Annotated in this window: 198 protein-coding genes, 4 tRNA genes and 8 pseudogenes (2 of these 210 running past the window's edge); 110 read left to right on the top strand and 100 right to left on the bottom strand. The window is 59.3% G+C overall.

Features of this window, described 5'->3' with window-relative positions; genetic code table 11:
* The 8 genes and pseudogenes from ACYZT6_RS17025 to ACYZT6_RS16990 all read left to right on the top strand — a co-directional run.
* Positions 1–3,039 (top strand): annotated as a pseudogene (locus ACYZT6_RS17025) (ESPR-type extended signal peptide-containing protein) (its annotated part extends 4,002 nt beyond the left edge of the window); the annotation flags it as partial.
* Between the two features lie 267 nt (positions 3,040–3,306).
* Positions 3,307–3,414: pseudogene (locus ACYZT6_RS17020) on the top strand (hypothetical protein); the annotation flags it as partial.
* A complete protein-coding gene (locus tag ACYZT6_RS17015; protein WP_462029969.1) occupies positions 3,406–6,183 on the top strand; it encodes a YadA family autotransporter adhesin in 2,778 nt (925 codons plus the stop codon). The pseudogene ACYZT6_RS17020 and the gene ACYZT6_RS17015, both read left to right, overlap by 9 nt.
* A gap of 48 nt (positions 6,184–6,231) precedes the next feature.
* Positions 6,232–7,107 carry a hypothetical protein gene (locus ACYZT6_RS17010; protein ID WP_462027890.1) on the top strand — a complete coding sequence of 292 codons (876 nt, stop codon included), beginning with the start codon at positions 6,232–6,234 and terminating at the stop codon, positions 7,105–7,107.
* A 135-nt stretch (positions 7,108–7,242) separates the two neighbouring features.
* Positions 7,243–7,872 carry a hypothetical protein gene (locus ACYZT6_RS17005; RefSeq protein ID WP_462027889.1) on the top strand — a complete coding sequence of 210 codons (630 nt, stop codon included), beginning with the start codon at positions 7,243–7,245 and terminating at the stop codon, positions 7,870–7,872.
* Between the two features lie 224 nt (positions 7,873–8,096).
* Positions 8,097–8,441, top strand: coding sequence for a hypothetical protein (locus ACYZT6_RS17000; RefSeq protein ID WP_462027888.1), 345 nt, complete (start codon positions 8,097–8,099; stop codon positions 8,439–8,441).
* An 82-nt stretch (positions 8,442–8,523) separates the two neighbouring features.
* A pseudogene (locus ACYZT6_RS16995) lies at positions 8,524–8,744 on the top strand (hypothetical protein); the annotation flags it as partial.
* Positions 8,745–8,781: 37 nt separating this feature from the next.
* A complete protein-coding gene (locus ACYZT6_RS16990; protein WP_462027887.1) occupies positions 8,782–9,399 on the top strand; it encodes a hypothetical protein in 618 nt (205 codons plus the stop codon).
* A gap of 32 nt (positions 9,400–9,431) precedes the next feature.
* Here the strand turns inward: ACYZT6_RS16990 and trhP are convergent, their stop codons facing one another.
* Positions 9,432–10,757, bottom strand: coding sequence for a prephenate-dependent tRNA uridine(34) hydroxylase TrhP (gene trhP, locus ACYZT6_RS16985; protein ID WP_462027886.1), 1,326 nt, complete (start codon positions 10,755–10,757; stop codon positions 9,432–9,434).
* A gap of 175 nt (positions 10,758–10,932) precedes the next feature.
* Here trhP and ACYZT6_RS16980 point away from each other — a divergent pair, with 175 nt between their 5' ends.
* Complete coding sequence (locus tag ACYZT6_RS16980; RefSeq protein WP_461975036.1) at positions 10,933–11,994, top strand: AI-2E family transporter; 1,062 nt, start codon at positions 10,933–10,935, stop codon at positions 11,992–11,994.
* Here the strand turns inward: ACYZT6_RS16980 and ACYZT6_RS16975 are convergent.
* Entirely contained in the window at positions 11,991–12,173 is a 183-nt protein-coding gene (locus ACYZT6_RS16975; protein WP_462027885.1) for a hypothetical protein, read from the bottom strand. The two genes, ACYZT6_RS16980 and ACYZT6_RS16975, sit on opposite strands and share 4 nt — an antisense overlap.
* 100 nt (positions 12,174–12,273) lie before the next feature.
* Complete coding sequence (locus tag ACYZT6_RS16970) at positions 12,274–12,468, bottom strand: hypothetical protein (RefSeq protein WP_003179723.1); 195 nt, start codon at positions 12,466–12,468, stop codon at positions 12,274–12,276.
* A 300-nt stretch (positions 12,469–12,768) separates the two neighbouring features.
* On the opposite strand from ACYZT6_RS16970, the gene ACYZT6_RS16965 reads away from it, so the two are divergent.
* Positions 12,769–14,100, top strand: coding sequence for an IS4 family transposase (locus ACYZT6_RS16965; RefSeq protein ID WP_462027613.1), 1,332 nt, complete (start codon positions 12,769–12,771; stop codon positions 14,098–14,100).
* 38 nt (positions 14,101–14,138) lie between these two features.
* On the opposite strand, the gene ACYZT6_RS16960 is transcribed toward ACYZT6_RS16965, so the two are convergent.
* On the bottom strand, positions 14,139–14,504 hold the full coding sequence (locus tag ACYZT6_RS16960) for a hypothetical protein (RefSeq protein WP_094468152.1): 366 nt from the start codon (positions 14,502–14,504) through the stop codon (positions 14,139–14,141).
* Between the two features lie 246 nt (positions 14,505–14,750).
* On the opposite strand from ACYZT6_RS16960, the gene ACYZT6_RS16955 reads away from it, so the two are divergent.
* Both ACYZT6_RS16955 and ACYZT6_RS16950 read left to right on the top strand, forming a co-directional pair.
* Positions 14,751–15,569 (top strand): shikimate 5-dehydrogenase, encoded by an 819-nt coding sequence (locus ACYZT6_RS16955; RefSeq protein ID WP_462027884.1) that lies wholly within the window; start codon positions 14,751–14,753, stop codon positions 15,567–15,569.
* A gap of 229 nt (positions 15,570–15,798) precedes the next feature.
* Entirely contained in the window at positions 15,799–16,317 is a 519-nt protein-coding gene (locus tag ACYZT6_RS16950; RefSeq protein WP_462027883.1) for a cupin domain-containing protein, read from the top strand.
* A gap of 173 nt (positions 16,318–16,490) precedes the next feature.
* Here the strand turns inward: ACYZT6_RS16950 and ACYZT6_RS16945 are convergent, their stop codons facing one another.
* Positions 16,491–17,138, bottom strand: coding sequence for a YceH family protein (locus tag ACYZT6_RS16945; RefSeq protein ID WP_462027882.1), 648 nt, complete (start codon positions 17,136–17,138; stop codon positions 16,491–16,493).
* A 139-nt stretch (positions 17,139–17,277) separates the two neighbouring features.
* Between ACYZT6_RS16945 and ACYZT6_RS16940 the strand changes: the two genes are divergently transcribed.
* Positions 17,278–17,787: a DUF1993 domain-containing protein gene (locus tag ACYZT6_RS16940; RefSeq protein ID WP_462027881.1), complete on the top strand. Its 510-nt coding sequence runs from the start codon at positions 17,278–17,280 to the stop codon at positions 17,785–17,787.
* A 186-nt stretch (positions 17,788–17,973) separates the two neighbouring features.
* Here the strand turns inward: ACYZT6_RS16940 and sstT are convergent, their stop codons facing one another.
* Positions 17,974–19,206: a serine/threonine transporter SstT gene (sstT, locus tag ACYZT6_RS16935; RefSeq protein WP_462027880.1), complete on the bottom strand. Its 1,233-nt coding sequence runs from the start codon at positions 19,204–19,206 to the stop codon at positions 17,974–17,976.
* Positions 19,207–19,484: 278 nt separating this feature from the next.
* On the opposite strand from sstT, the gene ACYZT6_RS16930 reads away from it, so the two are divergent.
* Positions 19,485–20,639, top strand: a complete 1,155-nt coding sequence (locus ACYZT6_RS16930) for an MFS transporter (RefSeq protein WP_462027879.1) — start codon at positions 19,485–19,487, stop codon at positions 20,637–20,639.
* Positions 20,640–20,643: 4 nt separating this feature from the next.
* Here ACYZT6_RS16930 and nhaR read toward each other — a convergent pair whose 3' ends face one another.
* Positions 20,644–21,543 carry a transcriptional activator NhaR gene (nhaR, locus tag ACYZT6_RS16925; protein WP_462027878.1) on the bottom strand — a complete coding sequence of 300 codons (900 nt, stop codon included), beginning with the start codon at positions 21,541–21,543 and terminating at the stop codon, positions 20,644–20,646.
* A 256-nt stretch (positions 21,544–21,799) separates the two neighbouring features.
* Between nhaR and ACYZT6_RS16920 the strand changes: the two genes are divergently transcribed.
* A complete protein-coding gene (locus tag ACYZT6_RS16920; protein WP_462027877.1) occupies positions 21,800–22,042 on the top strand; it encodes a hypothetical protein in 243 nt (80 codons plus the stop codon).
* A gap of 26 nt (positions 22,043–22,068) precedes the next feature.
* On the top strand, positions 22,069–22,821 hold the full coding sequence (locus ACYZT6_RS16915; protein WP_462027876.1) for a TerC family protein: 753 nt from the start codon (positions 22,069–22,071) through the stop codon (positions 22,819–22,821).
* A gap of 75 nt (positions 22,822–22,896) precedes the next feature.
* On the opposite strand, the gene ACYZT6_RS16910 is transcribed toward ACYZT6_RS16915, so the two are convergent.
* Positions 22,897–23,067, bottom strand: a complete 171-nt coding sequence (locus ACYZT6_RS16910; protein WP_462027875.1) for a hypothetical protein — start codon at positions 23,065–23,067, stop codon at positions 22,897–22,899.
* A gap of 169 nt (positions 23,068–23,236) precedes the next feature.
* Between ACYZT6_RS16910 and ACYZT6_RS16905 the strand changes: the two are divergent.
* The 3 genes and pseudogenes from ACYZT6_RS16905 (at position 23,237) to ACYZT6_RS16895 (ending at position 24,498) form a co-directional block, all read left to right on the top strand.
* Positions 23,237–23,964, top strand: a pseudogene (locus ACYZT6_RS16905) (cysteine peptidase family C39 domain-containing protein).
* Positions 23,965–24,058: 94 nt separating this feature from the next.
* Positions 24,059–24,265, top strand: a complete 207-nt coding sequence (locus tag ACYZT6_RS16900; RefSeq protein WP_462027874.1) for a DUF6021 family protein — start codon at positions 24,059–24,061, stop codon at positions 24,263–24,265.
* Between the two features lie 17 nt (positions 24,266–24,282).
* On the top strand, positions 24,283–24,498 hold the full coding sequence (locus ACYZT6_RS16895) for a hypothetical protein (protein WP_462027873.1): 216 nt from the start codon (positions 24,283–24,285) through the stop codon (positions 24,496–24,498).
* Positions 24,499–24,552: 54 nt separating this feature from the next.
* Here the strand turns inward: ACYZT6_RS16895 and pbpG are convergent, their stop codons facing one another.
* Both pbpG and folD read right to left on the bottom strand, forming a co-directional pair.
* Positions 24,553–25,491 carry a D-alanyl-D-alanine endopeptidase gene (pbpG, locus tag ACYZT6_RS16890; protein WP_462027872.1) on the bottom strand — a complete coding sequence of 313 codons (939 nt, stop codon included), beginning with the start codon at positions 25,489–25,491 and terminating at the stop codon, positions 24,553–24,555.
* Positions 25,492–25,727: 236 nt separating this feature from the next.
* Entirely contained in the window at positions 25,728–26,582 is an 855-nt protein-coding gene (folD, locus tag ACYZT6_RS16885; protein ID WP_403104728.1) for a bifunctional methylenetetrahydrofolate dehydrogenase/methenyltetrahydrofolate cyclohydrolase FolD, read from the bottom strand.
* 275 nt (positions 26,583–26,857) lie between these two features.
* Between folD and ACYZT6_RS16880 the strand changes: the two genes are divergently transcribed.
* From ACYZT6_RS16880 to ACYZT6_RS16830, 11 genes are all read left to right on the top strand, one after another.
* A tRNA-Arg gene (locus ACYZT6_RS16880) sits at positions 26,858–26,934 on the top strand.
* A gap of 32 nt (positions 26,935–26,966) precedes the next feature.
* Positions 26,967–27,042, top strand: a tRNA-His gene (locus ACYZT6_RS16875).
* 56 nt (positions 27,043–27,098) lie between these two features.
* Positions 27,099–27,183 (top strand) — tRNA-Leu (locus tag ACYZT6_RS16870).
* Positions 27,184–27,261: 78 nt separating this feature from the next.
* A tRNA-His gene (locus ACYZT6_RS16865) sits at positions 27,262–27,337 on the top strand.
* 403 nt (positions 27,338–27,740) lie between these two features.
* Entirely contained in the window at positions 27,741–29,051 is a 1,311-nt protein-coding gene (gene tig / locus ACYZT6_RS16860; protein WP_462027871.1) for a trigger factor, read from the top strand.
* 94 nt (positions 29,052–29,145) lie between these two features.
* The gene (gene clpP / locus ACYZT6_RS16855) at positions 29,146–29,781 is read left to right on the top strand and encodes an ATP-dependent Clp endopeptidase proteolytic subunit ClpP (protein WP_054053844.1); all 636 of its coding nucleotides are present in this window, start codon (positions 29,146–29,148) and stop codon (positions 29,779–29,781) included.
* A gap of 112 nt (positions 29,782–29,893) precedes the next feature.
* Positions 29,894–31,177, top strand: coding sequence for an ATP-dependent Clp protease ATP-binding subunit ClpX (gene clpX / locus ACYZT6_RS16850; RefSeq protein ID WP_007946893.1), 1,284 nt, complete (start codon positions 29,894–29,896; stop codon positions 31,175–31,177).
* 162 nt (positions 31,178–31,339) lie between these two features.
* Positions 31,340–33,736, top strand: a complete 2,397-nt coding sequence (gene lon / locus ACYZT6_RS16845) for an endopeptidase La (RefSeq protein WP_010458711.1) — start codon at positions 31,340–31,342, stop codon at positions 33,734–33,736.
* A 147-nt stretch (positions 33,737–33,883) separates the two neighbouring features.
* The gene (locus ACYZT6_RS16840; RefSeq protein ID WP_002552737.1) at positions 33,884–34,156 is read left to right on the top strand and encodes an HU family DNA-binding protein; all 273 of its coding nucleotides are present in this window, start codon (positions 33,884–33,886) and stop codon (positions 34,154–34,156) included.
* A 233-nt stretch (positions 34,157–34,389) separates the two neighbouring features.
* On the top strand, positions 34,390–36,261 hold the full coding sequence (locus ACYZT6_RS16835; protein WP_462027870.1) for a SurA N-terminal domain-containing protein: 1,872 nt from the start codon (positions 34,390–34,392) through the stop codon (positions 36,259–36,261).
* A gap of 238 nt (positions 36,262–36,499) precedes the next feature.
* Positions 36,500–37,339 (top strand): DUF2242 domain-containing protein, encoded by an 840-nt coding sequence (locus ACYZT6_RS16830; RefSeq protein WP_462027869.1) that lies wholly within the window; start codon positions 36,500–36,502, stop codon positions 37,337–37,339.
* Between the two features lie 349 nt (positions 37,340–37,688).
* Here the strand turns inward: ACYZT6_RS16830 and ACYZT6_RS16825 are convergent, their stop codons facing one another.
* Together ACYZT6_RS16825 and ACYZT6_RS16820 are read right to left on the bottom strand one after the other, a co-directional pair.
* Complete coding sequence (locus ACYZT6_RS16825; RefSeq protein ID WP_462027868.1) at positions 37,689–38,729, bottom strand: AraC family transcriptional regulator; 1,041 nt, start codon at positions 38,727–38,729, stop codon at positions 37,689–37,691.
* Positions 38,730–38,732: 3 nt separating this feature from the next.
* The gene (locus ACYZT6_RS16820; RefSeq protein ID WP_462027867.1) at positions 38,733–39,863 is read right to left on the bottom strand and encodes a carbon-nitrogen hydrolase family protein; all 1,131 of its coding nucleotides are present in this window, start codon (positions 39,861–39,863) and stop codon (positions 38,733–38,735) included.
* Between the two features lie 209 nt (positions 39,864–40,072).
* Here ACYZT6_RS16820 and ACYZT6_RS16815 point away from each other — a divergent pair, with 209 nt between their 5' ends.
* Together ACYZT6_RS16815 and ACYZT6_RS16810 are read left to right on the top strand one after the other, a co-directional pair.
* Complete coding sequence (locus ACYZT6_RS16815; protein WP_462027866.1) at positions 40,073–42,112, top strand: oxidoreductase; 2,040 nt, start codon at positions 40,073–40,075, stop codon at positions 42,110–42,112.
* Between the two features lie 182 nt (positions 42,113–42,294).
* Positions 42,295–43,212, top strand: coding sequence for a 1-aminocyclopropane-1-carboxylate deaminase/D-cysteine desulfhydrase (locus ACYZT6_RS16810; RefSeq protein ID WP_462027865.1), 918 nt, complete (start codon positions 42,295–42,297; stop codon positions 43,210–43,212).
* 155 nt (positions 43,213–43,367) lie between these two features.
* Here the strand turns inward: ACYZT6_RS16810 and ACYZT6_RS16805 are convergent, their stop codons facing one another.
* The 3 genes from ACYZT6_RS16805 to ACYZT6_RS16795 form a co-directional block, all read right to left on the bottom strand.
* Positions 43,368–43,916 carry a cytochrome b gene (locus ACYZT6_RS16805; protein WP_462027864.1) on the bottom strand — a complete coding sequence of 183 codons (549 nt, stop codon included), beginning with the start codon at positions 43,914–43,916 and terminating at the stop codon, positions 43,368–43,370.
* 259 nt (positions 43,917–44,175) lie between these two features.
* On the bottom strand, positions 44,176–45,003 hold the full coding sequence (phnX, locus tag ACYZT6_RS16800) for a phosphonoacetaldehyde hydrolase (RefSeq protein WP_462027863.1): 828 nt from the start codon (positions 45,001–45,003) through the stop codon (positions 44,176–44,178).
* A 196-nt stretch (positions 45,004–45,199) separates the two neighbouring features.
* On the bottom strand, positions 45,200–46,309 hold the full coding sequence (locus ACYZT6_RS16795; protein ID WP_462027862.1) for a 2-aminoethylphosphonate--pyruvate transaminase: 1,110 nt from the start codon (positions 46,307–46,309) through the stop codon (positions 45,200–45,202).
* A 115-nt stretch (positions 46,310–46,424) separates the two neighbouring features.
* Here ACYZT6_RS16795 and ACYZT6_RS16790 point away from each other — a divergent pair, with 115 nt between their 5' ends.
* Positions 46,425–47,288: a LysR substrate-binding domain-containing protein gene (locus tag ACYZT6_RS16790; protein WP_462027861.1), complete on the top strand. Its 864-nt coding sequence runs from the start codon at positions 46,425–46,427 to the stop codon at positions 47,286–47,288.
* Between the two features lie 134 nt (positions 47,289–47,422).
* Here ACYZT6_RS16790 and ACYZT6_RS16785 read toward each other — a convergent pair whose 3' ends face one another.
* Entirely contained in the window at positions 47,423–48,295 is an 873-nt protein-coding gene (locus ACYZT6_RS16785; RefSeq protein WP_462027860.1) for a LysR family transcriptional regulator, read from the bottom strand.
* A 268-nt stretch (positions 48,296–48,563) separates the two neighbouring features.
* Between ACYZT6_RS16785 and ACYZT6_RS16780 the strand changes: the two genes are divergently transcribed.
* Together ACYZT6_RS16780 and ACYZT6_RS16775 are read left to right on the top strand one after the other, a co-directional pair.
* Complete coding sequence (locus tag ACYZT6_RS16780; protein WP_462027859.1) at positions 48,564–49,889, top strand: MFS transporter; 1,326 nt, start codon at positions 48,564–48,566, stop codon at positions 49,887–49,889.
* A gap of 10 nt (positions 49,890–49,899) precedes the next feature.
* Entirely contained in the window at positions 49,900–51,291 is a 1,392-nt protein-coding gene (locus ACYZT6_RS16775; RefSeq protein WP_462027858.1) for an FAD-dependent oxidoreductase, read from the top strand.
* Here ACYZT6_RS16775 and ACYZT6_RS16770 read toward each other — a convergent pair whose 3' ends face one another.
* On the bottom strand, positions 51,292–52,620 hold the full coding sequence (locus tag ACYZT6_RS16770; protein ID WP_462027857.1) for a type VI secretion system Vgr family protein: 1,329 nt from the start codon (positions 52,618–52,620) through the stop codon (positions 51,292–51,294).
* Between the two features lie 231 nt (positions 52,621–52,851).
* On the opposite strand from ACYZT6_RS16770, the gene ACYZT6_RS16765 reads away from it, so the two are divergent.
* Positions 52,852–53,559 (top strand): YebC/PmpR family DNA-binding transcriptional regulator, encoded by a 708-nt coding sequence (locus ACYZT6_RS16765; RefSeq protein ID WP_462027856.1) that lies wholly within the window; start codon positions 52,852–52,854, stop codon positions 53,557–53,559.
* A gap of 139 nt (positions 53,560–53,698) precedes the next feature.
* Here ACYZT6_RS16765 and ACYZT6_RS16760 read toward each other — a convergent pair whose 3' ends face one another.
* Positions 53,699–55,006, bottom strand: a complete 1,308-nt coding sequence (locus ACYZT6_RS16760) for a leucine-rich repeat-containing protein kinase family protein (protein ID WP_462027855.1) — start codon at positions 55,004–55,006, stop codon at positions 53,699–53,701.
* 197 nt (positions 55,007–55,203) lie between these two features.
* Positions 55,204–56,325, bottom strand: coding sequence for a cell division protein ZapE (zapE, locus tag ACYZT6_RS16755; RefSeq protein WP_462027854.1), 1,122 nt, complete (start codon positions 56,323–56,325; stop codon positions 55,204–55,206).
* Positions 56,326–56,618: 293 nt separating this feature from the next.
* Here zapE and ACYZT6_RS16750 point away from each other — a divergent pair, with 293 nt between their 5' ends.
* The 7 genes from ACYZT6_RS16750 to ACYZT6_RS16720 all read left to right on the top strand — a co-directional run bounded on the left by ACYZT6_RS16750 (position 56,619) and on the right by ACYZT6_RS16720 (position 63,082).
* Positions 56,619–57,131: a Csu type fimbrial protein gene (locus tag ACYZT6_RS16750; protein WP_462029968.1), complete on the top strand. Its 513-nt coding sequence runs from the start codon at positions 56,619–56,621 to the stop codon at positions 57,129–57,131.
* Between the two features lie 22 nt (positions 57,132–57,153).
* Complete coding sequence (locus ACYZT6_RS16745) at positions 57,154–57,684, top strand: Csu type fimbrial protein (RefSeq protein WP_461974981.1); 531 nt, start codon at positions 57,154–57,156, stop codon at positions 57,682–57,684.
* A gap of 19 nt (positions 57,685–57,703) precedes the next feature.
* Positions 57,704–58,240, top strand: coding sequence for a Csu type fimbrial protein (locus ACYZT6_RS16740; protein ID WP_461974979.1), 537 nt, complete (start codon positions 57,704–57,706; stop codon positions 58,238–58,240).
* Positions 58,241–58,243: 3 nt separating this feature from the next.
* Positions 58,244–58,747: a Csu type fimbrial protein gene (locus ACYZT6_RS16735; protein ID WP_462027853.1), complete on the top strand. Its 504-nt coding sequence runs from the start codon at positions 58,244–58,246 to the stop codon at positions 58,745–58,747.
* A 28-nt stretch (positions 58,748–58,775) separates the two neighbouring features.
* Positions 58,776–59,564, top strand: a complete 789-nt coding sequence (locus ACYZT6_RS16730) for a fimbrial biogenesis chaperone (protein ID WP_462027852.1) — start codon at positions 58,776–58,778, stop codon at positions 59,562–59,564.
* A 201-nt stretch (positions 59,565–59,765) separates the two neighbouring features.
* A complete protein-coding gene (locus ACYZT6_RS16725; RefSeq protein WP_462027851.1) occupies positions 59,766–62,123 on the top strand; it encodes a fimbria/pilus outer membrane usher protein in 2,358 nt (785 codons plus the stop codon).
* Positions 62,120–63,082: a Csu type fimbrial protein gene (locus tag ACYZT6_RS16720; protein WP_462027850.1), complete on the top strand. Its 963-nt coding sequence runs from the start codon at positions 62,120–62,122 to the stop codon at positions 63,080–63,082. Before ACYZT6_RS16725 ends, ACYZT6_RS16720 begins: the two co-directional genes overlap by 4 nt.
* Before the next feature lie 67 nt (positions 63,083–63,149).
* Here ACYZT6_RS16720 and ACYZT6_RS16715 read toward each other — a convergent pair whose 3' ends face one another.
* Together ACYZT6_RS16715 and ACYZT6_RS16710 are read right to left on the bottom strand one after the other, a co-directional pair.
* Positions 63,150–63,902 (bottom strand): anti-sigma factor family protein, encoded by a 753-nt coding sequence (locus ACYZT6_RS16715; protein ID WP_462027849.1) that lies wholly within the window; start codon positions 63,900–63,902, stop codon positions 63,150–63,152.
* Complete coding sequence (locus ACYZT6_RS16710) at positions 63,899–64,405, bottom strand: RNA polymerase sigma factor (protein ID WP_461954823.1); 507 nt, start codon at positions 64,403–64,405, stop codon at positions 63,899–63,901. The genes ACYZT6_RS16715 and ACYZT6_RS16710 overlap by 4 nt, the downstream gene beginning before the upstream one ends.
* Before the next feature lie 158 nt (positions 64,406–64,563).
* On the opposite strand from ACYZT6_RS16710, the gene ACYZT6_RS16705 reads away from it, so the two are divergent.
* Both ACYZT6_RS16705 and ACYZT6_RS16700 read left to right on the top strand, forming a co-directional pair.
* Positions 64,564–65,655 (top strand): catalase family peroxidase, encoded by a 1,092-nt coding sequence (locus ACYZT6_RS16705; RefSeq protein WP_462027848.1) that lies wholly within the window; start codon positions 64,564–64,566, stop codon positions 65,653–65,655.
* Positions 65,652–66,197, top strand: coding sequence for a cytochrome b (locus ACYZT6_RS16700; protein ID WP_462027847.1), 546 nt, complete (start codon positions 65,652–65,654; stop codon positions 66,195–66,197). The genes ACYZT6_RS16705 and ACYZT6_RS16700 overlap by 4 nt, the downstream gene beginning before the upstream one ends.
* A 148-nt stretch (positions 66,198–66,345) precedes the next feature.
* Here ACYZT6_RS16700 and ACYZT6_RS16695 read toward each other — a convergent pair whose 3' ends face one another.
* Together ACYZT6_RS16695 and ACYZT6_RS16690 are read right to left on the bottom strand one after the other, a co-directional pair.
* Positions 66,346–67,497, bottom strand: a complete 1,152-nt coding sequence (locus tag ACYZT6_RS16695; protein ID WP_462027846.1) for a M14 family metallopeptidase — start codon at positions 67,495–67,497, stop codon at positions 66,346–66,348.
* 484 nt (positions 67,498–67,981) lie between these two features.
* Positions 67,982–68,320: a DUF6124 family protein gene (locus ACYZT6_RS16690; RefSeq protein ID WP_461954819.1), complete on the bottom strand. Its 339-nt coding sequence runs from the start codon at positions 68,318–68,320 to the stop codon at positions 67,982–67,984.
* A 129-nt stretch (positions 68,321–68,449) separates the two neighbouring features.
* Here ACYZT6_RS16690 and ACYZT6_RS16685 point away from each other — a divergent pair, with 129 nt between their 5' ends.
* Positions 68,450–69,097 (top strand): LexA family protein, encoded by a 648-nt coding sequence (locus ACYZT6_RS16685; protein ID WP_462027845.1) that lies wholly within the window; start codon positions 68,450–68,452, stop codon positions 69,095–69,097.
* A 39-nt stretch (positions 69,098–69,136) separates the two neighbouring features.
* Here the strand turns inward: ACYZT6_RS16685 and ACYZT6_RS16680 are convergent, their stop codons facing one another.
* The 4 genes from ACYZT6_RS16680 to ACYZT6_RS16665 all read right to left on the bottom strand — a co-directional run bounded on the left by ACYZT6_RS16680 (position 69,137) and on the right by ACYZT6_RS16665 (position 74,904).
* A complete protein-coding gene (locus ACYZT6_RS16680; protein ID WP_462027844.1) occupies positions 69,137–71,092 on the bottom strand; it encodes an acetyl/propionyl/methylcrotonyl-CoA carboxylase subunit alpha in 1,956 nt (651 codons plus the stop codon).
* Positions 71,092–71,907 (bottom strand): gamma-carboxygeranoyl-CoA hydratase, encoded by an 816-nt coding sequence (locus ACYZT6_RS16675; RefSeq protein WP_462027843.1) that lies wholly within the window; start codon positions 71,905–71,907, stop codon positions 71,092–71,094. Before ACYZT6_RS16675 ends, ACYZT6_RS16680 begins: the two co-directional genes overlap by 1 nt.
* 124 nt (positions 71,908–72,031) lie before the next feature.
* The gene (locus tag ACYZT6_RS16670; protein ID WP_462027842.1) at positions 72,032–73,636 is read right to left on the bottom strand and encodes a carboxyl transferase domain-containing protein; all 1,605 of its coding nucleotides are present in this window, start codon (positions 73,634–73,636) and stop codon (positions 72,032–72,034) included.
* A gap of 104 nt (positions 73,637–73,740) precedes the next feature.
* On the bottom strand, positions 73,741–74,904 hold the full coding sequence (locus ACYZT6_RS16665; protein WP_213940343.1) for an isovaleryl-CoA dehydrogenase: 1,164 nt from the start codon (positions 74,902–74,904) through the stop codon (positions 73,741–73,743).
* 293 nt (positions 74,905–75,197) lie between these two features.
* Here ACYZT6_RS16665 and ACYZT6_RS16660 point away from each other — a divergent pair, with 293 nt between their 5' ends.
* Entirely contained in the window at positions 75,198–76,895 is a 1,698-nt protein-coding gene (locus ACYZT6_RS16660) for an AMP-binding protein (protein WP_462027841.1), read from the top strand.
* A 654-nt stretch (positions 76,896–77,549) separates the two neighbouring features.
* Here ACYZT6_RS16660 and ACYZT6_RS16655 read toward each other — a convergent pair.
* The 3 genes from ACYZT6_RS16655 to ACYZT6_RS16645 form a co-directional block, all read right to left on the bottom strand.
* Positions 77,550–78,449: a hydroxymethylglutaryl-CoA lyase gene (locus ACYZT6_RS16655; RefSeq protein WP_462027840.1), complete on the bottom strand. Its 900-nt coding sequence runs from the start codon at positions 78,447–78,449 to the stop codon at positions 77,550–77,552.
* A 147-nt stretch (positions 78,450–78,596) separates the two neighbouring features.
* The gene (locus ACYZT6_RS16650) at positions 78,597–78,998 is read right to left on the bottom strand and encodes a MerR family transcriptional regulator (RefSeq protein WP_461954812.1); all 402 of its coding nucleotides are present in this window, start codon (positions 78,996–78,998) and stop codon (positions 78,597–78,599) included.
* Between the two features lie 226 nt (positions 78,999–79,224).
* Positions 79,225–80,154 (bottom strand): LysR family transcriptional regulator, encoded by a 930-nt coding sequence (locus ACYZT6_RS16645; RefSeq protein ID WP_008148497.1) that lies wholly within the window; start codon positions 80,152–80,154, stop codon positions 79,225–79,227.
* 176 nt (positions 80,155–80,330) lie between these two features.
* On the opposite strand from ACYZT6_RS16645, the gene ACYZT6_RS16640 reads away from it, so the two are divergent.
* Complete coding sequence (locus ACYZT6_RS16640; protein WP_438658447.1) at positions 80,331–81,560, top strand: acyl-CoA dehydrogenase; 1,230 nt, start codon at positions 80,331–80,333, stop codon at positions 81,558–81,560.
* A 126-nt stretch (positions 81,561–81,686) separates the two neighbouring features.
* Here ACYZT6_RS16640 and ACYZT6_RS16635 read toward each other — a convergent pair whose 3' ends face one another.
* Together ACYZT6_RS16635 and xthA are read right to left on the bottom strand one after the other, a co-directional pair.
* Complete coding sequence (locus tag ACYZT6_RS16635; protein ID WP_462027839.1) at positions 81,687–83,027, bottom strand: substrate-binding domain-containing protein; 1,341 nt, start codon at positions 83,025–83,027, stop codon at positions 81,687–81,689.
* Between the two features lie 229 nt (positions 83,028–83,256).
* Positions 83,257–84,069 carry an exodeoxyribonuclease III gene (gene xthA / locus ACYZT6_RS16630; protein ID WP_462027838.1) on the bottom strand — a complete coding sequence of 271 codons (813 nt, stop codon included), beginning with the start codon at positions 84,067–84,069 and terminating at the stop codon, positions 83,257–83,259.
* Between the two features lie 331 nt (positions 84,070–84,400).
* Here xthA and ACYZT6_RS16625 point away from each other — a divergent pair, with 331 nt between their 5' ends.
* The 7 genes from ACYZT6_RS16625 (at position 84,401) to ACYZT6_RS16595 (ending at position 95,796) form a co-directional block, all read left to right on the top strand.
* Positions 84,401–85,051, top strand: a complete 651-nt coding sequence (locus ACYZT6_RS16625; protein WP_462027837.1) for a GNAT family N-acetyltransferase — start codon at positions 84,401–84,403, stop codon at positions 85,049–85,051.
* A gap of 77 nt (positions 85,052–85,128) precedes the next feature.
* Complete coding sequence (locus ACYZT6_RS16620; protein ID WP_462027836.1) at positions 85,129–86,856, top strand: autotransporter assembly complex protein TamA; 1,728 nt, start codon at positions 85,129–85,131, stop codon at positions 86,854–86,856.
* On the top strand, positions 86,853–90,521 hold the full coding sequence (locus ACYZT6_RS16615) for a translocation/assembly module TamB domain-containing protein (protein ID WP_462027835.1): 3,669 nt from the start codon (positions 86,853–86,855) through the stop codon (positions 90,519–90,521). Before ACYZT6_RS16620 ends, ACYZT6_RS16615 begins: the two co-directional genes overlap by 4 nt.
* A gap of 376 nt (positions 90,522–90,897) precedes the next feature.
* Positions 90,898–91,371, top strand: coding sequence for a MarR family winged helix-turn-helix transcriptional regulator (locus tag ACYZT6_RS16610; protein WP_462027834.1), 474 nt, complete (start codon positions 90,898–90,900; stop codon positions 91,369–91,371).
* The gene (locus ACYZT6_RS16605) at positions 91,368–92,837 is read left to right on the top strand and encodes an efflux transporter outer membrane subunit (RefSeq protein ID WP_462027833.1); all 1,470 of its coding nucleotides are present in this window, start codon (positions 91,368–91,370) and stop codon (positions 92,835–92,837) included. The genes ACYZT6_RS16610 and ACYZT6_RS16605 overlap by 4 nt, the downstream gene beginning before the upstream one ends.
* Before the next feature lie 15 nt (positions 92,838–92,852).
* Positions 92,853–94,058, top strand: coding sequence for an HlyD family secretion protein (locus ACYZT6_RS16600; RefSeq protein ID WP_462027832.1), 1,206 nt, complete (start codon positions 92,853–92,855; stop codon positions 94,056–94,058).
* Between the two features lie 208 nt (positions 94,059–94,266).
* Positions 94,267–95,796: a DHA2 family efflux MFS transporter permease subunit gene (locus tag ACYZT6_RS16595; RefSeq protein ID WP_462027831.1), complete on the top strand. Its 1,530-nt coding sequence runs from the start codon at positions 94,267–94,269 to the stop codon at positions 95,794–95,796.
* Between the two features lie 188 nt (positions 95,797–95,984).
* Here ACYZT6_RS16595 and lpxH read toward each other — a convergent pair whose 3' ends face one another.
* Both lpxH and ACYZT6_RS16585 read right to left on the bottom strand, forming a co-directional pair.
* Positions 95,985–96,737 carry a UDP-2,3-diacylglucosamine diphosphatase gene (gene lpxH, locus ACYZT6_RS16590; protein WP_462027830.1) on the bottom strand — a complete coding sequence of 251 codons (753 nt, stop codon included), beginning with the start codon at positions 96,735–96,737 and terminating at the stop codon, positions 95,985–95,987.
* Positions 96,734–97,240, bottom strand: coding sequence for a peptidylprolyl isomerase (locus ACYZT6_RS16585; RefSeq protein WP_415768223.1), 507 nt, complete (start codon positions 97,238–97,240; stop codon positions 96,734–96,736). The genes lpxH and ACYZT6_RS16585 overlap by 4 nt, the downstream gene beginning before the upstream one ends.
* Before the next feature lie 276 nt (positions 97,241–97,516).
* On the opposite strand from ACYZT6_RS16585, the gene ACYZT6_RS16580 reads away from it, so the two are divergent.
* Both ACYZT6_RS16580 and cysS read left to right on the top strand, forming a co-directional pair.
* Positions 97,517–99,217 carry a glutamine--tRNA ligase/YqeY domain fusion protein gene (locus ACYZT6_RS16580; RefSeq protein WP_462027829.1) on the top strand — a complete coding sequence of 567 codons (1,701 nt, stop codon included), beginning with the start codon at positions 97,517–97,519 and terminating at the stop codon, positions 99,215–99,217.
* A gap of 17 nt (positions 99,218–99,234) precedes the next feature.
* Positions 99,235–100,617 (top strand): cysteine--tRNA ligase, encoded by a 1,383-nt coding sequence (gene cysS, locus ACYZT6_RS16575; RefSeq protein WP_461974926.1) that lies wholly within the window; start codon positions 99,235–99,237, stop codon positions 100,615–100,617.
* Between the two features lie 212 nt (positions 100,618–100,829).
* Here the strand turns inward: cysS and ACYZT6_RS16570 are convergent, their stop codons facing one another.
* Positions 100,830–102,662: a sigma-54-dependent Fis family transcriptional regulator gene (locus ACYZT6_RS16570; RefSeq protein WP_462027828.1), complete on the bottom strand. Its 1,833-nt coding sequence runs from the start codon at positions 102,660–102,662 to the stop codon at positions 100,830–100,832.
* A gap of 464 nt (positions 102,663–103,126) precedes the next feature.
* Between ACYZT6_RS16570 and ACYZT6_RS16565 the strand changes: the two genes are divergently transcribed.
* Genes ACYZT6_RS16565 through ACYZT6_RS16540 form a run of 6 tightly spaced genes read left to right on the top strand, consistent with a single transcriptional unit; the run spans position 103,127 to position 109,082 of the window.
* The gene (locus tag ACYZT6_RS16565; RefSeq protein ID WP_462027827.1) at positions 103,127–104,221 is read left to right on the top strand and encodes an ABC transporter ATP-binding protein; all 1,095 of its coding nucleotides are present in this window, start codon (positions 103,127–103,129) and stop codon (positions 104,219–104,221) included.
* Positions 104,221–105,336, top strand: a complete 1,116-nt coding sequence (locus ACYZT6_RS16560; RefSeq protein WP_462027826.1) for an ABC transporter ATP-binding protein — start codon at positions 104,221–104,223, stop codon at positions 105,334–105,336. Before ACYZT6_RS16565 ends, ACYZT6_RS16560 begins: the two co-directional genes overlap by 1 nt.
* Entirely contained in the window at positions 105,333–106,199 is an 867-nt protein-coding gene (locus tag ACYZT6_RS16555; protein ID WP_131062346.1) for a carbohydrate ABC transporter permease, read from the top strand. The genes ACYZT6_RS16560 and ACYZT6_RS16555 overlap by 4 nt, the downstream gene beginning before the upstream one ends.
* Positions 106,200–106,207: 8 nt before the next feature.
* Positions 106,208–107,008 carry a carbohydrate ABC transporter permease gene (locus ACYZT6_RS16550; RefSeq protein ID WP_462027825.1) on the top strand — a complete coding sequence of 267 codons (801 nt, stop codon included), beginning with the start codon at positions 106,208–106,210 and terminating at the stop codon, positions 107,006–107,008.
* A gap of 10 nt (positions 107,009–107,018) precedes the next feature.
* Positions 107,019–107,291, top strand: a complete 273-nt coding sequence (locus ACYZT6_RS16545; RefSeq protein WP_109629387.1) for a DUF2160 domain-containing protein — start codon at positions 107,019–107,021, stop codon at positions 107,289–107,291.
* A gap of 48 nt (positions 107,292–107,339) precedes the next feature.
* A complete protein-coding gene (locus tag ACYZT6_RS16540) occupies positions 107,340–109,082 on the top strand; it encodes an ABC transporter substrate-binding protein (protein WP_462027824.1) in 1,743 nt (580 codons plus the stop codon).
* Positions 109,083–109,163: 81 nt separating this feature from the next.
* Here the strand turns inward: ACYZT6_RS16540 and ACYZT6_RS16535 are convergent, their stop codons facing one another.
* Positions 109,164–110,570, bottom strand: a complete 1,407-nt coding sequence (locus ACYZT6_RS16535) for a heavy metal sensor histidine kinase (protein ID WP_462027823.1) — start codon at positions 110,568–110,570, stop codon at positions 109,164–109,166.
* On the bottom strand, positions 110,567–111,241 hold the full coding sequence (locus ACYZT6_RS16530) for a heavy metal response regulator transcription factor (RefSeq protein ID WP_462027822.1): 675 nt from the start codon (positions 111,239–111,241) through the stop codon (positions 110,567–110,569). Before ACYZT6_RS16530 ends, ACYZT6_RS16535 begins: the two co-directional genes overlap by 4 nt.
* 400 nt (positions 111,242–111,641) lie before the next feature.
* Between ACYZT6_RS16530 and ACYZT6_RS16525 the strand changes: the two genes are divergently transcribed.
* The 5 genes from ACYZT6_RS16525 to ACYZT6_RS16505 all read left to right on the top strand — a co-directional run bounded on the left by ACYZT6_RS16525 (position 111,642) and on the right by ACYZT6_RS16505 (position 118,130).
* The gene (locus ACYZT6_RS16525) at positions 111,642–112,898 is read left to right on the top strand and encodes a TolC family protein (protein WP_462027821.1); all 1,257 of its coding nucleotides are present in this window, start codon (positions 111,642–111,644) and stop codon (positions 112,896–112,898) included.
* 49 nt (positions 112,899–112,947) lie between these two features.
* The gene (locus ACYZT6_RS16520) at positions 112,948–114,141 is read left to right on the top strand and encodes an efflux RND transporter periplasmic adaptor subunit (protein ID WP_462027820.1); all 1,194 of its coding nucleotides are present in this window, start codon (positions 112,948–112,950) and stop codon (positions 114,139–114,141) included.
* Positions 114,142–114,167: 26 nt separating this feature from the next.
* Positions 114,168–117,320 carry a CusA/CzcA family heavy metal efflux RND transporter gene (locus tag ACYZT6_RS16515; protein ID WP_462027819.1) on the top strand — a complete coding sequence of 1,051 codons (3,153 nt, stop codon included), beginning with the start codon at positions 114,168–114,170 and terminating at the stop codon, positions 117,318–117,320.
* A 198-nt stretch (positions 117,321–117,518) separates the two neighbouring features.
* Positions 117,519–117,719 carry a co-regulatory protein PtrA N-terminal domain-containing protein gene (locus tag ACYZT6_RS16510; protein ID WP_462027818.1) on the top strand — a complete coding sequence of 67 codons (201 nt, stop codon included), beginning with the start codon at positions 117,519–117,521 and terminating at the stop codon, positions 117,717–117,719.
* Between the two features lie 78 nt (positions 117,720–117,797).
* Entirely contained in the window at positions 117,798–118,130 is a 333-nt protein-coding gene (locus ACYZT6_RS16505; RefSeq protein ID WP_462027817.1) for a DUF2790 domain-containing protein, read from the top strand.
* Positions 118,131–118,295: 165 nt separating this feature from the next.
* Here the strand turns inward: ACYZT6_RS16505 and ACYZT6_RS16500 are convergent, their stop codons facing one another.
* From ACYZT6_RS16500 to ACYZT6_RS16360, 29 genes are all read right to left on the bottom strand, one after another.
* Positions 118,296–119,621, bottom strand: a complete 1,326-nt coding sequence (locus tag ACYZT6_RS16500) for an OprD family porin (RefSeq protein ID WP_462027816.1) — start codon at positions 119,619–119,621, stop codon at positions 118,296–118,298.
* A 178-nt stretch (positions 119,622–119,799) separates the two neighbouring features.
* Positions 119,800–120,114 (bottom strand): helix-turn-helix domain-containing protein, encoded by a 315-nt coding sequence (locus ACYZT6_RS16495; RefSeq protein WP_094468064.1) that lies wholly within the window; start codon positions 120,112–120,114, stop codon positions 119,800–119,802.
* On the bottom strand, positions 120,104–120,454 hold the full coding sequence (locus tag ACYZT6_RS16490; RefSeq protein WP_403107776.1) for a toxin: 351 nt from the start codon (positions 120,452–120,454) through the stop codon (positions 120,104–120,106). The genes ACYZT6_RS16495 and ACYZT6_RS16490 overlap by 11 nt, the downstream gene beginning before the upstream one ends.
* A 397-nt stretch (positions 120,455–120,851) precedes the next feature.
* Positions 120,852–121,229: a hypothetical protein gene (locus ACYZT6_RS16485; protein ID WP_462027815.1), complete on the bottom strand. Its 378-nt coding sequence runs from the start codon at positions 121,227–121,229 to the stop codon at positions 120,852–120,854.
* The gene (locus ACYZT6_RS16480; RefSeq protein WP_462027814.1) at positions 121,226–122,566 is read right to left on the bottom strand and encodes a hypothetical protein; all 1,341 of its coding nucleotides are present in this window, start codon (positions 122,564–122,566) and stop codon (positions 121,226–121,228) included. Before ACYZT6_RS16480 ends, ACYZT6_RS16485 begins: the two co-directional genes overlap by 4 nt.
* Before the next feature lie 433 nt (positions 122,567–122,999).
* Positions 123,000–123,377: a type II toxin-antitoxin system VapC family toxin gene (locus ACYZT6_RS16475; protein ID WP_462027813.1), complete on the bottom strand. Its 378-nt coding sequence runs from the start codon at positions 123,375–123,377 to the stop codon at positions 123,000–123,002.
* On the bottom strand, positions 123,374–123,757 hold the full coding sequence (locus ACYZT6_RS16470; protein ID WP_462027812.1) for a type II toxin-antitoxin system Phd/YefM family antitoxin: 384 nt from the start codon (positions 123,755–123,757) through the stop codon (positions 123,374–123,376). The genes ACYZT6_RS16475 and ACYZT6_RS16470 overlap by 4 nt, the downstream gene beginning before the upstream one ends.
* A gap of 175 nt (positions 123,758–123,932) precedes the next feature.
* Positions 123,933–125,396, bottom strand: coding sequence for an NADH-quinone oxidoreductase subunit NuoN (nuoN, locus tag ACYZT6_RS16465; protein ID WP_462027811.1), 1,464 nt, complete (start codon positions 125,394–125,396; stop codon positions 123,933–123,935).
* 7 nt (positions 125,397–125,403) lie between these two features.
* Entirely contained in the window at positions 125,404–126,936 is a 1,533-nt protein-coding gene (gene nuoM, locus ACYZT6_RS16460) for an NADH-quinone oxidoreductase subunit M (protein WP_462027810.1), read from the bottom strand.
* Positions 126,937–126,976: 40 nt separating this feature from the next.
* On the bottom strand, positions 126,977–128,830 hold the full coding sequence (gene nuoL, locus ACYZT6_RS16455) for an NADH-quinone oxidoreductase subunit L (protein ID WP_462027809.1): 1,854 nt from the start codon (positions 128,828–128,830) through the stop codon (positions 126,977–126,979).
* Entirely contained in the window at positions 128,827–129,135 is a 309-nt protein-coding gene (gene nuoK / locus ACYZT6_RS16450; RefSeq protein WP_010458852.1) for an NADH-quinone oxidoreductase subunit NuoK, read from the bottom strand. The genes nuoL and nuoK overlap by 4 nt, the downstream gene beginning before the upstream one ends.
* Positions 129,136–129,137: 2 nt before the next feature.
* The gene (gene nuoJ, locus ACYZT6_RS16445; RefSeq protein WP_007905076.1) at positions 129,138–129,641 is read right to left on the bottom strand and encodes an NADH-quinone oxidoreductase subunit J; all 504 of its coding nucleotides are present in this window, start codon (positions 129,639–129,641) and stop codon (positions 129,138–129,140) included.
* Positions 129,642–129,650: 9 nt separating this feature from the next.
* The gene (gene nuoI / locus ACYZT6_RS16440) at positions 129,651–130,196 is read right to left on the bottom strand and encodes an NADH-quinone oxidoreductase subunit NuoI (RefSeq protein WP_007905075.1); all 546 of its coding nucleotides are present in this window, start codon (positions 130,194–130,196) and stop codon (positions 129,651–129,653) included.
* 12 nt (positions 130,197–130,208) lie between these two features.
* The gene (gene nuoH / locus ACYZT6_RS16435) at positions 130,209–131,216 is read right to left on the bottom strand and encodes an NADH-quinone oxidoreductase subunit NuoH (protein ID WP_436274337.1); all 1,008 of its coding nucleotides are present in this window, start codon (positions 131,214–131,216) and stop codon (positions 130,209–130,211) included.
* Positions 131,213–133,927, bottom strand: coding sequence for an NADH-quinone oxidoreductase subunit NuoG (gene nuoG, locus ACYZT6_RS16430; protein WP_462027808.1), 2,715 nt, complete (start codon positions 133,925–133,927; stop codon positions 131,213–131,215). Before nuoG ends, nuoH begins: the two co-directional genes overlap by 4 nt.
* Before the next feature lie 137 nt (positions 133,928–134,064).
* Positions 134,065–135,420, bottom strand: coding sequence for an NADH-quinone oxidoreductase subunit NuoF (gene nuoF, locus ACYZT6_RS16425; protein WP_462027807.1), 1,356 nt, complete (start codon positions 135,418–135,420; stop codon positions 134,065–134,067).
* Entirely contained in the window at positions 135,417–135,914 is a 498-nt protein-coding gene (gene nuoE / locus ACYZT6_RS16420; protein ID WP_008020715.1) for an NADH-quinone oxidoreductase subunit NuoE, read from the bottom strand. The genes nuoF and nuoE overlap by 4 nt, the downstream gene beginning before the upstream one ends.
* Positions 135,915–135,916: 2 nt before the next feature.
* The gene (gene nuoC, locus ACYZT6_RS16415) at positions 135,917–137,701 is read right to left on the bottom strand and encodes an NADH-quinone oxidoreductase subunit C/D (RefSeq protein WP_462027806.1); all 1,785 of its coding nucleotides are present in this window, start codon (positions 137,699–137,701) and stop codon (positions 135,917–135,919) included.
* Between the two features lie 72 nt (positions 137,702–137,773).
* Positions 137,774–138,448, bottom strand: coding sequence for a NuoB/complex I 20 kDa subunit family protein (locus tag ACYZT6_RS16410; protein ID WP_010458867.1), 675 nt, complete (start codon positions 138,446–138,448; stop codon positions 137,774–137,776).
* Between the two features lie 10 nt (positions 138,449–138,458).
* Positions 138,459–138,872 (bottom strand): NADH-quinone oxidoreductase subunit A, encoded by a 414-nt coding sequence (locus ACYZT6_RS16405; RefSeq protein WP_003223812.1) that lies wholly within the window; start codon positions 138,870–138,872, stop codon positions 138,459–138,461.
* 629 nt (positions 138,873–139,501) lie between these two features.
* A complete protein-coding gene (aceA, locus tag ACYZT6_RS16400; protein ID WP_461954783.1) occupies positions 139,502–140,827 on the bottom strand; it encodes an isocitrate lyase in 1,326 nt (441 codons plus the stop codon).
* A 507-nt stretch (positions 140,828–141,334) separates the two neighbouring features.
* Entirely contained in the window at positions 141,335–142,096 is a 762-nt protein-coding gene (locus tag ACYZT6_RS16395) for a secretin N-terminal domain-containing protein (RefSeq protein WP_462027805.1), read from the bottom strand.
* A 234-nt stretch (positions 142,097–142,330) separates the two neighbouring features.
* Positions 142,331–142,756: a GNAT family N-acetyltransferase gene (locus ACYZT6_RS16390; protein WP_462027804.1), complete on the bottom strand. Its 426-nt coding sequence runs from the start codon at positions 142,754–142,756 to the stop codon at positions 142,331–142,333.
* Positions 142,749–143,918 carry a ribosomal protein uL16 3-hydroxylase gene (locus ACYZT6_RS16385; RefSeq protein WP_462027803.1) on the bottom strand — a complete coding sequence of 390 codons (1,170 nt, stop codon included), beginning with the start codon at positions 143,916–143,918 and terminating at the stop codon, positions 142,749–142,751. The genes ACYZT6_RS16390 and ACYZT6_RS16385 overlap by 8 nt, the downstream gene beginning before the upstream one ends.
* Before the next feature lie 86 nt (positions 143,919–144,004).
* Complete coding sequence (gene purB / locus ACYZT6_RS16380) at positions 144,005–145,375, bottom strand: adenylosuccinate lyase (protein WP_109629430.1); 1,371 nt, start codon at positions 145,373–145,375, stop codon at positions 144,005–144,007.
* 127 nt (positions 145,376–145,502) lie between these two features.
* Complete coding sequence (gene hflD / locus ACYZT6_RS16375) at positions 145,503–146,126, bottom strand: high frequency lysogenization protein HflD (RefSeq protein WP_309674959.1); 624 nt, start codon at positions 146,124–146,126, stop codon at positions 145,503–145,505.
* Entirely contained in the window at positions 146,123–147,247 is a 1,125-nt protein-coding gene (gene mnmA / locus ACYZT6_RS16370; protein ID WP_462027802.1) for a tRNA 2-thiouridine(34) synthase MnmA, read from the bottom strand. The genes hflD and mnmA overlap by 4 nt, the downstream gene beginning before the upstream one ends.
* Positions 147,248–147,306: 59 nt before the next feature.
* The gene (locus tag ACYZT6_RS16365) at positions 147,307–147,753 is read right to left on the bottom strand and encodes an NUDIX hydrolase (protein ID WP_462027801.1); all 447 of its coding nucleotides are present in this window, start codon (positions 147,751–147,753) and stop codon (positions 147,307–147,309) included.
* Positions 147,754–147,932: 179 nt separating this feature from the next.
* Positions 147,933–150,158 carry an NADP-dependent isocitrate dehydrogenase gene (locus ACYZT6_RS16360; RefSeq protein WP_462027800.1) on the bottom strand — a complete coding sequence of 742 codons (2,226 nt, stop codon included), beginning with the start codon at positions 150,156–150,158 and terminating at the stop codon, positions 147,933–147,935.
* Positions 150,159–150,665: 507 nt separating this feature from the next.
* Here ACYZT6_RS16360 and icd point away from each other — a divergent pair.
* Positions 150,666–151,922, top strand: coding sequence for an NADP-dependent isocitrate dehydrogenase (gene icd, locus ACYZT6_RS16355; protein WP_461954776.1), 1,257 nt, complete (start codon positions 150,666–150,668; stop codon positions 151,920–151,922).
* Positions 151,923–152,003: 81 nt separating this feature from the next.
* Here the strand turns inward: icd and cspD are convergent, their stop codons facing one another.
* A complete protein-coding gene (cspD, locus tag ACYZT6_RS16350) occupies positions 152,004–152,294 on the bottom strand; it encodes a cold shock domain-containing protein CspD (protein ID WP_462027799.1) in 291 nt (96 codons plus the stop codon).
* A gap of 224 nt (positions 152,295–152,518) precedes the next feature.
* Between cspD and clpS the strand changes: the two genes are divergently transcribed.
* Positions 152,519–152,902: an ATP-dependent Clp protease adapter ClpS gene (gene clpS, locus ACYZT6_RS16345; RefSeq protein ID WP_461974874.1), complete on the top strand. Its 384-nt coding sequence runs from the start codon at positions 152,519–152,521 to the stop codon at positions 152,900–152,902.
* A 30-nt stretch (positions 152,903–152,932) separates the two neighbouring features.
* Positions 152,933–155,203, top strand: a complete 2,271-nt coding sequence (clpA, locus tag ACYZT6_RS16340) for an ATP-dependent Clp protease ATP-binding subunit ClpA (protein WP_007946437.1) — start codon at positions 152,933–152,935, stop codon at positions 155,201–155,203.
* A gap of 233 nt (positions 155,204–155,436) precedes the next feature.
* On the opposite strand, the gene infA is transcribed toward clpA, so the two are convergent.
* From infA to trxB, 4 genes are all read right to left on the bottom strand, one after another.
* Positions 155,437–155,655 (bottom strand): translation initiation factor IF-1, encoded by a 219-nt coding sequence (infA, locus tag ACYZT6_RS16335; RefSeq protein WP_002553999.1) that lies wholly within the window; start codon positions 155,653–155,655, stop codon positions 155,437–155,439.
* 100 nt (positions 155,656–155,755) lie between these two features.
* A complete protein-coding gene (locus ACYZT6_RS16330) occupies positions 155,756–156,463 on the bottom strand; it encodes an arginyltransferase (RefSeq protein ID WP_462027798.1) in 708 nt (235 codons plus the stop codon).
* 57 nt (positions 156,464–156,520) lie between these two features.
* Entirely contained in the window at positions 156,521–157,201 is a 681-nt protein-coding gene (gene aat / locus ACYZT6_RS16325; protein WP_461974870.1) for a leucyl/phenylalanyl-tRNA--protein transferase, read from the bottom strand.
* A 64-nt stretch (positions 157,202–157,265) separates the two neighbouring features.
* Positions 157,266–158,225 (bottom strand): thioredoxin-disulfide reductase, encoded by a 960-nt coding sequence (trxB, locus tag ACYZT6_RS16320; RefSeq protein ID WP_462027797.1) that lies wholly within the window; start codon positions 158,223–158,225, stop codon positions 157,266–157,268.
* Positions 158,226–158,532: 307 nt separating this feature from the next.
* Here trxB and ACYZT6_RS16315 point away from each other — a divergent pair, with 307 nt between their 5' ends.
* The 6 genes from ACYZT6_RS16315 (at position 158,533) to cysG (ending at position 166,191) form a co-directional block, all read left to right on the top strand.
* On the top strand, positions 158,533–160,941 hold the full coding sequence (locus tag ACYZT6_RS16315) for a DNA translocase FtsK (RefSeq protein ID WP_462027796.1): 2,409 nt from the start codon (positions 158,533–158,535) through the stop codon (positions 160,939–160,941).
* Positions 160,942–161,006: 65 nt separating this feature from the next.
* Positions 161,007–161,630 carry an outer membrane lipoprotein periplasmic chaperone LolA gene (lolA, locus tag ACYZT6_RS16310; protein WP_007904916.1) on the top strand — a complete coding sequence of 208 codons (624 nt, stop codon included), beginning with the start codon at positions 161,007–161,009 and terminating at the stop codon, positions 161,628–161,630.
* Positions 161,631–161,803: 173 nt separating this feature from the next.
* Entirely contained in the window at positions 161,804–163,126 is a 1,323-nt protein-coding gene (locus tag ACYZT6_RS16305) for a replication-associated recombination protein A (protein ID WP_462029967.1), read from the top strand.
* A complete protein-coding gene (gene crcB / locus ACYZT6_RS16300) occupies positions 163,126–163,500 on the top strand; it encodes a fluoride efflux transporter CrcB (RefSeq protein ID WP_403104281.1) in 375 nt (124 codons plus the stop codon). The genes ACYZT6_RS16305 and crcB overlap by 1 nt, the downstream gene beginning before the upstream one ends.
* Positions 163,501–163,515: 15 nt before the next feature.
* A complete protein-coding gene (serS, locus tag ACYZT6_RS16295; protein ID WP_462027795.1) occupies positions 163,516–164,796 on the top strand; it encodes a serine--tRNA ligase in 1,281 nt (426 codons plus the stop codon).
* The gene (gene cysG / locus ACYZT6_RS16290) at positions 164,797–166,191 is read left to right on the top strand and encodes a siroheme synthase CysG (RefSeq protein WP_462027794.1); all 1,395 of its coding nucleotides are present in this window, start codon (positions 164,797–164,799) and stop codon (positions 166,189–166,191) included.
* 137 nt (positions 166,192–166,328) lie between these two features.
* Here the strand turns inward: cysG and ACYZT6_RS16285 are convergent, their stop codons facing one another.
* From ACYZT6_RS16285 to ACYZT6_RS16245, 9 genes are all read right to left on the bottom strand, one after another.
* Entirely contained in the window at positions 166,329–167,336 is a 1,008-nt protein-coding gene (locus tag ACYZT6_RS16285) for a glutathione S-transferase family protein (RefSeq protein ID WP_462027793.1), read from the bottom strand.
* A 90-nt stretch (positions 167,337–167,426) separates the two neighbouring features.
* Positions 167,427–168,428, bottom strand: a complete 1,002-nt coding sequence (locus ACYZT6_RS16280; RefSeq protein WP_462027792.1) for a glycosyl transferase family protein — start codon at positions 168,426–168,428, stop codon at positions 167,427–167,429.
* On the bottom strand, positions 168,425–168,760 hold the full coding sequence (locus tag ACYZT6_RS16275; protein WP_462027791.1) for a TusE/DsrC/DsvC family sulfur relay protein: 336 nt from the start codon (positions 168,758–168,760) through the stop codon (positions 168,425–168,427). Before ACYZT6_RS16275 ends, ACYZT6_RS16280 begins: the two co-directional genes overlap by 4 nt.
* The gene (gene tusB / locus ACYZT6_RS16270) at positions 168,757–169,050 is read right to left on the bottom strand and encodes a sulfurtransferase complex subunit TusB (protein WP_462027790.1); all 294 of its coding nucleotides are present in this window, start codon (positions 169,048–169,050) and stop codon (positions 168,757–168,759) included. The genes ACYZT6_RS16275 and tusB overlap by 4 nt, the downstream gene beginning before the upstream one ends.
* Entirely contained in the window at positions 169,050–169,412 is a 363-nt protein-coding gene (gene tusC, locus ACYZT6_RS16265; protein WP_462027789.1) for a sulfurtransferase complex subunit TusC, read from the bottom strand. The genes tusB and tusC overlap by 1 nt, the downstream gene beginning before the upstream one ends.
* A gap of 1 nt (position 169,413) precedes the next feature.
* Positions 169,414–169,806, bottom strand: a complete 393-nt coding sequence (gene tusD, locus ACYZT6_RS16260) for a sulfurtransferase complex subunit TusD (RefSeq protein ID WP_462027788.1) — start codon at positions 169,804–169,806, stop codon at positions 169,414–169,416.
* 198 nt (positions 169,807–170,004) lie between these two features.
* A complete protein-coding gene (locus tag ACYZT6_RS16255) occupies positions 170,005–170,709 on the bottom strand; it encodes a YoaK family protein (protein WP_462027787.1) in 705 nt (234 codons plus the stop codon).
* 35 nt (positions 170,710–170,744) lie between these two features.
* On the bottom strand, positions 170,745–171,074 hold the full coding sequence (locus ACYZT6_RS16250) for a DUF6388 family protein (RefSeq protein WP_462027786.1): 330 nt from the start codon (positions 171,072–171,074) through the stop codon (positions 170,745–170,747).
* Between the two features lie 21 nt (positions 171,075–171,095).
* The gene (locus ACYZT6_RS16245; RefSeq protein WP_462027785.1) at positions 171,096–171,341 is read right to left on the bottom strand and encodes a hypothetical protein; all 246 of its coding nucleotides are present in this window, start codon (positions 171,339–171,341) and stop codon (positions 171,096–171,098) included.
* Positions 171,342–171,489: 148 nt separating this feature from the next.
* Between ACYZT6_RS16245 and ACYZT6_RS16240 the strand changes: the two genes are divergently transcribed.
* On the top strand, positions 171,490–171,840 hold the full coding sequence (locus tag ACYZT6_RS16240; RefSeq protein WP_462027784.1) for a hypothetical protein: 351 nt from the start codon (positions 171,490–171,492) through the stop codon (positions 171,838–171,840).
* A gap of 146 nt (positions 171,841–171,986) precedes the next feature.
* On the opposite strand, the gene ACYZT6_RS16235 is transcribed toward ACYZT6_RS16240, so the two are convergent.
* Positions 171,987–172,418, bottom strand: a complete 432-nt coding sequence (locus tag ACYZT6_RS16235) for a GNAT family N-acetyltransferase (RefSeq protein ID WP_462027783.1) — start codon at positions 172,416–172,418, stop codon at positions 171,987–171,989.
* 152 nt (positions 172,419–172,570) lie between these two features.
* Between ACYZT6_RS16235 and ACYZT6_RS16230 the strand changes: the two genes are divergently transcribed.
* The 4 genes and pseudogenes from ACYZT6_RS16230 (at position 172,571) to ACYZT6_RS16215 (ending at position 175,635) form a co-directional block, all read left to right on the top strand.
* Positions 172,571–173,008 (top strand): hemerythrin domain-containing protein, encoded by a 438-nt coding sequence (locus ACYZT6_RS16230; RefSeq protein ID WP_462027782.1) that lies wholly within the window; start codon positions 172,571–172,573, stop codon positions 173,006–173,008.
* 220 nt (positions 173,009–173,228) lie between these two features.
* Positions 173,229–173,864 (top strand): lytic polysaccharide monooxygenase auxiliary activity family 9 protein, encoded by a 636-nt coding sequence (locus ACYZT6_RS16225; protein WP_462027781.1) that lies wholly within the window; start codon positions 173,229–173,231, stop codon positions 173,862–173,864.
* Positions 173,865–173,904: 40 nt separating this feature from the next.
* A pseudogene (locus tag ACYZT6_RS16220) lies at positions 173,905–174,906 on the top strand (chitinase); the annotation flags it as partial.
* A gap of 141 nt (positions 174,907–175,047) precedes the next feature.
* A complete protein-coding gene (locus tag ACYZT6_RS16215; RefSeq protein WP_462027780.1) occupies positions 175,048–175,635 on the top strand; it encodes an NUDIX domain-containing protein in 588 nt (195 codons plus the stop codon).
* Positions 175,636–175,812: 177 nt separating this feature from the next.
* On the opposite strand, the gene ACYZT6_RS16210 is transcribed toward ACYZT6_RS16215, so the two are convergent.
* The gene (locus tag ACYZT6_RS16210; protein ID WP_462027779.1) at positions 175,813–176,328 is read right to left on the bottom strand and encodes a methylated-DNA--[protein]-cysteine S-methyltransferase; all 516 of its coding nucleotides are present in this window, start codon (positions 176,326–176,328) and stop codon (positions 175,813–175,815) included.
* Positions 176,329–176,478: 150 nt separating this feature from the next.
* Between ACYZT6_RS16210 and ggt the strand changes: the two genes are divergently transcribed.
* Positions 176,479–178,206: a gamma-glutamyltransferase gene (ggt, locus tag ACYZT6_RS16205; protein ID WP_462027778.1), complete on the top strand. Its 1,728-nt coding sequence runs from the start codon at positions 176,479–176,481 to the stop codon at positions 178,204–178,206.
* Between the two features lie 205 nt (positions 178,207–178,411).
* Here the strand turns inward: ggt and ACYZT6_RS16200 are convergent, their stop codons facing one another.
* Positions 178,412–180,466 (bottom strand): Ice nucleation protein, encoded by a 2,055-nt coding sequence (locus ACYZT6_RS16200; protein WP_462029966.1) that lies wholly within the window; start codon positions 180,464–180,466, stop codon positions 178,412–178,414.
* A 577-nt stretch (positions 180,467–181,043) separates the two neighbouring features.
* On the opposite strand from ACYZT6_RS16200, the gene ACYZT6_RS16195 reads away from it, so the two are divergent.
* Complete coding sequence (locus ACYZT6_RS16195) at positions 181,044–181,577, top strand: cysteine hydrolase family protein (protein WP_462027777.1); 534 nt, start codon at positions 181,044–181,046, stop codon at positions 181,575–181,577.
* Here the strand turns inward: ACYZT6_RS16195 and ACYZT6_RS16190 are convergent.
* Positions 181,574–182,473: a LysR family transcriptional regulator gene (locus ACYZT6_RS16190; RefSeq protein WP_462027776.1), complete on the bottom strand. Its 900-nt coding sequence runs from the start codon at positions 182,471–182,473 to the stop codon at positions 181,574–181,576. The two genes, ACYZT6_RS16195 and ACYZT6_RS16190, sit on opposite strands and share 4 nt — an antisense overlap.
* Before the next feature lie 148 nt (positions 182,474–182,621).
* Between ACYZT6_RS16190 and ACYZT6_RS16185 the strand changes: the two genes are divergently transcribed.
* Positions 182,622–184,121 (top strand): purine-cytosine permease family protein, encoded by a 1,500-nt coding sequence (locus ACYZT6_RS16185; protein ID WP_462027775.1) that lies wholly within the window; start codon positions 182,622–182,624, stop codon positions 184,119–184,121.
* Complete coding sequence (locus ACYZT6_RS16180) at positions 184,118–184,957, top strand: nitrilase family protein (RefSeq protein ID WP_462027774.1); 840 nt, start codon at positions 184,118–184,120, stop codon at positions 184,955–184,957. The genes ACYZT6_RS16185 and ACYZT6_RS16180 overlap by 4 nt, the downstream gene beginning before the upstream one ends.
* Positions 184,958–185,163: 206 nt before the next feature.
* Here ACYZT6_RS16180 and ACYZT6_RS16175 read toward each other — a convergent pair whose 3' ends face one another.
* On the bottom strand, positions 185,164–186,087 hold the full coding sequence (locus ACYZT6_RS16175; RefSeq protein ID WP_462027773.1) for a LysR family transcriptional regulator: 924 nt from the start codon (positions 186,085–186,087) through the stop codon (positions 185,164–185,166).
* Positions 186,088–186,265: 178 nt separating this feature from the next.
* Here ACYZT6_RS16175 and ACYZT6_RS16170 point away from each other — a divergent pair, with 178 nt between their 5' ends.
* The gene (locus ACYZT6_RS16170) at positions 186,266–186,913 is read left to right on the top strand and encodes a hydrolase (RefSeq protein WP_462027772.1); all 648 of its coding nucleotides are present in this window, start codon (positions 186,266–186,268) and stop codon (positions 186,911–186,913) included.
* Positions 186,914–187,269: 356 nt separating this feature from the next.
* Here ACYZT6_RS16170 and ACYZT6_RS16165 read toward each other — a convergent pair whose 3' ends face one another.
* Complete coding sequence (locus ACYZT6_RS16165) at positions 187,270–188,361, bottom strand: DUF3616 domain-containing protein (RefSeq protein ID WP_462027771.1); 1,092 nt, start codon at positions 188,359–188,361, stop codon at positions 187,270–187,272.
* Positions 188,362–188,711: 350 nt separating this feature from the next.
* On the opposite strand from ACYZT6_RS16165, the gene ACYZT6_RS16160 reads away from it, so the two are divergent.
* From ACYZT6_RS16160 to ACYZT6_RS16130, 7 genes are all read left to right on the top strand, one after another.
* Positions 188,712–189,380, top strand: a complete 669-nt coding sequence (locus ACYZT6_RS16160) for a polysaccharide lyase family 7 protein (RefSeq protein WP_462027770.1) — start codon at positions 188,712–188,714, stop codon at positions 189,378–189,380.
* A 722-nt stretch (positions 189,381–190,102) separates the two neighbouring features.
* Positions 190,103–190,255, top strand: a complete 153-nt coding sequence (locus ACYZT6_RS16155) for a YHYH domain-containing protein (RefSeq protein ID WP_231669741.1) — start codon at positions 190,103–190,105, stop codon at positions 190,253–190,255.
* Positions 190,256–190,691: 436 nt separating this feature from the next.
* Entirely contained in the window at positions 190,692–191,825 is a 1,134-nt protein-coding gene (locus tag ACYZT6_RS16150; protein ID WP_462027769.1) for an aminotransferase class V-fold PLP-dependent enzyme, read from the top strand.
* Between the two features lie 89 nt (positions 191,826–191,914).
* Positions 191,915–192,469 (top strand): YdeI/OmpD-associated family protein, encoded by a 555-nt coding sequence (locus ACYZT6_RS16145; protein WP_462027768.1) that lies wholly within the window; start codon positions 191,915–191,917, stop codon positions 192,467–192,469.
* 227 nt (positions 192,470–192,696) lie between these two features.
* The gene (locus tag ACYZT6_RS16140) at positions 192,697–193,749 is read left to right on the top strand and encodes an alpha/beta hydrolase family protein (RefSeq protein ID WP_462027767.1); all 1,053 of its coding nucleotides are present in this window, start codon (positions 192,697–192,699) and stop codon (positions 193,747–193,749) included.
* A gap of 399 nt (positions 193,750–194,148) precedes the next feature.
* Positions 194,149–195,687, top strand: coding sequence for a cryptochrome/photolyase family protein (locus ACYZT6_RS16135; protein ID WP_462027766.1), 1,539 nt, complete (start codon positions 194,149–194,151; stop codon positions 195,685–195,687).
* A complete protein-coding gene (locus tag ACYZT6_RS16130; protein ID WP_461974804.1) occupies positions 195,684–195,824 on the top strand; it encodes a DUF2256 domain-containing protein in 141 nt (46 codons plus the stop codon). The genes ACYZT6_RS16135 and ACYZT6_RS16130 overlap by 4 nt, the downstream gene beginning before the upstream one ends.
* A 338-nt stretch (positions 195,825–196,162) precedes the next feature.
* Here ACYZT6_RS16130 and ACYZT6_RS16125 read toward each other — a convergent pair whose 3' ends face one another.
* On the bottom strand, positions 196,163–196,861 hold the full coding sequence (locus ACYZT6_RS16125; RefSeq protein WP_462027765.1) for a potassium channel family protein: 699 nt from the start codon (positions 196,859–196,861) through the stop codon (positions 196,163–196,165).
* A gap of 535 nt (positions 196,862–197,396) precedes the next feature.
* Here ACYZT6_RS16125 and ACYZT6_RS16120 point away from each other — a divergent pair.
* Both ACYZT6_RS16120 and ACYZT6_RS16115 read left to right on the top strand, forming a co-directional pair.
* On the top strand, positions 197,397–198,299 hold the full coding sequence (locus tag ACYZT6_RS16120) for a universal stress protein (RefSeq protein WP_462027764.1): 903 nt from the start codon (positions 197,397–197,399) through the stop codon (positions 198,297–198,299).
* A 592-nt stretch (positions 198,300–198,891) separates the two neighbouring features.
* A complete protein-coding gene (locus ACYZT6_RS16115) occupies positions 198,892–199,251 on the top strand; it encodes a DUF6124 family protein (RefSeq protein ID WP_462027763.1) in 360 nt (119 codons plus the stop codon).
* 352 nt (positions 199,252–199,603) lie between these two features.
* Here ACYZT6_RS16115 and ACYZT6_RS16110 read toward each other — a convergent pair whose 3' ends face one another.
* From ACYZT6_RS16110 to ACYZT6_RS16090, 5 genes and pseudogenes are all read right to left on the bottom strand, one after another.
* On the bottom strand, positions 199,604–201,169 hold the full coding sequence (locus tag ACYZT6_RS16110) for an amino acid permease (protein WP_462027762.1): 1,566 nt from the start codon (positions 201,167–201,169) through the stop codon (positions 199,604–199,606).
* Positions 201,170–201,295: 126 nt separating this feature from the next.
* Entirely contained in the window at positions 201,296–202,456 is a 1,161-nt protein-coding gene (locus tag ACYZT6_RS16105; protein WP_462027761.1) for an iron-containing alcohol dehydrogenase, read from the bottom strand.
* Positions 202,457–202,459: 3 nt separating this feature from the next.
* Positions 202,460–203,851 (bottom strand): aldehyde dehydrogenase family protein, encoded by a 1,392-nt coding sequence (locus tag ACYZT6_RS16100; protein WP_462027760.1) that lies wholly within the window; start codon positions 203,849–203,851, stop codon positions 202,460–202,462.
* Between the two features lie 10 nt (positions 203,852–203,861).
* Positions 203,862–205,235: a glutamine synthetase family protein gene (locus tag ACYZT6_RS16095; protein WP_462027759.1), complete on the bottom strand. Its 1,374-nt coding sequence runs from the start codon at positions 205,233–205,235 to the stop codon at positions 203,862–203,864.
* Between the two features lie 343 nt (positions 205,236–205,578).
* Positions 205,579–205,785: pseudogene (locus ACYZT6_RS16090) on the bottom strand (uracil-DNA glycosylase family protein); the annotation flags it as partial.
* A gap of 78 nt (positions 205,786–205,863) precedes the next feature.
* Here ACYZT6_RS16090 and ACYZT6_RS16085 point away from each other — a divergent pair.
* The 5 genes and pseudogenes from ACYZT6_RS16085 (at position 205,864) to ACYZT6_RS16065 (ending at position 212,039) form a co-directional block, all read left to right on the top strand.
* A complete protein-coding gene (locus ACYZT6_RS16085; RefSeq protein WP_462027758.1) occupies positions 205,864–206,868 on the top strand; it encodes a helix-turn-helix transcriptional regulator in 1,005 nt (334 codons plus the stop codon).
* A gap of 395 nt (positions 206,869–207,263) precedes the next feature.
* Complete coding sequence (locus ACYZT6_RS16080) at positions 207,264–209,126, top strand: amidohydrolase (protein ID WP_462027757.1); 1,863 nt, start codon at positions 207,264–207,266, stop codon at positions 209,124–209,126.
* A gap of 224 nt (positions 209,127–209,350) precedes the next feature.
* Positions 209,351–210,746: pseudogene (locus tag ACYZT6_RS16075) on the top strand (purine-cytosine permease family protein).
* 160 nt (positions 210,747–210,906) lie between these two features.
* A complete protein-coding gene (locus ACYZT6_RS16070; protein WP_462027756.1) occupies positions 210,907–211,560 on the top strand; it encodes a peroxiredoxin in 654 nt (217 codons plus the stop codon).
* Between the two features lie 20 nt (positions 211,561–211,580).
* The gene (locus tag ACYZT6_RS16065; protein ID WP_462027755.1) at positions 211,581–212,039 is read left to right on the top strand and encodes a GNAT family N-acetyltransferase; all 459 of its coding nucleotides are present in this window, start codon (positions 211,581–211,583) and stop codon (positions 212,037–212,039) included.
* Positions 212,040–212,269: 230 nt separating this feature from the next.
* Here ACYZT6_RS16065 and ACYZT6_RS16060 read toward each other — a convergent pair whose 3' ends face one another.
* The 3 genes and pseudogenes from ACYZT6_RS16060 to ACYZT6_RS16050 all read right to left on the bottom strand — a co-directional run bounded on the left by ACYZT6_RS16060 (position 212,270) and on the right by ACYZT6_RS16050 (position 214,949).
* A complete protein-coding gene (locus tag ACYZT6_RS16060) occupies positions 212,270–213,721 on the bottom strand; it encodes a M15 family metallopeptidase (protein ID WP_462029965.1) in 1,452 nt (483 codons plus the stop codon).
* A gap of 166 nt (positions 213,722–213,887) precedes the next feature.
* Positions 213,888–214,337, bottom strand: a pseudogene (locus ACYZT6_RS16055) (NAD(P)/FAD-dependent oxidoreductase); the annotation flags it as partial.
* Positions 214,338–214,343: 6 nt separating this feature from the next.
* On the bottom strand, positions 214,344–214,949 hold the full coding sequence (locus ACYZT6_RS16050) for an FMN-dependent NADH-azoreductase (protein WP_462027754.1): 606 nt from the start codon (positions 214,947–214,949) through the stop codon (positions 214,344–214,346).
* Positions 214,950–215,164: 215 nt separating this feature from the next.
* Here ACYZT6_RS16050 and ACYZT6_RS16045 point away from each other — a divergent pair, with 215 nt between their 5' ends.
* The 3 genes from ACYZT6_RS16045 (at position 215,165) to ACYZT6_RS16035 (ending at position 216,472) form a co-directional block, all read left to right on the top strand.
* Positions 215,165–215,620, top strand: coding sequence for a carboxymuconolactone decarboxylase family protein (locus ACYZT6_RS16045; protein ID WP_462027753.1), 456 nt, complete (start codon positions 215,165–215,167; stop codon positions 215,618–215,620).
* A gap of 81 nt (positions 215,621–215,701) precedes the next feature.
* Positions 215,702–216,022 carry a DMT family transporter gene (locus ACYZT6_RS16040; RefSeq protein WP_462027752.1) on the top strand — a complete coding sequence of 107 codons (321 nt, stop codon included), beginning with the start codon at positions 215,702–215,704 and terminating at the stop codon, positions 216,020–216,022.
* A 114-nt stretch (positions 216,023–216,136) separates the two neighbouring features.
* On the top strand, positions 216,137–216,472 hold the full coding sequence (locus ACYZT6_RS16035) for a hypothetical protein (RefSeq protein ID WP_462027751.1): 336 nt from the start codon (positions 216,137–216,139) through the stop codon (positions 216,470–216,472).
* A gap of 200 nt (positions 216,473–216,672) precedes the next feature.
* Here ACYZT6_RS16035 and ACYZT6_RS16030 read toward each other — a convergent pair whose 3' ends face one another.
* From ACYZT6_RS16030 to glcD, 4 genes are read right to left on the bottom strand one after another with little or no spacing between them, the layout of a single operon-like run.
* Entirely contained in the window at positions 216,673–217,074 is a 402-nt protein-coding gene (locus tag ACYZT6_RS16030; RefSeq protein WP_462027750.1) for a heme-binding protein, read from the bottom strand.
* Complete coding sequence (gene glcF, locus ACYZT6_RS16025) at positions 217,071–218,312, bottom strand: glycolate oxidase subunit GlcF (protein WP_462027749.1); 1,242 nt, start codon at positions 218,310–218,312, stop codon at positions 217,071–217,073. The genes ACYZT6_RS16030 and glcF overlap by 4 nt, the downstream gene beginning before the upstream one ends.
* A gap of 3 nt (positions 218,313–218,315) precedes the next feature.
* Positions 218,316–219,380 (bottom strand): glycolate oxidase subunit GlcE, encoded by a 1,065-nt coding sequence (gene glcE / locus ACYZT6_RS16020; protein ID WP_462027748.1) that lies wholly within the window; start codon positions 219,378–219,380, stop codon positions 218,316–218,318.
* On the bottom strand, positions 219,380–220,879 hold the full coding sequence (gene glcD / locus ACYZT6_RS16015; RefSeq protein ID WP_462027747.1) for a glycolate oxidase subunit GlcD: 1,500 nt from the start codon (positions 220,877–220,879) through the stop codon (positions 219,380–219,382). Before glcD ends, glcE begins: the two co-directional genes overlap by 1 nt.
* 234 nt (positions 220,880–221,113) lie before the next feature.
* On the opposite strand from glcD, the gene glcC reads away from it, so the two are divergent.
* The gene (glcC, locus tag ACYZT6_RS16010) at positions 221,114–221,881 is read left to right on the top strand and encodes a transcriptional regulator GlcC (protein WP_462027746.1); all 768 of its coding nucleotides are present in this window, start codon (positions 221,114–221,116) and stop codon (positions 221,879–221,881) included.
* A 45-nt stretch (positions 221,882–221,926) separates the two neighbouring features.
* Here glcC and ACYZT6_RS16005 read toward each other — a convergent pair whose 3' ends face one another.
* Positions 221,927–223,687: a caspase family protein gene (locus ACYZT6_RS16005; RefSeq protein ID WP_462027745.1), complete on the bottom strand. Its 1,761-nt coding sequence runs from the start codon at positions 223,685–223,687 to the stop codon at positions 221,927–221,929.
* 796 nt (positions 223,688–224,483) lie between these two features.
* On the opposite strand from ACYZT6_RS16005, the gene ACYZT6_RS16000 reads away from it, so the two are divergent.
* From ACYZT6_RS16000 to ACYZT6_RS15980, 5 genes are all read left to right on the top strand, one after another.
* Positions 224,484–226,487, top strand: coding sequence for an aminotransferase class I/II-fold pyridoxal phosphate-dependent enzyme (locus tag ACYZT6_RS16000; RefSeq protein ID WP_462027744.1), 2,004 nt, complete (start codon positions 224,484–224,486; stop codon positions 226,485–226,487).
* A 28-nt stretch (positions 226,488–226,515) separates the two neighbouring features.
* Positions 226,516–227,298, top strand: coding sequence for a transporter substrate-binding domain-containing protein (locus ACYZT6_RS15995; RefSeq protein ID WP_462027743.1), 783 nt, complete (start codon positions 226,516–226,518; stop codon positions 227,296–227,298).
* 129 nt (positions 227,299–227,427) lie between these two features.
* Positions 227,428–228,141 (top strand): ABC transporter permease, encoded by a 714-nt coding sequence (locus tag ACYZT6_RS15990; protein ID WP_462027742.1) that lies wholly within the window; start codon positions 227,428–227,430, stop codon positions 228,139–228,141.
* A 5-nt stretch (positions 228,142–228,146) separates the two neighbouring features.
* The gene (locus tag ACYZT6_RS15985; protein WP_461959342.1) at positions 228,147–228,845 is read left to right on the top strand and encodes an ABC transporter permease; all 699 of its coding nucleotides are present in this window, start codon (positions 228,147–228,149) and stop codon (positions 228,843–228,845) included.
* A protein-coding gene (locus tag ACYZT6_RS15980) for a DMT family transporter (protein ID WP_462027741.1) crosses the window boundary here: on the top strand, positions 228,845–229,146 show its beginning. It continues 706 nt past the right edge of the window; 302 of the gene's 1,008 nt are visible here — the first part of the coding sequence; it begins with the start codon at positions 228,845–228,847; the stop codon falls past the right edge of the window. Before ACYZT6_RS15985 ends, ACYZT6_RS15980 begins: the two co-directional genes overlap by 1 nt.

Genomic DNA, 229,146 nt, shown 5'->3' with positions numbered 1-229,146 from the left:
TCCACCAACAGCATCAGCGTAAACGGCACCAACACCGGTCCGTTAGCCAGCAACAACGTCGGCGCGGCCCTGACCAATCTCAACACCAGCCTGACCAATACCGCCGCCGTCGCCGTGAAATACGACGACGCCAGCACCAAGACTCAAGTGACCTTCAACCCGGCGGGAACCGCGGTTAAATTGACCAACGTCGCGGCCGGTGCCTTGAACGGCACCAGCACTGATGCGGTAAATGGCTCGCAGCTGTTTGCGACCAACCAGACCGTCGATGGCATCGTCAACAATGGCGCGGGCGTCAAGTATTTCCACGCCAACTCGACCCTGGCCGACAGCACCGCCACGGGCACTGACAGTGTGGCCATCGGCCCGACCGCCAGCTCGACGGCAACCAATGCGGTAGCCATCGGCAATGGCGCCGTAGCCAGTGTGGCGAACTCCCTCGCGTTGGGTAATGGCGCGACAACTGCGGCGGCGACTGCCACCCCAACGGGTGTGGTTAATGGCACTACTTACACTTACGCCGGTACCGCACCGGTGGGTGTGTTGAGCGTGGGCAGTGTCGGTAATGAACGTCAGATCAGCAACGTAGCGGCTGGCAAAGTCACTGCCGCTAGCACCGATGCGATCAACGGCAGTCAACTGTTCGCCACCAACACGGCGGTCGATGCTGTCGGCACCCAAACCACCACGTTGGGCAACACTTCGGCCAGCACTTTGGGCGGCGGCACCACTTACTCGCCGGCCACGGGTCTGACTGGCTTCAGTCAGCCAATCAACAGCGTCAGCACCACCGGCGCGGTAGGGGCCGCCACTGCGCAAACCAGCGTAGCGGGTGCGTTGACAGCGCTGAATACCGACACGGTCAACACCGCCAATATCGCCGTGAAATATGATGCGGTGGGCGGCAACGCCATCACCCTGGGGGCAACCGGTGGTGCAGGCGCACCGGCCGGCGGGGTGAAAATCACCAACCTGAGTGCCGGTACCTTGAACGGCACTAGCACTGATGCGGTGAACGGCTCGCAGCTGTTTGCGACCAACCAGACCGTCGATGGCATCGTCAACAACGGCGCCGGCATCAAGTACTTCCACAGCAACTCGGTCCTTGCCGACAGCACCGCCACCGGTACTGACAGTGTGGCGGTCGGCCCGGCTGCCAGCTCGACGGCAACCAATGCGGTAGCCATCGGCAATGGCGCCGTAGCCAGCGTGGCGAACTCCCTCGCGTTGGGTAATGGCGCGACAACTGCGGCGGCGACTGCCACCCCAACGGGTGTGGTTAATGGCACTACTTACACTTACGCCGGTACCGCACCGGTGGGTGTGTTGAGCGTGGGCAGTGTCGGTAATGAACGTCAGATCAGCAACGTAGCGGCTGGCAAAGTCACTGCCGCTAGCACCGATGCGATCAACGGCAGTCAACTGTTCGCCACCAACACGGCGGTCGATGCTGTCGGCACCCAAACCACCACGTTGGGCAACACTTCGGCCAGCACTTTGGGCGGCGGCACCACTTACTCGCCGGCCACGGGTCTGACTGGCTTCAGTCAGCCAATCAACAGCGTCAGCACCACCGGCGCGGTAGGGGCCGCCACTGCGCAAACCAGCGTAGCGGGTGCGTTGACAGCGCTGAATACCGACACGGTCAACACCGCCAATATCGCCGTGAAATATGATGCGGTGGGCGGCAACGCCATCACCCTGGGGGCAACCGGTGGTGCAGGCGCACCGGCCGGCGGGGTGAAAATCACCAACCTGAGTGCCGGTACCTTGAACGGCACTAGCACTGATGCGGTGAACGGCTCGCAGCTGTTTGCGACCAACCAGACCGTCGATGGCATCGTCAACAACGGCGCCGGCATCAAGTACTTCCACAGCAACTCGGTCCTTGCCGACAGCACCGCCACCGGTACTGACAGTGTGGCGGTCGGCCCGGCTGCCAGCTCGACGGCAACCAATGCGGTAGCCATCGGCAATGGCGCCGTAGCCAGCGTGGCGAACTCCCTCGCGTTGGGTAATGGCGCGACAACTGCGGCGGCGACTGCGACCCCAACGGGTGTGGTTAATGGCACGACTTACACTTACGCCGGTACCGCACCGGTGGGTGTGATGAGCGTGGGCAGTGTCGGTAATGAACGTCAGGTCACCAACGTAGCGGCTGGCAAAGTCACTGCCGCTAGCACCGATGCGATCAATGGTAGCCAACTGTTTGCCACCAACACGGCGGTCGATGCGGTCGGCACCCAAACCACAACGTTGGGCACCACCTCGGCCAGCACCTTGGGCGGCGGCGCCACTTACTCGCCGGCCACGGGTCTTACTGGCTTCAGTCAGCCGATCAACGCGATCAGCACCACCGGCGCGGTAGGGGCAGCCACTGCGCAAACCAGCGTAGCGGGTGCGTTGACGGCGCTGAACACCGACACAGTCAACACCGCCAATATCGCGGTGAAATATGATGCGGTCGGCGGCAACGCCATCACCCTGGGGGCAACCGGCGGAGCCGGTGCACCGGCCGGCGGGGTGAAAATCACCAACCTCAGCGCCGGTGCCTTGAACGGTACCAGCACCGACGCGGTGAATGGCTCGCAGCTGTTTGCGACCAACCAGACCGTCGATGGCCTCGTCAACAATGGCGCGGGCATCAAGTATTTCCACAGCAACTCGGTCCTCGCCGACAGCACCGCCACGGGTACTGACAGTGTGGCCATCGGCCCGACCGCCAGCTCGACGGCAACCAACGGGGTAGCCATCGGCAATGGCGCCGTAGCCAGCGTGGCGAACTCCCTCGCGTTGGGTAATGGCGCGACAACTGCGGCGGCGACTGCCACCCCAACGGGTGTGGTTAATGGCACTATTTACACTTACGCCGGTACCGCACCGGTGGGTGTATTGAGCGTGGGCAGTGTCGGTAACGAACGTCAAATCAGCAACGTGGCGGCTGGCAAAATCACTGCCGCCAGCACCGATGCGATCAACGGTAGCCAACTGTTTGCCACCAACACGGCGGTCGATGCGGTCGGCACCCAAACCACCACGTTGGGCACCACCTCGGCCAGCACCTTGGGCGGCGGCGCCACTTACTCGCCGGCCACGGGTGTTACTGGCTTCAGTCAGCCAATCAACAGTGTCAGCACCTCCGGCGCGGTCGGGGCAGCCACTGCGCAAACCAGCGTAGCGGGTGCATTGACGGCGCTGAACACCGACACGGTCAACACCGCCAACATCGCGGTGAAATATGATGCGGTCGGCGGCAACGCCATCACCCTGGGGGCGACCGGAGGTGCAGGTGCACCGGCCGGCGGGGTGAAAATCACCAACCTCAGCGCCGGTGCCTTGAACGGCACCAGCACTGATGCGGTGAATGGCTCGCAGCTTTTTGCGACCAACCAGACCGTCGATGGCATCGTCAACAACGGTACCGGCATCAAGTATTTCCACAGCAACTCGGTCCTCGCCGACAGCACCGCAACCGGCCTCGACAGCGTGGCCGTCGGTCCAGCAGCGAGTGCGACAGTGGCCAACGGCGTGGCGCTCGGCTCGAACTCTTCGGCCACTGGCGCAACCCTGGCTAACGCGGCTTATGGTGTCGGCGGTGCGGCGACCGGGGGCGAAGTGAACATCGCCAACGGCGCCAACGGCCGTCGCCTTACCGGTCTTGCCGCGGGTTCCAGTGCGACTGATGCAGTAAACGTCGGCCAACTGAATAAAGTGGGGCAGGACACGGCGACCACCCTGGGCGGCGGCGCGGCGCTGAATGCGACCACTGGTGTCTGGACGGCACCGAGCTATTCCACCAACAGCATCAGCGTCAATGGCACCAACACCGGTCCATTGGCCAGCAACAACGTCGGCGCAGCACTGACCAATCTGAATGCCAGCCTGACCAACACGGCTGCGGTGGCGGTGAAATACGACGACGCCAGCACCAAGACTCAAGTGACCTTCAACCCGGCAGGTACCGCGGTCAAGTTGACCAACGTCGCAGCCGGTAACTTGAACGGCACCAGCACTGATGCGGTGAACGGCTCGCAGCTGTTTGCGACCAACCAGAGCGTCGATAACATCGTCAACAACGGTACCGGCATCAAGTATTTCCACAGCAATTCGGTCCTCGCCGACAGCAGCGCAACCGGCCTGGACAGCGTCGCAGTCGGCCCCGCGTCCATCGCCGCAGGTGCCAATTCATTCGCCGCCGGTTCGGGGGCCAATGCGGCCGCTGATGGTGGTCTGGCACTGGGGCGTCAGAGCCAGGTTCAGGTATCGGGCGGTATCGCGCTGGGCGAAGGTTCGGTCGCGGACCGTGCCCTGGCACCGACCACCGGCACAATCCCGGTCGGCAGCGGGGCGATCATTTATGACACCTCGGATGCCACCTTGCTCGGCTCGGTTTCGGTGGGCAAGGCCGGTAGCTACCGGCAGATCACCAACGTGGCGGATGCCACCGAAGCCCATGATGCCGTGAACCTGCGTCAATTGACCGGTGCGATGGGCTCCTTGAGTTCGACCGGCACCCGCTATTTCCACGCCAACTCGACGAACCCAACGGACTCACTCGCCAGCGGTGCCGAGTCGGTTGCGGTAGGTCCGGCCACCGTGGTCAACGGTGACAACGGCATTGGTATCGGCAATCAGGCCACTGTCGGTCTGGCCGCTGCGGGTGGCATTGCCATCGGCCGCAATACGCAGGTGTTGCTGGCTTCCGGTATCGCCATGGGCAGCGCGGCGCAGGCGTCGGCTGAACAATCGGTCGCGTTGGGTGCTGGTGCCAATGCCAGTCACGCAATGAGTGTGGCGCTGGGCTCGAGTTCGGTGACCACGGTCGGAGCCCAGACGAATTACACCGCCTATGGATTGGCGACACCGCAGACGTCGGTCGGCGAGATCGGCATCGGCACGGCGCTGGGCAATCGCAAGCTCACCGGGGTGGCGGCAGGCACGCAGGACAACGACGCGGTCAACGTTGCACAACTGAAGTGGGTCGGTGATCAAGTGGATCAAAACACCACGGACATCACTAACCTGGGCGGTCGGGTCGGTGGCCTCGAGAACCTTATCGGCTCTGGAGGTGGCATCAAGTATCTGCACGTCAACTCCACCAATGCCGACTCCGCGGCCACCGGTACTGACGCGATGGCCTTGGGTCCCAAAGCCCAGGCATCGGGTAACAGCTCGGTAGCGGTGGGCAACGACGCCAAGGCTTCCGCCGACGGCAGTGTGGCATTGGGCAGCGGCGCCAGCGATGAGGGGCGTGGTGCAGAGACTTACAGCGGCAAGTACTCGGGGGCTGACAACCAGACCGCGGGCACGGTGTCGGTGGGCAATGCGGCGACCGGTGCAACCCGCACGGTCAGCAACATCGCCGACGGCAAGGACGCCAACGATGCGGTCAACGTGCGCCAGCTCGACGGTGCTGTCACCGAGTCCAAGCAGTACACGGATGTCTCGATCGCCAATATCGGTGGCAATGCGGTTCAGCAGGGTGCCCGCATCAGCGTCGTCGAGGGCGATGTCTCCAATATCAAGAACGGCACCGACGGCATGTTCCAGGTGAACAACAGCAGCGCTGCAGCCAAACCGAAAGCCACGGGCGTCGATTCGATCGCCGGTGGTACGGGGGCGGTGGCGTCGGGCAGAAACAGCGCGGCGGTCGGTACCAAGTCTCAGGCCACTGGGGAAAGTTCCGTCGCCGTGGGCAACGGAGCCAAGGCTTCGGCCAAGAACGCCACGGCATTGGGTGCCAATTCGGTGGCTGATCGCGAGAACAGCGTATCGGTGGGCAGCGTGGGTAACGAGCGGCAGCTCACCAACATCGCTGCAGGCACCAGCGGCACGGATGCGGTGAACTACGACCAGTTGACCAAGAGCGTGGCGGGCATTACCGACAGCGCCAATGCCTACACCGACCAGCGTTATTCGGAGCTGAAAAATGACCTCAAGAAGCAGGACGACGTTCTCAGCGCGGGGATTGCCGGTGCAATGGCAATGGCCAGCATGCCGCAATCGTCCTCACCGGGTGCAAGCATGACGACGGTGGCTGCCAGTACTTATCGCGGTCAAGCGTCGGTGGCCTTCGGTGTTTCACATTTGTCCGGCAATGGGCGGTGGCTGACCAAGTTGCAGGGCTCTACCGACTCGCAGCGCCAAGTGGGAGTGGCCGTGGGTGTTGGTTATCAGTGGTGATGGCAGTTTTTGAAACGTCTCTATCCGACTTTTACTCAGGCGAAAACCATGAACATAAAATCCATTTGCATCACCACGCTGATCACTCTGTTAGCGCTGGCCGGTTATGACAAATTCCTGGCCAACAAACCGGTGGACGTCCCGCGCAACTGGCTCAGCATTCCTGCTTTGCCGGTGATTCACGATGCGATATTCGAGTTGTCGCCGACGTTCAACGGGCAGCGCAATGCGCCGGCGATGGAGCAGCTTTGCGCGTTGGCCAGGGGCGAAGCGAAACAGGAGCAGGTCAACGCCTTCCTCAAACAGGCAGGGGTTGACGTAGAGAAGTTGCCGAAACAAGGAAGTCAGTTCTCGCTGTTTATCAATGGCAACCAGGCAGGGCAAGCCACGGCCTGTGCGGCGTATCTGGCAACGACCGTATTGTTGCCGGTCAATGTGGCCGAGTTCATGCGCCCCGTCACGACGCCGGCAACCGATGGGCAGCCGGAGAAATCGTCGCTGCAAGTTGATAACGCGTTGTTGGCCTCGGCGCTGTCGATCAAGTTGGCCGAGGCGCGGGCCAATGCCGATGTGTTTGCCTTGATCGCCGCCGAGTTGCAACGCAGTCCCGGTTTGACGATACCGCAATATCGTGAGCGCGCCGGGCAGATGTTTGCCCGCCTGGCGCCGACTTACCTGCAACGCATCAAGGATCAACTGCCGCCCGCGGACACGCAGTACAAGCTGCTGCAGATGGATGACAGCCGCTTCCTCTTCAGCAGCTCCGTGGGCAGCGTATTCGAGTTTGGCAGCAACGGTCTGATCCTGAACCTGGGCGGCATCACCTGGTATGGCGAAGGCAAACTGCTGGGGAAGGATTACCCACTTCAGGTCGGGTACTTTTCATCGACGGTCAAAGCGTTGCTGGCACCGCCTCAATCCTGATGCTCGACCCCATGACATCGTGATCACGCAGGGTGACGAAGACAGCGTCTGAATTTCCCTGCGCATGATGCTTGGGAAATTCCCTACAGACTCTGCCGAAAGGTTAAGTGAACATTTAAGAAACGGAGGCGTGCAATGAAACGAGCATCGTTGTTTTTCGGGTCCTTCTGTATCGCCTTTAGCGCGACAGCCGCTATTCCACCGCCCAGCGGAGCATTCGATGCGATCCAATGGCCAGCCTCTCTGAAGAAAGCGCCTTCAAAAAGCGCAACGTTTGGGGCGTTTGTTATTGAATTCGAGAAAACGACGCTGGCGCAGGTGATGAGCAAAGCGTCCGTTGGCACCATCGAGCATCGAGGCGACGCTGGCGATAGTGTTTATTGGTTGTGCTACAGCCAGCCAAATGCCGGTGCGCGGATATGGATCATCTCAAACGGTGAGATGGGGGGCGACAGTCACGCTGTGACAGGTGTTATCGCCGAGCAATTCAAGTCTGCCCGGGCGAGCATCGACTGTCCTGCGTTACCGGTAAAGTTGCAGCCCCTGTCACTTGCCAATCACTTATGGCTTGGCTCCACGGACGTCGCTATTCAAAACATGCTTGGGATGCCTTCACATCAGGCCGGCGCATGGCGGACGTTCGACTTCCAGGGCAAGGAACAATGCAAGTGCGAAGGCGGATATGACGTCTCTAACTGGCTTCGGACCCGGTCGGACAAAGGGCGCGTCAACCGGATTGATGCGGGGCAAGTCACCAGCTGCTAGTCCGGATTCTGATTCGAACCCACTGAGCAGGGCGACGGGTGACGAGTGAACGGTGGATTCAGCCGGTCGATTCGTACGAGGCGCAGATCCAGGCCGATGGATTGATGCTCAATACCTGCGGGCGCTGTTGCTCTGCACTCACTGGAAAATTTTATTCAGCAACTGAGGACTGTGCCTCAGTTGTTTCATCGGGTGGCGTTCCAGCCACTTTGGAGTCAATGCTAATGCGACCTTCTGACTTTGTCTTTTCTCTCTTTGCAATGGGCATCGCAGGCTTCGCGTTGTCCATGCCCGGGACAACGCAGGCCCACACCGGATCCATCTATTGTGGATCGGCCTCGAACGGGCTTGGCGTCAATGCAGTCACCACGCAGCCGAAGCTAAGTGCATGTCCGGCGGCGATCGAGGTCGCCAATGCCTATATCCAGTTGAACTACAAACTGGAGCCAGTCCTTATCACGATCAAGGGCGAGAGATGGACCTGCCGGCAGCGCCAGGGTGACACCAACCCTTATGGGGAATGCGCCATACAGAGAAATCCCGATGAAAAGGTAATCCTTACTTCGTAAGTCAGTCGCGCGGCGCACCTGGCAGCGAGTAAAGCGTGCAGGGGTGAGTCTCATGCTCAATCGTGCAGGACGCTGGTGCTTGCAAACCGGCTACACCACGCGGACCACGTTCACTGCCACTGCCCGGGATGAGTTGAGCAAACGTGCGGTGTACCTGCTGCGGGTGTCGTCCTATAACGATGATTGCCGAGGAGAGAAGGTCGAAGCCTTTCTGGTGGAACAGGGCCTGCAGAACCTGAATTCCAGGACCGCGTACAACGCAACTACACCGTGACGATGCCTGACGGTTACAGCTGCAAATAGTAGGTGCAAAGGTAAATTAATTCGGATGAACACTTCTATGATTCGCTCTATTAAAACCCTGACCTTTACCTTGTCCGTTGCCCTCTGTTTTTCACATTTCGATGCTCATGCACAGGCAGTGAGCGAGTCTGCTGATGGCATTCAGGTTATTAGCCCGGCGCATCCCGTTTGGTTGGTTGAGCAACACTATGTTGCGAGCCCCGTGCTGAGTGCGAGTACTTATGGCGACAGCGCTTATGGCGACTATCACAACAAGGCCAATCTGGAAATCAGCTGCCACCCGGAGAATCCAGAGGCCGGACTTACGCTGCATTTCGCACCGGAGTCGCTGGGTTTCAACAGCGGTCCATTTGAAGGTCCGGGTGCAGTGGGGGCAATGCGAATCACGACCGGCACACGCACCGCCGTCGATCACCAGACCTCTGGTAGTTGGACTGACGGCGGGGTATTCCAGGTGGGTACGATTTTTTCGCTTTACACAGCCATCCCGCGCGATGAGTTGGCTTACTGGGCGAGTGATGCCTCACGTGGCCAACCCTTGCAGCTTTTGCTGGCCCCCAAAGAGGGCGGCAAGCCGTTGACCGCAACGTTTTCATTGCCAAAAAACAACGACGGGTTGAAGAAAGTCATCCAGCCTTGCATCAACGGCCGATGACACATGGCATGTGTCACCGGGGACGGCAAACGCTAAACGACGTTCACATCTCGCATCAACAACCCGAACCGCAAGTCCAGCGCATCCGGAATCGGCACATACACCGTATGCCCATCCCCTGGCGCCACGTCGATCGGTTCGCCTTTAGCGTTCTGCAACTGATGCAGATCGAAGTGGAAGTTACCCTGGGGCGTCATCAGTTCCATGTGATCGCCCAGGCTAAACCGGTTCTTTACCTTTACTTGCGCCAAGCGATCACGACGCTCACCGGTCAACTCGCCAACAAACTGCTGACGCTCTGAAACCGAGCTGCCGTGCTGATAGTTCTGGTATTCGTCATGCACATGCCGACGCAGGAAACCTTCGGTGTAGCCGCGCTGGGCCAGGGACTCCAGATCCGTCATCAAGCTGCGATCAAATTCGCGACCGGCCACGGCATCATCAATCGCGCGCCGATAAACCTGCGTGGTACGCGCGCAATAGAAGTGCGATTTGGTCCGGCCTTCGATTTTCAGCGAGTGCACGCCCATCTGCGTCAGGCGCCCGACATGCTGCACGGCGCGCAGGTCCTTGGCGTTCATGATGTAGGTGCCGTGCTCGTCCTCGAAGGCCGGCATCAGTTCGTCCGGGCGATTGGCTTCCTGCAACAGGAACACCTGATCGGTCGGCGCGCCGATGCCCAGGGTCGGTTCAGGCCGGAACTGCTGAACGATTTCACCAAGCTGGTTTTCCGTGGCTTGCGTAGCCGAATATTTCCAGCGACAGGCGTTGGTGCAACTGCCCTGATTGGCGTCGCGCTTGTTCATGTAACCCGATAACAGGCAGCGGCCGGAATAGGCCATGCACAGCGCGCCATGGACAAAGACCTCCAGCTCCATCGCCGGAACTTGCTGGCGGATTTCAGCGATCTCTTCCAGCGACAGTTCCCGGGAAAGGATGATCCGGCTCAAGCCCTGTTGCTGCCAGAACTCGACACTGGCCCAGTTCACCGTATTGGCCTGCACCGACAGGTGGATCGGCATCTGCGGGAAGTGCCGGCGTACCAGCATGATCAGGCCGGGATCGGACATGATGAGCGCGTCCGGGGCCATCGCAATCACGGGAGCGAGGTCGTTGAGGAAGGTCTTGAGCTTGGCGTTGTGCGGCGCAATGTTCACCACCACATAGAAGCGTTTGCCTTGGGCCTGCGCCTCGCGAATGCCGAGCGCGAGGTTGGCGTGATCGAATTCATTGTTGCGCACCCGCAGGCTGTAACGCGGCTGGCCGGCGTAGACCGCATCGGCACCGTAGGCGAAGGCGTAGCGCATGTTTTTCAATGTGCCGGCGGGAGCGAGCAGTTCTGGAGCAAGGAGCGTCATGGCAGTGTCGATCGCAAAAGCCGGGAAGGGTAATCGGCTTGTCCACGGGGTTCATTGATCTGGATCTATGCTTGATGAACAAACGGATGGCACTCGCGCGAACCGTGGCGGACTAAGCATCAGGAAGGCTCTTCAATAAAAGAGCATTACCCCTGCGCGCTGACATGGATCGAACATGAACGAAGAGACGGTACACAACAAATCGCTGGTGATCCTGCTCGGTGTGGTCACTGTCGCTTTTATCTGGATTTTGCTGCCGTTCTACGGCGCAGTGTTCTGGGCGGTGATCCTCGGGATTCTGTTCGCGCCGCTGCAACGCCGGATTCAACTGAAGTTCGGCTGGCAGCGCAACCTGACATCGCTGCTCACCTTGAGCGTCTGCCTGGTGATCGCGATTCTGCCGGTGATCATCCTCAGTATCTTGCTGGTTCAGGAAGGGGCTTCGCTTTACAAGAGTATCGAAAGCGGCGAACTGGATATCGCGGGGTACGTGACGAACTTCAAACACAGCTTGCCGCCGTACTTCCAGCATTTGCTTGACCGGGCCGGCGTCGGTGAGCTGGACGGGCTGCGGGAGAAAATCATCAAGAGTGCGGTGACGGGCAATGAGTTTTTCGCCACGCAAGTCTTCAGTTTCGGTCAGGGCACGTTCGATTTTGTGGTCGGCTTTTTCATCATGCTCTACCTGCTGTTCTTTTTTCTGCGAGACGGCGCCGAACTGGCCCGTAAAGTTCGCTCCGCCATACCGCTGCAGGAACACCAGAAGCGCCGCTTGCAGCTCAAGTTCAACCGCGTGGTTCGGGCGACCGTAAAGGGCAACCTGCTGGTGGCGATCACACAGGGCGCATTGGGCGGTTTGATTTTCTGGTTTCTGGACATCCCGAGCGCATTGCTCTGGGCGGTATTGATGGCATTTCTATCGCTGTTGCCGGCGGTGGGGGCGGGGATTGTCTGGGCACCGGTGGCAGCGTTCTTCCTGTTCGCCGGGGCGATCTGGCAGGGTGTGGTGCTGGGGTTGTTCGGGGTGTTTGTGATCGGGCTGGTGGATAATGTGCTGCGTCCGATCCTGGTGGGCAAGGATACAAAGATGCCGGACTATCTGATCCTCATCTCGACCCTGGGCGGCCTGGCGATTTTTGGCCTGAACGGCTTTGTCATCGGGCCGCTGATCGCGGCGCTGTTCATGTCGAGCTGGGACATCTTCCTCGAGACCAAGCCGAGGATTCAGCTGCCTTAAGCGCTGAGCTGACCCTGGCCGATCCGTTGCGACAGTGCCTTGGCGGCCGGCAGCGAAGTGAGCGGTCCGCTGATCTGTTCGCCGTCCTGCACCAGATACCAACAGGCGAGCAATCCTAGCTCTCTGAGCGATGCGGGAACGGCGCTGCCGATTACGGACATGATTTGAACCTGGGACATAAGTACCTCCATCGATCTATGGAGCTACCTTACGGACCTGCCACTCGAACGGACAATCAACGCTTTCGATAGTCGTCATTGACGCCAGTGAGTGTTGGGCTCAGTCGACCACCAGATCAAGCATGTGCACCACTTCCTGCTCGTTGAGCAGGCCTTTGCGCACCAGGTTTTCTGCCAGCAGCGAAAGAAACTTGGCGCTGCGATGGCCTTCCAGGTGCTTGAGTTCAGTCAAAGCGTTGTACACCTTGCTCGAAGTGCACAAGCCGACAATGCGGTGCGGGTTTTGTGTGGGCATGAGGTCGTCCTTGTTTTTATCAACCTGTTGTTTACGGACCGGTCCAAGCTTGCGGACTTGGCGTGACATAAATATGACCGTTTTTCCGATGCGGGGGGAAGGGCGGTCGAGTCAATCTTGCCAACTTGAACCACCAACACTGTCCCGACAGCGACCTTGACGAGATTTTTCCAGACCTCCGCCGACGAACGGTCACAAAAAAGCCCCGCTGATAAGGCGTAATGCTGTTCACTTAAGTATTTGAGTCCAAGCCGGGCTTATCCGAAAATCCGATGCCAGACCTCTGGCATCGGATTTTTTATGTCTGTTCAACAAGATCTGCTCGACCTCGGCGACCTTTTCAACTTCTGCGACCTGAGCACCTTCACCCAAAACATTCCCATCGAGTGGGTAGCGTCTGCGCTGGATCTTTCCAGTCAGGCGACCATTCGCCGACGTCGCCTGCCCGCTGACCAAGTGCTCTGGTTGGTACTCGGCATGGCCTTGTTTCGTGACGAGCCGGTTCATGAGGTGGCCAGACGATTGAACATCTGCGCTCAAGGCCTGGCCACCGACCACTTGTTGGCCCGCAGTGGTGTGACCGAGGCGCGCAAGCGACTCGGTGCCGATCCTGTTGAGTGGTTATTCCGCAAGACCGGGACCCAATGGGGCGCGGAGCGCTATGACGATGATACCTGGCATGATCTGCAGGTATTCGCGGTGGACGGTGCACTTTTGCGTACTCCGGATACGCCCGAGCTTCGAGATCACTTCGGGTCGGGAAACACTCCAAGCGACCGCCAGACGCCGTTTCCGATGCTGCGCTTGGTGGCCCTGATGAATGTGCGTTCGCACGTGATCATGGATGCTCAATTGAGCCCTTATCGACGCAGTGAAATGCGCTTGGCCGACGAATTTTTGCAGCAGATACCCGACCACTCGGTGACGCTGTTCGACAAAGGTTTTTGGGGTGCCGAGCTGCTGTCGAGCCTGAGCGGAGCAGGCATCAACCGTCATTGGTTGATCCCGGCAAAAAAGGGACTGGTCTGCGAGGAAGTGGCCCGTTACAGCCAGCACGACAGGTTAGTGCGTATGAAAGTCTCACCGCAGGCCAGAAAGCGAAACCCGGTTCTTCCAACGCACTGGGAAGTACGCGAAGTCAGTTATGAAATCAAAGGCAAGGTGAAGACCGTCATGACGTCGTTGCCGGCCAAGACCTACAACACTCAAGCCGTTGCCAAACTTTACCAAGAGCGTTGGGAAATCGAATTGGGCTTCAGGGACATCAAGAGTTCGATGCAACAGAACGCAATGACCTTGCGCAGCAAAAAAGTCGAGCTGATCTATCAGGAAGTGTGGGGGCTATTGCTGGCTTATAACGTGATTCGTCGAGAGGCCAGTCAGGCGGCGGTGGCGTTTGGCCGACCACCCTCGGACATCCGTTTCAAACCCGTTTGTCAGTACATCGCCGTGCAACTGATCGTGATGGCGGCGGCTAATCCGATTTCAGCCACAGGAAGACGCTTGGCTGAGTTGAGAGCAGGGATAGGAGGATTGTTTCTGGATCACCGCCCAAGGCCTTCGAGACCAAGGACGGTGAAAATTTCGAAAACCCGATTTCCAGTGGACCGTAAGGCTGCTCCGCTTAAGTGAACAGCATTACGCTGATAAGGCGGGGCCTGATGAGTCAGTTACCAGCGACCATAACCGTGGGGAGGGCCGTAGTAACCGCGCGGTGGACCGTAATAACCACGTGGCGGGCCGTAGTAAACCGGTGGCGGCGCGTAGTAGACCGGTTGCTGCACGTAGACCGGTGCCGGCTGGTAATAAACCGGTGGCGGCTGCTGTATGTAAACCGGCTGTGGCTGGGCGTAAACCGGTTGTTGCACATAGACAGGCCGGTTGCTGTTGATGATGGCCGAGCCGACGATTGCCGAACCAACGATCGCGCCAAATACCGCTGGACCCTGCCAACCGTGACCGCCGCCAGCTTCTGCCTGCCCTGTGATGGCAAGAGCGCCAAGCAGCAAGGCAACTGTGGGGATTTTACGGATCATGATAATTCCTCGGTTCTTCGACCCGGCGCTTGTGTCTGCAATAGACCCAAGGATTGTCGCGGGGATACATCTAAGACAGCGGTTTTTTGAAAATCAGCACAGCCGTTGGGTAAATTTTGTGTAAGGTCTGTACCGACTTCCTGACGGTCCCGCGATACCTCGCGCAGACACGTCGTTATGATCGAACAGACCTGATGGAATGGCTAATCCCGTCCATCTGAAAGTGCTTATAGAAGGAGATGTTTCATGCAGATGAACCCCAACAGAGACACCCAGCTGTGCATGTCGCTTTCCGGGCGTCCCGGCAATTTTGGCCTGCGGTTTCACAATCATCTGTATGAACAACTGGGCCTGAATTTCTACTACAAGGCGTTCAGCAGTCAGGATCTGCCGGGCGCTGTTGGCGGTATTCGTGCATTGGGCATTCGTGGCTGTGGCGTCTCGATGCCGTTCAAGGAAGCCTGTATCGCACTGGTGGATGAACTGGACGCGTCCGCTGCGGCCATTCAATCGATCAATACCATCGTCAACACCAACGGCCACCTCAAGGCCTATAACACCGATTACATCGCCATCGCCCAGCTGCTTGAAACCCATCAGGTGCCGAAGGAATCGACCTTTGCCCTGCGCGGCAGCGGCGGCATGGCCAAGGCCGTGGCCAGTGCCTTGCGCGATGGCGGCTACAAAAATGGCCTGATCGTGGCCCGTAACGAGCGCGCCGGGCGTGCGTTGGCTGAATCGCTGGGTTATCAATGGCAAGCGGAACCGGGCACGCAGCGTCCACAGATGTTGATCAACGTTACGCCGATTGGCATGAGCGGCGGGCCGGAGGCGGATCAACTGGCGTTCGATGTTGAAACCATTGCTGCTGCCGAGACGGTCTTCGATGTGGTGGCGATTCCCTCGGAAACACCGTTGATCGTGCGCGGTCGTGCCGAGGGTAAGCGCGTCATCACCGGGCTGGAAGTGATCGCGATCCAGGCGCTGGAGCAGTTTGTCCTGTACACGGGCGTGCGGCCGACGGATGAGCAGTTTAAGAAAGCGGTGGAGTTTGCTCGCAGCTGATCCCTCCAGTTCTCCGTGGCGCCATCGCGGGCAAGCCCGCTCCCACATGGATTGGGTTGCCCACAAAAGTTGTGGTCGACTCGGATCCTGTGGGAGCGGGCTTGCCCGCGATGGCCGCGACTCGTCCTTGAGTCATACCTGGTCAGTTGCCGCACATTTCCCCGCCTATACTCCCCGCCAGCAAGCCAAGACTTGCCGCCCCAACCAACAAACCGTGCCCGAGGTTCCCATGCATCCCCCCATTCTCAACCTGAATCAGGTCGAACTTGAACCGTTGCCCGAAGCGATGGCGCCCACCGGTGAAACCGCCGGCCGCTATCAGCAGAGAATGGCCCGCGTCGGCCAGCAACTGGGGGCGCAAAAGCTCGGTTATCGGTTGTACGTCCTGGAACCAGGCATGCGTGGCAGCCCGTTTCACAGTCATCGGGTCAACGAGGAGATGTTTTACGTCGTGGCCGGGGAAGGGGAGGTTCGCCTTGGTGCCGAGCGTTTTCCGATCCGCGCCGGTGACGTGATCGCCTGCCCGCCGGGTGGTCCTGAAGCCGCGCACCAGATCATCAACAACAGCAATGGCGAACTGCGCTACCTGGCAGTCAGCACCCAGCAATCGCCGGAGATTTGCGAGTACCCGGATTCCGGCAAATACGCGGTGATGGACGACTTCAAGGTCGACGCCGAAGGCAATGCCTCAGGCTTCGTCGCCATCGCCCGGCCGGGTGATGGCGTGGACTACTGGGATGGCGAATAACCTGCGCTTATCTTGTAGCAGCTGTCGAGCCTGCGAGGCTGCGTCCGGCTGCGCAGCAGTCGTAAAATCATGCGTTGCGGTGTGTCAGGTAAATTTTGCTTTCCGAATTTACGACTGCTTCGCAGCCGGACGCAGCCTCGCAGGCTCGACAGCTGCTACAGGGATCGTGTTGGTTATTCGAGGCGGGCCAGGCGTTCTTCCAGCGCTGCAATCCGCGCCTCAAGCTCTTCGATCCGCTCAACCGACACGCCACTGCCGGCGCCACGTTCGGCCGGGTTTTGCCGGGCTGCGAGGATGATTTCGATATCCGCCGGATCACCCAACGCATGCATATAGCGGTCTTCCCGCTGTCCGGCCTGACGTGGAATCAGCAACGCCAGACCACGCGCAATCAACCGCTCCAGCTGATGCACAACCTGCTCGGCGTCTTCAAAATCATGCATGCGGCCGCTGCGGGTCAGCAATTCATTGACCGTCTGCGGCCCCCGCAGAAACAGCAACCCCGCCAGAATCACCTGGGCCGGCACCAGTTCCAGCGCCTTGTCGACCTTATGCTCCCAGCGATCGGCACGGCTGCCCATCACCAGTTTGGTAAAGCCGCGACCCTCAAGCGCTCGCAGGCTCTGGCCGACCTGACCCTGGGTGAGGTTCATCACCGGTTCGCGACTGGTTTTCTGGTTGCAGGCAATCACCAGCGCATTAAGGGTCAGCGGATAGGTTTCCGGGCTGGTGGCCTGCTTCTCGATCAACGAGCCCAGGATGCGGATTTCCGTGCTGTTGAGCCGCGGCTCATCGAAGGTCGTCTCTTGCTCAGTGCTCATCGCGCTTTTCCCTTTGCTGTGAAAGCATGCAGTCGAAGCCGCCTAGCCTAATCCTTGCTGGATAAAAGACAAGCCGCAGGAAGGGCGGGCATGGCTATAATCGGCCCACGTTTCCCTCCTGTCACCACACGAGACTGTCATGACCATTTCCCTGTATGCCGCTTCCGTTCCGGTTTTCAAACAAATGCTCAGCGCCCTGAGCGACGTTCTGAACAAGGCCGAAGCCCACGCCACTGCCAAGAACATTGACCCGAACGCCTTACTGCAAGCTCGCCTGTACCCGGACATGTTCCCGTTGGTGCGTCAGGTGCAGATCGCCGTTGATTTCGCCAAAGGCGTTTCCTCGCGCCTGGCCGAGATCGAAGTACCGAAATATGACGACACCGAAACCACCTTTGCTGAACTGCAAGCATTGATTGCCAAGGTCCTGGCTTACATCGGCGAGATCAAACCTGAGCAGATCGACGGCAAGGAAGGCATCGAGATCGTTACCCGTCCAGGCACGCCGAAAGAAAAACGCTTCAGTGGCCAGGCTTATCTGCTGAGCTACGGTCTGCCGCAATTCTTCTTCCACGTCACCACCGCTTACGCACTGCTGCGTCACAACGGTGTGGAAGTGGGCAAGCGCGATTACATGGGCGCGTTCTAAACCGCTCAGGTACAAAAAAGCCCCCGCAGCCTTGGGTTGCGGGGGCTTTTTCATGGGTGCGCATTGTTTATCTGCACCGCAGAACTTGTGGGAGTGAGCCTGCTCGCGATGAGGGCCCTACATTCAACATTGATGTTGGCAAACATTCCGCTATCGCGAGCAGGCTCACTCCCACAGGGTTATGTGTTACGCCAGGCGTTCTGCTTTTGCTTCTTCGCCGAGGCAAGCCGCGGCGGTGAACAGCACGTCAGTGGAGGAGTTCAGCGCAGTCTCCGCAGAATCCTGCAACACACCGATGATGAAACCGACCGCCACCACCTGCATGGCGATTTCACTCGGAATACCAAACAGGCTGCACGCCAGCGGAATCAGCAGCAACGAACCACCAGCCACGCCCGAAGCGCCGCACGCACAGATCGCCGCCACCACGCTGAGCAGAATGGCCGTCGGGATATCCACGGCGATACCCAGGGTATGCACGGCTGCCAGGGTCAGCACGGTAATGGTGATCGCCGCGCCGGCCATGTTGATGGTCGCACCCAGCGGAATCGAAACCGAGTAAGTGTCTTCGTGCAGGCCCAGGCGTTTGCTCAATTCCAGGTTGACCGGAATATTCGCCGCCGAGCTGCGGGTGAAAAACGCGGTGATGCCGCTTTCCCGCAGGCAGGTCAGCACCAGCGGATACGGGTTGCGACGCAGTTTCCAGAACACGATTACCGGGTTCATCACCAGTGCCACGAACAACATACAGCCCAGCAGCACGGCCAGCAGATGCATGTAACCGAGCAACGCGCCGAAGCCGGACGTGGCGAGGGTCGACGCGACGAGGCCGAAGATCCCCAGCGGCGCGAAACGAATCACCAGGCGCACGATCAGGGTCACGCCATTGGACAAGTCGCCGAGCACCTCGCGGGTGGTGTCACCGGCATGGCGAATCGCAACGCCCATGCCAATCGCCCACGCCAGAATACCGATGAAGTTGGCATTCATCAGCGCGCTGACCGGGTTGTCGACCACGCTCAGCAGCAGGCTTTGCAGCACTTCGCTGATACCGCCCGGTGCCGTCACCGCGACGTCTTGGGTGGACAGCACCAGACTGGACGGAAACATCATGCTGGCAACGACCGCGACTACCGCAGCGGCAAAAGTACCCAGCAGGTACAAAAACAGAATCGGCCGGATGTGGGTTTCCTGGCCGTGCTTATGGTTGGCGATCGAGGCCATGACCAGCACGAACACCAGAATCGGCGCGACGGCTTTCAGTGCCGAAACGAAGACCTTGCCGATGAACGCCGTGGACTTCGCCACGTCCGGCGCAAACAGCGCCAGGGCAATCCCGGCGATCAGGCCGATGATGATTTGCGAAACCAGGCTCAAGCGTATCAAGCGTTGCAATAGCGAAGGGGATGGAGCAGTCATAAAACGGCATCTCTGATTATTAGGTGCGGGGTGTCGCGACATCGCGGCCATTAAAGGACGGATGAACAGGGTGTACGAATCGCAGGGCGCGGACTTTATCACAGCGTGGTCTTGATCCTTCAGACCTGTGACGATCTGCCGCCCGCGTGTTCAACGAGATCGGCAGGTTCGTGCAACCCTGATCGGAAACACTCTGTTAAGATTGCGCATCCTCATTTTCAAGTCATGCCAGTGGGCCTTCGGGTTATCGCTGGTGTTGTCGTTTTCTGGAGTTCTGCATGCTGTTGCCCATCCTTCTGTTGTCGGCCGCCGGTTTTACCGTGCTGACCACGGAATTCATCATCGTCGGCCTGTTGCCGGCGATCGCCCGAGACCTGGACGTCAGCATTCCCCAGGCGGGTTTGCTGGTGACCTTGTTCGCCTTCACCGTGGCGGCGTTCGGGCCGTTCCTGACCGCGTACTTCGCCAGGTTCGAGCGGCGCAAGCTATTCATCTCGGTGCTGATCATGTTCGGTCTGGCCAACACCCTCGCGGCGTTTGCGCCGAACATCTGGGTGATGTCCGTCGCCCGGCTGATCCCCGCGCTGGGGCTGCCGGTGTTCTGGGCGCTGGCCAGTGAAACCGCCGTGGACATCGTCGGGCCGGACTACGCCGGTCGGGCCATCGCCAAGATCGGTTTTGGCATCGTCTGCGCCACGGTGTTCGGCATTCCTGTCGGCACACTGATTTCCGATGCGTTCGGCTGGCGCAGTGCCTTTGGCATTTTGGCGGTGATCGCGTTTGCCAAGGCGTTGCTGCTGTTTATCTACCTGCCGAAAACCAACCTGCATCAACATCAGGTGAGCTTCCGCTCGCAGTTCAAGATCCTGCGCAGCCCGTTGATGCTGGGCCATGTGTTGCTCTCGATCCTGGTGTTCAGCGGCATGTTCACTGCTTACACCTACCTCGCAGACATCCTTGAACGCCTCGCCGGTTTCAACGGCACGTTGGTCGGCTGGTGCCTGATGGGCTTTGGCGCGGTCGGTTTGATCGGCAACTCATTGGGCGGTCGTGCAGTGGATCGTCACCCGCTGATGGCTTCGATGATGTTCTGCGCATTCATGATCGCCGGCATGGTGGCGTTGGTGCCGAACATTCATTCGCCCCTCGGTCTGGCGGCGGCGATGGGGATTTGGGGCGTGACCCAGGCCGCGTTGTTCCTGGTCAGCCATGTGCGATTGATGAAGGCGGCGCCCGAGGCTCCGGCCTTCGCCGCGTCTCTGAACATTGCCGGGGCCAACCTCGGGATCGGTCTGGGCGCGATGGTCGGCGGACGGGTGATCGACAGTGTTGGCCTGGGCGGGCTAGGTTTTGCGGCGGCGGTGTTTATCCTGGCTTCGATTCTCCTGGCCATGGCGTTGATGACCATGAAACCGCGCGAAGTCTGCGCCTGACCGCTCACAGCTCGGTGAACAGCTCGCGTCGGGCACCTTCGGTAATTGCCACAATGCCGGGGTGCTTGACCTTGCGTTCCACTGAAATGGCGTAGAACGACTCCGTTACGGCGTCGGTCTGGCCAATCAATTCCACACCGTATTGGCGTTTCACTTCGTCGGCAATCACGCTCGGGCCGATGAAAATCCCGCTGCCCGATTGACCGAAAGCCTGCATCAACGCGCTGTCGTCGAACTCACCGACGATGCGTGGCTGGATCTGCTGCTCGGCAAACCAGCGCTGCAAACGACTGCGCACCACGGTTTCCGGCCCGGGAATCAATAGCGGTGCGCCGTGCAGGCTGTGGGGGAAATCCTGGCCATACTGCGCTGCCAGTTCAGCGGTGGCGAAGAAGCTGATCCCGCATTCACCGAGTTTCTGGCTGTAACCCTTGATGTCCAGGTGCGATGGCATCGGGCTGTCGGAAATCACCAGGTCCAGGCGCTGGATCGCCAGGTCGGCGAGCAAACGTTCGAGTTTGTCTTCGCGACAAGTGATGCGCAGCGGCTCGCTCAATTCCATGGTCGGCGCGATCAGGCGATAGACGATGGATTTGGGCACCACATCCGCGACGCCCACCCGAAACAGGATCTGCTGTTCGTTGGGTTGCGCCCGCAGCATCAACTCCAGTTCGCCACCCAGCTGAAACATTTGCTCGGCGTAGGTCAGGGTCTGACGTCCGGCCTCTGTCAGCTCAAGTTGCCGGCCGACGCGTCGGAACAACTCGATGCCGTAGGTTTGCTCGAGCAAGGAAATCTGCCCGCTGATGGTTTGGGGCGTCAGGTTCAGCTGCTCGCAGGCACGCACGATGCTGCCGGTCTTGGCCACCACCCAGAAGTAATGCAATTGCCGATAATTCAACATATTGTTTATATCCCCCCGGTACACATCCCCTGTAGGAGCGAGGCTTGCCCGCGAAGAACGATAAACGCGGTCCTTCAGGACACTGCGTCAACGTTCTTCGCGGGCAAGCCTCGCTCCTACAATTAATTCTGGATTCGTAAAAATCGAAGTATAACCGCTAAAAATACGAATTTTCCTGAAGTGTTTGCCTCCCTAGAATGCCTCGCTATCAACGGGCCATCGTTTCGGCCCGTTTTGTTCTATCGAGGAAAGCATCATGAAGCTTAAAACCACGGCGCTGCTGATTACGTCTTTACTGGTACTGGCCGGTTGCGACCAGGCCGAGAAAAGCGCACAGCAATTGATGGGCAAGGCCGCCGAAACCGCCAAGCAGGCGATCGACGACACCCACAAAGCCGCCGAGCAAGCGATCAGTGATGCCACCGGCGGACTGATCAGCAAGAAAGAACCATCGGGCGAAGACAAGCAGAAAACCGAATCTTCGTCCCAGGAAATCTAAACCGTTTAACGAGTCAGGACTGACCCATGGAATACCTTTTAGAACTTGCCGCAAGCCCCACCGCCTGGGTCGCCCTGGCCACCTTGATCGTCATGGAAATCGTGCTCGGCATCGATAACCTGATCTTCATCTCGATCCTGACCAACAAGCTGCCGGAGCAGCATCGGCAGAAAGCACGCCGCATCGGTATAGGCATGGCGTTGATTCTGCGCCTGGGCCTGCTGAGCACCATCGCGTTCATCGTCCAGTTGACCGAGCCTGTGATCGATATTCTCGGCCACGCGTTCTCCTGGAAGGACATGATCCTGATCGCCGGTGGCCTGTTCCTGTTGTGGAAGGCGACCTCCGAGATCCATCACAGCATGGACCCGGCACCGGATGATCCGAAGTCGGCGACCTCGACTGTGACCCTGGGCTTCGCTGCCGCGATCGGTCAGATCCTGATGCTGGACATGGTGTTTTCCATCGACAGCATCATCACCGCTGTGGGCATGACCGAGCACTTGCCGATCATGATCATCGCTGTGGTGGTGTCGGTGCTGGTGATGTTGCTGGCGGCTGATCCTCTGGCCAAATTCATCAACGACAACCCGACGGTGGTGATGCTGGCGCTGGGCTTCCTGATCATGATCGGCATGACGCTGATCGCTGAAGGTTTCGGTGCCCACGTGCCTAAGGGCTACGTCTACGCCGCCATGGCCTTCTCGGCGACGATCGAGGGGTTGAACATGATGTCGCGTCGGGCTAAGCAGAAGAAGAAATTAGCTGCTGAAGCTTAACCGGCAATAAACGAAACGGCCGCCTGCGCTCGAGAGAGCTCAGGCGGCCGTTTCTGTTTGCGAATCCGAAAAGGGTCAGTGCGCGGTTGCGTGACGTGTCGGCGGTTTATCGGTCTTCGCCACAGGCGTCGACTGAGCGGGGTAGTGATGGTGCCGACGGGTAATCCGCAACACGCCCCACAACATGGCGGCGGCCACGGCCAGCCAGCCGGAAATCAACATCACGATTGTCATTGTCAGGCTCATCAGTGCCTCCTCTTTGCCCTGCCTCGGGCACACACACTCTCTGCAAATGACAGTCTAGTCGCTGCTGTGTTTCAGGCTATTGACCAAAGGTCGCCTGTCTTCAACCAGTTCGCTCTATCGAATGCACGCGACTGCGGGTTAAGGCTATACCGCCGCCGCGTGGCGTCCTATGATCGACGGCCAAGCCGGGAGCGTGTTGCCTGGCGTCTGAACAAGAGAGTGATGATCGTGCGGGTATTTTCTCGAATTCGAACGGCGGCGCTGATTGTTGGCTGCGTTGCAGGATTGGCAGGATGCGCGGGGAGTGTGGCGCCGGAGATAAAGCGTCTGCCGGAACGTGTCGAACTCAGCGGCACGTTCTACCGGGGCCAGGACTATCAAAGCGGGCCTCAGGTGCTGGCCAGCATGCTGTCGCAGCAGGGCATCGTGATTACGCCCGGGTTGCTCGAAAAACCCCTGCATGTGCCGGGCGCCGAAGCACAGTTGCAGCAGAACATGCAGAACCTTGCTCGTGAGTACGGGATGGTGGTTTATCCCCTCGACAGCAATTTGCCGGCACTGTTGACCCAGGTCGCAGCCGGCTATCCAGTGATGGTGCGTTTCACTGAAGGCTCGGCCCTGTGGGCTGAACCGCGTTATGCCATTCTCGCCGGTTACAATCGTCAGAAGCAGACGGTGCTGCTGCGGGCCGGCATGAATCGCCGGAATTTGATGAGCTTCAGTTCATTTGAATCTTCTTTCAAAGACGCGGGCGGCTGGGCCGTACTCATCCAGAAGCCCAATCAGATCCCGGCCAACGTCGATCAGCAGCGCTGGCTGAAGGCGGCGAACGATCTTGGCCAGGCCGGTCAGGAACAGGCCGCAGCTCGTGCGAAGAAGGCGCTGACCGCGCAGTAAGCTTCCGTTCGTCATGCGCCCGGCACCGTCGGGCACGCTTGGCCTCTAAAGGACAAGGCCCGGTTTCTCCGGGCCAGATTCCAGGAGGCGCCCCATGGCACATTCGAATACCCCCGACGGCCCGCATTCGTCTGAGCATTCCTCGGGCGACGAGTTGGGTTTCGACCCCGATTCGCCGGACCTCGCCGACCCTCAGGTCGATCCCATCGGGCCTGCCAAGGCGCCCATGGATGTAAAGCCGGGCGACAATCCCAAGGCTCCGGCGAAGCCTTACGACCCACTCGCTGATCTGAAACCCTAACCCTTGGTGAGGTGCGTATGTCTACTGATTCGAGTTTCAACGACAAACGTCCGGACAGTGTTCCCACAACACCCGAAGGGGGCGTTGATCCGGTGATGGATCCGAACGACCCGCTAAGGGACCCTCTGGCACGTCCGATGGTAGTGCCAACCGAACATCCCCATGGCATGAAGGACCCAAGCGCCGGGGATGGCATTCCGGATGACGATCAGATGCCGTTGCCCAACGATTGACCCAGACGAAAAAAAGCCCCGAACGATCGGGGCTTTGTTTTTGCTGTCGCTGACTTATTTCGAGGCTTCAACAACGCCGCTCTGACGGTGCTTGAGGTTCTTGTCCGACTTGTACTGCAAGGCTACCGATGGCACGTCTGCGCCTTTGCCGGTTTCCACCCAACTGCGGATGCGGGCGGCATCGGCAAAATGCGTGTACTTGCCGAAGGCGTCGAGGATCACCAGCGCCACCTGGCGATTGCCCATGCTGGTCACCAACACCAGGCAGTGACCGGCTTCATTGGTGAACCCGGTCTTGGTCAGCTTGATGTCCCAGTTTGGCTTGCGGACCAAATGGTCGGTGTTACGGAAACCCAGGCTGTAGTTGGGTTTGCGGAACGTGACGGTTTTTTCCTTGGTGGTACTCAACTCGGTCAATAACGGGTACTTGTGCGCGGCGATCAGCAGTTTGCTCAGGTCGCGCGCAGTGGAGACGTTACGAGGGGAGAGTCCGGTCGGTTCGACGAAGTGGGTGCTGGTCATGCCCAGCGCCTTGGCCTTGGCGTTCATCGCGGCAATGAATGCGACGTAGCCGCCCGGATAGTGATGGGCCAGGCTTGCGGCTGCACGGTTTTCCGAGGACATCAGGGCGATCAGCAGCATTTCCCTGCGCGGCAATTCGCTTTTGAGTTTCACTCGGGAAAACACGCCTTTCATTTCTGGCGTGTCGCTGATGTTGATATTGATGTACTCGTCCATGTTCTGTCGGGCTTCAACCACGATCAGGCCGGTCATCAATTTGCTGACAGAGGCGATAGGGACAACCACATCGGGGTTGCTGGCATAGATGACTTTGTTGGTCTGCATATCCAGCAGCAAAGAGCTGCCGGAAGCGAGCTTGAGTTGTTTCGCTTCTCGGGGTGCTGCGGTCGTTTCCGCGGCATTGACCGTTGGCGTGATGAACGTCCCTGTAAATGCAAAAAATAGGCTCAGGATGGAAAGAGGGATTTTCACGCTGGCAGACTCATAAGGTGTTGATACGCCGTTATGTAACGGGCTATTTCGTAAAAGCGCGACATTCTGGAGTATGGCTGAATAACTGTCGATGGTTGTTCAAGGAGGAGTCGAAAGTCCTTTGGATTGTGAAAAAAAAGTCATTTTCCGGCGGATGGTCGATCTTTTACTTCAGGCAAAAAGAACCCCGCCATTGGCGGGGTTCTTTTGTACGTCACTTATGTCGAAGCGGGCACTCAGCTGTGCAGTGTTTCCGCCGCGTAAAGCGTATTTTCCAGCAGGCAGGCACGCGTCATCGGGCCGACACCGCCCGGTACCGGAGTGATCCAGCCGGCGCGGGGCAGGGCGGTTTCGTAGATCACGTCACCGACCAGTTTGCCGTCTTCCTGGCGATTGATGCCGACGTCGATCACGATCGCGCCTTCCTTGATCCACTCACCTTTGACCAGGCCCGGCTTGCCGGCGGCGACGACGACCAGATCGGCACGGCCGACGTGGCCGGCCAGATCCTTGGTGAAGCGGTGGGTGACGGTCACGGTGCAACCGGCCAGCAGCAATTCCATCGCCATCGGACGGCCAACAATGTTGGACGCTCCGACGACCACGGCGTCCATCCCGTAAAGGTCAGCACCGGTGCTTTCCAGCAGGGTCATGATGCCTTTGGGGGTGCACGGACGTAGCAACGGGATGCGCTGGGCCAGGCGACCGACGTTATAAGGGTGGAAACCGTCGACGTCTTTATCCGGACGAATGCGCTCCAGCAATTTGGAGGCATCCAGGTGTTCAGGTAAAGGGAGCTGAAGCAGAACGCCGTCAATTGCCGGGTCGTCGTTCAGGCGATCGATCAGGTCGGTCAGTGCTTCTTGAGTGGTTTCGGAAGGCAGGTCGTAGGCTTGGGAAATAAAGCCGACCTCTTCACAGTCTTTACGCTTGTGCGAGACATAAACCTGAGAGGCGGGATCGCTGCCGACCAGGATCACCGCGAGGCCCGGTGTGCGCAGGCCTTGCTCGCGACGCTCGGTGACTCGTTTGGCGATCTGCTGGCGCAGGCTGGCGGCGATCGATTTGCCGTCGATTAGTTGTGCAGTCATTGCGCGTGATTAACCATCGAGAGGGGAAAAAAAGAGAACGCATTCTCGCATGTCATGAGGTGAGGGCAAAGGCGCTTGGTCTGCAAATTCCGCTAAGCCCTTTAATTAAATGAATTTTTTATAAAAAGGATTTGACGGCCTTCGGGGCGCTCTATACTATTCGTCGCACTTGTCGGGCACAGCCTAGCACTGGATGAGAAGGTCAAGCGGAATTACGGTTCTGCGAGACTGGAAAGCTCTTAGTTTGTAGTCCTCCAAGAGTACAGATTAATAAGGCGCCCGTAGCTCAGCTGGATAGAGCATCCGCCTTCTAAGCGGATGGTCGCAGGTTCGAGTCCTGCCGGGTGCGCCATTAGGCAGCTTTGGCACAAGTAGCGCAATATGGTGGGCGTAGCTCAGTTGGTAGAGCACGGGATTGTGACTCCCGTTGTCGAGGGTTCGATCCCCTTCGTCCACCCCATATTTCGAAAGGCGCCAGATTAACAGTCTGGCGCCTTTGCTTTAACAGCTTCAAACGCGGATGTGGTGGAATTGGTAGACACACTGGATTTAGGTTCCAGCGCCGCAAGGTGTAAGAGTTCGAGTCTCTTCATCCGCACCAAATAAAGCTTCACGCAAGCCGGCTGGCTTGGTTGGGGCGCAGCAAGGGAGTTGTTTGGCTTCTTTGCAAGGCAATATGGTGGGCGTAGCTCAGTTGGTAGAGCACGGGATTGTGACTCCCGTTGTCGAGGGTTCGATCCCCTTCGTCCACCCCATATTTCGAGAGGCGCCAGATTTAACAGTCTGGCGCCTTTTTTGTTTTAGCGGTTCGAGTGTTAAGCGGCTGCATGTCTTGGGTCGCAGGGGTGGGGTGTTTCGTCGTATTTATGTTTCTCGATGATGCCGCGCCGCCCGCTGATCTTGCTCGCAAGATCGGCTGTCAGGGAGATGATTGGCAGTGTCTTCTATATATAGAAGAATTGGCGCAGAGCCCTGGCGTGACTGGCTGTATTTGCTAACAGGGCGAGGCGCAACCGTTTGTCCCTCGCCTATAAATTGCCTGCTGCTTTTTTACCCGTTTTCAGTAGGGTGACTTCTTGAGTTTGACCCACTAGAATGCATGCCCTTGATTCTGGGGTCGGAAACGGCCGGCTAACGTCTGTGCAACGAGGAATATCCATGCAAGTTTCTGTTGAAAATACTTCTGCTCTTGAGCGCCGCATGAGCATCACCGTGCCGGCTGAACGCATCGAGACTCAGGTCAACAAGCGTCTGCAGCAGACTGCCCAAAAGGCCAAAATTGCTGGCTTCCGTCCAGGCAAAGTGCCAATGAGCGAAATCAAGCGCCGTTTCGGTGCTGATGCGCGTCAGGAAGCTGTAGGTGATGTAATCCAGTCTTCGTTCTACGAAGCTGTTGTCGAGCAGAAGCTGAACCCGGCTGGCGCTCCTTCGATCGAGCCTAAATCGATGGAAGCCGGCAAAGATCTGGAATACGTCGCGATCTTCGAAGTGTTCCCTGAGTTCACCGTTGCTGGCTTCGACGGTATCACCGTAGAGCGCCTGAGCGCTGACGTGGCTGATGCCGATCTGGACAAAATGCTGGACGTCCTGCGCAAGCAGAACACCCGTTTCGAAGTGGCCGATCGCGCTGCTCAAAACGAAGACCAGCTGAACATCGATTTCGTTGGCAAGGTTGACGGTGAAGTGTTCGCTGGCGGTTCCGCCAAAGGTACTCAGCTGGTGCTGGGTTCCGGCCGCATGATCCCTGGTTTCGAAGACGGTCTGGTTGGCGCTAAAGCCGGCGAAGAGCGCGTTCTGAACCTGACCTTCCCAGAGGACTATCAGAACCTCGACCTGGCGGGCAAAACCGCTGAGTTCACCGTGACCGTGAACACTGTTTCCGAGCCAAAACTGCCAGAGCTGAACGAAGAATTCTTCGCTCAATTCGGCATCAAGGAAACCGGTCTGGAAGGCTTCCGCACCGAAGTTCGCAAGAACATGGAGCGCGAGCTGCGTCAGGCGATCAAATCCAAGGTCAAGAATCAGGTAATGGACGGTCTGCTGGCCACCAACCCGATCGAAGTGCCTAAGGCTCTGCTGTCCAACGAAGTTGACCGTCTGCGCGTGCAGGCTGTTCAGCAATTTGGCGGCAACATCAAGCCTGACCAACTGCCGGCCGAGCTGTTCGAAGAACAAGCCAAGCGCCGCGTCGTGCTGGGTCTGATCGTGGCTGAAGTGGTCAAGCAATTCGACCTCAAGCCTGACGAAGCCCGCGTTCGCGAAATGATTCAGGAAATGGCTTCGGCCTACCAAGAGCCTGAGCAGGTTGTGTCCTGGTACTACAAGAACGACCAGCAACTGAACGAAGTCCGTTCGGTTGTGCTGGAAGAACAAGTTGTGGATACTGTTCTGCAGAAGGCTAACGTGACCGACAAATCGGTCTCTTACGAAGAAGCAGTCAAGCCGGTAGAAGCTCCACAAGCCGACTGATAGCTTTTTGCGGTAAGAAGTAATCACCATAAGCCAGCCTTCGTGCTGGCTTATGCGTATTCAAGACATAACTATTTGGGAGTGACTGCAGAGCATGTTCCGTAATTCGTATATTCAGCAGAACTCTGATATCCAGGCCGCAGGCGGCCTGGTCCCGATGGTTGTCGAGCAGTCTGCTCGTGGCGAGCGCGCCTATGACATCTACTCGCGCCTTCTCAAGGAGCGAGTAATCTTTCTGGTTGGCCCGGTAGAGGACTACATGGCTAACCTGATTTGTGCGCAACTGCTGTTCCTTGAAGCGGAAAACCCGGACAAGGACATCCATCTCTATATCAACTCCCCGGGCGGTTCGGTGACAGCGGGCATGTCGATCTACGACACCATGCAGTTCATCAAACCCAACGTATCGACCACCTGTATTGGTCAGGCGTGCAGCATGGGTGCATTCCTGCTGACAGCCGGTGCCCCTGGCAAGCGTTTCTGCCTGCCGAACTCACGCGTGATGATTCACCAGCCACTGGGCGGTTTCCAGGGGCAGGCGTCGGATATCGAAATCCATGCCAAGGAAATCCTCTTCATTCGTGAGCGTCTCAACACGCTGATGGCCAAGCACAGCGGGCACACTCTTGAAGAGATCGAGCGTGATACCAACCGCGATAACTTCATGAGTGCAGAAGCCGCGCGTGAGTACGGGTTGATCGATGAAGTGATCAGCCAGCGCCCCGCTTAAAATAAGCAGCTCAAAATAGGGTGGGTCGGCTGGTCCGATCACCTGCGGGCTTGAAAAAGCCCGCAATAGCCTTCATCTTGTGTTGCAAGCCTATCGGATTTGGATCGAACGAATGACTGACACCCGCAACGGCGAGGACAACGGCAAGCTGCTCTATTGCTCCTTCTGTGGCAAAAGCCAGCATGAAGTGCGCAAATTGATTGCCGGCCCCTCGGTCTTTATCTGCGACGAGTGCGTCGACCTGTGCAATGACATCATCCGTGAGGAGGTGCAGGAAGCCCAGGCCGAAAGCAGCGCGCATAAATTGCCTTCGCCTAAAGAAATCAGCGGCATCCTTGATCAGTACGTGATTGGTCAGGAACGTGCGAAAAAGGTTCTGGCCGTAGCGGTGTACAACCACTACAAGCGTCTGAACCAGCGCGACAAAAAGAATGACGACGTCGAACTCGGCAAAAGCAACATCTTGCTGATCGGCCCGACAGGCTCGGGTAAAACCCTGCTTGCCGAAACACTGGCTCGCTTGCTGAACGTTCCGTTCACCATCGCCGACGCAACGACCCTCACCGAGGCGGGTTACGTGGGTGAAGATGTCGAGAACATCATTCAGAAGCTGTTGCAGAAGTGCGATTACGATGTGGAAAAAGCCCAGATGGGCATTGTCTACATCGATGAGATCGACAAGATCTCGCGCAAGTCTGACAACCCGTCGATCACCCGGGACGTTTCCGGTGAAGGCGTGCAGCAGGCCCTGCTCAAGTTGATCGAAGGTACGGTCGCTTCCGTTCCGCCTCAAGGTGGTCGCAAGCATCCGCAGCAGGAATTCCTTCAGGTCGACACCCGTAACATCCTGTTCATCTGCGGCGGTGCATTCTCCGGGCTGGAAAAGGTTATTCAAAACCGTTCCACCAAGGGCGGCATTGGTTTCAACGCGGAAGTACGCAGCAAGGAAGAAGGCAAGAAAGTCGGTGAATCCCTGCGTGAAGTCGAGCCTGACGATTTGGTCAAGTTCGGTCTGATCCCGGAATTCGTCGGTCGTCTGCCGGTCCTTGCCACGCTGGACGAGCTTGATGAAGCGGCGTTGATGCAGATTCTCACCGAGCCGAAAAATGCTCTGACCAAGCAGTATGCCAAGCTGTTCGAGATGGAAGGCGTGGACCTGGAATTCCGGGCCGATGCGCTGAAATCGGTCGCCAAACGTGCCCTGGAACGCAAGACCGGTGCCCGTGGACTGCGTTCGATTCTCGAAGGCGTATTGCTCGACACTATGTATGAAATCCCCTCGCAATCCGAGGTGAGTAAAGTAGTGATCGACGAAAGCGTTATAGAAGGCAAGTCCAAGCCACTGTATATCTACGAAAACAGTGAGCCTGCTGCCAAGGCTGCGCCAGACGCTTAAGCGTCAGGCAGCTGGAACAAAGAAGGGGCCTTCGGGCCCCTTTTCTTTTAAAGCATTTTTAACACCCTCTTTGCGCTTGTTTTTTTTCAAAGCAGCCCCCATCTTGGTTTCAAGCTTACTTCCATCTGTTTACGGCCTTATGGCCGCCGTAGAGGCGAAATCATGAAGACAACCATCGAATTGCCTCTCCTGCCATTGCGTGATGTTGTGGTTTATCCGCACATGGTTATCCCGCTGTTCGTGGGGCGCGAGAAATCCATCGAAGCCCTCGAGGCCGCGATGACGGGCGACAAGCAGATCCTTCTGCTGGCTCAGAGAAACCCTGCTGACGACGATCCCGGTGAAGATGCACTTTATCGCGTAGGTACAATTGCGACCGTTCTGCAGCTGCTCAAGCTGCCTGACGGCACCGTCAAGGTTCTGGTCGAAGGTGAGCAGCGGGGCGCCGTGGAGCGCTTCAGCGAAGTGGACGGCCACTGCCGTGCCGAAGTCTCGCTGATCGACGAAGTCGACGCGCCTGAGCGCGAGTCGGAAGTGTTTGTTCGCAGCCTGCTGGCTCAGTTCGAACAATACGTGCAGCTGGGCAAGAAAGTCCCGGCTGAAGTCCTGTCGTCGCTCAACAGCATCGACGAGCCAGGTCGCCTGGTCGACACCATGGCCGCCCACATGGCCCTGAAGATCGAGCAGAAGCAGGAAATCCTCGAAATCATCGATTTGTCGGCCCGGGTCGAGCACGTCCTGGCGTTGCTGGATGCCGAGATCGATCTGCTGCAAGTCGAAAAACGCATTCGCGGTCGTGTCAAAAAACAAATGGAGCGCAGTCAGCGCGAGTACTACCTGAATGAGCAGATGAAGGCCATTCAGAAAGAGCTTGGCGACAGCGACGAAGGCCACAACGAAATCGAAGAGCTGAAAAAGCGCATCGATGCCGCCGGCCTGCCGAAAGATGCCTTGGCCAAAGCCCAGGGTGAATTGAACAAGCTCAAACAAATGTCGCCAATGTCCGCGGAAGCGACCGTGGTGCGTTCGTACATCGACTGGCTGGTTCAAGTGCCGTGGAAGGCTCAGAGCAAAGTGCGTCTGGACCTTGCGCGCGCAGAAGACATTCTCGACGCAGACCACTACGGTCTGGAAGAAGTCAAAGAGCGGATCCTCGAATACCTCGCCGTGCAAAAGCGTGTGAAGAAAATTCGTGGGCCGGTGTTGTGCCTGGTGGGTCCTCCTGGGGTGGGTAAAACCTCTCTGGCGGAGTCGATCGCTCACGCCACCAACCGCAAATTCGTCCGTATGGCCCTCGGTGGCGTGCGTGATGAAGCGGAAATCCGCGGTCATCGCCGGACTTACATCGGTTCGATGCCGGGAAGATTGATTCAAAAGATGACAAAGGTGGGCGTCCGCAACCCGCTGTTCCTGCTCGATGAAATCGACAAAATGGGCAGCGACATGCGTGGCGATCCGGCGTCGGCGTTGCTGGAAGTGCTCGATCCTGAGCAGAACCACAACTTCAACGATCACTATCTGGAAGTCGACTACGACCTGTCCGATGTGATGTTCCTGTGCACCTCGAACTCCATGAATATTCCGCCGGCGCTGCTCGACCGGATGGAAGTGATTCGTCTGCCGGGTTACACCGAAGACGAGAAGATCAACATCGCTGTCAAATACCTTTCACCAAAGCAGATTACGGCCAACGGCTTGAAGAAAGGCGAGCTGGAATTCGACGCCGAAGCGATCCGCGACATCATCCGCTATTACACCCGCGAAGCCGGTGTACGTGGGCTGGAACGCCAGATTGCCAAGGTTTGCCGCAAGGCGGTCAAAGAGCATGCACTGGAAAAACGCTTCTCGGTGAAGGTCACTGCCGAGATGCTGGAACACTTCCTGGGTGTGCGCAAATTCCGCTACGGTCTGGCCGAATCGCAGGATCAGATCGGTCAGGTGACGGGGCTGGCATGGACTCAGGTGGGTGGCGAATTGCTGACCATCGAAGCCGCTGTCGTGCCGGGTAAAGGCCAGTTGATCAAGACCGGCTCGTTGGGCGATGTGATGGTCGAATCGATCACTGCCGCGCTGACCGTTGTCCGCAGTCGCGCGAAGAGCCTGGGGATTCCCCTGGACTTCCACGAGAAGCGCGACACGCACATTCACATGCCGGAAGGGGCGACCCCGAAGGATGGCCCTAGCGCCGGCGTAGGCATGTGCACGGCCCTGGTGTCGGCATTGACCGGAATCCCGGTGCGTGCAGACGTCGCGATGACAGGCGAAATTACCCTGCGTGGCCAAGTGCTGGCGATCGGCGGCTTGAAGGAAAAACTGCTTGCTGCTCACCGTGGCGGGATTAAGACAGTGATCATTCCTGAAGAGAACGTACGCGATCTGAAGGAAATTCCTGACAATATCAAGCAAGATCTGCAGATTAAACCAGTTAAATGGATTGACGAGGTCCTGCAAATTGCGCTGCAATACGCGCCGGAGCCGCTGCCTGATGTGGTTCCAGAGATAGTTGCAAAGGATGAAAAACGCGAGTCTGACTCTAAGGAAAGAATTAGCACGCATTAGTACGCATTTGCCTGGGTGGCTTGTTGACAGCTTTTTAGAGCCCTTGTTATAAAGCGGCTCTTAAGTGTCTGTAGGCCATTCAGCACTCGTTTTTGCTTTCACCAAAAAACTTAGAATCATACTCAAATAGATATAAGGGGACTTAGAGTGAACAAGTCGGAACTGATTGATGCTATCGCTGCATCCGCTGATATCCCGAAAGCTGCTGCTGGCCGTGCGCTGGACGCTGTAATCGAATCCGTCACTGGCGCTCTCAAGGCTGGCGACTCTGTTGTTCTGGTTGGTTTCGGTACGTTCTCCGTCACCGATCGTCCAGCTCGCATTGGTCGTAACCCACAGACCGGTAAGACGCTGGAAATCGCTGCAGCCAAAAAACCAGGTTTCAAAGCCGGTAAAGCACTGAAAGAAGCTGTCAACTAAGTTCGCTTCAGGTTTTTGCCTATCCGGGTCGGGGTCAAGCCTGACCTGGCAGCGGAGCGGTAGTCCAGTCGGCAAGTTGCCGGTCCGAGACTCCGAGGGTCGCAAGTTCGAACCCTTGGTCCGCTCCGCCAGTTACGAGAAGGCGCATCCTCGGATGCGCCTTTCTTCTATCCGGATTCTACCCACGCTCCACGGTTGCCTAATTTTGAAGTTCAACCGTTTCTGGGGGACGCATGCTGCAGAATATCAGGGACAATTCACAAGGCTGGATTGCCAAGACCATTATCGGGGTCATCGTTGCACTGATGGCTTTGACCGGTTTCGACGCCATTTTTCAGGCCACGACCAGTCGTAATGACGCGGCCAAAGTCAACGGCGAAGAAATCAGCCAGAACGAGCTGAGCCAGGCGGTCGATATGCAACGCCGTCAACTCATGCAACAGCTGGGCAAGGATTTCGACGCCTCCTTGCTCGACGAAAAAATGCTGCGCGAATCGGCCCTCAAAGGCTTGATCGACCGCAAACTGCTGCTGCAAGGCGCAGAAGAATCGAAATTCGCTTTCTCCGAAGCGGCTTTGGACCAAGTGATCCTGCAAACGCCTGAATTCCAGGTGGATGGCAAGTTCAGTCCTGAGCGTTTCGACCAGGTGATTCGTCAACTCGGCTACAGCCGCATGCAGTTCCGCCAGATGCTGGCTCAGGAAATGCTGATCGGTCAGCTTCGCGCGGGCCTGGCGGGTAGCGGTTTCGTCACCGACGCACAGGTTCTGGCTTTCGCCCGTCTGGAAAAACAGACCCGCGATTTTGCTTCCCTGAACGTCAAGGTTGACCCGGCAGCGGTGAAGCTGACCGACGATGAGGTCAAGGCCTACTACGACGAACACGCCAAGGAATTCATGACGCCGGATCAGGTCGTCATCGATTACCTCGAATTGAAGAAGTCTTCCTTCTTTGATCAGGTCGCCGTGAAAGACGAAGACCTGCAAGCGGCGTATCAGAAAGAAATCGCGAACCTGTCCGAGCAACGCCGGGCTGCGCACATTCTGATCGAAGTGAACGATAAAATGACCGAGGCGCAAGCCAAGGCCAAGATCGAAGACATCCAGGCACGTCTGGCCAAAGGCGAGAAATTCGAGGCGCTGGCCAAGGAATTCTCCCAGGACCCAGGTTCGGCGAACAATGGCGGTGACTTGGGCTACGCAGGCCCTGGTGTCTACGATCCAGCGTTCGAAACAGCGCTGTATGCGTTGGCCAAGGATCAGGTGTCGGCGCCGGTTCGCACCGACTTCGGTTTCCACCTGATCAAACTGTTGGGCGTTGAAGCACCGGAAGTTCCGACGCTTGCCAGCCTGAAAGACAAGCTGACCCGTGAGCTGAAAACTCAGCAGGTCGAGCAGCGTTTCGTCGAGGCGACCAAGCAACTGGAAGACTCCTCGTTCGAATCTTCCGATCTGGCTCAGCCGGCGCAAGACCTGAAGCTGACTGTTCACACCTCCAAGCCGTTTGGCCGTGAGGGTGGCGAGGGTGTTTCGGCTAACCGTGCCGTGATCACCGCTGCGTTCAGTCCTGAAGTGCTGGATGAAGGTGCCAACAGCACCGCCATCGAACTGGACCCGGAAACCGTGATCGTGCTGCGCGCCAAGGAGCACCTGAAGCCTGCGCAACTGCCGCTGGAAAGCGTGAATGCCAGCATTCGTGCGCAATTGGCCAAGGAGCACGCCAGTGCTGCCGCCAAGACCAAGGCTGATGAGCTGATCGCCAGCCTGCGCGATGGCAAGACCCCGCTGAACAAGGCGATCGACGGTCAGAGCTGGAAAGTGACTGAAGCCGCTACTCGCGCTCAGGAAGGGATTGACCCAACTGTGCTGCAAGCACTGTTCCGTATGCCGAAGCCTGCCGCCAAGGACAAACCGACCTTCAGCAGCGTGACCCTGGCCGATGGTAGCCTGGTGGTCGTGCGTCTGAACGGCGTGAACGAAGCCGCTGCGCCGACCGATGAAGAGAAGGCTCAGTACCGTCGCTTCCTCGCCTCGCGCATTGGCCAGCAGGACTTTGCGGCCTACCGCAAACAGCTGGAAAGCCAGGCCGAGATCAAGCGTTTCTGATACTTGATTGAGTTGCCTGCTACACAAAAACCCCGGCCGAAAGGCCGGGGTTTTTTATGGGTGCGATTCGAGGCTGGAGGCGCTTACACAGGGGAACCTTTGATCTTCCCTCGAAAAGGACTTTTTCCCGTAAACGACAGTCAGTAAATATGTAAATGTTTTAAGACACTAATCGATGCTCCGCTAAGCATCGATCTGTTGCACAATACGCCCCGGACTGTTTTCCTCAGGATGTTCAATGTTTAAATCAATTCCCATGCGTGTGGTCGGGCTGGCGCTGTTGCTGGCCACCGTTGCCGGCTGCTCGTCGAAGAAAACCCCCATCTATGAGCATGAGAACTTTGATGACTCCGGGACGTTTTCGCGCAATTACCCGGTGACTGATGCGCAGACGTGCGAAGCCGCCCGTCGGGCGTTGCTCAGCCAGGGCTACATCATCACCAGCGCCGACCCGAAACTGGTCAGCGGACACAAAAGCTTCCAGCAGACCGGCGAGACCCACATGGAGATCAGCTTCAGTGTGGTCTGTGCCGATGACGGCAGTGAGGGCCATCATGCGACCATGTTCGCCAACGCCCTGCAGGACCGTTATGCACTGAAGAAGACCAACAACTCCGCCAGCGTGGGCGTGGGTGTGCTGGGTTCGGTGTCGATGCCGATCGGCTCGTCCGACGACTCAATGGTCAAGGTCGCCAGCGAAACTGTCTCGTCGGCCAAGTTCTACGAGCGTTTCTTTGCGCTGGTCGAGCTGTTCCTGCCGCCGGAAGCGAAGAAGGCTGCGCACATCGTCGAGAAGCCTAAAACTGACCTGGGCATGCCTGAGGTCAAGGCTGCTCCGGCGCCTTTGGTGCCGACGCCGACGCCGACGCCGGCTGTCGAGCCAGCGCCCGCTCCGGCGGCTGAACCTGCACCAGCACCTGCGGCCTCTGAACCTGTCGCACCGCCGCCAGAGACAGCGCCGATTACCCCGTCCAATACCGAGCCGGCTCCTGCCGCAGAAACCGTCACGCCACCGGCTCAATCGAATCTGCCGCCACCGACAGAGCCGATTCCGGCGATGCCTGTCTCCAGGCAGTAACTCGCACCTGACGTAACGGGATCGGTTCAGACCACACCGACCCCGTCATGGTTTTAAATTGATCCGCGTCAACCCTGGCTGTATTCCTACAGCCTCTATCGAAAAAATCCTGTGATAAATTCCTGACCGCCTGCTACGTTTTATAAGTAGCCGCTGAGCGGTGCGCCTGCGTCATTTTTCTTTCACGCGGGCACTTTATGCTCAGGGCGTTGGTCATTTATTCAGGCATTTTTTAAACGAGCGGTAGGGGGATTTCACGATGGACGATTATCAAGAAGAGCTGCTCGAGTATCAGGCTTTTGAACTGGATCCGTTGGAGCCAGCGGAAGACGCTACAGAGCTGTAGGCATCACGCGGATTGGCGATGACTGCGGCGAAACTCGCCGGGCGTCTGGCCGTTCCAGCGTTTGAAGGCGCGTTGGAAAGCTTCGGCTGAGGCAAAACCCAGCAAGTAGGCGATTTCACCGAACGCCAGTTCAGTGTCGCGAATGTAGGTCATGGCCAGGTCGCGGCGAGTGTCGTTGAGAATGGCGCGAAATTGCGTGCCTTCCTCGGCGAGTTTGCGACGCAAGGTCCAGGTCGGCAGCTTCAGGCGTGCCGCCACTTCTTCCAGGTCGGGTTCCCGACCACCATTGAGTAACGGCCCCAGCAACTGAGTGATGCGTTCACGCAGGCTGCGGGTGCGTGTCAGTTGCTCCAGTTCCCGTTCACAGAGTTGGAGCAAGTGTCGCCAGGTACTCGGGCAGTGCTCCGGGTTGCGTTGGGCGAGGCTGGCCAGACTCAGGCGCAGCTGATTGTGTTCGGCGCCGAACTGAATCGGACAATCGCCCAGCACCGCATACGCCTCACGATAATCCGGTTCGGAAAATTCAATCTCGATCCGTTCAGCGCGAAGCGGGGCAGGGCTCACGCTGGACAATTGATGCAGCCACCCGGCGATGATCGAATCCACCACGAAGCGGTTGTAGGCGTTGTAAGGGCTGATGGAGTAAAACCGAAGCCATGCGCCCTGAGCGTCTTCGTGAAAACTCGACTGGCCACGATAGTTGGAGCCATACAAGGCTTCAAAGCGAATCAGGCAGCGCGCCGCTTCTCGAACCGTCGGCGCCTGAGCGGCGGTGACCCCCGCCAGGCCGGCCTGACTCAGGCGACTGAGTTGGCCCATGCGCAAACCCAGCGCCGGGTCGTCGGTCAGTTGAATGGCGCCGTGGCCCAGGCGCATGTAGCGCGGGATCGACAACCGGGCTCCCGCTTCGGCCAGGCGCGCTGCATCGAGGCCGTATTGGTCAAGCAGAGGCTGCGGATCCTCACCATGGCTGCGCACCGCGTCGGCCAGGCTATGAACAAAGCCCACCGACAGATCCCCAAGGCGCATCGGCAGCGGTTTCATGGTTTACAACCAGAGGTTCAGCAACCGCGCGCCACGGGCATTGCCGTCGGCGAACTGTTGCCCGTTGTTGCTGAGAAAACTTTGACCCGCGCTGCCCTTGTCCCAGAACTGACCGCGCAGAAACACGCTCATTCCGGCAGTCGCCTGGCTGCTCGGCGGTTGGCCGGTCAGTGTCAGACGATGCCAGGCCTGGCCTTCACTGAGCTCACCGGCCTTGAGGCTCACCGAGCCGGGCGTCGACAAACCCTTGTAACCACGCCACGGTTTGTCCCAGGTGTCACGGCCGACGACATACGCGGGGACCGCGACCAGATGGGCGCCTTGGGCGTCGAGTTTGCGGTAGTTGTCCGGGTACCAGCTGTCGCTGCCGATCAGTACGCCCAAGCGTCCGGCCGGTGTGTCGACGACGTTGAGCGTGTGCTCGCCATTGGCTTCGATAACGTCTTGCTCAGCAAACACCGGATGCATCTGGCGTTGCGGCTGGCCGACCGGCAGCCCGTCGCGACCGAACACCACGCTGCTGTTGTACAACGCGCCGTGACCGACTTTCAGCGTGCCGTCGATGATGCTCGGCTCGGGCAACACAATAGTGCCGGCCACCAGGGTCACGTGGAACTCCTTCGCCAGCCCCCCGAACAGTGCCTGATAATCCTTGGCCATGCCTTTGGCCTTCATCCGCAAGTGGGCGTCGTCGAGACGACTGTCGCCCTTGGCGCTTATCAGCGCGCGGACGAACTGCACAGGATTGCTCACCGCCAGCCAATTCATCGCTTCCTTCAGCGTGGTCGCCTGGTACAGCTCATCTTTCTCGCCGCTGACCATCAGCCAGGTGCCGATGTGTTCGGGCAACACGACGACGGTCTTTTCATTCAGCAAGCCCTGGTCCTGGGCCTTCTGCAGATAGGCGGCAAGCTTGCGGTGCAGGCGTTCGGGGCTTTGATAGTCGGTGGGGAACAGCTCGGGCTGGATGCCCAGCAGATTGCCGCGATCAGCGGGTGTGCCTTGATCGACCGCCAGATAGATCCGCAGGTCCGACAGGTAATGACCCACCGGACGGTCCGCGGCCCACATGGCGTAGGTCGTAAGGGCGGCAATCAATGCCATGGAGAAAGTCAGGTACAGAAGTTTGCGCATGGGGAAACAGTCAACAGCCGTGTGCAGGGTTCGCGCCTAGGGTAGGGCGCCTGTCGGCGCTTGCCAAGGGGCGCTGCACATTTGGATCAATAAGTTGTCAGTTTCGGTCATTGAGTGACAGAGGCGCGACTCTTAGTCTGTCCAACATGACTGACGGGAGCCGAAGAGCTCCTGCATTTTTTCCGTGATCGCTCGATGTGGAGTTACAAATGGCCGCCGCTCATTACCCGCACCTGTTGGCCCCGCTGGACCTGGGTTTTACCACGCTGCGCAACCGTACCTTGATGGGTTCGATGCACACCGGTCTTGAGGAGAAACCCGGCGGTTTCGAACGCATGGCGGCGTACTTCGCCGAGCGTGCCCGCGGTGGTGTCGGCCTGATGGTCACCGGTGGCATTGGCCCGAACGATGAGGGCGGGGTGTATTCCGGTGCGGCCAAACTGACCACCGAGGAAGAAGCGCTCAAGCACCAGATCGTGACCCGCGCGGTGCACGAGGCGGGCGGCAAGATCTGCATGCAGATCCTCCACGCCGGCCGTTATGCCTACAGCCCGAAACAGGTCGCACCGAGCGCCATTCAGGCGCCGATCAACCCGTTCAAGCCGAAGGAGCTGGACGAGGAAGGCATCGAGAAACAAATCAGCGATTTCGTCACCTGCTCGACCCTGGCGCAAAAAGCCGAGTACGACGGCGTCGAGATCATGGGCTCCGAAGGTTATTTCATTAACCAGTTCCTCGCCGCCCACACCAACCACCGCACCGACCGTTGGGGCGGCAGCTACGAAAACCGTATGCGCCTGCCGGTGGAAATCGTCCGTCGCGTGCGTGAAGCCACCGGCCCGAACTTCATCATCATTTTCCGCCTGTCGATGCTCGACCTGGTGGAAGGCGGCAGCACCTGGGAAGAAATCGTGACCCTGGCCAAAGCCATCGAGCAGGCCGGCGCGACCATCATCAACACCGGCATCGGCTGGCACGAAGCGCGGATTCCGACCATCGCCACCAAAGTGCCGCGTGCGGCGTTCAGCAAAGTCACGGCCAAGCTGCGCGGTTCGGTGAGCATTCCGCTGATCACCACCAACCGTATCAACACCCCGGAAGTGGCCGAGCAGATTCTGGCCGAAGGCGATGCCGACATGGTGTCCATGGCGCGGCCCTTCCTCGCCGACCCGGACTTCGTCAACAAGGCGGCCGCTGGCCGTGGCGATGAAATCAACACTTGCATCGGTTGCAACCAGGCGTGCCTGGATCACACCTTTGGCGGCAAGTTGACCAGTTGCCTGGTGAACCCGCGCGCGTGCCATGAAACCGAACTCAACTACCTGCCGGTGCAGCAAATCAAGAAAATTGCCGTGGTCGGTGCCGGTCCTGCGGGCCTGTCCGCGGCCACGGTGGCGGCTGAGCGCGGTCACTCGGTGACGCTGTTTGATTCGGCCAGCGAGATTGGCGGTCAGTTCAACGTTGCCAAGCGTGTACCGGGCAAGGAAGAGTTCTTTGAAACCCTGCGTTACTTCAACCGCAAGTTGCAGACCACCAATGTCGAGGTGTGCCTGAACACGCGTGTCGACGTGGCAAAACTGGTTGAGGGCGGTTATGACGAAATCATCCTGGCCACCGGTATCGCCCCAAGAACTCCGGCGATTCCCGGCGTTGAAAACGCCAAGGTGTTGAGCTACCTGGACGTGATCCTGGAGCGTAAACCGGTGGGCAAGCGTGTCGCGGTGATTGGCGCGGGCGGTATCGGTTTCGACGTGTCGGAATTCCTCGTTCACCAAGGCGTGGCCACCAGTCAGGACCGCGAAGCGTTCTGGAAGGAATGGGGCATTGATACGCATCTGGAAGCGCGCGGCGGTGTCGCCGGCATCAAGGCTGAACCGCATGCACCGGCGCGTGAAGTGTTCCTGCTGCAACGCAAGAAATCCAAGGTCGGTGACGGCCTGGGCAAGACCACCGGCTGGATTCATCGCACCGGTCTGAAGAACAAGCAGGTACAGATGCTCAACAGCGTTGAGTACCTGAAAATCGACGACGAAGGCCTGCACATTCGCATCGGCGAAACCGGTGAACCGCAGGTGCTGCCAGTGGACAACATCGTGATCTGCGCCGGGCAGGATCCGTTACGTGAGTTGCAGGACGGTTTGGTGGCCGCGGGGCAGAACGTGCATTTGATTGGTGGCGCGGACGTGGCAGCGGAGCTGGATGCCAAGCGCGCGATCAATCAGGGTTCACGGTTGGCTGCTGAGTTGTAATTAGCAGGCCAAATCTGCCAATGGCCATCGTCGGAACGCCGCCCGGAGCAAGCCCGCTCCCACAGGTTCTGTGTTGTTCACAAATTTTGTGACCGATACAAAACCCTGTGGGAGCGAGCTTGCTCGCGATGGCTGCCTATGAGCGACTAGAATGCCGGCTCTTTTCGAGCAATCAGACGCCCATGCTTCTCCCTACCAGCAACTGGCTCCCCCAAGCCCCACTCGAACCCCTTCACCTCGAATGGCTCACCTCGGCCAGCATCGAAGTCGCCATCCTGCGACTCGACCAGATCGACCCTCTGATCAGCGGCAACAAGTGGTTCAAGCTCATCGAACACCTCAAAGCCGCCAACCAGATCGGAGCCCAGGGCATCATCAGCCTGGGCGGTGCCCATTCCAATCACCTGCACGCACTGGCAGCCGCCGGCAAACGCTTCGGTTTCAAAACGGTTGGCCTGCTGCGCGGTCATCCGCAAGAAACGCCGACGGTGAAGGACCTGCAAGCGTTCGGCATGCAATTGCACTGGTTGGGTTATGGCGGTTATCGAGCGCGACACGAACCGGGTTTCTGGCAACCATGGCAGGCGCAATATCCCGACCTTCATCCAGTGCCCGAAGGTGGCGGTGGTCTGCGTGGGGCGCGTGGCTGCATGCAGTTGAAGGCAATGGTCCTTGAGCAAGTGGGCAACCTGGGTTGGAGCGATTACGACGGTTGGTGGCTGGCCTGCGGAACCGGCACAACCCTGGCAGGGTTGGCGCTGGCCGAGGCGGGCGAACATCCGGTGTACGGCGCGCTGGCGGTGCCCGACGATCATGGCGTGGCACAGCAGGTCGAATCGATTGTCCGAGAGGCAGGTTTGCAGGAACCGGCTTATGAGCTGTTCGACGCCAGCCGCGGCAGCTTTGCCAAAGTCGATCCGCTGTTACTCGACTTCATCGACCAGGCCGAACAGGCCACGGGTGTCCCTCTCGAACCGTTGTACACGGGTAAGGCTTTGCTGATGCTCAAGCAACAAGTCGAGGCTGGAAGATTCGAAAAGGGTACGCGTCTGATCTTCATCCACACCGGCGGCTTGCAGGGCCGCCGGGGATTCCGATAAGCACGCCATCCCATGTAGCAGTTGGCGAAGCCTGCGTTCGGCTGCGAAGCAGTCGTAAAATCAGTGAACGCGATGCATCAGCTGAACCGAGTTGCGTGGATTTACGACTGCTTCGCAGCCGAACGCAGGCTTCGCCAGCTGCTACATGACCGTGTTCAACCGCGCTTCGGCATCATCCGCAGCAGTGTGTTATCGCCCACCACGTAATGGTGATAAATCCCCGCCACCGCATGCAGGCCAATCAGCCAATAGCCGATGGTGCCACCCAGCACATGCCAACCCTCGATTTGCTTGGCCAGCACCTTGTCCTCCGAGACCAGCAACGGCAGATCAAAGCCGTAAAACATCACCTGATGCCCCTTGGCGCTGGTCACCAGCCAGCCGAGAATCGGCATCGCGATCATGAAAATATACAGCGCCCAGTGCATCAGTCTGGCCAGCACGGTCTGCCAGTGCGGCGAGGCCGGGAAGATCTGTGGTGCCGGGCCCAGGCTGCGAGCGAACAGCCGCAACCAGACCAGCACGAAGACCGTCAAGCCGAGCATGAAGTGCGATTCAACGATCAGCGTCCGGCCACCGCTGCCCTTGGGAAAGATCCCGCGAAATTCGATACAGGCGTAAACCAGCGCCAGCAAAACCAGCATCAACCAATGCAGCGCGATCGACACGGTGCTGTAGCGTGAGTCGGAATTCTTCCACGGCATACGGTGTTCCTCACAGGTCGGCCACCGTTCTTGGTCGACGGTGTTCCTCAACTGTAAGCCTGATTCGAGCGGGCTGCCTGATCCTGGTCAAGGTTCAATGCTCTGGTTCAGGTAACAGACAGAAAAAAGCACCGCTGTCCCTTGTAGGAGCGAGGCTTGCCCGCGAAGGCGTCTGCACATTCAACAGGGATGTCGGCTGGTAGAACGTCTTCGCGGGCAAGCCTCGCTCCTACAGAGGACAGCGGTGCTTTTGGGTAAATCAACTGCTTTGCGGCATCTCACCCTTGGCCAGACGCTTGTTGATGTCGGCAATCACTTGCGGCAAGTCGGTGATGGTATCGATCATGTAGTGCGGCCGCGAGCCTTCAAACATTGCGTGGATGCGTTTGCGTTCACTGGCGAGTTCGTCGCTGCCAAGGGAGCGGAAGCCTTCGTAGTCCAGACCCAGCGCGTTACCGGAGCAGATCAGCGCGACGGTCCACATGCCGGCCCGACGACCTTCGAGAATGCCCGGCACGGTGTCATCGATCTTCACGCAAGCCGCGACGTCGTCGATGCCCAGCGCAATCACGTTAGCCAGTGCCTGGGCTGGCCATGGGCGGCCGTTAGGCACTTCGTCGGTGGCGACCACGTGATCGGCAACGTAACCGTTGGTGGCCGCCAGTTCGACCACCTTGTCCATGACCTGTTTCGGGTAACCGGAGCAGGAGCCGATCTTGATCCCTTGCTGACGCAGGTTGGCGATGGTGTCGAGTGCGCCCGGAATCAGTGCCGAGTGCTCGGCGATTTTCTCGATTTGCAGCGGCATGAAACGTTTGTAGATCGCGGTGACGTCATCGTCAGTCGGCGTGCGGCCGAACACGGCACGATAACGCTCGGCAACTTCCGGCTGATCGCACAGGGTGCGGATGTGGTCCCACTTGCCCATGCCCATCGGCCCGCGGGCCTCTTCGATGGAGACCTGGACGTCGAACTCGGCGAAGGCTTCGACAAAAATCTGCGTCGGCGCGAAGGAGCCGAAGTCGACCACGGTGCCGGCCCAGTCGAGGATGGCGGCCTGGAGTTTGGTTGGGTTTGCGTAATTCATGGTGATCAGATCCTGTAATTGGGGAATGGTGACCCTGTAGCAGCTGCCGAGCTGCGCGAGGCTGCGTTCGGCTGCGGAGCAGTCGTAAAACCATCCACCTCTGTGTTTCAGGTGGACCGCGTCGTCAGGGTTTACGACTGCTCCGCAGCCGAACGCAGCCTCGCGCAGCTCGGCAGCTGCTACAGGTCGGTGTGGTTTAGATTTCGAGGACTTCCATCTCGCGCAGCACTTCGGCCACCGCCGCCACGGCCGCGTGCATCTCGGCCTGGTTGACGTGTCCGATGCAGCCAACGCGGAAGGTGTCGACCTGGGTCAATTTGCCGGGATAAAGGATGAAACCCTTGGCCTTGACCCGTTCGTAGAACTCCTTGAATTGGTAGCGCGGATCTTTCGGCGCGTGGAAGGTGACGATGATCGGCGCCTGGATCGCGGCGGGCAGGAAGCTGCGCAAACCCAGTTTGGCCATGTCATCGAGCAGCACCTGGCAGTTGTTGGCGTAGCGCTGATGCCGCGCCGGCAAACCACCTTCTTCGTTGTATTGCAGCAGGGCTTCGTGCAGCGCGGCGACCACGTGGGTCGGCGGCGTGAAGCGCCATTGGCCGGTCTTGGCCATGTAGGTGTGCTGGTCGTACAAATCCATCGCCAGGGAGTGAGAGTTGCCGGCTGCGTTGGCCAGCGCGTCTTTGCGAGCGAAGACGAAACCCATGCCCGGTACGCCTTCCAGGCATTTGCCCGAGGCGGCGATCAGCGCGTCGAAGGGCACCTGTTGTGCGTCGATCGGCAGCGCGCCGAAGGAACTCATGGCATCGATGATCAGGCGTTTGCCGTGTTGCGCGATGACGTGGGCGATTTCCGGCAGCGGGTTGAGGATGCCGGTGCTGGTTTCGCAGTGAATCAGCGCGACGTGGGTGATGCTCGCATCGGCCTGCAACAGACGATCAACGTCGGCGGCGGTGGTCGGTTCGTCTTCGGCGGTTTCGAAGGTGCTGAACGGGCGACCGAGTACTTCGCAGATTTTCGCCAGGCGTTTGCCGTAGGCGCCATTGATCAGCACCAGCACTTTGCCGTCGCGGGGCACCAGGGTGCCGATCGCCGCTTCGACGGCGAATGTGCCGCTGCCCTGCAGGGGCACGCAGTGGTGGCTGTCGCCGCCGTTGAGGATCGCCAGCAATTGCTCGCACAGGCTGGCGGTCAGTTGATTGAAGCGGTCATCCCATGAACCCCAGTCGACCATCATCGCCTGACGGGTGCGGGCCGATGTGGTCAGTGGGCCGGGGGTGAGCAGGATTGGCTCGGCAGTGCTCATTCTTGTGTCCTCGCAAAAGCTCTGTGTGGGATGAAGCTACGGGACATAAATTGCAATTTCGGGTGCTATCAATCAAATTGTTTGTTGTTATGCCAGCCATCAGTGAGAGTTATTCATGAACCTGTTCCAGCTTCGAGCGTTTGATGCCGTGGCCCGCGAAGGCAGCTTCACCCGCGCGGCTGAACGACTTTTCATCAGCCAACCGGCGGTCACCGGGCACATCAAGGCCCTGGAGGAGCGCTACCAAATCACCTTGCTGCGTCGCACCGCGCGACGCGTGGAACTGACGGAGGAGGGCACCAAGCTGGCGGCGATCACCCGGGCAATGTTCGGCCTGGCCGAGGAAGCGCAGGTGCTGCTGGAAGCGAATCGACAGTTGCTGACCGGGCGCCTGGAAGTGGCAGCGGACGGACCGCACATGGTGATGCCGATGCTGGCCAGTTTGCGGGCGCGGTATCCGGGAATCACCGTGAATCTGCGGTTGGGCAATGCTCAGGAAACGCTGGCGGCGTTGTTGTCCGAACATGCCGACGTGGCGGTGCTGACTGAAGTCGAGCCGCGCAAAGGCTTGCACCTGCAAGCGTTGAACGAATCACGGATTTGCGCGCTGGTGCCTGAAAGTCATCCCTGGGCCAAGGCGTCCAAGGGCGTGAAGCTCAAGGAGCTGGATCAGGTGATCATGGTATTGCGTGAGCCGAATTCGATTACCCGACGTACGTTCGACGAGGCTTGCGCGATGGCGTCGGTCAATCCTCGGGTGTTGCTGGAACTGGACAGTCGCGAGGCGGTGACCGAGGCGGTGGCGGCGGAGTTGGGTGTCGGGGTGGTGTCGTCGGTGGAAGTCAGTCATGACCCGCGGGTGGCGGCGGTGCCGATTCTGGGTGAAGGGTTGGTCAATCGGCACATGATCGGGTGCATGGAACGGCGGCGGGATTTGCGTTTGATTCGGGCGTTTTTTGAGTTGGCGCCAGTAAGGTAAACCGCGGCGCGGCCTTCGCGGGCAAGTCGGACCGCCGCACCGCACGCTCCCACAGGTTTTGCGTCGTACACAACATCTGCGGCCAACATAAATCCTGTGGGAGCGTGGCTTGCCCGCGAAGAGGCCGGACCTGCCTACACAAGACTCTCGCGAACCATTTCGAGGAACGTCGCAACCACCCGCCGCGAACTCTGTTCGCGCAAGCACACCAGGGTCTCCGTCAGGCTCCGTGTGCAATCGGTAATCGGCAACGCACACACCCGGGAATCCGCGCCGAACTCGGCGGCGGACACCACACCAACGCCGATCCCCACGACCACCGCCTCACGCGCTGCTTCCCGGCCTTCAACCTGAATCGCCGGGCGAATGGAAAACCCGGCTTGGGCCATTTCCTCTTCCAGTGTCTGGCGCGTCACCGAACCGATTTCCCGCAACACCAGCGGCGTGTCGTGCAAATCCGCCAGGCAAATCGATTCGCGATCCGCCCACGGATGATTGCGTGAAACGAAGGCCACCATCGGGTCATTGCGCAGCGGCAACGAAATCAGCCGCTCGTCACTCACCTCCCGGCCCAGCAACGCCAGGTCGGCCTGATAGTTGAACAGGCGAAACAACGATTCGTCGGTGTTGCCGGTTTCGATTTTCACGCTGATGCCAGGGTAGCGCTCACAAAAGCGCGCAATCTGCGGCAGCACATGCACCGGTGCATCCACCGCGAGAATCAGGCTGCCGGTCTGCAACGCCCGGGAGTCATGCAAGAGTTCCTGCGCTTCGGCCTCGATGACGAACAGCCGCTGGGTAATGCTCAACAAGCGCTCGCCCAGATCCGTCAGGCGCACCGAGCGTTTGTTGCGGTGAAACAGCAACACCCCGAAGCGTTCTTCGAGCTTGCGCACCTGGTCGGAAATCGCCGGTTGCGTGAGAAAAAGCCGCTCGGCAGCTTTGGTAAAGCTTCCGTGGACGGCCACGGCGTGGAAGGCTTTGAGCTGGGCGTGGGAAACCGACATCGAAACCTCCAGTAACAAGCTGAGCTTATATTGGAAATACGATAAATCGATTTCACTTATTAATCAGTAATTGTTTTTATCGACCTCAGCCCCGGTGACTGGTCAGTCGAACAGCGTCGGTGGCCATGAGCCTGTGCGTGCAGTTGCAGGCCTCATCTGACCGGTATCGCCTCAGGGAAGCAGCGGTATCGAAGTGCTCAACAATAAAAAAACAGGCGTTATTTCTCAATTTCTGCCGGCACACTCACACCCTGAGGTCAGAACCACAATGAACAATTCCATCGGCACCATCAAGCGTTGGCGCGTGCAGATCTTCGCGATTACCTGGCTCGCCTACGCCGCGTTCTACTTCACCCGCAAAGCCTTTTCCGTGGCCAAACTGGGGATTGCCGAAGACCCCACCTTCATGCTCGACAAAATGGCCATGGCTAACCTCGACGCCATTTACCTGACCGCCTATGCCATCGGGCAATTCACCTGGGGTATTCTGGCCGACCGCTTTGGCCCAAGGGTCGTAGTGTTTGGCGGGTTGCTGATTTCAGCAGCGGCAGCCTTGGTGATGGGCAGTTTCGCGACGTTGCCAATCTTCGCTACCTGCATGCTGATTCAAGGGTTTGCCCAGTCCACCGGCTGGTCCGGGCTGTGCAAGAACCTCGGCAGTTTCTTTCCCGCCGAACAGCGCGGGCGGGTGCTGGGGTTGTGGAGTTCCTGCTATGCCTTTGGTGGATTGGTGGCTTCGCCGTTCGCTGGCTGGTGGGCGTATACGCTGGTCGGCACCTGGCATGCGGCGTTCTTTTCCAGTGCGGCGGTGGTTGGGCTGGTCGCCGTGCTGTTTTTTATTTTTCAACGCAACAAACCGGAAGACGTTGGCTTGCCGGCGGTGGAACCGGAGCCGGAACTGACAACGGAAGAGGCTTACGCGCAGAGCAAGATCGGCGTGCTGGAACCGTTAAAAGAAATTCTGCGCAACCGCACCGTGCTGGTCCTCGGCCTGGCGTACTTTCTGTTGAAACCGGCGCGCTACGCGATTTTGCTCTGGGGGCCGGTGATCGTCTTCGAGCAAATGCCTTCGGTGGGCAAGGTGGGCGCGGCGATCATTCCCACTGCGTTCGAGCTTGCCGGGTTGCTGGGGCCGATCCTGCTCGGCCTGGCCTCGGACAAACTGTTCGGCGCCCGACGCATGCCGGCCTGCGTGATCAGTCTGTTGGCACTGACCGTTTCCCTGGCGTTGTTCATGGGCGCTCTGCACACCGGCAGCGTGCTGTTGGTGGTGGCGCTGCTGTTCGTCATGGGCCTGACCCTGTACGGACCGGATTCGATGATCAGCGGCGCGGCAGCGATTGATTTCGGCACCGCCAAGGCAGGCGCCACGGCCGCCGGGTTCGTCAACGGTTGCGGTTCGGTCGGGGCGATTCTCGGCGGCTTGCTGCCGGGCTACTTCGACTCGGTCACCGTGTTCATCGTCTTCGCCGGCTGCGCCTTGTTCTCCGCCCTGGTGCTGATCCCCCACTGGAACAGCCGTCCGGCTGCCCTGCTGATCAAAAGCGCTTTCGTGCCTAACCAGGCAATGACCGTAAAACCCCTGCGTACCTGAGGAGTAACCGATGAGACCTTTCTGGCTGGAACAGGCGCTGGAGGCGGAGTCCTGCGCGCCGTGCGAACCTTTGGCGAGGGATACCCGCGCCGACGTGTGCATCGTCGGCGGTGGCTACACTGGGTTGTGGACCGCGATCATGCTCAAGGAGCAGAACCCCGAGCTGGATGTGCTGCTGATCGAAGCGGACATCTGCGGCGCCGGCGCCAGCGGGCGAAACGGTGGCTGTGCGCTGTCATGGTCGGCCAAGTACTTCACGCTGGAAAGGTTGTTCGGTGTCGAGGAAGCGGTGCGGCTGGTCAAGGAATCCGAGCGCAGCATTTATGCCATCGGCACTTTCTGCGAGCAGTACGGTGTGGACGCCGATTACCGCCTCGATGGCACGCTCTACACCGCCACCAACCGCGCCCAATGCGGTTCGACCGATGCGGTGATTGCGGCGCTGGAGCGCAACGGCATCAACTCCTTCACGCAACGTCCGGTCGCCGACGTGCAACGCATGGCCGGTTCCAGCAAACACCTGGAAGGCTGGTTTTCGCCGGCCGCCGCGAGTGTGCAGCCGGGCAAACTGGTGCGCGGTTTGCGCCGGGCCGCCTTGCAACTGGGCGTAAGAATTCATGAGAACACTGCGATGACCGGCCTGGAGGAGGGCCGGCCTGCGGGGATTCAAACCCCCAACGCCACCATCCGCGCCGACCGGGTGGTGTTGGCCATGAACGCCTGGATGGCCCGCGCGTTCCCACAGTTCGAGCGCAGCGTGGCGATCGTGTCCAGCGACATGCTGATCACCGAACCCCGGCCCGACCTGCTCAACGAAATCGGTTTGACCAGCGGCGTCACGGTGCTCGATTCGCGGATTTTCGTGCACTACTACCACAACACCCCGGACGGTCGACTTATGCTCGGCAAGGGGGGCAACACCTTTGCCTACGGCGGGCGAATGTTGCCGGTGTTCGATCAACCGTCACCGTATGCCGGTTTGCTGCAGCACAGCCTGAACGAGTTCTTTCCGGCGTTTGCCGAGGTCAAGGTCGAGGCGACATGGAACGGCCCGTCGGACCGCTCGGTGACCGGTTTGCCGTTCTTCGGCCAGATGAGTGCCAGCGGTAACGTGTTTTACGGTTTCGGTTATTCCGGCAGCGGCGTCGGCCCGTGCCATATGGGCGGGCAGATCCTCGCCTCGATGGTTCAGGGGCTGGACAACGCCTGGACCCGTTCACCGTTGGTGAATGGCCCGTTGGGCTACTTTCCGCCGGAACCGATTCGTTACCTCGGCTCATTGATGGTGCGCAACGCCATCCGCCGCAAAGAGCGCGCCGAGGATCACGGGCGCCGGCCGCGGCATCTGGATGTGCGTCTGGCCAAGTTCGCGGCGGCCGCAGGCAAGGCTGACAAGGGCTGATCAGTCCTGACGGTTGACCAGCCAATCGAGCAGCAAGCGGCCATCGCCCCGTGGCGGTCGTGCGAGTCGAGGCGCTGGCGGGTTGCTCGAAGCCGCACACAGCACCGGGCGATCCGGGTCGCTGTCGAGAAAGCTGATCAGGACTTCGGTGCCGGCGAGCGGCAGCCAGGACGGATCGATCCGACCGTCCGGTGCGGCCAGGGCCACGGGGAGCCAGAGGCCGGTGGACTCCTCGTCATCGGCCTGCCCGGTGGGCCATAACCGGACTTCTATTCGCCCTTGTGCATCCAGCACCGCCGGCTGCCCGACCGGGCCCATTACTCGCGCCGTCTGATAGCCCGGAATGCTCGGTCTGGCCTGCGTGAGCGCGGGCCGGAACACCGTGGACCACGGAATGGCGCTGAACTGATTGCTGTAACGCCGGGTCATGTCGAATGTGTCCTCGGCGAGAATCGACGGTTGTTGGCCCTGGTGCCGGATCTCGGTCAGTAGCCACTGATCGTTGAAGTTCGGGATGGGATGTTCCGACACTTGCACGATGCTTCCACTGCGCACATCACTGTGATTGCTTTGCCCCTGAACCTGCCGGTGTCGACAGCGCAGGCGTTCGAGTGAGCGACGACTCGATTGCTCACGCTCGAGCTGTGGCGGCGCAGGCGACGCGGTGGGAGGGGGAGAGGCGTGACGCTGGAACAATTCACTGATCACCGGCGCGTGGGTGCGATGGGGTAATTCATCGTAAAAGGGCATCAGCAGCGGTTCCTGGGGGAAGCTCAGGCTGTCATCCGCCAGCACCAGCACATGGCCGTCGCGCTGATGTTCGAAGTGATAGTGGATGCCTTCCTCTTCGCAGAGCCGTTGCAGGAACGCCAGGTCGGTCTCATCAAACTGAATGCAAAACGGTCGTACGGGATAGCGCCCGTTCGGCAGTTCAAGACGGTAGCTGTCTTCGGGGATCGCATTTTCTGCGAGTAACTGGCGCAGGATGGCGGGCACGCCGAGTTGATGAAAGACCCGACGGCAAGGATGCCGGTTTAGGTGTAGCAGCCAGGGTACCAATACCAGGTGGTAGCCGACTCGGTGCGGGCCACGATACTCGCGACTGGCGCTGTGCAGGAGGCCATGAATGCCGGTTTCATCCCCCAGGCCCAGGAACGCCGGTTGCTGCAGCAACTGCTCGAGGTTCATGGCCGGCGCCAGGCCGATCACTTCGATCTCGAAACGATAGGGCTGGTTAAGACTTTCTCGGCCGCTAAACTGCAGCACCTGCAAAATCAGACCACTGTCCAGGAGGGTCAGGGTGTAGGGACTTTCCTTGTCGTTGTGCATCGAACGCGCTTCTGCCATGGAATATGGGCGCAGAGGGTACGAAACCACGGCCCTTTATAGTCACCGCAAATCGACTTTTCAGAATCGCCCTACAAGCGCCGGTGAAGATGTCGATTCGTTATGCCGGTATGCCGGGTGGAATTTTTGGTCGATTGCCAACTTTAGGCCGTATAAACTTGCGCAAAGCGTCGGCCAATAGATGTCTCGGCGCCACAGATAAGAGAGTGAGTAATGGGCGCACAGTGGAAGGTTAAACACAAAGAAGCGGCATCTAACGCCAAGGGCAAGATTTTCGGCAAACTGGTAAAGGAAATCACCATTGCTGCGCGCAACGGTGCCGATCTCTCGACCAACGCACACTTGCGTCTGGTGGTCGAGCAGGCCAAGAAAGCCTCGATGCCCAAGGAAACCCTGGATCGCGCGATCAAGAAAGGCGCGGGCCTGTTGGGCGAAACCGTGCAGTACCATCGCGTGACCTACGAAGGCTTCGCTCCGCATCAGGTGCCGCTGATCGTTGAATGCGTGACCGACAACATCAACCGCACCGTCGCTGAAATCCGCGTGGCCTTTCGCAAGGGCCAATTGGGCGCTTCTGGTTCGGTGGCGTGGGACTTCAACCATGTGGGCATGATCGAAGCGTCCCCGGACAGCCCTGACGCCGATCCGGAAATGGCCGCGATTGAAGCCGGTGCCCAGGATTTTGAGCCTGGTGAAGAAGAGGGCACCACCCTGTTCCTGACCGAACCAGCGGACCTGGACGCTGTTCAGAAGGCGTTGCCTGAGCAAGGTTTTACCGTGTTGGCGGCCAAGTTGGGCTATCAGCCGAAAAACCCGGTGACCGGTTTGAGTGATGAGCAGATGGCAGAAGTCGAGGCGTTCCTGGAAGGCCTCGATAACCATGATGATGTGCAGGATATGTTTGTTGGTTTGGCGGGTTAAGCCTCTTCAGACTTGTGATGATTTGTGGCGAGGGGGCTTGCCCCCGTTGGGTTGCGAAGCGACCCCAAAAGCGACGGCTGCTGCGCAACCGAACGGGGGCAAGCCCCCTCGCCACAGGTTTTGTATTAGCTGTAAGTACTCAGTTGGACGCAGCTAACGCCTGTCCTATCTCACTGAACCCCGGCCGCGCCAGCACATCCGGCTGACAGCATCGCTGTTCCAACTCCTCCAGCTGTAAGCGCCTTTCATCACTCAACCCCGAGTCGATCCGCTCCAGCAATTCTCCCAACAAAACCCCAAAGGCCCGCACTTCGATCCGTTGCAGCGCTCGGCTTTCCAGGCTGTCGGACGTCGCATGAAAAGACGCCGCACCAAAGTCCCCCAACAGACAATCACCGTGCTCGTTGCACAAAATATTGTGGCCATAGAGATCACCATGGGTGATGCCTTGGTGGTGCAAATGCTCGGCCACCGAGGCGATGCCGCGAGCCATGCGCAGCGCCACATCGGCACTGAACCGGGTGTCATCGGCATAGACGTCACGGGTACAGGACGCCAGGCTCGGCAGCCCGGCCAGATTGCGGTAACTCGGGTCGATCAGTTGCATCACCAGTCCGGCCTGCTGTTCGGGATGCCCGACGATTCGGCCTTCGACCCGGATCAGATTGGGATGAATGCCGGCGGTGATGCAGGCGTTCATCTCGTGCAGCGGTGAACCGTCGCTGGTCATTTCGCCTTTGTAGAGTTTGACCGCAACCTGAGTCGCCAATCGTTCCCACATCGCCCGATGAATCACCCCCGAAGCGCCTTCGCCCAGTTGCTCCTCCAGGCGTAACTCGGACCACGCAATGCTCGTCGTGGCTTCGAGGGCCGCCGCATCGGCTTCGGTTTCCAGCGGGTTACCGGCGTAAGCCAGCCAGGTCAGGCTCGGCAGGGTCAGCAGCCACTCGGGCAGCTCGGTCAGTTGATTGGCGGCGATGCGGATCAGTTCGAGTCGATGGCAATGACTCATGCTTTCGGGCAGGCGCTGCAAGCGGTTGCCGGCGAGCATGAGTTTTTGCAGGTGTGGGCGTTGACCCAGCTCGGCGGGCAGTTCACGCAGTCGGTTATCGGTCAGGATCAGCCAGCGCAACAGCGGTGGCAGCGCAGCGGCGGGGACCGTTTCGATGGCATTGGCCTTAAAGCCGATCATCGTCAGCGCGGTGCATTGGCCGAGGCACGCGGGCAGTTCGGTGAACAGGTTGTCCGAGCAAAACAGCACGCGCAAACGGGTCAGGCGATGCAGGTCATCCGGCAGGCTGCTCAAGGCATTGCCGCTGAGGTTGAGCACTTCCAGCGAGTCCGCCAGGTCGAAGATTTCTCGCGGAAATTCGGTCAGGCCGCAGGCCAGGTCCAGACGGGTGATGCCCGAGAGTTGGCCGGCGCGCAGTTGGGCGAGGGTATCCATGGACGGGTTCGCTATTGATCGAGTGGAGGGCGCGGGGGCCTGGAAATGGGCGACATGATAGCGGGAAAGCAGTAGCGCCTGTGAGGCCGCCATCGCGAGCAGGCTCGCTCCTACAGTTCACCGAGTTGCCTGGGCGGACGCGGACTAATGCAGGAGCGAGCCTGCTCGCGAAGAGGCCGGTGCAGCAACACAAAAAGCTACGGCTCCCTGACTTCCACCAACTGCCCCAACCGACTCCGCGTCCGCGCAAAGTCAATCGCATCGCCCCCCAGGCTTTCGCGCGACGACCGCTCACCGAGCAACGTCAGGTGCTTGTCCTGATCGTACAAAACGTCGATCAAATTGATGAAACGCTGCTGCGCCGCCATCGAGCACTCTGCCAGGCTTGGCAACTCGTCGATGATCCAGTAATCGAAACGCCGGCACAGCTCCAGGTAATCCATGACCGCCGTGGGGTGTTCGCACAGATCGCCAAAGGTAAAACCGATGGTGCGTTCTTCACAGCGTCGCGCTTGAAGGTGCCGTGCGCCGACCGGCAGTTGCAGGGGCGGTGCGCCGCGCTCGGGCAGGTCCAGCGCCTGACGTTGCGCCACGGTGCCCGGCCAGACGTAGCGGCCATGGGTAAACACCTGCTGCGCGTGCGTCCTCATCTGGCTGCGGTAGTCATGGGGGCCGCCGACTTCCATGACCTGCATGCGCGCATGGATCAAGTCGATCACCGGTTTGAAGCGCGCGTGATAGAGCGGGTTGGGCAATAAACCTTCGGGCGGATAATTGGAGGTCACCAACAGCAGAATGCCCCGTTGGAACAACGCCTTGAACAGCTGCGTGATGAGCATCGCATCGCCGATGTCGTGGACGTGGAATTCGTCGAAACACAGCACGCGGCAGTCGCTGAGCAACTCATCGAGGGTGACGGCCAGCACATCGGGCTGATCACGGTGAGTGAACATGCCCTGGTGCAGCCGGGCAAAGAACTGATGAAAGTGCAGGCGCTGTTTTTCCGCGATCGGGACGGCCTGGAAAAACCCGTCGAGCAGCCAGCTCTTGCCGCGACCGACCGCACCATGCAAGTAAAGGCCGGGGAGTGCTTTTGCCGAATTACCGAGCAGTGCCGTGGCGTGTTGCGCCATGCAGTCGATCACGCGCTGTTGGCTATGGCTGAGGGTGTAACCCTGAGCGTGAGCGTGGTGACGAAAGTAATCATGGATCACTCGACCGGACGCACTGGCGGGTGCAGCCGATGCCTTGCCGAACAAGCGGCGAAGCGTCGGCCAGCGGGGTGTGAGTCGCGAACGGTTGGACGGTCGAACGGCCACTGTGATGTCACCCCGTAATCGTCAGGCAGGCTTCCCGAGCTGCGGCGGCGTAGTGTAACCAAAGGGTGAATTTACCTTCCAGTGATGTCGACGGATGACGACCGTATCTCGACAGGACTCTGCGGTTTGTAGAGATTTTCAGGCCGTTATATCGGTGTTTTTCAGCCAAATCCTGGTAAAAAACGCCCGTTGAACGGATTCATCGACGCTGAGCGGCTGGCGAAACTCCGTTGCGTAGCTACCCTGATGTCTAGTCGCCACCACACGCAAGGAATGGGGCCGTGAATGGAATTATGCTATTGGCAGTCACAGGTGTGACGCTCAGCGCGCAGGTATTGGCAGCAGAACTTCAGGTTGACGTACGCGTCGACGTACAGCGCGGCTGTCAGATGGTCGGGCAACAACGTCAGGCAGGAATCGAGCAACTGGGCGTGCTTGACTTCGGCAGTACCGCGCGTCTGGATGACCCGGCCGGACCGCTGGGCGCGGCGCTGATGAATGAGCGACTGCCAAGGCTCGAATGCAACCCCGACACCCCTTATCAATTCCGCGTTGACGGCGGCCAACACGGTGGCGTCGGTGAAGTGCGTTACATGGCGGGTTCCGCCGGCAGCAAGCCCATCCCTTATCGGCTCTACCAGGACCCCGCACGGCTGATCCCGCTGGCGGTGAATGTGCCGGTGAGTGGCCGAGTACCGGATTCCGGTTCAGTGGATTTGCCCCTGTATGCGCGTATCGAACGGCTGGCGGAGATTCCCCGTGCCAGCCGCTATTCAGATGTGCTGAAAGTGACGGTCACCTGGTAGTGAGGAGCGGGGGGTTGGCGCCATGACAAGCAGGCACTGGAGGGTTATCGCCGTGAGCACACTGGTTCTGCTGGCCGACGACGCGCAAGCCGCGGTCAGCGGGCAGATACATGCGCGGCTGACCATTACCGCCGGTTGTGAAGTCACCAATGATGCCGCCCCCGGCACTCTGGCCAGCGATTTCGGCACGCTTGATTTCGGCCAGCAAGGCCCGACCTGGAATCGCCCGATCAACGCCAGCCTCGGCGGCGATAACGGCAGGCTGAACGTCGTCTGCAACCCTTCGGTCACCGGGTTCACCGTCACCATCGATGGCGGTGCCCATGGCGACGGCACGACTCGACGCCTGAGCAACGGCAGTCAGACCATCCCTTATCAATTGTTCCTCGATGCTTCCGCAAATCAGCGCTACAGCATCGGCCAACAACACAATTTCGCCGTCACCAGCGGGGCCCGGATACCGATCCCGGTATTTGGCTCGGTGGTGGCGAATACCCGTGCGTTACCGCGCGGTGTCTATACCGACACCCTGACGGTGACGCTGGATTGGTAACCCGTAGAGGACGGACACCATGCACGTGCTTGCATCAAGGATAGGTTTGTCATTGCTCGGCCTGACGCTGGCGTCCAGTGCCCATGCCGCCACCACGGTCACCGGCCAGATCACGTCCAGTCTGATTCTGATCAGCAGCTGTCAGGTCAACGGTGCCGGCGGTTCCAGCGGCCTGAACTTCGGTGCGTTGAATTTCGGCACCGAAAACAGCCTGTTCACCACCGCCAATGCGCAAGTGCTGGGTGGTGGTGGCGGGGCGTTGTCGATTCTGTGTTCCAGCGGCACCACGCCGGCCGTGAAGGTCCGGGCGGGTGCCCATGACGGCTTGTCTTCCGGCGGCACCCGAGCCCTGGCAGACGGCAGCGGCAACTATGTGCCGTATGACCTGTACACCGACGTCGGGCATTCGCAGATTCTGGCCATCGACGGGGTGATCAACCTCACAACCAGCACCGGTGTGGCGCAAACCGTGAACCTCTACGGTAAAGCCGTGGGCAAGGCCGGGCTACCGGCCGGCACCTACACCGACACCGTTGCCGTCGAACTGACGTTCTAATCGATGACGCAAAAGCACCGCTATGCGGCGCTGATCCTGCTGTGTGCGGGGAGCGTGCCGTTGCCGCTGGCGGCGGTGACCAGCCAGAGTTTTCAGGTCAGCGCCACGATCACCGCCGGGTGCCTGGTGGTGGGCGGCGTATCGAATTACGGCAGCCTCAATTTCGGCAGCCAGTCAGCCCTGGCCACCGGCACGGTGCAAGTGGCGTTGAGCGCCGGGGTGCAGTTGCAATGCACACCGGGGGTGACGATGAACATGAGCGTGGATGGCGGCCATTACAACAGCAGCGGGCGGCATATGCAGCTCACGACCGGCAGTAACCGTGTGGCCTATCAGCTGTTTCGCGATGCGGCGTTCAGCCAGAGCCTTGGGATCGGCCAGAGTGTCGCCGTGGCCTACACCGATGCCAATAACATCAGCCTGCCGATCTATGGACGGGTGCAATTACCGGGCGATCAGCCTGGGGGGACGTACAGCGATGTGCTGCAAGTGCAGCTGTCGTGGTAAGGCGTCGTTTTGAATAGGGAGCAGGCTTATGAGTTCACCTTCGCTGCGGCATTCGATCATGCGTTGTGCGGTGTTGGCGATGGTGTTACTGGGGGCGAACAAGGTGCAGGCCGCCAGTTCGGTGCTGATCTGGCCGATCGACCCGGTGCTGGAGGCCGATCAACAAGCCAGTGCCTTGTGGCTGGAAAACCGTGGCAATGAGACCGCCAACCTGCAGATCCGCGTGTTCGCCTGGAGCCAGAGCGGCTTCAACGATCAGTATCAGAATCAGCGCGATGTAATCGGCAGCCCACCGGTGGCGAAGATTGAACCCGGTCAGAAACAACTCGTGCGCCTGACCCGCACCCGGGAGATTCCACCGGGGCAGGAACTGGCTTACCGCATCATCATCGATGAAATTCCCTCGGCTAAAACCCCCGCTTCCGAAGACGGCAAGACCGCTGCGGCGATCCGTTTCCAGATGCGCTATTCGGTGCCGTTGTTCGCCTATGGCGCCGGGCTTTGGAGCAAGGAAGACACCACTCGTCAACGTGATCCCAAAGGCATCGGCTTGCCGGATCTGAGTTGGCGCACGGTGGCGGTGGACGGCCGGCCCTATGTCGAAGTGCGCAATCAGGGCGCGGTGCATGCGCGACTGACCGATGTGGCGCTCAAGCAAGGCAGTCAGACCCAGCCGCTGGTGGAAGGCCTGTTGGGCTACGTGCTGCCTGGCGCAATCATGCGCTGGCCGGCACCGGGACCGATGGCCGCCAATTCGGCGTTGCAGGTGCGGGTCAATGGCGCGCCGCAGGTTCAGAGCATCACGCCCGCTCGTTGAAGGCGGTCATCATGGGCTGTTGTGGCGAGGGGGCTTGCCCCCGTTGGGCTGCGCAGCAGTCCTAAAACCATCCGCCGCAGTTTATCTGAAGCACCGCGGTGAATGGTTTTGGGGCTGCTCCGCAGCTCAACGGGGGCAAGCCCCCTCGCCACAGGAGTTGTGACAAGGAGGGATCTGTCCATAGACGGACCTAATGCGCGAATGAGCCAAGGCCTGGCTCGCAGTTTCCAGCGGCCGTTGTGGGCAGTGAGCTGCGCGTACTGGCTGGTGTTCGCCCCTCAAACAGGGGCCGGTGATCTGCCGCCCCCGCCCAGCGGCATGGAGGCTGTGGCCGATGCACAGTTGTTTCTGGAATTGGTGGTCAATCAAATGAATACCGGACGAGTCGTGGCGGTGGAGCAGCGGGGCGGACGGTTCTTTCTACCGGCCAGTGCATTGCGCGACACCGGGATCAAGCTGCCCGAAAACAGCGGCACCGAAGTCGACCTCGACAGCGTCCCGGGCCTGCACAGCGAGTACGACAGTGGCGCTCAACGATTGCTGCTGGAGGTGCCGCCGGACTGGCTGCCGGAGCAGTTCGTCGGCAACCGCCAAGCCTATCCGCGAACCCCGGCCCTGAGCAGTTTCGGTGCCTTGCTCAACTACGACCTGTACCTCAACGACACCGATGACGCCGGCACTTACCTCGCAGCTTGGAACGAAGTGCGGCTGTTCGACAGCTGGGGCACGCTGTCCAACACAGGGCAATTCCGCCGCACATTGTCGGGGGAAGCGGTGAGTGCGCGCAGCAATGGCTACCTGCGCTACGACACCACCTGGCGTTACTCCGATGACGATCGCTTGCTCACCTATGAGGCCGGCGACCTGGTCAGCGGCGCGCTACCGTGGAGCAGTTCGGTGCGCCTGGGCGGGGTGCAAGTGTCCCGTGACTTCGGCGTGCGCCCGGATCTGGTGACCTATCCCTTGCCGCAGTTTGCCGGCGAAGCGGCCGTGCCGTCCTCGGTGGACCTGTTCATCAACGGCTACAAGTCCAGCAGCGCCGAGCTGCAACCCGGGCCCTACACCCTGACCAATATTCCGTTCATCAACGGCGCCGGTGAAGCGGTCGTGGTCACGACGGATGCGCTGGGCCGACAGGTCTCGACCACGGTGCCGTTCTACGTCACCAGCAGCTTGCTGCAAAAAGGCCTGAGCGATTTTTCCGTGGCGGCGGGCACCTTGCGCCGGGACTACGGCCTGCGCGATTTCAGCTACGGCCCCGGTGTCACGTCCGGCAGCCTGCGTTACGGTCTGAGCGATAACCTCACCCTGGAAAGCCATGCCGAAGCGTCGGATTCCCTGAGCCTCGGCGGCGTGGGCGGCAACCTGCGACTGGGCAATTTCGGGGTGCTCAATACCGCGCTCAGCCAAAGCCGTTTCGACGGCGAAAGCGGTCAGCAGTTGAGCCTCGGCTATCAGTACAGCAGTCAGCGCTACAGCTTCTTCTGGCAACGCCTGCAACGTCGCGATCAGTACGCCGACCTGACCGTCGTCGACAGCCCTTACACCACCCTGAGCACACGTAGCGAACAAGCGACCCTGAGCCTCAACCTCGACACGTGGGGCAGCCTCGGCGTCGGTTATTTCGATGTGCGTGCGGCGGATGATTCGCGCACCCGGCTGCTTAACCTGACCTGGAGCAAACCCTTGTGGCGCAACAGCAGTTTCTACTTGTCGGCCAATCGGGAAATCGGTGACAGCAACTGGGCGGTCCAGGCGCAACTGGTGATCCCGTTCGATCTGCGCGGCAGCCTGGCCATCAGCAGCGAGCGCAGCAAGACCGGGCAAAACCAGCAGCGGGTCAACTACAGTCGCGCGGTGCCCACCGAAGGCGGGGTGGGTTTCAACCTCGGTTACGCCCATGGCGATGGCCCGGATTATCGCCAGGCCGACCTGACCTGGCGCCTGCAATCGGTGCAGTTGCAGGCGGGGGTCTATGGCAACAGCGACGCCGAAACCCGGTGGGCCGATGCCAGTGGTTCGCTGGTCTGGATGGACCGTCAGGTATTCGCGGCCAACCGGATCGACGATGCTTTTGTGGTGATCAGCACCGAGGGTTACGCGGACATTCCCGTGCGCTACGAAAACCAGCAGGTGGGGCAGACCGACCGCAACGGCCACTTGCTGGTGCCCTGGAGCAGCGCCTATTACCGTGGCAAATACGAGATCGATCCGCTGAATCTGCCGGCTAACGTGCGCAGCCCCAATGTCGAGCAGCGGATCGCGGTACGCCGGGGCAGCGGTTATTTGCTGGAGTTTCCGTTAACCAAGGTGATCGCTGCGAGCATCGTGCTGGTGGATGCGCAGCAGCAGGAATTGCCCTTGGGCAGCAATGTTGTGCACGAGCAGAGCGGCGCACAAACCGTGGTCGGCTGGGACGGTCTGGTGTACCTGGAAAACCTTCAAAAGCACAACAGCTTGCGGGTGACCCTGGCGAATGGAAAGACCTGTCAGGTGCAGTTCGCCGTGGACTTGAATCAGGATCAGGTCCCGCTGATCGGCCCGTTGGTGTGCCAATGAAATGGCTGGTGTTGCTGGCGCTCTGGCTGCCGGGGTACGCCTGGGCGTTGTGCTCCGTGGTCAGCACCACAGCGGCGGCCTTCGGTTCGCAGAGTTCGATTGCGGTGCGCACCACGGCTCAAACCAGTTCCACCCCCAATGCGGGGTTGAGTTGCACCGGCTCACTGCTGTCATTGCTGACTAATAATGACCACTTCTACGCCACCGTCTCGTCGACTCAATCCGGCTTGCTCGGGCCGACCGGGGACGTTATCGGCTATACGTTGTATGCCGACAACAGCACCAGCTACCCGATCACCCGTGGCGTGGCATTCGATTTCGCCCGCAATGGCATCATCGATGCGCTCGGCCTGCTGGGCAGTGTGATACCGAAAACCGCGCCCGTTTATTTGCGAACGACCATCGGCAGCAACGTGGCGGCGGGCGTCTACAGCGAGACCCTGAGTATTTTCTGGAACTGGAATTATTGCGCGGGTATCGGTGCCGGCAGCATCTGCCTGGGGCGTGACATCGGCAGTGGCACTGCGACGGTAACCGTCAATATGACCGTGGCCAACGACTGCACCATCACCGCGCCGAACATCAGTTTCGGCAGTGCGCCGGTGGTCAGCGGCTTCACCGCCGTCACCGGCCAGACCATCAACCTGGCCTGCACCAAGGGCAGCGCCTACACCGTGGGGCTGGACGACGGCCAGCATGCGGCCGGTATCGGCGGGCGCCGACGGATGATCTCCGGCGCCAATTACCTGGCCTACGACATCTTCAAAAGTGCCGGCACCACCCGCTGGGGCAGTGTCGGCAGTGCGCGTCGGGCCAGTTCAGACGCGGAGGTGAATCCCGGCAATGGCTTGGGGACGGGCAGCCAGGTGTTTAACTACAACGCAAAAATCTACACCGACCAGACCACACCGCCGGCCGGGACTTATCTGGACAGCGTGATCCTTGATGTCGGGTTTTGATGTCGAGAACGCCACCGACTTTGTAGCAGCCTCGCAGGCTCGCTCCCACAGGGGGATTGCGGTGTGGTCAGAACTGGGTGGTTTGCTTGAGCATCTGCGCCGCTGGCGTATCGCTCGGGCTGACCATCGCATAGTTGTAGCCGGCACCGGACCAGTACTCGGCCTGCAACTCGCCATCGCTACGACTGCCGCGGGGCAGCAGGTTGTTTTTCGGCCCTGGCGGTCGTACGTAGAAGCTGATCTTGTGCCCGCCCTGGTCCTCGTAAACCACCATCGCCGCCGGCCCTTGCTCGGTGCTGAGCAAACGGCCGCTGACCGGTTTGTAGCCTGAACTTGCCAGGTCCGGCAGGCGATTGGCGTGGGTGAAATAACGGTCGAGCCAGCCCTGCATGTCGCCGTCGTCGCTGACCTTGTAGTCGGCCGGCAGGATGCCTTGCTGGGCGATCAAGCGGTACGCCTGCATCGCATCGGTCATCGGCGGTGGCGCGCCGACCAGCGTCATTTCCCGCGCCTGCCAGCCACTCAATCCGCCGACACTGACCGCAATCAACAGCACCGCAGCGCTGGCCAGATGACGGCGGGACTGGCGTTTCAGGCGTTGGCGAATCAGCGCCGGGTCGAGGTCCGGGTTGGCCGTATAGTGCAAGGCGCCGCTCATGGCCGCGCGCAGTTGTTGGGCGTCCTGCTGCCAGGCGCGCACTTGCGCGGCGGTTTCAGGACTGCTGGCCAGGTAAGTCTCCACCAGACGTCGGTCGGCGTCGTTGAGTTGATGATCGACGTAGGCGTGCAGGTCGCGTTCGCTCGGGGGAATGCTGATCATTTGAGTATCCGCAGAGAAGGGCTGGTGATTTCGCCGTCGCTGAGTTGGCGCAGGGCCTGACGGGCGCGGGACAGGCGGGACATCACGGTGCCAGTGGGGACGTCGAGAATCTCGGCGACCTCTTTATAACTCAAACCTTCCACCGACACCCAGAGCAGCAACGCGCGCTGTTCAGTGGTGAGCCGGTCGAAGGCTTGCAGGGTTGATTGGGCAATCACTGTGCGTTCTACCGACGGTTGGGCGTCGTCACGACCGGTAAAGAATTCGAGCATCCGCGCATAACGCCGGGAACGCCGGTGGGCGTCGAGAAACTGTCGATAAAGTATCGAAAACAACCAGGCGCGCAAGTCGCCTTCGGGGCGCTTGTCGCCCCAACTGGAGAGGGCGCGCTCCAGGCTCGACTGCACCAGATCGTCCGCGCTGCTGGGATTGCGTGTCAACGACACGGCAAACCGCCGCAATCTGGGAATGATTTCTCTGAGTTGTTCGTCGATATCGTTCATGAAGTTCTGACTAGTCACTACGCTGTGGACTAGGAAGACGCCCGGCACTCGAGGTTATTCCACGCCTGAAGAAATAAATACCGGGCGATGGAATAAAGCGTTGTGGCGTACGTCTGCTTGATCCTTCTCACTTGTGGCCGATGGCCCTGGAGTCATTCATGGTAGATCGTTCATCACCGCCCACCCGGCCACCTTTGAGTGCCGCGAGCCTGGCATTTCGACTGGCCGGCATTGCTGTGGTCGTCGCTGTTTTGGCCGGGGCTTTTGCCTACGTCAATGGCACTTTTGACCCACAGCGTCTGACGCCGAAAAAGCTGATCAGCGTGCTGGAAACCAACAACGGCGTGCATCCCGGATTTCGCCGTAACCACGCGAAGGGCGTGTGCGTGATCGGGCATTTCGAAAGCAGCAGCGAGGCGCGCAATTATTCCAGTGCCCAGGTATTTAACGAGCCGCAGACCCCGGTGGTCGGGCGTTTCGCGTTACCCGCCGGCAATCCCTACGCACCTGACAGCAGCGTGCCGATCCGCAGCATGGCGTTGCGTTTCACTCAGGCTAACGGCCAGCAATGGCGCACCGGGATGAACAGCATGCCGGTGTTCCCGGTGGGCACGCCTGAAGCGTTCTATCAATTGCAACAAGCGCAATCGCCGGATCCGGCCACCGGCAAGCCGAATCCTGCGGCGGTTCCGGCCTTCTTTGGCGCTCACCCGGAAGCCGCGCCGTTTCTGGCCTGGATCAAGACGGCCAAGCCGTCGGCCAGTTATGCGACGGAGACTTACAACAGTGTCAACGCGTTTTACCTGGTGAACGCGGCCGGTCAGCGGCAAGCGGTGCGCTGGAGCATGACGCCGATTGCTCAGGATGCCGCGGGTGCCACGGCGCCTGAAGGGGCTGACTTCCTTGAAAAAGACCTGGTTCGGCGTTTATCCGCCGGGCCGCTGCGTTGGCAGCTGAACATCACCCTGGCGAACCCCGGTGATCCGGTCAACGACGCCAGCAAGGCCTGGCCTGACGGCCGCAAAGTGGTGAACGCCGGCACCTTGGTGCTTGAACGCACGCAACCGCAACTCGATGGCGAGTGCCGCGACATCAACTACGACCCGCTCGTATTGCCGGCCGGTATTGAAGGCTCCGGCGACCCATTGCTCGCCGCTCGCTCAGCGGGTTACGCCAGTTCCTACCTGCGCCGCACCAGTGAAGTCAGCCAGTTGCCTGCCGCCAACGCTAAACAGGAGGCTCATCAATGAGCGCTCAACCGAACCATTTCGCGCCATTGGCGCGGCTGCTGCATTGGCTGATGGCGCTGATGATCATTGCGATGCTGTTTATCGGCGCGGGCATGGTGGCCTCGGTATCCGAGCGGCATGAATGGCTGATCCATCTGCACAAACCCTTGGGCGTCGCGATTTTGTTGTTGGTGATCGTGCGCCTGGTGGTGCGTTTTTCCACGCAGCAACCACCGTTGCCGGCGGACTTGCCGGGTTGGCAGGTGGTAGCGGCGAAGGCTTCGCACGTCTTGCTGTACGTCTTGATGTTGATTTTGCCGCTGCTAGGCTGGGCGATGATCTCGGCGGCCGGGGATCCGGTGATGCTCAGCAATTCGATTCAGTTGCCGTCGATCCTTCCGGCCAATGCGCAGATGTTTGCGTTTTTGCGCAAGGCTCATGGGTATCTGGCGTATTTGCTGTTTCTGACCGTGCTGCTGCATCTGGCGGCAGCGTTGTTTCACGGCTGGGTGCGGCGTGATGATGTGCTGGATAGCATGTTGCGAGGGAAGGATCGCGGCTGATCTTCTGTAGCAGCTGGCGCAGCCTGCGTTCGGCTGCGCAGCAGTCGTAAATCAAACACCGCGGTCTTTCATATCAACCGAGGTGTCCGAATTACGACTGCTTCGCAGCCGAACGCAGCCTTCGGCAGCTGCTACAGGGGGCGCTTGATCAGCGCAGGGTATCGATCATGTCGGCAACGGTCGTCAGCACGTCCTTGCCCAATTGCTTGGAGCGCTTGCCCGACCAGCCGGTCAGTGCGTTGGGCGCGTCGTTGTTGTCCTTGAAGGGCATCTCCAGGGTCAGCGACAGGCAGTCGTACTTCTGACCGACACTGTTACAGGCCAGCGTCATGTTGGCTTTGCCCGGTTCGTCGCGGGTGTAACCGTGCTTGGTCTGAAAGTCTTTGGTCAGGTGCTTCAGGTGGCTGCGGAAATGCTCTTCGAGTTTTTCGATCCGCGGCGTATAGCCCGGGTTGCCTTCGCAACCGGCGGTGAACACGTAGGGGATTTCTTCATCGCCGTGGATGTCGAGGAACAGGTCGACGCCGTACGCTTCCATTTGCTGCTGAACGAACAGCACTTCCGGGCTTATTTCCTGGCTGGCGCTCTGCCAGGCGCGATTCAGGTCCTGGCCCATGGCATTGGTGCGCAGGTGCCCGTGAAAGGCGCCGTCAGGGTTCATGTTCGGCACCAGGTACAGGTCGGCGCTGGCCAGCAGTTTGTTCAGTACCGGGTCGTCGTGCTTTTCCAGGCGTTCGATCACGCCTTCCATGAACCACTCGGCCATGTGTTCGCCGGGGTGCTGCTGGGCAATCATCCAGACCTTGCGCTGACCTTCGGCGCCGCTGCCTTTGCGCAATAACTGGATGTCACGGCCTTCAGCGCTTTTGCCGGTGGCCAGCAATTGAGTGCCGGCCTTGGTCAGCGCCTGTTCGATCAGCCAGTCGTGACGGCCACGGCTGTAGGGTTCGAAATAGGCAAACCAGGCGTGAGTGGCCGTGGCTTCAAGGCTGAAACGCAGGCAGTCGCCTTCGAAGATGGTCGGTACGCGGAACCAGTTGACGTGGTCGTAGGACGCTACGGCCTGATAACCGTCCCAAGCCTTGTTGTATGAAGACTTGCTGGCATTGTTCAGACGAAACCAGTGCTCCTGACCGACATGCAGACCGCTGGCCTTGAAATGGAACCACTGGAAATGCTGGCTGCGGGTGTCTGGTTTGATGGCCAGCAGGGCTTGAAGTGGATTGCTGATGTCCAGCACTTCAATGTTGCCGCTGTCGAAATTTGCACTGATGTCGAAAGAGGATTTAGCCACGGTCATAGTCGATTCCTGATTATGATTTTATGGCTGCTACTTTACACGCTGGGAAGGGAAAAACCGGGGGAAATTACGGGGGGAAAGTGGGGGCGTCCTCCTTGACGCAGACGCAGCTTAGTGACTGTGCGATTGATTCTCAAGCGCTATTTTTCATTAGTTTGGGCCAATGATGCCGGGCTTCTCTTGCCAATCGATATTCTTTTGATATCATCCGCGCCAATCGAATTCGCAACACTTGAAGACTTCATTAGCCTGAAGCCAAAGCCAGAATAACTGGCAAAAAAAAACCCGGCAAAAAGCCGGGTCAAAAACCGTGATTAGCCTGATGAGGAGATAGTCCAGGAGACCGACCTAAGGTCTCTTGGTCCATCGACTGATCTCGCGACCAGCTGCATGCAATAATAATCATTCTCGTTTGCAAGTCAAATGATTTTATCTGCGCGATTGGAAAATTCTTTCCTTTCCTCTTCAAAAACGTGCGTCTGACTCAGACGCTCTGTCCCTGTAAAGATCGATCAATCATCGCCTTGGCCATGTCGATCATATGCACCGTCGAAAAGGCCAGGTCCCGACTCGCGCCGTGCAGGTTGCTGGCCGACTCGTAGGCGGTCGCTGCGGCACAACGCAACAGATCCGACGCATGCACCAGCGCCTCTTCACCGCTGACGGCAGGGTTTACATCAAAAAATCGCTCCTCGACCACTGCCTCTGACACAGTTGGTTTCAAGTAATAGTCCAAGGCTTTTTGCGCGGCGGCGTTGCCTTTGGGCGAGGTGAGGGTGGTGTCCATTTGCATATCCGACAGGTCATTGCTGGGTAACGTCATGGTGATGGCAAGCTCCGTGATAGATTCAGATCCGTGAACCAATCCTAGTACGAACTGTATTTGTGACGAGAATTTAAATACTACAATTTGTGTTTTGTTGCTTGGAGTACGCCACGTATCGTGCCGCCCATGGATAAATGGATTGAGTTGGTCAAAGCCAAGATGAGTGAGCTCAAAGTCACTCAGGAAGTACTCGCCGATCGCCTCGGGATGTCCCAGGGCGGCGTGGGTCACTGGCTGAATAAACGCCGTCAGCCGAGCATCGAGGACATGAATCGTGTCTTGCGGGCGCTCGGGATGGATTTTCTGGAAGTGGCGATGGTGATTCGGGAGCCTTTGGTGCTGCAGGACGACGAGATGTCCCTGACGCAAAAGTACAACCCGTACTTCCGTTACCCGGTCAGTGACTGGCGCGTGCCTGCCGAGGTGCGTGACGGTGAGCTATCGGTCTACGGCAAGCCGCGTTTCGAACTGACCGATTATCACGCTCAGGGCGCGGCATTCTGGCTCGAGGTGGTCGGCGACGCGATGACCGCACCCAGCGGTATCAGCATTGCCGAGGGCATGATGATCCTGGTGGACCCGGCCATTGTGCCGGAGCCCGGGAAGCTGGTGATCGCGCAATGGTCGGACAGCATCGAAGCGATTTTTCGCAAGCTGATCGAAGAGGGCGGGCAGCGTTACCTTGTCCCGCTCAATCCGACGTATCCGAAAGCCCTTTTCACCGAAGAGTGTCGAATCCTCGGCGTGGTGGTTCAGGCAACGGCCAAGTTCTAATCAGATCGGTCCGCGCACTGCGTAGGACCGATCTTCATTTCACGCTTCCTCCAGCTCGACTAACGCACTGCCTTCGCTGACCATTTCGCCTTCCTGGCAATACAATGCCTTGATCACACCGGCGTGGGGCGCGCGAATGCTGTGCTCCATCTTCATCGCTTCCAGCACCACCAGTTGCGCCCCGGCTTCGACCGTTTGCCCGGCCTCGACCAGTACGCGCACGATGCTGCCGTTCATGGGCGCGGTGAGCCCACCCTGATGACTGTGACTGGCTTCGACGGCGCTGATCGGGTCGTAGGACTCGATACGGCGCAATTCACCTTCCCATTGCAGGTACACAACCTCGCCACGACGGATTGCCCGATGCTGGCGACGCACGCCGTTGTGCTCGGTCAGCAGTTGTTCGCCCTTGAGTTGTGCGGTGTGGGCATCAACGTTACCCAATGTCAGCGCCCGGTCTTGTCCTTCGCAGCTCAAGTGAAGGGTGATTTCCCTCGGCAGCCCGGCGCGGAAACCATTGCCCACACCCCAAGGCGAACTCAGGTCATCGGCGCGCGGAGAACCCGACTGGCTCTGGGCAACTGCCTGAGCGGCGGCTTGCCAGAAATCATCACTGAGGTCCGCAGGTTCTGGCAGCAATTGCTCCTGATAACGCGGAATAAACCCGGTATCCAGTTCTGCCGCCGCAAACGCCGGATGGCCGACGATACGGCGCAGGAAGTTGATGTTGGTCTTGAGCCCGCCGATCGCAAACTCATCCAGCATGCTCAACAACCGCAGGCGCGCTTGTTCACGGTCTTCGCCCCAGGCAATCAGCTTGCCGAGCATCGGGTCGTAGAACGGCGAGATCTCATCACCTTCTTCAACACCGCTGTCGACCCGACGTCCCGGGCCTTCAGGCGATTCGCGATACAACTCCAGACGCCCGGTGGCCGGCAGGAAATCGTGGCTCGGGTCCTCGGCATACAGCCTTACTTCGATCGCATGGCCGATCAGCGGCACTTCGGCCTGGGTCATCGGCAGCGCTTCACCGCGAGCCACGCGAATCTGCCAGGCCACCAGATCAAGGCCGGTGATCGCTTCGGTCACCGGGTGTTCGACCTGCAGACGCGTGTTCATCTCCATGAAGAAAAACTCGCCGCGCGAATCCAGCAAAAACTCCACGGTGCCGGCACCGACATAGCCGATGGCTTGCGCCGAACGCACGGCAGCTTCGCCCATGGCATGCCGCAGTTCCGGGCTCAGGCCTGGAGCGGGCGCTTCTTCGACGACTTTCTGATGGCGACGCTGAATCGAGCAGTCACGTTCGTTGAGGTACAGGCAGTTACCGTGTTGATCGGCGAACACCTGGATTTCCACATGGCGTGGTTTGAGCAGGTATTTCTCCACCAGCATCCGCGAATCGCCAAACGAGGATTTCGCTTCACGTTGCGCCGAGGCCAGGGCTTCGGCCAACTGGCTGACTTCCTCGACCACTTTCATGCCTTTACCGCCGCCGCCCGCCGTGGCCTTGAGCAGCACCGGATAACCGATGCGTTCGCAGGCATCGCGGAAGGTGTCGAAGTCCTGCGCTTCGCCGTGATAGCCGGGCACCAGGGGCACGCCGGCGGTTTCCATCAGGGCTTTGGCGGCGGATTTGCTGCCCATCGCGTCAATGGCCGAGGCGGGTGGGCCAAGGAAGATCAGGCCGGCGTCTTCAATGGCACGGGCGAACCCGGCGTTCTCGGACAAAAAGCCATAACCGGGGTGAATCGCCTGAGCGCCGCTAGCCTTTGCCGCCGCGATCAATTTATCGATCTGCAGATAGCTGTCAGCAGCTTTGCTGCCGCCGAGGTCGACGCGGATATCCGCTTCGCGACTGTGTCGGGCTTCACGGTCAGTGGCGCTGTGCACGGCCACGGTGGTCAGGCCCAACGCCTTGGCGGTGCGCATCACCCGACAGGCGATTTCGCCACGGTTGGCCACCAGCAGGGTGGTGAGAACAGGTGCGCTCATCAACGCGGCTCCTTGGTGGTGGTCGGTGCTTGCCAGCTCGGCGGACGCTTTTGCAGAAAGGCGCGCAGGCCCTCCTGGCCTTCGGGGCTGACGCGGATGCGGGCGATGGCATTCTCGGTGTAGCGGCGCAGGGCCGGGGTCAGCGCGCCGTTGCCGACTTCACGCAGCAAGTCCTTGCTGACGCGCATGGCGGCCGGGCTGTTGAGCAGCAGGTTGTCGATCCACTTTTCCACGTTCTGTTCCAGCTCAGCGGTCGGATAGCTCTCCGACAACAGGCCTATTTCCCGTGCCCGTTGCCCACCGAAACGTTCGGCCGTCAGCGCATAACGGCGTGCCGCGCGTTCGCCGATGGCTTGCACCACGAACGGGCTGATCACCGCCGGCGCCAGGCCGATGCGCACTTCCGACAGGCAGAACTGCGCGTCATCGGCGCCAATCGCCATGTCGCAGCAACTGATCAGGCCCAGCGCGCCGCCATAGGCCGCGCCTTGCACCACGGCCAGCGTCGGGATTTTCAGTTTGGCGAGGTTGTACATCAACTCCGCCAGTTCCCGGGCGTCGTCGAGGTTGGTGTGGTAGTCGAGCTCGGCTGATTGCTGCATCCAGGCCAGATCGGCACCGGCGCTGAAATGCTTGCCACGGCCGCGCACCAGCAGAAACCGCAGGCTGGCATCGGTCGACACCTTGTCCAGCGCGAGGATCAGTTCGCGGATCATCTCGGCGTTGAACGCGTTGTTCTTTTCTTCACGGCTGAGCCACAAGGTCGCGAAACCCCGTGGGTCGGTCAGCAGTTCGAGGGTGTTGAAGTCGCTCATATTCGTCCGTCTCCACAACTCTATTCTGTAGGAGCGAGGCTTGCCCGCGAAGGAAGCGCCGCGGTTTGCCTGTTGCACCGCGTCATGCCTGTTCGCGGGCAAGCCTCGCTCCTACAAGGTCGGATCACATCCGGAACACGCCGAAGCGGCTCGGTTCGATAGGCGCGTTCAGCGACGCGGACAAGGCCAGGGCCAGCACGTCGCGGGTCTGCGCCGGGTCGATGACGCCGTCGTCCCACAGCCGTGCGCTGGAGTAGTAAGGGTGGCCCTGTTCTTCGTATTGATCGAGGATCGGCTGCTTGATCTCGGCTTCCTGCTCGGCGCTGAAACCTTGGCCACTGCGCTCGGCCTGCTCGCGCTTGACTTGCACCAGCACACCCGCCGCCTGTTCGGCGCCCATCACGCCAATGCGCGCGTTCGGCCACATCCACAGGAAACGTGGGTCGTAAGCCCGCCCGCACATGCCGTAGTTACCGGCGCCAAAACTGCCGCCAATGATCACGGTAAATTTCGGTACCTTGGCGCACGCCACGGCGGTCACCAGTTTCGCGCCGTGCTTGGCGATACCGCCGGCCTCGTATTTCTGGCCGACCATGAAGCCGGTGATGTTTTGCAGGAACAGCAACGGAATGCCACGCTGGCAGGCCAGTTCGATAAAGTGCGCGCCTTTCTGCGCGGCTTCGGCGAACAGGATGCCGTTGTTGGCGAGGATCGCGATCGGGTAACCGTGCAAATGTGCGAAGCCGCACACCAGGGTGGTCCCGAAAAGCGCTTTGAATTCGTCGAACACCGAACCGTCGACCAGCCGCGAGATCACCTCGCGCACATCGAACGGCTGCTTGGCGTCGGCCGAGACCACGCCGTACAACTCGTCGCTGGCGTAGAGCGGGGCGATCGGCGTGCGCAGTTGCAGTTCGCCAAGTTTGCGCCAGTTGAGATTGGCGACGCTGCGTCGTGCAATGGCCAAGGCGTGTTCGTCGCTCTCGGCGTAGTGGTCGGCAACCCCGGAAATCTTGCAGTGCACATCGGCCCCGCCGAGGTCTTCGGCGCTGACCACTTCGCCGGTCGCAGCTTTTACCAGCGGCGGACCGGCGAGGAAAATGGTGGCCTGCTGGCGCACCATGATCGCTTCGTCTGCCATCGCTGGCACATAAGCGCCACCGGCGGTGCAGGAGCCCATGACCACCGCGATTTGCGGGATGCCCATGGCGCTCATGTTCGCCTGGTTGAAGAAGATCCGTCCAAAGTGCTCGCGGTCCGGAAACACTTCATCCTGACGCGGCAGATTGGCGCCGCCGGAGTCCACCAGATAGATGCACGGCAAACGGTTCTGCTGGGCGATGGTCTGGGCACGCAGGTGTTTTTTCACGGTCAGCGGGTAATACGAACCGCCTTTCACCGTGGCGTCGTTGGCGACGATCATGCATTCGACGCCCTCCACACGGCCGATTCCGGCAATCACGCCGGCCGCCGGAACGTCTTCGCCGTACACCGCGTAGGCCGCCAGCTGGCTGATCTCGAGAAACGGCGAACCTGGATCGAGCAGGCGATTGATCCGCTCACGCGGCAGCAATTTGCCTCGCGAAGTATGGCGTTCTTGCGCCTTCGGGCCGCCACCTTGCTGCACTTGGGCGAGCAGAGTGTGCAGGGCGTCGACCTGTGTGAGCATCGCCGCGCTGTTGGCCGCGAACTCCGCCGAACGGGGGTTGAGCTGGGTATGCAGGATCATGGGCTACTCCGTAGCAGCTTCAAGTTTCAAGCTACAAGCTACAAGTTGAAGCAAGCGCACAGTTCTCTTGCCGCTTGAAGCTTGCTGCTTGCCGCTGACGAAATTTATTTCGTTTCGTTGAACAGTTCGCGACCGATAAGCATGCGACGGATCTCACTGGTGCCGGCGCCGATTTCGTACAGCTTGGCGTCACGCAGCAGACGACCGGCCGGGAATTCGTTGATGTAGCCGTTGCCGCCGAGAATCTGGATCGCGTCGAGGGCCATTTGCGTGGCGCGTTCGGCGCTGTAGAGGATCACGCCGGCGGCGTCCTTGCGGGTGGTTTCGCCGCGCTCGCACGCTTGCGCTACCGCATAAAGGTAAGCGCGGCTGGCATTGAGTTGGGTGTACATGTCAGCGACCTTGCCCTGGATCAGCTGGAACTCGCCGATGCTTTGGCCGAACTGCTTGCGGTCGTGGATGTAGGGAACGATCAGGTCCATGCAAGCCTGCATGATCCCGGTTGGGCCGCCGGACAGCACAACGCGCTCGTAGTCGAGGCCGCTCATCAGCACTTTCACGCCGCCGTTGAGCACGCCGAGAATGTTTTCTTCCGGCACTTCGACGTCATCGAAGAACAGCTCGCAGGTGTTGGAGCCGCGCATGCCGAGTTTGTCGAATTTGTTGCTGCGGCTGAAGCCTTTCGAATCACGTTCGACGATGAAGGCGGTGATTCCGTGCGGGCCTTTTTCCAGGTCGGTCTTGGCGTAGATCACGTAGGTGTTGGCGTCGGGACCGTTGGTGATCCAGGTTTTGCTGCCGTTGAGGACATAGTGATCGCCGCGTTTGTCGGCACGCAGCTTCATCGACACCACGTCGGAACCGGCATTCGGCTCGCTCATGGCCAGGGCGCCAATGTGCTCGCCGCTGATCAGCTTCGGCAGGTACTTGGTTTTCTGCTCGTGATTGCCGTTGCGGTTGATCTGGTTGACGCAAAGGTTGGAGTGAGCGCCGTAGGACAGGGCGACCGACGCCGAACCGCGGCTGATTTCTTCCATGATCACCACGTGCGCCAGGTAACCCAGGCCAGCGCCGCCGTATTCTTCCGGCACGGTAACGCCGAGCAGGCCCATGTCGCCGAATTTGCGCCACAGGTCGGCCGGGAACAGGTTGTCGATGTCGATCTGAGCGGCGCGCGGGGCGATCTCTTTGGCGACGAAGGACTGAACCTGATCGCGCAGCATGTCGATGGTTTCACCGAGGGCAAAGTTCAGGGATGGGTAGCTCATGGGTCACCTTTTGGCTTTTTTATCGGTTGGTGAGACCGTCAATCGGCTCTCACCTTTACGTTAACGTAAGCCTGTGACGAATGGCTGTCAATCACCCTTTACGTTAACGTCAACTTGAGCGACAGTAGGGCCAGTTCAAGATCGAACAGCGGCAAAACCTGTAGGAGCGAAGCTTGCTCGCGAAAGCATCAGATCAGTCGACATCACTGCTGAATGCACTGGCATCTTCGCGAGCAAGCTTCGCTCCTACAAGTTGGGACGCCAACCCACAAATAAAGACAATAGGGGTCGTCATGGATCAACCCAGTGCAAACCCGCAGCGCAGCTACACCCGTGGATCCCAGGACAAAGCCTTGCTGGCGATGACCATCGGCGAGATGTTCGATCAGACGGTCGCGCAATATCCGAACGGAGAGGCGCTGGTCGTGCGCCATCAGCAGTTGCGCTACACCTGGCAGCAACTGGCCGACGCCGTCGACCTGCATGCCAGAGCCCTGTTGGCGCTGGGTTTGCAGGCCGGTGACCGCCTCGGTATCTGGGCGCCAAATTGCGCGCAGTGGTGCATCAGCCAGTTCGCCAGCGCGAAAATCGGTGTGATCCTGGTCAACATCAACCCGGCGTATCGCAGTTCCGAACTCGAATACGTGTTGAAGCAATCCGGCTGCCAATGGCTGGTCTGCGCCGGTGCCTTCAAGACGTCCGACTATCACGGGATGCTGCAAGGCCTGGTGCCCGAACTGGCGGAGCAATCCATCGGAAAGTTGCACTGCGAGCGCCTGCCGCAATTGCGCGGCGTCATCAGTCTGAATGCACAACCACCGTCGGGTTTCCTGCCGTGGTCACAACTGGGCGATCTCGCCGCCAGCGTCTCCGCCGGACAGTTGCGCGAACGTCAGGACAGCCTGCATTTCGATCAGGCGGTGAACATCCAGTACACCTCCGGCACCACCGGTTTCCCGAAAGGCGCGACCCTCAGTCACTACAACATTCTCAACAACGGTTACATGGTGGGCGAAAGCCTCGGGCTGACGGCCAATGATCGCCTGGTGATCCCGGTGCCGCTGTATCACTGCTTCGGCATGGTCATGGGCAACCTCGGCTGCATCACCCACGGCAGCACCATGATTTACCCCAACGATGCATTCGACCCGCTATTGACCCTGACCACGGTCGCCGAAGAAAAGGCCACCGCACTTTACGGCGTGCCGACCATGTTCATCGCCATGCTCGATCAGCCGAAACGCGCCGAGTTCGATCTGTCGAGCCTGCGCACCGGGATCATGGCCGGGGCGACTTGCCCGATCGAAGTGATGCGCCGGGTCATCAGCGACATGCACATGAGCGAAGTGCAGATTGCCTACGGCATGACGGAAACAAGCCCCGTGTCATTGCAGACCGGTCCGTCAGACGAACTGGAACTGCGCGTTACCACCGTTGGCCGGACCCAGCCACAACTGGAAAGCAAGATCATCGACGAGGCCGGCAATCTGGTGCCGCGCGGCACCATTGGCGAACTCTGCACCCGCGGTTACAGCGTGATGCTCGGCTATTGGAATAACCCGCAAGGCACTGCAGAAGCCATCGATCAGGCAGGCTGGATGCACACAGGTGACTTGGCGAGCATGAACGACGAGGGTTACGTGTGCATTGCCGGACGCAACAAGGACATGATCATCCGTGGCGGTGAGAACATTTACCCGCGTGAGCTGGAAGAATTCTTCTTTACCCACCCGGCGGTGGCGGACGTGCAGGTGATCGGGATTCCGTGCTCGCGCTATGGCGAAGAGATTGTCGCCTGGATCAAATTCCACCCGGGCCACAGCGCTACGGAGCAGGAACTGCAAACCTGGTGCAAGGAGCGCATCGCGCACTTCAAGACGCCGCGTTACTTCAAGTTCGTGGAAGAGTTTCCGATGACCGTGACCGGCAAGATCCAGAAATTCCGGATGCGCGAGATCAGCATTGAGGAATTGCGCGAAAAGCAGGTCTGACAAATTCTCCCCTGTGGGAGCCAGCCTGCTGGCGATAGCGGAGTGTTGAACCACCGCAATCGCCAGCAGGCTGGCTCCCACAGGGGCGGTGGTGAAAACCTGAATCGCAGAAAGCACAAAGGGGAGCCGAAGCTCCCCTTTAATTTTGTCGTTGCGCGTGCTCTTTTTTTATTATTGAGGGGCGGTCTGTTGTTGTTTTTAGTGACCGTGACCCTTTACCGCTGTTTTTGTCGATCCCCATCCGGGATCAAGAGCAAACGTATTTTTTTGAGCGCTGACCTGCTTTTTCGCTGAGCGATCCAACCAGTTCGGGAGCTACCTGAAGGTAGTTTTATTGTTCTCTGCCCGGTTGCGGGTTACTCCGAAAAGCACCCTGAAAAGCACATCCTCTCCAAAAAAATCTGTTAGCTGCGTCTCTGCCGTGTTGTTTTTGTTATGTCAGAGTCGTTACGTCTTATTTTTATTAGGTTTGCCGCTTTTTTTGTTCTTGTTATGCAGTAGAGATAGCAGAAGCCGTGCCAACTTTTAAAAATCCTTATAAATCAACGCCTTGGGTTTTTATCGGATTTTTCCTTCAGGCAAAACCAGACAATTTGTTTCCGTGTTACTCGCTTACGCCCCACGTTTCAGACGCAGCGGTAACACCCCCACGCCTCACTGTGCACTGCGAGCCTTGGCTACGCGCGAGCCGGTGGGTCGCCCCAGCACGGTGCAAATCTGCTGGCCGGCCAAAATCAAAGCGTCAAGGTCAATTCCGGTCTGGATACCGAGGCCGTTGAGCAGGTAAACCACGTCTTCGGTGGCGACGTTACCGCTGGCGCCCTTGGCGTACGGGCAGCCGCCGAGGCCGGCGATGGAACTGTCGAACACCGCGATCCCTTCCAGCAGGCTGGCGTAGATGTTGGCCATGGCCTGGCCATAAGTGTCGTGGAAATGCCCGGCGAGTTTTTCACGCGGCACATCGGCCGAGACCACGTCGAACATCTTGCGGGTCGCGCCAGCGGTGCCGGTGCCGATGGTGTCGCCCAGGGAAACTTCATAGCAGCCCATGGCGTAGAGCTCGCGTGCGACCCGGGCAACTTGTTCTGGCGCGACGTTACCTTCGTAAGGGCAACCCAGCACGCAGGACACGTAACCGCGCACGCTCACACCATGCTGCTTGGCGGCGTCCATGATCGGCACGAAGCGCTCCAGGCTTTCGCTGATCGAGCAATTGATGTTGCGTTGGGAAAACGCTTCGGAGGCCGCCGCGAATACCGCGACTTCCTTGACCCCTGCCGCGATCGCATCTTCAAACCCGCGCAGATTGGGGGCGAGTGCGCCATAGGTCACGCCCGGTTTGCGCTGGATCTGCGCAAAGACTTCGGCGGAACCGGCCATTTGCGGCACCCACTTGGGCGAAACGAAACTGCCGACTTCTATATAGCCAAGGCCTGCGGCAGTCAGCGCGTCGACCAGTTGCACCTTGTCCGCAACGCTAATGGGTTGGGCTTCGTTTTGCAGACCGTCGCGGGGACCGACTTCGACTAGACGTACGTGAGTGGGTAGGGACATGGCAATGGACCTGCTGTATTTGTCTGAATGTTCAGCGAACCCTGTAGGAGCGAAGCTTGCTCGCGAACGCGGTATGTCATTCAACATTGGTGTCGACTGATCTGACGCTTTCGCGAGCAAGCTTCGCTCCTACAGGTATCCGGGTGTTTATTGAACAGGTTGCTGACTCTTGATCGTCTGTTCCAGCGCCTGGGTGCAGCGCTCTTGCGCCGTATCGAGTTCCAGCTTCATCTGCTCGATGTCGAGCATCTGCTGCTCCAGCTGTTCGCGGCGCTCGGCGATCTTGCTCAGCATGGTTTGCAGCTGTTTTTGATTGCCGCCGGTGGGGTCGTAGAGTTCGATCAGCTCGCGGCACTCGGCCAGGGAGAAGCCAATGCGCTTGCCCCGCAGGATCAGCTTAAGGCTGACCTTGTCACGGGGTGTGTAGACGCGTTCCTGGCCACGACGCTCAGGGCTGAGCAGGCCTTGCTCTTCATAAAAGCGAATGGCCCGCGTGGTGATGTCGAGCTCGCGGGCGAGGTCGGAAATGCTATAGGTCTGGCTGCTCATGGAAGCGCTCGAAGAAGGTCATGGCGCTAAGCTAATGGCAGGTTGACGTTTACGTCAAGGGGCATGGATCTTCATTGATATCACTGCCCTCTTCGCGGGCAAGCCTCGCTCCTACAGGGGGGATCTCTGCAATGTACAAATTTTGTGTTCACAGAAAATCTGATGTAGGAGCGAGCGGTGCGGCGGTCCGACTTGCCCGCGAAGAACGATAACGCGGTCCTACGCCCTACACCTTATCGAGCTTCTTCTCATGCGCCGTCACTTGCTGGCACAACTCGATCATCTGTTCGCGCATCCAGCGGTTGGCCGGGTCCTGGTCGGTGCTTTCGTGCCAGTAGAGGTGAGTTTCCACCGGCGGCACGTCGTTGACCGGGAGGTTCACCGAGTACAAGTCATGGCGGCGGGCAAAGCGCTCCGGCACGGTCATGACCATGTCGGTCTGCTGCAACACCTGGGACGCCATCAGGTAATGCTGGGAACGCAGGGCGATTTTGCGCTGAATGCCCATCTTCCCGAGGGCCAGGTCGACATGGCCCAGACCGCTGCGGCGGCTGGAGATATGGATGTGCGTCAGTGACAGGTAATCGTCGAGGGTGAATTTCTCTTTGCCCGCCAGCGGATGACCCTTGCGCATCGCACACACGTAACGGTCTTCCATCAACTTGACGTGACGCACCTGCGGGTCAGTGTTAAGCGGCGCATCGACAGCGAAGTCCAGACGCCCGGCCGCCAGTTCCTTGGTGGTCTCGCGGCGCTTGGACAGAAAACTTTCGATGATCACCGTCGGCGCCAGGCGGCGCAGGCGCTGGAACAGCGGCGGCAGAATCACCGCTTCGGTCAGGTCGGTCATGCTGATGCGATACGTCTTGACGGCCTGCAACGGGTTGAAAATCCGGCTTTCCTGCACCGACACCCGCAGCAGGGAGAGGGCGTTACGCACCGGCCCGATGATGTTCTGCGCCATGGGCGTTGGGACCATGCCTTGCGCCGTGCGCACGAACAACGGGTCGTTGAAGGTCTCGCGCAGGCGGGCCAGAGCGTTCGAGACCGCTGGCTGAGTAATGCCGACAATCTGCCCGGCGCGGGTCAGGTTGGCTTCGGTGTAGATCGCGTCGAAGACGATGAAAAGGTTGAGGTCGACCTTGCTCAGATTCATTACGCGGCTCTCTTGTTGTAAGGGCGTTTTTGGCCTTGATGATCACCCGATCATATATCGGTGATGAATGTTAATACACGCCGAGAATAGGCTAGGTAAATTTTCGTAGCTGTTCTAGCATCGATTGCATGACCTGAACAACTCCTCTGAACCCAGTCAAAAAGGTAGAGATGCCCATGGATTTCGCTTATTCGCCCAAGGTGCAAGAACTGCGTGAGCGCGTGACCGCGTTCATGGACACCTACGTTTACCCCGCCGAAGCGGTGTTCGAGCGCCAGGTCGCCGAAGGCGATCGCTGGCAGCCGACTGCAATCATGGAAGAGCTCAAACTCAAGGCCAAGGCTGAAGGGTTGTGGAATTTGTTCCTGCCTGAGTCCGAACTCGGCGCCGGCCTGACCAACCTCGAATACGCACCACTGGCAGAAATCATGGGCCGCTCGCTGCTCGGCCCTGAGCCCTTCAACTGCTCCGCGCCGGACACCGGCAACATGGAAGTGCTGGTGCGTTACGCCAACGAAGAGCAGAAGCAACGCTGGCTCGAACCGCTGCTGCGTGGCGAGATCCGCTCGGCGTTCGCCATGACCGAACCGGACGTCGCTTCCTCCGACGCCACCAACATGGCTGCCCGCGCTGTGCGTGACGGCGACGAGTGGGTGATCAACGGCAAAAAATGGTGGACCTCAGGCGCCTGCGACCCGCGCTGCAAGATCCTGATCTTCATGGGCCTGAGCAATCCGGACGCGCCACGCCACGCCCAGCACTCGATGATTCTGGTGCCGGTGGATGCACCGGGCGTGAAGATCGTTCGTCCGCTGCCGGTGTTCGGTTACGACGACGCGCCTCACGGCCACGCCGAAGTGCTGTTTGAAAACGTCCGCGTGCCGTACGAAAACGTCCTGTTGGGCGAAGGACGCGGCTTCGAAATCGCTCAGGGTCGCCTTGGCCCGGGCCGGATTCACCACTGCATGCGTTCGATCGGCATGGCCGAACGTGCGCTGGAGTTGATGTGCAAACGTGCGGTGAGCCGCACCGCGTTCGGTAAACCGCTGGCACGTCTGGGCGGTAACATCGACAAGATCGCCGACTCGCGGATGGAAATCGACATGGCACGCCTGTTGACGTTGAAAGCGGCGTACATGATGGACACTGCCGGTAACAAGGTGGCGAAAAGCGAGATCGCACAGATCAAGGTCGTTGCACCGAACGTGGCCTTGCGGGTTATCGATCGGGCCATTCAGATCCATGGCGGGGCAGGGGTTTCCAATGATTTCCCGCTGGCCTACATGTATGCGATGCAGCGCACCCTGCGCCTGGCCGACGGCCCGGACGAAGTGCACCGCGCGGCGATCGGCAAGTTCGAGATTGGCAAGTACGTGCCGAAAGAGATGATGCGTAGCGGGCAGTAACCCTGTGGCGAGGGAGCTTGCTCCCGCTGGACTGCGCAGCAGTCCCCTTCTTTTTCAGGAGTAAGGGGGGCCGCTTCGCAGCCCAGCGGGAGCAAGCTCCCTCGCCACATTTGTCCGCATTTCAACTCAGTACACCCAAACCTCAACCCGCCGATTCTTGATACGCCCCTCATCCGCACTGTTCGCCGCAACGGGCATCTCGGCGCCAAAGCCGCGAATCTCGCGAAACACCACGCCGCTTTTCACCAGTTCCCGCCGCACCGCCATCGCCCGCAGTTTCGACAACAGGTCGGCACGCGCCGGATCGCTCTTGGCGTCGCCAAACCCCACCAGCGTCACCTGTCGATTGGTTTTGTCGCGCTGCTTTATATAGTCGAGCACCCGCGACAGGTCTTGTCGGGCCTTGTTATCCAGCGTCGCGCTGCCTTCCTCGAAACGGAAATTCACCGACAGCCGCAGCGCATGGCGGCTGAGTGCCTGATAACCCTCGGGCATCAAGGCGTTCGGTGTGACACTCATGGCTTGCACGGTCTGCGCGATAAAACCGTTGGCCGCGACAATCGCCTGGCCTTTGCTGCTTTGCGCGAACGCCACCAGTGCTTGCGCCCAAGGATTTTTCCCGTTGGGCGGCAGGTAAAAGAACAGCCGCCGGGACAGCGGATAGTCCTCCGTCGCAATCAGGTTACTGAGCGGCAACATGGCTTGGGACTGACCATCGGCAATCGCCACGGCTTTGGCCTGGCGCACGTAGGGCAAACCGATAAAACCGATGCCTTGCGGATCCTGGCTGACAGCGTCGGACAATTGCTCGCTGGATTCGAAGCGTTTCGCGGCGCTATTCAGCGTTTTCCCACGCCGACTGAGGACCAATTCCTTAAAGGTGTCGTACGTGCCCGATTGATCATCCCGCGCATACAGGTGAATCGTCCCGCCACTGCCACCGAGTTCTTCCCAGGTTTTTGCCTCACCGCTGAAAATTCGCGCCAGTTGTTCGGTGTTGAGTTGGTTCAGCGGGTTTTGCGGATGAAGGATGATTGCCAGTCCATCGATGGCGATGACTTGCTCGGCGCCGGGGCTTTTAAAGTTGCCCAGGGTCTTGAGGTCTGCCCGTTCGTTGTCCTTGATCGGGCGCGAAGAGGCGGCGAGATCGGCGGAGGCGGTTTTCAGGGCGCTGAACCCGGTGCTGGAACCATGGGCCGCGACTTCCACCACCACCCGCCGTCCCTGAACAGTTTCGCCGACGATGCGTTGTTCGTTGGCTTTGTCCGGGACTTCACTGTGGACTTTGAGCAGGCCCTGTTCGCGCAACAGCCCTTCGACCAGTGCCGGGCCCAATGCGGCGCCGATGGTGTTGGAGCCCTGGATGCGCAGGACCGGGCCGTTTTCGGGTATCGGCAAATCCCCCGCCGACGCCGTCAATGGCAAACAGGTGCACAGCATCAACAGGAACAACACGCGCAACGTCATGCCGGCACCTTATTTGGCCAAAGGAAGTGCCGAGAGAATAAGTCAGTAAAGTTTCTAACAGATGACAGTTACTAAATGTGGGAGCGCCTGTGGCGAGGGGGCTTGCCCCCGTTGGGCTGCGAAGCAGCCCCAAAACTTTCGATACACCAAAGATTTTGTGAGTGCTGCGCACTCAAACGGGGGCAAGCCCCCTCGCCACGGGTCGCGCCACAGGGGCAAGTCGAGAGGATCAGCTCAACTCAAGCCAGATCGGCGCATGGTCCGATGGTTTTTCCATCCCGCGCAGTTCGTAGTCCACACCCGCATCCTTGACCCGTGGCAATAACCCGTGGGACGCCATGATCAAGTCAATCCGCAGCCCGCGCTTGGGCTCGTCTTCAAAACCGCGGCTGCGGTAGTCGAACCAGCTGAAACGGTCGGCCACGTCCGGGTTCAAGTGGCGGAAACTGTCCACCAGGCCCCAGTTCTTCAAGCGGGCCATCCACTCGCGCTCTTCCGGCAGGAAGCTGCATTTACCGGTTTTCAGCCAGCGTTTCATGTTGTCCGGGCCGATGCCGATGTCGCAGTCTTCCGGGGAAATGTTCACGTCGCCCATCACCACCACCGGCTGTTCATTGCTGAACTGGCTTTCCAGCAATTGCTGCAGGTCGCCGTAGAAACGTTCCTTGGCCGGGAACTTGGTGGGGTGATCGCGGCTTTCGCCCTGTGGGAAATAGCCGTTCATGATGGTTACCGGCACACCATTGGCGTCGGCGAACGTGCCCCAGATGAAGCGCCGCTGGGCGTCTTCTTCATCGGTGGCGAAGCCTTTATGCAGCGCAATCGGTTCCTGACGCGAGAGCAGGGCGACGCCGTAATGGCCTTTCTGCCCGTGGAAATACACGTGATAACCCAGTGCCTGAACCTCGGCCAGCGGGAACTGGTCGTCGTGAACCTTGGTTTCCTGCAGCCCGATCACGTCCGGCTGGTGCTTTTCGATCAGCGCCGCCAGCTGATGGGGGCGAGCGCGCAGCCCGTTGATGTTGAAGGAGACGATCTTCATGGTCGGCAGTCCTGGCAAAAGGGCGATGCTAGCTGACCTGTAGGAATCGGGCCAGTGTTGAGGCAGGGGAGTTACCTTGTTCTGTCAGATCTGTATTGGCAGTCAGGGCCTCTTCGCGGGCAAGCCTCGCTCCTACAGGTTTCTCGATTGAGCACAGAATTTATGTAAGCCACAGAACCTGTGGGAGCGTGGCTTGCCCGCGAAGAGGCCGGTCCAGTCGATGAAGATCCAGCCTTGGTCTATACCTGTGGGGGAACTGTATTACCACCCAAAGGCTCGTACCAATAAGAACGCCGCCATTTTCAGCGGCGCCCCGGGGAGATCTACCGTTATGCCCGAAACCTCAACCGCCATTGCCGATATTCATATGCTCGACAGCGGCTACGCCCACGAAGCGCGCTCCCTGCTTTACCACGCTTACCGGCACGAACCGACCTTCGGCTACCTGTTCGAGGCCGAGCGTCCCGGCTATGAGCATCGTGTGCGGGCGACGGTGCGCGAGTTGGTCAAACAACACTTTCTTCAGGACTTGCCGGCCATCGGCCTGCTGGTCAACGACCGCCTGATCGGCATCGCCCTGATCGCCCCACCGCAACGTCGACTGGGCATCACTGAAAGTTGGGCCTGGCGTTTGCGCATGGTGCTCAGCACCGGCTTTCGTTGCACCCGCCGCTACCTCGATTACCACGCCGCCGTTGCCGCCTGCGTGCCGTCCGACTCGGTGCACGTCCTGCCGTTGCTGGGGATTCATCCGCAGTTCCAGGGCAAACACTTCGGCGAGCAACTGCTGCAAGCGGTGCACAACTGGTGTGCAGTGGATGAAACCTCCGAGGGCGTGATCCTTGATACCGGGAATCCTCGTTATCTAGAGTTTTATAAGCGCCAGGGCTATGAGGAAATTGGCGAGGTCGCGGTAGGACCGATCCTCGAGCACGTGTTTTTCCACGCCAATCCCCAGGTGTTACAAACAGCAACGGCATAAACGTAAAACTTTCGGTAGAACTTTCACCGCATGCCAGGCTCTATCACGCTCCCAAGCTCGTGATAGCATCCGCGCCTATGAAGTTTCCAGGAAGAATTACCAGTGGCGTGCTGATGCTGTTAACCAGCTGCGCGGCACTGGCGCAAAGTGAATTGGATGTGCGGATCAAACCGTCCAACGATGAACTGAAAGCCAATATAGAGGGCTATATCGGCAGCCTCGGCGATCGTGACGAAGAAGCCTTGCTGCGCTTCAGTCGTGGTGCCGAGGAACAGGCGCGCAAGGCCGCCCAGGCCTTGGGCTATTACCAGCCGCAGATCGACAGCGACGTGAAGGGCGGCAAGACGCCGCGCCTGATCCTCAACATCGATCCTGGCGAGCCGGTGCATTTGCGTAATGTCACCATTCGTGTCGACGGCCCGGCGGCCTCGCTCAAATCCTTTCGTGTGCCCAAAAGCGCTGCGCTGAAAACCGGCGCGGTGCTGAACCATGGCCGTTATGAAGACGCCAAGAAACTGATCCAGAATCAGGCCTCGCGCTATGGTTTCTTCAGTGGGCACTTCACTCATCAGACATTGTCCGTGGACCCGCGCGCCGGCGTCGCCGACATCGACCTCGTCTATAACAGCGGCCCGCGTTATGCCCTGGGCAAGGTCAGTTTCGAGGGCGACACGCCGTTCGATGAAGACCTGCTGCGACGCATGGTGCCGTTCAAGGAAGGCGCACCTTACGACTCCGAACTGATCGCCGAACTCAATCAGGCGATGCAATCGAGCGGCTATTTCGAAAGTGTGCGGGTGGATGCGGCACCGACGGCGTCCAAGAACGATGTGATCCCGGTCGACGTCAAGCTGGAAACCCGCAAACCACGGACCATGGGCCTGGGGCTTGGCTATTCCACCGACGTCGGCCCCCGGGTCAAGGCCAACTGGACCCGGCACTGGGTCAACCCGCAGGGGCACAGTTATGGCTGGGAGACCGAAATCTCGGCGCCACGGCAGAACGTCGGGGTGTTCTACGACATCCCCCTTGACCCGCCGCTGACCGACAAATTGCGTTTCGCCGGCGGTTATCAAAACGAAGAAATCGCCGACAAGGACTCCCTGAGCAAACTCCTGACCCTCGGTCCTGAGTGGCACAGCAAGTTGCCCAGCGGTTGGCAGCGCGTGGTCTCGCTCAAGTGGCAGCGCGAGGAGTACCGGCTCGGGGACGACTCGGGGCTTAGCACCTTGCTGATGCCCGGCGTCAGTTATTCCTACCTGAAAAGCGACAACCGCATTGATCCGCACAACGGCTATCGCCTGGAATTCGAGACCAAAGTGGCCAAGGAAGGCTTGGGGTCGGACACCAACCTGCTCTACGGCACCGCGCTGGTCAAAGGCTTGACCACGGTTTTCGATAAACACCGTTTCCTCGGACGGGTGCAGGTCGGCGGCAGTGCCACCAACGGCTACAAGTCGGTACCGCCGTCGTTGCGCTTTTTCGCCGGTGGCGATCAGAGCGTGCGCGGCTACGACTATCAGAGCCTGTCCCCGGAAAACTCCGAGGGCGACCGCATCGGTGGTCGCTACATGATCGCCGGCAGCGTCGAGTACCAGTACTCCGTCGCCGAAAAATGGCGGGTCGCAACCTTCGTTGACCAGGGCAATTCCTTTAATACACTCGAACTGCCGAACCTCAAGACCGGCGTCGGCATCGGTGTGCGCTGGGTTTCACCGGTAGGGCCGATTCGCCTCGACCTGGCCCATGCGATGGACGACGACGGCGGCATTCGACTGCACTTTTCCATGGGGCCTGAGCTGTGAATCGTGGTTTGAAAATTACGCTGCTGGCGATTCTGGCGCTGCTGATGCTGGTCGTCCTGGCCGTGACCACGGTGCTGGGCACGGCCACGGGCAGTCGTTGGGTGCTCGGCTTTGTGCCGGGTCTGACCGTGGAAAATTTCCAGGGCCGATTGGGCGGGCAGTGGAGTGCTGATCATCTGTTGTGGCAGCAGGACACCAGCCGGGTCGAGCTGAGCAAACCGATATTCGCCTGGTCGCCGCTGTGCCTGACGCGCATGACCTTGTGCATCGAGCAATTGAAGGCCGATCAGGTCAGCCTGCAATTCCCACCGGGCACCGAAGAAGAAAGCAGCGGGCCGATCACGCTCCCGGATCTGGACTTGCCCCTGGCGATCGAATTGGGCGATGTGCAGGTCGGCAGCCTGCTGTTCAACGGCAGCGAAGAACTCAAAGGCTTGCAACTGGCCGCGCACTGGACGGCGCAAGGGTTGCAGATCGACTCGGTGAAGTTGCAGCGCGACGAGCTCAGCCTGAACCTGTCCGGTTTGCTGCAACCCAGCGGCAACTGGCCGCTAAAGGCCGAAGGCACGTTGACCCTGCCGGCCCCGGAGCCTTGGAGCCTGGCGTTGAAGGTGGACGGTGATCTGCTGAAAACCCTGAACCTGAAAGCCGACAGCAGCGGTTACTTGAACGGCCAACTGACCGGCGAACTGCAACCGCTGGTGGACAACCTTCCGGCCAAAGTACGAATCACCGCCGACGGTTTCAAACCCAGTGCTGATTTGCCGGACACCTTGCAACTCAATCAACTGGAACTCACCGGCGACGGCGACCTGAAAAACGGTTACCAGTTGCTCGGCAAAGCCACATTGCCCGCTGAAAAAGGCCCGGTGGCCCTGGTGCTGCAAGGCAAGGTCGATGCCAACGGCGCGCAGATTGCCGGTCTCGACCTGACCGCCAACGACAAGCATAGCCTTAAACTCACCGGCAATCTCGACTGGAGCAAAGGCCTCAGCGCCGAGGCGAAAATCGATTGGCTGGATTTCCCGTGGCACAGCCTCTATCCGCTAATCGACGAGCCAGAAGTGGCATTGCGCAGCTTCAACGGTGAGGTTTCCTACACCGACGGCAAATACATCGGTCACTTCAAAGCGGCGCTCGACGGCCCTGCAGGTGCGTTCAGCCTCGAAAGCCCATTCAGCGGCGATCTGACAAAAATCTATCTGCAACAGATTCAACTCGAAGCCGGGCAGGGCAAGGCCGTCGGGCATCTGAACCTGCAATTTGCCGATGGTATTGCCTGGGACACCGCGCTCGACCTCTCGGCGATCAACCCTGCGTATTGGGTCGCGGAGTTGCCAGGCACGCTGGCCGGGCCGTTGCGCAGCCAGGGCGAGATGAAGAATGAAAAACTCAGCCTGAGTGCCGACCTCGACCTGAAAGGCAAACTGCGTGGCCAACCGGCGGTGATCCAGGCCAAGGCCGATGGCGGCGGTGAACAATGGAACCTCAACGCGCTGCAAATTCGCCTCGGCGACAACAGCATCACCGGCAAGGGCAGCCTGCAACAGAAGCTCGCCGGCCAGATCGACATCAAGTTGCCACGCCTGGCCCAACTCTGGCCGCAACTGCGCGGTCAGCTCAACGGTCGCGTCGATGTCGCCGGTACGCTGAAGGCGCCCCAAGGCAAGCTCGGGCTGCAAGGCACGCAACTGGCCTTCGAGGACAATCGCCTGCAAAGCCTGAACCTGGACGCGACCCTCGACGGCGCGCAACGGGCGAAATTCGACCTCAAGGGCAGCGGCATTCAAGCCGGCGACACCTCGCTGGGCACGCTGACGGCCAGCGGTCAGGGCGATATCAAAAACCAGAAACTTGCTCTCGACTTACAAGGGCCGAAGCTGAAACTGGCGCTCGGCCTGGACGGTTCACTGGACAAGGGCAACTGGCGCGGCCGCCTGGCCAGCGGTGATATCCAGGCCGGTGGTCAGGACTGGAAGCTGCAAGCCCCGGCGAAACTTGAGCGACTGGCGGACGGCAAGATCAACTTCGGCGCCCATTGCTGGATGTCCGGCCCGGCCAGTCTGTGTGGCGAAGACCAGCGTCTGATGCCGGAACCCAAGCTGCGTTATCACCTCAAGCAATTCCCGATTGAAAGCCTGGCGCAATGGCTGCCGAAAGATTTCGCCTGGAAGGGCAAACTCAACGCCGACCTGCAACTGGATATGCCAGCGAGTGGCCCGAACGGCCAGATCAGCATCGATGCCAGCGGCGGCACGTTGCGCATGAAGGAAAAGGATCAGTGGCTGGACTTCCCGTACCAGACCCTGAAACTCACTAGCAAACTCACGCCAAAACGCATCGACACCGACCTCAATTTTGTCGGCGGCAAGCTCGGCGAACTGATGGTGCAGGCGCAAATCAATCCGCTGCCGAAAAACAAACCGCTCACGGGCTCGTTCCGTCTAACCGGTCTGGATCTATCGGTGGCGCGGCCGTTTGTGCCGATGGTCGAGAAACTCACCGGGCGTTTGAACGGCAGTGGCACGCTCTCCGGTGATCTGTTGGCGCCTTTGGTCAACGGCAATTTGCTGCTCAGCGATGGCGAAGTGTCCGGACCCGAATTGCCGATGGAGTTGCAGGGTTTGCAGCTTCAAGCACTGATCGCCGGCGAAACGGTGCAATTGAACGGTGGCTGGAAAAGCGGCAAGAGCGGGCAGGGCAGTCTCAACGGCAACATCGCCTGGGGTCAGGCGCTGGTGGTGGACCTGACGCTCAAGGGCTCGCAGTTGCCCGTCACCGTTGAACCGTATGCCAAACTTGAAGTGGCACCGGACCTGAAGATCTCGATGAAGGACGACAAACTGGCGATCACCGGCAAAGTGTTGGTGCCCAAGGGCGAGATCACCGTGCGCGAGTTGCCGCCGTCGACGGTCAAGGTTTCCGATGACACGGTGATCGTCGGCCAGCAGACCGAAGAGGGCAAACCGCCGCTGGCCATGAAGATGGACATCGACGTGGTGGTGGGTGAGGACAAGCTCAGCTTTGCCGGGTTCGGCCTGACCGCCAACCTGCAAGGGCACGTGCACATCGGCGACAACATGGACACCCGGGGCGAGCTCTGGCTCAACGATGGGCGTTATCGGGCATACGGTCAGCGGCTCACCGTGCGCCGTGCGCGGCTGTTGTTTGCCGGCCCGATTGACCAGCCGTATCTGGACATCGAAGCCATTCGCCAGACCGACGACGTGATCGCCGGCATTCGCCTCAGCGGCAGCGCCGAACAGCCGACCACGCAGATCTTCTCCGAGCCGGCGATGAGCCAGGAACAAGCCTTGTCTTACCTGGTGCTGGGGCGCCCGCTGAGCACCAACGGTGAAGACAACAACATGCTGGCCCAGGCAGCACTCGGGTTGGGCTTGATGGGCAGTTCGGGGGTGACCGGCAAATTGGCCAACGACCTGGGGATTCAGGATTTCCAGCTCGACACCCAGGGCAGCGGCAACACCACCAGCGTCGTGGCCAGCGGCAATATCTCCGAGAAGCTCAGCCTGCGTTATGGCGTTGGCGTGTTTGAGCCGGCCAACACCATTGCCTTGCGCTACAAGCTGAGCAAAAAGGTCTACCTCGAAGCCGCCGGCGGCGTGGCCAGTTCGCTGGACATCTTCTACAAGCGGGATTTCTAAACCCGCATTTCCCTCCGAAACCGAGTCGCTCCCATCGCGGGCAAGTCGGATCGCCGCACCGCCGCTCCCACAGGTTCAGCGAGATCCTTGTGGGAGCGGGCTCGCCCGCGATGGCGTCAGAGTGTTCACCACAGAAATCCGGGTCACTGATCATTCCCACGCTCCGCGTGGGAATGCAGCCCGGGACGCTCCGCGTCCCTTCCAAGCCGAACGCAGAGCGTCCGTAGAGACATTCCCACGCAGAGCGTGGGAACGATCAGTCTTCAGCCATTTATCACCTGAATAGCAAGCAACCTAACTATTACGTTGACATTCTCTGCCTAGGCAGTAACATCTCGTCATACATTCACTGCCTAGGCAGCTAATTGGTGGTCAGATGAAACACTTCACCCCAGACGAATTCCACACTTGCCATCTCGGCCTCCTGCTCGGGCGCGCTGCGCTGCTCAAGGACCGGATCATCGACACGCACATGGAACCCCACGGCATCACTGCCGCGCAGTTCAAAGTGCTGATCATCATGGCCCAGTTTGGCGTCGATACGCCGGCCGAGCTGTGCCGTCACTTGTCGCTGGACAGCGGTTCGATGACGCGAATGCTTGATCGTCTGGAGCAGAAAGGTTTTCTCGCCCGCCAACGTTCCGAGGCGGATCGGCGTCAGGTTCAACTGGTGCTGACTGAATTAGGCCAGCAACTGGCTGACCGCCTCCCGGAGATCGGCGCCGACGCCATGAATGAACTGGCCGGCGCGATCACCCCGGAAGAATTAAAAACCCTGGAACAGATCCTCAAGAAAATCCTGGTGGCAGCCGGTGACTCGATCACCTTGCTGCGGGTAGGTGACAAATGAGCAGTAAAACCCTGCGTGCCGGCCTGAGCCTGGTGCTGGCGGCGATGATCCTGACCGGTTGCGCCAGTTACAGCGGCCTGACCACCGAAGGCGTCAGCCTCGATGCGAAAAACCTCAAGGCCGGTCAATCCCTCAGCGGCGTGACCCTGTCGCCCGCGGCCTGGCCGAAAAGTGATTGGTGGAAAAGCCTCGGCGACCCGCAACTCGACGGCCTGATCCGCGAAGCGCTGCACGACAGCCCCGACATGCAAATCGCCGACGCCCGCGCCCACCAGGCCAGCGCCGCCGCGTATGCCGCCGACGCTGCGCGCATGCCGACCCTCGATGCCAGCGCCGGTGTCAGCCGTTCGCGTCTGGCCCGCGATCAAGACCCGAGCGGGCAGGGCGGCACGTATTCCACCGTGCGTAATATCGGCGCCAGTTTCAATTACAACTTCGACCTCTGGGGCGGTCAGCGTGACGCCTGGGAAGCAGCCTTGGGCGAGGCCCGTGCGGCCGAAGTCGATCAGCAGGCCGCGCAACTGACCTTGTCCGCCGACGTCGCTCGCGCTTACAGCGACCTGGGTCAGGCGCACATCGTCTATGACCTGGCCAATGAAGACCTCAAGCGCACCAGACACATGCTCGACCTGAGCCAGCGCCGCCTGAGCTCGGGGATCGACAGCCAGTACCAGTTCCAGCAAACCGAAAGCCTGGAAGCCAGCTCCGAAGCGAGCCTGATCGACGCCGAAAAGCGCCTGCAAAGCGCGAAAATCGCCTTGGCCGTGCTGCTCGGCAAAGGCCCGGATCGCGGCAACGAAATCGCCCGGCCGAAGATCCTGCAAGCCAGCGCCGTGGCGTTGCCATCGGTATTGCCCGCCGAGTTGCTCGGTCGTCGTCCAGACCTGGTGGCCGCACGCTGGCGTGTCGAGGCGGCGAGCAAGAACATCGCCGCCGGCAAAACCCAGTTCTACCCCAACCTCAACCTGAGCGCTGCGGCCGGTGCCGAGTCGTTGCTGGGTGACGCGATGTTTGGTTCGGCCAGCCGTTTCTTCAACGTAGCGCCGACCATCTCGGTGCCGATTTTCGACGGTGGCCGCCTGCGCGCCGACCTCGATTCCCGCGATGCCGATTACGACCTCGCGGTGGCGCAGTACAACAAAAGCCTGGTGAAAGCGCTGGGCGATGTCAGCGACACCATCAACCAGTTGCGCGACATCGGCCGGCAGATCGGGGCGCAGCAACACGCCACCGACATTGCCCAGGATTCTTACAACACCGTGGTCCAGCGGTACGGTTCCGGCATCGGGAACTACCTGGACGTGCTCAGCATCGAGCAGCAATTGCTCCAGGCCCAGCGTCAGCTGGCCAACCTGAATGCCGAGCAGATCGACCTGTCGATCCAACTGATGCAGGCGCTGGGCGGCGGCTTCCAGGGCGAAACCCTGACCGCAGCCAACGCACTCCCAGCCACGCAGCACAACTAATTCAAGGTATTTGTCATGGCCACTGCCGAAACGACAACACAAACCCCTGACAACACTCCGGACACCAGCAACCCGCGCAAACGCAAAATCATGCTGGTGGTACTGGCGATCGTGGTGATCCTCGCCTGTGTCGGCGTCTGGGGTTATCACGAATTCTACGGGCGCTGGAATGAAAGCACCGACGATGCCTATGTGAACGGCAACGTGGTGGAAATCACCCCGCTGGTCACCGGCACCGTCGTGAGCATCGGTGCTGACGACGGCGATCTGGTCCATGAAGGCCAGGTGCTGATCAATTTCGACCCGAACGACGCGCAAGTCGGTCTGCAAAGTGCCCAGGCCAACCTGGCTCGCACCGTGCGTCAGGTTCGCGGCCTGTACAGCAACGTCGACGGCATGAAAGCCCAGGTCAACGCCCAGCAAGCCGAAGTACAGAAGGCCCAGGACAACTTCAATCGCCGGAAAAATCTGGCCGCTGGCGGGGCGATTTCCCAGGAAGAACTGTCCCACGCCCGCGACGACCTGACCTCGGCGCAAAACGCCCTGGCCAATGCCAAACAGCAACTGAAAACCACCAGCGCCTTGGTGGATGACACCGTGGTCTCGTCGCATCCGGACGTGATGTCGGCTGCCGCGCAATTGCGTCAGGCCTACTTGAACAACTCCCGCAGCACCTTGATCGCGCCGGTCACCGGTTATGTCGCCAAACGTTCCGTGCAATTGGGCCAGCGTGTCCAGCCGGGCACGGCGCTGATGGCGGTGATTCCGCTGGATCAGCTGTGGATCGACGCCAACTTCAAGGAAACCCAGCTGCGTGACATGCGCATCGGTCAGCCGGTGGACATCGAGGCCGACCTTTACGGCAGCGACGTGAAGTTCAGCGGCACCATCGACAGCCTCGGCGCCGGTACCGGCAGCGCGTTTGCCCTGCTGCCGGCGCAGAACGCCACCGGCAACTGGATCAAGATCGTGCAGCGGGTACCGGTGCGGATTCACATCAACGCCGAAGAGCTGGCCAAGCACCCATTGCGGGTGGGCCTGTCGACCCAGGTCGATGTGAACTTGCACGACCAGAGCGGCCCGGTGCTGGCGCAACAGCCGCCGCAAAAGGCGTCGTTCAGTACCAACGTCTACGACCGTCAGTTGGCCGAAGCCGACGCGATGATCACTCAGTTGATCCACGACAACAGCGCTGCGGTCAGCAAAACCGCCCAGCGCTGACACCGACCCTGTGGGAGCGAGCCTTTGTGGCGAGGGAGCTTGCTCCCGCTCGGCTGCGAAGCAGTCGTAAAACTTTTGGGGTCGCTTCGCAACCCAGCGGGAGCAAGCTCCCTCGCCACAAAAGCGCCCTCACCACAAAGGCCCGCTCCCACAAGGTCAGCTGCGTCCTTAACAGGCGCTGCGCCAATCAGGTTTCAAAGGATTTGCGATGAGCAATAACGCGTCTTTCACGCCGCCCAGCCTGCTGCTCGCCACCATCGGCCTGTCGCTGGCGACCTTCATGCAAGTGCTCGACACCACCATCGCCAACGTGGCGCTGCCGACGATTTCCGGCAACCTGGGCGTGAGTTCGGAGCAGGGCACTTGGGTGATCACCTCGTTTGCGGTGAGCAACGCCATCGCGCTGCCGCTGACCGGTTGGCTCAGCCGGCGCTTTGGTGAAGTGAAGCTGTTTCTCTGGGCGACCGTTCTGTTTGTACTGGCCTCGTTTCTCTGCGGTATCTCGACCTCGATGCCCGAGCTGATCGGCTTCCGGGTGCTGCAAGGCCTGGTGGCCGGTCCGTTGTACCCGATGACCCAGACGCTGCTGATCGCGGTCTATCCCCCAGCGAGGCGCGGCATGGCCCTGGCGTTGCTGGCGATGGTTACGGTGGTCGCACCGATTGCCGGCCCGATCCTCGGCGGCTGGATTACCGACAGTTACAGCTGGCCGTGGATCTTCTTTATCAACGTGCCCATCGGTGTCTTCGCGGTGATGGTGGTGCGCCAGCAACTCAAGGCACGTCCGGTGGAAACCAGCCGTCAGCCGATGGATTACGTCGGACTGATCACCTTAATCATCGGTGTCGGCGCGTTGCAGGTGATCCTCGACAAGGGCAACGACCTCGACTGGTTCGAATCGAACTTCATCCTCATTGGTGCGGCCATTTCAGTGATTGCGCTGGCAGTGTTCGTGATCTGGGAAATGACCGACAAGCATCCGGTGGTCAACCTGCGGCTGTTCGCTTACCGCAACTTCCGCATCGGCACGATTGTGCTGGTGTTGGGTTACGCCGGGTTCTTCGGCATCAACCTGATCCTGCCGCAATGGCTGCAAACCCAGATGGGTTACACGGCGACGTGGGCGGGGCTGGCGGTGGCGCCGATCGGGATTTTGCCGGTGTTGATGTCGCCGTTTGTCGGCAAGTACGCGCACAAGTTCGACCTGCGGCTGCTGGCCGGGCTGGCGTTCCTGGCGATTGGCCTGAGCTGCTTCATGCGTGCCGGGTTCACCAACGAAGTGGACTTCCAGCACATCGCCCTGGTGCAACTGTTCATGGGCATTGGCGTGGCGCTGTTCTTCATGCCGACCCTGAGCATTCTGATGTCGGACCTGCCACCGAGCCAGATCGCCGACGGCGCGGGCCTGGCGACGTTCCTGCGGACCTTGGGCGGTAGTTTTGCGGCGTCGTTGACGACGTGGATCTGGATTCGCCGGGCGGATCAGCACCACGCCTATATGAGCGAAAGCATCAGCACGTATGAGCCGGCGACCCGCGAGGCACTGAATGCGCTGGGCGGTGCGAGCAACCCGGCGTATGCGCAGCTGGATCATGTACTGACCAGTCAGGCGTACATGCTCTCCACCGTGGATTACTTCACGTTGCTGGGATGGGCGTTCATGGGGTTGATCGTGATTGTGTGGCTGGCGAAACCGCCGTTTGCGGCGAAGGCGGGGCCTGCGGCGTCTGGGCATTAAGGGTACGGCTCAGGATCCACCCCTCACCCTAACCCTCTCCCCGGAGGGGCGAGGGGACTGACCGAGTTGTTCTTTTGATTTACATCGACCTGGAAGCCCGAGTCGAACTCAGGTCTGGAAAATGATGGAGATCTGCTCCCTTTCCCCCTCTCCCCACTGGGGAGAGGGCTGGGGTGAGGGGGTGGTTCTCAGCCATTTGGCAATGCCAACTGTGGCGGCGTACCAAAATCAAACGGCGCCAACGCAAACCCTTGCTCATCCACCTGCAACGCCCAGCCCTGACGATCCCAATCCCCCAACACAATGCGCTTGGCGGCCTGTTCGCCAATCTGCAACTTGTGAATGGCCGGGCGATGGGTATGCCCATGGATCAAGGTCTTCACGCCATAGGCCTGCATGACCCGCGGCACTTCTTCCGGCGTGACGTCAACAATGTCATTGGCCTTCATCCGCGTCTGTGCCCGGCTTTCACTGCGCAGCTTGCGCGCCAGTTTATGGCGAGTGCGCAAGGGCAGGTGGCGCAGGATGAACAGGGTGATCGGGTTTCGCAGGTAGCGACGCAGCTTCATGTAAGCCTCGTCGCGGGTGCAGAGGCTGTCGCCGTGCATCAATAGCACCGGCTCGCCGTTGAACTGCACGACGCTCGGGTCTTTCAACAACGTGCAGCCGGCCTGTTTGCAGAAGGCCTGGCCCAGCATGAAGTCGCGATTGCCGTGCATCAGAAAAATCGCCGTGCCGCTGTCGCTAAGGGTGCGCAGGGCCTGGCAGATGGAACGCTGGAACGGCGTCATGGCATCGTCGCCAATCCACGCCTCGAAAAAGTCGCCCAGAATGTACAGCGCACTCGCCGAGCGGGCGCGTCCGGCGAGCAAATCCAGAAACGCCCGGGTAATGTCCGGGCGCTCCTCTTCCAGATGCAAGTCTGAAATCAGCAGTATCACGCTTCGATGATCTCGGCTTTCTCGATGATCACGTCTTCTGCTGGTACGTCCTGGTGGCCGGATTTCATGGTGGTGGAAACACCTTTGATCTTGTCGACAACGTCGGTGCCTTCAACGACTTTGGCGAACACCGCGTAGCCCCAGCCCTGAGTGGTCTTGGCGCTGTGGTTCAGGAAGCTGTTGTCAGCCACGTTGATGAAGAACTGGGCGGAAGCCGAATGCGGCTCCATGGTACGAGCCATGGCCACGGTGTACTTCTCGTTCGGCAGGCCGTTGTCGGCTTCGTTCTGGATGCTTGGGCGCTTGTCTTTCTTTTCTTTCATGCCTGGCTCGAAACCGCCGCCCTGGATCATGAAGTTACCGATGACGCGGTGGAAAACGGTGTTTTCGTAGTGACCGGCTTTGACGTACTCGATGAAGTTGGCAACGGTCAGCGGTGCCTTTTCAGCGTTCAGTTCCAGGACGATGTCGCCATGGTTGGTGGTGAGTTTGACTTGGGTCATGATCGTGGACTCTTTTAGGAGATGCGTTTTATATGAATTCGTGGGTTTCGGGGCGTCAAAGCCCCCAACCGGTCTGGCCAGCAACAGCCAAGGTGCGCAGTTTAGCGTGCCGGGCGCGAATTTCGAGGCTGTTTTTCATTTGCATCCGATTAAATGCAGCCGTTTTCGGGCCTGTACTGTCAGCGACTTGACGGCATCGGCTATGATAAGCCCCTTTGTTTTAACAGCCGCTTTGATTTGGCCAACTGGCCGCGCACTTGTACGTTCAAGGATCCTATGAGCAAGCCCACTGTCGACCCTACCTCGAATTCCAAGACCGGCCCTGCCGTGCCGGTCAATTTCCTGCGCCCGATCATCCAGGCGGACCTGGACTCGGGTAAGCACACGCAGATCGTCACCCGTTTCCCGCCTGAGCCCAACGGCTACCTGCACATCGGTCACGCCAAGTCGATTTGCGTGAACTTCGGCCTGGCCCAGGAATTTGGCGGCGTCACGCACCTGCGTTTCGACGACACCAACCCGGCCAAGGAAGACCAGGAATACATCGACGCGATCGAAAGCGACGTCAAATGGCTGGGCTTTGAATGGTCCGGCGAAGTGCGCTACGCCTCGCAGTATTTCGACCAGTTGCACGACTGGGCCGTCGAACTGATCAAGGCCGGCAAGGCTTACGTCGACGACCTGAGCCCTGAACAGGCCAAGGAATACCGTGGCAGCCTGACCGAGCCGGGCAAGAACAGCCCGTTCCGCGACCGCTCCGTAGAAGAAAACCTGGACTGGTTCGCCCGTATGAAGGCCGGTGAATTCGCCGACGGCGCACGCGTGCTGCGGGCCAAGATCGATATGGCCTCGCCGAACATGAACCTGCGTGACCCGATCATGTATCGCATCCGTCATGCTCACCACCACCAGACCGGTGACAAGTGGTGCATCTACCCGAACTACGACTTCACCCACGGTCAGTCGGACGCCATCGAAGGCATCACCCACTCGATCTGCACCCTGGAGTTCGAAAGCCACCGTCCACTGTACGAGTGGTTCCTCGAGAACCTGCCGGTTCCGGCGAACCCGCGTCAGTACGAGTTCAGCCGTCTGAACCTGAACTACACCATCACCAGCAAGCGCAAGCTCAAGCAACTGGTCGATGAAAAACACGTTTTCGGCTGGGACGATCCGCGCATGTCCACGCTGTCGGGCTTCCGCCGCCGTGGCTACACCCCGGCGTCCATCCGCAATTTCTGCGACATGGTCGGCACCAACCGTTCCGACGGCGTGGTTGACTTCGGCATGCTTGAGTTCAGCATCCGTCAGGACCTCGACGCGAACGCCCCGCGCGCCATGTGCGTGCTGCGTCCGTTGAAAGTCGTGATCACCAACTACCCGGAAGACAAGGTCGACAACCTCGAGTTGCCGCGTCATCCGCAGAAAGAAGAACTCGGCGTGCGCAAGCTGCCGTTCGCCCGTGAAATCTACATCGACCGCGATGACTTCATGGAAGAGCCACCAAAAGGCTACAAACGCCTGGAGCCAAACGGCGAAGTGCGTCTGCGCGGCAGCTACGTGATCCGCGCCGACGAAGCGATCAAGGACGCCGATGGCAACATCGTCGAACTGCGTTGCTCGTACGATCCGGAAACTCTGGGCAAGAACCCTGAAGGCCGCAAGGTCAAAGGCGTGGTGCACTGGGTGCCGGCTGCGGCCAGCATAGAGTGCGAAGTGCGTCTGTACGATCGCCTGTTCCGCTCGCCGAACCCTGAGAAGGCCGAAGACAGCGCCAGCTTCCTGGACAACATCAACCCTGATTCGCTGCAAGTACTCACTGGTTGTCGTGCCGAGCCTTCGCTGGCCCATGCACAGCCGGAAGACCGTTTCCAGTTCGAGCGCGAAGGTTACTTCTGCGCGGATATCAAGGACTCGAAACCGGGCGCTCCGGTATTCAACCGTACCGTGACCTTGCGTGATTCGTGGGGCCAGTGATTCAAGGAACCTCAAAAGTGCTTTCGATCTACAACACGCTCACCAAGAGCAAAGAAGTTTTCAAGCCGCTGGATGGCAACAAGGTGCGCATGTACGTCTGCGGGATGACCGTGTACGACTACTGCCACCTGGGCCATGGCCGCAGCATGGTCGCGTTCGACCTGGTGACCCGCTGGTTGCGGTTCAGCGGCTACGACCTGACTTATGTGCGCAACATCACCGACATTGACGACAAGATCATCAATCGGGCCAAGGAGAACGGCGAGTCGTTCGAAGCCTTGACCGAGCGCATGATCGCGGCGATGCACGAAGACGAGGCGCGCCTGAACATCCAGAAGCCGGACATGGAACCGCGCGCCACCGGGCATATTCCCGGCATGCACGCGATGATCCAGACCCTGATCGACAAGGGTTACGCCTACGCCCCGGGCAATGGCGACGTGTACTACCGCGTCGCCAAGTTCATGGGCTATGGCAAGCTGTCGCGCAAGAAGATCGAAGACCTGCGCATCGGCGCGCGGATCGAAGTCGACGAGTCGAAACAGGACCCGCTGGACTTCGTGCTGTGGAAAGGCGCCAAGCCGGGTGAGCCGAGCTGGGCTTCGCCATGGGGCGACGGTCGTCCGGGCTGGCACATCGAGTGCTCGGTGATGTCGACCTGCTGCCTCGGCGAGACTTTCGATATTCATGGCGGCGGCAGCGATCTTGAGTTCCCGCACCACGAAAACGAAATCGCCCAGAGCGAAGCGGCCACCGGCAAGACCTACGCCAACGCGTGGATGCATTGCGGCATGATTCGCATCAATGGCGAGAAGATGTCCAAGTCCTTGAACAACTTCTTCACCATTCGCGACGTGCTGGAAAAGTACCACCCGGAAGTCGTGCGTTACCTGCTGGTGTCGAGCCACTACCGCAGCGCGATCAACTACTCGGAAGACAACCTCAAGGACGCCAAAGGCGCACTCGAGCGTTTCTACCACGCGTTGAAAGGCCTGCCGAACGTGGCACCGGCCGGCGGCGAAGCCTTTGTCGAGCGTTTCACCCAGGTGATGAACGACGACTTCGGCACGCCGGAAGCCTGCGCGGTGCTGTTCGAGATGGTTCGCGAGATCAACCGTCTGCGTGAGAGCGATCTCGATGCAGCGGCGGGTCTGGCGGCGCGCTTGAAGGAACTGGCCAGCGTGCTGGGCGTGTTGCAGCTTGAGGCGGATGACTTCCTGCAGGCCGGTGCTGAAGGGCGGGTTGATGCGGCTGAAGTTGATGCGCTGATTGCTGCGCGTCTGGCGGCTCGTGCGGGTAAAGACTGGGCCGAGTCCGACCGTATCCGCGACCAGCTCACCGCGATGGGCGTGGTGCTGGAAGACGGGAAGGGCGGTACGACCTGGCGATTGGCTGACTGATTGCTGTGTTTGCTGCAAAACAAAACCCGCCTTGTGCGGGTTTTTGTTTTTTGGCAATTGGCGAGATTATGTGGTGTTTGATCTGGCGCCTTCGCGGGCAAGCCTCGCTCCTACAAGGTCGCGTACATAATATTGGCGTACGACGCGCCCCTGTAGGAGCGAGGCTTGCCCGCGAATGGTCTCAAGCCGAACACCACCATGCGGCTCACCCATTACTCAGCCTGGCGCAACCGCTTGTAGAGGGTATTGCGGCTAACCCCAAGGCGCCGGGCGAGGTGCGAGATATTGCCCCCAGCCGCCTGCAACTGCCGATTCAAATCCTCCACATCATTCAAATCCACCGCCAACGGCTCTGGCGAATCCACCGGTTCCATCTCCAGGTCCACAAAAAAATCATCCGGCAAATGCTCCGGCCGCACCGGTTGTTCCTCGGCCATGGCCAGAGCCACCTGCATCACGCTGCTGACCTGCCTTAAATTCCCCGGCCACGGGTGACGTCCAAACAACTCCATCACCTCCCGACTTAACCCGGCCCACTGCGATGGCTCGCGATGCTGTTCCCACAGGCGCTTGAACAGCGCCTGCTTGTCGCTGCGTTCCCTGAGTGGCGGTAATTCCAGGGTCAAACCGCCGATCCGGTAATAAAGATCCTCGCGAAACCGGCCTAACTGCACCTGCTCGCGCAACGAGCGGTTGGTGGCGGAAATGATGCGAATGTCCACTGGGAACAATTCGCTGCTGCCCACCGGTTGCACGCAGCGTTCCTGCAACACCCGCAGCAACCGCGCTTGGGTCGGCAACGGCATGTCGCCGATTTCATCAAGAAACAGAGTGCCTTTGTCCGCCTTGCGGATCAGCCCGATGCTGCCTTTCTGATTGGCGCCGGTGAACGCGCCTTTTTCGTAGCCAAACAGCTCGGATTCCACCAGTTCGGCGGGGATCGCTGCGCAGTTGACGGCGATGAATGACTGTTTGCTGCGGGAGCTGGCTTGATGCAAGGCTTTGACGAAGACTTCCTTACCGACTCCGGTTTCCCCGTGGATCAACAGCGGAATGTCTTTTTCCAGCAAACGCTCGGCCTGGCGCACGGCTTTTTCCACCCGACTGTCGCCGAAATGCAGGGTATTGAGGCTGATCGCAGCGGGCGCGGCAACAGCAGGTTCTACGAAGACGCGAGCATGAATCGGCACCTGTTTCGGCCGTTTCAACAGGCATTGGAAACGGTTGCGTCCAGAGGCTTGCAGCGCAAAAGGCAGGCCTTCCGGCTGGTTCAGCAATTCCAGCAACGACACCTTGAACAGGCTCTCGACACTGACCCGCGACAGGCTGATGCCCAGCAGATTGTCGGCCCGGCGGTTGGCCGACAGCACCTGACCGGTTTCATCGAAGATCAGCAAACCGGCCCATTGGCTGTCGAGGTTGTTCAGTCCGGTGTTGAAGGTCAGTTGGAAATGCTGGCCGTGAAAGAGGTTGAGGATCAGCCGGTTTTCCACGGTCTGACTCATCATCTTGACCATGCCGAGGGTGTGGGACGGTGGCAGGTAGCTGTCGCTGGACACGTCCAGCACTGCGATCACCTTGCGCTCGGCATCGAAAATCGGCGCGGCGGAACCGGTCATGAAGCGGTTGGCCTTGAGGAAATGTTCATCGTGCTCGATGTGCACCGCCTGCTCGCAGGCCAGTGCAGTGCCGATCGCATTGGTGCCGCTGCAACGCTCCATCCAGCTGGCGCCGGCGCTGAAACCGCGGGTCAGGCCCGGCTCGATAAAACGCTGGGTGCCCCAGGACGTCAGCACCTGGCCCTGATTGTCGGCGAGCATGATCAGGCAGTTGGAATTGCTCAGGATGTTCTCGTAGTACGGCAGGACTTCCTGATGCGTGGTCTGCACCAGGGAATGCTGGCTCTCCAGCAACTGGGCGATGCCCTCGGCCGGCAACTGGTCGAACGCCGGTGCGCTTTGATGATTGAGGCCGAACGCACGGCATCGGGACCAGGAGTCCTGGATGATGGCGTCGTGGGAGAGCGGCGAGGCAGGTACGGCCATGGCAGTCGATCTCTGAGCATTGTTATTTTTGTTATGAGTTAACGCGTTGTTTGTTTTTACGTGACGCCAGTGTCTGACGCCATCTTTGTAGCAGCTGGCGAAGCCTGCGTTCGGCGACGCAGTCGTCGTAAAACCTGTATGCGCGGTAATCCTGATACACCGCAGAGTCTGATTTTGCGACGACTGCGTCGCCGAACGCAGGCTTCGCCAGCTGCTACAGGATCGTGGTGAATTCGGATAATCGTGTCGCAAAACCCTCCGTAGAGTGTTGTTCACTATTGTTCATTGTCAACGGCTGGATTGTTCAATTGTTCAGTCGCTGTTGTTCATTTCTGTTCAGCAACGAACGCGGTTTTTCCTTCTTTCGAAGGATTTTCAAACCAGATCAACAGCTTGCAATTTTTGGCATGAAACTCGCTCTACTGCTCCGGTCGCTTGACTCCAAATAATAAAAAGGCCGAGCCATGTCATTAACCCTGGAGCACGTCAGCCGTACCGTCGAGGGCCAGACCTGGATCGACGATGCGTGCCTTAGTTTTGAACCCGGATCCTTCAACGTTTTGCTCGGGCGCACGCTGTCCGGCAAAACCAGTCTCATGCGCCTGATGGCCGGCCTGGACAAGCCCGACAGCGGCCGCATCCTGATGAACGGCGTCGACGTCACGCAGCGCCCGGTGCGCTTGCGCAATGTGTCGATGGTCTATCAGCAGTTCATCAATTACCCGACCATGACCGTGTTCGAGAACATCGCCTCGCCCTTGCGCCAGGGCGGTGTTTCCAATGAGCTGATCCAGAACAAGGTGCTGGAAACCGCCAAGATGCTGCGCATCGAGAAATTCCTCCAGCGTTATCCGCTGGAACTCTCCGGCGGCCAGCAACAGCGCACCGCGATGGCCCGGGCGTTGGTCAAGGATGCCGAGCTGATCCTGTTCGACGAGCCGCTGGTGAACCTCGACTACAAGTTGCGCGAAGAACTGCGTCAGGAAATGCGCGAGCTGTTCAAGGCCCGGCACACCATCGCCATCTACGCCACCACCGAACCCAACGAAGCCTTGGCCCTGGGCGGCACCACCACCATTCTTCACGAGGGCCGGGTGATTCAGAGCGGCAAATCCTCTGAGGTCTATCACCAGCCACAAACGGTGCTGGCCGCCGAATTGTTTTCCGAACCGCCGATCAACTTGATGCCGGGCCGCATCGCCGGCAACGAAGTGAGCTTCGCCAATTTCGTGCACTTTCCGTTGAACGTGGATCTGCGGCCAGTGGGCGAGGGTGAGTTCCGCTTCGGCGTGCGCCCGAGCCATATCTCGCTGGTGCCGAGCAACGACGATGACCTCGAGCTCGCGGTGACCGTCGAGGTGGCCGAGATCAGCGGTTCGGAAACCTTCCTGCACGTGCGCAACGAGCATTTCCTGCTGGTGCTGCACTTGCCCGGGGTCCACGAATACGACGTCGATGCGCCGATTCGCATCTATATCCCGACCCATAAACTGTTTGTGTTCGATGCGCAGGGGCGGCTGGTCCAGGCGCCCGGTCGCCGCATCGCGAGGGTTGCCTGATGGCCGAAATCCGTTTGCAGAACCTCGCCCACAGCTACACCAGCACGCCGACCGGCCCCGAGGATTACGCGATCCGCGAGATGGACCACGTCTGGGAGCAGGGCGGGGCTTATGCCTTGCTCGGGCCTTCGGGCTGCGGCAAATCGACGTTGCTCAACATTATTTCCGGGTTGCTCAGCCCGTCCCAGGGCCAGGTGCTGTTCGACAGCAAAGTGGTCAACGACCTGACCCCCGAGAAGCGCAACATCGCCCAGGTTTTCCAGTTTCCGGTGGTCTACGACACCATGACGGTGTTCGACAACCTGGCCTTCCCGCTGCGCAATCAGGGGATGGCCGAGGCGAAAATTCACAGCAAGGTGCAGGAAATCGCTGATGTCCTCGACCTTCAGGCGCTGCTGAGCAAAAAGGCGCGCAACCTCACCGCCGATGAAAAACAGAAAGTCTCCATGGGCCGTGGACTGGTGCGCGATGACGTCTCGGCGATCCTGTTTGATGAACCGCTGACCGTGATCGACCCACACCTGAAGTGGAAACTGCGGCGCAAGCTCAAGCAGATCCATGAGCAGTTCAACATCACCATGGTCTACGTCACCCACGATCAGCTGGAGGCTTCGACCTTCGCCGACAAAATCGCGGTGATGTATGGCGGGCAGATCGTGCAATTTGGCACCCCGCGTGAGTTATTCGAGCGGCCGAGCCACACCTTTGTCGGCTATTTCATCGGCAGTCCGGGGATGAACCTGATCGAGGTGCAGCCGCAACCGGGCGGCGTCGGGTTTGCATCGACGCATCTGCCGTTGTCCGACGCGCAACAGCAACGCATCGCCGAGTCGGAATGGAAAACCCTGAAGGTCGGCATTCGCCCTGAGTTCGTGCACGTGTGGGACGAGCCGTTCGATGACGCGATGCAGGCACACGTCATACACGTCGAAGACCTCGGCACCTACAAGATCATGACCCTGAACCTTGACGGCGCACCGCTCAAAGTGCGCCTGGCTGAAGACAAACCGGTGCCTGAGGGAACTGCCTGGATCAGCTTCCCGGCTCAGTGGCTGATGGTCTATGCCGACGATTATCTGTTGGAAGCGCAAGCCAATATCGGGGTGCAGCCATGAACAAGGTGCAGAACAACAAGGCCTGGTGGCTGGTCCTGCCGGTGTTTTTGCTGGTGGCGTTCAGTGCGGTGATCCCGATGATGACGGTGGTCAACTACTCGGTGCAGGACATCTTCGACCAGTCCAGCCGCTACTTCGTCGGCGCCGACTGGTACAAGCAGGTGCTGCTTGATCCACGCCTGCACGACTCGCTGCTGCGGCAATTCATCTATTCCGCCTGCGTATTGCTGATCGAAATCCCGCTGGGCATCGGCATCGCCCTGACCATGCCGACCAAGGGCCGCTGGTCGTCGCTGGTGCTGATTATCCTGGCGATTCCGCTGCTGATCCCGTGGAACGTGGTCGGGACGATCTGGCAGATTTTCGGTCGGGCCGACATCGGCCTGCTGGGTTCGAGCCTCAACGCGATGGGCATCAGCTATAACTATGCGGCGAACACCATGGACGCTTGGGTCACGGTGCTGGTGATGGACGTCTGGCACTGGACGTCGCTGGTGGCGCTGTTGTGTTTCTCGGGGTTGCGGGCGATTCCGGACGTGTACTACCAGGCAGCGCGGATTGATCGGGCGTCGGCCTGGGCGGTTTTCCGACACATCCAGCTGCCCAAGCTCAAGAGCGTGCTGCTGATCGCGGTGATGCTGCGGTTCATGGACAGTTTCATGATCTACACCGAGCCGTTCGTACTCACGGGCGGTGGACCGGGGAATGCCACGACCTTCCTCAGCCAGACCCTGACGCAAATGGCCATCGGGCAATTCGACCTCGGCCCGGCAGCGGCTTTCTCGCTGGTGTACTTCCTGATCATCCTGTTGGTGTCCTGGCTGTTCTACACCGCCATGACTCACTCTGACGCCAACCGCTGAGGTCTGCCATGAGTAAAAGAAAGCTCATTCCGCTGCTGATCTACATCCTGTTCCTGCTGGTGCCGATCTACTGGCTGCTGAACATGTCCTTCAAGAGCAACACCGAAATCCTCGGCGGTTTGACGCTGTTTCCGCAGGATTTCACCTTCGCCAATTACAAAGTGATCTTCACCGATCCTGCCTGGTACACCGGTTATCTCAACTCGCTGTACTACGTGAGCCTGAACACGATCATTTCCCTGAGCGTGGCGTTGCCAGCGGCTTATGCGTTCTCGCGTTACCGCTTTCTCGGTGACAAGCACCTGTTTTTCTGGCTGCTGACCAACCGCATGGCGCCGCCGGCGGTGTTCCTGCTGCCGTTCTTTCAGCTGTATTCCTCCATCGGTCTGTTCGACACGCACATCGCCGTGGCCCTGGCCCATTGCCTGTTCAACGTGCCGTTGGCGGTGTGGATTCTGGAAGGCTTCATGTCTGGCGTTCCAAAAGAAATAGACGAAACCGCCTACATTGACGGCTACAGTTTCCCCAAGTTCTTCGTAAAGATTTTTGTCCCGCTGATCGGCTCCGGTATCGGCGTCACAGCGTTCTTCTGCTTTATGTTTTCCTGGGTCGAGCTGCTGCTGGCACGAACCCTGACTTCGGTGAACGCCAAACCCATCGCGGCGGTGATGACCCGAACAGTCTCGGCGTCCGGCATTGACTGGGGTGTGCTGGCGGCGGCGGGGGTGTTGACTATCCTGCCAGGCATGCTGGTGATCTGGTTTGTTCGCAACCACGTGGCCAAGGGCTTTGCCCTGGGCCGGGTCTGAGGAGCTGATGATGGAATGGATGAGCTGGACTGTCCCCACGGCGGCGTTCTTCATCGCCATTGGCCTGATTCTGGCGGGCATGACGACCTGGGAATTACGTTCGCCGAGTGTCCCTCGGCGTGGTTTTCTGCCGATTGCCACCACCCGTGGCGATCGGTTGTTTATCGGTCTTCTCGGCAGCGCCTACCTGCATTTGCTGGTAATCGGCGTCACCGACTGGAGCATCTGGGTTGCGTTCGCGTTGTCCCTGGTGTGGCTGTTGGCTGTGATGCGTTGGGGCTAGTCGAAATCGATCGGCAATGTTGCTCCGAAACTCAAACAGGAGGTCTCTATGTTCGACAAAAACAATAAGCTGCGACATAGCATTTCATTGGCAGCCATGCTGGCACTCAGCGGTCTGAGCGCTTCGGCCTGGGCCGATGCCTATGAAGACGCTGCCAAGAAATGGATTGGCAGCGAGTTCAAACCGTCCACCCTCACGCCAGAGCAGCAGCTTGAGGAGTTGAAGTGGTTCATCAAGGCCGCCGAGCCGTTTCGCGGGATGAGCATCAAGGTGGTTTCGGAAACCATTGCGACCCACGAATATGAATCCAAAACGCTGGCCAAGGCGTTCACCGAGATCACCGGGATCAAGCTGACCCACGACCTGCTGCAGGAAGGCGACGTGGTGGAAAAGCTGCAGACCCAGATGCAGTCGGACAAAAACATCTATGACGGCTGGGTCAACGACTCGGACCTGATCGGTACGCACTTTCGCTACGGCAAGACCGAATCGATCACCGACCTGATGGCCAACGAAGGCAAGAACTTCACCTCGCCGACCCTGGACATCAAGGACTTCATCGGCATCTCGTTCACCACTGCGCCGGACGGCAAGATCTACCAATTGCCTGACCAGCAGTTCGCCAATCTGTACTGGTTCCGCGCCGACTGGTTCGAACGGCCAGAGCTCAAAGCCAAGTTCAAGGAAAAATACGGTTACGAGTTGGGCGTGCCGGTGAACTGGTCGGCCTATGAAGACATCGCCAAGTTCTTCAGCGAAGACGTCAAGGAAATCGACGGCAAGCGTGTCTACGGGCACATGGACTACGGTAAGAAAGACCCGTCCCTCGGTTGGCGCTTCACTGATGCCTGGTTCTCCATGGCCGGTGCCGGTGACAAAGGCATTCCCAATGGTTTGCCGGTGGACGAGTGGGGCATTCGTGTCGAGGATTGCCACCCGGTCGGTTCCAGCGTGACCCGTGGCGGCGACACCAACGGCCCGGCGGCAGTGTTTGCCACCACCAAATACGTCGACTGGCTCAAAGCCTATGCGCCACCGGAAGCGGCAGGCATGACCTTCTCCGAATCCGGCCCGGTGCCGTCCCAGGGCAACATCGCCCAGCAGATCTTCTGGTACACCGCGTTCACTGCCGATATGACCAAACCGGGCCTGCCGGTAATGAATGCCGACGGCACGCCGAAATGGCGCATGGCGCCATCACCACGCGGACCGTACTGGGAGGAGGGCATGAAGCTGGGGTATCAGGACGTGGGTTCGTGGACGTTTATGAAATCCACACCTGAGAAGCAGAAACTGGCGGCCTGGCTCTATGCGCAATTCGTGACGTCGAAAACCGTGTCGCTGAAGAAAACCATCATCGGCCTGACGCCGATTCGTGAGTCGGACATCAACTCGCAAGCCATGACCGACCTGGCACCGAAACTCGGTGGTCTGGTCGAGTTCTATCGCAGCCCGGCCCGCGTGCAATGGACCCCGACCGGGACCAACGTGCCGGACTATCCACGCTTGGCACAATTGTGGTGGAGCCACATCGCGGAAGCGGCCAGTGGCGAGAAGACCCCGCAACAGGCGCTGGATGGCCTGGCCAAGGATCAGGACGCGATCATGTCGCGCCTGGAACGCTCGAAGGCGCAAGCCACCTGCGCACCGAAAATGAACCCGGAGCGCGATGCTCAGTACTGGTTTGATCAGCCGGGTGCACCGAAGCCTAAGCTGGCAAACGAGAAGCCTAAAGGTGAAACCGTGAGCTATGCCGAACTGCTGAAATCGTGGGAGGCGGCGCGTAAGTAACCTGTTTGTGAAAAGCGAACGGCACCGCAAGGTGCCGTTTTTGTTTGTGCCTGAACCACTGCCATCACGGGCAAACCCGCCCTACATTGCATTGTCGACTTTCGGAAACCCCAGCCGAAACACCGTCATCGTCCCAGGCAAACTTCTAACCTCGGCCACCCCCTGATGCAGGCTCATGATCGAGCGCACGATAGCCAGCCCCAAACCGGTGCTGCCCTGCGCGCGCGCGCGGCTGCTGTCGACCCTGTAAAAGCGGTCGAACAGGTGCGGCAGATGCTGCGCTTCGATGCCCGCGCCGGGGTTGCTGACCAACAGCGAAACCTGGGTTGCGCCCTGTTCAATGAGCAGGGAAATCGTGTGCCCGGCCGGGCAGTGGCGCAGGGCATTGGACAGCAGGTTGGAGATCGCCCGTTGAATCATCAACCGATCGCCCGACACCCGCGCGCTGCCGACCACATTCAGGTTGATCCGCTTGTCCTGCGCCGACAGGGAAAACAGGTCGGCCACTTTCAACGCTTCATCTTCCAGAGCGATCAACTCGTACGGCGCAAGCGCCGCCGGGTGGCTGACCTGTGCCAGAAACAGCATGTCCGAGACAATTCGTGCGACGCGTTCCAGTTCTTCGGTGCACGACACCAACACGTTTTTGTACTCCTCAGCCGTTCGCTCCCGGGACAGTGTCACCTGAGCCTTGCCCATCAGGTTGTTGATTGGTGAGCGAAGTTCGTGCGCCAGGTCATCGGAGAACTGCGACAACTGCTGAACACCGCCGTCGAGGCGGTGCAGCATGAAGTTGATGCCCTGGGCCAGTTCGCTGAGTTCCTGGGGCATCCGGACCGCTGACAGGCGATGGCTGAGGTCTTGCGCCGAGACCATCGCTGCCACCTTGCGAAACTCGCGCAACGGCGCCAGCCCCCGTTGCACCGCCGCCCAGGCACTGAGGCCGATAAAAATCAGCAACAGCGGCAAGGCAATCAGCGTCGAGCGCAGGTAAGCGCTAAGCAGCGCCTGATCGTGGGCGTTATCCATCGATAGCAACACCGGCACGCTGCTGCCGTCCTTGAGACGAATCAACTTCGAGGCCGTGAGGAATTTCTTGCCTTCAGCGTCGGTGCTGTCGGAGTAGGTCAACTGATCGTTGGTGGCTCGCACGGCTTTCAGTTCAACCCGTGGATCAGTCAGGCCCGAGCCGGATTTAAGCAGTGGCGAGCGCAGGTTTGAGCGGTCATAAACCGTCAGCGTCAGGTTGTCATGCCCCATGACCTGATCGAGCAGGATGTGCGGCTTTCCACTGACTTCATTGGCATCGACGTACAGCGACAGGCTGTGCTCGACCTGGGCCATCTTCTTTTCCAGACTGTCCCGGGACAGCGCATTCAGCTCATGGGTCAGGGCGAAATACGCAAGGATCGCCAGAAACACCACCAACAGTGCGCCGAGAATACTCACCGTCAGACCCAGGCGCATCGACAGGCTCGCCGGCTTCATTCCCGCGCCTCCAGCACATAGCCGACACCGCGCAGGGTGTGGATCAACTTGTTGTCGAACGGGTCGTCGATCTTCGCCCGCAATCGACGGATCGACACTTCGACCACGTTGGTGTCGCAGTCGAAATTCATGTCCCACACCAGCGAGATGATCTGCGTGCGGGTCAGCACCTCGCCGGACTGGCGCATCAGCAGATGCAGCAGGGCGAATTCCTTGGTGGTCAGGTCGATGCGCTGCTCGCCACGAAAGGCGCGATGACGGCCGGGATCGAGTTCCAGGTCGGCGACTTTAAGTACCTGCGGCACCGGGATGTTTTCGCTGCGCCGCATCAGCGTACGCACTCGTGCCAACAACTCCGGGAACTCGAACGGCTTCACCAGATAGTCATCGGCACCCAGATCCAGGCCGCGAATCTTGTCGGCCAGACGCCCGCGTGCGGTGAGCATCATCACCCGTGTCGAGTGGGTGCGCCGCAGCTGTTCCAGCACGCCCCAGCCATCCAGTTCCGGTAGGTTGACGTCCAGAATCACCACGTCATACGCCTGCTGTTGCGCCAGATGCAAACCATCGGCACCGGTTGCCGCGTGGTCGACGATATAACCACTTTCCGTCAGACCCTGATGCAAGTATTCGGCAGCTTTAAGCTCGTCCTCGACGACAAGGATTCGCATGATTATCACCACTTTTATTTAATGGATATTTAATTAAGGTGGTCGGGAAAGTTGTTGTTTTTGTAAGGGCTTCCGGACTGGATTCAATAACTGAGTGGCGTGCACGGTAAAGGCTGAAGTGGCTACAGAGTCAACGGTTGAGGCCTTTAAATCGGCTGTCCGCGACAGCCTGTCGCAGCAAAAAGCTGAAATTCCCATGACTTTGATTCAGGCAAGTGCTGTTCAGCGGATAACTACCGTGTATTTGTTTCCATGTATTGCGGTAATCCCACTTGCACTTAGCATCCTAGAGCAAAACAACTTCCGCCACCGTGGATAACGGATTTGTAATGTTCCAGTCACCTTGTCGATAAGTTCAAAACTCTACCGTGGCGGCATTATTTAAAAAGGAACTCCTCCCTTGCCCGGTTTATTAGAACTGACGGCGCGATCGCGCCTGAAAAAGCGGTTTTTAATCGCCAGCAGCATGGCGTTGCTGGCCGGCGCGGGTCTTGCGCAAGCCTCGACCCTGACCCTCGACCAAGCCTTGCAAACAGCCTTCGCCGGCAACCCGGATCTGGCCGCCGCGCAGTGGGAAATCGGCATCGCCGAGGGTGATCGCAAACAGGCTGGTCTGATGCCTAACCCCGAAGTGTCGTGGGAGGCCGAAGACACCCGGCGCAACTCACGCACCACCACGGTGATGCTCAGCCAGCCGATAGAACTGGGCGGCAAACGCGGGGCACGGATCGACGTCGCCAGCCGTGCGCAGGATGCCGCCGGGATCGAGCTGGAGCGCAAGCGCAATGCCTTGCGCGCCGATGTGATTCAGGCGTTCAACAGTGCCCAAACGGCGCAGCAACGCTTGCAGTTGTCCCGCCAATCAATAGCGCTGGCCGAACACGGTTTGCGGGTGGCGAAGGGGCGTATCGACGCCGGCAAATCGTCGCCGGTCGAAGGCACGCGAGCGCAGGTGCAACTTTCCGAAGTGCGCCTTGAACTGAGCCGTGCCGAGCGCGATCAGGCCAACGCCTACCAACAATTGGCGCAGGTCATGGGCGCGTCGCTGCCAACCTCGACCACGGTGCAGACGGCCGCGCAAAACATGCCTGCCGTGCCGCCGCCCACGCGCTTGCTTGAACGCCTGAATGAGACCGCCGAGTTGCGTCTGGCCACGTTGCAGATCGACCAGCGCGAGGCATCTTTAGGGCTGGAAAAGTCCCAGCGTATTCCCGATCTCACCGTCAGCATCGGCAGCCAATACAGCGAAACCGAGCGCGAGCGGGTCAACGTGGTCGGGATGTCGATGCCAATCCCGTTGTTCAACCGCAATCAGGGCAACGTGCTGGCGGCAGCGCGACGCAGCGATCAGGCGCGGGATCTGCGCAACGCCACCGAGCTGCGTTTGCGCACGGAAATCCAGACCACTTTGGCGCAGTGGCAGACCGCTAATGGCGAAGTTCAGGCGTTCAATCAGACCATTCTGCCCGCCGCGCAAAGCGCGGTGGACAGCGCCACGCGCGGCTTCGAAATGGGCAAGTTCGGTTTCCTCGACGTGCTCGACGCCCAGCGCACCCTCATCAACGCCCGCAGCCAGTACATCCAGGCCGTCAGCGAAGCAACGGACGCCCGTGTACGCATCGAACGCATTTTCGGCGACCTCGCCGTCATCCCCTGAATTTCATCTTTTTGATCACTGCGCGATGGCCTGACGCAGAGGAGTTTCCATGGATAAAAAATTGATAGCGGTCGCTGCGGCGACCTTGGCTTTGGGCATCGGCATCGGTTCGATGTGGACCGGCAACGCGTCCATCGACGCGCACGCCGATGAAGCCTCTGAGCATGCCAATCACGCCGAAGAAGGCGCCGCCGCCGAGGGCGAGCATGCCGAAGAGGGGCACATTGAGTTGAGCGCCGAGCAGATCGCCGCGGCGGATATTCAGCTGGCCGAGGCCCGTGCGCAGGACATCAGCCTCGGGATGCCATTCCCCGGCGAAGTGCGCTTCGACGAAGACCGCACGGCGCACGTGGTGCCGCGTGTGCCGGGGGTGGTCGAGTCGGTGCAGGTCAACCTCGGGCAGGCGGTGAAAAAAGGTCAGTTACTGGCGGTAATCGCCAGTCAGCAGATCTCCGATCAGCGCAGCGAGCAGGCGGCTGCGCAACGGCGCCTGGCGCTGGCGCGTACCACTTACGAGCGTGAGCGCCGGTTGTGGCAGGACAAAATCTCTGCCGAGCAGGATTTCCTCCAGGCCCGGCAAGCGCTGGAAGAAGCAGAAATCGCCGTGAACAATGCCCGGCAGAAAATCAGCGTACTCAGCGGCAGTGTCGTCGCCAGCGGGGGCAATCGTTATGAGCTGCGTGCGCCGTTCGACGGCGTGGTGGTGGAAAAACACCTGACACCGGGGGAGGTGGTCGACGAAACCAGCAACGCCTTCACACTTTCGGACCTGTCCCGGGTGTGGGTGACGTTCGGTGTTTCGCCCAAGGATCTGAACAAGGTGCAGGTGGGCAAACCGGTCACCGTCAGCGCCCCGGAACTGAACGCCGAAGTCGCCGGCACCGTGTCCTACGTCGGCAGTTTGCTGGGAGAACAGACGCGCACCGCGACGGTTCGGGTGACCCTGGCCAACCCGCAAGGCGCGTGGCGTCCCGGGTTGTTTGTGACCGCACTGGTCGCGACCGACAGCCGACAAGCGCGGGTCGCTGTGCCCGAAACCGCGATCCAGACCGTGGAGGACAAACCCACGGTATTCGTGCGCACCGCCGACGGCTTCAAGGCGCAGCCGGTGGAGTTGGGCAGTCGCGCGGCCGGTCACGTGGAAATCACCCAAGGGCTGGAGTCCGGTATGCAAGTCGCCGGCGCCGGCAGCTTCATTCTCAAATCGGAACTGGGTAAAGCCTCGGCTGAACATTCCCACTGATCCGCAATCTCGACGAGAAGGTTCTCATGTTCGAACGCCTGATTCAGTTTGCCATTGAGCAGCGCATCATCGTGCTGCTCGCCGTTCTGCTAATGGCCGGCCTCGGCATCGCCAGCTACCAAAAGTTGCCTATCGACGCCGTGCCGGACATCACCAACGTCCAGGTGCAAATCAACACCGGCGCGGCCGGGTTCTCACCGCTGGAAACCGAACAGCGCATCACCTTCCCGATTGAAACCGCGATGGCCGGCTTGCCGGCGCTGGAACAGACCCGTTCGCTGTCACGTTCGGGGTTGTCGCAGGTCACGGTAATTTTCAAGGACGGCACCGATCTGTTCTTTGCCCGGCAATTGGTCAACGAGCGTTTGCAGGTCGCCAAAGAACAATTGCCCGAGGGCGTTGAAACACTGATGGGGCCGATTTCCACCGGTCTGGGCGAGATATTCCTGTGGACGGTGGAAGCGCAGGAAGGCGCGCTCAAGGATGATGGCAGTGCCTACACGCCCACCGATCTGCGGGTGATTCAAGACTGGATCATCAAGCCACAGTTGCGCAATGTTCCCGGTGTCGCCGAGATCAACACCATTGGTGGGTTCGCCAAGGAGTATCAGATCGCTCCCGACCCGAAACGGCTGGCCGCCTACAAGCTGACGTTGACCGATCTGGTGACGGCGCTGGAGCGCAACAATGCCAACGTCGGTGCCGGTTACATCGAGCGTAGTGGCGAGCAGTTGCTGATTCGTGCGCCGGGTCAGGTGGCGAGCACCGAGGACATCGCCAACATCGTCATGGCCAATGTCGATGGCACGCCGATCCGGGTAAAGGACGTCGCGGCCGTGGACATCGGCCGCGAGCTGCGTACCGGCGCCGCCACTGAAAACGGTCGCGAAGTCGTGCTCGGTACGGTGTTCATGCTGATCGGCGAAAACAGCCGGTCAGTTTCCCGGGCGGTGGCCGCCAAACTCGAGCAGATCAACCGCTCCTTGCCCAAAGGCGTGATCGCCGTTCCCGTGTATGACCGCACGCACCTGGTGGACAAGGCGATCGCCACGGTGAAGAAGAACCTGGTGGAAGGTGCGATTCTGGTGATCGCGATTTTGTTCCTGTTCCTCGGCAACATCCGTGCGGCGCTGATTACCGCGATGGTGATTCCGCTGTCGATGCTGTTCACTTTCACCGGCATGTTCAGCAACAAGGTCAGCGCCAACCTGATGAGCCTCGGCGCGCTCGACTTCGGCATCATCGTCGATGGCGCAGTGGTGATCGTCGAAAACACCCTGCGCCGATTGGCCCACGCGCAGCAGCATCACGGGCGCTTGCTGACCCGTTCCGAGCGCTTTCACGAAGTGTTTGCAGCGGCGAAAGAGGCGCGCCGACCGCTGATTTTCGGCCAGTTGATCATCATGGTCGTGTACCTGCCGATCTTTGCCCTGAGCGGAGTCGAAGGGAAAATGTTCCACCCCATGGCGTTCACCGTGGTGATTGCGCTGTTGGGGGCCATGTTGTTGTCGGTGACCTTCGTCCCTGCGGCCATCGCACTGTTTGTGACTGGCAAGATCAAGGAGCAGGAAGGTGTGGTGATGCGCGGTGCACGTCGGATGTACGCGCCGGCGCTGACCTGGGTAATGAGCCACCGGGCGCTGGCCGTGGGCATGGCGCTCGGGGTGATTGCGCTCAGTGGTGCAGTGACCAGCCGCTTGGGCAGCGAGTTTGTACCCAGCCTCAGCGAGGGCGATTTCGCCCTGCAAGCCTTGCGTGTGCCGGGTACCAGCCTCACGCAATCGGTGGACATGCAGCAGCGACTGGAAACCCTGATCCTCGCCAAAGTGCCGGAAGTCGAGCGTGTCTTCGCTCGCACCGGCACCGCCGAAATCGCTTCCGATCCGATGCCGCCAAACATCTCCGACAGCTACGTGATGCTCAAGCCCAAGGAGCAATGGCCGGATCCGGGCAAATCCCGCGAAACCCTGATGGCCGAATTGCAAAAAGCCGCCGCGACGCTGCCGGGCAGCAACTACGAACTGTCCCAGCCGATCCAGTTGCGCTTCAACGAGCTGATTTCCGGCGTGCGCAGTGACGTGGCGGTAAAAGTGTTCGGTGATGACATGGCCGTACTCAACGCCACGGCGGCAAAGATCGCCGCCGCCATGCAGAAGGTCAACGGTGCGTCCGAGGTCAAGGTCGAGCAAACCACCGGCCTGCCGGTGCTGACGATCAACATTGATCGCGAAAGGGCGTCGCGTTACGGGCTCAACGTCGGCGATGTGCAGGACACCATTGCAGTGGCGGTCGGTGGGCGTCAGGCCGGAACGTTGTATGAGGGCGACCGGCGTTTCGACATGGTAGTGCGACTGTCCGATGCCATGCGCAAGGACATCGAGGGCTTGTCGGCGCTGCTGATTCCGGTGCCGGCGCCGCTCAACGGCAGTGCCGGTCAGATCGGCTTTATCGCCCTCAAGGAGGTCGCCAGCCTCGATCTGGTGCTCGGGCCGAATCAAGTCAGTCGCGAAAACGGCAAGCGTCTGGTGATCGTCAGCGCCAACGTCCGTGGGCGCGATATTGGCTCGTTCGTCAAAGAAGCCGGCGCTGCGATCGAGCAGGGTGTCGAGATTCCGGCCGGTTACTGGACGAGCTGGGGCGGGCAGTTTGAGCAATTGCAGTCGGCGGCCAAGCGGCTGCAGATCGTGGTGCCGGTCGCCCTGTTGCTGGTGTTCGGTCTGCTGTTCATGATGTTCAACAACCTCAAGGACGGCTTGTTGGTGTTCACCGGGATTCCGTTCGCGTTGACCGGTGGCGTCATGGCGTTGTGGTTGCGTGACATTCCCCTGTCGATTTCTGCAGGCGTCGGATTCATTGCGCTATCGGGCGTGGCAGTGCTCAACGGTCTGGTGATGATCGCGTTCATCCGCAATCTTCGGGAGGAGGGGCGCTCACTTGGCGAAGCGATTACCGAAGGTGCACTGACACGTCTACGACCTGTGTTGATGACGGCGCTGGTGGCGTCATTGGGCTTCATTCCAATGGCCCTGGCGACGGGCACAGGGGCTGAGGTACAGCGTCCGCTGGCGACTGTGGTAATTGGCGGGATTTTGTCTTCAACGATTCTGACGCTGCTGATATTGCCTGCGCTGTATCAGCTGGCGCATCGCCGTGAGGAGGACTTAACACCCGCTACATAGTTCTTCCCTGTGGGAGCGAGCCTGCTCGCGAAAGCGGTGGGTCAAGTAACAATGATGGTGAATGTTATTGAGTCATCGCGAGCAGGCTCGCTCCCACAGGTTTTGTGCCACATAACGGATATGTAATTTGCCCGCCACCATGGCGATAGGTTCGGATTGTTACCCTGATTCCGTTAGTTAATTAAACGAGGAATCAATATGAAATTTGCACAAGTGAGTGCGTTTGCGGCGGCGTTGATGATGTCTTCTCTGGCCATGGCTGAAGGCGGCGGCGACAGAACCTTCAAAAAAATGATGGCGTCCAATGACCGCTCGATGGAGCTGTTCGTCGCCAAAGAACAGGCGCGTGATCCTGTCGTCACAAATGAAAAAAAGGGGGGCAAGACCCAAGACTTGTAAGCGTGCCGCACTTGAACAAGCCCGTCATCGAGTGCTGATGATGGGCTTTTTTATGAGTCTGTTTTGAGGGTAGAGGCTATGAAATTGATCAAGTCGATTGTGTTCACCGGGGTGATGGCGATGTCCCTGAATGTATTTGCTGAAGGCGGCGGTGACAGGACATTCGAGAAAATGCTCAGTGCCAACGCCACAGCCATGGAGCAATACGCCGCCGACCGGGGCAAGCGCGCGCCGGTGGTTAAAGACTATGAATACGGGATGAAACTTGATGTGGTCAAGGTAGTGAGCGTTGTGCGGCCGGCGGCGGCATGTGCTGTGGTGCCCACCGCCATGACTTATGAAGATTCACAGGGGCAACTGAATACAATCAAGTACAGCGTGGCGGGGGATTGCCGTCAGCGCGGTGGTTGAGAAATGTGATAGTCCAATAGCCCGGTTCATGTTGAATGAGTCGGGTTTTTTATGGGGGTTGTCTGGCGGGGTCAAAAAAAAAGGCGCCCCGAAGGACGCCAAAGGATTCACCTCTTACCAAAGGAGCAAGGAGCTTCTAAAGGTGAATGTGCATCAACAGAGAAGTCAGAGAATGGCCAGCGGGTATTCGACAATCACTCGCACTTCATCCAGGTCCGACTCGAACGCGGTGGCGCGGGTATTGGCCTGACGCAGGCGCAGTGACATGTCTTTCAACGAGCCGCTCTGCACCACGTATTTGACTTCGATGTCGCGCTCCCAGCGCTTCTGGTCGGTCAGCGGATTGCTGTCGGCACCGCGGCGCATGTACACGGCGTTGGCGTTGGAATAGTCGGCGTCGGTGCCACGGGCGTAGCGGGTCATGAATGACAACCCCGGCACGCCGTAGCTGCTCATGTCGAGGTCGTACCGCACCATCCAGGAACGCTCCTTGGGCGAGTTGAAGTCGCTGTACTGAATGGAGTTGTCGAGGAAGATCGAATCGGACTGGCGCAGATAATCGAAGTCGTCATTGCCGTTGTTGCGCTGGTGCGAGAGGGCCACGGAGTGCGCGCCAAGCTTCACGCCGATCCGACCGCTCCAGATGTTGTTGTCGAATTCGCCAAGCAACTGTTTGCCTTCGTCGACAGCCTTGTAATAGTTCAGGCCGCCGAACAACGACAGGTCATCCGACAGCGGGTAAGTCCAGGCGCTGCCTGCGTAGTATTGATTCCAGGCATCCTTGAGACGACTGGAATACAGACTGAAGCTGAGGTTGTTGTTGAGTGCGTAGTCGCCACCGAAGTAGCCAATCCACGGCGAATTGACCGGGCCCGCGTAGAACGTCGCGAAGTTTTCGCGCATGTTGCTGGAAACCGGTTGGCTCATCGCATGCAGGCGACCGCCCTGTACTGACAGGCCTTCGATACTGGTATTGGTGGCCGTGACACCCCGGAAGCTTTCCGGCAGCAGCCTGGAGTCGCCCGCCGCGACGACCGGGTTGGCGGGAAAGACATCGCCCACTTTAACCACCGTATCAAAGGCCCGCACTTTCGCGGCGCCCCCGACCTTGGTGTATTCGTCCCGCGCCTGACCTTCACTGTTGACCGGCAGTACGTCAAACGAACTGCGGCCTCCGTTGCGGCCGTCACCGGTATCAAGCTTCAACCCGATCATCGCAAACGCATCGACACCCACCCCGACTGTGCCTTGCGTAAACCCGGATTCAAACTTGCTGATGATGGCGTGGGCCCAGGCTTCGGAATAACCGTTGCCGGTGGGACTGGACTGGCCGTCACGGTGATCACGATTGAAGTAGTAGTTGCGGTTGAGCAGCGTCAGGCTGCTGCCCTCGATAAACCCCTCGGCTTTATCTTCCGCAAACACCAGGGTCGGCCCCGAACCGACCACCACGGCTAAAGCCGCCATCGACATTTTTGTATTGTTAACCATCAAGCACTCCTTGGGATCGGCAGAACTGGAACGTTCTTCGGCGTGGGTTTTATTGTTCGACGGGAGGGCTGGGCCCACCCGCGTGGTCGCCGGGTGACATCGTTGCAATCTGCGGATAACGCCAAGGTGATGGGGTTATTACAATTTCGTCATGTGCGCGGGTACAGCGCGCGGCGACTCAAGTCAGCGCCGCGAGCTGTTCGATGGTCTGCGGAAAACGCTCAACCAGACGGATCAGTGTCGTGGCTTGGGCATTGGGTATTGCCCGTCCCTGCTCCCAGTTCTCGAGGGTTCGGGTGTTGGTGCGCAGATACATCGCAAATACAGACCGGGAGAGGTTGAGCTGTTGGCGGATGGCTACCACTTCCTCTGCAGTGATGGGCACCAGTTTTGGCAACTGAACCTTGTGGGTTCGCAAAGTGATTTTGCCTTGGCGCTCATCCGCCAGGGCTTCGAGGCCATCCATCAGTTCGGAAAAAATGTCACGTTTCATAGTGGGATCTCGTATTGATTTCTCTTTCCAGCGCTTGTCTGAAAATTTTTTTCTGGGAGGGCGACAGGTCGTCTTGCTCGTTTTTGTTGTACACGGTGAACAGCCAGAATTGATCGAAGCCTGACCACCAGTAATAAATCACCCGTAATCCGCTGCGCTTGCCCTTGCCTCGTCGTTGATCGCAGAAGCGGATTTTGCGCAGCCCACCGGTGTCCTCAATGAGATCGCCCGCTTCCGGATTCCTCAGCAACTCCAGTTGAAAGCTGCGAAACAGATCGTCATCCAGGTAATCGTCTCGATGTTTCTGAAACATACGTAATTCGATAAAAAGAGCATCCATGTTCTGTACGCTACCTACGTATAGTGTTGTCTCGATAATCGAATTGGTCAAGGCATCGAAGCCATCCTTTTCGTTCCCGATTTCAACGGTAGACGCCGGTTGTAAAAACACCTGTAGGACAAGTCGACCCGTGCGGTGAGAGCATTCGACATAATGTTGGGTGAACTGGCGATGAACAAGGCGTTGGATACGTCGACCCCGCTGGCTGATCAGCGGGACTGAGAAGACACAAAAAACGCGGCGCAGAAGGGCCGCGTTTTTATTGAAAGGCTGATAATCGGTTTCGCTGCTGTCAGGCAAATACCCCAAAGAGGGTTCCGCCGAGATAGATCACGCAATTACCTAGAAAAGAATAACCAAGCATTCGAGAGATAGACGACCTGAAGATGAGGGGCAATCACAGAAAACCCTTAACATTGATCCAGACTAGGATTAAAAAAAACCACAAGATACAAAATGCATTGATGTGGCCGGGAATGACTACCCAAGGGCGCAATTTTTTTGGAAAGTTTTCTACCTCGTCAATGGAACCTGGATCCATATTGCGAAAGAATTTTAAGGTTAATAGAGCATATGCAATTTCCAGACTTCCTACTTTGAAAATAAACGCAGTACTTTTATCTCCTCGATGAGATGCGACGAAGCGAGAGTTAGCGAGGTGGCTTTGAATTTCTTCTAGTTTGTGGGTTGCTACGTAAGCTGAAAACAAGTAGTTCAAAAAAAACAATACAAAAAGTGGGGCTCCGGATAAGCCAATTAATTGGTCAAAGGTCATTGCTGGTTCACCTCGTACAGTTTTTCGCCGATAAATTCTCCGGCTTGACCACCGCTATCTCCCATTTGTGCGGCAAGCATACCGCTCACAACAAGCATGCACGCTAATCCTCCAGTACCCACTGTTCCCACCCCAATCGCAGCACAGGTCATTTGTGCAACAATTGGCGCCAGTCGGCTAGCAATCATTCCGCCTGCAACGTTTCCAGATAGTTTCGAGCCCTCCACATATTTTGCCTGACGACATTCCTCCTCGCGTCCGGTGCGACATGCCTCGTGAATCTTCATTGCCGCTGAACCAGCACCTAGACCAATCGCCACATAACCGCCGGCTTTGATGTATTTAGACGCTCGCGCCACGCCTTCGATATGAGTCGCATAACCCGGCATTTGAGTCGGTGCTCCAGCCTTGCTCCAGTTGTGAACCATCCGTCGCGTGGACAAGCCTAGTGCGCGTTTGAGCTTGGGATGATCTGGAATACCTGTCGCTTTTCGAACCAAAGGCCCTAAACCTGCATCCAGTTTCGCCATCAGCCTTTTGCGTTTCGCAAAAAAATCCGGGGATTTCAGATGGCCATACTGGCGGTACTGCTCCATGTGTAACCGCTCCAGTTCTTTAAGCGTGTTCTTAAGCGTTTCCATCTGCTGACCCACCATAAACGACGCTACACCCAACGCTCCGGAAGAGACGCCCAAAAACGGCTCAATCACCTCATGATGCTCAACCATGAACGAAGCCTCTTCATCCGTCAGATCTTTCAGCGCTTCATTAACTTTTTCCGCAGCCGCCATCATCTGTGCCTCTTCGCGTCGGCACATGTAGTTGCGCGAGTCGCTGAAAATGACCATTTGCCCCGGTTTTACGTGTTCACCGAGGTGGCGATTGAGCGAGCGGAACTCGCGGCGCAGCACATCACTGGGTGTGATTTCGTACAGCGAGCGTTCCAGCGCTTCGAGGGTCATGGGTGTCTGGACGATGTGGAAGCCGGACTCTGCCGGTTTGGGCAGGGTGAAGGCATGTTCTTGTACCAGATGCTGTGCGGGTGCTGGCTCGGTTTTGGGTTTGAAGGCGTTCCAGGAGGCACCGCCGTTATCCGCAGTAACACGCGGCTTTACCAATGCCCAGTCACCGTTACTGACCGCATCAATGAGTTTTCGTTGGTTGACACCTTGCAGGTAGTTGGAGCGATGAAGGCCCAACGCGTTTAGCAGATCGTCGAAGCCAGGCAGCTCGTCGGGGCGATTCAGAGCCTGCCGGAACTCTTCCATGGTTTGGTAAGGGTCGAGTAGTTGACTACGTTGGCCATGGAGTTCGCTTTTGGGGATGAGTCTAGTCACGTTCGTGTCCCGATTCGTAAATCGGGGGACTTTGGCGAGCAGCCTCAATTTTAAATGCCGGGTGATTCTGTTTTAGGTGTAGGGGAAATCCGATTTATCCGCGCGCCACAGGTTGGGCAATAAAAGGGCACCCACGAAGGACTCCAAGAGATTTAGCATTTTCATGGGAACCGACAATCCCGCGAGAGCTTTCGGGAATTGCAGAAGGAGGGGGAGGGCAGCAGTAACAAATCCCACAAACGCAAAAACGGCACCCGAAGGTGCCCTGCGTATATTTCTTTCACAAGAATCGAATAGGTCAAGGCTGCTGTGCCTGCCAATTCGGTCAAGTCATTACGTTAAAGTCAAAGGCAGGATCGGGATGTAGGACGCAGGTGATTCATCCGCGAGGGAATTCTGGATGTCGGGCAGGAGTGGGGGGAGTGCGGTCCGGTTAGACCAAAATTGCTAAATCTGTATACCTGGCAACCAATGGATCGGCGGTGAGTAGCTTCATGGGTTCCGTCATGGCGGTTGCAACAATCAGCCGGTCGAATGGGTCACGGTGGTGATGTTCGAGGTCTTTCACTGCTATGGCGTGTTCTGAGGTTACTGGCAGTTCGATGAAGCCGCTTTCGAGGCTGTACTGCCGGATTTCCTCCAGGTCAACGTTTAGCTTTCCCAGTCCAACCTTGATCGCCATTTCCCAGAATGTCGCTGCACTGATGTAAATGTCAGCAGCGTTTTCAATGAGCTTTCTGGCTTTGCCAGATAGCTTGGGGTCATCGCCGAGCGTCCAAAGCAGAATGTGAGTATCGAGCAGAACCCTCATTCTTGAGTTCCTTCGAAGGCATCCAGCATTTCGACCGACAGCGGTGCATCAAAGTCTTCAGGCAGGATCAGCTTACCTTTCATTGCGCCGATACGGCGTGCTGAGGATTTTCCCACTGGAACCAGTCGGGCAAGGGCTCGACCATGTTTAGCAATGGTGATGATCTGTCCGGCTGCTGCGTCATCGACGAGCTTGGACAAATTGTTTTTCGCTTCGGCTAACGGAACGATGATCATAATTTCTCCCGCATATTCTGGACAAATATAGCCAGAATCTTTGGAGGCGGCAAAGGCGAGAGGACGATAGGTCAAACTGTTATGTGGCGAGTGAGTGGTCAATTCGAAACCACTATCCGATCTCGAAAGAATGTCTAGCTTCATTGGATGCTCCTGATTAGCTCTTCACCCACCTTAGCGCTCAGCAACGGCAACCGGATGTCAGTCGATGCCGATGTGGTTGAAGTCCCTTTCCGAGAAAGGGGAGAGCAATCCCCCAAAACGCAAAAACGGCACCCGAAGGTGCCGTTTTTGTTTGTAGCCAGATATCGCCGAGCGATCAGCCCGTCAGACCTGCCTGCTGAACCAGAGTCAGCAGCGGTTGTGGGTAGACGCCGAGGAAGAATGCCACCAGCGCGATGGCCAGCAGCATCACGCCGCCTGCACGTTGTTCCCAGTGCAGTTGCGCATCGTGGCGACGCAGGTTCGGCTCGATCAGGTACAGGGTGACCATCACGCGCAGGTAGTAGAAGACGCCGATGGCGCTGCCCAGTACCAGGGAACCGACCAGCCACCATTGGTGCGACTCGACACCGGTAGCGATGATGTAGAACTTGCCGATGAAGCCCGCGGTCAGCGGGATACCGGCCAGGGACAGCATCATCACGGTCAGCACGGCGGTCAGGTACGGACGGCGCCAGAACAGGCCGCGGTATTCGTACAGGGCGTCCGCGTCACGGCCGTTGTACGGCGAGGACATCAGCGTGATCACGCCGAACGCGCCGAGGCTGGTGATGACGTAGGTGACCAGGTACACGCCGATGGCTTCCACGGCCAGACCCTTGCTCGCCACCAGGGCGATCAGCAGGTAACCGAAGTGAGCGATGGACGAGTAACCCAGCAGACGCTTGAGGTTGCTCTGGGTCAGGGCCAGCAGGTTACCGAACAGGATTGACGCGATGGCGATGATGGTCAGCACGTCGCTCAGCACACCGCTGCTTGCCGCTGGCGAGATCTGGAACAGACGCACCATTACCGCGAACACAGCGACTTTGGACGCGGTGGCCAGGAACGCGGCCACCGGTGCCGGAGCACCTTCGTAAACGTCCGGTGTCCAGAGGTGGAACGGTACCAGCGACAGCTTGAACGCCAGACCGATCAACATCATGCCCAGGCCCAGTTGCGCCAGGGAGCTTGGCAGACCCGTAGCCGCGAGAGCCTGGCCGATACCGACGAAGCTCAGGCTGCCGGAGTCGGCGTACAGCAGGGCCATACCGAACAACAGGAACGCGGAACCGGCAGCCGACAGCACCATGTACTTGATACCTGCTTCCAGCGAGCGCTTGTTGAAGAAGGCGTAAGCCACCAGACCGTAGACCGGCACCGAGAGCAGTTCCAGACCGATGAACAACCCGGCCAGGTGCTGCGCGCTGACCAGGACCAGGCCACCGGCGGCGGCCATCAGGATCAGCAGGTAAAGTTCTTCACGGTTGCCCGGGTAACCCGAACCGCCATCGCCGAGGTAGGCGTGGGCGAGGGTCACACAGGCGAGGGTGGCGACCAGGATCAGCGCCATGTACAGGCAAGCGAAGCTGTCGATCTGCAGCAACGGGGTCACGGCCAGAGGCGCGACCTTCAGGGCTGGCAGGATCGACAGCAACGCCAGGTTCAGACCCGCCACGGAAATCAGGAAGGTCTGCGAGTGGTTGCGGCGCCAGGCAATCGCCAGCATCACCACGATGATCGTGGCGCTGGTGATCAACAACGGCGCAAGCGCGATAAAGTGTTGAGTCGTGAATTCCATAGCGCTCTTACCGGGCCGAAGCGAGTTGAGTGAAGGCGGTGCCGAGCCATTGCTGCACGCCATGCATCGTCGCAGCAGAGGTATCGAGGAACGGTTGCGGGTACACGCCGATGTAAATCAGCAATGCCGCCAGACCGACCACCATGATCAGTTCGCGACCGTCCATGCCATGCAACACCGCGTCCGATTTGGCCGGGCCGAAGTAGGCACGGTGGATCATGATCAGCGAGTAGACCGAACCGAACACCAGGCCGGACGTCGCGATGATGGTGATCCATGGGGCGCCAGGGAACGAGCCGATCAGGATCAGGAACTCACCGACGAAGTTACCGGTGCCCGGCAAGCCCAGGGACGCGGCCGCGAAGAACAGGCTGATGGCCGGCAGGTAAGCGATCTTCGACCACAGGCCACCCATTTCACGCATGTCGCGGGTGTGGGTGCGCTCGTACAGCTGACCGCTGAGGATAAAGAGTGCCGCGGCCGACAGACCGTGCGCCAGCATCTGCATCACCGCACCCTGCAGCGCCAGTTGGCTGCCGGAGTAGATGCCGATCAACACGAAGCCCATGTGGGAAACGGAGGAGTAGGCAATCAGACGCTTGATGTCGGTTTGTGCAAAGGCCAGGAACGCACCGTAGAAGATCCCGATCAGACCCAGGGTCATGGCGATCGGCGCAAACTCGGCCGAGGCATTCGGGAACAGCGGCAGGGCGAAACGCAGCAGACCGTAAGCAGCAGTCTTCAACAAGATACCGGCCAAGTCGACCGAACCTGCTGTTGGCGCCTGGGCGTGAGCGTCAGGCAACCAGGAGTGGAACGGTACGACTGGCAACTTGACCGCGAAGGCGATGAAGAAGCCGAGCATCAGGATGTACTCGGTGGTGAGCGACATCTTGGTTTTCAACAGGTCGGCGTAGTTGAAGGTAATCACGCCGGTGTCGTTGAAGTTGACCAGTACCAGACCCAGGATCGCCACCAGCATGATCAGGCCGGACGCCTGAGTGAAGATGAAGAACTTGGTCGCCGCGTAGATCCGGGTTTTCTTGCCGTCCGAAGAGCTGTGACCCCAGAGCGCGATGAGGAAGTACATCGGCACCAGCATCATTTCCCAGAAGAAGAAGAACATGAACAGGTCGAGGGCGAGGAACACGCCGACGACACCGCCCAGGATCCACATCAGGTTCAAGTGGAAGAAGCCAACGTGACGCTGGATCTCTTTCCACGAGCAGAGTACCGAGAGGATACCCAGTAGACCGGTCAGCAGGATCATCAGCAGCGACAGGCCGTCGAGGGCCAGGTGCACGCTGATGCCGAAGCGCTCGATCCAGATGTGCTTGAACTCAAGCGCCCAGGTCGGATCGGCGCCAGGCGCCGGAGCAAATGAATAATTACCGTGGGCCCACAGCCAGAGGCCGAGCGCGAGTTCCAGGGTCATGGTCAACAGCGCAATCCAGCGGGGGAGGGTAGCGCCGAAGCGCTCACCCATCCAGCACAGCAGGCCGCCGATGAAGGGGATCAGGATTAGCCAAGGCAGAATCATGACGGGCTCAATTCCTTTCGCAAGTTCGCAAGGTTCATATTCAGACCGCTACCAGCACGATGGCGCCGATGACCAGCACGGAGCCGGCTGCCATCGATGCCGCGTACCAACGCAGTTGACCGGTTTCGGTACGGCTCAGAGCGGTGTGACCGCCTTTGGCCATACGCGGGATCAGACCGATGGTCTGGTCGAGCGGGTCTCTGCGCAGTGCGTGGCTGATCGCAAGGTATGGCTTGACGAACAGTTTGTCGTAGATCCAGTCGAAGCCCCAGGCAGCGAACCACCAGGCCGAAAGGAAGCGGCCGATACCGCTGTTGGCGATTGCAGTGACGAAACGACGCTTGCCGAGGAACAGTAGCGCGGCCAGCAGGATACCGGCCAGGGCAATGGCGCCCGAAGCGATTTCCAGACTGTGCTTGGCTTCGCCGCCGGCATGGCCGACGCTTTCCGGCAGTACGCCGTGCAGCGGCGGAACGATCATCGCGCCGACGAAGGTCGACAGGACGATCAGCACCGACAGTGGCAGCCAGTGAGCGATGCCGTGACCGGCGTGGGCTTCGGTCTTCGCTTCACCGTGGAACGCGATGAAGATCAGGCGGAAGGTGTACAGCGAGGTCATGAACGCGCCGACCAGACCTGCGTAAAGCAGACCGTGGTTGCCGCTGGCGAACGCTTCCCAGAGGATTTCGTCCTTGGAGTAGAAGCCTGCGGTCACCAGTGGCAGGGCAGACAATGCCGCGCCGCCGACGATGAAGCTGGCGTAGGCCAGTGGCAGTTTCTTCCACAGGCCGCCCATCTTGAAGATGTTCTGCTCGTGGTGGCAGGCAACGATCACCGCACCGGACGCAAGGAACAGCAGCGCCTTGAAGAAGGCGTGGGTCATCAGGTGGAAGATCGCGCCATCCCATGCGCCAACGCCCAGCGCCAGGAACATGTAGCCGATCTGGCTCATGGTCGAGTAGGCGAGGATACGTTTGATGTCGGTCTGCACCAGTGCCGCAAAACCGGCGAGTACCAAGGTCACACCGCCGACAACGCCGACGAGGTGCAGGATGTCCGGCGCCAACGCAAACAGGCCGTGGGTACGGGCGATCAGGTAGACACCGGCGGTTACCATCGTTGCGGCGTGGATCAGTGCCGAAACCGGGGTAGGACCGGCCATCGCATCCGCCAGCCAGGTTTGCAGCGGCAGTTGCGCGGATTTACCGACAGCGCCGCCCAGCAGCATCAGGGTGGCCATGACCATCCAGAAGTCGCCGGCCTGGAATTTCTGCGGTGCCAGCACCAGCAGTTCCTGGATATTCAGCGTGCCCAGTTGCGCGAACAGAATGAACAGGCCGATGGCCATGAACACGTCGCCGATACGGGTCACGATGAAGGCTTTCAGTGCCGCGTTACCGTTGTTGCGGTTGCTGTAGTAGAAACCGATCAACAGATACGAGCACAGGCCCACGCCTTCCCAACCGAAGTACAGGAACAACAGGTTATCGCCCAGGACCAGGAACAGCATGCTAGCGATAAACAGGTTGGTGTAGGCGAAGAAGCGCGAGTAACCGGCTTCACCGCGCATGTACCAGGACGCGAACAGGTGGATCAGGAAGCCGACACCGACGACAACACCGAGCATGGTCAGGGACAGACCATCCAGGTACAGCGCAAAGTTCGGCGTGAAGCCTTCCACCGCCATCCACTGCCACAACACCTGGGTGTAGTGACCGCCTTCAGGTGGCGCGACATTGAATTGCCAGATCACGTAAGCCGTGACGATGGCCGACAAGCCGATGGAACCGACGCCAATCAGCGCCGACAGGTTTTCCGAAAGGCGGCCGCGTGAGAACGCCAGCAGCAGGAAACCTATGAGAGGGAATACGAAAGTCAGATAGAGAAGATTCATCCGCGCATCTCGCTGGCAGCGTCGATATCGAGAGTGTGGAAGCGGCGATACAGCTGCAACAGAATCGCCAGGCCAATACTGGCCTCGGCGGCTGCCAGGCTGATCACCAGGATGAACATGATCTGTCCATCCGGCTGACCCCAGCGGCTACCGGCGACGATGAAGGCCAGTGCGGAGGCATTCATCATGATCTCCAGGCTCATCAGCACGAAGAGAATGTTGCGGCGGACCATCAGGCCGACCAGACCGAGGCAGAACAGGATGCCGGCAACCGCCAGACCATGCTCCAGAGGGATAGCAGGCATCGTCATTGCTCCTTGGCTTCGTTGCGGCCCAGGTGGAACGCCGTGACGGCTGCGGCGAGCAGCAGCATCGAGGCGAGTTCGACCACCAGCAGATAAGGGCCGAACAGGCTGATGCCCACGGCCTTGGCGTCTACGGTGGTGTGGCCGATGGCCTGACCGCTGGCGTCGCTGAACAGCACGTACAGCAGTTCAACCAGCAGCAGGGTGCCGAGGGCGACCGGGCCGAGCCAGATGCCGGGCTTGAGCCAGACGCGCTCTTGCTGAACCGAGGCGGGCCCCAGGTTCAGCATCATCACCACGAACACGAACAGCACCATGATGGCGCCAGCGTAGGCGATCACTTCCAGAACACCGGCAAACGGTGCGCCGAGGGCGAAGAACGTCATGGCCACGGCGATCAGCGAAATGATCAGGTAGAGCAGGGCGTGCACAGGGTTGGTGTTGGTGATCACGCGAAGCGTGGACACAACAGCGATACCCGATGCGAAATAGAAAGCGAATTCCATCTTTCTTCCTTAAGGCAGCAAGCTCTTCACGTTGATCGGCTGGGCTTCATTCTGCGCGGAGCCTTTCGGCTTCCCGGCAATCGCCATACCTGCAACACGATAGAAGTTGTAATCAGGGTTTTTGCCGGGGCCGGAGATCAGCAGATCTTCTTTCTCGTAAACCAGGTCCTGACGTTTGAACTCGGCCATCTCGAAATCCGGTGTCAGCTGGATCGCGGTGGTCGGGCAGGCTTCCTCGCAGAGGCCGCAGAAAATGCAGCGCGAGAAGTTGATGCGGAAGAAGTCCGGGTACCAGCGACCGTCTTCGGTTTCAGCTTTCTGCAGCGAGATGCAACCGACCGGGCACGCCACGGCGCACAGGTTGCAGGCTACACAACGCTCTTCGCCATCAGGGTCGCGGGTCAGGACGATACGCCCACGAAAGCGCGGCGGCAGGTACACGGCTTCTTCCGGGTACTGCAGCGTGTCGCGCTTGCGGAAGGCATGGCCGAAGATCATCACCAGGCTGCGAAGCTGGGTGAAGAAACCATGCACGATGTCAAAAATGTACTTCATGATTCTCTATCCTCACTGAGCCGCGACGGCGGGCGTGTTGAGCAACACGATCGCAGCGGTCACCAGCATGTTGATGAGGGTCAGCGGCAGGCAGAACTTCCAGCTGAAATCCATCACTTGGTCATACCGTGGGCGCGGGATCGAGGCGCGCAGCAGGATGAAGAACATGATGAAGAACGCGGTTTTCAGTGCAAACCAGATGAACGGGATCTGCGGCAGAATGCCGAACGGACCGTGCCAGCCACCGAAGAACAAGGTCACCAGCAGCGCCGAAATCAACACGATGCCGATGTACTCGCCGACGAAGAACATGCCCCATTTCATGCCGGCGTATTCAATGTGGTAACCGTCGGCCAGTTCCTGCTCCGCTTCCGGCTGGTCGAACGGGTGACGGTGAGTCACGGCGACGCCGGCAATGAAGAAGGTCAGGAAACCGAAGATCTGCGGAATCACGAACCACAGGTTCTGCGCCTGGTATTCAACGATGTCGCGCATGTTGAACGAGCCAACCTGGATCACGATGCCCATCAGCGACAGGCCCATGAACACTTCGTACGACACGGTTTGCGCCGAGGCCCGCAAGCTGCCGAGCAGGGCAAACTTGTTGTTACTCGACCAGCCGGCGAACAGCACCGCGTAGACCGACAGACCGGCCATGGCGAAGAAGAACAGGATCCCGATGTTGATGTCCGCCACACCCCAGGTCGGGGTGATCGGGATGATCGCGAAGGCAATCAGCAAGGCGCTCATGGCCACGACCGGTGCCAAAGTGAAGATCACTTTATCGGCGAACGGTGGGGTCCAGTCTTCCTTGAAGAACATCTTGATCATGTCGGCCGCGATCTGGAATGCGCCGAACGGGCCGACGCGGTTCGGACCGTAACGGTCCTGCCAGAGGGCGAGCAGACGACGCTCGACCCAGCTCAGCAGCGCGCCGCACACCACCACGGCGAGCAGAATCACGATGGCCTTGAGGACCGCGATGATCACGTCAATCACTTCAGGCGTGAACCAGGTCATTGAGCTGCCTCCTGCAGATCGTCAACGGATTTGCCAAAGATCGCTGGCGGAATGCCCGCGATACCGGCCGGCAAGGCGACCAGGCCGGCACCCAGCTCTTCGTTGATGCGCAGCGGCAGACGCAAGGTCTGGCCCGCGACATTCAAGCTGAGCATGGCGCCGTCATTGACACCCAGGCGATCGGCTTCGGATTTGGCCAAAGCGACGTAAGCGGCCGGGATGCGTTCCTGAACCGGCGCGGCTTTGGAAGAGTTCTCTTCGCTGCCGAACAGGTGGAAGAACGGCACAACCTGCCAGGTGCCTTGAGCCGGGTTGAACGCGCGCGGAACACTGGCGAACCAGTTCAGCGAATCACCGGTGCTTTCGATCAGGCGGGTGCCCGGGTCGCCAGCGCGGATGTGACCACCGACTTCGTCCTGGAACTTGTTCCAGGCTTGCGGCGAGTTCCAGCCCGGAGACCAGGCGAAGGGCACTTGCTGACGCGGTTCGACCGAGCCCGAGTAACCTTCCATGGAGAACGAGAACGCGGTGTCGTTATCCTGGGAGGTACGCGGTTCGTGCACGCTGATGTCGGCGCGCATGGCGGTACGACCGGAGTAACGCAAAGGTTCGCGCGCCAGTTTCAGGCCTTTGATGCGGAACGCGGCGGACGGCGCGGCGTCGACGATGCGCGCCAGTTGCGGCGTGCTGGCGGCGACGGCTGCGGTGACGTGGTCCAGTTGGGTCCAGTCGATCGGCTGGTTCAACAGGGTGGCGCGCAGGGCATGCAGCCAGCGCCAGCCTTCGTGAACCAGGATGCTCGCGTCGAGGTAAGTCGGGTCGAAGACCTGGAAGAAGCGCTGGGCGCGGCCTTCCTGGCTGACCAGCGTACCGTCGCCTTCAGCGAAGCTGGCGGCTGGCAGAACCAGGTGCGCGCGATCGCTGGTAGCGGTTTTCTGATGGTCCGCCACGATCACCACTTTCGCGGCGTTCAGGGCAGCATCAACCTTGGCTTTGTCGGTGCGGGTGTACAGATCGTTTTCCAGCACGACGATGGCGTCGGCCTTGCCCTCGATCACCGCTTGCAGCGCGGCGTCGACCGAGTCACCACCGAGCATGGCCAGGCCGAGGCTGTTGGCCTCTGGCACGATCAGGCTGATGGAACCGTTCTTCTCGCGCAGCTTCAAGGCTTTGGCGATGTTCGCCGCCGCTTCAATCAGCGCTTTGGAACCCAGGGAAGTACCGGCAATGATCAGTGGACGCTTGGCGGCGAGCAGGGCGTCGGCAATGCGCTTGGCCAGTTCGAGGGCTTCAGTGTCGAGGCCTTCAACCGCTGGAGCGCTGGCGTCGAGGGCGTGAGCCACGGCGAAACCGATGCGGGCCAGGTCGTCTGGCGCCGCGTGAACGCACTCTTCAGCGATGTCGTCGAGCTTGGTTTCAGCCAGGCTGGCGATGAACAGCGGGTTCAGCGCGTTCTGACCGATGTTCTTCACCGCAGCGTCGAGCCAAGGCTGAACGCGCATGGCATCGGCCATGTCTTCGGCCTTGCCCTTGACCGATTGACGCAGGGACAGTGCCACACGGGCAGCGGTCTGGGTCAGGTCTTCGCCAAGCACGAAGATCGCATCGTGATCTTCGATGTCGCGCATGTTCGGGATCGGCAGCGGGCTGTCTTTCAACACCTGCATGACCAGGCGAATGCGTTCCAGCTCAGCGGCTTCGATACCGGAGTAGAAATGCTCGGCGCCGACCAGTTCGCGCAACGCGTAGTTGCTTTCGAGGCTGGCACGGGGCGAACCGATACCGACGATGTTGCGACCGCGCAGCAGGTCGGCGGCTTTATCCAGCGCTTCGTCGAGGGTCAGCTTGGCGCCGTTGGCCAGCTTTGGCTGACGCGGGCGGTCTTCGCGGTTGACGTAGCCGTAGCCGAAACGGCCACGGTCGCACAGGAAGTACTGGTTTACCGAACCGTTGAAACGGTTTTCGATACGGCGCAGTTCACCGTAGCGCTCGCCCGGGGAGATGTTGCAACCGCTGGAGCAGCCATGGCAGATGCTCGGCGAGAACTGCATGTCCCACTTGCGGTTGTAGCGCTCGGAGTGAGTCTTGTCGGTGAACACACCGGTCGGGCAGACCTCGGTGAGGTTGCCGGAGAACTCGCTTTCCAGGGTGCCGTCTTCAACGCGACCGAAGTACACGTTGTCGTGGGCGCCGAATACACCGAGGTCGGTGCCGCCGGCGTAGTCCTTATAGAAGCGCACGCAGCGGTAGCAAGCGATGCAGCGGTTCATTTCGTGGGAAATGAACGGGCCCAGTTGCTGGTTCTGGTGAGTGCGTTTGGTGAAGCGATAACGGCGCTCGTTGTGACCGGTCATCACGGTCATGTCTTGCAGGTGGCAGTGACCGCCTTCTTCACAGACCGGGCAGTCGTGAGGGTGGTTGGTCATCAGCCATTCAACGACGCTGGCGCGAAACACTTTCGCTTCTTCGTCGTCGATGGAGATCCAGCTGCCGTCGGTGGCGGGGGTCATGCACGACATGACGATTCGACCACGGGTGTCGTTCGCGTCGGTGTACTGCTTGACCGCGCACTGGCGGCAAGCGCCAACGCTGCCTAGGGCTGGGTGCCAGCAGAAATACGGGATATCGAGGCCTAGCGACAGACATGCCTGTAACAGGTTGTCTGCCCCATCGACTTCGAGCTCTTTGCCGTCTACGTGGATAGTGGCCATGGTTCAAAGTTCTTCGTTGGCCCGGTGTCAGCGGGCGTGGCTAATGGAATCTTGTTTTCGTGCGAATCAAAACAGCCCATGAAGGGCGTCATCGAACGAGAAGGCGAAGGGCACGGACCCTTCGCCTTTTTAAGCGTTTACGCGCCGACTACGATCGGCCTTGCCAGAGGCGGGACGGCGGCGCTGGTAGGCGCGATGCCGGCTTCGAACTCATGGCGGAAGTATTTGATTGCGCTGCCCAACGGCTCCACGGCGCCCGGTGCGTGAGCACAGAAGGTCTTGCCCGGGCCGAGGAAACCGACCAGACCCAGCAGGGTCTCGATATCGCCGGCTTGCCCTTCACCGTTCTCGATCGCACGTAGCAGCTTGACGCTCCACGGCAAACCGTCACGGCACGGGGTGCAGAAACCGCACGACTCACGGGAGAAGAACTCTTCCATGTTGCGCAGCAGGGAAACCATGTTGACGCTGTCGTCCACCGCCATGGCCAGGCCGGTACCCATACGGGTGCCCACTTTGGCGATGCCGCCGGCGTACATTTGTGCGTCCAGGTGTTCCGGCAACAGGAAACCGGTACCGGCGCCGCCAGGCTGCCAGCACTTGAGCTTGTAACCGTCGCGCATGCCGCCGGCGTAGTCTTCGAACAACTCGCGACCGGTGACGCCGAATGGCAGTTCCCACAGGCCCGGGTTCTTGACCTTGCCGGAGAAGCCCATGAGCTTGGTGCCCATGTCTTCACTGCCTTCGCGGGCCAACGATTTGTACCAGTCCACGCCGTCGGCAATGATCGCCGGCACGTTGCACAGGGTTTCAACGTTGTTCACGCAGGTCGGCTTGCCCCATACGCCAACGGCGGCAGGGAAGGGCGGCTTGGAGCGCGGGTTGGCGCGGCGGCCTTCGAGGGAGTTGATCAGTGCGGTTTCTTCACCGCAGATATAACGCCCGGCGCCGGTGTGGACGAACAGCTCGAAATCGAAGCCGCTGCCCAGGATGTTCTTGCCCAGCAGGCCCGCTGCCTTGGCTTCTTCCACGGCACGGTTGAGGTGCTTGGCGGCGGTGGTGTATTCGCCACGCAGGAAGATGTAGCCACGGTAGGTTTTCAGCGCGCGAGCACTGATCAGCATGCCTTCGATCAGCAGATGGGGCAGTTGCTCCATCAGCATGCGGTCTTTCCAGGTGTTCGGCTCCATCTCGTCCGCGTTGCACAGCAAATAGCGGATGTTGATGGATTCGTCTTTGGGCATCAGGCCCCACTTCACGCCCGTGGGGAAGCCTGCACCGCCGCGACCTTTAAGACCGGAGTCTTTCACGGTCTGGACGATGTCGTCCTGAGCCATGTCGGCGAAGGCTTTGCGCGCAGCCGCGTAGCCGTTCTTGGCCTGGTACTCGTCGAGCCACACGGCTTCGCCGTCGTCACGCAAACGCCAGGTCAGCGGGTGAGTCTCGGCCGATCGCTTGATGCGGTTTGCAGGACCGAAGGAAGTCAGGGTCATACGTAGCCCTCGAGCAATTTGGCAACGCCGGCAGGCTGCACATCACCGAAAGTGTCGTCGTCGATCATCAACGCCGGCGCCTTGTCGCAGTTGCCGAGGCAGCAGACCGGCAGCAGGGTGAAACGACCGTCGGCGGTGGTCTGACCCAGGCCGATACCCAGTTTGCTCTGGATTTCGCTGACAACGGATTCGTGGCCGCCGATGTAGCAGACCATGCTGTCGCAGACGCGAATGATGTGGCGACCGACTGGCTGGCGGAAGATCTGGCTATAGAACGTCGCCACACCTTCAACGTCGCTGGCCGGGATGCCGAGGATCTCGCCGATGGCGTAGAGCGCGCCGTCAGGCACCCAGCCACGTTCCTTCTGGACGATCTTCAGGGCTTCGATCGACGCCGCGCGCGGGTCTTCGTAGTGATGCAGCTCGTGCTCGATGGCCGAGCGCTCGGTTTCACTCAAGGTGAAACGGTCTGTCTGGATAAGCGTGCTGTTCATGCTTAGCGGTCCACGTCGGCCATAACGAAATCGATACTACCCAGGTACGCGATCAAGTCCGCGACCATGCTGCCTTTGATCACCGAAGGGATCTGCTGCAGGTGCGGGAAGCTTGGGGTGCGAATCCGGGTGCGGTAGCTCATGGTGCCGCCATCGCTCGTCAGGTAATAACTGTTGATGCCCTTGGTCGCTTCGATCATCTGGAAGGATTCGTTGGCCGGCATGACCGGGCCCCACGAAACTTGCAGGAAGTGCGTGATCAGGGTCTCGATGTGTTGCAGCGTGCGTTCTTTCGGCGGCGGCGTGGTCAACGGGTGATCCGCCTTGTACGGGCCTTCCGGCATGTTGCGCATGCACTGCTCGATGATCTTCAGGCTCTGGCGCATTTCTTCGACACGCACGATGCAACGGTCATAGGCATCGCCATTGGCCGCCAGCGGTACTTCGAATTCGAAGTTCTCGTAGCCGGAGTACGGACGAGCCTTGCGCAGGTCGAAATCGCAACCGGTCGAACGCAGGCCGGAACCGGTGACGCCCCATTCCAGGGCTTCTTTGGTGTTATAGGCGGCGACGCCGATGGTCCGGCCACGCAGGATACTGTTGTCCAGAGCGGCTTTCTGGTATTCGTCCAGACGCTTTGGCATCCACTCGACGAAGTCTTTCACCAGTTTTTCCCAGCCGCGCGGCAGGTCGTGCGCGACGCCACCGATGCGGTACCACGCCGGGTGCAGACGGAAACCGGTAATGGCCTCGATCACCGTGTACGCCTTCTGACGGTCGGTGAACGTGAAGAACACCGGGGTCATGGCGCCGACGTCCTGGATGTAAGTCCCCAGGAACAGCAGGTGGCTGGTGATCCGGAAGAACTCGGCCATCATGATGCGGATGACGTCGACTTTCTCGGGCACCTTGATGCCGGCCAGCTTCTCGACCGAGAGCACGTACGGCAGGTTGTTCATCACGCCGCCGAGGTAGTCGATACGGTCGGTGTACGGGATGAAGCTGTGCCAGGACTGACGCTCGGCCATCTTCTCGGCACCACGGTGGTGGTAACCGACGTCCGGCACGCAATCGACGATCTCTTCACCGTCCAGCTGCAGAATGATGCGGAACGCACCGTGCGCGGAAGGGTGGTTGGGGCCGAGGTTGAGGAACATGTAGTCCTCGTTCGCACCGGAACGCTTCATGCCCCAGTCTTCAGGCTTGAAGCGCGCGGCTTCTTCCTCAAGCTGTTGCTTGGCCAGCGTGAGGCTGAACGGATCGAACTCGGTGGCGCGGGCCGGGAAGTCCTTGCGCAGCGGGTGACCTTCCCAGGTCGGCGGCATCATGATGCGGGTCAGGTGCGGGTGGCCGGCAAAGTTGATGCCGTACATGTCCCACACTTCACGCTCGTACCAGTTGGCGTTCGGCCAGATACCGGTCACGGTCGGCACGCTCAGGTCGCTCTCGGACAAGGCGACCTTGATCATTACGTCACTATTACGTTCGATCGACATCAAGTGATAGAACACAGTGAAGTCGGCACCGCTTGGCAGCCCTTGACGCTTGGTGCGCAGACGCTCGTCCACGCCGTGCAGGTCATAGAGCATGACGTACGGCTTGGGCAGGTTGCGCAGGAAAGTCAGGACTTCGACAAGTTTGGCACGCGCAACCCAAAGCACCGGCATGCCGGTGCGGGTAGGCTGGGCGGTGAACGCCTCGGGGCCAAAACGGTTATTCAGTTCGACGACCACATCCTGGTCGTCTGCCTTATAAGGCGGGATGTACAGAGCACTGCCTGTAGTCATGGTTATTTATCGCTTTCGGTCAACGTAAAGAATGAAGCCAGTGTCTCGTTCTATTAAAGAAGCAGAGCTGGATCAGACTTCGTCGGGGCTGCGCAGGTTGGTGACTGCGATTCGCTGTTCGCGGCGCTGTTCCTTTTGCGAAGGCATCTCGGCGCGGTAAACGCCTTGATCGCCGACGACCCAGGAAAGCGGACGACGCTCCTGTCCAATCGACTCTTGCAAGAGCATCAAGCCTTGCAGAAAAGCTTCAGGACGGGGCGGGCAGCCAGGCACGTAGACGTCCACGGGCAGGAACTTGTCCACCCCTTGAACGACAGAGTAGATGTCGTACATGCCACCGGAGTTGGCGCACGAACCCATGGAGATAACCCATTTAGGTTCGAGCATTTGCTCGTAGAGACGCTGAATGATCGGCGCCATCTTGATGAAGCAGGTACCGGCGATAACCATGAAATCCGCCTGGCGCGGCGATGCCCGGATAACCTCGGCGCCAAAACGCGCGATGTCGTGGGGCGCCGTGAAGGCGGTGGTCATTTCCACGTAGCAGCACGAAAGACCGAAGTTATACGGCCACAGGGAGTTCTTGCGCCCCCAGTTGACGGTGCCGTTAAGCACGTCTTCGAGCTTGCCCATGAAAATGTTTTTGTGAACTTGATCTTCTAACGGATCGGAAACGGTTTCCCGCTCGCCAATCGGATACTGCTCGTTAGGAGCATCGGGGTCGATCCTGGTGAGATTGTATTGCATTGCCAAAGCCTCATTGTTTCAGCTTCGCCTGCCGCTTGCGACGAGCTTCCGGAGCCCAGTCAAGGGCGCCCACTCGGAACAGGTAGACAAGACCTGCCAACAGAATTGCTATGAAAACGAGAGCTTCGACGAATCCGGTCCAGCCGCTTTCGCGGACGGACACAGACCAGGCAAAGAGAAAGAGGGCTTCGATATCGAAGATCACGAAGAGCATCGCGACCAGATAGAATTTGGCTGAGAGCCGCAAGCGGGCGCCACCTGTAGGTAGCATGCCGGACTCGAACGGTTCGTTTTTGCTGCGGCCCCAGGCTTTTGACCCGAGGAGGCTGGAGACGCCGAGCATGAAGGCGCAAAGGCCGACGACGCCCAGAAGGAAAATGGCAAAGCCCCAGTTGTGGGCCATGAGTCCTGTCGCTTCGGGCATGCTGGAAATCCTTAACAGAGAGCAAAGGTCTCTGAGCTTGAAAAAGAAACAACGCAGTGACGATATGTCGCAGCAATCAATCCCGCTGATTTTATGGCACAACACGGTGCAAGTAAAATTCCTATAGCGAAATTATTTATAGGAATAAGGACATAGCGTGCCTCCAAAGTCCCGCGGCCCATGCGTTGCGGGCATTAGCCGGGTTTTCACCAATATTGTTTTGTAGGGAATGTAACGAACATAGTTACGGCTAAATGATAATCAATATTGTTTGCGATGGTTTTTAAACTGTTTAACGGGCGGGTGAGTGGGAAGTTGTCTTATATAGCTGTTATTTCAAGTAGCGGCGACGCACGTTTTACCGCTTTTTTCTGATCGTGATGCCGCTCTGGATCAATGTTTTTTGAGTGCGCAGCCCACCCCGTAGGAGCGAGGCTTGCCCGCGAAGAACGATGACGCGGTATCCCTGTGGCACCGCGGCGTATTCTTCGCGGGCAAGCCTCGCTCCTACAGGTATTGGGTGAATCGCAGGCAAAAAAACGCCCCGAACCAGTCGGGGCGTCAGATGTGCGGCGTTGCAGTTAGCTTTCTACTCGGTCCACAACGGCCGTTAGCTCAGGCGAAGCAGATCAGTGGAACTGTTCTTCTTCAGTCGAACCGGTCAGCGCGGTCACCGAAGACGAGCCACCTTGAATCACGGTGGTCATGTCGTCGAAGTAGCCGGTGCCCACTTCCTGCTGGTGAGCGACGAAGGTGTAACCCTTGGAGGCGTCAGCGAATTCCTGCTCTTGCAGCTTCACGTAGGCAGTCATGTCGTTGCGGGCGTAGTCGTGCGCCAGGTTGAACATGCTGTGCCACATGTTGTGAATGCCGGCCAGGGTGATGAACTGGTGCTTGTAACCCATGGCGGACAGTTCGCGCTGGAACTTGGCGATGGTCGCGTCGTCCAGGTTTTTCTTCCAGTTGAAGGAAGGCGAGCAGTTGTAAGACAGCAGTTGGTCCGGGTATTCCTTTTTGATCGCTTCGGCGAAGCGACGAGCCTCGTCCAGGTCCGGCTTGGCGGTTTCGCACCAGATCAGGTCGGCGTACGGAGCGTAAGCCAGGCCGCGGGAGATGGCCTGGTCGAGACCAGCGCGCACTTTGTAGAAACCTTCCTGAGTACGTTCGCCAGTCACGAACTCTTTGTCGTACGGGTCGCAATCGGAAGTCAGCAGGTCAGCCGCGTTAGCATCGGTACGCGCCAGAATGATGGTCGGCGTACCGGCAACGTCAGCCGCCAGGCGAGCAGCGGTCAGCTTCTGTACAGCTTCCTGGGTAGGAACCAGTACCTTGCCGCCCATGTGGCCGCATTTTTTCACGGAAGCCAGTTGGTCTTCGAAGTGAACGCCGGCGGCGCCTGCTTCGATCATGCTCTTCATCAGCTCGTAAGCGTTCAGAACGCCGCCGAAACCGGCTTCAGCGTCAGCCACGATTGGTGCGAAGTAGTCGATGTAACCTTCGTCGCCCGGGCCTTTGCCGGCTTTCCACTGGATCTGGTCAGCACGACGGAACGAGTTGTTGATGCGCTTGACCACGGTTGGAACCGAATCCACCGGGTACAGCGACTGGTCCGGATACATCGATTCGGCGGAGTTGTTGTCCGCAGCAACCTGCCAGCCCGACAGGTAGATCGCCTGGATACCGGCTTTGACTTGTTGTACAGCCTGGCCGCCGGTCAGGGCGCCCATGCAGTTGACGAAATCTTTATCAGGACGGAAGGATGGCTTGGCGCCCTGGGTAACCAGGTTCCACAGCTTCTCGGCGCCCAGTTTTGCAAAGGTGTGCTCAGGTTGAACCGAGCCGCGCAGGCGGACGACGTCAGCAGCGGAGTAAGCGCGTGTCACGCCTTTCCAGCGTGGGTTTTCAGCCCAATCTTTTTCGAGGGCTGCAATTTGCTGTTCGCGTGTCAGTGCCATGGAGATAAACCTCGTCGCGTCTTTAATCGAAAGTGGTTCCGGGTGGACAATTCCTGCGTGCCAGTTACGCGTAAAAGGGCGTAAAAGGCTGCTCGCTGACCAGAAGCTTAGGTGGTCAAGTCGGATTCGGCGGGGATGGCGACGGGATGAACGATGGGCTCGAGGGGAAGTGAGCAGGTAAGGGCGAACTGGCGAGCGCATTCGGGCGTCGTGGGCCTTTATACGAACTTCAGTGTGGAGCCGGGTTACCTAATTACGCTTCCGTCCCTCGGGACAACTTCGTTCCAGTCGGCAACCTCGTCAAACACACCTTGTGGGCGGTACAGACACGAAACGGCTCACGGGGTAGATGCGAGCAGCGTCTCGAAGGCCCTTGCCAGGGCCCCTGATTAGCGGGAGCGAGGCCATCATGCCTTTGCTTTTTTCCATCGTCAAACGTTTTGTAGTGCTTTTTTTCAGGCACTACATCTTTGGTCTAACAAGACTAATCAGTCAGTTTTCGGTGGTTTAGTCCAAAGTATCGACTTTCACCCGCAGGGTCATGTCATCCCGGCCCTGAGTCGAGTGGCTGCGGGTCAGGCCCTGTATGTCGGCCTGAGTCTGGCGGTTCACACCGGCCAGAGTGATCCACTCGCCCAGCCGTCCCGTGACAGTTGTGTCGGTACTTTGCACATTCACTACATCGGGACGTTCCTGGCTCACCCGGTCACGGTTGGTACTGATCGACAGGTGGACGATGTCGCCGGTGACGCTGGCGGTGACGTAGAAGCCTTGGGTGACGTTGCGGTATTCCGTCTGGCTGCGCAGATCGCCGTAGGAGTCGGTCTGGCTGCTGGTGAGCGGCACGCTTTGGCCGACCTGAATCAGTGCCGGTGCCCCCTCGCTGGTCTGAATCTGCTGGATGCCGCCATCGCGGCTGTCGGTGCTGCGATTGATGATTCGCGTCTGGCTTGGCTTGGCGCCGTTCACTGAATAACCCTGGTCGCCCTGGAAGTTGTTTTCGTTGGTGTCGACGGTGATCAGCAGGCGCTTGGCGGCAACATCGAGTTGAGTAACAAGGGCCTTAAGTTCGTCGATCTTGCGCTGATCGGCATTGACGATCAGTTGATTGCCGTAGGCGCTGACCTGGCCGTCCTTGCCGATGAAATCCTGCGCCATCGGCAGCATATCGGCGCTGGTGCGGTAGTTCAGGGGCACGATCTCGGTGGCTGCGGTGACTGAAAAACTGCAGGTCAGCAGCAGCGTGGTGAGCAGGGTGCGTAGGGACATATCCGTTATCTCCGACATCTTGAAGTGTTGATATTGCCAGTTTGTCGGCCCGGCGTGGGGCAAGTTGAATCGCAGAAAGCAAAACGCCCCGGCATCGGAGGATGGCGGGGCGTTTTGTGGTGTTCTTCATGGCCTTGTGGTGAGGGGGCTTGCCCCCGTTGGGCTGCGTAGCAGCCCTGAAATCTTGGGGCCACTGCGCGACCCAACGGGGGCAAGCCCCCTCACCACAGGAAATCAAGCCGAATGACGCACCATGTCCACATGCGGAATCCCGGCTTCCAGGAATTCCTCACTGACCAGGCTGAAGCCCAGGCGCTCATAAAACGCCGTGGCCTGGACCTGTGCGCTCAGCATCTGCTGCTTCAGCCCGCGCGCCTCGGCTTCACCGATCACCGCGTGCATCAGCGCATCCCCAACCTTCAAGCCGCGCCAGTCTTTCAGTACCGACACCCGACCGATGTGACCATCGGGCAGCAGGCGCGCGGTGCCAATTGGAAAGTCGCCCTCAAAGGCCAGGAAATGCACCGCCGTAGCGTCATCGGCATCCCATTCCAGCTCGGGTGGAACGCATTGCTCGGCAATGAACACCGTCTCACGAATGCGCCGGATCTCGGCGATGTCCTTCTGCCAGTCTGCGACACGTACGTGAATTTTATTCATCGGCAAACCCCAGGCTGCCTTGCTTGATCAGTTCGCACAGCAGGCCGCGACCGTCTTCATCGCTCAGCCAGTCGCCCAGGTTGTCGGTGTGCAGCGAGTCTGCAGCGCAGATCAGTTTCAGCAGCTCACGCAGCTTGCCCGGCAGGTAACGGCTCTGGCCGCTGGCGAACAGCAGCAGGTCGTCATCGACTTCGGACCAGGCCAGGCGTGCGCTCGGGTTGCGGATCAGTATCGCGCCTTGTTCCAGGCTGGCGAGCAAATCGTCTTCTTCGATTTCTTCCGGGCCCACCACCAGTTCCGGGTAGCGCGGTTCAGTCATGTACTGGCCGAACCAGGTCAGCAACAGGCGCTCGTCGCTCATGTGCTCGGCCAGCAGGCTTTTCAAGCGATCAAGGGCGTCGTGCTGGATCTGATGCGGATCGACCGCCGGCAGCGCGTCGGCATCGGTGTAGCGCTCTTCGTCGGTCAGGAACTGGCTGAGGAAGTCGGTGAAGTGGGTCAGCACTTCAGCGGCGCTCGGTGCGCGGAAACCGACCGAGTACGTCAGACAGTCATCGACGGCCACACCGCAGTGGGACAGGCGCGGCGGCAGGTAAAGCATGTCGCCCGGTTCCAGTACCCACTCATCGGTGGCTTCGAAATCAGCGAGAATGCGCAGGTCGGCATGTGGCAGCAGCGGGCTCTCGGAATCGCACATCTGGCCGATTTTCCAGTTGCGCTTGCCATGGCCCTGCAGCAGGAACACGTCGTAGTTGTCGAAGTGCGGACCGACGCTGCCACCTGGGGCGGCAAAGCTGATCATCACGTCGTCGACGCGCCAGCTCGGCAGGAAGCGGAAGTTCTCCAGCAGCTCAGCGACTTCTGGTACGAACTGGTCAACGGCTTGAACCAGCAGGGTCCAGTCGCGTTCCGGCAGTTTGCTGAATTCGTCTTCGGCGAACGGGCCGCGGCGCAATTCCCAAGGACGCTCGCCGTTCTCGATCACCAGGCGCGACTCGACTTCTTCTTCCAGCGCCAGGCCGGCCAGTTCGTCGGCGTCGATCGGGCTTTCGAATTCAGGAATCGCCTGACGGATCAGCAGGGGTTTTTTCTGCCAGTAGTCGCGCAGGAACTCGCGCGCCGTGATGCCGCCCAGAAGTTGAAGAGGAATGTCAGGATTCATGTGTAACCTATTGAAAAAATGCACTTTTCAGACGGGAATAAAAACGCCCGGCGCTGCCGGGCGTCTCAAACGGTTAAAGCGGTCGATCAGATGCGTTTGGCTTGTGCCACGGCATTGCCGATGTAGTTCGCCGGGGTAAGCAATTTCAGCTCGGCCTTGGCGGCGGCTGGCATGTCCAGGCCGTCGATGAAAGTTTGCAGCGCTTCAGGGCTGATGCCCTTGCCGCGGGTCAACTCTTTCAGCTTTTCGTACGGGTTTTCGATGTTGTAGCGACGCATCACGGTCTGGATCGGCTCGGCCAATACTTCCCAGCACGCGTCCAGGTCAGCAGCGATCTTCTGAGCGTTGAGCTCCAGTTTGCTGATGCCTTTGAGGCTCGCTTCGTACGCGATTACGCTGTGGGCGAAGCCGACACCGAGGTTGCGCAGCACGGTGGAGTCGGTCAGGTCACGCTGCCAGCGGGAGATCGGCAGTTTGCTCGCCAGGTGCTGGAACAGTGCGTTGGCGATACCCAGGTTGCCTTCGGAGTTTTCGAAGTCGATCGGGTTGACCTTGTGCGGCATGGTCGACGAACCGATTTCGCCAGCGATGGTGCGCTGCTTGAAATAACCCAGGGAAATGTAGCCCCAGATGTCGCGGTCGAAGTCGATCAGGATGGTGTTGAAGCGTGCGATCGCGTCGAACAGCTCGGCAATGTAGTCGTGCGGTTCGATTTGCGTGGTGTATGGGTTGAAGCCCAGGCCCAGTTCGTCTTCGATGAAGGCGCGGGCGTTTTCTTCCCAGTCGATCTCAGGGTAGGCCGACAGGTGAGCGTTGTAGTTGCCGACAGCGCCGTTGATCTTGCCCAGCAGCGGAACGGCAGCGACCTGAGCGATTTGACGCTCCAGACGGTAAACCACGTTCGCCAGCTCTTTGCCCAGGGTGGTCGGCGAAGCCGGTTGACCGTGGGTGCGCGACAGCATTGGCACGTCAGCGAAACGGATGGCCAGTTCGCGGATGGCGTCGCAGGTCTGGCGCATCAGTGGCAGCATCACGTCATCACGGCCTTCGCGCAGCATCAAGGCGTGGGACAGGTTGTTGATGTCCTCGCTGGTGCAGGCAAAGTGGATGAATTCGCTGACCTTGGCCAGTTCCGGCAGCTTGGCTGCCTGCTCCTTGAGCAGGTATTCGATGGCTTTGACGTCGTGGTTGGTGGTGCGCTCGATCTCTTTGACACGCTCGGCGTGCTCCAGAGCGAAGTTGTCCGCCAGGGTGTTCAGCACAGCGTTGGCTTCGGCGGAGAACGCCGGCACTTCGCTGATGCCAGGGTGAGCGGCCAGGCGCTGGAGCCAGCGCACTTCAACCAGAACGCGAGCACGGATCAGGCCGTACTCGCTGAAAATTGGGCGCAGGGCCTGGGTTTTGCCGGCGTAGCGGCCGTCAACAGGGGAAACCGCAGTGAGCGAAGAAAGCTGCATGGGGTGTTCTCGGACAGTCGGGCAACGAAATGGGGCGCGTATCATACATGAAAAAATCCGCCGGTCCGTTGCCAACTGACCAGCGTATTACGCGTTACTGACTATAAAGCGGTGTGGCGGGCGCGGTTCAGCTGCTGCGCATCAGCGGGTAAAGCTCTTTAAGCAACTTGCGACGGCTGATCACCAGCTGCCAGCGATGACCGCCCAACTGCCGCCACAGGCGCGCGGAACGAATCCCGGCCAGCAACAGGGCACGGATTTTCGACGCGTTGCTCGGTTGCTGCAGGTTGCGCATGTCGCCGTGGACCTGAATTCGTTGGCGCAAGGTGCTCAGGGTGTCCTGGTACAGGGCACCGCAGGCCGCAATCACGTTTTCGTGCGCCGGGCCGAAGTGTTCGACCTGGGATTGAATCTGCGGCAAACGCTTCCCGATCTCGTCGAGCATGTCGTTGCGCTTGGCCAGTTGACGCTCGAGACCGAGCATCGCCAGTGCGTAACGCAGCGGTTCGCGCTGCAGGGTGCTCGGGTCGCGTTCCAGGGCGCCGATCAATGCGCGATAGCCTTCGCGCAGATTGATATCGTCGCCGCCGTACACTTCCAGGGTGTCCTTGGGGTCGCGGATCAGCAGGCTGCCGAGCATGCAGGTCAGGCCGGCTTCGGTGGTCTGGCCGGTCTTGGCAATCTTGTCGACGAGGACGGCGGCGAGAAACACGCCGCCCAGCGCCGTCAGTTGCTCCTGAGTGGGGTTCATGCCTTGCTGCTCCATGGCTCTGCGACTTCAATCACGCCGCCGCCCAGGCAGATTTCACCGTCGTAGAACACCACGGACTGGCCCGGGGTGACCGCGCGTTGCGGGTCATCGAAGGTCGCCCGATAACCGGTGGCGGTTTTTTCCAGCGTGCACGGCTGATCGCTTTGGCGATAACGGACTTTGGCGGTCAGCTTGCGTGGCTCGGTCAGATCGATCGGGTTGACCCAATAAATGTCCGAAGCGAGCAGGGCGCGGGAGAACAGGTAGGGGTGGTCATTGCCCTGGCCCACGATCAGCTCGTTGTGCTCCAGGTCCTTGATCAGCACGTACCACGGCTCGTCGCCGGCGTCTTTCAAGCCGCCGATGCCCAGGCCCTGACGCTGGCCGATGGTGTGATACATCAAGCCGTGGTGGCGGCCGATGACTTCACCTTCGGTGGTCTTGATCTCGCCCGGCTGGGCCGGCAGGTACTGCTTGAGGAAGTCGCTGAAGCGGCGTTCGCCAATAAAGCAGATTCCGGTGGAGTCCTTTTTCTTCGCGGTGGCCAGATCGTGCTTCTCGGCAATCGCGCGGACTGCGGGTTTCGCCAGCTCGCCGACCGGGAACAGGGTCTTGGCGATCTGTTCACCGCCGACGGCGTGCAAGAAGTAGCTCTGGTCCTTGTTCGGGTCCAGGCCCTTGAGCAGTTCGGTGCGGCCATCGATATCGCGGCGACGCACGTAGTGACCGGTGGCGATCAGGTCGGCGCCGAGCATCATGGCGTAGTCGAGGAACGCTTTGAACTTGATCTCGCGGTTGCACAGGATGTCCGGGTTCGGCGTGCGACCGGCTTTGTATTCGGCCAGGAAATGCTCGAACACGTTGTCCCAGTACTCGGCGGCGAAGTTGGCGGTGTGCAGCTTGATGCCAATCTTGTCGCACACGGCCTGAGCATCCGTCAGGTCGTCCATGGCGGTGCAGTATTCCGTTCCATCGTCTTCTTCCCAGTTCTTCATGAACAGGCCTTCCACCTCATAACCCTGCTCGATCAGCAGGAGAGCGGAAACGGAAGAGTCCACGCCGCCGGACATGCCGACAATGACGCGCTTCTTTTGTGTGTCAGAAGGGGCTGGATCACGCATAGGGATTCAATGAGTGTCTTGAAAAAGGACGCGATTCTAACAGGCCGAAGCCCGCAAGGCTAAAGAGAAGGGCGGATCAGTTCGAGACCGAAGTGTTTACCGTCCAGATAATCATCGATGCAACGGATGATCAGCTCACTGCGCCAGTTTGCGCGCTGTGCCAGCAGTTCGTCACGGGTTAGCCATTTGGCGCCGACAATGCCGTCGTCCAGCTGATAATCCGGGTGATGCTTGATGGCTTTGGCGATGAAGCAAACCCTTTGGTAAGTCACGCCATTGCTCGGGGCGGTATAGAGATAGATGCCCACGACGCCGGTCGGCTCGACGTCCCAGCCGGTTTCCTCGAGGGTTTCGCGCACGGCGGCGTCGATCAGGGTTTCGTCCGGGTCGAGGTGGCCGGCGGGCTGATTGAGCACCGTTCGTCCGTGCTTGGTTTCTTCGACCATCAGGAAGCGGCCGTTGTCTTCGACGATGGTGGCGACGGTGATGTGGGGTTTCCAGTCCATAGATAGATCCTTGGTGGTCAATCTGTAGGAGCGAGGCTTGCCCGCGAAAGCGGTGGGTCAGTCAGCACAATGTTGAATGATAAATCGCATTCGCGGGCAAGCCTCGCTCCTACAGGGGGAGGAGATCAAAAACACAAACCCCGGCACGAGGCCGGGGTTTGTGATGTTCCCTTACAACCTTAAACCAGCGCAGCAATCGCGGTGTTGAAGGTGTTGCTCGGGCGCATGGCCTTGCTGATCAGTTCGGCATTGGCGTGGTAGTAACCGCCGATGTCCACTGGCTTGCCCTGAACGGCGTTGAGCTCGGCAACGATGGTTGCTTCGTTCTCGGTCAGGGTCTTGGCCAGTTGGCCGAACTGCGCTTGTAGTGCAGTGTCTTCGGTCTGGGCCGCCAGGGCTTGAGCCCAGTACAGCGCCAGGTAGAAGTGGCTGCCGCGGTTGTCGATGTTGCCGACTTTGCGCGATGGCGACTTGTTGTTGTCCAGGAACTGGCCGGTGGCCTGATCCAGAGTCTTGGCCAGAACCAGCGCTTTCGGGTTGTTGTAAGTAACACCCAAATGCTCAAGGGAGGCGGCCAGGGCCAGGAACTCGCCCAGGGAATCCCAGCGCAGGAAGTTTTCTTCCAGCAACTGCTGAACGTGCTTCGGTGCCGAACCGCCAGCGCCGGTTTCGAACAGGCCACCGCCATTCATCAGCGGCACGATCGACAGCATCTTGGCGCTGGTGCCCAGTTCCATGATCGGGAACAGGTCGGTCAGGTAGTCGCGCAGTACGTTGCCGGTCACCGAGATGGTGTCCTTGCCTTCGCGAGTGCGGTCCAGGGTGAACTTCATTGCGTCGACAGGCGCCATGATCTGGATGTCCAGACCGGCAGTGTCGTGATCCTTCAGGTAAGCCTGAACCTTCTCGATCACTACGCCGTCGTGGGCGCGCATTGGGTCCAGCCAGAAAATTGCTGGCGTGGCGCTTGCACGAGCACGGTTGACGGCGAGTTTGACCCAATCCTGGATCGGCGCGTCTTTGGTCTGGCACATGCGGAAGATGTCGCCGGCTTCAACCGGTTGCTCCAGCAGCAGGCTGCCTTTGCTGTCGGTAACGCGAACAACGCCGTTGGCCTTGATCTGGAAAGTCTTGTCGTGCGAGCCGTACTCTTCGGCTTTCTTCGCCATCAGGCCAACGTTTGGCACGCTGCCCATGGTGGTCGGATCAAAAGCCCCGTTAGCCTTGCAGTCTTCGATCACCGCCTGGTAGATGGTGGCGTAGCAGCGATCCGGGATCACAGCCTTGGTGTCGTGCAGCTGACCGTCAGTGCCCCACATTTTGCCGGAGTCACGGATCATGGCCGGCATCGAGGCGTCGACGATAACGTCGCTCGGCACGTGCAGGTTGGTGATGCCTTTGTCGGAGTTGACCATGGCCAACGACGGACGAACGGCGTAGACCGCCTGGAGGTCCGCTTCGATCTGCGCTTGCTGCTCAGCCGGCAAAGCCTTGATGCGAGCGTACAGGTCGCCGATGCCGTTGTTCAGGTTGAAGCCGACCTGAGCCAGCACGTCAGCGTGCTTGGCCAGCGCGTCTTTATAGAACTCGGCAACGATCTGGCCGAACATGATCGGGTCGGAGACCTTCATCATGGTGGCTTTGAGGTGAACGGACAGCAGCACGCCTTTTTGCTTGGCGTCTTCGATCTCGGCAGCGATGAAGCTGCGCAGAGCGTTTTTGCTCATGACCGCGCAATCGAGGATCTCACCGGCTTGCACGGTGGTTTTTTCTTTCAGGACGGTGGTGGTGCCGTCTTGAGCGATCAGTTCGATTTTGACGGCATCAGCGGCGTCGATCAGGGCGGCTTTTTCGCTGCCGTAGAAATCGCCGGTGCTCATGTGCGCGACGTGGGACTTGGAGTCCGCAGCCCAGGCGCCCATTTTGTGCGGGTGTTTGCGTGCGTAGTTCTTGACCGACAGCGGTGCGCGACGATCGGAGTTGCCTTCGCGCAGAACCGGGTTCACGGCGCTGCCCTTGATCTTGTCGTAACGCGACTTGGCGAGCTTGTCGGCGTCGGTGGTTACGGTTTCCGGGTAGTCCGGCAGTGCGAAGCCGTGGGCTTGCAGCTCTTTGATCGCGGCCTGCAGTTGCGGAACCGAAGCGCTGATGTTCGGCAGCTTGATGATGTTGGCTTCAGGCGTAACGGCCAGGTCGCCCAGTTCGGCGAGGTGGTCGGCTACGGCTTTGTCACCCAATTGCTCGGGGAAGCTGGCCAGGATGCGCCCTGCAAGAGAGATATCGCGGGTTTCCACGGCGATATCAGCGGAGGCGGTGAAAGCCTCTACGATAGGCAACAGTGAATAGGTGGCGAGGGCGGGAGCTTCGTCGGTGAAGGTATAGATGATCTTCGAGCGGGTGGGCATATTCGGATTAACTCTCTCTTCTTTGCTAAAGCGTGCGCAGAAACTCGAGGGGCGCCGGGTAAGCGCGTTCGTTCAAAGTCATCCATGAGCCGAATGTCGAGGTTTCTTTGCGGTGATGTTGGGTGCATCGGTCGAGCGTCAAGCGGGTGGGTTGCGGTACAACCCTGCTTTTTCAGGCCCCAAGCCTTGCCTACTTATTCAGTTGCAGGAAAGGTCGGCCGTCGTGACTCTGTGGTCAGCGGGCGGCATTATACATAGGTAGCTGGCAATCTGCCGATGGTTCATACGTAACGATTCTCGTCCATTGGTCTAAAGGTCGCAGGGGCGAGTGGGGCGTAGAGTCTTGCACCGTGCTTGAGTTTGGCGCTTTTCCCTTTGCTTTCAGGCTTGTACGTCGCGAACTGTGCAGCTTTGCGGCAGATGGATGGAACATAGGGTTTGCGTGCCGATTTAACTGGGGTACGCTCGAACGAAGCCAGATGTTCAATCCAAACAATGGAGTTCAGCATGGGATACAAGAAGATTCAGGTTCCAGCAGTCGGCGACAAAATCACCGTCAACGCGGACCATTCTCTCAATGTTCCTAACAACCCGATCATCCCCTTCATCGAAGGTGATGGTATTGGCGTTGATATCAGCCCGGTCATGATCAAGGTTGTCGATGCTGCTGTTAAGAAGGCTTACGGCGGCGAGCGCAAAATTTCCTGGATGGAAGTCTACGCCGGGGAAAAAGCGACTCAGGTTTACGATCAGGACACCTGGCTGCCTCAGGAAACCCTGGACGCGGTCAAGGATTACGTGGTTTCCATCAAGGGCCCTCTGACCACCCCGGTCGGTGGCGGCATCCGTTCCCTGAACGTGGCCCTGCGTCAGCAACTCGACCTTTATGTGTGCCTGCGCCCGGTGCGTTGGTTCGAAGGCGTGCCTAGCCCGGTCAAAAAGCCAGGCGACGTCGACATGACGATCTTCCGCGAGAACTCGGAAGACATCTACGCCGGCATCGAATGGAAAGCCGGTTCGCCGGAAGCGACTAAGGTCATCAAGTTCCTCAAAGAAGAAATGGGCGTTACCAAGATCCGTTTCGACGAGAACTGCGGTATCGGCGTCAAGCCGGTTTCGTTGCAAGGCACCAAGCGCCTTGCGCGTAAGGCGTTGCAGTATGTGGTCGACAACGATCGCGACTCGCTGACCATCGTGCACAAAGGCAACATCATGAAGTTCACCGAAGGTGCCTTCAAGGAATGGGCCTACGAAGTGGCCGCTGAAGAATTCGGCGCGACCCTGCTCGACGGTGGTCCGTGGATGCAGTTCAAGAACCCGAAAACCGGCAAGAACGTCATCGTCAAAGACGCCATCGCCGACGCCATGCTCCAGCAGATCCTGCTGCGCCCGGCCGAATACGATGTGATCGCGACCCTGAACCTGAACGGCGACTATCTCTCCGACGCCCTGGCGGCGGAAGTGGGTGGTATCGGTATCGCACCGGGTGCCAACCTGTCCGACACCATTGCCATGTTCGAAGCGACCCACGGTACTGCGCCGAAGTACGCCGGCAAGGACCAGGTCAACCCGGGTTCGCTGATCCTGTCCGCAGAGATGATGCTGCGCCACATGGGCTGGACCGAAGCGGCGGATCTGATCATCAAGGGCACCAACGGCGCGATTTCGGCCAAGACCGTGACCTATGACTTCCACCGTTTGATGGAAGGCGCGAAACTGCTGTCGTCCTCTGCGTTCGGTGATGCGCTCATCTCGCACATGTAAGCGAGTTCACGCACGACAAAAACCGCCCGATTCAGTGATCGAATCGGGCGGTTTTTTTATGACTGGATGACGTGTGGCGGTTTACGCCGTAACGGTCTGCTGTGTGGCAGGCGCGGTGACCGGGGCAGCGTCTTCAGGCGCGCCAATATTGATGGCGTGCAGCCCTTTCGGTCCCTGAATGATGTTGAAGGTGACAGCTTGACCGGCTTTCAGGGTTTTATAACCATCCATCTGGATAGCCGAGTAATGGGCGAAAAGATCTTCGCTGTGGCCATCCTCGACGATGAAGCCATAACCCTTGGCGTTGTTAAACCACTTGACCTTACCTTTCGCGGTGCCTTTGATCTTCTCGTTGTCCTTGACGCCTGACATACCCATATCCCTCTGCAACAGACTCCATCACTGGAGTATCATCCAGTACATCCGCAGTCAGATCCTTAAATAAGATTGACTCCGCGGACCTTTTTTACCCACTGTGGGCTCTATTGGTTGTAACACCGTTTTCCCGATAGTCAAGGTGACCGGGCGGTCGGAGTTGAAATCGTCCCTAGCCGCCCCCACCACTGTATTTGCACAACTGACGAACCTTTCTTTCCATGCATGCAATCAGCCAGATTCGACTAACATTCAATCAGGATCGCCCGGTTCTCCAGAAAGATCACCCGGGGACTCAAGACGACGATTCCGCAGGCATTGCTGTTCAGGAGGCGAAGCCTGCATTACAGGCGCCACCGATGTACAAGGTGGTTTTGTTCAATGATGACTACACACCGATGGATTTCGTCGTCGAAGTGCTCGAGGTGTTTTTTAACCTGAATCGGGAGCTGGCGACCAAGGTCATGTTGGCCGTCCATACAGAAGGACGGGCAGTATGTGGAGTGTTTACCCGCGACATCGCCGAGACTAAGGCCATGCAGGTCAACCAGTACGCCAGGGAAAGCCAGCATCCGCTACTCTGTGAAATCGAGAAGGACGGTTAATCGCCGACCACTTGGGTATGAGGTGAAGCTATGTTAAACCGCGAGCTCGAAGTCACCCTCAATCTTGCCTTCAAGGAGGCTCGTTCGAAGCGTCATGAATTCATGACCGTCGAACACCTCCTGCTGGCCCTATTGGATAATGAGGCTGCCGCCACCGTTTTGCGTGCCTGCGGCGCAAACCTCGACAAACTCAAGCACGATCTGCAGGAGTTCATCGACTCCACCACGCCATTGATCCCCGTTCATGACGAGGATCGCGAAACCCAGCCAACCCTGGGCTTCCAGCGTGTACTGCAACGTGCTGTGTTCCACGTACAGAGCTCGGGCAAACGCGAAGTGACTGGCGCCAACGTGCTGGTCGCCATCTTCAGTGAGCAAGAGAGTCAGGCAGTGTTCCTGCTGAAACAGCAGAGCGTTGCGCGCATTGATGTCGTCAACTACATCGCCCATGGCATTTCCAAAGTGCCGGGGCATGGCGATCACTCTGAAGGTGAGCAAGATATGCAGGACGACGAGGGCGGTGAGTCTTCTTCTTCAGGCAATCCTCTGGATGCTTATGCCAGCAACCTCAACGAACTCGCGCGCCAGGGTCGTATCGACCCATTGGTAGGCCGTGAGCTGGAGGTCGAGCGTGTCGCGCAGATCCTGGCGCGTCGTCGCAAAAACAATCCACTGCTGGTGGGCGAGGCAGGCGTGGGTAAAACCGCGATTGCCGAAGGCCTGGCCAAACGTATTGTCGACAACCAGGTGCCGGACTTGCTGGCCAACAGCGTGGTCTATTCCCTCGATCTGGGCGCCTTGCTGGCCGGGACCAAATACCGTGGCGATTTCGAGAAGCGCTTCAAGGCGCTGCTCAATGAGCTGAAAAAGCGTCCGCAGGCGATCCTGTTCATCGACGAGATCCACACCATCATTGGTGCGGGTGCCGCGTCCGGTGGCGTCATGGATGCCTCGAACCTGCTCAAACCGCTGCTATCGTCGGGCGATATCCGTTGCATCGGTTCGACCACGTTCCAGGAATTCCGCGGGATCTTCGAGAAGGACCGTGCCTTGGCCCGGCGCTTCCAGAAGGTCGATGTGTCGGAGCCTTCGGTGGAAGACACCATCGGCATCCTGCGCGGCCTCAAAGGTCGGTTCGAAGCGCACCACAACATCGAATACAGCGATGAAGCGTTGCGTGCGGCCGCCGAACTGGCCTCACGCTACATCAATGACCGGCACATGCCGGACAAAGCCATCGACGTCATCGACGAGGCCGGCGCTTATCAGCGTCTGCAACCGATCGAGAAACGCGTGAAACGCATCGAAGTGCCTCAGGTCGAGGACATCGTCGCCAAAATCGCGCGGATTCCGCCTAAGCACGTCACCAGCTCCGACAAAGAGCTGCTGCGTAACCTTGAGCGTGACCTGAAGCTGACAGTATTTGGCCAGGATGCCGCCATCGACTCACTGTCGACCGCGATCAAACTGTCCCGTGCCGGCCTCAAGTCGCCTGACAAGCCTGTCGGTTCGTTCCTGTTCGCAGGGCCGACCGGTGTCGGTAAAACCGAAGCGGCGCGTCAGCTGGCCAAGGCGTTGGGCATCGAGCTGGTTCGTTTCGACATGTCCGAGTACATGGAACGCCACACCGTATCGCGTCTGATCGGTGCACCTCCTGGCTATGTCGGGTTTGATCAGGGCGGCCTGCTGACCGAAGCCATCACCAAGCAGCCTCACTGCGTGCTGTTGCTCGATGAAATCGAGAAGGCGCATCCGGAAGTCTTCAACCTGCTGCTGCAAGTCATGGACCACGGTACGCTGACCGATAACAACGGGCGCAAGGCGGATTTCCGTAACGTGATCGTCATCATGACGACCAACGCCGGTGCCGAAACAGCCGCGCGTGCTTCGATCGGTTTCACCCATCAGGACCACTCGTCCGATGCGATGGAAGTGATCAAGAAGAGCTTTACGCCGGAGTTCCGCAACCGTCTGGACACCATTATCCAGTTTGGTCGCCTCAGCCATGAGGTCATCAAAAGCGTGGTGGACAAGTTCCTTACCGAGCTTCAAGCGCAGTTGGAAGACAAGCGCGTGCAGCTGGAAGTGACCGACGCTGCGCGCAGCTGGCTGGCGGCGGGTGGCTACGACTCGGCGATGGGCGCTCGACCAATGGCGCGCTTGATCCAGGACAAGATCAAGCGTCCGCTGGCGGAAGAGATACTCTTCGGCGAATTGGCCGACCATGGCGGTGTGGTACACATCGACCTCAAGGACGGCGAGCTGACCTTCGAGTTCGAAACCACGGCCGAAATGGCCTGACGTTAACCGCGACAAAGCAAAAGGCGCCGAAAGGCGCCTTTTTGCTGTGTGCTGAGTTTTGAGAGATTGGCACATCCCCCCTGTGGGAGCGAGCCTGCTCGCGATGGCGGCGGGTCAGCTTGCATCGATGTTGAATGAAATGCCGCTATCGCGAGCAGGGGATAGTGTTGATCCATCAAATCGCAGACAAACAAAAACGCCCGGCATAAACCGGGCGTTTTGTATTGACTTGATTAGCGAGCGCGGTAAGTGATGCGCCCTTTGCTCAAGTCATAGGGCGTCAGCTCGACGCGCACTTTGTCACCGGTAAGAATACGGATGTAGTTCTTGCGCATCTTGCCGGAGATATGCGCGGTTACGACGTGCCCATTTTCCAACTCCACACGAAACATGGTGTTGGGCAGGGTGTCGACGACAGTGCCTTCCATTTCGAAGCTGTCTTCTTTCGACATGCAGTAAAGCCCTCGGTGTCCAATGAATGGCCCGGTGCAACTGCGCCAGGCAAAAGCGGCGTGCATTGTGCCCGAAAAATGGGGTTTAAGCCAAGGGGTTCTAGTTCAGGATGACCCAGCGCTGATTAATCAGCAGTTCGATAGGGCGATATTGCGTCTTGTAGCTCATCTTTTTGCAGTTTTTGATCCAATAGCCGAGGTAGACCGCTTCCAGCCCAAGACGTCGGGCTTCGCCGATTTGCCAGAGGATCGCGTAGCGACCCAGGCTGCGTCGTTCTTCATCGGGCTCGTAGAAGGTGTAAACCGCCGACAGGCCGTTCGGCAGCAAATCGGTCACGGCGACCGCCAACAGCCGGCCTTCGAGACGAAATTCGTAAAATCGTGAGAACGGCAAGTCTCGCACCAGGAACGTCGCAAACTGGTCGCGACTCGGTGGGTACATGTCGCCATCGGCGTGACGCTGTTCAATGTAGCGCTGATAGAGATCGAAATACTCTTCGCTGAATTGCGGCCTGGCTGGGCGCACTTGCAGGTCGGCGTTGCGCTTGAAGATGCGTTTCTGCTGGCGGTTGGGGGTAAATTGCGCCACGGGGATGCGTGCCGGGACGCACGCATTGCAATTCTGGCAATGAGGCCGGTAGAGATGATCGCCGCTGCGACGAAAACCCATTTCAGACAGGTCTGCGTAGACATGCACATCCATGGGCTGACTAGGGTCGAGGAACAGCGTCGTGGCCTGCTCCTCGGGCAGATAACTGCAAGAGTGGGGTTGAGTGGCATAGAACTTCAAACGCGCCAACTCGGTCATGATCAACCCTCGGGAATTAGCTTTGAATTAAGTGTAAGCCACACGCGCAAAAGTCGCTCAGCAAACCCAGGTTGCGCGGCTGGGTTGATCCAGATGCTGCGCGAGGAAATTGGCGAAGTCGCGCCGAGGAATCGCTCGGGCGCCAAGGCTGTGCAGATGGTCGGTCGGCATCTGGCAGTCGATCAGCACAAAACCAGAGTCTTTCAGATGTCGGACCAAGGTGGCAAAGCCATATTTCGAGGCGTTGTCGGCGCGGCTGAACATCGACTCGCCGAAAAACAGCTGACCCATCGCCAGGCCGTACAGTCCGCCCACCAGCACGCCATCGTCCCAGACCTCGACGGAATGCGCGTAGCCACGCTTGTGCAGTTCGAGATAAGCGGTCTGCATCGCGTCAGTGATCCAGGTCCCGTCGGCATACTCCCGGGGAGCGGCGCAGGCGCTGATGACCGAGGCGAAATCCTGATCAAAGGTCACTTGATAGCGTTGTTGGCGCAACAATTTACTCAGGCTGCGCGAGACATGCAGTTCGTCGGGAAATAACACGGTGCGTGGATCCGGCGACCACCAAAGGATCGGCTGGCCCTCCGAGAACCATGGAAAGCAGCCGTGGCGATAAGCCTGAATCAGACGATCGGCAGACAGATCGCCGCCCGCGGCCAACAGTCCGTTGGGGTCGCGCATGGCTTTTTCCAGCGGCGGGAACGTCAGGGTGTTGCGTTGTAACCAAGTCAGCATGGCATCCGGGCTTGCAGAAGGGGAGGGCGGTGGCGGGCTGGTGAGCCCGCCGTAAAGTGTGCCGTCAAACGGTGGGAATGTCGTCGAGGTATTTCTCCGCATCCAGCGCGGCCATGCAGCCAGCCCCGGCGGAGGTCACGGCTTGGCGGTAAACGTGATCGGCCACGTCGCCGGCGGCGAACACGCCCGGGATCTCGGTGGCCGTGGCGTCGCCTTCGCTGCCGCCCCTGACCAGCAGATAGCCGTCACGCATTTTCAACTGGCCCTCGAACAGATCGGTGTTGGGCTTGTGGCCGATGGCGATGAATACGCCGGCCAGCGCCAATTCACGGGTTTCGCCCGTGTGGCTGTCGCGCAGGCGGGCGCCGGTCACGCCGCTGGCATCGCCCAGCACTTCATCGAGATTCTGATTCCAGTGCAGGCGAATATTACCGTTGGCGGCTTTTTCGAAGAGTTTGTCCTGGAGAATCTTCTCCGAGCGCAACTTGTCGCGTCGGTGGATCAGGTGGACTTCCTTGGCGATGTTCGACAGGTACAGCGCTTCTTCAACCGCGGTATTGCCGCCGCCGACGACAGCGACCACTTGATTGCGATAAAAGAATCCGTCGCAGGTGGCGCAGGCCGAAACCCCTCGGCCGGCAAAGGCTTCTTCCGAAGGCAGCCCCAGGTACTGCGCGGAAGCGCCGGTGGCGATGATCAGTGCGTCGCAGGTGTAAGTGTCGCCATCGCCGATCAACTCGAACGGGCGCTGTTGCAACTTGGCGGTGTGGATATGGTCGTAAACAATCTCTGTGGCAAAGCGCTCGGCGTGTTTTTGCATGCGTTCCATCAGCACCGGGCCGGTGAGGCCTTCGACGTCGCCGGGCCAGTTATCGACTTCGACGGTGGTGGTCAGCTGGCCACCTGCCTGTATGCCGGTGATGACAACGGGTTTGAGGTTGGCGCGTGCGGCATAAACGGCTGCGCTGTATCCGGCGGGGCCGGAACCCAGAATGATCAGGCGGGAATGCTTCGGTTCGCTCATAAAAACACCTCATAAGCCTTTGTCACAAAAGAGAATGCATGCTCAAATTGAACCGCGCGTAACGTGCGTCTGGCTATGCTACACCGAAGGGCTTCAAGCATGGCGTCGGGCGAACAAACCCGTACAATGCCGTCTGTAACAGTGGTTGTAACAAAATTAGCTGTGCGTACCGTGTTTATAAAAACCGGGGTGCAGTGTTAAAAGTAGTCCCAGTTGCGCGTGTTAACTTTTTTACCTGCCTGGATTGGGCAGTTTTTTATAGTCATTCAACAGATGGACGCGCCTTGGGCGCAGGAAAAGAAGCGTTTTGAAGAAATCCACCGCAGCACCCAAAACAGTCGTCGTTCCACTCTGGCGCCAGCACTTGCACTACCGGCTCAAGGAAGGTGCATTGATCGCCATCGGCGGCCTGTGCCTGTTCCTGATGATGGCCTTGTTGACCTATGGCAAGGACGATCCGGGCTGGAGCCATAACAGCAAGATCGACGACGTGCAGAACTTCGGCGGGCCGGTCGGCTCCTACAGCGCTGACATCCTGTTCATGGTGCTGGGTTACTTTGCCTACATCTTCCCGTTGTTACTGGCGATCAAGGCGTATCAGATCTTCCGTCAGCGCCACGAGCAGTGGCAGTGGAGCGGCTGGCTGTTCTCCTGGCGCCTGATCGGCCTGGTGTTTCTGGTGCTGTCGGGCGCGGCCCTGGCGCATATCCATTTCCATGCGGCCACCGGTCTGCCGGCCGGTGCCGGCGGCGCGCTAGGCGAAAGCCTTGGCGACCTGGCCAGGAACGCACTGAACATCCAGGGCAGCACGCTGTTGTTCATCGCGCTGTTCCTGTTCGGCCTGACCGTGTTCACCGACCTGTCGTGGTTCAAGGTGATGGACCTCACCGGCAAGATCACCCTCGACCTGTTCGAACTGTTCCAGGGCGCGGCCAATCGCTGGTGGGCCGCCCGTGTCGAGCGCAAACAACTGGTTGCACAGTTGCGTGAAGTCGACGATCGCGTGCATGACGTGGTCGCCCCGACGGTGACGGACAAGCGCGAGCAAGCCAAGGTCAAGGAACGCCTGATCGAGCGTGAGCAGGCTCTGAGCAAGCACATGTCGGACCGCGAGAAGCAGGTGCCGCCCGTCATCGCGCCAGCACCACCCAAGCCGGCAGCACCGAGCAAGCGCGTGGAGAAAGAGAAACAGGCGCCGTTGTTCGTCGACAGCGCGGTGGAAGGCACCTTGCCGCCGATCTCGATTCTCGACCCGGCCGAAAAGAAACAACTCAACTATTCCCCGGAGTCGCTGGCAGCCGTTGGCCACTTGCTGGAAATCAAGCTCAAGGAATTCGGCGTCGAAGTCTCGGTGGATTCGATCCATCCGGGCCCGGTCATTACGCGTTACGAAATCCAGCCCGCCGCTGGCGTCAAAGTCAGTCGCATCTCCAACCTGGCGAAAGACCTGGCGCGTTCCCTGGCCGTGACCAGCGTTCGTGTGGTGGAAGTGATTCCGGGCAAGACCACCGTCGGTATCGAGATTCCCAACGAAGACCGCCAGATCGTGCGGTTCTCCGAAGTGCTGTCGACGCCTGAGTACGACAACTTCAAGTCGCCGGTCACCCTGGCCCTGGGCCACGACATCGGCGGCAAGCCGGTCATCACTGACCTGGCGAAAATGCCTCACTTGCTGGTGGCCGGTACGACCGGTTCCGGTAAGTCGGTGGGTGTGAACGCGATGATCCTGTCGATCCTGTTCAAGTCCGGCCCGGAAGACGCCAAGCTGATCATGATCGACCCGAAAATGCTTGAGCTGTCGATCTACGAAGGCATTCCGCACTTGCTGTGCCCGGTCGTGACCGACATGAAGGACGCGGCCAACGCCCTGCGCTGGAGCGTGGCGGAGATGGAACGTCGCTACAAACTGATGGCGAAGATGGGCGTACGAAACCTGTCGGGCTTCAACGCCAAGGTCAAGGAAGCCCAGGATGCCGGTACGCCGCTGACTGACCCGTTGTACAAGCGCGAAAGCATTCACGACGAAGCGCCGCTGCTGACCAAGCTGCCGACCATCGTCGTGGTCGTCGACGAATTCGCCGACATGATGATGATCGTCGGCAAGAAGGTCGAAGAACTGATCGCCCGTATCGCCCAGAAGGCCCGTGCGGCCGGTATCCACTTGATCCTCGCGACCCAGCGTCCGTCGGTTGACGTGATTACCGGTCTGATCAAGGCCAACATCCCGACGCGTATGGCGTTCCAGGTGTCGAGCAAGATCGACTCCCGGACGATCATCGACCAGGGCGGCGCCGAACAACTGCTGGGCCACGGTGACATGCTCTACATGCCGCCGGGCACAAGCCTGCCGATCCGTGTCCATGGTGCGTTCGTGTCCGATGACGAGGTTCACCGGGTGGTTGAAGCCTGGAAACTGCGCGGTGCACCGGAATACAACGACGATATCCTGGCCGGTGTTGAAGAGGCCGGCAGCGGTTTCGACGGCGGCAGTGGCGGTGGCGACGAAGACAGCGAATCCGATGCGCTCTACGACGAAGCGGTGCAGTTCGTTCTGGAAAGCCGTCGTGCGTCCATCTCTGCGGTTCAGCGCAAGCTGAAAATTGGCTACAACCGCGCCGCCCGCATGATCGAAGCCATGGAAATGGCCGGGGTCGTGACGTCCATGAATACCAACGGTTCGCGTGAAGTCCTGGCGCCTGGCCCGGTACGCGACTGATTTGATTTGAAAGGGTGGCGCAGTGATGCGCCGCCCGAACTCCCACGAATGTTATGAGGACTCCCATGCGTCTTATCCGCATGCTGTTGCTGCCGGTACTGGCTTTGACCACGCTCTCGGCCCACGCCGATGACAAGGACGTGGCGCGTCTGACCCAACTGCTGGAAAAATCCCAGACCCTGACTGCACGCTTCTCTCAGCTGACGCTGGATGGCAGCGGCACTCAATTGCAGGAAACCGCCGGGCAAATGTCCCTGCAGCGTCCCGGCCTGTTCTATTGGCACACCGACGCACCGCAAGAGCAATTGATGGTCTCCGATGGCAAGAAGGTATCCCTGTGGGACCCGGACCTGGAGCAGGTCACCATCAAGACCCTCGACCAGCGCCTGACCCAGACACCGGCGCTGCTGCTGTCCGGTGACGTGTCCAAGATCAGCCAAAGCTTCGACATCAGCGCCAAGGAAGCCGGCGGCGTGATCGACTTCACCTTGAAGCCGAAAACCAAAGACACCCTGTTCGACAGCCTGCGTCTGTCGTTCCGCAATGGCCTGGTCAATGACATGCAACTGATCGACAGCGTCGGCCAGCGCACCAACATCCTGTTCACCGGCGTGAAGGCCAACGAGCCGATCCCGGCGTCCAAGTTCAAGTTCGACATCCCCAAGGGTGCGGACGTGATCCAGGAATAAACCGCAAACCTGTGGGAATGGGCTTGTGTGGCGAGGGAGCTTGCTCCCGCTGGGGCGCGAAGCGCCCCCAAAAAATGGGACTGCTGCGCAGTCCAGCGGGAGCAAGCTCCCTCGCCACAGGATTTCGCCAGACTTGAGAACTGGGTAATAAAGCGAGGTTTCAACCGCACGTGATGGACCTGTTTCGCAGCGCCCCGATCGCTCAACCCTTGGCTGCACGCCTGCGTGCAGCCAATCTGGACGAGTACGTCGGTCAGGAACACCTGCTCGCTCGCGGCAAGCCTTTGCGCGAAGCCCTGGAGCAGGGTGCCCTGCACTCGATGATCTTCTGGGGCCCGCCGGGCGTGGGCAAAACCACCTTGGCGCGGTTGCTGGCGGAAGTCTCGGATGCGCACTTCGAAACGGTCTCGGCGGTATTGGCCGGCGTGAAGGAAATCCGTCAGGCGGTGGAAATCGCCAAGCAGCAGGCCGGCCAATACGGCAAGCGCACCATTCTGTTCGTCGATGAAGTGCATCGTTTCAACAAGTCGCAGCAGGATGCCTTCCTGCCCTACGTTGAAGACGGCACCCTGATTTTCATCGGCGCGACCACGGAAAACCCCTCGTTCGAACTCAACAACGCCTTGCTCTCCCGGGCACGCGTCTACGTGCTCAAAAGCCTCGACGAAGCGGCCCTGCGCAAACTGGTGCATCGCGCGCTGACCGAAGAGCGTGGCTTGGGCAAGCGGCAACTGACCCTCAGCGATGAAGGTTTCCAGATGCTGTTGTCCGCCGCGGATGGCGATGGCCGGCGTCTGCTCAATTTGTTGGAAAACGCCTCGGACCTGGCTGAAGACAACAGCGAGATCGGCGTCGATCTGCTGCAAAGTCTGCTTGGCGATACCCGTCGGCGTTTCGACAAGGGCGGCGAGGCGTTCTACGACCAGATTTCCGCCCTGCATAAATCGGTGCGCGGCTCCAATCCCGACGGCGCGTTGTATTGGTTCGCGCGGATGATCGACGGCGGTTGCGATCCGCTGTACCTGGCCCGGCGGGTGGTGCGCATGGCCAGCGAAGACATCGGCAACGCTGATCCACGCGCCCTGAGCCTGTGTCTGGCGGCGTGGGAAGTGCAGGAACGCCTCGGCAGTCCGGAAGGCGAATTGGCGGTGGCCCAGGCCATCACCTATCTGGCCTGCGCGCCGAAAAGCAACGCGGTGTACATGGGCTTCAAGGCCGCCATGCGCAGCGCCACCGAACACGGTTCGCTGGAAGTGCCGCTGCATTTGCGCAACGCGCCGACCAAACTGATGAAGCAATTGGGTTACGGCGATGAATACCGTTACGCCCACGATGAGCCGGACGCTTACGCCGCTGGCGAAGACTATTTCCCGGAAGAACTCGAGCCGCAACCGTTCTATCAACCCGTGCCTCGCGGCCTGGAGCTGAAGATCGGCGAAAAGCTCAATCACCTCGCACAACTTGACCGTCTAAGCCCCCGGCAGCGGAGAACATAGTGATTCCTTTGGTCATTGCGGTCTCCGTCGGCGGCATCGCCGGAACACTGTTGCGCTTTGCCACCGGTAATTGGGTCAACGCTAATTGGCCGCGGCACTTCTATACCGCGACGCTGGCCGTTAATATCGTCGGCTGTTTGCTGATCGGCGTTCTATACGGTCTGTTTTTGATCCGCCCGGAGGTGCCGATTGAGGTGCGCGCCGGGTTGATGGTCGGCTTCCTCGGGGGGCTGACGACTTTTTCATCCTTTTCACTGGATACGGTGCGCCTGCTTGAAACCGGGCAAATGCCGCTAGCCCTGGGCTATGCTGCCATCAGCGTATTCGGAGGGCTGCTCGCGACCTGGGCTGGCCTGTCCTTGACCAAACTTTGATAACGAGAGACCGACATGCTCGATTCCAAACTGTTACGTAGCAACCTTCAGGACGTAGCGGACCGCCTGGCATCCCGTGGCTACACGCTGGATGTTGCGCGCATCGAAGCGCTGGAAGAACAGCGTAAGACCGTCCAGACCCGCACCGAAGCACTGCAGGCTGAACGTAATGCGCGCTCCAAATCCATCGGTCAGGCCAAGCAGCGTGGCGAAGACATCGCGCCGCTGATGGCCGACGTTGAGCGCATGGCGAACGAGTTGAGCGCCGGTAAAGTCGAGCTCGACGGGATCCAGACCGATCTGGATTCGATCCTGCTCGGCATCCCGAACCTGCCGCACGAATCCGTGCCCATCGGTGATGACGAAGACGGCAACGTCGAAGTGCGCCGCTGGGGCACCCCGACCGCGTTCGATTTCCCGGTTCAGGACCACGTGGCCCTGGGCGAGAAATTCGGCTGGCTGGACTTCGAAACCGCCGCCAAGCTGTCCGGCGCCCGTTTCGCCCTGTTGCGCGGCCCGATCGCCCGCATGCACCGCGCCCTGGCGCAGTTCATGATCAACCTGCACACCAGCGAACACGGTTACGAAGAGGCTTACACGCCTTATCTGGTCCAGGCGCCTGCGCTGCAAGGCACCGGTCAACTGCCGAAGTTCGAAGAAGACCTGTTCAAGATCAGCCGTGAAGGCGAAGCCGATCTGTACCTGATCCCGACCGCTGAAGTGTCGCTGACCAACATCGTGGCCGGCGAGATCGTCGATTCGAAACTGCTGCCGATCAAGTTCGTTGCCCACACGCCGTGTTTCCGCAGTGAAGCCGGTGCGTCGGGTCGCGATACTCGCGGCATGATCCGTCAGCACCAGTTCGACAAGGTCGAAATGGTGCAGATCGTTGAGCCGTCGACCTCGATGGAAGCGCTGGAAGGCCTGACCGCCAACGCCGAAAAAGTTCTGCAATTGCTCGAGCTGCCTTATCGCACGATTGCCCTGTGTACCGGCGACATGGGCTTCAGCGCGGTCAAGACCTACGACCTGGAAGTGTGGATTCCGAGCCAGGACAAGTACCGCGAGATTTCGTCGTGCTCCAACTGCGGCGACTTCCAGGCCCGTCGCATGCAAGCGCGTTTCCGCAACCCGGAAACCGGCAAGCCTGAACTGGTTCACACCCTGAACGGTTCCGGCCTGGCGGTCGGTCGTACGCTGGTGGCGGTGCTGGAAAACTACCAGCAGGCCGACGGTTCTATCCGTGTGCCTGAAGTATTGAAACCGTACATGGGTGGCCTCGAGGTCATCGGCTAAATGGACTATCTGCCGCTGTTTCATAATCTTCGCGGCAGTCGTGTGTTGGTCGTCGGCGGGGGGGAAATTGCCTTGCGCAAATCCCGCCTGCTGGCCGAAGCCGGTGCGCTGCTGCGGGTGGTCGCACCTGAAATCGAACCGCAACTGCGCGAACTGGTTGTCGGCAGCGGTGGCGAGTGTCTGGTGCGTGGCTACGTCGAAGCGGACCTGGACGGTTGCGGGCTGATCATTGCCGCCACCGACGACGAACCGCTGAACGCGCAAGTCTCCGCCGATGCCCATCGGCGTTGTGTGCCGGTCAACGTGGTGGATGCGCCAGCCTTGTGCAGCGTGATCTTCCCGGCAATCGTCGACCGCTCTCCCTTGATTATTGCGGTGTCCAGCGGCGGCGACGCGCCGGTGCTGGCGCGGTTGATCCGCGCCAAGCTGGAAACCTGGATTCCTTCCACTTACGGTCAATTGGCCGGTCTGGCGGCGCGTTTTCGCAGCCAGGTCAAAGGCCTGTTCCCGGATGTGCAGCAGCGTCGGGCGTTCTGGGAAGACGTGTTCCAGGGCCCGATTGCCGACCGCCAACTGGCCGGGCAGGGCGCCGAAGCTGAGCGCCTTATGCTGGCGAAGATCAATGGCGAAGCGCCGGTCGCTACCGGTGAAGTGTATTTGGTCGGCGCGGGTCCTGGTGATCCAGACTTGCTGACCTTCCGAGCCTTGCGCCTGATGCAGCAAGCCGATGTTGTGCTGTATGACCGTTTGGTCGCCCCGGCCATTCTCGATTTGTGTCGCCGCGATGCCGAGCGGGTCTACGTCGGCAAGCGTCGCGCTGATCACGCCGTGCCTCAGGATCAGATCAACCAGCAATTGGTGGATCTGGCCAAGCAAGGCAAGCGGGTCGTGCGGTTGAAGGGCGGTGATCCGTTCATCTTCGGTCGCGGCGGTGAAGAGATCGAAGAACTGGCGGCCCATGGCATCCCGTTCCAGGTGGTGCCGGGTATCACCGCGGCCAGCGGTTGCGCGGCGTATGCCGGGATTCCGCTGACTCACCGCGATTACGCGCAGTCGGTGCGATTTGTCACCGGGCACTTGAAGGACGGTTCCACCGATTTGCCGTGGGCCGACCTGGTCGCGCCGGCGCAAACCCTGGTGTTTTACATGGGGCTGGTGGGCTTGCCGATCATCTGCGAGCAGTTGATCAAGCATGGTCGCGGGGCGGATACCCCGGCGGCGCTGATTCAGCAGGGCACCACGGTCAATCAGCGGGTGTTTACCGGCACGCTGGCCGATTTGCCACGGCTGGTGGCGGAGCATGAAGTGCATGCGCCGACGCTGGTGATTGTTGGGGAAGTGGTGCAATTGCGCGAGAAACTGGCGTGGTTTGAAGGGGCTCAGGCGCAGGTCTAAACACCGAGTCGCCTCCATCGCGGGCAAGCCCGCTCCCACAGGTCATTTGGTGAACCTGCAATTTTTGCCATCACCTAAAACCCTGTGGGAGCGGGCTTGCCCGCGATAGGGTCCTCAAATCCGCTGCAAATTTCGGATCAAGCCTGGGTCCTGCGCCAAACCCCTTTCCCACTCAATCGCGCCCGATCATGGGTTGCTGTGAAATCCTGCGCCGGCCCTTTCGGCACAACACCCGTCGGGTTGATGGTCTTGTGGCTGCCGTAGTAGTGATTTTTGATGTGCTGAAAATCCACCGTCTCGGCAATCCCCGGCCACTGATAAATCTCCCGCAGCCAGTTCGACAGATTCGGATAATCGGCAATCCGCCGCAGGTTGCACTTGAAGTGGCCGTGGTACACCGCATCAAAGCGAATCAGCGTGGTGAACAACCGGATGTCCGCCTCAGTCAGGTATTCACCGACCAGGTAACGATTGGCGCCTAACAACTCTTCCAGTCGATCCAGTTCCGCGAACAATCCGTCGAACGCTTCTTCATAAGCCGACTGCGACGTGGCAAACCCGGCGCGATAAACGCCATTGTTCACCGCCGGATAAATCCGCTCATTTAGCGCATCAATCTCACCGCGCAACGGTGCCGGATAGAAATCCAGGTCATTGCCGGTCAGGTCATCGAAAGCGCCATTGAACATGCGGATGATCTCTGCCGATTCATTGTTGACGATGCGGTTCTGCTGTTTGTCCCAGAGCACCGGCACGGTGACACGACCGGTGTAGTCGGCGGTGTCGGCGGTGTAGCGCTGGTGCATGAAGTCGAAGTGATCGAGTTTGTCGCCGGTCGAGCCTAGGTTCTGGTCGAAGGTCCAGCCGTTTTCCAGCATCAGCCAACTGACTACCGAGACGTCGATCAGGTTGTCGAGGCCTTTGAGTTTGCGCAGGATCAGCGTGCGATGCGCCCACGGACAGGCGAGGGACACATAGAGATGATAACGGCCGGCCTCGGCTGCAAAACCACCAACACCCGTCGGGCCGGGCTTGCCGTCGGCGGTCAACCAGTTACGACGTTGCGCCTGTTCACGCTGGAACGCGCCGTCCTTGCTGCTTTCGTACCACTGGTCATGCCAGCGACCTTCAACTAACAAACCCATGTTCAGGACTCCTCAACCAATAAGCGTTGGAGAGGAGTCTATTCGCATAGGTTCGATAAAAAAGCGCAAAGGTTGGAGGGTTATGATCGGTTAAATCGATCTGTCCCGAGCGTCCCAATACTGCTGGGCCGTTTCGAAGGCGCGTTCGCGAGTCTGACCGAGGCCGCGCAACGCGAGGGCCATGGTCGAGATCAAGGCCATTTGCGGGTAGCTGTCGACCACATCCCCGCGCCAGACGGCTTTCAAATGCTCAGGATCGAGCGAGGCGGGTTTGACGTGGCGTTGGCTCGACAACTGCGGCCATTCCTCGTCCCAGCTTTCGCCGCCGGTGGTGCCGTACAGGTGGCTGTCGGCATCCGGGTTGATCTCGATTTCGCCACCATCGCCCTTGATCACAATCGCGGTGTCGCCGAGCAAGCCGCTGGCATCGCGGTGCACCGCCTGATAACCAGGGTGGAAAATGCTTTGCAGGCCACAGCGAGCGCCCAGCGGATTGAGGATGCGGGTGAGGGAATGGATCGGCGAACGCAGGCCCAAGGTATTGCGCAGGTCGATCATGCGCTGAAGTTGCGGCGCCCAATCCACCAGCGGCATGAAGGCCAAGCCAGCGTTATCGAGTGCCGATCCGACCTGTTGCCAGTCGCGGCACAGCGGAAGGTTCAACGCGTCCAGCAGTTGCTCGCTGTACAGCCGACCGGCCGTGTGGGCGCCAGCGCCGTGCATGAAGATGCGCACACCGTTCCGCGCCAGGCACTTGGCCGCCAGCAGATACCACGGCAGATGACGCTTCTTGCCGGCATACGTCGGCCAGTCCAGATCGACCGCCAGGGCTGGCGGGTTCAATCGTTCACGCAGGGCTTCGGTGAAGCCGGCCATTTCCTCGGCGCTTTCTTCCTTGTGCCGCAACAGCATCAGGAACGCGCCGAGCTGGGTGTCCTCGACCTTGTCATCGAGCACCATGCCCATGGCTTCCCGCGCTTCGACCCGGGTCAGGTCGCGCGCACCACGCTTGCCTTTGCCGAGGATCCGTACGAACTGGGCGAACGGGTGTTCGGCGGGCGTTTCGAGGGTCAGCGCTGGATAATCGGTCATAAGCAATTCGTCGGTTTGGGCAGGCCCGCCAGTTTTGCGGCGAGTTTGGCAGGGGTGCCTTTGAACAGTTGATTCAGGTGCAGGCTGTTGCCTTTTTCCGGGCCGAGCTTCAGCGCGGTGTACTTGATCAGCGGACGAGTGGCCGGCGACAACTGGAATTCGGCGTAGAAACTGCGCAGCAATTCGAGGATTTCCCAGTGCTCCGGGCTCAACTCGATGTCTTCGGCAGCGGCGAGGGCGCTGGCCACTTCATTGGACCAGTCGCTGAGTTCGACCAAGAAACCGTCCTTGTCCAGCTCGATGGCGCGTGCGCCGACGGTCAGGGAATTCATAGCCAGCTGTTGACCTTGTCGTAGTGAATCGACAGCTCGACGAAGGCCGGGTAATCGATGGCCTCGGCTGTGTCGGGAATCTCCAGCGCACGAGCCTGGGCGTCTTCGGCCAGCACGAACAGTTTCAACGGGCGGGTATTCAGCGCGTTGAACGGCGCGGTGCCCGGCTGCAGCGCATACACCGCGTCACCGGTCAGCAACAGCGCGTCGTTCGTGCCGATCACACGCAGGCAGCTGGTCAGGCGATCATCGCCGAACGGGGAATGAGACAACACATGCAAAGTCGACATCAGAGGGTGATCACCTGGTCGTAACGGTCAATAAGTGCAGTGATTTCCTGGGCGGCCAGCACCTGGGCTTCTTCAAGCGACCGACCGCTGAGGTCCAGACCCCGTTCGGCAGCGCTGTCGCTACAGACGAACAGGTCTTCTACACCGAACATCGGCAACGCTTGCAGGTTGGCGCTGAGGTCTTTCTGTTGCAGGGCCTTGGCGTTCTGTTTCGCGGCGAGCTGGAACACCCCGTCATCGAGAAACAGCAAGCCGATCGGTAGGTCAAACGCGCCGCCGGCCAGCACGATGTCCAGCGCTTCCCGGGCGCTCGGCCCGGACCACGGGGCCTGACGGCTGATGATCAGCAAGGATTTAGGCATCTCACGCGCCTCCGAAACAGATCAGGCGGTCAGCGTCTTGCACCGCGTCATGCAACTGGCCGAGGCCGGACAATTCCCACGGCGCGCTCACGGAAGCGGCGTCACGCTGATAGCGCCCGGCTTCCTCTTCGTTCAACACGCCACGGCGCAGGGCGGCGGCGATACACACCACGCCGTCCAATTGATGCTCGCTGACAAAAGCGCCCCATTGCTTGGGCACGTCCAGCTCATCCTGCGGCGTGACCACGCTGCCGGAGGCGTTGTAGACGCCGTCTTGGTAGAAAAACAGCCGAACAATCTCATGCCCGCCGGCCAGCGCAGCCTGGGCGAACAGCAAGGCACGGCGCGAGGAGGGCGCATGGGCGGCGGAAAACAGCGCGATGGCGAACTTCATGACGGACTCGATCAGCGAAACTGTGGGCATGATAAAGCTTTATCGCCGGGGCGGCTAAATCGATGTTGTCTGTTCGGGCCTCATCGCGGGCAAGCCCGCTCCCACAGGTTTTGTGGTGATACTGCAATCCCAGGCATTACACAGAACCCTGTGGGAGCGGGCTTGCCCGCGATGGGGTCCGAACAGTCAATACAAGACTTAACGAGGCATATACCCCAACTGCCAACGCCGCGGAATCTTCAGCGACAGCAACCCGATCACCCCCGCCAGCAACCCGCTGACAAACAACGCCTTGAGCCCAAGATGATGTTCCAGCACGGCACCGAGCACGGCGCCCGCAAACATTCCCGTCCACGGAATCAACTGAACCCGCCAGCCATTACGCCGCTCACCGAGCATCCACCGCCCCAGGCCGCGGCCGAAGCGCGACAGGGCACCGGTGACATAAGTGAGGCCGACCGGCAGGCCGTTCACTTCTTCTACCGCCGCATTGAGCATGCCCATGGCGATGATGGCTGCCAGCAGCGCCGGCAGTTGTTCGTCATAAGGCCAGGCTGCGGCGGCGCAGAGCAGCATCGCGATGCACAGCAGCAAGGGCAGCGCCCGGCGGCCACCGAAGCGGCTGACGACAATGCCCAAGGCGTTGCCGACAATGAAGGTCGCCACGAGAATCAACAGACGCAAGGTCAGTCCAAGATCGCCGTCGCTGATGGCCACGGCGAGGCGGGTGGTGTTGCCGCTCATGAAGGAGACAAAATCGCCACTCGCCATGAAGCCAATGGCGTCGGTCATGCCGGCGAGCACCGAGAGCGCGGCCACCAATGCCATGCCGATGCGTCCGCGCCATTTCTGGATATGCAGATGGCCGGGACTGGCGCGAGAAGTTGAGAGGGATGGCAACATCGGCGCAAGTCGTCCTCAGGCAGCGACCGTCGTGGTCACTTGCTCAATCCATATAACTCGCAATACTCCCGCCAGTCCATACCGGCCATCTCGGCCACTTCCTTGTGCACTTCCAGGCGCTGAGTCTCGTAGTCTTCAGGCGTCGCGGCAGTCAGTTGCAATGTCAGCTCCCAGGCAAACAACCCCAGGCGCTCGGCTTCGGCTTCGAAGGCCTCATGTAAGCGTTCGTCGCGGTACTGCGTCGCGGTCTGCCCCTTGGCCTGAGCCAACAGCGGGTTGAGGTTGTCGAGCTCGACGCGCAGCTCGGGGCGCGCATCGAGAAACGTCTTCAGCGCCTGCTCGTGTTGCTGTTCGGTTGCCGCCATGGTCGCTCCTTGAGGCTGGGGTTACGAAGATTGCTTCTTGGCCTTGGCCGCAGCGGCCAGGCACTCGAGCGCAAACTGCTCGGGGTAGGTCATCTGGATCGGCGTGGTTTCGCCTTTGACGGTGCGTTCGCCCTCGAGGATGTAACGGATTCGTTTGTCGGTGACGCCAATTCGCTTGGCGATCCAGGACGGCGTCTGACCGATCTGGCTGATCAGTTTGTCAGCGTATTCGGCGGTCGGTTTGTAATATTCGGCGTTGGGGGTCATGACCTTTCCAGAAAAATGGACGATGCGACGTTAATGGCGCGACAGGGTGCGCGAATCGTCACTCGGTGTCGCGGTATAAATGAAGTAAAGCAGAACGATACGCCGTGCCACGGTGATACAGTCCGCTTTTTCTTGATGAGCGAACACAATGCGAATTCTGATGGTAGCGCTGGCCGTGACGTTGCTGGCGGGATGCGCCGGCTCGGTGATGAACGATGCCCGCACCAAAGCCCCTTACAAAACACTGAAATCGGACAAGCCGGAAAAAGTCGTCGCCCAGTGCGTGCAGTTTTCCTGGCAGGACGAGGCCGTGTTCGGTGTCGATGCCGGCGCCTATTTGCAGCCGGGTGAGAAAAGTGGGTCCACCGTTTACACGCGTTCGGCGGATTCCTTCGTGGACGTGACTACCGATGCGTCAGGCACGGTGTTGAGTTACTACGCGCAGCAAGACGACTTTGTGGCCAAGCGCCGTCTGGCGGCGCTCGCGACCTGCCTCTGAACTGAGGCGCTGACCCACACCGTCCAACTGTGGGAGCTAGCCTGCTGGCGATAGCGGTTTGTTATTCAACAGAGATGTCGACTGACCCAACGCTATCGCCAGCAGGCTAGCTCCCACAGTTGGAGGGTGTGGATCATATGAGCGGGTTACACATCGTTGATCAGGCGCTTCTGGAAAAAGAAGCGCTTATGCCCCGGCGGATAGTCGACAATCTGGCCTACCTCGCTGTAGCCCAGCTTCTTGTAGAACTCCGGCGCCTGGAAGTCGAAGGTGTCGAGCCATATCCCGACGCATTCCTTCTCCCGTGCAAGCTCTTCGGCCATTCGCATCAGCTGGGTGCCCAAGCCCTGCCCTCGGCCCTGTTCCGGCACCGACAGCAACTCGATGTACAACCATCTATAAAAAACCCGGCCATGCAGACCGCCGAGAATCTCGTTGTGTTCGTCGCGGATCAGCAAGGCAATGGGCTCCTGCTTCGAGACGCCGGCCTTTGAGGCGTTGTAGGCACGCAACGGCAGCAGGATCGCCTGCTCTTCTTCTTCGGTGGGGTTTTGCGATTGTTCGATTCGCAGTTCCATCAGCTAAATCCTTATGGCCATGAAGGGACAACACCCGCAAGCCTACCGTGTGCCCCGGCGGTTGTTCCAGTCTCTTGAGTGGAACCCTCGCTCGCGCCCGGATGTCTAGCCTAAACAGCGTCATTCCAGAACGCGGCCAATGAGGATCACCCGTGAATATTTTTGAAGCCCTGCGTGAAAGTCACGACCGCCAACGCACCTACGCCAAAGCGTTGATCAAGACCAGCGGCGACACCCCGGAACGGGTCGAAGCATACAAACAGCTCAAATCCGAACTCCAGGCCCACGAAACTGCCGAAGAGCGCCATTTCTACATCCCGCTGATGGAGTTCGACAGCGGCGTCGATCTCAGTCGCCATGCCATCTCCGAGCACCACGAGATGGATGAAATGATGGAAGAGCTGGATGAGACGGAGATGTCCAGCCCGGCCTGGCTGGCGACTGCGAAGAAGCTGTCCGATAAGGTTCATCACCACTTGAAAGAGGAAGAGCAGAAGTTCTTCCAGATGGCCGGCAAGCTTCTGGACGACAAGCAGAAAGAGACCCTGGCCGGTCAATACGAGAAGGAATACAAGGCACAGCTTTCCTAGGCTGCACCAAGTCCGATTGCTGCCTTGCGCTGTAATCCTTTTGCTACACAGGGCGTAGGACTTGGATCAATGTACTGGTTATATATCCAGTATTTGCGGGTGATCTGCCACGGCAAACTCATCCAGGCCAAAAATGGGTCGATGGACAAAAAAAACAGCTCCGTTAGGTTGAAGGCCTCTCCTCAGGAAGGAGAGTTCTTAAATCAACGGAGTGAAAAAAATGAACCAACCACAGACTCAACCTCAACTTCGACACGGTCGTGTCACATCCCCTTCCAGCCGCGGAGCGGTGGCCGTAGAGCAGGGGCTGCTGGGTAACTGGCAAGTCAACGAAATGGAAGGTGGCAAGAACTTCCCGTCGCTGACGGCCGGGCCATTTCCGGCGCCGTATCAAACCGACAGCGACAGTGTCACGCCACCCGCCGATGGCCACATCCTCAGCGGTGGCAAAACGGATGCCCGTGACTGCATCAACTTCACCAACGAAGAGCTGAGCCTCAAGCTCGGCCGCCCGTTCACCTGGCCTTTGTTGAATGTCGATCCGGGCCAGACCTTCAAGGTCACCTGGGAATACACCGCCCCTCACGTCACCCGTGGCTACAGCTGGTTCATCACCAAGGATGGCTGGAACCCGAAACAGCGCATCAGCCGTGCGCAACTGGAGCCGAAATCGTTCTTCCACGACTTCTACACCCAGGTTCCGTACTACAGCCATTCCGCCGAGATGAAGGCCAAGGTCAACCACGAAGTGAAATTGCCGGGCAACAAAAAAGGCCATCACGTGATTGTGCTGATGTGGATCGTGGCCAATACCGGCAACGCCTTCTACCAAGCGTTCGACGTGGACTTCAAGTAAGCCTGCGGTGTTCAAACCCCACACGTTCAAGGAATAGAACATGTCAACGTTCGACTTTACATTACTGAAATCGCCACTCGCCGATGCGGCTTCGTTGATGCCAAGCATTGCCGGCAAAAAGATCCTCATGGGCTTCTGGCACAACTGGCCCGCCGGCCCAAGCGACGGTTACCAACGCGGCCAGTTCGGCAACATCGCGCTGCAAGATGTGCCCAAGGATTACAACGTGGTGGCCGTGGCGTTCATGAAGGGCAATGGTATCCCGACCTTCAAGCCGTACAACCTGTCTGACGCCGAGTTCCGTCGCCAGGTCGGCGTGCTGAACAGCCAGGGCAGGGCGGTGCTGATTTCCCTCGGTGGCGCCGACGCGCACATCGAGCTGCACAAAGGCAACGAGCTGCCACTGGCCAATGAAATCATCCGTCTGGTGGAAACCTACGGCTTCGATGGGCTGGACATCGATCTTGAACAGAGTGCAATTGATTTCGCCGACAACAAGACCGTTCTGCCTGCCGCGCTGAAACGGGTCAAGGACCATTACGCCGGTGAAGGCAAACACTTCATCATCAGCATGGCGCCGGAGTTTCCATACCTGACCACCGCTGGCAAATACGTCGGCTACATCCAGGCCCTGGAAGGCTATTACGACTTCATCGCCCCGCAGTATTACAACCAGGGCGGCGACGGCATCTGGGTGCCGGAAACCAATAACGGCAATGGCGCGTGGATTGCCCAGAACAACGACGCGCTGAAAGAGGACTTCCTGTTTTACCTGACCGAAAGTCTGGTGAGCGGCACTCGCGGGTTCACGAAGATCCCGGCGGACAAGTTTGTGATCGGCCTGCCCGCCAACGTCGACGCGGCGGCTACCGGTTACGTGATCAACCCGACGGCCGTGGTGAACGCCTTCAAGCGGCTCGACGCCAAGGGGCTTTCGATCAAGGGCCTGATGACCTGGTCGGTGAATTGGGACAACGGGGTCAATAGGGACCGCGTGCCCTATAACTGGGAGTTCAGCCGTCGTTACGGGCCGTTGATCAACGGCAAGCAGTTCTCTTCCCATGAAGACAGCGCGCTGCCTGAAGTTGCCAGCCAGCGGTGAAAAGAAGCCCGGCAGAGATGCCGGGCTTTTTCGTTTTCGCCTACCATGGGGATCTTCTGACGAAAAAAAGGATGCGTTGTGATGGCGAACACAGCCGAACGGGTCAACATCATTGAGTCCCAGGTGTTGTCCCACGACTGGTACCTGCTGAAGAAAATCACCTTCGACTATCAGCGTAATAACGGCGACTGGCAGCGCCAGACCCGCGAGGTGTACGACCGTGGCAATGGTGTGGCGATTCTGTTGTTCAACCGCGAGAAAAGAACTGTCGTGCTGACGCGGCAGTTTCGGCTGCCGGTGTTCGTCAACGGCCATGATGGTTTGCTGATCGAAGTGGCGGCGGGGCTGCTCGATGGCGCGGCACCGGAAGAACGCATCCGCGCCGAAGCCGAAGAGGAAACCGGCTATCGCGTTCACCACGTGCAAAAAGTGTTCGAGGCCTACATGAGCCCAGGCTCGGTCACCGAAAAACTGCACTTCTTCATCGCAGAATATGACGCTGCGTCGAAAGTCAGCGAGGGCGGTGGGCTGGAAGAAGAGACCGAAGAACTGGAAGTGCTGGAGTGGACATTCGACGAGGCGCTCGAGGCGTTTTATCGCGGGGAGATCTGCGATGCGAAGACGATTATGTTGCTGCAATATGCGGCGTTGAAAAATATCTTCGCCTGAACGACGCTTTCTCCTGTAGCAGCTGTCGAGCACCGCGAGGCAGCGTTCGGCGGCGCAGCCGTCGTGAAATCCGGCAACGCGGTGTTTCAGGAAAACTTCACACTCTGGTTTTACGACGGCTCCGCCGCCGAACGCTGCCTCGCGGTGCTCGACAGCTGCTACAGGTATTCTGGTCAGTCAGAACAGATCGCCTGTTCGGCTAACCCCAGACCATTCGCATCCCTCAAGCGTCAGCAAACGCTCCTTCGCCTCAAGCCCACCCGCAAACCCCGTTAACTTCCCCGACGCCCCAATCACCCGATGACACGGCGCAACAATCGAGATCGGGTTCTTGCCATTCGCCGCGCCCACCGCCCGGACCGCGCTCGGATTGCCAATCTGTTCGGCGATCTCGCTGTAACTGCGCGTCTCGCCAAACGGAATGGTCAACAGCGCCTGCCACACCTTCTTCTGAAAGTCCGTCCCGGCAAAGTCCAGTTCCAGCTCAAAGCGATTTCGGGTACCGGCAAAGTATTCCTGCAGCTGCTGAACGGCGCGTATGAGGATCGGGTTATCCGGTGCCTCGCCCATCGGGCCAAGCCGTACGCGGTTCGGTTTGTCGTTTTCCCAGAGGATGGCGGCCAGTCTCGAATCTTTCGCGACCAGCTTCAGCTCGCCGACCGGAGACGCCATGGTGGTGAAGGTGTAGGTCATGCCGGCGAACTCCGCAGAAGGGCTGAACAGAGGCCAAGCATACTGCCTCGACGGGGAGGCGCAATACGCAATCCCAGCCATACTGCGTACTGCTATTGAAACGTTTCCTCCGTTTTTAAACACAGCCTAAAAACAAAAAGAGACCGACTCATGAAGTTCGAACCTTTTGCCAAATCGCTGATTGCAACCTCGTTGGCGCTCAGTTGCCTCAGTGCTTACGCGGCCTCCGTGGCCCCGGTCGCGGCCGAAAACGGCATGGTCGTCACGGCCCAGCACCTGGCCTCTCATGTGGGCGTCGATGTGCTCAAGAACGGTGGCAACGCCGTCGATGCCGCCGTCGCGGTGGGTTATGCGCTGGCGGTGGTCTATCCCGCCGCGGGTAACCTGGGTGGCGGTGGTTTCATGACCGTTCAGCTGGCGGACGGACGCAAGACCTTCCTCGATTTCCGCGAAAAAGCTCCCCTGGCCGCCACCGCAAACATGTACCTCGACAAAGAGGGCAATGTCGTCCCGGACCTGAGTACACGAGGCCACCTGGCCGTTGGCGTGCCCGGTACCGTGTCCGGCATGGAACTGGCGCTGAAGAAATACGGGACCAAACCCCGCAAGGAAGTGATTGCCCCGGCGATCAAGCTCGCCGAAGATGGCTTTGTGTTAGAGCAGGGCGATGTCGATTTGCTGGACTACGCCACCGACGTGTTCAAGAAGGACATCAAGGATTCCGGCGCGATCTTCCTGAGCAACGGCGAGCCGATGCAGGTCGGGCAAAAACTGGTGCAGAAGGATCTGGCGAAAACCCTGCGGGAAATTTCCGAGAAGGGCGAAGACGGGTTCTATAAAGGCTGGGTGGCTGACGCTATCGTCACCTCCAGTCAGGCCAACAAGGGCATCATCACCCAGGCCGATCTCGACAAATACAAGACCCGTGAACTGGCGCCGATCGAGTGCGACTACCGGGGTTATCACGTGGTGTCGGCACCGCCGCCAAGCTCCGGTGGTGTGGTGATCTGCGAGATCATGAACATCCTCGACGGCTACCCGATGAAAGACCTGGGCTACCGCTCTGCCCAAGGCATGCATTACCAGATCGAAGCGATGCGCCACGCGTATGTGGACCGCAACAGCTACCTCGGCGACCCGGACTTCGTGAAAAACCCGATCGCTCACCTGCTGGACAAAAACTACGCGACTAAAATCCGTGCCGCGATTGATCCGAAAAAGGCCGCCGTATCCAGCGAACTCAAGCCCGGCGTAGCGCCCCATGAAGGCAGCAACACCACGCATTACTCCATCGTCGACAAATGGGGCAACGCGGTGTCGGTGACCTACACCCTCAACGACTGGTTCGGCGCCGGTGTGATGGCCAGCAAAACCGGGGTCATCCTCAACGACGAAATGGACGACTTCACCTCGAAAATCGGCGTGCCCAACATGTACGGCCTGGTGCAAGGCGAAGCCAACGCCATCGCGCCCGGCAAGGCACCGCTGTCGTCCATGAGCCCGACCATCGTCACCAAGGATGGCAAAGTGGTCATGGTGGTCGGCACCCCCGGCGGCAGTCGCATCATCACCGCCACTTTGCTGACCATCCTCAACGTGATCGACTACGGCATGAACATCCAGGAAGCGGTCGATGCTCCCCGTTTCCACCAGCAATGGCTGCCGGAAGAGACCAACCTGGAGACCTTCACCACCAGTCCGGATACGGTGAAAATGCTTGAAAGCTGGGGGCATAAGTTTGCCGGGCCGCAGGATGCCAACCATGTGGCGGCAATCCTGGTGGGCGCGCCTTCTCTGGAAGGCAAACCAGTGGGCAAGAACCGCTTCTATGGGGCCAATGACCCGCGCAGGAATACCGGGTTGTCGCTCGGCTACTGATTCATAACACCATGGCCACCCTCAATTTGCGAGGGTGGCCTGACCTGTAGCAGCTGCCGAGCAGCGCGAGGCTGCGTTCGGCGGCGAAACCGTCGTTGAACCATGCACTGCGGTTATTCAGGTAAACCTCGCGCGCAGGATTTGCGACGGCTTCGCCGCCGAACGCAGCCTCGCGCTGCTCGACAGCTGCTACAACGATTGAGGGTCATTCGTCGGGCTTGGTGACAATGTTATCCGCCTCATCCACCTGATAAGGCACATGTGCCTCAACGCCATCCTTGCCGGTATGCGCCACGACATTCTTGTAGCGCTGGCCGTTCCAGCATCGGAAAATCAGCGTCGCATTTTCGCCTCCGGTCAGCGTCGAACCCAGGCTGCCAATGAGCTTGCTTCGGGCGCCACCCACCAGGACGCTGTTCTTGCCCGCCGTCAAAACGCTTTTGTCGCCGCCCATCAACGTACAGTCATCGCCTGCCGTCAGCTTGCTGCGATCACCCGCCGTGAGGTGGCTGTTGCTGCCCGCCAGCAGTTTGCTGCGGTCGCCGGCGATTTGCGTGCTGTCTTTGCCGGCGATCAACTTACTGCGATCACCTGCGGTCTGGATGCTGCCCGCGCCCGCGATGAGGGTGCTGCGAGAATCCGCGGTCTGTGAACTGTCCTTGCCGGCGATCAACATGCTTTTGTGCCCGGCAATTTGCGTACTGTCGGGGCCGGCGATCAGTGAGCTTTGATGGCTGGCGATCTGGTTGCTGCCGTATCCGGCAGTCAACGTGCTGTGCATGCCGGATGTGAGGCTGCTGCCGTAACCGGCGGTCAATACACTGTGCAATCCGCTGATCAACGTGCTGCCGTATCCGGCTGTGAGAAAGCTGCGGATGCCGCTGGTCAGGCTGCTGCCGTAACCAGCGATCAACGAACTGTCCTGGCCCGCGGTCTCGGTGCTGCCGTACCCGGCGGTGAGGGTGCTGTTGTGCTGGGCGGTCAGGGTGCTGCCGTAGCCGGCGATCAATGTACTGTCGTAGCCCGCCGTTCCGGTGCTGCCATAACCGGCGATGAGGGAACTGCTGTCCTGAGCAGTGAGGGTGCTGCCGTAACCCGCCGTCAACGTACTGTCGTAACCGGCGGTTTGTGTGCTGCCGTAACCGGCAATCAGCGAACTTTCGTAGCCGGCGGTTTCGGTACTGCCGTAGCCGGCGGTGAGTGAGCTGTTTTCCTGAGCGGTGAGCGTGCTGCCATAACCTGCCGTCAGCGTGCTCTCGTAACCCGCTGTTTGCGTGCTGCCGTAGCCAGCGATCAGCGAACTGTTGCTGCCGGCGGTTTCGGTACTGCCGTAGCCGGCGGTGAGGACACTGCTTTCCCGAGCCGTCTGGGTGCTGCCATAGCCAGCAGTCAGAGTACTTTTGTAACCCGCCGTTTGGGTGCTGCCGTAGCCCGCTGTCAGCGAACTGTTTTCCCGGGCGGTGAGGGTGCTGCCGTAACCTGCCGTCAGCGTGCTGTCGTGGCCGGCGGTTTGGGTGGTGCCGTAGCCAGCAATTAGTGAACTCTCATGCCCGGCGGTTCCGGTGCTGCCGTAGCCTGCCGTGAGGGAACTGTTTTCCTGGGCGGTCTGGGTGCTGCCGTAATCGGCGGTCAACGTGCTTTTCTGCCCGGCAGTTTGCGTGCTGCCATACCCGGCGATCAGCGAGCTGTCATCGCCAGCCATTTCTGTGCTGCCATACCCGGCGGTCAGTGAGCTGCTGTCAGCGGCAGTCAGGGTGCTGCCGTAGCCGGCAATCAATGAGCTCTGGCCGCCGGCCGTTTCCGTGCTGCCGTAACCTGCCAACAGGTAACTTTGATGCCCGCCGGTTAGCGTACTGCCGTAAACAGCCGTTTCGAATGTTTGCGAGGCGTCTGTTTTAGCGCCAATGCCGGAAGGACTATGGCCCTGTACTCGTCGACTTTCGAATTCGCGGCTAGATGTTTTATTCGGTGATTCAAACGTGGCGTCGATTAAGGTGATGTTTGCCACTTGATAGTCTTCAATGTACGTTTCAATGTAGTTTATCGAACTTTCCTGAGTGCCAGTGTGAACAACTTCCGCCTCCGGAAACTTGATCAAGCCGCCTTCTTCAAGTTTTATAATGTGATCAGTGGAAACTTCGCACACGATCCATTTGGCATCGGCTCGCAAACTCAGTTGAGTAGAGGAGCCTTTTCCCCACAATAAACCGACCAGGCCGTTCTCGAGTTTCTTGCTGGGCTTCCAGTGCTTGCATACCATCAGGCCGGCGTCCGGCCAGATCTGGCCGGCATGGTCCGACATGTCGTTGGCGCAAGTGCGCAAGACAAGGACTTTGTTGTCACTCATATCATGTGTTCTCAATGGATATAACGGCTTCAGCGGGAATCAGGATTGTGAGTGTCCATAAAGTTCAAAAAAGAACGATCTGGTATTCACAAGTCACTGGCTGAAATCCATTAAGAGCCAGCGGCAAAGCCGCAGTCCTGTTATTAAACAGGTTGCAGTCCCTGGCGAAACTTCTCGATATCGATGATTCACCCTAAAGCAATGGGTCAGGTCTGACCACACTTATTGTTGTTCGGAAGTGTTTGATATTGTTCTTTGCAATAGATTAAATAATATCGTCATAGTTGATGTGCTTTAATGAATTTTCAATTCAGCGTAGCGGCGTTGGGGCGGGCCTTGCCCGACTGGACAAATTCGCTGACTAGCAACGATTTCAAGCTATTCCATCGTGGGTGTTTTGCGGCATTATCGGCGGTACGCACTTTTTGCTCGGCTCCAGTGAGCAGGTGACGTACCCCTTAATCAGAAGGACGACTTTAAGGCCTGAGCCATGACCACTGCACTGCTGATCATCGACGTCCAGCACGCCTTGTGCGCTGGCGAGTACGAATGCTTTGAGATCAAACGCGTCATCCAGAACATCAACGGCCTAAGTGCCAAAGCGCGCGAAGCCGGCATACCGGTCATCCTGATTCAACACGAAGAAGAGGGCGGTCCCTTGGCGCATAACGCCGAAGGCTGGCAACTGGCAGATGGCCTGGAAGCTTCAACCCAAGATCAGCGCGTGCGCAAAACCACACCGGACTCTTTCTACCAGACCGATCTGCGCCATCTGCTGCAAAAGCGGGATGTTGATCGCCTGATCATATGCGGTCTACAAACCGACTATTGCGTCAATGCCACCGTTCGCCAGGCCCACTCGCTGGGTTACGACGTGGTGCTCGCTGCCGATGCCCATTCAACGGTCGACAACGGCAACATGCGTGCCGATGACATCATCGCCGAGCACAACAAGGACTTGGCGCGCCTGACCGGTTCGGTGGCACGGATCGACGTCATCCCGGCCAGCGAAATACGCGTCTAAGTACTGAAAATATCGACCAGTTCGTTGAGGAACGCACTCACCAAATCACGCTGACGCGCCGAATGCCGAACCGCCGCATGAAAGCCGACCTCATAACGCAGCAGCTCAGGATTCAGCGGATGCAACTGTCCCAGTTCTTCATGCTTGGCCGCATAGTGCTGCGGCAGAAAGCCCAGGTGCTGGCCCGACAGAATAAGCAGGGCGGCACCGTCCATGCTGTCGGTGAGCACGGTCAGGCGGTCGATCGAGGTGGGCGCAGGCATTTCCGGCAAGGGGTGGCTGGGCCATACCCAATCGAAATCGCTGACATCATCCCGGGTCAGCTCGCCCACTTGCTCAAACAGCGGATGCGCAGGGGCGCAGTAGGCGATCTGGGTTTCCTGGAACAAGGGGAAGTAATCGATGTTGGGCAAGCGGTGCCAGAAGTAACCGATCGCCAGATCGATATGGCTATTGATGATTTTCTCTTCCAGCAGTGACGACGACAGTTCCGTAAAGTGGAAATACAGGCCTTCATGGCGAGAGCGTAAACGCGCGATGGCCAGGGCGATTTTCTTGTTGGCAACGGGGTCGATCTGACCGAGCAGACCGATGTTGATGTTGCCCGACACCTTGCGATTGATGTGCTGGACTTCAACCCGGAAGCCTTCGGCCGCCGCCAGCAATCGCCGGGCCGCCTCGACAAACTGACCGCCCTTGGGCGTCACCGAAAATCCGCCACGACCGCGCTCGCACAGGCGAAATCCCACCCTTGCTTCCAACGTCGCCAGTTGCGCACTGATGGTGGGCTGCGTGGTATTCAGCGCAGTTTGCGCGGCCGAGATGCCGCCCGCCTCAACGACGGTCAGAAAGACCCGGATCAAACGCAGATCCAGCTCCGATACAGTGCCCAGCATGGGTGTCCCTCAATGTTCATTTACATAGACGCCGATCTATGTAAACAGTGTGCCCGCGATATTTTACAGCCCTGCCTCAGGCCCTACATTGCAATGAAACCGGCGCTTTGCCCATAAAAACAACAATCAACTGCATAGGAACAATCGTATGTCAGGGTCTCCTCATTCTGCGCACGCCCTCGAGGCGAGTGGCGGGTTGGCCATCGAAGGCCACTCGATCGATTACATTCCGGAAAACGAACGCCACGCCAAGCTCAGCAGCCAGGGGCCTTTCTGGTTTTTGGGCAACTTCCACTTCTTCACCATCTCCATCGGATTTGTCGGCCCAAGCCTCGGATTGTCGGCGCTGTGGACGATGGTGGCCGGTGCGCTCGGCATCATGTTCGGCACGATCTTCATGGCCTTCCACGGTTCACAAGGTCCCGAAATGGGCCTCCCGCAAATGATCCAGTCCCGTGCCCAGTTCGGGTATCGCGGCGTGATCCTGGCCTTGATGGCGACGATGTTTGTGTTCGTCGGATTCAATGTGGTGAACATCTCGCTGATCATGAACGGCCTCGAACACGTCTTCGGCATCGACCCGACCATCGTCGCCATTGCCGTGGTACTGATCGGCGCGCTGCTGTCGATCTACGGTCACGACCTGATGCACAAGGCGTTCAAGTGGGCATTACTGGCGACCTTGCCGTTGTATGCGCTGGTGACCATCGCACTGATGTTCGGTGCTGGCCAGGAGGGCGTCACACCGGCGACCGATCTGGGTTCCAGTTGGGTGGCGTTCGCCACGCTGTTTGCCATCGGCGCGAGCTACAACATTTCCTATGCGCCGTATGTCTCCGACTATTCCCGATACCTGCCAAAAAACACCAGCCGACCGAAACTGATCGCCGCCGTGTTCATCGGCGCATCGTTGTCGGGCGGCTGGATGATCGGCCTCGGCGCCTGGCTCGCGCAGCAATTGAAAGCGGCGGACGCGCTAGTGGCGCTGAACCAGGTCGGCTCTTCGATGATTCCAGGCCTGGGCAATGTGCTAGTAATCGTCTCGGTGGCGGGCTTTCTGCCGATCATCGCGCTCAACACCTACAGCGCCATGCTGACGTTGTTGACGGGGGTCGACTCGATCAAAAAAATCACGCCGACACCCCGCGCCCGAGTGATGTCCATCTCCGCGATCAGCATCATCCTGTTGACCTGCGTGCTGTCGATCAAGGGCGATGGCATCGCGCTGTTGAACACCTTCCTCGTGCTGCTGTTGTACTTCCTCGTGCCATGGACCGCAGTCAATCTGGTCGACTACTTCTTCGTGCGCAAAGGCCGCTACGCCATCCCGCATTTCTTCACGCCGAAGGGCATTTACGGCGCCTGGCAATTTCGCGGGATCATCTCGTACTTGATCGGCTTTGCCGCGATGGTGCCGTTCTTCTACATCTTTGATGCCGCCGCCGGTAAAGAGGTTTTCGTCGGGCCACTGGCGCGCATGCTCGAAGGCGTGGACATCGCTTGGCTGGTCGGCCTGGTGGTTTCGGGCCTGACGTATTACCTGCTCAGCCGTTCGATCGACCTTGAATACGAACGCCGGATCATCGACTCGATCACCGAGAGCGACATAGTTTCCATGGCTCATCAGCCTGCGGAGGAGGGACGTTGAACAGCGTGAAAAATACCGTGGTCGCCTGCTGCCAGGTGGCACCGAAAATAGGCGACCTCGCTTACAACCGGACCCTGACAGAACGTGCGATTCGTTCGGCGGCGTTGCAGGGGGCGCAAGTGGTGGTGCTGCCTGAGCTGGTGCAGAGCGGTTATGTGTTCAACGACCGCAGCGAAGCATTGTCCTTGTCAGAAACGGTCGAAGGACCGACCTTGAACCTGTGGGCGGCACTCGCCCGCGAGCTGAACATTGTGGTGGTCGGCGGTTTTTGCGAACGGCTGGAAGGCGATTTACTGGCCAACAGTGCGGCAATGATTGATGCCCAAGGCCTGCGCGCCGTGTACCGCAAAGCTCACCTCTGGGATGCCGAAAGCGAAATCTTCAGCCCCGGTAACGTCGCGCCGCCGGTGGTCGAAACGGTCCATGGACGGATCGGTATGCTGATTTGCTACGACCTGGAATTCCCGGAGTGGGTGCGACTCCCGGCACTGGCCGGCGCTGACCTTCTTTGCGCACCGGTCAACTGGCCCGACGGGCCACGGCCGCCGACCGAGCGTCCGGCGGAAGTGGTGCGCGTTCAGGCCAATGCTTCGGTGAACCGGATGTTCATTGCCGCGTGTGATCGGCATGGGCATGAACGCGGGGTCGGTTGGGTGCAGGGTTCGGTGATTGTTGATGCTGATGGTTACCCGCTGGCCGGGCCGGCGGAGCAGGGGGGCGAGCAGATTTTGTTGGCGACACTTAACCTTGCCGAGGCGCGGAACAAGCGGATTAGTGCGCGTAATGATTTGCATCGGGATCGGCGGCAGGGGTTGTATGGATGCGTCGAGGAGTGAAGCGGTAGGCCGATTCTGTTTTGGTTACCGGATGCCTTGGTAGGGAAGGGGCAAGACAAATCCATGTCTGCAAAGAGAGCGGGAGCGGCCGAGCCGGAACAAAGCGCTTCTGGATGATCGCTGCGGATCACGAAGGGCAACAATCGACCCAAAGCGGCCCTTCGCGAATGGCAGCAAATGGGGCATGTCTGTCGCTCCTGCTTTGCTCAGCTACACGCCAACGCATCATCCTGATGTGACAGCGGCTGCACCGCTAGGTGCGGAGTTTCGCCGAAGAACTCGATCAGCAGTTCAGTGAGCACACGTATTTTCCGGGCTGGATGCGGACCAGGCGGGCGGATGATGTAGGCACCGGCCGGGGGGGGTGGATGGTTTGTCATGATCGGCACCAGTGCGCCGGATGCCACGTGTTCATGGGTGAGGCAGTCGGGCAGGTAGGCGACACCGAGGCCTGCGGTCGCGGCGGCGACGAGGGCGGTGCCATTGTCGGCCTTGAAGCGTCCTTGCGGTCGAACCGTGATGATCTTGTCGCCATCCATGAATTGCCAGGCTTCGGTGCCCTGCATGAGCGCCTGATGGGCGATCAGTTCATCCGGTGTCTCGGGTGCGCCGTGCGCCGTGATGTAGTCGGGGCTCGCGACGAGCTTGCCGTAGACCGGGCCAATCCGCCTTGCGATCAGATTGGAGTCCTGCAGATATCCCACCCGGATGGCGCAATCGTACCCCTCGGCAATGAGGTCAACGAAGCGATCGCTGTAGCAGGTCTGGATATGCAGCTCCGGATGACGACGTGCCATTTGCGCCAGCATCGGGGCGAAGTGAGTCGGGCCGAACGACAGCGGGACGGCTACGCGCAAGCGGCCGCGAAGGGCGCCGGCGGGCAGGATCGTTTCCTTGGCGATGTCGATCTCGGTGCAGACTCTGGCGGCGTAGTCCCGGAACGTCGCGCCGGCCTCAGTAAGTGCCGCCCCGCGAGTGGAGCGTGCCAGCAGTTGCACGCCCAGTTCGGTTTCAAGCCGAGCCAGGCGGCGACTGACGATCGATTTCGACACGCCAAGACGCAGTGCAGCCTGCGAAATGCCCCCGGCATCAGCCACTTCCACGAAGGTCTGTAGTTCTTCGATATCCATTCTTGCGTTCCCCTTTTCGCGACACAGCACATCGCGCGATGCTACTACTGCATCGAACATGGGAACAGCACAATGGATTTTCCAGGCGCGGCGTCATTCGCACGTGTCCTGGAATCCATCAGTCGCACAGGCTCCGGCCTTTTCACAAACGTGCGTCACCCATGAAAAGGATTTGCCAATGGCAAGCGAGACTCTCCGCAACCCCGATACCGATCAGCTACTGACCCCGGAAAATTCGGCGTTGATCATCATCGATTATCAGCCTGTTCAGGTTTCTTCGATCCGCTCGATGCCGCGTGATGAACTCGTCTTCAACATCACCAGCGTCGCCAGGGCGGCGGTCAACTACAACCTTCCGATCATCCACTCGACCGTCAATGTCGCGACCGGCCGCAACAAGCCGCCGATTCAGGAGCTGCAAGAGGTGCTCGGCCATCTGCCGACCTATGACCGCACCTCGATCAACAGTTGGGAGGACACGGAATTCAAGCAGGCAGTCAAGGCGCTCGGGCGCAAGAAGCTCATCATGACTGCACTCTGGACCGAAGCCTGCCTGGCATTCCCGGTGCTCGACGCGATCCAGGAAGGCTATGAAGTTTATGTGCCGGTCGATGCGGTCGGCGGCACATCGCTCGCTGCACACGAGGCGGCGTTGCGCAGAATGGAACAGGCGGGCGCGAAGCTCATCAGCCGGGTGCAGATGTACTGCGAACTGCAGCGCGACTGGGCGCGAGAAGTGACCGTGCCGGGCTTTATGGGCGTGTTCGAAAACTTCGACGGGTTCAACGCTGAAAAGGCTCTGGATGAGGCGGACAAGAAGGCCTGATTAGCGGGCAGTTGATGAAGGTGGCGCTCGCGAAAGCGGACGCTGCCTTTATTTTTTGTAGTGAATTAGCCGGACACTTTGACACGCTCGGGCGTCGCAAAACTTTTCTAGCGACCTCAGAGTCAGCACGGCTTCGGCGAGAAGGTCCGGCCTGCCGAGCGCTTTGGCGGTGCCTGCATTTGTTCGGTGTTCGTTGACCATAATTTCCAGGCGATGAACAGGATAAAGGCAACGCCGAGCCATTTCACCGCGATGAAGACCGACTCGAACTGCAGGGCCAGCGCTGCAAGTCTGAGGTGGCGACCAGCAGCCCAGGCAAACTGATCTACAGGCCGCGTTGACGTCGATGTGCGTGGCTAATCCAGGATGAACAGGTCCCCTTCCACATCTGTATCGCCGTGTTTACGACTCTGCGCCGCAGAGTCGTAGACGATCATCAGAACCTCCCCAGGTTGCTCGCCCGATTGGAACAGACACATGCCCTCAGCGTGATCGTTGCCTTGCCCGAAAGGCACCTCCAGCACCTTCTCCAATTGATCGGTGAAGACCACGCTTTCCTCGTCGGACGCGAAACCGCCGCGCCAGCGGAAGACCGTTACCGGACCGTCCTGCTCCATCGTGGGGCCCGCCAGGATCAGCAGATCGTCACCGCGGGTGCACAGGTCACGCATGCCCAGGCCATTGAGCGCGAAGAAGTGCTTGCGGTAGCGGCGCCCATCCGGACCGATCTTCTTCAGCACCAGCGTGTCAGACGAGGCGTCGTTCAGCTCGGGTTCGATCTCCAACAACACGGCCCAGCCGCGTAGCACCGGTCCACGCAGCCCCAGCAGAAGGCGCGAGCCGATCATCACCAACCCTTCGATATCGAAGCCGTTGTCCTTACCCGGGATACGCAGGAAGTCGCGTAGCTGAGGATCTTCAGCAATGGCCGCGGTCAGGTCGTTACCGACTTCGTTGCCCTGCAACTGCGCCGCTGTACGTCCATCGGCCTCCACTTTCCTGGCGAGTACATAGCTGTCGTTCTGCTGCACCACAGGGATGCGGGCCAGCAGAAAACGATTGCCGTCCGCCTCTACCGTCGACAGGCGCTTGATATTCTTCTGTGCAGAAGTGCCGGCCTCGGACTTCTTGCGCTTCAGGCTATGGGATCCCACCACCCAGAGGTAACCACTGTCAGGGACATAGGCCAAGCCCTCGATATCGATCTCGGCGTCTTGTTTCGATAGGGGCAGATCCAGATATTCCAGGAGCGGAAACGATTGGTGCTCGGCGCACCTTACGACGCCGCCGGGCGCAGCATCCTGGATTTTCAGGCGTTCCAGGCTCGTGGTTTCGTCGTTCGCCACCCAGAGTGTGTCGTCAATCTGCTGAGCGACCGAAAGGCCATCGCGCAACGACGCAAACGCCGGATCAAAGCTCAACAGCGCAAAATTGCTTCGGTTGCTCATGAGCGGTCTCCTGCCTTTATGGCGCGGCGCGCCGGTTATTCAGAACCGGATTCTGCGCGTGTTTTTCATCTAGTGCATGCACTCGAGCTAGCCGCTTGTCCACCGCTGACGGCTTAAGTCCCTTCGGTACAGCTGCCAAGCAATCGGGATTAGTTCCATCAACCTCCAAATTAGCCGACTAACGGTGACCCTCGTGGGCACAAAGCCTGCAATAACCACCTCGACGAACATTTGACGTCAATCTACCGCCATACGGATTTCCTGGTCAGCAGACCCAATTGACACAGCTCCATAGCGTCGGTTCGAGCGCAACTGCGGCCGCAACATTCCCCGCATACAGGATTATTGAGATGATCGACCTCGCCACCTGGAATTTAAGCATTCCTGAAGGCAGCCCACCGGCCACCATAGAAACGCCTCGACTGGCGCAAGGCTTCAAGGACCAGTATTTCAGTTCTGACGCCGCTACCCTTTCATTCTGGGCACCTGTGACCGGTTCCAGGACGGCCAACGCTATTTACCCGCGCAGCGAGTTGCGGGAAACCTATAGCGATGGAACGCTGCGCAACTGGCAGTATTCAGCGGCGGATAACATTCTGCGGGCGAGTCTGACCGTCAATCAGGTGCCCAGCACCGGCAAGATCGTGATTGGTCAGATTCACAACAAGGACAGCAACAGCCCCATGGTGAAGCTGGAATACCAATACAAAACGTCGGCTTTGACGGGAAACATTGTCGCCAAGGTGCGCACGCGCCCCGACGATGAAGAGGGCCAGGTCATTACCATTGCGACGGGTGTGCCGCTCGACCGCAACTTTTCCTACCAGATCCACCTCAGCCCGAAGGGCGCGCTGGGCATCAGCGCTGCAGGATACAACTGGAGAACCACCATCGACCCGAGCTGGAAGACCAAACCACTTTATTTCAAAGCGGGTGCGTATGTGCAGGACAACACCGGCTATCCCACCGAGGGCGGAAAAGTGACGTTCAGGATGCTGGAGATCCAACACAACAATTAGTCGCTTCAGGTCACTACCAAGTGGCTAGTTGTCAGTGAACTCAACCGCGCGGGCAGCAGATGCCCTCGAAGCCTTTCAAAACCATTGCGTGCGCAAACAATTGGATACGCTGCTATCACAGGCGGGTGTCGAAGGTGGCGGCACGCATCCGTACAGGGTGCGATCACGTTCACTATCGCAAAGTAGGCGAGCGGGACGAGGAATGCATCAGATGGGTGGCGGAGGCTACCCAGAGAAGATTTATCCTGAATTATGAATGCTCTTTCCTGCGCCCGGTGCTGGATTGAGTTAACTAACCTTAAGAGCGTCGGTCGATTGGACCATTTCGCGGTGGGCAGCTATCGACCCGAAGCGGACATTCATTTTGAGTCGCTCAATCGCTGGCTCAGAGGACAGTGTCGTCACGTAGAAATAAACAAGGCCGCAATCGCAGCCTTGTTTATTTCGGAGTGTTACTCGTGCGAATGGCCGTGCTCGGCACTCTCGGAGGTTGTGCCTTTTTCGCCACCGCCGCATGAAAGCGACGAGTTTCCAGTTTGTAGGGGATTTTATATCCCCCCTAGGGGGATGTGGGGCCATCCGAAACCAGAGCCAGTGGTAGCTCAAGAAGTAGGCGCTCAGCCGTTCATCTAATGTTGGGAAGACAGTTAGGAAGTGGCTTGCCCAATGAAGGCAATTAGCCATACGCTGCGAAGCGTGAGATATCTCACGGATAAAAAAACATGAGCATGGAGCAAGCCCTGATGAAACTGTCCGCCATTTTGATCGCCGCTTTACTTTCGATTACGTCCGTTGCTGTCTTCGCGCACAGTGGCGGTACTGATTCAAAAGGCTGCCATCGCAACCATAAAACGAACGACTACCACTGCCACTAAACAGCAAGAGCACACCTTGCGGCTGGGCCGCAAGGTGGCTTTCTCACATTTGTGGAGGCCAGTTAAAGAAAGGCTTCTTTCATGCGCTTCAGACTTAAAGTGAAGGGCCGCTTCTGGCCGATTTCTGCCTGTTGCGAGGGGGCAGAAAACGGCCATGAGCAGTCGGTGGACAGACCAGGTGTAACCTGATTGCCGCGTTGCGCCATCGTCGTCGACCAACCGGACTGGGGGCAGTTGCACCATTTGGCTTGTGCAAACTGCCTGCTTTTTACCGTTGTATTTCTTGTGCGCAACCTGCGCAGTCAGAACCAATTGCCGCTCACTGGCGATGCCAGCCGCTCGACAGAAGTCGCCATTCAATCCCGAGCAATCTTGTCATTTGCCAAGGCTTAGGGCAGGGTCGATACCACTGACATCTCTGCCAAAGGAGTCACCCATGTCAAAGCTATATCCCAGTATCGATCCCGAGGGGCTGGTCGAGTACTCAGTGGTCTACACCGACCGCTCGCTCAACCACATGTCGCAGTCATTTCAAGGCGTGATGAAGAACATTTCCAGCACCCTGAAACAGGTCTACAACGCCCAGGCTGTTGCGGTGGTCCCGGGCAGCGGCACATTTGGCATGGAAGCGGTGGCGCGACAGTTTGCCACCGACCAGCAATGCCTGGTGATACGCAACGGCTGGTTCAGTTATCGCTGGAGCCAGATCCTTGAGATGGGCAACATCCCGGCGGCCACCACGGTGCTGAAAGCCCGACCGGTCGACACGGGTCGCCAGGCTGCCTACGCTCCACCCCCTCTGGACGAAGTGCTGGCAGCCATTGCGGCGCAGAAGCCGCAGATTGTCTTCGCCCCCCACGTTGAAACCTCATCAGGGATCATCCTGCCCGACGACTACCTGCGGGCCGTCGGCGACGCCGTGCATGCGGTGGGTGGCCTGTTCGTGCTGGACTGCATCGCCTCAGGCACGCTTTGGGTTGATATGCAGAAATGCGCAGTCGACCTGCTGATCAGCGCACCGCAAAAAGGCTGGAGCGCCTCTCCTTGCTGCGCCCTGGTGATGCTCAGTTCTTTGGCCCTCGAGCGCATCGAGCAGACGCAAAGCAGCAGCTTCGCCTGCGACCTGAAAAAGTGGCTTCAGATCATGCAGGCCTACGAACAGGGCGGACATGCCTACCATGCGACCATGCCCGGCGATTCCCTCGCGCGATTTAACGAAGTGATGAAAGAGACGCAAGCCTACGGTTTCGACAAGGTCCGCGGCGAACAACAGGCTCTGGGCGACCGGGTGCGCGCAATGTTGACCGGCAAAGGCATCAAAAGCGTGGCCGCAGCCGGCTTTCAGGCCCCTGGCGTAGTGGTGAGCTACACCGATGATGCCGACATCAAAAGCGGCAAGAAATTTGCCAGCCACGGCCTGCAGATCGCCGCCGGAGTGCCGCTGCAATGCGATGAGCCGGCCGACTTCCAGACGTTCCGCATCGGTCTGTTCGGACTCGAAAAACTGCACAATATCGAGCGCACAGTCAGCACCCTCGAGCAGGCACTGGACGAGGTGATGGTTAACTAAGCGCTCATCCTGGCGCCATCAATGTCGCATTTAAACGCGACGATGATGTCGCCAGAAAGTAGTCAGGCGTATCAGTTGGAGGCGTTGCAATGACAACAATCGATGTGAAATCCCGATTCGAAGCAAAGCTTCTTCGTCCCGCAAAGCCCGGTAATGATACGTCGTGGGCGTTCGCGGTACTGCCAAGAGACGCGAGTGAACCGCTTCCGAGGCGAGGAAGGACGACTGTTGAAGGCACAATCAATGGGCACCCTTTCCAGGCAACCCTTGAGCCCGATGGTCAACTGAGCCATTGGCTGAAGGTAAGTAGCGAGTTACTCGACGCCGCAGGTGTGGCCGTTGGGGATATCGTTACACTCGAGCTAACCCCTGCGAAGAAGGAACCCGAGCCAGACATCCCGGCAGACTTTGAGGAAGCACTGGCAGCCACTCCTGAGGCTCGTAAAGTTTGGAGTAATACAACGACCCTCGCACGAGTGGACTGGATTCACTGGATTACTTCAGCCAAGCAACTCAAGACGCGCGAAAAGCGAATTGGTGATGCCTGCGATATGCTTGCAACCGGCAAGAAGCAGGTGTGCTGTTTCGACCAGTCCGGCTATTACAGCAAGGCCTTCCGTGCGCCCGAGGCAGAAAATTTTTAAATGGAACAATCCGTTGAATACGGCTAACAAATAAAAAGGGGACGGATTTATTTTTCCTTTTTTCGCGAAAAACGCTAACGATGAAAGTTTTGCGCGGCGGTTCGAATATGGACTTTAATGTCCGTGCTTACATGCAGCCACATTAGCTTCGACTCCCTACGAAGATGGACGCGCCTGACGGCGGGTTCAGGCTGCCAAGCATTTGTCTAATCAAGGAAGAAACGACATTGAAAATAGCTTTCTGCGCTCTGTTGTTGAGCTGGCTGACTACCCTCGCACTCGCTGACGAGAACCCTGTCGGCTTCCAGTCTTCCACACTGCCCGACTCGCAGAATGACCGCTCACTGGAGATGGTCGTCTGGTACCCCAGCGCAACGACCGCCGCCACGCAAATGATTGGCGATGATGTGGTGTTCGTCGGGGCTTCTGCTGTTCGTGACGCGCCGCCCGCTGCTGGCAAACATCCATTATTGGTGCTCTCCCACGGGTACAGGGGAAACTGGAGCAACCAGATCTGGCTTGCCAGTGCTCTGGCTCAAAGGGGTTACATCGTCGCCGCAATCAACCACCCTGGCACCACCACTCATGACCGTAGCCCTCAAGCTGCGGCGCAGTTATGGCAGCGGCCCGTTGATGTGCGCCGAGCCATTGATAGCGTCACGGCTCAACCTGAAAAATTCGGCTTGGTCGCCAATGACCGAATCGCAGTCGTAGGCCATTCACTCGGCGGCTGGACCGCCCTGGAAATCGCCGGTGCTCGCTTCGATCCAGACCGCTTCGCCCAGGACTGTAAAGCCCACCCGCAGTTATCAAGTTGCACCGTCTATTCAAAGATAAATCCCGCAAGTACCTCAGAATCAAAGGCCGCGTTGACCGCCGATTGGCGCGATAAACGCGTCACCGCGGTGGTTACATTGGACTTGGGCCTTTCACGAGGCATGACCGATGAAAGCCTGGCCGCGCTGCCGATACCAGCGCTGGTTATCGCTGCCGGCGTACCGTCACGCGAGCTTCCCGCTGAGTTGGAGTCTGCCAACCTGGCCAAACGCCTGCCTGCGGCATCAAGCCGTTACGTCGAAATCAGCGACGCAAGCCACTTCAGCTTCTTGTCGGTGTGCAAACCTGGCGCGGAGGTACTGCTCGAAGAAGATGTACCGGGCGATGGCATCATTTGCCGGGATGGTGACGGCGGCCGCTCGCGTGGGGTGATTCAACAGCAGGTTGCGTCGCTGATAGCGGAGTTTCTTCAGTCATCTATCTACAAAGAAGGTCGTTTGTAGAATCGTGGTGGGAGAAGTGCTGCAGCTCAGCAAAAAAATGCTGGAGTAGTTTCAGCGTCCGCGCAATTTGGCAGAACGGTTGGCCAGGGGGGAGCTCTCTGGGTTGGAAGCGGTTGGTTTCGAATAGCTGCTTTCGGCCTGAAGCGGACATTACAGGCCGTAAAAGCGTCCTGGGATGTTCTGTCAGCGCCGGTGATCCTGATACGTCGCTCTGCGAGCAGCGTCCGCACCCAATCAGAAAAAAATGCTGGCGTTTCCCCGCCAAAACCATACAAGAAAGTTGTACATTTCCTTGTTCTTGTACAAGAATTAGCACCCTCCCTTCTTAAAAAACGTTCTGTGGATTAAATCTACGAAGTCATGGGGCCTTTACGCTCACCATCAACTGGAACCTGCTTGATGAATAGGACTCGCCGATTATGCCTCGTCTTAGGCGACCAATTATCCTTCGACCTCGCCTCTATGCAGGTGCTAGATAAAGAGAGCGATATGGTGCTCTTGGTCGAGGTGATGGAAGAAGCCAGCCATGTCCTCCATCATCCGCAAAAAATCACTTTGATTTTCAGCGCTATGCGGCACTTCGCCGAAGCTTTGCAGCAGAGGGGAATCAGGGTGCAGTACGTGACGCTCGATGATCCGGAAAATACTGGATCAGTGCCGAGCGAGTTGCACCGCTGGCAGGCACATCTACAGCCGGATGAACTCCACATGACGGAGTGCGGTGACTGGCGTCTGGAGCATTCACTCAGGGACTGTGGCTTGGTTATACAGTGGCATTCCGATAGTCGCTTTCTTTGCACACGTGCCGATTTCTCTAACTGGGCGCAAGGTAAAAAACAGCTACGCATGGAGTTCTTTTATCGAGAGATGCGCCGCAGGAGCAGGTTGTTACTCAATGGTGACGGCAGCCCGATCGGAGGCGCCTGGAACTTTGATGCGGAAAACCGCAAGGCATTGCCCAAGGGAGTTAGGCCTCCTTCGCCAGCCCGTTTTACGCCAGATGCAATCACCCAGGATGTGCTTGCGTTAGTGGCAAAAAACTTCTCCAGTCACTATGGTGTCCTCGACACGTTCGACTATCCGGTAACCCACGCCGAAGCTCAGGCCCTATGGGATTACTTCCTCGACTGGGGCTTGGCGGCCTTCGGCGACTATCAAGACGCCATGGCTAGCGATGAACCCTTTCTGTTCCATGCCCGTATAAGCGCGGCGCTCAATATTGGCTTGCTGGATCTTCGCCAGCTTTGCAGCGATGTGGAGTCTGCGTACTGGTCCGGCAGCATTGCACTCAACGCCGCCGAAGGCTTTATTCGACAACTGATCGGCTGGCGTGAGTATGTCCGAGGCGTCTACTGGCTGAAGATGCCTGACTATGCCCATGGCAATGCCTTCGGTAATACGAGGTCGCTTCCAGAGTTCTACTGGACAGGTGAAACGCAGATGAACTGCATGCGCCAAGCCATCAGCCAGAGCCTTGAGCACGCCTACGCTCACCACATCCAACGGCTGATGGTGACCGGCAATTTCGCACTGCTCGCCGGTATCGCACCGAGTGAAATATGCGAGTGGTATCTGGCTATCTACATGGACGCCTTCGACTGGGTGGAGCTACCCAATACACTGGGCATGGTCATGCACGCCGATGGCGGCTATCTAGGTTCTAAACCCTATTGCGCGAGCGGCCAATACATTAAGCGCATGTCCGACTATTGTCGTGGCTGCGCCTACAAAGTGAGCGAAAGCACCACAGACGATGCCTGCCCTTTCAACGCGCTCTATTGGCACTTCCTAATGCGTCACGGCGACCGCCTGCGCGGCAATCAACGCATGAGCATGATTTATAAAAACCTCGACCGTATGCCTGAATCCAAACAACAGGCGCTTTGGCAGCGCGGCCAGTTGTTGCTCAACAAATTAGACAACGGTGAGACGTTGTGAAAAAAAGTGAGCTACCAGTCAAAACTTGCGCGTGCTGCGGCCTTCTCTTCACATGGCGCAAGAAATGGGCTCGCTGCTGGGAGGAAGTGCGCTACTGCTCGGAACGTTGTCGACGTAGTAAGTCTATTGAACGCTAACTTATAAAACAGACCCTCAAAGGGCCATTTTTACATTTTAATAAAAGGTCAGGTTGCAGTCAGGTCTCAACGTTATTAGTGCCTTGTTCAGCTTTCCGCGCATAGCAGGGGCTCTAATCTTAATAGGTACCAGCTTGCCGAAATTCATTAACCGACAATAGATGCTCCATGGAGTATGTCCTCTATTTGCCCATTACTGCCCATCGTGAAGGGCGGTAATTGGCCGGTTTCAGCCCTTCGTGAAAGGCAGAAATCGGCCAGAAGCAGTCAGTCGGGAGGCTACTAATCAGGGACGAGTCAATCACTAATACCCGGAGGTGGCCCAGGCAAATCGAGAGTCACTTAGTCTGATTCGATGGATAAAGACCGGCAAGCCGAGCTATCACAACGCCAACGTAAAAGACGCCTGAAAATTCTTCGACCATCACAAGTGAGCGGGCGTGGTTAGTCAACGGAATAACATCACCGTAACCAGTGGTTGTGAGCGTCGTAAAGCTAAAATAGATCAGTTTGAAGAAACTGCCAGGCTGTACGAAATCGAGGTGGCCAGGGCCGAATGAGCCAACGCTCGATATCTCGACCAGGGCATAGACGAAGGACCAAACGAAGGCCAGCATGATGTAACCCGCAAGCGCTCCATGCAGCTTGTCGGCTGTAATTGGTCCGCGCTTGAGAATATAGCGAATCACTCCGCTGAACGAGACTGCAAGGGACGCTGCATAAGCCATCCCGGCAAATTCAAGAATCGCGATACTTTCAGCCAGTAACGCCGCCCATTGAAGGCAAACCCCAAGTAACGCCAGGCCCAGTTTGAGGATGAACCCCCGCCGGGTCTGCCTGGTGGCGAAAGCGCCCACGAGCAGCACGATCGAGAACAGAATGCCGAGCAACGTGCGAGCAAATATACCTTCCTCTAGAAAGGGAAACAGAAGGATCAATCCTAGTAAGAGCAGCAATAGATAGGTGCAGGGCCCTAGCCCTATAACCATCTGAGCTAAATCCTCGTCGGATTCGGGTTTATCTTGCGGATTTGTCATACCGGTTTCCCAGAGGCCGAAATAACGCTCGATACTTGACGTTGGACGGTTGAAATCCGACCTTGCTTTAGAATAGTCGGCAGTGAAATTCTAGTCGCGAATGCATGTGAGAGGACTCAGCCTGACAGAAAGCTTAGGGTCGTTTTTAGCCGGTCGCGACAGGCAGAAAAACGGCCAAAAACCGGTCATTCTCAGAAGTCGAAAGTCATTGGAGGGCCGACCATCATCTTGTTCTTGCCAATAGTATTTGACGCCTCAATGTGCCGGTTCAGTAGGTCGTCGACAGACTAAAGCAGTCCTGAATCTCCAGAAAATCGTCTTCGGGGATTGGCTTGCATAGGGCTGACATGTGCGCATCCAGGGTGATGGGGTGGATAGGTGTGCAGGTCGACTCGCTACGCGCGCGTTTACCGAATGCAGGCGTATATTGGTATTGTCGATCAGGGAAATCGAGGCGGTAGAAAGTCGCCAATAGTGTGGCGTAAGAGAGTGCCGGCGCAAACTAACGGATAACCCAGAATGCTGGAGGTGCGACATGAGCCAATATGAACGCCTATTTCTGATTGTCGGTCCGGCCATGCGTCACACGCCAGCGTTAGAGCGGGCAGTCGCACTTGCCAAAGCCACTGGTGCAGTGCTGCATATCGCGGTGTTTATCGAAGATGTCGGCATCTTGGGGTTGATGAGCGGGAATAAGCAATTTCGCGAGATCTGTCAGCAAGAGAACCAGAAATGGCTGCAAGATGAAGCTCAACTGATACGCGGCAATGGCATTACGGTGACCACCGAGGTTGCATTGGCTCGGAACGTACTGCAAGAAATCCTTCAGCATGTGACAAACTTGCAACCGGACCTGGTTATCAAAGACGTACACCACGAATCAGCGCTCAAACGCGTATTCGTCACGCCTCTGGATTGGCACCTGATACGCGATTGTCCGGTTGCTGTTCATTTGGTCAGCGAAGTCAGGTGTCCACTTCCACGGGTGGTGGTGGCAGCAGTGGATTTGTCGCATCCAGAGCACCAGATCACTGATATCAACGATCACATCATCCTGGCTGCGCAACGGATGGCAATCCAGTGCAATGCCGAGCTGCACCTACTGCACGCCTTCGATCCATCGCAAACACACATCTCTGACGCCGGCGCCGGTGCCGTGACGATGCCAGGCTTCAGCAACGAAGTACGTCGGTCACTGCATAAGTCCTTCATTACGTTAGCTGACAGCTACCACGTACCCTCTGAGCGACAGCACTTCATTGAAGGGTCGCCAACCAAGGTGATGTCCGACTTCGCGGCTCATAGCCGAGCCGATGTGCTCGTAATGGGAGATATGCATCGAAAAGGGCTGCACAAGCTAATTGGCAGTACTACAGAGCACGTGCTGTATAAGGTGCCCTGCAATGTTTTGGTTATAAAGGGGCAAGTAGATCAGTAGGAACAGTCTTCAGGTTCGCACTTTGATGCGGGCAGAAACTGACTAGCACGGCCTTGTTTTACGGAGAATGTTGACGAGGTGAACACGTCTGGCCGTCTGCTTTTGGCCGATAGCCGACTGATTCAAGACACCATGTTGCTGCCACATTTGTGACAGTCAGCCTTACAAATACGGCAGTGGCTTCTTGGATATTTTCGAAGTTTTCGCCGTTTGTAGGAAGTGCGTGCCGCTTATTCAACAACTCTTGAGGGCGCATGTTTAAACGCCCTCAAGGTCACGTCCTGAAAGCTACAAAACCTTGCGCCGTTGCCTACGACTGCACCAGAATCCGCCGGCTTGTGCGCTTTTAGGTCGCTCGGTAACTTGATTCGTGTCACTGCTCATCAGTGATCGGGTTTAGCAGCCCGTGGATAACCTAAGACGTACGACGCTTCTATCAGTCAGGTTTTGCACCTGCATTTTGATGGTGGCTGTGCGCAGGGCGCCCTTGGGCGCGCCGGCTTCTTAGGTTTCCCGGTCTGCTAACCTGCGTGCAGCTGCCTCCCTCTCGTTTAGCAGCAAGAGGGTTGGCACACCATTAGGAACCTAAGACATGTTCAAAATTACGCCAAACCCACCAGACACCGATCCAGTGTCCCCCTACGAACCCGATTCAAAAAAACTCCACGAAGCCGCCGAACGCGCCCTCGATTTCCACTTCCCATCAAACGCCGATATCAAAGCCACCCCACGTACATCCAGCAAGCTGTTTTCCGTGGACCCAGAAGCCACGGCCGAAACCCTGGCGGTTTTTTTGGTCGAGACGCTGGCGTCGGTGGATGTGATGGTCCATCAGTTGGTGGATCATTTGGAGGGGGAGTCGCGTTATGCCTTGCTGGGCATTTCAAACAGCATCATGGTGGCGGAGATTACGGCGAACCGGGTGCTGGTTAAAGTTGAGCCTTCTGTTTAGCCGCTGACCTGTGGCGAGGGGGATTGCTTCCACTGGGTGGCGAGGCGGCTTTAACAGATGAGCCTGCTGCGCAGGCCAGCGGGAGCAAGCTCCCTCGCCACAGGTTGTTCATCGTTCTGTCTATCTGTTTTCATAAAAGCGGGGCGCTCAGCGTTAATGCCGACGGGTAATCCAGAATGCGATCTGTAGCAGCTGGCGAAGCCTGCGTTCGGCTGCGAAGCAGTCGTGAAATCAGGCGATGCGGTGTTTCAGGTAGACCGCATGCTCAGGTTTTACGACTGCTGCGCAGCCGAACGCAGGCTTCGCCAGCTGCTACATAGAATCGCGTTACGGCAGAAATTGCTCGGTGTTATCAGCCTCCCGCGCGTTTGTTTAGCGCCTCTTCGGCCGCAGCAATTTCAGCCTGGCGCTTCACGATCAAATCCCCCATCGGCGGTCCCTGGAAGCGGCGGGCTTCGAAGCCAAACCAGACGATGGCCGTCAGCACCAGAAAGCCGATGGTGATGTACAGCGCCCAATCGTTCGGTGGCTGGATGCCGATGATGAAGATGATCACCATCGAGAGGATCGAGAGCAGGGCGAACACGGTGTACCAGAAGCGTCCCATGTTCCACGGTCCCATGGTCGGCCACTTTGATGTCCCGTAGGCAAACAGGCCGAGCACGATGGGGATGACGAAGGAGAAGAACAGGAAGATCACCGTGCAGGACACCACGATGGTATAGACCGGCGTTTCACCGATCGAGATCACCGACGATCCCCACACGAACAGCACCGCGAGAGTGGCGCCGGTCCAGATTGCCGCCACCGGACTGCGCAGGGTTGGCGAGACCGAGGCCAGCGCCTTGGAGAAGGGCAGGCCGCCGTCACGGGAGAACGCGAAGATCATGCGTGACACCGAAGTCACCGTCGCCAGTCCGCAGAGGAACTGCGAGATGAAAATGGCCACGTACAGCGCCGTTTTTATCGTCGGGTTTACCTGCGTGTCCATCGCCCAGAAAAACACGGTCCAGCCATGCTTCGCGGCTTCGTCCATGCTCGGCAGCATCAGCACAAACGAGCTGAGCATGACCCAGCCGAACAGCAACGACCAGACCACCGACATGACCATGCCGCGAGGCACGGACTTGGCGGCGTTGCGGGTCTCTTCCGAGGTGTGCGCGGAGGCGTCATAACCGGTGATGGTGTAGATCGGCAAGAGCAGGCCGAGCATGAAGATCCAGCCGTTCGAGACTTGTGGCCAGACGCTGCCGCCCGCTTCGCCGGAGTAGTTGCCGAAGGTCCATAACCGGGCGAACTCATAACTGGGCGCCGAGATCAGGCAGACGATGGTCAGCGCCAGTGCCGTGGCGAAGATCAGGTAGCCCGAGAAGTCGGTGAGCTTCGCGGTCAGGCCAATGCCCAGGTGGTTACACAAGGCTTGCAGGCCGGTCAGGATCGCCAGAAAAATCATCCGTGTCGTGATGGTGTCTTCCATTCCCAGGCCCGGACCGAAGGCGCCGAAAAAGAAGTAGTAAGTGCCGACGTTGATCGCGCCGAGCACGGTCACCAGGCCCAACAGGTTGAACCAGGCCGTCAGCCAGCCGGTGAAGCGGTTACCGAGAATCGAGCCCCAGTGATAGAGGCCGCCAGCGGTGGGGTAGGCTGAGGAGATCTGCGCCATGGCCATGGCGAAGACCCCGGAGATCAGGCATCCGATCGGCCAGCCAATGCCGATGGCCGCGCCGCCCGCTCCCGAGGTGCCCTGGGCGAGTGAGTTGATGCCACCCGAGAGGATGCAGATGATCGAAAAGGAAATGGCAAAGTTGGAGAAAACGCCCATGCGTCGCGACAGCTGCTGGGCGTAGCCCATGCTGTGCAACACCTTGACGTCATCGTCTTGCGGCGCGCTCGTGCCGGGCTGACTTGCTGGATTCATGTTGTGTGCCCCTTCAGGTTTTGATACGCATCCACCCGGGTCCCGGATGGCCTGGCTTTCAACCCCTTGTCGTACTGCTCCTTCTCCAACCGATACAACCTGTCCATGCATGGACAGACAACAGCTCTAAATACGGCCGTGATACGCCGCGTCGAAAATCTGTGCCGCACCGGCCCGCGTCAATGGCAGCGGATTGCCGCCGGCAGAGGGGTCGACAATTGCCATGTCTGCGATCAGATCGGCCTGCAGATCATCCACGCCCAGCTCAACCAGCGTATGCGGCACGCCGATGTCTTTGCGTAGCTTCAGGATGAAGGCCAGAAAACTGTCGAAGCCAGGCGAGGGCAGACGCAAATACGCCGCCAGGCGCGTGATGCGTTCTTCGATGGCCGGGCGATTGAATTGCAATACGTAAGGCATGAAGGTGGCGTTGGTCATGCCGTGATGGGTGTCGTATAGCGCGCCGACCGGATGCGAGAGGGCGTGCATCCCGCCCAGTCCTTTCTGGAATGCCGTGGCGCCCATCGCGGCAGCCGCGAGCATTTGCGCGCGAGCGTCAAGGTCGGACGGGGTATGGACGGCCCGCACCAAGGCGCTGGCCACCAGGCGCATGCCTTCCACCGCGATGCCATCGGCCAGCGGGTGAAAACCAGGTGCGCAGTAGGCTTCCAGGCAATGCGCCAACGCGTCCATGCCCGTGCCGGCGGTGACTTTTGCCGGCATGCCGACGGTCAGGGCCGGGTCGCTGATGACCACGCGCGGCATCATTTTCGGGTGGAAGATGATGCGTTTGGTGTGGGTGCGCTCGTCGATGATCACCGCCGCGCGGCCCACTTCAGAACCCGTGCCCGCCGTCGTCGGCACCGCGATGATCGGGGCGATTTGGCTTTCGTCGGCGCGTGTCCAGTAGTCGCCGATGTCTTCGAAATCCCAGACCGGTCGGGTCTGGCCGCTCATGAAGGCGATGAGTTTGCCCATGTCCAGGCCGCTGCCACCACCGAAGGCGACCACGCCATCATGCTTGCCGGCACGCCAGGCATCGAGCCCGCCTGCCAAATTGGCTTCGACCGGATTGGGCTTGAGGTCACAAAACAGCGCGACGCCAAGACCGGCAGCGCGCAAGGCTTCAACCGCTGCCGTGGTGATCGGCGCACGCGCCAGGCCGCTGTCGGTGACCAGCAACGGTCGCTGGATACCCTGGCTGCGACAGACCTCGGCCAGCTCGCTGATGCGGCCGACACCGAAGCGAATGCTCGTGGGGTAGTTCCAGTTCCCGGTCAGGCTCATGGCTCAGATCTCGTGGCGCAAATGGAAGGATTTGGCTCGGGTCAGGTGTTCGTAACCCAGGCGCGACAGCGTCACGCCGCGCCCGCTGTTCTTGACGCCGGTCCAGGCCAGGGCCGGGTCGAGGTAGTCGCAGCGGTTCATGAATACGGTGCCGGTGTCGATCTCGTTGCCCAGGCGTTCGGCGGCGGCGAGATCCTGGGTCCAGATGGAAGCGCTGAGCCCGAATTCGCTGTCGTTCATTAAGGCGATGGCTTCGTCATCGCTGGCAACGGGCATGATGCCGACCACAGGGCCAAAGCTTTCCTCTCGCATCACCGACATGTGATGGTTGACGTCGACCAGCACCTGCGGCGCGAGGTAGGCGCTGCCCGGTGCATCGAAGGGAAAGGCTTTCGGATCGATCAGTGCCTTTGCACCTTTGGTCAGCGCATCGGCGATCTGTCCGCGAACGAACTCAGCGGCGCCCGGGTTCACCAGCGGGCCGAGCGTGGTGGCTTCATCCAGTGGATTGCCCAGCACGTATTGATCCGTCAGTGCGACGAAACGCTCGACAAACGCAGGGTAGATTTTTTCGTCGACATAGATCCGTTCGATGGCGCAGCAGCTTTGCCCGGAGTTAAAGAAGCTGCCGTCCACCAGGTTTTCCACTGCGTGTTCGAGATTGGCGTCTGCGCGGACGTAGGCCGGGTCTTTGCCGCCGAGTTCCAGGCCCAGGCCGAGGAAGCGGCCCGTGGCGGCGGTTTCCATGACCTTGCCGGCGTCAACCGACCCGGTGAAGTTCACCTGGTGCACACGGCCGGAGGCAATGATCTCGCCGGTCTGGCGATGGTCGAGCAGCAGGTTCTGGAACAGTCCCTCGGGCAGATTCGCGCGGCGCATGGCCTCGGCGAACCGTTCACCCACCAGCAGCGTTTGCGAGGCGTGTTTGAGGATGACGCTGTTGCCGGCGATCAGAGCCGGAATGATCGTATTCACTGCCGTCAGATAAGGGTAATTCCACGGTGCGACGACCAGCACCGTACCAAGCGGTTCACGTTTGATATGCCGTCGAAAACCGGCGACAGGCGTGGGTTCAACCGCTGCCAACGCTTCAGGCGCAATGGCGATCATGTGCCGGGCACGTTCTTCGAAACCGCGCAGTTCGCCCGCGCCAAAGCGCACCGGGCGGCCCATTTGCCAGGCCAGCTCCGGGACGATCTCGTCCTTCATGGCCAGCATCGCGTCCACCGCAGCACTGCAAAACGCGGCGCGTTCGCTCAGTGGACGGCGCTTCCATTGGGCCTGGGCCGCTGCGGCCGCCGCCAGCGCCTGCTCGATCTGCGCAGCATCGGCACAGCGACGTTCGACATAGACCCGGCCATCGACCGGTGAGATGAGTTGAATCGTTGCAGTCATGATGGCGGTCTCAATAGCGCTCGAAACCGCGCTGCAATTCCCAGTCGGTGATTCGCCGGTCGTACTCTTTCTGCTCCCATTCGGCGGTGTGCACGTAGTGGTCGATCACTTCATCACCGAACGCTTCGCGCAGCATCGTTGAGCTCTGGAGTGCGGTGGTGGCTTCGCGCAGGGTCTTCGACACTTCCGGCAAGTGTTCGTCGACGTAGGCATCCCCTTCAAAGGGCGGCACGAGGTTGAGCTTCTCGTCGATACCGGCCAGCCCCGCGGCGATCAAGGCAGCGAAGGCCAGATAAGGGTTGAGGTCGGCGCCGCCGATGCGACATTCGATACGGATGGATTTGCTGCTTTCTGCGCACAGACGAAAGCCTGCGGTGCGATTGTCCCGACTCCAGACCGCCCGGGTCGGCGCAAAAGTACCCGCCTGAAAACGCTTGTAGGAATTGATATAGGGCGCGAGAAAGCAGGTGATGTCGTTGGCATATTTCAGCTGCCCGGCCACCCAGGCGCGCATCAGTTTCGACATGCCGAACTCGGCCTTGGCGTCGAAGAACAGCGGTTTTTTGCCGTTTTTGTCCCACAGCGAATTGTGGATATGGCTGCTGGACCCGGCGGCGTCATACCGCCACTTGGCCATGAACGTGATCGCCTTTCCCTGCAACTGCGCGATCTCTTTGCAGGCGTGCTTGATGATGACGTGGTGGTCGGCCATGGTCAGCGCGTCGGCGTAACGAATGTTGATCTCTTCCTGACCCGGCCCCCATTCACCCTTGGAGTTTTCCACGGGAATGCCGGACGCTTGCAGATGCTTGCGAATCGCCCGCAGCACCGGCTCCTCGCGGGTGGTCTGGAGGATGTTGTAATCCTCGATGTAGTGTCCGGCGGTCTTTGGCTTGTGGTAATTGCGCTCGTGGATCGCCTCGTAGCTCTCGTCGAACAGATAAAACTCAAGTTCCGAGGCGAACATGCCGGTGTAGCCGCGTTCGCGCAGGCGCTCGATCTGCTTTTTCAGGATCGCCCGCGGGCTGTGCGGCAAGTCGCGCCGATGGTGGTGATCGAGCACATCACACAGCACCAGCGCCGTGCACTCGAGCCAGGGCACCCGGCGCAACGTCGACATGTCGGGTTTTAGGACAAAGTCGCCATAGCCCTTGCTCCAACTTGCGGCGGCGTAACCCGGCACGGGTTCCATGTCGATGTCGTCGGCCAGCAGGTAATTGCAGCAGTGGGTTTCTTCATGGCCGCTGTCGATAAAAAACTCGACCTGGAATCGCTTGCCGACAAGTCGGCCCTGCATGTCGACCATGCACACCAGAACGGTATCGATCTCGCCGGAGGCGGCAGCACGCTTGAGTTGGTCAAAGCTGAGGAGGGGCTCGGTCATCACGTAGTCCTGCGTGAAATGGTTGGGCCGGTCTGAAATAGCTGTTGCAGACGCTCTCCAGAAAAACCCAAAACCTGCAGACGCGAGCATCGTGTGCAATAAGCTGCTCTTAGCTTAGCTTAAGGCCGATAAACGCAAGTTTCGGTGATCGAAACCTGATGAATCAGGTCGGGCATTGCCGAAGCGGTAAATCAGGTACACCTACTTTTGTGGCGAGGGAGCTTGCTCCCGCTTGAGTGCGTAGCACTCACAAAAATCGGCATTGTTGTCACATTACTGGGGCCGCTACGCAGCCCAGCGGGACGGTGCGGCGTTCCGACAAGCTCCCTCGCCACAGGTTTCTCTAATTCACTGCATTCCATAGTTGGCGGTACGCGCCAACCAGTTGATCGAGAGTGAACGCGAGATTGCGCCCACTCGGATTGGGCAGGACCCAGACCTGGGCATTGCCGAAAGTTTTTGATTGAAGCCCCCAGGCAATCTCTCGCTGGCCGGATAACGCGCCATACGCCGCTTTACGGAGGACCGCGACATAGCAGGGCGCATGGCGAGTAAAAGCCATTGGCGCTACGCCTGCGCCTATGGCATCGTCGAAAAAATACGTCGTACAGCGAACAGGATCAGAACGATGGAGGAGGGTGATGAAGTCGGCGCGACGCCGTCGATGGCAACGCTCAAAGCGTTCAATCGATGCGTGCTCAACCTGGGGCGGCTTGCCCGGGAGCGCGGCGCCTCGCAGTTCATCGCCGAAGGCCTGCAAGCGTTTCGCCAACTGGTGCCCTTTGCGTCGGCGTGGTGGGGCGAGATGTCCGCGTCAGCCGTCAACGCGCCGCCGAAAAGCTGGATGCACGGGCGGATCAATCTGCCCGAATCGTTTGCCGCCGAATGGCACAAAAGTGCAGGGCGCGACAAATTCTCCCATGACACCTTGAGTCAACCCGGTGAGGTCGTGCGCGACAGCGGGTTCACCGATCCCGATGAAGAGGTGGACGCGTTCGCTCGGCGCCACGACCTCTACCATCCGATGTGCATCACTTTCGAGTTGCCGGAAAGCGGCTTGATGTTCTTCGTGTGTCTCTACCGCGGCATTGATGCTCCGGCGTTCAACGACAGCGAGGCCGCGTTGTTTTCGGCGTTCTGCGACCACCTGTTGCAGCTGTGGCGGTTTCAGGTGCAAGACATGATCCGCATCGACACGGGCAACGGCGCGACCGATTTCGGGGTGGCGCGCATGGACGGCAGTTTGCTGTACGTGGGCGCCAGCCTGTGCGCCGCCATTCAGCGCGAGTTACCCGGCTGGAGCGGTTCGATGCTGCCGGCCGAGGTGATCGCGCAACTGCAAAAGTCCCCGTGTGTGATGCGTCTGGGTCGTTGTGCGCTGACCCTGAGTCCGAACGCGGAGCATGTGATTCTGTCACTCGAAGCGCAGTCGCGCGCGGCAGTGCTTGCGCCACGGGAGCGGACGGCGGCGATGCTGTTTGCCGCCGGGCATTCCTACAAAGAGATTGCCAAGATCCTGAACCTAAGCCCGGCGACAGTGCGCACCTATCTGCGCAACTGCTACTTGCAGCTTGGCGTGAAAAGCAAGGTGGAACTGGGTTCCGTCCTGCGGGATGCAACGCGCCGCGATTAACTCCACAAATCTCACTCACTCAAATGCAAATCCCCCTGTGGATATTGCTGATCAGCTAAGCAATTTCTACGTCGACGCAACTCCTGTAGCAGCTGGCGAAGCCTGCGTTCGACTGCGCAGCAGTCGTGAATTCAGACGATGCGGTGTTTCAAAAAGACCGTAAACACAGGTTTCACGACTGCTTCGCAGCCGAACGCAGGCTTCGCCAGCTGCTACAGATCGCGTTTCGGCTTACCTGATCTGATTATCCCCTGTTGGGCTATTTACATTGCCCCTCCTCATTTGTGGAGGTCCCGCAAGCGGCGCCGCTCTATAGGGTATGCCCTGCATATCAGGGGCTTGCACGGCAGTCTGTCCGGGCCACTTCCAAAACTATAAGAACAGAGGTGAGGCAGTTGAAATTTTCCAGGCTGTTTATCGCGGTTGCGGCCACTACGGCATTTTCTTCCATGGCGCTCGTGGGGTGTCAGACACAGGGCTCGACGCCCGCCGACATAGTGATGCGCAACGGCTACGTCTACACCGTCGATGGCCAGAATTCCGTGCAGCAGGCGATTGCCGTAACGGGCGGGAAGATCGTTTATGTCGGCAGCGATGAAGGGGTTACCTCGTACATCGGCAAACAGACCCAACTGATCGATCTGGCCGGGCGCATGCTGATGCCGGGCTTCATCGATGCGCACATGCACCCGGGGGACGGCGGCCGCGCCATGACCTTGTGCGATTTGAAGTACCAGACGATGACGCGCAAGGTTTTCCAGGAAACCATTCAAGCGTGTCTGGACGCCGACAAGGACAAGGGCCCCGATGTCTGGCTCGAAGTGGGCAGTTGGGATCGCATGGGCATGAACGGACTCGACGGCGACCCGGACAAATCGACGCTGGACGCGCTGAAGACCAAGCGCCCGATCCAGGTTCGTTCCACCGACTTCCATACCGTGCTGACCAACTCCCGTGGCCTGGCAGTGGCCGGCATCAACAAGCACACCGCCAATCCGGGCGATGGCAAATACGTGCGCGACAGCGCCGGCAACCCGACCGGCATCTGCGAAGACGGCGCTGCCGATACCATGGCCGCCGTGGTGCCGCCCGCCACCGACGCCGAAAAACTCAACCAGACCCGAGCCGCGCTCGACGCGATGCGCGAGCAAGGCATCACCAGTTTCTTCGATGCAATGTCGGGGCCCGAAATTGGCAAAGCCTTCACCCGCCTGCAGCAGTCGGGCGAGCTGACGGCCCGGGCCTTGCTGGCGATCAAACTGGACCCGGCCGCCGCCGCGGCAGACCCGACAAAAACCATCGCCGACGCCAAGGCATTGGCCAGCACCTACGATCAGGGCGAAGCCAAGCCCGCGCCGGGCGTGAGCATGCGCCACGTCAAATTGTTCATGGACGGCATCATCAATGCGCCGGCGGACACGGGTGCGATGCTGACGCCGTACCTGCACAATGCCGGAACCGATAAGGCACCGAAGTGGACTCCTGGCAAAAACGTCGGCGAGCTGTACTTCCCGCCGCAAGTGCTCAAGCCGTTGTTGCTGCAAGCCGTGCAGGCCGGCCTCGACCCGCACCTTCACGCCACCGGAGACCGAGCGGTGCGCGACTCGCTGAACGGCATCGAATACGTGCGCCAGCAATTGCCCGGCAATGGTTTCCGCCCGGCGATCACTCACAACGAGTCCGTGGACCCTGCCGACTATCCACGCTTCAAGGCACTCGACGTGACCGCCAACATGTCCTTCCAGTGGGCCCAGCAGGCACCGTCCACAATCGACGGCACCAGCGATCACCTGGGCGCCCAGCGTTTCGCCCGCATGGAGCCGTCGGGCAGCATTGCCCAGGCTGGCGGCCGCGTGGCGTATGGCAGCGACTGGCCTGTCGATCCGCTCGACGAATTCCTCGCGCTGAAGATCGGCGTCACCCGCTCCGGCGACCCGCAGAACCCCCACAGCTACGGCCCCAAGTACGCCGGCCGGCTGAATGCCGACCCGGGACTGTCGCGCACCGACGTGCTGCGCACCATCACCATCAATGCCGCCGAGCAGTTAAAACTGGAGGCGGTGGTCGGCTCGGTTGAAGTCGGCAAGTTCGCCGACCTGATCGTCCTGGACAAGAACTTCATGCAGGTGCCGGAGGATGAATTGGCGCGCAATTCTGTGCTGCTGACCATGGTGGGTGGCAAGGTCGTGTGGGCGAAAGCGCCGTATGTGGGGCTTGAGCAGCGGCCGGCTCAAGTCGCCGTGACTGAACAACAATAAGAGCAACTGTCTGCCCCAATGCCAGTAGGAGCGAACCTTTGTGGCGAGGGGGCTTGCCCCCGTTGGAGTGCGAAGCGCTCCCCGAATTTCGACAGTTGCCGAGATTTTGGGGTTGCTACGCAACCCAACGGGGGCAAGCCCCCTCGCCACAAAGGCTCCCTCCTACATGGGGATCGCATTTAACCGCCTGACTTGCCGTCTACTAATAACAAGAGAACACCGCAATGAGCCAACAACGAAGTCCCCTGATCGAGACCCGTTCGATTGATTTCATCCCCGAGGCCGAGCGCCATGGCAGTCTTTACAGCCAGTTCACCCTGTGGCTCGGCGCCAACCTGCAAATCACCGCCATCGTCACCGGCGCACTGGCCGTGGTGCTGGGCGGTGACGTGTTCTGGTCGCTCATCGGCTTGCTGATCGGCCAGGTGCTCGGCGGTGCGGTCGTTGCGTTGCACGCAGCTCAAGGGCCCAAACTCGGGCTGCCGCAGATGATCTCCAGTCGTGTGCAGTTCGGGGTCTATGGGGGCGATCCCGATTGTGCTGGTGTGCCTGATGTACCTCGGTTTCAGCGCCACCGGCGCGGTCCTGTCGGGGCAGGCGATTGCGCAGCTGATCCATGTTAGCGACAGCGCCGGCATCCTGATTTTCGCCGCTTGCATCGCGTTCCTGACGATCTTCGGCTATCGGGTTATCCACTTGGTCGGACGTGTGGCCAGCGTGCTGGGCATCATTGCCTTTGCCTACCTGTTTACCCGATTGATGACGCTCAACGATATCGGCCTGTTGCTGGAAAATCGTCACTTCGGCTGGAGCACTTTCCTGCTGGCCGTGTCGCTGTCCGCGTCCTGGCAAATCGCCTTCGGCCCTTATGTGGCTGACTACTCACGCTACTTGCCGAGCAAAACCTCGTCCTGGAAAACCTTCGCTGCCGTCGGCCTGGGAACCGTGCTCGGCGCCCAGGCTTCCATGGTGCTGGGCGTGTTCGCTGCAGCGTTGGCCGGCGTGAATTTCCGCGGTCATGAAGTGGCAACCATCGTCGGCCTGGGCAGTACCGGGGTGATGGCCTCGCTGCTGTATTTGAGCGTGGTGTTCGGCAAGGTCACGGTGTCGACGCTCAATGCTTATGGCAGCTTCATGTGCGTGGCCACGATCATCAGTGGCTTTCGCAGCCGTCTCGAGATTACTGCCCGACAGCGCATGGTTTTTGTGCTGTTGATTGTCGCGGCGTCCACCACCTTGGCGCTGCTGGGGCAGTACTCGTTCCTCAACTCGTTCAAGTACTTCATCCTGTTTCTGCTGACCTTTTTCACGCCGTGGAGCGCGATCAACCTGGTGGATTACTACTTCATCAACAAAGAGCGCTATGACATTCCGGCATTGTCGGACCCGGCAGGTCGTTATGGTCGCTGGAACGTGCGCGGGATCAGCGTGTACGTCGTGGGTGTGTTGATCCAGTTGCCTTTCGTCGACACGCATTTCTACTCCGGAGCGATGGTCGCGCAGCTTGGCGGTGTCGATATTTCCTGGATCGTGGGGCTGGTGGTGCCGGGCATTCTCTACTACTTATTGGCGAGGACGTCAGCGCTGGCGGTGTTGCCTGAACAGCGTTCAAAGGCCTGAATCAAGGACTTACAAAGTGAATGCGCCGGTCACCGGCATGTCTTGAAGCGTCTCCTATACTGATCCGCGTTGACAGGTTCAACACAGATCCCGAATGCCGTTGGAACAGCCCCATTCGTTCCGACGGCTTCCCTACGAACTCACCGTCAGGAGAACGATCATGAGCATCCGCATTGGCGACGAAGCACCGGACTTTACCGTCGAAAGCACCGAAGGCACGCTGCATTTCCATGAGTGGATCGGCGACAAGTGGGCGATCCTGTTCTCGCACCCCAAGGACTTCACCCCGGTGTGCACCACGGAACTCGGTTACATGGCAGGGCTCAAGCCAGAGTTCGACAAACGCAACACCAAGGTCGTCGGGCTCAGCGTCGACCCCGTCAGCAATCATGCAAGCTGGGCCAAAGACATCGAAGAAACCCAGGGGCATGCGGTCAACTACCCCATGATTGGCGACGAGAATCTGGTGGTGGCCAAGCTCTACGACATGATCCATCCGAATGCCAGCGGCGGCGCCCGCACTGCCGTGGACAACGCCACGGTGCGGTCCGTGTTCATCATCGGGCCGGACAAAAAGGTCAAGGCGATGCTGATCTACCCGATGAGTGCCGGGCGCAACTTTGATGAGGTATTGCGCCTGCTCGATGCGCTGCAATTGAACGCCAAGCACACCGTTGCCACACCGGTTAACTGGCGCCCGGGTGAAGACGTGATCATTCCGACCTCAGTGTCCGACGAGGACGCGAAGAAGAAATACCCGGATGGTTTCAAAACGGTGAAACCTTATTTGCGCACGGTCGCGCAGCCGAAGTAACCCATACGGAGACCCCTGGCATGGCCGTCCAAGTCTTGCGCGTCGACGCAACGCACATCGACAAAATCGCCAGCCTCTTCGACGCTTATCGAGGCTTTTACGGCCAGCCATCGAACCTGCAGCAGTCCCGGGATTTCATCGCCGAACGCATCGCCCGGGATGAATCCGTGATCTTCTTCGCCTCTGGCCTGTCCGGTGATGCGCTGGGGTTCGTCCAGTTGTACCCGACGTTCTCCTCCATCGATGCACACCGGACCTGGCTGCTCAGCGATCTGTTCACCGCCCCCGTGGCCCGGGGGCAGGGCGTGGGGAGGTCACTGATGAACGCTGCCCGAGCCTTTGCACTGTCGACCGGCGCCAAGGGCATGGTGCTGGAAACCGCCACGGATAATTTCGGCGCGCAGCGGTTGTATGAGTCATTGGGTTATGTGCGCGATACGGGTTATTACACCTATTGCCTCGATCTGAAGCAGGGCTGACCAAGGCCCGGCGAACACCATCATCAGCAACACCAACGCTCATGTAGCAGCTGCCGAGCAGCGCGAGGCTGCGTTCGGCGACGAAGTCGTCGTAAAACCTGCGCATGCGGTCATCCTGATGCACCGCGCGTCCTGATTTCACGACGACTGCGTCGCCGAACGCAGCCTCGCGCTGCTCGGCAGCTGCTACAAGGCTCCGTGGTTATCCAGCACTCGATTCACCTGTTCCATTACCGCTGCGGCAACTTCCAGCGCTCACGCAATCGCTCATATTGCCCCTCAGGCATCTGCACCAACACCGGAGACTCACGAGGATCCAGCCACTCGAACAACCGCGAAATATTCCCCTGATCCATCGCCGTACACCCCAACGTAGGCGAGTCAGGCCCCCGCCAGATATGGAAAAAAATGCACGAACCTGACCCCGGGGCCGCCGGCGTGTTGTGCTCGATGAAGATACCTTTGCGATAACCATCCTCTTTGCGCATTTGCTCAGAGCTGTTCCAGTCCTTGGCCATCGCCGCGCCGTCGACCAGTTCGTTGTAACGTTCGGATTTGCTGTCATCCACGCATTCGGTGGTCGATGTCAGCGAGACATAAGGCAGTTTTGTATCGCCCGTCGTGTCGTAGCCAAACGCCGTTCCAAGCTTGAAAATCCCGGCAGGCGCCTTTCCATCACCTTCACGTTTGACCGGCCCTTCACCGGGCTCAACGCTGCCCAAGCCCTTGCCCCAGGCCATCCCGTTCTTGCCAACCACCACCGCAAACCCATCGCCGACTTTTCGAAAGCTTCCCCCAACCCGTTCATAACGCTGGGCGATGCCCTGAATGTCATCCCAGTTTTTTGTGGTGACCACAATCAGCTGGTGACTGCTGTCCAGCACTTCACTGGCACTCAGCGGCGTGATGGGGAAATCCATCACGTTCTTCGGCGCTCCCTCTCCACCAAAAGTGAAGTGCCACCACTCTTTCGAGTACCCGGCAAATCCCTCTTTTTCCATGGCGCTGGTGAGTCGCTGACGGTTTTCCTTGGCGGTCGCGTTGATCGTCGGATTGGCGGTATGGGCGCGCTCATCGAAGCAATCGAAGCCGGTGCCCATGTCGAGTGCGCCGTCGGGCCAGCGCTGGGGATAAGGCGCGGTGCAGTCGCTTTGCGCGGCCGAGGGTGTCCAGGTGTCGGCGGGCAGCGCCTTGGGACCGGTCAGTGTCAGGTCCACGGTTGAACCTCTGGAGTGATTCGACACCCGCGCCACATACCCCAGCCGCCAGAAGTCCTGTTTGTCCACGCGCGGATAGAACTCGGCCTTGCGCGGGTCTCCTGGCTCTGTCGCGAAGCGGCCCATATCGGCCACGGCACGGCTGGGTCGATAGCAGTCGAACACCTTCAAGCCGTAGCCTTGCTTTTGAAGTGCCTGTTGCACCCGGGCGAGGGCCTGGGCGGTGTCCAGCGACAGCAGGCACTCGGAAGCGGCGTAACCGTCGAGTGGATGTCCGGTGAAGTTGTGGGCGCTGGCGTAGCGAATGTCTTGTTCGATGGTTGGGTCAATCGTGCGCAGATAGACCATGTTTTCGGGTCTTGGCTCGGCACTGGCGATGCCAGGAATGATGAGGCTCAGCAACAGCAGTGATCGCAGCCACGGGCGACGGCGCGATCGAACCGGGAATGGCAGCGAGGAGGGCATACGAACCTTCAGGTTTAAGCGCATGAAGTTTTTGTCCGGAGAACACTTCAAACGGATCTTAAACCATGACCGCCAGTGTCTGGCGGATTCATATCTGGGAGCCGGATTACGACCGAAAGCAAAGGCGCCCGCGATGCTGTCGCGGGCGCCACGTTCACGCCAAGTCTCAGGCCACTGGAATCATCGGGTCAGCCGCTGCCAGGGCGGTGGCCCGATCAGCTGCCGGCGGGTAGATCCACTGGGTGTTGATCTGCGTCTTGAGCTCCTTGGCCTCGTCCTTGACCAGTTTGAGCTGGCGATCCCAGCCTTCAGTGAACACCGCACCCCAGGCACCCAGGTCAAGGCAGGTCACGTACTTCGGCTGACGGTAAGGGGTCGGCTCGACACCCAGCAAATCCGCGGCGACGTTATTCCCGGCGTGGCGGCCCAGGGAGATCGCATGCTGGCAGGACATCGCGGTGAAATTGCCAAGGTCGTCGGTGGCGGCATAGGCGACGTCGCCGGCGGCGTAGACATGTTTCTGCCCCAAGACCTTCAGGTTCTCATCGACGTGCAAACGCCCTTGGGGATCGCGATCGCTGGTCAAATGTTCGGTCAGTGGGCTGGCGCGGAAACCGGGTCATCAGATTGAAGAAAAATGCGCGTGCAGAGCTTGATCTGCCTTGCTCCTGGCCTCGGCGACGACGTCCGGACCCAGTGCTGTGCCTTCAACAGAGAAGAACGTTAGTGCATGCAGTCCGATCATGCCCAGAACGGCTTGCAGATACGGCGTCAGAAAGTCTGGCTGACGTGGATTCACCCCTGAGAATCTTCCGCCCGAAGACACAGCGACGTAGACGGGACGATCGCGCAGCAGGCTGGTTTTGCCTTGCGCGCCCACATTGAAGGTACGACGAACGCGGGCGATATGATCGATCCAGACTTTGAGGGCCGCCGGTACGGTGAAGTTATGCATGGGCGTTGCAATGACCACGGCATCAGCACTGTCCAGTTCTTCAATCAGCTCATCCGAGAGGGCGATGGAACCTTCCTGAGTGACATCTTCCGACGACTGTTGGGACTGCGCGTATTGCTCATCTACCTGCGCGATGGCATTACCCGCCACAGCCCGGTTGATGACCGTTGCCGTTGGATCGCTCTTCAGTAGAAAGCCAATAATGTTGTTGGAAAGTCTGTAGCTCTCGGAAGCTTGGCCGCGAGGGCTGCAAGTGACGTGGAGGATTTTCATGATTCACCCGTTTATAAAATGGCGTGGTTGAGGGGAATCATCCTAGGAAGTCCATGACCCATACCAAAGATCCATGAACAGGCTATTGAACTGGGCCATGTTTGTTCGTGAGTGCCGTGCGCATGGCCCAGTACACAACACTATTCTTGGACCTTATCAAATAGACCAAGAGACAGCACGATGGTGTCCTCATCCAGCAAACAACAGGACTCATCATGAACAATCGTATCGACTACGCCAAAGCTTCCCCTGAAGGTTACAAGGCATTTGGTGGCGTGTACGTCTGCCTGCAAAACAGTGGTCTGTCGCACGAATTGATCGACCTTGTTTACCTGCGGGTATCGCAAATAAACGGCTGTGCCTTTTGCATCGACATGCATTCCCGCGACCTGCTCAAACTCGGCGTTGCCGTCGACAAACTGGTACTCGTGCCGGTATGGCACGACTCGGGTGACGTGTTCAGCCACCGCGAACGCATCGCATTGAGTTGGGCGGAAACAGTCACCCGCGTCGCTGAAACCGGTGTTCCTGATGCCGACTATGAAGCCGCAGCTGCCGAGTTCGGCGATAAGGAATTGGCGGACCTGACGTATGCCATTGGTTTGATGAACGCCTTCAACCGCTTCGGCGTGACGTTCCGTTCGAAACCGGCGGCTGCCAACAAGGCTTGAGCGACCCCGTAAGTTTTTAGAACTCTCACCAAGTCTCGCCGGGCCGTAACGCCTGGCGAGTCAACTGACGGAGCTATCACCATGGCATGGGCATTACTGGGTATCGCTGGCATTCTCGAAATCGCATTTGCCTTCTACATGAAAGGGTCTGAAGGTTTCACGCGATTAGTCCCCGGGCTGATTGCCGCGGGGACCGGTTTGTCGAGTGTCTTTCTTCTTTCGCTTTCACTGAAATCACTGCCCGTGGGCACGGCTTACGCGGTCTGGACCGGGATCGGCGCGGCGGGCACCGCGATTCTGGGAATGGCGGTGCTGGGCGACGCCACGACGGCGCTGAGAATCGGCTGCATCGTGCTGATTCTGGCCGGTGTGATCGGACTCAGGCTGGTCTCGGGAAACTGAGGCTGGTGGCGGGCGGCATCCGATCAATCCATAAGGTGCAAAAGAGGCATTTTGCTGGCCCCGAAGCTTCAAAGTTGTCGCCAAAATCACTTCATTTTCAGGTGGTTAGGCGGAATGCAATTGCGAAGTGTATTTGTCACGATGATCTCGTTCGCCCTGGCCAGCGTTGCAGCCTCTGCCCAGGCCAAGGAATTGGCCACCAATGATCGGTATATGTGCAGCTGGGGGGCGGGGACGGCGGCGAGGGCCCAGGAACTCAAGTTGGCCGGGGTCTCTCTGTATGCCGCCCGGCAGAAGTTACAGGCTTACAAATTCAGCAAGCCGTGGATGCGCATGATGGCGATGGGCATCACCGAGCAGACCTATGACAGCAAATCGCGGTTCAAGCCGGCGGATGTGCGTGAGAATTTTTATGAAGAGTGCGTGCGGTACAAGTTGGCGCGTAAGTGAAAAAAGGCCGGACGCCGGTCAGTCAGTGATTTCTGCGACGGCACGATTTCTGTAGCAGCTGCCGAGCAGCGCGAGGCTGCGTTCGGCGACGAAGTCGTCGTAAAACCTGCGCATGCGGTCATCCTGATGCACCGCGTGGCCTGATTTCACGACTGCTTCGCAGCCGAACGCAGGCTTCGCCAGCTGCTACAGAACCGCCTTCACTTCAGGCACTGCGCCCCAGCCTTGGCCACTTGCGCATCCTGTTCGGCCTTGACACCGGACACACCCACCGCGCCAATCACCTGCCCATCGACAATAATCGGCACGCCACCCTCAAGGGAGGTCAGCAACGGCGCTGACAAAAACGCGTGGCGGCCACCGTTGACCATCTCTTCATAACCTTTCGACTCACGCCGACCCAGGGCAGAGGTGCGGGCCTTTTCGGTGGCGATGTAGGCGCCGATCGGAGCGCAACCGTCGAGGCGTTCGAGGGCCAGAGGATGGCCGCCGTCATCGACAACCACGATGGTTACGGCCCATTGATTGTTCAGTGCTTCGCTGCGGGCGGCGCTGAGGATCTGGCTGACTTCGGTCTGGCTCAGTACGGCTTTGCTTTTCATGGGGATACTCCAGGGCTCGATGAGGGCAACGCGGCTTCGACCAGTTCGATCCAGTGGCGGACGGGTGTTCGGCCCGCACCGTCGAGGTGGGACTGACAGCCGATATTGGCCGTGACAATGACGTCGGGATGACCGCTTTCCAGCGCATTGAGTTTGTTGTCGCGCAGTTGTCGGGACAGCTCCGGCTGGGTCAGCGAATAGGTGCCCGCCGAGCCGCAACACAGATGACCGTCGGGAACGAACGTGAGGTTGAAACCAAACCTCGTCAGCAGCGCTTCAACCGCACCACCGAGCTTTTGCGCGTGCTGCAAGGTGCAGGGGCAATGGAAGGCCATGCGTTGGTCACTGTGGATGCCGAGCTTTTCCAGCGGCTCGTCACGCAGCACTTCAACCAGATCCCTGGCCAGCGCGCTGACCTTCCTGGCCTTCTCGGCATACGCCGGGTCGGTGCTGAGCAGGTGGCCGTAGTCTTTGATAAAGGCGCCGCAACCGCTGGCGGTTTGCACGATGGCCTCGGCACCTTGTTCAATGCTCGGCCACCACGCGTCGATGTTGTGGCGGGCGCGATCCAGACCGGCCGCCTGCGCGTCCAGGTGATAATCGACGGCGCCGCAGCAGCCGGCCTCGCGAGCCGGTGTGACACTGATCCCCAGCCGATCGAGGACGCGCGCGGTGGCCGCATTGGTATTGGGCGACAGACTCGGCTGCACGCAACCTTCGAGCATCAGCACCTGCCGTGCGTGGCGGGTGGTCGGGCGTTGCCTGGCCGGATACACGTGGCGCGGCAACTTGGCTCGCAGGGTGTCGGGCAGCAGCGCACGGAACACCTGACCACTGCTGACCAGCGCTTTGAACAGCCCCGGATTGGGCACGACGCTGCGCAAGCCTTCACGCAACAAGCGCTGGTCGAGTGAGCGCGGCACGGCCGCATCGACCACGGCGCGGCCGATGTCGAGCAAGTTGTGGTAGTCGACGCCCGAAGGGCAGGTGGTTTCGCAATTACGGCAAGACAGGCAGCGATCCAGGTGCTGCTGGGTCTTTTGGGTAACCTCGTTGCCTTCCAGCACTTGTTTGATCAGGTAGATACGCCCACGCGGCCCATCCAGTTCATCGCCGAGCAATTGATAGGTCGGGCAGGTGGCATTACAGAAACCGCAATGCACACACGTGCGCAGGATGCTTTCTGCTTCTTCGGCGCGGGGCAGTTGACGGGCCTGTTCGCTCAAGGTGGTCTGCATGGGTCAAAGCTCCGCGTACAGGCGACCGGGGTTGAAAATGCCCCGTGGATCGAGTTGGTCCTTCAAGTTGCGGTGGTAGCGCATCAGTGCCGCGGGCAACGGTTGGAACGGGCTATCGATCAGGCCGTGGCTGTAGCAGGTCACATGCCCGCCGACCTCATCGACGACCTTGCGAATGAACGCCGCTTCGGCGTCGGATTTGAGCCAGCGCTGGGCGCCGCCCCAGTCGATCATTTGCAGGCCGGGCAGGGAAAGCCGGGGCGTGTTGTGCGGGACGGACAGGCGCCAAAGCGGCTGGTCTTCATCAAAGAAACTCAAGCGATGCTCGTTGAGATCCGCCCAATATGAAGCCTCCAGCAACTCACCACCCAGGCGCTCATGCGCCGCCTTCACCGAGCCTTCGCCACCCTCAAGCCGCAGGTGCAGACGCTGACCGTCGTGACACGCGGCGCTGATCGGCAACGGCTGTTGCCCCCATTCCGCGAGGCGCAGCAAGGCGCGATCGCTGTCCATCTCAAGGCTGATGCTTAGAGCTTGCCGAGGTTTCGGCAGGACCTTGAGCGAGACTTCGGTGATCACACCCAGCGAGCCATAGCTGCCAGCCATCAAACGCGACAGGTCGTAACCGGCGACGTTTTTCATGACTTCGCCGCCGAAGCGCAAATGCTTGCCATGGCCGGTGATGACCCGAGTCCCGAGGACGAAGTCCCTGACCGATCCTGACCACGGGCGCCGTGGTCCGGATAATCCGCTGGCGATCATCCCGCCCACCGTGGCGCCGTCACCGAAGGAGGGCGGTTCACACGGCAGCATCTGCTGCGCCGCGTCCAACACCTCGGCCAGTTCTGCCAACGGTGTGCCGCAGCGTGCGGTGATCACCAGCTCGGTCGGGTCGTAGCTGACGATGCCGCGGTGGCTGCGCGTATCGAGCACTTCACCCGCCACGATGCGCCCAAGAAACGCCTTGCTGTTGGAACCCTGGATGCGCAGCGGCGTTGCGTTTTGCAGTGCCTGGTTGACCTGTTCCAGCAGGCTGGCGCTGTCGTCGATAGCGTGTTCGCTGCGCATCAGAAACGCTCCAGTTCAGGGAAGGGCAACTGACCCATGTGAACGTGCATCGCGCCGAATTCGGCGCAACGGTGAAGCGTCGGAATATTCTTGCCAGGATTGAGCAGGCCACCCGGATCGAATGCGGCTTTGACAGCGTGAAACAGCGTCAGCTCATCGCTGTTGAACTGCGCACACATCTGATTGATTTTCTCGCGGCCGACGCCGTGCTCACCGGTGATGCTGCCGCCGACTTTCACGCACAACTCCAGAATCTTGCCGCCCAGGGCTTCGGCGCGATCGAGTTCGCCGGGCTGGTTGGCATCGAACAGAATCAGCGGGTGCATGTTGCCGTCGCCAGCGTGGAAAACGTTGGCCACGCGCAGGTCGTATTCGGCCGACAGCGCGGCAATCGCGTGCAGCACGCCGGGCAGTTCGCGGCGCGGAATCGTCCCGTCCATGCAGTAATAATCCGGCGAGAGGCGACCCACCGCCGGGAACGCATTCTTGCGCCCGGCCCAGAAGCGCACGCGTTCGGCCTCATCGCGGGCCTGGCGCACTTCGGTGGCGCCGGCCTGTTCCAGCACCTGGCGCACGCGGTCGCAGTCATCGTGAACGTCGGCTTCGACGCCATCGAGTTCGCACAGCAGAATGGCTTCGGCGTCGACCGGATACCCCGCGTGGATAAAGTCTTCGGCGGCGCGAATGGCCAGGTTGTCCATCATCTCCAGGCCACCGGGAATGATGCCGGCAGCAATGATGTCGCCCACCGCGCGACCTGCTTTTTCGACGGAATCGAACGCCGCCAGCAGCACCTTGGCGGTCTGCGGTTTGGGCAGCAACTTGACCGTGACTTCGGTGATCACCCCCAGCATGCCTTCGGAGCCGGTGAACAACGCCAGCAGATCAAACCCGGGTGAGTCGAGCGCTTCGGAGCCCAGGCTCAGGTGTTCACCATCGACCGTGAGGATGTCGACCTTGAGCAGGTTGTGCACCGTCAGACCGTATTTCAGGCAATGCACGCCACCGGCATTTTCGGCTACGTTGCCGCCGATGGAACAGGCGATTTGCGAGGAGGGGTCCGGCGCGTAGTACAAACCGAACGGCGCGGCGGCCTGGGAAATCGCCAGGTTGCGCACACCCGGCTGAACCCGCACCGTGCGCGCGGCGGGGTCGATGTGCAGGATGTTATTGAAGCGCGCCATTACCAGCAGCACGCCTTTCTCCAGCGGTAATGCACCGCCGGACAACCCGGTGCCGGCGCCGCGAGCGACCACCGGGACGTGAAACTCGTGGCAGAGTTTAAGCACGCCCTGGACTTCGTCGATATGGCGCGGCAGCACCACCAGCATCGGCGTGGTGCGGTAAGCGGAAAGTCCGTCGCATTCGTACGGTTTGAGTTCTTCCTGCTGATGCAGGACTTCCAGGTCTGGCAAGCGAGCGTGCAGTGCTTGCAGCAGGGCCGCTCTGTCGACATCAGGCAGAACGCCGTCGACGCGTTCGTCGTAGAGGATGTTCATAAGCAGTTCACGACCCTCAGTTGTTTTTATTTGAGGTCTGTTTCCGGTCACAGCTAACTTGCATCATTGGCCTGACGCGTCCTACTGTCCATGTGTTGTTTGACTGGTCGAACCAGTTCCTCAACGGCTATTTCTTTACTTCTGGAAAAAATAGACGGTTAAACAGGCAGTTAAGGTTGGATTCGAGCGTGAAGGGTTTTGCCGGCGAGGCTGGTCATACCAGTTGGAGGGTCGATGGACAGTGCGCAAGTGAACCGTAATCCCCAAGTCGCAGACGTGGTCTGTGAACGTATAGAACGGCTGATCGTGGACGGTGTACTCAAGACCGGGCAGTTGTTGCCTTCGGAGCGTCGCCTGACCGAAAAACTCGGCGTCTCGCGTACGGCGCTTCGCGAGGGGCTGAAGTTGTTGCGCGCCCGGGGGATTATCAAGACGGAGCAGGGCAAGGGATCATTTGTCGCGGAGCTGTCGGGCCACGGTGCCGCGTCGCCGCTGATGCACCTGTTCAGTTCGCAACCGCGCACGCTTTACGATTTGTTCGAGGTCCGCAGCCTGCTGGAGGGCGAGTCCGCTCGCCTGGCTGCACTGCGCGGGACCGAAGCGGATTTTGTCCTCATCACCCGAAGCTACGAAGCGTTGCTCGATGCCCACACGCGGTCGATGGAAGCGAGCGAACACGCCCGGCTCGATCATGCGTTCCATCTGGCGATCTGCGAGGCTTCGCACAACCCGGTGCTGGTGCAAACCTTGCGCTCGCTGACGGACTTGCTGCTCAACACCGTGTTCGCCTCGGTCAACAACCTCTACCATCGCGCACCACAAAAACGTCAGATCGACCGCCAGCACGCCCGGCTCTACAACGCCGTCACCGGCCGCATGCCGGAGCAGGCGCGCAAGGCCGCCATCGCGCACATCCAGAGCATCTGCGAGAACCTCAGGGAGATTGAAAGCGAGGAGCAGCGACTGGTCCGTGCCACGCTGCGACTTGAAGGGTGGGCGTGAAGCGGCCGACCTTTCGCTGGCCCTTCCTGTCTCCAGGCTGTCCACTCAGGGAACAACTTTGCCGAGCAGTTTCGACGGCCCGACGATCGTCGGTTTCTGGTCATAACCGAGCTCGGCCAGGAGTTTGCCCGTCGCACGAACCAGGGCATTGAACGTCGGTCTCTGTTTGGATGCGCGCAGCGTTTGGGCAAGCGCGTAGGTGAACGCACCGTACGAAATAACGCCGTGACGATATTCATACGACAGCTGGGATTCGCCGCAGGCGTACATGAGGATCGGCAGAAAGGGACCTGCGTGCTTGTAAGCGTTGCGTCGTTTGTCGTAGAGCTTGTCGTCATAACCGCGCACCGCGATGGCCTGGCCGACCCGCCGGATACCGTCGCGATTGCTCACGGTGTTGGCTGCTTCGGCCTTCTGCGCACTTTTGCGCGCCCGTTTTACCCAGTCACGCTCGACCCACATCTGCAACTGAGGCTCCCAGCGCAAGGCGCGATGGCGGATGTCATCCGGCGGTGTCAGCCCTCGTGCGCGCCGCGCGCCTTCACGCGTCATGCCGCCCGAATGGCAGCAATCGAAGATCGTGATGAACTGCGTGTCGTACGGAAGCTGGATGTAGAGGTCGCGAAAGTCGTTGTCGACGATGGCGCGTGCCGGCGTCCAGTCGAAGTCCCACGGGCACAGGCATTCGTCGATGCGGTCGGCTTCGCCCGCGGCGTTGGTATTGGGAATCTGCGCGCCATGCCCGGAATAGAAGAGCACCCGGCGATCACCCGCCTGGGCGTCGTCGAGCAGCCAATGCAGGCGATCGCGAATGCCGGCAGCCGTAGCGCGGTCATCGAGTACGACCCGGATATCTTCCGGCGAAAATTTCGACTCTTGCAACAATGAACTCATCAGGAAAACGTCGTTGACGCAGCCTTCGAGTCGATCTGCAGGATTGGGGTAGTTGTTGATGCCGATCAGCAACGCCTTGTCCCGCGAGCGACGCACGGTAAGCGCCTTGGGGACCGCAATGCCCAGTGACTTGTCCACGGCGGCGAGCCGCTTGTCGAAACCTCTCACTCTGCCCGCCTGCAAAAGGGGGCCCCAGACATTGGTTACGGTCTCGGCGTGGCCGAGGTAGTAAGTGGCATCATGATTGAGGACGTCGCTGGGCTTATCGAACGGCGTCATTACCTGGGTGAAGTTTGTATCGCGCAGATACAGCGGCGCCGTAAAAACCTGATCGTGCTCGTTGTAGAGGTGGTACCACTTGCGCGCGCCGTCGATTCCCTCGATGCGCCCGCCAAACGTCTCGCGTACGGCGGGATTGGCGATCTGTGAGCCGAACGTGATCAGCACCCGATTGCTCATCAGGGAGCGATCCCGACGGAACGCGTCATAGGCGACCAGCGTACCCAGGCTGTGCGCGCAGACGATGTCCGGTTGCGAAGCGCTGATAACGTTGGCGAGATCCTTGCGCAGTTGGGTACGCAGTGCCTCGTCCGCGGACCACTGGGCGACCATGCCGGCCGTCCAGCGCAGGCGGTCGGGAAACTGACCGATGCCGCGATTGCGCCGGAACACGTCACCCACTGAATGAATGACCGCGCTGGTCAGAAGACGCAGCGTAGCCTCGGCGATGTCGGACGCACCCAGGCCGCTGGAGGAAAAGCGCTCGTCGTATTGAAAATAATCCAGCTCGAGGTCTGCACTCGGCGCCACGCGCGACACCGCCGTGGTAATCGCCCGATGCCAGGACGCCTGAAAACTCTCGTCTGCCTCTTCGTGGCCAATGCCATGTATGCACAGAATTTTAATTTTCATTTTCATCCCCTTGCAGTGACAGCGAACTTGCCGGCGACGATCAAGGCGGGTATTTCTGCGGGGTGGGTTATTAACGCCCCGTGTGTGGAAACAAGTGCTCGTCCGTGGCGTTGTGGGGGAGGGTTTATTGATTATGTTATGTGAGTGTTGTCTTGTTGAGCATATTAGAGAAGTTGAATTCGTTCGGTTTGTTTTTATGATGAATTGGAATGAAGGCGCCATTTTTCAGTTGGGTCAGTTGGCCGTTGTTTTTGTTAGATGTCTAAGTTTCTGATTTGTAAAAAATAAATATAAATAAAAGAAACTTATTCGCTGCAAATAAAGTTGCTCTTAAAATGCGCATTTTGAGCTTTTATGAAAGGTTTGTTAAGTGCTACGACAGTTTTACTGTCGACTGTCTTATTGGCGTTACAACCAGGTGTGCCAAACTTGAAACAGTGGATTCATTTTTGAAACAGTTAATGCTGGGTGTCTGTGGGAGAAGTTGTTTTCTTGAACCTGAGTTGGCTGTCGATAATAGCCGGATTCTTAAACGCTGTTGTTGCTAACTTCGAGTAAAACCAAGCCATCAAGGCACGACAGTAATGGGTTGCCAAGCAACCGGCGAAGTTCTCCGAACTCACGGCCGATCCAGGACCTGGAAACGGCATGACTGTCGTAAAAACGACCTGTTTACGCTGAACGCGAACCTTGGTCATTTTTCTGTTGAACGAGTGTTCAGCTTCGACTATGTTCGTTCCACCTCCCCGGCTGGTTGCGCGGGCTTGCGTTTCTTCTATTTGAACGAGGCACTGGCATGCGGTTTTCACCCTTTGTTGAGCGGATCTCAGGCGACGGCGTTGCCGCCTGGGATATTCACAATGCGGCATTTGAAGCCCAGCGTCGTGGTGAGGATGTGATCATTCTCAGCGTCGGCGATCCGGATTTCCCCACCCCCGACTTCATCACCGATGCCGCGATTCATGCGCTGCGTGAGGGAGATACCCATTACACCGAGATCGCCGGTCGTCAGGCGCTGCGCGAAGCCATCGCCGCTCGGTACAGCCAGCTGTTCGACCGTGAGGTGACAGCGCCAAACGTCATCATCTCGGCGGGGGCGCAGAACGCGCTGTTCATCACCTCAATGTGCCTGCTTAACACCGGCGACGAAGTGATTGCCCTGGACCCGATGTACGTGACTTATGAGGCGACACTCAAGGCTTCCGGCGCCACGTTGGTTCGCGTGCCGTGCTCGGCGGATTCAGGTTTCCGGCTCGATGCCGCCGTGCTGGCCAAGGCCATCACCCCGCGCACCCGGGCGATGTTCTTCTCCAACCCGAATAACCCTACCGGCGTCGTGCTCAACCGCGAAGAGCTGCAAGCCATCGCCGACCTCGCCATCCAGCATGATTTGTGGGTCGTGGTGGACGAGGTCTATGAGAGCCTGACTTTCGAACGCGAGCACCTCAGCCTGGCGGCGTTGCCGGGCATGGCCGAGCGCTGTGTGGTGATCGGCAGTCTGTCGAAATCCCATGCCATGACCGGCTGGCGCACCGGCTGGATCGTCGCCGATGAAGCCCTTGTGGCTCACGCCGAAACCCTGGTGTTGAGCATGCTTTACGGCTTGCCTGGCTTTGTCATGGAGGCTGCGCTCAAAGCGGTGCAAGCCCATGAAGACGTGACCCACGGCATGCGCGATATCTATCGTCGGCGCCGCGATCTGGTGGTGAGCAGCCTGTCGGATTGCCCGGGGATTTCAGTGCTCAACCCCGATGCCGGCATGTTCGTATTGATTGACGTGCGTGACACCGGCCTGACCTCTCTGGAATTCGCCTGGCGTCTGCTGCGCGAGGCGCGTGTATCGGTGCTGGATGCGGCTGCTTTCGGTGAGCCGGCCCAAGGTTTTGTGCGACTCTCGTTCACACTCGGTGAAGAACGCCTGGAACAGGCCTGCCAGCGGATTCGCGACTTTGTCCTGGTATTGAAAGGCGAAGCGCCGCGGCCGGTGATCTGCCGCGTCACTTGTGAAGCGGTGGTTGCACCGGTGACGACCAAGACCATGATCGAGGTCGACGGACTGCACAAACGCTTCGGCAATATCGAGGTCCTCAAAGGCGTTTCCCTGACGGCCCGCGAAGGCGATGTGATCTCGCTGATCGGTGCCAGCGGCTCGGGCAAAAGTACCTTGCTGCGCTGCATCAACATGCTCGAAGTGCCGGACCAGGGGCGCATTCTGGTGGACGGCGAAAGCATTCACCTGAACTTCGATCGGCCGGGCGCACCGCTGGTGTCCGACGCCAAGCAACTGGTACGGATCCGTTCGAGCCTCGGCATGGTGTTCCAGAACTTCAACCTCTGGCCCCACCGCACGGTGCTGGAAAACCTCATCGAAGCACCGACCCAGGTCCTGCGTGAAAGCCGTGCGGAGGCCACTGAACGGGCCGAAGCCTTGCTTGAACGCGTGGGGCTTGCGGCCAAGCGCAACGAGTACCCGGCGTTTCTCTCCGGGGGACAGCAACAACGGGTGGCCATCGCCCGGGCCCTGGCCATGCGGCCCAAGGTCATGCTGTTCGATGAACCCACCTCGGCACTCGACCCTGAACTGGTCGGCGAAGTGCTGCGGGTGATCCGCTCCCTCGCGGAAGAAGGCCGGACCATGATCCTGGTGACTCATGAAATGGCGTTCGCCCGCGATGTCTCTTCCAAAGTCGCCTATCTGCACCAAGGGCTGATCGAGGAAGCCGGTACGCCGGACGAAGTGTTCGTACACCCACGCAGCGAGCGTTGCCGACAATTCGTCAACGCTCATCAGACTCGCTAATAACATCATAAAAAGACGGGACAAAATCATGGGAAATCGACGTTTGGCAAACTGGATGACGGGCGTGGCCTGCGTATTGCTGGCCGGAATGAGCGCGGCGCAAGCCCAGCCGATCAGGTTCGCGGTTGCGGCCGAACCCTATCCGCCGTACACCGAGAAGCAGGCCAACGGTGAGTGGAAAGGATTTGAAGTCGACCTGATCCACAAGCTGTGCAGCGAAATGAAAGCCGAGTGCGAGATCAAGGAAGTGGCGTGGGACGGGATCATTCCGTCGCTGCTGTCGAAGAAGATCGATGTGATTTTCTCCTCCATGTCGGTGACCGAGGAGCGCGAGAAACAGATCGCGTTCAGCAAGGCGTATTACGACTCCGTGATCGCGATTGTCGGCCCGAAAGGCACATCGGTGAAAAAGTACCCGGATGACCTCAAGGGCAAGATCATCGGTGTGCAGAACTCGACCGTGAGCGCCAGCTACCTCAAGCAGTACTACGAAAAAATCGCCGACGTGAAGTATTACGACACCCAGGACTCGGCCAACGCCGACCTGATTGCCGGTCGTATCGACCTGATGATGGCCGACGGCACGGCCATGGCGGCGTTCGTTCAGACCCCTGATGCCAGCAATCTGGAATACCTCGGCGCCGTGCCGTATGACCCGATCTTCGGCAAAGGCGTGGGCGCCGGTCTGCGCAAGGATGACGCCGAACTCAAGGCCCGGCTCGACAAGGCCATCACCTCCTTGCTGGCCAGCAAAGACTATGACGACCTGTCCCAACACTACTTCGGTACCAGCGTGAAACCCGCCTTCTGACCTGACCCGGAACCTGTGGGAGCGAGCCTGCTCGCGATGGCGGCGGATCAGTCGACTTCTTAGTTGAATGATAGATAGCTATCGCGAGCAGGCTCGCTCCCACAGGGGGGGCGCTAACTGGAGACTGAAATGCCAGCCATGTTCGAATTGATCAACTTCAGCGAAACAGGATGGGGCAGTGCGCTGTTGAAGGGTCTTTGGATGACCCTGCAAATATCGGCCGGGGCCTTTGTGGTCGGGCTGCTCATCGGTCTGGTGGTGGCCTGCCTGAAGCTCGGCGCGCCAAAACCAATCGCGGCGCTGATGCGCGGTTACACGACCTTGTTTCGCGCGATTCCGGAGTTGTTGCTGATTCTGTTGCTGTACTACGTCGGCTCTATGCTCCTCAATTCACTGATGGCCCAGATGGGCTACGGCGTCATGAATGTCAGCGGTCCGCTGGCCGCCATCGTGGTGCTGGGATTGGTGCAGGGCGCCTACGCTTCGGAGATTTTCCGGGCGGCGATCCAGGCGATTCCCTTCGGCCAGATCGAAGCGGCGAGGGCATTCGGCCTCAGCGGTTTCGGTCTGTTTCGACGCGTCACGCTGCCGATCATGGCGCCGTATGCGATGGCCGGGATGGCTAACCTGTGGATCAACCTGATCAAGGACAGCGCATTGATCAGCGTGGTCGGCACCAACGAGCTGTTGTACACCGCCAAGCAAGGGGCGGGTTCGACGCGTCATTACTTGTTGTTCTACCTCACGGCCGCGGCGATGTATTACGCGGTGACGTTGGTGTCCAACTACCTGTCTGGACGGCTCGAGCGGCGTATTCGTCGCTGGATGCCTTTGGCTGAGTGAATGAAATGATTCCAGCGTGGATAGTTGAATACGCGGCGCTGTTGGGCCGGGGGCTGCAAACGACCATCACCATCCTGTTGATTTCCAGCGTGTTCGGTTTCGCCTTGGCGGTGCTGGTGGCGCTGGCGCGGATCTCGAAAAACAAGGTGATCGCCAAGGCCAGTGTGTTCTACACCAGCGTGTTGCGCGGTACGCCGTTGCTGATCCAGATCTACATTTTCTACTACGGGCTCGGCAGCCTGTTCGCGCAATTCCCGCTGATACGCGGCAGTTTTCTCTGGCCGTATTTGCGCGACGGATACTGGTACATCGTGTTCGCCCTGGTGTTGTCGGTAGGCGCGTATGTCGGCGAAGTGATTCGCGGCGGTCTGTTGGCGGTGCCCAAAGGCGAGATGGAAGCGGCCTCGGCGTTTGGCATGACACCGCGCCAATCGTTGCTGCGGGTGCGCTTGCCTCGGGCGCTGCGGTTGCTGTTGCCGACACTGGCCGGGGAGACCGTGATGTTGCTCAAATCCACAGCCCTGGCCTCGACGATTGCGATTGTCGATCTGCTGGGCGCCGCCAACGTGGTGCGGGCACAAACCCTGCAGGTCTATGAGCCGCTGTTGCTGGTGGCCGGGGTCTATGTGTGCCTGACGTTCCTGATCGAGGCGCTGTTTGCCTTTGCTGAACGGCGCGGGACGCCTGTGCGCAGGTCGGTGTAATGAGTACGTCAGGGGTCGTCGACCGCTCGCTGCAGGGCATTGGCCTGTGCACCTTGGGGTACGCGTTCCTGGCGTTGCAGGACGCTGTCATCAAGTGGCTGGTGGCCGATTATTCGGTGGTCACCATTCTGTTCTGGCGCAGCCTGGTGGTGGTCGTTGCTTGCTTGTTGGCAGGGCGCCTGCGCCTGGTCCAGCGGGCCTGGCGTTCGCCGAGCCGACGCTTGCTGGTGGTGCGCGGTTTGTTGTCGATTGTCGCCTGGCTGCTGTATTACACGGCCGCCCGGGACCTGACGCTGGCGGA

Source organism: Pseudomonas sp. RT6P73 (assembly GCF_054897715.1).
Note: the sequence above shows the minus strand (reverse complement) of the source record. Positions and strands in the feature narration are given on the sequence as shown.

What these genes read in the sequence shown, in the direction of transcription:
- ACYZT6_RS16245 (WP_462027785.1), bottom strand. Translation starts at nt 171,341, where the DNA reads ATGACCCCCAACGCCGAATATTACAAACCGACCGCCGAATACGCTGAC.
- ACYZT6_RS16565 (WP_462027827.1), top strand. Translation starts at nt 103,127, where the DNA reads ATGTCATTAACCCTGGAGCACGTCAGCCGTACCGTCGAGGGCCAGACC.
- ACYZT6_RS16750 (WP_462029968.1), top strand. Translation starts at nt 56,619, where the DNA reads ATGCTATTGGCAGTCACAGGTGTGACGCTCAGCGCGCAGGTATTGGCA.
- tig (WP_462027871.1), top strand. Translation starts at nt 27,741, where the DNA reads ATGCAAGTTTCTGTTGAAAATACTTCTGCTCTTGAGCGCCGCATGAGC.
- ACYZT6_RS16720 (WP_462027850.1), top strand. Translation starts at nt 62,120, where the DNA reads ATGAAATGGCTGGTGTTGCTGGCGCTCTGGCTGCCGGGGTACGCCTGG.
- ggt (WP_462027778.1), top strand. Translation starts at nt 176,479, where the DNA reads ATGAAGTTCGAACCTTTTGCCAAATCGCTGATTGCAACCTCGTTGGCG.
- ACYZT6_RS16485 (WP_462027815.1), bottom strand. Translation starts at nt 121,229, where the DNA reads ATGACCTTTGACCAATTAATTGGCTTATCCGGAGCCCCACTTTTTGTA.
- ACYZT6_RS15985 (WP_461959342.1), top strand. Translation starts at nt 228,147, where the DNA reads ATGATTCCAGCGTGGATAGTTGAATACGCGGCGCTGTTGGGCCGGGGG.
- ACYZT6_RS16120 (WP_462027764.1), top strand. Translation starts at nt 197,397, where the DNA reads ATGAGCCAATATGAACGCCTATTTCTGATTGTCGGTCCGGCCATGCGT.
- ACYZT6_RS16330 (WP_462027798.1), bottom strand. Translation starts at nt 156,463, where the DNA reads ATGACCGAGTTGGCGCGTTTGAAGTTCTATGCCACTCAACCCCACTCT.
- ACYZT6_RS16795 (WP_462027862.1), bottom strand. Translation starts at nt 46,309, where the DNA reads ATGAGCACTGCCGAGCCAATCCTGCTCACCCCCGGCCCACTGACCACA.
- ACYZT6_RS16730 (WP_462027852.1), top strand. Translation starts at nt 58,776, where the DNA reads ATGAGTTCACCTTCGCTGCGGCATTCGATCATGCGTTGTGCGGTGTTG.
- lolA (WP_007904916.1), top strand. Translation starts at nt 161,007, where the DNA reads ATGCGTCTTATCCGCATGCTGTTGCTGCCGGTACTGGCTTTGACCACG.
- ACYZT6_RS16900 (WP_462027874.1), top strand. Translation starts at nt 24,059, where the DNA reads ATGGCACATTCGAATACCCCCGACGGCCCGCATTCGTCTGAGCATTCC.
- ACYZT6_RS16625 (WP_462027837.1), top strand. Translation starts at nt 84,401, where the DNA reads ATGCCCGAAACCTCAACCGCCATTGCCGATATTCATATGCTCGACAGC.
- ACYZT6_RS16895 (WP_462027873.1), top strand. Translation starts at nt 24,283, where the DNA reads ATGTCTACTGATTCGAGTTTCAACGACAAACGTCCGGACAGTGTTCCC.
- ACYZT6_RS16645 (WP_008148497.1), bottom strand. Translation starts at nt 80,154, where the DNA reads ATGAATCTGAGCAAGGTCGACCTCAACCTTTTCATCGTCTTCGACGCG.
- ACYZT6_RS16070 (WP_462027756.1), top strand. Translation starts at nt 210,907, where the DNA reads ATGAGCATCCGCATTGGCGACGAAGCACCGGACTTTACCGTCGAAAGC.
- ACYZT6_RS16740 (WP_461974979.1), top strand. Translation starts at nt 57,704, where the DNA reads ATGCACGTGCTTGCATCAAGGATAGGTTTGTCATTGCTCGGCCTGACG.
- ACYZT6_RS16060 (WP_462029965.1), bottom strand. Translation starts at nt 213,721, where the DNA reads ATGCCCTCCTCGCTGCCATTCCCGGTTCGATCGCGCCGTCGCCCGTGG.
- ACYZT6_RS16240 (WP_462027784.1), top strand. Translation starts at nt 171,490, where the DNA reads ATGCGAATTCTGATGGTAGCGCTGGCCGTGACGTTGCTGGCGGGATGC.
- ACYZT6_RS16675 (WP_462027843.1), bottom strand. Translation starts at nt 71,907, where the DNA reads ATGAGCGACTTCAACACCCTCGAACTGCTGACCGACCCACGGGGTTTC.
- ACYZT6_RS16785 (WP_462027860.1), bottom strand. Translation starts at nt 48,295, where the DNA reads ATGTCGGTTTCCCACGCCCAGCTCAAAGCCTTCCACGCCGTGGCCGTC.
- glcC (WP_462027746.1), top strand. Translation starts at nt 221,114, where the DNA reads ATGGACAGTGCGCAAGTGAACCGTAATCCCCAAGTCGCAGACGTGGTC.
- ACYZT6_RS16105 (WP_462027761.1), bottom strand. Translation starts at nt 202,456, where the DNA reads ATGAGCCTGACCGGGAACTGGAACTACCCCACGAGCATTCGCTTCGGT.
- ACYZT6_RS16650 (WP_461954812.1), bottom strand. Translation starts at nt 78,998, where the DNA reads ATGAGCAGCCAGACCTATAGCATTTCCGACCTCGCCCGCGAGCTCGAC.
- ACYZT6_RS16280 (WP_462027792.1), bottom strand. Translation starts at nt 168,428, where the DNA reads ATGACCGATTATCCAGCGCTGACCCTCGAAACGCCCGCCGAACACCCG.
- ACYZT6_RS16190 (WP_462027776.1), bottom strand. Translation starts at nt 182,473, where the DNA reads ATGCTGGGCACTGTATCGGAGCTGGATCTGCGTTTGATCCGGGTCTTT.
- ACYZT6_RS16635 (WP_462027839.1), bottom strand. Translation starts at nt 83,027, where the DNA reads ATGACGTTGCGCGTGTTGTTCCTGTTGATGCTGTGCACCTGTTTGCCA.
- tusC (WP_462027789.1), bottom strand. Translation starts at nt 169,412, where the DNA reads ATGCCTAAATCCTTGCTGATCATCAGCCGTCAGGCCCCGTGGTCCGGG.
- ACYZT6_RS16200 (WP_462029966.1), bottom strand. Translation starts at nt 180,466, where the DNA reads ATGGTATGCAAGCACTGGAAGCCCAGCAAGAAACTCGAGAACGGCCTG.
- ACYZT6_RS16145 (WP_462027768.1), top strand. Translation starts at nt 191,915, where the DNA reads ATGACAACAATCGATGTGAAATCCCGATTCGAAGCAAAGCTTCTTCGT.
- ACYZT6_RS16705 (WP_462027848.1), top strand. Translation starts at nt 64,564, where the DNA reads ATGGTAGATCGTTCATCACCGCCCACCCGGCCACCTTTGAGTGCCGCG.
- ACYZT6_RS17000 (WP_462027888.1), top strand. Translation starts at nt 8,097, where the DNA reads ATGCGACCTTCTGACTTTGTCTTTTCTCTCTTTGCAATGGGCATCGCA.
- nuoL (WP_462027809.1), bottom strand. Translation starts at nt 128,830, where the DNA reads ATGAATCTTCTCTATCTGACTTTCGTATTCCCTCTCATAGGTTTCCTG.
- ACYZT6_RS16175 (WP_462027773.1), bottom strand. Translation starts at nt 186,087, where the DNA reads ATGGATATCGAAGAACTACAGACCTTCGTGGAAGTGGCTGATGCCGGG.
- mnmA (WP_462027802.1), bottom strand. Translation starts at nt 147,247, where the DNA reads ATGCGTGATCCAGCCCCTTCTGACACACAAAAGAAGCGCGTCATTGTC.
- ACYZT6_RS16775 (WP_462027858.1), top strand. Translation starts at nt 49,900, where the DNA reads ATGAGACCTTTCTGGCTGGAACAGGCGCTGGAGGCGGAGTCCTGCGCG.
- ACYZT6_RS16605 (WP_462027833.1), top strand. Translation starts at nt 91,368, where the DNA reads ATGAGCAGTAAAACCCTGCGTGCCGGCCTGAGCCTGGTGCTGGCGGCG.
- ACYZT6_RS16210 (WP_462027779.1), bottom strand. Translation starts at nt 176,328, where the DNA reads ATGACCTACACCTTCACCACCATGGCGTCTCCGGTCGGCGAGCTGAAG.
- ACYZT6_RS16135 (WP_462027766.1), top strand. Translation starts at nt 194,149, where the DNA reads ATGAATAGGACTCGCCGATTATGCCTCGTCTTAGGCGACCAATTATCC.
- hflD (WP_309674959.1), bottom strand. Translation starts at nt 146,126, where the DNA reads ATGAACCCCACTCAGGAGCAACTGACGGCGCTGGGCGGCGTGTTTCTC.
- ACYZT6_RS16620 (WP_462027836.1), top strand. Translation starts at nt 85,129, where the DNA reads ATGAAGTTTCCAGGAAGAATTACCAGTGGCGTGCTGATGCTGTTAACC.
- ACYZT6_RS16360 (WP_462027800.1), bottom strand. Translation starts at nt 150,158, where the DNA reads ATGCCCACCCGCTCGAAGATCATCTATACCTTCACCGACGAAGCTCCC.
- ACYZT6_RS16035 (WP_462027751.1), top strand. Translation starts at nt 216,137, where the DNA reads ATGCAATTGCGAAGTGTATTTGTCACGATGATCTCGTTCGCCCTGGCC.
- ACYZT6_RS16610 (WP_462027834.1), top strand. Translation starts at nt 90,898, where the DNA reads ATGAAACACTTCACCCCAGACGAATTCCACACTTGCCATCTCGGCCTC.
- ACYZT6_RS16640 (WP_438658447.1), top strand. Translation starts at nt 80,331, where the DNA reads ATGGATTTCGCTTATTCGCCCAAGGTGCAAGAACTGCGTGAGCGCGTG.
- nuoM (WP_462027810.1), bottom strand. Translation starts at nt 126,936, where the DNA reads ATGATTCTGCCTTGGCTAATCCTGATCCCCTTCATCGGCGGCCTGCTG.
- ACYZT6_RS16040 (WP_462027752.1), top strand. Translation starts at nt 215,702, where the DNA reads ATGGCATGGGCATTACTGGGTATCGCTGGCATTCTCGAAATCGCATTT.
- phnX (WP_462027863.1), bottom strand. Translation starts at nt 45,003, where the DNA reads ATGAATTACGCAAACCCAACCAAACTCCAGGCCGCCATCCTCGACTGG.
- ACYZT6_RS16990 (WP_462027887.1), top strand. Translation starts at nt 8,782, where the DNA reads ATGATTCGCTCTATTAAAACCCTGACCTTTACCTTGTCCGTTGCCCTC.
- ACYZT6_RS16745 (WP_461974981.1), top strand. Translation starts at nt 57,154, where the DNA reads ATGACAAGCAGGCACTGGAGGGTTATCGCCGTGAGCACACTGGTTCTG.
- ACYZT6_RS16810 (WP_462027865.1), top strand. Translation starts at nt 42,295, where the DNA reads ATGCTTCTCCCTACCAGCAACTGGCTCCCCCAAGCCCCACTCGAACCC.
- ACYZT6_RS16815 (WP_462027866.1), top strand. Translation starts at nt 40,073, where the DNA reads ATGGCCGCCGCTCATTACCCGCACCTGTTGGCCCCGCTGGACCTGGGT.
- folD (WP_403104728.1), bottom strand. Translation starts at nt 26,582, where the DNA reads ATGACTGCACAACTAATCGACGGCAAATCGATCGCCGCCAGCCTGCGC.
- ACYZT6_RS16365 (WP_462027801.1), bottom strand. Translation starts at nt 147,753, where the DNA reads ATGGACTGGAAACCCCACATCACCGTCGCCACCATCGTCGAAGACAAC.
- ACYZT6_RS16125 (WP_462027765.1), bottom strand. Translation starts at nt 196,861, where the DNA reads ATGACAAATCCGCAAGATAAACCCGAATCCGACGAGGATTTAGCTCAG.
- clpP (WP_054053844.1), top strand. Translation starts at nt 29,146, where the DNA reads ATGTTCCGTAATTCGTATATTCAGCAGAACTCTGATATCCAGGCCGCA.
- ACYZT6_RS16670 (WP_462027842.1), bottom strand. Translation starts at nt 73,636, where the DNA reads ATGATCCTGCATACCCAGCTCAACCCCCGTTCGGCGGAGTTCGCGGCC.
- ACYZT6_RS16170 (WP_462027772.1), top strand. Translation starts at nt 186,266, where the DNA reads ATGGCAAGCGAGACTCTCCGCAACCCCGATACCGATCAGCTACTGACC.
- purB (WP_109629430.1), bottom strand. Translation starts at nt 145,375, where the DNA reads ATGCAGCTTTCTTCGCTCACTGCGGTTTCCCCTGTTGACGGCCGCTAC.
- nuoN (WP_462027811.1), bottom strand. Translation starts at nt 125,396, where the DNA reads ATGGAATTCACGACTCAACACTTTATCGCGCTTGCGCCGTTGTTGATC.
- glcF (WP_462027749.1), bottom strand. Translation starts at nt 218,312, where the DNA reads ATGCAGACCACCTTGAGCGAACAGGCCCGTCAACTGCCCCGCGCCGAA.
- ACYZT6_RS17010 (WP_462027890.1), top strand. Translation starts at nt 6,232, where the DNA reads ATGAACATAAAATCCATTTGCATCACCACGCTGATCACTCTGTTAGCG.
- nuoF (WP_462027807.1), bottom strand. Translation starts at nt 135,420, where the DNA reads ATGACCCTGACTTCCTTCGGTCCTGCAAACCGCATCAAGCGATCGGCC.
- clpA (WP_007946437.1), top strand. Translation starts at nt 152,933, where the DNA reads ATGTTAAACCGCGAGCTCGAAGTCACCCTCAATCTTGCCTTCAAGGAG.
- ACYZT6_RS16975 (WP_462027885.1), bottom strand. Translation starts at nt 12,173, where the DNA reads ATGTCCCAGGTTCAAATCATGTCCGTAATCGGCAGCGCCGTTCCCGCA.
- ACYZT6_RS16100 (WP_462027760.1), bottom strand. Translation starts at nt 203,851, where the DNA reads ATGACTGCAACGATTCAACTCATCTCACCGGTCGATGGCCGGGTCTAT.
- ACYZT6_RS16790 (WP_462027861.1), top strand. Translation starts at nt 46,425, where the DNA reads ATGAACCTGTTCCAGCTTCGAGCGTTTGATGCCGTGGCCCGCGAAGGC.
- ACYZT6_RS16940 (WP_462027881.1), top strand. Translation starts at nt 17,278, where the DNA reads ATGACCATTTCCCTGTATGCCGCTTCCGTTCCGGTTTTCAAACAAATG.
- ACYZT6_RS16715 (WP_462027849.1), bottom strand. Translation starts at nt 63,902, where the DNA reads ATGATCAGCATTCCCCCGAGCGAACGCGACCTGCACGCCTACGTCGAT.
- icd (WP_461954776.1), top strand. Translation starts at nt 150,666, where the DNA reads ATGGGATACAAGAAGATTCAGGTTCCAGCAGTCGGCGACAAAATCACC.
- cspD (WP_462027799.1), bottom strand. Translation starts at nt 152,294, where the DNA reads ATGTCAGGCGTCAAGGACAACGAGAAGATCAAAGGCACCGCGAAAGGT.
- ACYZT6_RS16115 (WP_462027763.1), top strand. Translation starts at nt 198,892, where the DNA reads ATGTTCAAAATTACGCCAAACCCACCAGACACCGATCCAGTGTCCCCC.
- ACYZT6_RS16710 (WP_461954823.1), bottom strand. Translation starts at nt 64,405, where the DNA reads ATGAACGATATCGACGAACAACTCAGAGAAATCATTCCCAGATTGCGG.
- ACYZT6_RS16560 (WP_462027826.1), top strand. Translation starts at nt 104,221, where the DNA reads ATGGCCGAAATCCGTTTGCAGAACCTCGCCCACAGCTACACCAGCACG.
- ACYZT6_RS16825 (WP_462027868.1), bottom strand. Translation starts at nt 38,729, where the DNA reads ATGAAACCGCTGCCGATGCGCCTTGGGGATCTGTCGGTGGGCTTTGTT.
- glcD (WP_462027747.1), bottom strand. Translation starts at nt 220,879, where the DNA reads ATGAACATCCTCTACGACGAACGCGTCGACGGCGTTCTGCCTGATGTC.
- ACYZT6_RS16965 (WP_462027613.1), top strand. Translation starts at nt 12,769, where the DNA reads ATGTCTGTTCAACAAGATCTGCTCGACCTCGGCGACCTTTTCAACTTC.
- ACYZT6_RS16110 (WP_462027762.1), bottom strand. Translation starts at nt 201,169, where the DNA reads ATGAATCCAGCAAGTCAGCCCGGCACGAGCGCGCCGCAAGACGATGAC.
- ACYZT6_RS16540 (WP_462027824.1), top strand. Translation starts at nt 107,340, where the DNA reads ATGTTCGACAAAAACAATAAGCTGCGACATAGCATTTCATTGGCAGCC.
- ACYZT6_RS16805 (WP_462027864.1), bottom strand. Translation starts at nt 43,916, where the DNA reads ATGCCGTGGAAGAATTCCGACTCACGCTACAGCACCGTGTCGATCGCG.
- ACYZT6_RS16305 (WP_462029967.1), top strand. Translation starts at nt 161,804, where the DNA reads ATGGACCTGTTTCGCAGCGCCCCGATCGCTCAACCCTTGGCTGCACGC.
- ACYZT6_RS16225 (WP_462027781.1), top strand. Translation starts at nt 173,229, where the DNA reads ATGAACCAACCACAGACTCAACCTCAACTTCGACACGGTCGTGTCACA.
- ACYZT6_RS16495 (WP_094468064.1), bottom strand. Translation starts at nt 120,114, where the DNA reads ATGAAACGTGACATTTTTTCCGAACTGATGGATGGCCTCGAAGCCCTG.
- ACYZT6_RS16930 (WP_462027879.1), top strand. Translation starts at nt 19,485, where the DNA reads ATGCTGTTGCCCATCCTTCTGTTGTCGGCCGCCGGTTTTACCGTGCTG.
- ACYZT6_RS16700 (WP_462027847.1), top strand. Translation starts at nt 65,652, where the DNA reads ATGAGCGCTCAACCGAACCATTTCGCGCCATTGGCGCGGCTGCTGCAT.
- ACYZT6_RS16910 (WP_462027875.1), bottom strand. Translation starts at nt 23,067, where the DNA reads ATGAGCCTGACAATGACAATCGTGATGTTGATTTCCGGCTGGCTGGCC.
- ACYZT6_RS16030 (WP_462027750.1), bottom strand. Translation starts at nt 217,074, where the DNA reads ATGAAAAGCAAAGCCGTACTGAGCCAGACCGAAGTCAGCCAGATCCTC.
- ACYZT6_RS16050 (WP_462027754.1), bottom strand. Translation starts at nt 214,949, where the DNA reads ATGAAAATCCTCCACGTCACTTGCAGCCCTCGCGGCCAAGCTTCCGAG.
- ACYZT6_RS16555 (WP_131062346.1), top strand. Translation starts at nt 105,333, where the DNA reads ATGAACAAGGTGCAGAACAACAAGGCCTGGTGGCTGGTCCTGCCGGTG.
- ACYZT6_RS16505 (WP_462027817.1), top strand. Translation starts at nt 117,798, where the DNA reads ATGAAATTGATCAAGTCGATTGTGTTCACCGGGGTGATGGCGATGTCC.
- ACYZT6_RS16570 (WP_462027828.1), bottom strand. Translation starts at nt 102,662, where the DNA reads ATGGCCGTACCTGCCTCGCCGCTCTCCCACGACGCCATCATCCAGGAC.
- ACYZT6_RS16285 (WP_462027793.1), bottom strand. Translation starts at nt 167,336, where the DNA reads ATGGGTTTGTTAGTTGAAGGTCGCTGGCATGACCAGTGGTACGAAAGC.
- ACYZT6_RS16275 (WP_462027791.1), bottom strand. Translation starts at nt 168,760, where the DNA reads ATGAATTCCCTGACCGTCGGCGCACGCGCCATCGAGCTGGACAAGGAC.
- nuoE (WP_008020715.1), bottom strand. Translation starts at nt 135,914, where the DNA reads ATGAACAGCACGCTTATCCAGACAGACCGTTTCACCTTGAGTGAAACC.
- ACYZT6_RS15990 (WP_462027742.1), top strand. Translation starts at nt 227,428, where the DNA reads ATGCCAGCCATGTTCGAATTGATCAACTTCAGCGAAACAGGATGGGGC.
- ACYZT6_RS16960 (WP_094468152.1), bottom strand. Translation starts at nt 14,504, where the DNA reads ATGATCCGTAAAATCCCCACAGTTGCCTTGCTGCTTGGCGCTCTTGCC.
- ACYZT6_RS16980 (WP_461975036.1), top strand. Translation starts at nt 10,933, where the DNA reads ATGAACGAAGAGACGGTACACAACAAATCGCTGGTGATCCTGCTCGGT.
- ACYZT6_RS16680 (WP_462027844.1), bottom strand. Translation starts at nt 71,092, where the DNA reads ATGAGCGCACCTGTTCTCACCACCCTGCTGGTGGCCAACCGTGGCGAA.
- ACYZT6_RS16195 (WP_462027777.1), top strand. Translation starts at nt 181,044, where the DNA reads ATGACCACTGCACTGCTGATCATCGACGTCCAGCACGCCTTGTGCGCT.
- ACYZT6_RS16530 (WP_462027822.1), bottom strand. Translation starts at nt 111,241, where the DNA reads ATGCGAATCCTTGTCGTCGAGGACGAGCTTAAAGCTGCCGAATACTTG.
- cysG (WP_462027794.1), top strand. Translation starts at nt 164,797, where the DNA reads ATGGACTATCTGCCGCTGTTTCATAATCTTCGCGGCAGTCGTGTGTTG.
- ACYZT6_RS16405 (WP_003223812.1), bottom strand. Translation starts at nt 138,872, where the DNA reads ATGCCCGAAGCGACAGGACTCATGGCCCACAACTGGGGCTTTGCCATT.
- ACYZT6_RS16385 (WP_462027803.1), bottom strand. Translation starts at nt 143,918, where the DNA reads ATGAATCCTGACATTCCTCTTCAACTTCTGGGCGGCATCACGGCGCGC.
- ACYZT6_RS16490 (WP_403107776.1), bottom strand. Translation starts at nt 120,454, where the DNA reads ATGGATGCTCTTTTTATCGAATTACGTATGTTTCAGAAACATCGAGAC.
- ACYZT6_RS16250 (WP_462027786.1), bottom strand. Translation starts at nt 171,074, where the DNA reads ATGGCGGCAACCGAACAGCAACACGAGCAGGCGCTGAAGACGTTTCTC.
- ACYZT6_RS16970 (WP_003179723.1), bottom strand. Translation starts at nt 12,468, where the DNA reads ATGCCCACACAAAACCCGCACCGCATTGTCGGCTTGTGCACTTCGAGC.
- ACYZT6_RS16500 (WP_462027816.1), bottom strand. Translation starts at nt 119,621, where the DNA reads ATGGTTAACAATACAAAAATGTCGATGGCGGCTTTAGCCGTGGTGGTC.
- tusB (WP_462027790.1), bottom strand. Translation starts at nt 169,050, where the DNA reads ATGTCGACTTTGCATGTGTTGTCTCATTCCCCGTTCGGCGATGATCGC.
- clpS (WP_461974874.1), top strand. Translation starts at nt 152,519, where the DNA reads ATGCATGCAATCAGCCAGATTCGACTAACATTCAATCAGGATCGCCCG.
- ACYZT6_RS16095 (WP_462027759.1), bottom strand. Translation starts at nt 205,235, where the DNA reads ATGACCGAGCCCCTCCTCAGCTTTGACCAACTCAAGCGTGCTGCCGCC.
- ACYZT6_RS16235 (WP_462027783.1), bottom strand. Translation starts at nt 172,418, where the DNA reads ATGGAACTGCGAATCGAACAATCGCAAAACCCCACCGAAGAAGAAGAG.
- glcE (WP_462027748.1), bottom strand. Translation starts at nt 219,380, where the DNA reads ATGCGCAGCGAACACGCTATCGACGACAGCGCCAGCCTGCTGGAACAG.
- ACYZT6_RS16595 (WP_462027831.1), top strand. Translation starts at nt 94,267, where the DNA reads ATGAGCAATAACGCGTCTTTCACGCCGCCCAGCCTGCTGCTCGCCACC.
- ACYZT6_RS16955 (WP_462027884.1), top strand. Translation starts at nt 14,751, where the DNA reads ATGCAGATGAACCCCAACAGAGACACCCAGCTGTGCATGTCGCTTTCC.
- ACYZT6_RS16585 (WP_415768223.1), bottom strand. Translation starts at nt 97,240, where the DNA reads ATGACCCAAGTCAAACTCACCACCAACCATGGCGACATCGTCCTGGAA.
- nhaR (WP_462027878.1), bottom strand. Translation starts at nt 21,543, where the DNA reads ATGTTGAATTATCGGCAATTGCATTACTTCTGGGTGGTGGCCAAGACC.
- ACYZT6_RS16085 (WP_462027758.1), top strand. Translation starts at nt 205,864, where the DNA reads ATGGAGGAGGGTGATGAAGTCGGCGCGACGCCGTCGATGGCAACGCTC.
- ACYZT6_RS16155 (WP_231669741.1), top strand. Translation starts at nt 190,103, where the DNA reads ATGAGCATGGAGCAAGCCCTGATGAAACTGTCCGCCATTTTGATCGCC.
- ACYZT6_RS16410 (WP_010458867.1), bottom strand. Translation starts at nt 138,448, where the DNA reads ATGCAATACAATCTCACCAGGATCGACCCCGATGCTCCTAACGAGCAG.
- ACYZT6_RS17005 (WP_462027889.1), top strand. Translation starts at nt 7,243, where the DNA reads ATGAAACGAGCATCGTTGTTTTTCGGGTCCTTCTGTATCGCCTTTAGC.
- nuoK (WP_010458852.1), bottom strand. Translation starts at nt 129,135, where the DNA reads ATGCCTGCTATCCCTCTGGAGCATGGTCTGGCGGTTGCCGGCATCCTG.
- ACYZT6_RS16550 (WP_462027825.1), top strand. Translation starts at nt 106,208, where the DNA reads ATGAGTAAAAGAAAGCTCATTCCGCTGCTGATCTACATCCTGTTCCTG.
- ACYZT6_RS16665 (WP_213940343.1), bottom strand. Translation starts at nt 74,904, where the DNA reads ATGAGCTACCCATCCCTGAACTTTGCCCTCGGTGAAACCATCGACATG.
- ACYZT6_RS16470 (WP_462027812.1), bottom strand. Translation starts at nt 123,757, where the DNA reads ATGAAGCTAGACATTCTTTCGAGATCGGATAGTGGTTTCGAATTGACC.
- ACYZT6_RS16535 (WP_462027823.1), bottom strand. Translation starts at nt 110,570, where the DNA reads ATGAAGCCGGCGAGCCTGTCGATGCGCCTGGGTCTGACGGTGAGTATT.
- ACYZT6_RS16690 (WP_461954819.1), bottom strand. Translation starts at nt 68,320, where the DNA reads ATGACGTTACCCAGCAATGACCTGTCGGATATGCAAATGGACACCACC.
- lon (WP_010458711.1), top strand. Translation starts at nt 31,340, where the DNA reads ATGAAGACAACCATCGAATTGCCTCTCCTGCCATTGCGTGATGTTGTG.
- ACYZT6_RS16915 (WP_462027876.1), top strand. Translation starts at nt 22,069, where the DNA reads ATGGAATACCTTTTAGAACTTGCCGCAAGCCCCACCGCCTGGGTCGCC.
- ACYZT6_RS16005 (WP_462027745.1), bottom strand. Translation starts at nt 223,687, where the DNA reads ATGAAAATTAAAATTCTGTGCATACATGGCATTGGCCACGAAGAGGCA.
- ACYZT6_RS16520 (WP_462027820.1), top strand. Translation starts at nt 112,948, where the DNA reads ATGGATAAAAAATTGATAGCGGTCGCTGCGGCGACCTTGGCTTTGGGC.
- ACYZT6_RS16780 (WP_462027859.1), top strand. Translation starts at nt 48,564, where the DNA reads ATGAACAATTCCATCGGCACCATCAAGCGTTGGCGCGTGCAGATCTTC.
- ACYZT6_RS16390 (WP_462027804.1), bottom strand. Translation starts at nt 142,756, where the DNA reads ATGAATAAAATTCACGTACGTGTCGCAGACTGGCAGAAGGACATCGCC.
- ACYZT6_RS16725 (WP_462027851.1), top strand. Translation starts at nt 59,766, where the DNA reads ATGAGCCAAGGCCTGGCTCGCAGTTTCCAGCGGCCGTTGTGGGCAGTG.
- ACYZT6_RS16165 (WP_462027771.1), bottom strand. Translation starts at nt 188,361, where the DNA reads ATGAGCAACCGAAGCAATTTTGCGCTGTTGAGCTTTGATCCGGCGTTT.
- ACYZT6_RS16945 (WP_462027882.1), bottom strand. Translation starts at nt 17,138, where the DNA reads ATGAGCACTGAGCAAGAGACGACCTTCGATGAGCCGCGGCTCAACAGC.
- ACYZT6_RS16395 (WP_462027805.1), bottom strand. Translation starts at nt 142,096, where the DNA reads ATGTCCCTACGCACCCTGCTCACCACGCTGCTGCTGACCTGCAGTTTT.
- serS (WP_462027795.1), top strand. Translation starts at nt 163,516, where the DNA reads ATGCTCGATTCCAAACTGTTACGTAGCAACCTTCAGGACGTAGCGGAC.
- ACYZT6_RS16765 (WP_462027856.1), top strand. Translation starts at nt 52,852, where the DNA reads ATGGGCGCACAGTGGAAGGTTAAACACAAAGAAGCGGCATCTAACGCC.
- ACYZT6_RS16065 (WP_462027755.1), top strand. Translation starts at nt 211,581, where the DNA reads ATGGCCGTCCAAGTCTTGCGCGTCGACGCAACGCACATCGACAAAATC.
- nuoG (WP_462027808.1), bottom strand. Translation starts at nt 133,927, where the DNA reads ATGGCCACTATCCACGTAGACGGCAAAGAGCTCGAAGTCGATGGGGCA.
- ACYZT6_RS16695 (WP_462027846.1), bottom strand. Translation starts at nt 67,497, where the DNA reads ATGACCGTGGCTAAATCCTCTTTCGACATCAGTGCAAATTTCGACAGC.
- ACYZT6_RS16150 (WP_462027769.1), top strand. Translation starts at nt 190,692, where the DNA reads ATGTCAAAGCTATATCCCAGTATCGATCCCGAGGGGCTGGTCGAGTAC.
- ACYZT6_RS16660 (WP_462027841.1), top strand. Translation starts at nt 75,198, where the DNA reads ATGGATCAACCCAGTGCAAACCCGCAGCGCAGCTACACCCGTGGATCC.
- ACYZT6_RS16580 (WP_462027829.1), top strand. Translation starts at nt 97,517, where the DNA reads ATGAGCAAGCCCACTGTCGACCCTACCTCGAATTCCAAGACCGGCCCT.
- ACYZT6_RS16515 (WP_462027819.1), top strand. Translation starts at nt 114,168, where the DNA reads ATGTTCGAACGCCTGATTCAGTTTGCCATTGAGCAGCGCATCATCGTG.
- ACYZT6_RS16475 (WP_462027813.1), bottom strand. Translation starts at nt 123,377, where the DNA reads ATGAGGGTTCTGCTCGATACTCACATTCTGCTTTGGACGCTCGGCGAT.
- ACYZT6_RS16655 (WP_462027840.1), bottom strand. Translation starts at nt 78,449, where the DNA reads ATGTCCCTACCCACTCACGTACGTCTAGTCGAAGTCGGTCCCCGCGAC.
- sstT (WP_462027880.1), bottom strand. Translation starts at nt 19,206, where the DNA reads ATGACTGCTCCATCCCCTTCGCTATTGCAACGCTTGATACGCTTGAGC.
- tusD (WP_462027788.1), bottom strand. Translation starts at nt 169,806, where the DNA reads ATGAAGTTCGCCATCGCGCTGTTTTCCGCCGCCCATGCGCCCTCCTCG.
- ACYZT6_RS16600 (WP_462027832.1), top strand. Translation starts at nt 92,853, where the DNA reads ATGGCCACTGCCGAAACGACAACACAAACCCCTGACAACACTCCGGAC.
- ACYZT6_RS16185 (WP_462027775.1), top strand. Translation starts at nt 182,622, where the DNA reads ATGTCAGGGTCTCCTCATTCTGCGCACGCCCTCGAGGCGAGTGGCGGG.
- ACYZT6_RS16160 (WP_462027770.1), top strand. Translation starts at nt 188,712, where the DNA reads ATGATCGACCTCGCCACCTGGAATTTAAGCATTCCTGAAGGCAGCCCA.
- ACYZT6_RS16545 (WP_109629387.1), top strand. Translation starts at nt 107,019, where the DNA reads ATGGAATGGATGAGCTGGACTGTCCCCACGGCGGCGTTCTTCATCGCC.
- nuoH (WP_436274337.1), bottom strand. Translation starts at nt 131,216, where the DNA reads ATGACCTGGTTCACGCCTGAAGTGATTGACGTGATCATCGCGGTCCTC.
- ACYZT6_RS16820 (WP_462027867.1), bottom strand. Translation starts at nt 39,863, where the DNA reads ATGCGCAAACTTCTGTACCTGACTTTCTCCATGGCATTGATTGCCGCC.
- nuoI (WP_007905075.1), bottom strand. Translation starts at nt 130,196, where the DNA reads ATGAAGTACATTTTTGACATCGTGCATGGTTTCTTCACCCAGCTTCGC.
- ACYZT6_RS16000 (WP_462027744.1), top strand. Translation starts at nt 224,484, where the DNA reads ATGCGGTTTTCACCCTTTGTTGAGCGGATCTCAGGCGACGGCGTTGCC.
- trxB (WP_462027797.1), bottom strand. Translation starts at nt 158,225, where the DNA reads ATGAGCGAACCGAAGCATTCCCGCCTGATCATTCTGGGTTCCGGCCCC.
- ACYZT6_RS16920 (WP_462027877.1), top strand. Translation starts at nt 21,800, where the DNA reads ATGAAGCTTAAAACCACGGCGCTGCTGATTACGTCTTTACTGGTACTG.
- ACYZT6_RS16255 (WP_462027787.1), bottom strand. Translation starts at nt 170,709, where the DNA reads ATGTTGCCATCCCTCTCAACTTCTCGCGCCAGTCCCGGCCATCTGCAT.
- nuoJ (WP_007905076.1), bottom strand. Translation starts at nt 129,641, where the DNA reads ATGGAATTCGCTTTCTATTTCGCATCGGGTATCGCTGTTGTGTCCACG.
- ACYZT6_RS16835 (WP_462027870.1), top strand. Translation starts at nt 34,390, where the DNA reads ATGCTGCAGAATATCAGGGACAATTCACAAGGCTGGATTGCCAAGACC.
- infA (WP_002553999.1), bottom strand. Translation starts at nt 155,655, where the DNA reads ATGTCGAAAGAAGACAGCTTCGAAATGGAAGGCACTGTCGTCGACACC.
- aceA (WP_461954783.1), bottom strand. Translation starts at nt 140,827, where the DNA reads ATGGCACTGACACGCGAACAGCAAATTGCAGCCCTCGAAAAAGATTGG.
- nuoC (WP_462027806.1), bottom strand. Translation starts at nt 137,701, where the DNA reads ATGACTACAGGCAGTGCTCTGTACATCCCGCCTTATAAGGCAGACGAC.
- ACYZT6_RS16685 (WP_462027845.1), top strand. Translation starts at nt 68,450, where the DNA reads ATGGATAAATGGATTGAGTTGGTCAAAGCCAAGATGAGTGAGCTCAAA.
- trhP (WP_462027886.1), bottom strand. Translation starts at nt 10,757, where the DNA reads ATGACGCTCCTTGCTCCAGAACTGCTCGCTCCCGCCGGCACATTGAAA.
- ACYZT6_RS16760 (WP_462027855.1), bottom strand. Translation starts at nt 55,006, where the DNA reads ATGGATACCCTCGCCCAACTGCGCGCCGGCCAACTCTCGGGCATCACC.
- aat (WP_461974870.1), bottom strand. Translation starts at nt 157,201, where the DNA reads ATGCTGACTTGGTTACAACGCAACACCCTGACGTTCCCGCCGCTGGAA.
- ACYZT6_RS16770 (WP_462027857.1), bottom strand. Translation starts at nt 52,620, where the DNA reads ATGCACAACGACAAGGAAAGTCCCTACACCCTGACCCTCCTGGACAGT.
- ACYZT6_RS16045 (WP_462027753.1), top strand. Translation starts at nt 215,165, where the DNA reads ATGAACAATCGTATCGACTACGCCAAAGCTTCCCCTGAAGGTTACAAG.
- ACYZT6_RS16950 (WP_462027883.1), top strand. Translation starts at nt 15,799, where the DNA reads ATGCATCCCCCCATTCTCAACCTGAATCAGGTCGAACTTGAACCGTTG.
- ACYZT6_RS16830 (WP_462027869.1), top strand. Translation starts at nt 36,500, where the DNA reads ATGTTTAAATCAATTCCCATGCGTGTGGTCGGGCTGGCGCTGTTGCTG.
- xthA (WP_462027838.1), bottom strand. Translation starts at nt 84,069, where the DNA reads ATGAAGATCGTCTCCTTCAACATCAACGGGCTGCGCGCTCGCCCCCAT.
- ACYZT6_RS15995 (WP_462027743.1), top strand. Translation starts at nt 226,516, where the DNA reads ATGGGAAATCGACGTTTGGCAAACTGGATGACGGGCGTGGCCTGCGTA.
- clpX (WP_007946893.1), top strand. Translation starts at nt 29,894, where the DNA reads ATGACTGACACCCGCAACGGCGAGGACAACGGCAAGCTGCTCTATTGC.
- ACYZT6_RS16215 (WP_462027780.1), top strand. Translation starts at nt 175,048, where the DNA reads ATGGCGAACACAGCCGAACGGGTCAACATCATTGAGTCCCAGGTGTTG.
- ACYZT6_RS16510 (WP_462027818.1), top strand. Translation starts at nt 117,519, where the DNA reads ATGAAATTTGCACAAGTGAGTGCGTTTGCGGCGGCGTTGATGATGTCT.
- ACYZT6_RS16735 (WP_462027853.1), top strand. Translation starts at nt 58,244, where the DNA reads ATGACGCAAAAGCACCGCTATGCGGCGCTGATCCTGCTGTGTGCGGGG.